The sequence below is a fragment of the Lachnospira rogosae (ex Hitch et al. 2025) genome, assembly GCF_040096455.1.
Taxonomy (GTDB): Bacteria; Bacillota; Clostridia; order Lachnospirales; family Lachnospiraceae; genus Lachnospira; species Lachnospira rogosae.
On sequence record NZ_JBBMER010000004.1, the window covers coordinates 115,343 to 346,028 of the forward strand.

A 230,686-nucleotide genomic window follows, 5' to 3' on the forward strand; every position below is an offset into this window, starting at 1 on the left:
TATACATCAGTAAGTTGATAAAATAAATTTAACACTTACATTATATTAAAAAAGTCCCTTTGTTTATGTTTTATATTCATAAACAAGGGGACTTTTTGTTGTGTAATGTATAAGCAATATGTTATGCTATCAAGGTTATTAAGTGGATTACAGCAGATTGAGCTGATTCATATATTTCAGGAGAGCTTGGTTTATGTTTTTTAATAGAAGAAAGAATGATGATTTGTCAGAAAAGCTGGTTAAACTGGTTGTTCCGATAGCTATACAGCAGTTTATGTTGGCACTTGTGAGTGCCACAGATGCGGTTATGCTGGGCTTTGTAGACCAGACCTCGTTGTCTGCAGCTTCACTTGCCGGACAGATACAGTTTGTGCTTAATTTGTTTATAGCAGGGATAACAGCAGGCTCAGGAATAATGATTTCACAGTACTGGGGAAAGAAGGACATAAAAGCTATTGAAAAGGTCATGCCGGTGGCTTTATATGCTAATCTGTTGTCAGGTGGCATATTCACTATTCTTGCGTTTCTCATACCTGAGGGACTTATAAGGATATTCACTAACGAACCGGAGCTTATTGCAAGCGGTACACTATATATCAGGGCGGTAGCCTTATCCTATGTGCTGTGTGCAGTATCACAGGTATATCTGATTCTTCTTAAGAATACAGGAAGGGCAGCTCAAAGCTCTGTTATCAGCTCATCAGCAGTTGCAGTTAATATAGTCTGCAATGCTGTCCTTATATTTGGACTACTTGGTATGCCACGTCTTGGCATACGTGGAGCGGCTTATGCAACTGTAATATCAAGAGTGATAGAGCTTGTATGGGCATATATTGCAGTTAACAAAGACAGGATTGCCACTCTGGAGTGGAAAGGAATTATTCATACAGATAAAGCACTTACAAGAGATTTCTGGTATTACACAATGCCTGTGCTATGTGCCTCCTTAGTGTGGGGCATTGCATTTGTATTATACTCAGTTATACTTGGACATATGGGAAGTGATGCTGTTGCAGCGAATTCCATAGCCAGTATAGTAAAGAGTATGGTACAGTGCGTTATAAGGGGCGTTAGTGCCGGGGCAGGAATTATTATAGGTAATCTACTAGGAGCAGGTAAGCTTTATAAAGCCAGGGAATATGGTGGAAGAATTACAAGACTGTCAATAGCGATTGGGATAATAACAGGTCTGCTTCTTATAGTTATAGCTCCGGTTGTATCGCGTGCAGCCCCTATGTCAGATACAGCGAAGGGGTATCTTGGCTTTATGCTGATAGTCCTCGGCATTAATCTGATGGGGCAGTCGGTGAATACAACTGTTCTGGATGGAATATTCTGCGCTGGTGGTGATGCAAAGTTTGATATGAAGGGAAATATTGGTGCAATGTGGTTCTTTGCAGTTCCACTTGGCTTTGTTGCAGCATTTGTATTCAATGCACCAGTCTGGCTTGTATATATCATAATAAGCCTTGATGAGCTTGTAAAGCTCCCGGCAGTATATATACATTATAAGAAGTATATTTGGGTAAGAAATATTACAAGATAAAATACCAGGGATAGTTGTTTCTATTTAAAAAAGTCAGGGGGTATGTTATAATACTTCCATATTGGATTTTAATTGTCACGCAGGAGGAATGGTGATGGCTGATATTGATGAGCTTAAAAAGAAACTTGAAGATGGATGGATAAAGGGTGAACCTTATGTATTTGTAAGTTATGCAAGTAAGGATAAAGAGAAAGTTTATGAATTTGTATATGAACTTAGAAAACGTGGAATTAATGTATATATAGATATAGAGCTTCAGGAGAATATTTCTAAGAACTGGTTACAGAATATTAAGGAGCGTTTATATGATGTTGATTGTGTTGCTATGATTTCATTTCTTAGTCTTAACTATTTCCGTAGTTATGCCTGCCTTATAGAACAGCTTGTAACACGTTCAGAGGATTTAAAGATGGAAAAAGGTAAGTATCTTGAGAATTTTTATATTGCATTGGATGATAATATGTCTACAATACAAAAAATGGAAGATGCAGTGTATAATAATACAGTTGCAAAAGAAAGTCAGAGTATGGCAATAAAGATGGTTCCAGAGGAAGTAAATGTCCTTAAAGATGTCATGGAAGATAATATTGCAGTAAAGAGCAAGTTAAAGAAAGATGTCAGGTCAACTATAGATAGTCTGAATACAGCACATAGAGTTGCGATAAGTATGCTTAGTTATATTTTTAAAGAGTCAAGCTATAGTATTCAGAAATATGGAACAGCTGGTGATTGTGCACAGTTAATGTATAACAATTTTACTAATGATAAGAATGACAAAATTAATATTGATGTATTGGAGGAACTTAAAGAAAAGTACATCAATGCTTCATCATCTGCCACAACTACATCATCTACAGCAAGTCAGAGCAGTGCTTCTGCACCAGCCGTTAAGAATAATACTACAGAAGCTGACATTGAGAATAATAGAACTTCTGATAATATTCAGAGTACAGAGAATAACAATGTGGCAAATAATAACACAAATATCAATGAAATAGACAGCAATGATATTATTGATGATGAAAATAGCACATCAACAGACAGCGTTACTACAGATGATTTTGCCACATCTACAGACAACAACAATATAACTGATAACACCAGAACAAGACAGGCTACAAGTACAGGTGATATCAGATTTACGCTTTATGGCAAGGAGTATGAGCTTAATCAGTCAGATATGATGCTTACATTTTTTGCACATATTCTTAATAAACATCAGGATACTGTGGACGAACTTCCTTCGTATAATGGGATGAACTGCGTATCTGATGTTGATTATAGTCTTTCTGAGAATCGTAAGGCAGATATGCCTACATATTTCAGAAGCTGTGAATTCTTTGAATTCGCTAATGGAAGCCATATATGCGTTGGAACATCATATTCAGTAGTAGACAAGTTAAAGAAAATGGCACTTCTGCTTAATATATGTGGTGAAAGCCCAGAGATATTCAGCTCAGAACAGGTTGAACTTCCAGCGGTAAAGGTCAGAGGTGGTTCTTCTGCTGGCGGCAAGGGAAGTGGAGCACTTGTGAAATTCAGCGTATATGGTAATGAATACGCGCAGAACCAGACAGATATGCTTGGAACAATATGCAGTTCTGTTATAGCTAAGCACCCAGACAAGTTAGAGGAAGCAGCAGATGCTTTATTATGTATTGATGTTAAAGATTATACAGATGTTGCTAAAGAAGACAGACCAGTATATTTCTCATCAATGAACAGATATGAAGTAAATGGCACAGCTTATAGTGTTGGTGGAAGCTTCGGAATGAAAGAAAAGCTTAAAATGATTGCTAAATTACTTATAATGTGCGACGAAAGCAAGGATATAATTGATATAGAAGACTATGAGATACCAGATGTAAAGGTTAAGGCGGCTGCAGGCACTAAGAAGAAAATTAATTACTTTGATTAATTGGAAGTATTACAAGATAGGAGTAGTTTTATGTTTGATGTAGCAGTAGAACAGATAGTAAAGGTAAAACCGCCTAAGACAGCAGTTGTTTATAAGGCATTGCTTATAATAGGCTGTATTGTGGCGGCTACAACCATACCACAGACAAGAACATTTGGAATAATTGTGCTTGCATTATTTGCGGTGATGACATTTTTGGTATTCCAGTATTATAATGCAGAGCTTGAGTATTCGATAGTGGATGATACGCTTACGATTGATAGGATTATGGCAAAATCAGCAAGAAAAAGATGTGGTGTGTATACACTTTCAAGAGCAAAGCTTGTGGCAAGAGCTGATTCGCAGGATGCACTCCGTATGAACCATATGGACGTTAAGACTTATGATTATTCAGTTGGTGCAAGCAACCACGATTCGGTTGTCATATATGCTTATAATGAACATAACGAACTGGTCAGGGTATTTGTATATCCTGATGAACGTATTCTTCACAGCATACAAAATGTTGTTGAAAAAGATGTGTTTAAAGTTATTGACTTTTAAAAAATGCTCTGATACAATTCTAATATTATAAACAAAAGGAATATGATAGAACGTTTATCAGATTTCTCCACACAGAAATGTCCGAATTAAGTATTCGGATTTTTTTGTACCAAGAATTGCGTTATTACGCGCATATAACTTAATTATTTTATTCACAGGAAAGCGAGGACAAAGGAAAATGGGTACAATTATTGGTGAGGGCATTACATTTGACGATGTGTTATTAGTTCCACAGTATTCAGAAGTAACACCTAATATGATCGATTTAACAACTAATCTTACAAAGAATATTAAGCTTAATATTCCTTTGATGAGTGCAGGTATGGACACAGTTACTGAACATAGAATGGCAATCGCTATGGCAAGACAGGGTGGTATAGGTATTATCCACAAGAATATGTCAGTTGAGCAGCAGGCAGAGGAAGTTGATAAGGTAAAAAGATCAGAGAATGGAGTAATTACAGATCCATTTTTCTTACATCCAGATAATACATTACAGGAAGCTAACGAACTTATGGGTAAGTTCAGAATTTCTGGTGTTCCTATCACAGATGATGATAGAAAGCTTGTTGGTATTATTACTAACAGAGATCTTAAATTTGAAGAAGATTTCTCAAGACCAATTAAGGAATGTATGACAAGCGAGAATCTTGTAACAGCTCCAGTTGGAATTACTCTTGAAGAAGCTAAGAAGATCCTTGGCAAGGCAAGAAAAGAAAAGCTTCCAATCGTTGATGATGAATTCAAGTTAAGAGGGCTTATTACAATAAAGGATATTGAGAAGTCTATTAAGTATCCTGCGTCTGCACATGATTCACAGGGAAGACTTCTTGCAGGTGCTGCAGTTGGTATTACAGCCAATGTTATGGATAGAGTTCAGGCTCTTGTTGATGCAAGTGTTGACTGTATTGTAATTGATTCAGCACATGGTCACTCTAAGAATATTATTACAACATTAAAGAATATCAAGTCAGCATTCCCTGATTTACAGGTAATCGCTGGTAACATTGCTACAGGTGCAGCTGCTAAGGCACTTTGCGAAGCTGGTGTAGATGCAGTTAAGGTTGGTATAGGACCTGGTTCTATCTGTACAACAAGAGTTGTTGCTGGTATTGGTGTACCTCAGGTAACAGCAGTTATGGATGCTTATGCAGAAGCTAAGAAGTTCGGTATTCCAGTTATCGCTGATGGTGGTATCAAGTTCTCAGGTGATATAGTTAAGGCTATTGCTGCCGGTGGTAGTGTATGTATGCTCGGAAGTCTTCTTGCAGGCTGTGATGAAGCTCCTGGTTCATTTGAGTTATTCCAGGGCAGAAAGTATAAGGTTTATAGAGGTATGGGTTCTATTGCAGCTATGGAGAATGGAAGCAAGGACAGATACTTCCAGACAGGTGCTAAGAAGCTTGTTCCAGAAGGTGTTGAAGGACGTGTTGCATATAAGGGACTTGTTGAAGATACAATATTCCAGCTTATGGGAGGTCTTCGTTCAGGTATGGGTTATTGTGGAGCACCTACAATTCCATTGCTTCAGGAGACAGGTAAGTTTATTAAGATGTCATCTGCTGCATTAAGAGAGAGTCATCCACACGATATTCATATCACTAAGGAAGCCCCTAACTACTCAGTAGAGAACGCTTAATATAAAGCTGTTATTATAAACAGATTAGAATAATAGATATTTAATCAACCCCGGCATTAATTAATTTTAATGCTGGGGTTGTTTGTGCGTCAATTTTAGTGTATTATCTTTGGGATATTAAATGTGAAATATGCACAAGTTGTATATGATAAATGTGGCAAATTGAATAAACTGTCTAAACAATTAAACTGATAAGCATTTATAAGTGAAAATAAAATCCGATAATAAGTGTTTATAAGTGAAAATTGATGTTGCTAATATATGTTTTCTTGATGTATAATAATCTTACAGTAAAATTGTATGAATAATGTATTTATAGAAGGTTATGCACAAGGAGAAGAGGTATGCAGGATAAGATGATTAACAAGTATATTGCTAAGAATCATTCTGGATCTGTATTTACTGACAATGAATTGCAGGTTATCAAGGATGGTAATATAGATGATATGGTTACAACATTTCTTGATATGAATACAGAATATTATAATAAGCAGATGCAGAGTGTTTTAAAGGTATTTACACAGTTTATGAGCACTGAGATTGAACTTGAGAGAATAATATATCAGAAGGAATTTGATGGCAAATTTGTTGGCTGTCAGATTATGGACGGAGATATAGATGTATTCTTAGGGATAGCAGGTGAAGATGCTGACCTTCTTTGCGTTGCATCTACATTTTCCCAGGAAGATATGAATAAGTTTGATGCTGATGCTTATGATGCAATATGCGAGCTTATTAATATTATTAATGGTGCATATGCGACTAAGCTCAGTTATGAAGAGATAGAGGTGTCTTTACACCCACCAGTATTTTATCAGGATACACAGATTAAAGCGGATAATGGAATGTATGTAGTTACATTTAATATGAAAGGACATAGATTTAATCTGCTTATGGTTGCAGATGATAAAGTTAAGCTTAATGTATAAAAATATATGTACATAGTTAAGGCGTATTACAGAAGCTGAAGTTGTTAATAATCATCAGTCAATTATTTGTTAGTTGATGAATTGTTATAGATATATTGCATTTGCAGTTGATTACAGATACTAAATGCTTCTGCACAAGCCGGGTGGTTAATTATAGACATATGGAACGGAGGAATATTATGGCGAAGATTTTGATAGTAGATGATTCTAAGACTTCAAGAAAGTTCTTAAGAAATATGCTTGAACAGGCTGGACACGAGATTGTTGCAGAGGCTGTTAACGGAGCAGAAGGCGTTGAAAAGTTCAGAATATACAGACCGGATATAACAACTATGGACATTACAATGCCGGTTCTTGGCGGAATAGATGCAGTTAAGGATATTATAGAGATAGACCCTGATGCCAAGATTATTATGGTAACAGCGGCAGGACAGAAGGCTAATATGATAGAGGCTCTTAAGAAAGGAGCGGCTGATTTTATACAGAAGCCTTTTGATATGGACGTGATTGTTAATACAATTGAAAAGGTTATGGAAGAATAGATGTACAATTATAGATTACAACTTCAATATGATGGTGGGAGATATGACGGCTGGGTCAGAATGGGCAAGGACTCCAATTCTAACACTATAGAATGTAAGATTAAAGAGATAATTCAGAAGATGACAGGTGAAGATATTGATATATATGTTGGATGCAGAACAGAAAAAGGTGTTCATGCACTTAATCAGACAGCTAATTTCAAGCTTAATGATAAGTACCAGCCTGTAGAGGTTAAGAATTACCTTAACAGATATCTTCCAAGGGATATAGCTGTTAATCGCGTGGAATTAGTAGATGAAAGATTTCATAGCCAGCTTAATGCGAGGGAGAAGACATATGTATACAAGATAGATATGGCTAATGTAGCGAATGTATTTACAAGAAAGTATGCTTATCATACATTTGATATTCCGGATATTAAGGCTATGAAGCAGGCAGCTTTTTATATGATTGGAAAGCATGATTTTAAAGCATTTACTACTGCGAAGAAGAGCAAGTCTACAGTAAGGGATATCAAAGATGTAGAGATAACTACAGATGGAGACAGTTGTGAGATAAGAATAACAGCAGATGATTTCCTTCATAATATGGCAAGATATATGATTGGTATGCTTCTTGATGTAGGAAGCGGACTTAAGAAGGTGGAAGATGTAGAGAATATTATGGCTGGCAAGGATGTTGTTATGTCACTTCCAGCTGAGAGCTATGGACTTTTCCTTGAAAGTGTTTTATACTAAATAGATGATTTTATTAAAGAATCTCGGATTTCGGGATTCTTTTCTTGTTACTTTATAATAATATATTTTATGAAGCAGAATTTAACAGGAATGGAGAATATAATGAAGACCATAATTGAACTTATGACAGATGAATTTAAGAAAGCATTTGCAGAATGTGGATATTCAGAAGAATACGCAAGAATTACTATATCTAACAGACCTGACTTATGCGAATTCCAGTGCAATGGCGCGATGGCAGCAGCTAAGACTTATAAAAAAGCTCCATTTGTTATTGCAGATGAGATAGTTGCAAAGCTTACATCTAATGGTATGTTTGACACAATTGAAAGTGTTAAGCCAGGATTTATCAATATAAAGGTAAGTGCTGGATATCTTTCAGATTATCTTAATAAGATGTCAGAAGATGATAAGTACGGATATGAGAACAGCGAGGAAGCTAAGACTGTAATAGTGGATTATGGTGGAGCTAATGCAGCTAAGCCATTACATGTAGGACATTTAAGATCTGCTGTAATTGGTGAGAGTGTTAAGAGAATTAACAGATACGCAGGCAACAATACAATAGGTGATGTACACCTTGGAGACTGGGGACTTCAGATGGGTCTTATCATAGAGGAGTTAAGGGACAGAAAGCCTGAACTTCCATATTTTGATGAGGCGTATACAGGAGAGTATCCAAGTGAACCCCCATTTACGATATCAGAGCTTGAACAGATATATCCGGCGGCAAGTGCTAAGTCTAAGGAAGATGAAGAATTCGCTAAGAGAGCACACGAATCCACACTTAAGCTTCAGAGCGGGGACAGAGCATGCACAGCAATATGGAAGCATATTATGAATGTTTCCAAGAAGGATTTAAAGAAGAATTATGATAATCTTAATGTATCATTTGACTTATGGAAGGGTGAAAGTGATGCACAGCCATATATTAAAGATATGGTTGATAAGATGGTTGAAGATGGAATTGCCTATGAAAGCCAGGGAGCTACAGTAGTAGATATTGCAGAGCCAACAGATACTAAGGAACTTCCTCCTTGCATAGTAAGAAAGTCAGACGGTGCGGCACTTTATGCTACATCAGATCTTGCAACTATTGTTGAGAGAGAGAAGTTATATAAGCCGGATACATACATTTATCTCGCTGATAAAAGACAGGAGCTTCATTTTACTCAGGTATTCAGAACAGCTAAGAAGGCTGGAATTGTAAGACCAGATGCAGATATGAGATTTGTTGGTTTTGGTACTATGAATGGAAAGGATGGCAAGCCATTTAAGACACGTTCAGGTGGTGTTATGCGTCTTGAACATCTTATATCTGATATTAATGAAGTTATTCTTAATAAGATTAAAGAGAACCGTTCAATGACGGATGAAGAAGCTGATAATATATCTAAGATTGTGGGTCTTGCTGCACTTAAGTATGGTGATTTATCTAATCAGGCATCTAAAGATTATGTATTTGATGTAGATAGATTTGCTTCATTTGAAGGTAATACAGGTCCTTATATTTTGTATACAATAGTAAGAATAAAGTCTATTCTTGCAAAGTATAAGGAAACAGGCGTAAGTGTTGGTGATCTTACAATACTGCCTTCAAAAGAACAGTCAGAGAAGGCTTTATCACTTGCACTTATTAAGTTCTCAGATGTTATAGATGGAGCATACAAGGATAATGCACCTCACAAGATATGCCAGTATATATATGAGGTTTCTAACTCATTTAACGGATTTTATCATAACACAAAGATTCTTGCAGAAGAGGATAAGAAACAGCAGGAAAGCTATATTGCATTAATCACACTTACTAAAGAGATACTTGAAACTTGTATTGATTTATTAGGTATACAGTGTCCTGACAGAATGTAGAGATTGGAGATATTATATGAAGTTATTATCATTTGCAATTCCATGTTATAATTCAGCAGCATATATGGAAAAATGTATCAAATCATGCCTTGCAGGTGGTGACGATGTAGAGATAATAATTGTTGATGATGGTTCAACAAAAGATGATACATTAAAGATTGCCAAGGAATATGAAGCAAAATATCCTAACATAGTCAAGGCTGTACATCAGGAGAATGGTGGACATGGGCAGGCTGTTAATACAGGTCTTGCCAATGCCACAGGGATGTTCTTTAAGGTTGTAGACAGCGATGACTGGGTTGATGTTAAAAGCTATAAGAAGATATTAACTAAGCTTAAGAACTTTGTTGAGGAAGATGACCTCCCAGATATGCTTATTGCGAATTATGTATATGAAAAGGTTGGTGCTAAGAGAAAGAAAGTCATTCACTATGAGAATGCACTTCCAGTTGACAGAATGTTTGGATGGGATGAGATGGGACATTTCAAGGTAGACCAGTATATTCTTATGCACTCAGTAATATACAGAACACAGCTTATAAAGGAATTCGGTCTGAAGCTTCCTGAGCATACATTTTATGTAGATAATATATTTGTATTTGAGCCATTGCCGGTTGTTCAGAAAATGTACTATATGAATGTTAATTTCTACAGATATTTTATTGGAAGGGAAGACCAGTCAGTTAATGAAACAGTTATGATTTCAAGAATTGACCAGCAGTTAAGAGTTACAAGACGTCTTATAGATTCATATCTTGGCAATAAGCCTGTCAATGAAAGATGCAGAAAGTATATGGTGACATATCTTAGAATTATGATGGAAGTATCATCAATATTTCTGATTATATCAGGCACAGATGAGAACCTTGTTAAGAAAAAGGAACTTTGGAAATATGTTAAGGATTCAGATTCCAAGCTCTATAAAGAGTTAAGATACAGCATACTTGGCAATACAGTTAATCTTCCGGGCAAAGTCGGCAGAGGAATATCTAAGACTGGTTATAAAGTAATGAATAAACTTATTGGATTTAATTAAAATGGCGTGTGCAGAAATGAGGGAATACTATGATATTAGATTTGTTTAAACTTGACGGAAAAGTAGCAGTTGTCACAGGTGCTAACACAGGTCTAGGACAGGGAATGGCAGTAGCTTTAGCTCAGGCAGGAGCTAAGGTTCTTGGCGTTGCAAGACGTTCCTGCGAAGATACTAAGAATAAGATAGAAGCAGATGGCGGCGTGTTCGCAGAGGTTATAGCTGACCTTTCAGATATGGCTTCAATAGATGTAGTTATGAAAGCAGCAATTGATACATATGGCAGAGTGGATATTCTTGTTAATAATGCGGGAATTATTAAAAGACAGGATGCAATTGAATTCACAGAGGAGAATTGGGATTCGGTAATTCAGGTTAATCAGAAAATGGTATTCTTCTTAAGTCAGGCATTTGCTAAGCAGCTTATGAAGCAGGGAGAAGGCGGAAAGATAATTAATGTATGCTCAATGCTTTCATATCAGGGTGGAATAAGAGTTCCGTCATACACAGCAAGCAAGAGTGCAATTATAGGCTTAACAAGAGCGTTAGCCAATGAATGGGCAAAGTATAACATTAATGTAAATGGAATTGCGCCAGGATATATGGCAACTAATAACACAGCACAGTTAAGAGATGATGCCGACAGAAGCGAAGCTATTCTTGACAGAATTCCAGCAGGCAGATGGGGCACACCACAAGATATGGAAGGTGCAGTAATATACCTTGCATCTAAAGCCTCAGACTACGTCAACGGCTTTACCCTGGCAGTAGACGGCGGCTGGTTGGCAAGATAAAACAAGAGGTTAGACTTATAGGAAAAAGTGTTGATAGAAAGCACAACTTATAAAAACAGGCAGACTTTAACGAAGTTTAGATGTTAAAGCCTGCCTGTTTTCTCATAATTAAACATATTTAATCTGTGTCTACATTTATAAATTTTGTGTAAGCACATCTTCTTTTATATTATAACATAAACAATACGATAACTATTCAGTGTTCGCACAATTTTCCTGATTACATTTTATATTCTGCAATTCAGCCATACCCCAGTTGTGTAGCTTTACTATATTGCAAGCTGGGTGCTTTTGCAGCCGTCGGCATTTAGCGGCTGTATTTTAGCCGCTTACGTGTCCGCTACGGCTACAAGCAGCGAGAGCGTGCCCAGCGGTAATATAGTAAAACTACACAACGTCCGTATGAGCCTAGTACACTATCCTGCACTTATTTCTATCTACATGCTCCATAATAAATCCGCCCACATTCTTCTTGATATTCTCAGGCATATCATTACTATTAAGCATTACAACCATTTGCTTCCCATTAAACAACATATAATATCCATATTTGAAATATACAGTTGTGAATTGTTCCCATTCGTAAGTATATATTAAATTATGGTCTGGGATATCAGCAAGTATCGCGTTATCCATTAATGTTATTGTGCAGGGAGCATCTTCTGATGAATCTCTGTGCTTCAAGTGGTAATTAACGCTTGATTTGAACTGGAATGCAAATATGTATATAGGATAGAACCAGCATATTGCATATATAATTAATAAAAATGTGTTGTATCTGCCAGAGGCAAGCATAATTATTGAGATAACGGCAGGAACCCACGAAAGTATAAGTTCGACAGGGTTTCTTAAAAATCTGTTCCAGAATACAATCTTTTTGTAATCATTGCCTGAAGCTTTCAGGGTAGTATTATATTTGTAAATATTATCCATAAATTCTCCTGTTCTTACATAGTAATGTGCTGCAATATTTTAATTAAGTGTTCTGCATACACCAGTTGGAAAACACTTGCAGAATGAGTTTATAAAATCTGCATAAAAACATAATATTCATAATATCACGCATAGTTTAATAAAACAATTAAAAATTGAATTTCATTTCGTATGTAATTTAAAAAATATATAAAAACAGTTCCCAAACTGGTATAAATATTATATAATTAGTCTATGTAAAACATTCTGGAGGCAGGAGTTTTGGGAGAGACTAATAAGAAGTTTGAAGTGTTGTCAGAATTGATAGAAAGCCTTGAGTCAAGAGATACATTTCAGCATACAGTAGAACTAATATTACATAAGACTATAGCATACATTAATGCTGATTGTATTGCATTGCTTCAGAAGGGTTCAGATGATGAATGGACAGTAATTGCATCTGAGGGTGAATGTATAGAGGAAGCTAAGAAATGCGATGTTATGGCACTGAATGGTGAGAACAGCATAAGCGTTCCTATTAGGATTAATGACATAGATGCTATGCATTTTGTCATATATGATAAGAACAATATAAAGCTATGGTCCGATAATGAGGACAATATGCATTTTATATATGATGTTACAGGTATTATTCAGAGTATTGCCCAGATGAGAGTAACTAATAATTCACTGCTCTCATCATATGAAGTCTTAAAGGATATTCTTAATAACATAGGTTCAGGTATTATTGTATGTGATACTGCTACAGGCAATATTCTGTTTGAGAATAAGGTGGCGGCTGAGTCGAAGGAGATTAAAGATACAATAAAAGAATGTATGCAGGATATTCTTGTACCGGCAGAAGAAGATGTAGAGAAGACCCTTGAAGAATATATTAATAATGCTGAGGGCAATAATATTGATGGATATTATGATTTTTCTGATTATACAAGAGAATACATAAGACCTGTGGAGAAGTATAATGCTGAGTCAGGTCTGTGGTTTGAAGTAAGATTTACCAAGCTTATATGGATAGATGCAAGTGAGGTGATTGTATGTACAGCTTCTGATATAACACAGAAGAAAAAGAATCAGCAGAAGATTGAATTTCAGGCACATAACGATTTCCTTACCGGTCTTTATAATCGTATGAAGTGTGAGTCAGACTTAAAGACTATAATTAACGAAGCTATAAGAGATGGTGTTAAGGGGGCGGTTTTGTTTATCGACCTTGATGATTTCAAGCACATTAATGATGGCCTTGGACACCAGTATGGAGATATTCTTTTACAGCAGATTGCGGCAGGACTTCAGAGTATAGTAGGTCTTAGAGGCAGATGTTACAGAATGGGTGGTGACGAATTTGTTGCCATAGTAATGCCTGATATGTTCCTTGAATTAGAGAGAATTGCCAATAAGGTTAAAGAGATATTTAACAAACCGTGGTATCTTATGGAGACAGAATATTTCTGTACTATGAGTATGGGTATTGCGGTATTTCCAGATGACAGCAAAGATGTACACGAGATTATCAGAATGGCTGATATAGCAATGTATGAGTCTAAGAAGAATGGTAAGAATGGATATTCTTTTTATGATGTGTGCAACAAACAGAATTCTGTAAGACGCCTTGATATTGAAAATAATATGCGGCAGGCTGTTGCGACAGGAATTGATGAATTCGTTGTATTCTACCAGCCTGTAGTTGATATTAACACAGAGGAATGTGCATCGTGCGAAGCACTGGTAAGATGGGACAGTAAGTCGCTTGGATTTATGGGTCCGGGTGATTTTATTCCGCTTGCTGAATATCTTGGACTTATAACTTCAATTGGTGATTATGTTCTTGAGGAAGCCTGCAGACAGTGCAGATACTGGAATGAACATGGTATGCCGGATTTCCATATCAATGTTAATCTGTCGGTTGTCCAGCTTCTTCAGAAAGATATAGTAGATACAGTAGCTAAAGTGCTTAAGAAGACAGGAGTTAATCCTAGGAATATCGTGCTGGAGATTACAGAGAGCTTTGCTATTAATGATATAGACAGGGTTCTTAATATAATTAATGGCATAAGGGAATTAGGACCAAAGATAGCTCTTGATGATTTCGGTACAGGATATTCATCACTTAACTACATTAAACAGCTTCCTTTTGATATTATTAAAGTTGACAAGACATTTATTGATGATATAACGGAAGATGAGTATGCACAGGCATTCATTAAGCTTATAGTTGAATTGTCTGCTACTATAGGAACTAAGATAGTTGTAGAAGGTGTTGAGGATAAGAGCCAGTTGGATATATTAAGAGAGCTGGGTGTTGACTTCATACAGGGATACTATTATGGTAAACCTGAACCTGATTACGAGTTTGAAAGATTAAATTTTAAGGGGAGGATTAATATATGAGAATGTTGATTAAGAACGGAAGAGTTATTGACCCTGCAAGTAACACTGATGACATTAGGGATATTCTTGTTGAAGATGGGGTTATAGCAGAAGTGGCAAAGGATATTGACAAGGCAGCAGATACAGTTATTGATGCTAAGGGCTGTATGGTTATGCCAGGACTTGTGGATTTACATGTACATTTCAGAGAACCAGGCTTTGAACATAAGGAAACAATAAGAACTGGTGCAAGAGCTGCGGCAAGAGGTGGATTTACAACAGTGTGTCCAATGCCTAATACTAAGCCTGCAATTGACAGCGTTGAGATGGTTGAATACATAAAGAATAAGTCAGAAGAAGTAACAGATATTAATATTCTTCCTATAGCAGCTATGACAGCAGGTCAGGACGGAGAGTATATAACTGATTATGAGAGGCTTTATGAGGAAGGAGCTGTAGCAGTAAGCGAGGATGGGAAGTCTGTTATGAATGCTAGAGTAGCAAGACAGGCTATGAGGCTTGCGGCAGAAGTAGGAATACCGGTATTTGCACATTGTGAAGATAAGGATCTTGCAGCAAGGGGAGTTATGAATGCCGGCAATAAAGCAAGAGAACTTGGATTTTACGGAATTATGAATTCTGTAGAAGATATTATGGTGGCAAGAGATTTACTCCTTGCTAAGAATACGGGTGCCAAGCTTCATATATGCCATGTTTCAACAGAGGACAGCGTAAGAATGATAGCGGCAGCCAAGAAAGAAGGTCTTGATGTTACAGCAGAGGTAACGCCACACCATTTAACACTTACAGAAGATGATATTAATGAAGATGATGCTAACTACAAGGTTAATCCGCCATTAAGAACTAATAAGGATAAAGATATGCTTATTAAGGGCCTTAAGGACGGAACAATAGACATAATTGCAACAGACCACGCACCACATCATCTTACAGAGAAAGACAGAGGTTTTGTAGAAGCACCATTTGGAATATCAGGTCTTGAAACAGCTGTTGCTATTATAATGACAGATCTTGTTAAGAAAAATGTTATTACACCTCTTGAGATGGCAGATAAGATGAGTTATACACCTGCTAAGATTATCGGTATAGACAAGGGAACACTTCTTGTTGGCAAGACTGCTGATATTACTATAATTGATCCGGATGCAGAGTATGTTATAGACAGTAAGACATTTGCTTCAAGAGGCAAGAACACTCCATTTAACGGCAAGAAGGTAAGTGGTGAGATTAAGTATACAATAGCTGGTGGTAAGATTGTATATTCTAATATCAACGGAACAGAAGTTATTATTGATAAAGATGTTCCAAAGTTGTAATATAAGATAGATTAATTGATATGTAAGGAGAATATAGATGATTAACAAATTAGTTGACAAAATCGTTAAGACAAATGCACCTGTAGTTGTAGGCTTAGATCCTATGATGAAGTATATTCCAGAGCATGTTCAAAAGGAAGCTTTTGAGCAGTATGGAGAAACTCTTGAAGGTGCGGCAGAAGCTATCTGGCAGTATAATAAGGCAATCATTGATAATATATATGATATTGTACCAGCAGTTAAGCCACAGATTGCTATGTATGAGCAGTTCGGTATTGAAGGACTTAAGGTGTTTAAGAAGACTGTTGATTATTGTCACGAGAAGGATATGGTTGTAATCGGTGATGTTAAGAGAGGCGATATAGGTTCAACATCTGAGGCTTATGCAGTAGCACATCTTGGAAAGGTTAAAGTTGGTTCTAAGCTTTTAACACCATTTGATGAAGATTTTGCAACAGTTAATCCATATCTTGGTTCTGACGGAATTAATCCATTTATTAAGGTATGCAATGAGGAAGACAAAGGTATATTTATCCTTGTAAAGACTTCTAATCCTTCAAGTGGAGAATTTCAGGATCAGCTTATAGACGGCAAGCCATTATATGAGCATGTAGGTGCTAAGGTTAATGAATGGGGAAGACAGTGTATGGGCGATACTTATAGTAATGTAGGTGCGGTAGTTGGTGCTACATATCCAGAGATGGGTAAGGTATTAAGAAAGGTTATGCCAAAGGCTTATATCCTTGTTCCTGGTTATGGGGCACAGGGTGGCAAGGCTGAAGACCTTACAGCTTTCTTTAACCCAGACGGACTTGGCGCGATAGTTAATAGTTCAAGAGGAATTATAGCTGCATATGCTAAAGATGAGTATGCTAAGTTTGGAGCTAAGAATTTCGGTGAAGCTTCAAGACAGGCAGCTCTTGATATGATTGCAGATATTAATGGAGCACTTGGAAAGTAAATAATTATTATAATAAGCGGCAGTACCACTCAGCAACAGACTGGTAATGCCGCTTTTATAAAGAATGGAGATAATATTGAGAACTTTAATTAAGAATGGACATATAATAGATCCGGCAAGACATATGTCATATAAGGCAGATATTCTTGTGGAAAATGGAATAATAAGCGGTATAATACAGGTAAAAGCATTTGATGTGCCTGTATCCGACATAGCTGTAGATGAAGTAATTGATGCAGAAGGTCGTGTGGTAGCACCTGGTCTTATAGATACACACGTTCATTTCAGGGATCCAGGTTTTACTTATAAAGAAGATATTAATACAGGAGCTGCGGCAGCTGCGGCAGGAGGTTTTACAACAGTTCTTTGTATGGCTAATACTAATCCTATAGTAGATAATAAAGAAACGTTGCAGTATGTAATAGAAAAGGGAAGAACTACGCCGATAAATGTATATTCAGCTGCGGCAGTATCTAAAGGCTTTAAGGGAGAAGAACTTACTGACTTTACGGAACTTAAGAATGGCGGGGCACTTGTATTTACAGATGATGGTATTCCACTTAAGAGTGAAATGCTTGTAAAGGAAGCTATGCAGAAAGCCAAAGAGCTTGATATGCCGTTAAGTTTTCACGAGGAAAATCCTGCATATATAGAACAACAGGGAATTAATAAAGGCGTTGTATCAGACAAGCTTAATATAGGTGGAGCACCAGCCTGCTCAGAGTATATGATGGTAGCACGGGATTGTATGCTTGCACTTGAAACCAAGGCAACAATATGTATACAGCACATAAGCTCAGCGGTATCAGTAGAGCTTGTAAGGACAGCTAAGAAGCTGGGAGCAGATGTACATGCAGAGTCTACTCCACAGCATTTTTCGCTTACAGAAGACATTGTGCTTGAGAAAGGCACACTTGCAAGAGTTAATCCACCAATAAGAACAGAAGCTGACAGGCTTGCTGTAATTGAAGGCCTTAAGGACGGAACAATAGACATAATTGCAACAGATCACGCACCACATAGCAAGGATGAGAAAGCTAAGGAGTTCAAGGCAGCACCGAGCGGAATGATAGGGCTTGAAACATCACTTGCACTTGGAATTACTAATCTTGTAAAGAAAGGCTATTTAACACTTGAGGAACTGCTCACTAAGATGACAGTTAATCCAGCAAAGCTTTACAAAATGGACAAAGGCTGTATTGAGGCTGGAAAGACAGCTGATTTGGTTATATTTAATCCAGATGAGGAGTGGGAGGTTACAGAGAATTTTGTATCGAAAGCTAATAATTCACCATTTATCGGACAGAAGCTTTATGGTAAAATAAAATATACTATATGCAATGGAAATGTTGTATACAAGGATTTGAAATAATTAATTAAGAATGGAGAATACATATGTCATACAGAGAAAATGCATTAATAATTAAGACTTCGTGTTTAGCCGAAGGCATATATGAAATGTGGTTAAAGACAGATAAGATGGCAGGAGAGGCTGTACCGGGACAGTTCATATCGGTATATTCTAACGATGGAGCAAGACTTCTTCCAAGACCAATAAGCATATGCAGAATAGATAAAGATAATTTAAGGATTGTATACAGGGTTGCTGGAAAGGGGACAGAGGAGTTCTCTAAGATGAAGGAGGGGGAATATGTTAATATTCAAGGACCTCTTGGCAATGGATATGATATTAAGTCTATTATGGAATATGTAAAGAATGTCACAGGAAATGATTGTGCGGACACAGAGTTAAAGGCAATTCTTTTTGGTGGTGGAATTGGTGTTCCTCCAATGCTTGAGCTTGCTAAGCAGCTTGAATGTAAGAAGCAGGCTGTACTTGGTTACAGAAACTCACAGATGTTTTTAAAAGATGAATTTGAGCAGTTTGCTGATGTATATGTTGCAACAGAGGACGGAAGTGCTGGAACTAAAGGTAATGTATTAGATGCAGTAAGAGAGAATAACTTAACAGCAGATGTAATATTTGCCTGTGGCCCTACACCAATGTTAAGAGCAATTAAAGAGTATGCAGTAAGCAATAATATCGCCTGTTTTGCATCCTTAGAGGAAAAAATGGCTTGCGGAATAGGAGCATGCCTTGCCTGCGTATGTCAGTCAACAGATATTGATGACCATTCAAAGGTTAAGAATAAGAGAGTATGTAAAGAAGGTCCTGTATTCAATGTTAAGGAGGTAGAGTTATAATGGCTAATAGAGTGAATCCAATTAATCCTGCAGACGTTAATATGAAAGTTAATATTGCGGGAGTTGAATTTAATAATCCGGTTACTGTTGCCTCAGGAACATTTGGTTCAGGTATGGAATATTGTGAGTATGTAGACCTTAATAAATTAGGTGCGGTTACAACTAAGGGTGTGGCAAATGTACCTTGGCCGGGCAATCCAACACCTAGAATAGCAGAGACTTACGGTGGAATGATTAATGCAATCGGACTTCAAAATCCGGGGCTTGATACATTTGTAAAGAGAGATATTCCATTTCTTAAGCAGTATGATACTAAGATAATAGTAAATGTGTGTGGAAAGACAGAAGAAGATTACGTTGATGCTGTGGAAAAGTTAGGAGAACAGCCAGTTGATATGCTTGAGATTAACATATCCTGCCCTAACGTAAAAGAGGGAGGTATTGCTTTCGGACAGGTTCCAGCTTCAGCAGAGCGTATTACAAAGGCAGTAAAAAAGGTTGCCAAGCAGCCTGTAATTATGAAGTTAAGCCCTAATGTGACAGATATTACAGAGATGGCTAAAGCTGTTGAGGCAGGTGGTGCTGATGCGGTATCCCTTATTAATACATTAACAGGAATGAAGATTGATATTAATAGAAGAACATTTGCTGTTGCCAATAAGACAGGCGGTCTTTCAGGTCCAGCTATAAAGCCTGTTGCAGTAAGAATGGTATATCAGGTTGCCAATGCTGTAGCACTTCCTATTATTGGAATGGGCGGAATTGCCAATGCAGATGATGCGCTTGAGTTTATTATGGCAGGTGCGACAATGGTATCAGTTGGTACAGCTAATTTTAATGACCCTCTTACAACAATTAAGGTTGTGGACGGAATAAGAGATTATTGTGCTAAAAATGGAGTAGCAGATATTAACGAGCTTATTGGCTGCGTTAAGTAAAATTATAATTTAACAAAGACTTTACATAGATTTCTTGTAGCAGTGGTATTGCATTTTACATACCACTGCTATTCTTTTATCTGTCGATAAGACATAGACCTTTAAAAGAAAAGTGAGGAAAAAATTTATGAGAAAGATGAATTTTAAGAAAAGCGCAGCTGTAATTCTTAGTACAGTATGTATGGTAACAGCACTTGTTGGCTGTGGAAGCAACAGTGCAGATGCAGACTCTAACCTTAGCGGAAGCATAACAGCAGCAGGTTCATCAGCATTAAAGCCACTTGTTGATGATGCGGCAGACCTTTTTAATGAAAAATATCCAGATGTTAACATAACAATCGATGCAGGTGGTTCTGGTGAAGGACTTAAGCAGGTATCAGAGGGAACAGTTAACATTGGTAACTCTGATGTAGAGGCAGCAGAAAAGCTTGATGCAGCTAAGGCAGCAGAACTTGTAGACCATAAGGTATGTGTAGTAACAATGGCACCTATCGTAAACAAGGACGTAACAGCAGGTGGTGTTAAGAACCTTACAAAGGCACAGCTTACAGATATTTTTACAGGAAAGATTACTAACTGGAAAGAAGTTGGTGGTGCTGATGAAGCAATCGTACTTATCACTCGTCCAGAATCTTCTGGTACAAGAGCAACATTTAAGAAATACGCATTAGATGGTGCAAGCGAAGCTTCTAACAAGTCAATGGAAACAGATGACTCAGGCGTACTTTTACAGAATGTTAAGACAACAAAGGGTGCTATCGGATATGTAGCTTTATCTTACCTTGTAAGCAACCCAGGCGTTGATACAGTATCAATTGATGGTGTTGAACCAACACTTGAGAATACATATGCTGGCAAATACCCAGTATGGACATACGAGCATATGTACACAAAGGGCAACGCAGATGAAGTATCCCAGAAGTTCCTCGACTACATCACATCAGATGAATACGGCAAGAAAATGGAATCATTAGGCTACGGCGTATCATCAAAGATGACAGTAAAAGAACACTAAAAAATAGTTGTTAAAACCCCCTTAATTAAAAAGTAAGATAAAATCTTACAAATCATCAGCAACCAAAATTAACATTAAAAGATTGAAAGAAAATCAATCAAAAAATTATAAGACTACAATTAAATCAAGATAAAAAATAAATGTTAGAAAAATTGATAGTCATAAAAAATATAGGATTTAGGCGAGCAGTATCCTGCCCGCCTAAACGCATAGAAATTAATAACATATAAAATGAAAATGTAAAAAAGAAATAACAAAGAGCAAATAACGAAGAATAAATAACAAAGAGTAAAGAAGATACATAAAGCTGATAAACAATTCAACGCAGATTAATCGCAACCCAGTTGTGTGGAGTGTTATATTGCAAGCTGGGTACTGTTGAAACCGTCGGCACTTAGTGGCTGTCCTTTAGCCGCTTAGTACCGCTACGGTTTCAAGTAGCGGGAGCGTGCCCAGCGGTAATATAACACTCCGCATAACGTCCGTAGCTATTAATCCCAACCGTTGAACATATAACAGCCACATTTTATATGTTAAGAATGGAGAAAGTATGAATATTAAAAGAGGTATGTTTACCAAAGAGTACCTGTGGCGTACAATCGTCACCCTGTGTGGTCTTTTCGTTATAGTGCTTACTCTTGGAATAGGTGGATTTCTTGTATACAAGGGTTCAGGAACATTCTTAAAATTCAATCATTCAATCGGTGAGTTCCTGTTTTCACCTGACTGGGCACCTATAGACAATATGGAAGGCGGCGGTTCAGTAGGTACACTTATATTTATAGTAGGTTCATTAAGCACCTGTGGTCTTGCACTGTTTATTGCGACACCATTTGCACTTGGTTCAGCTATATTTATGACAGAGATTTCACCTAAATTTGGTGAAAAATTTTACCGCCCTGTAATCCAGATATTTGCAGGAATTCCTTCAGTAGTATATGGCTGGGTCGGACTTACCGTGCTTGTGCCATTTATAAGAGATATGTTTCACAGACAGGTAGGACATTCAATATTAGCGGCAGGTATTGTGCTTGCAATAATGATATTCCCTACAATAACAAGTGTGTCAGCAGATGCAATCAGATCAGTTCCTAAGGACTACAGAATGGGAGCTTATGGAATGGGCTCAACACGCTGGCAGACAATATATAAGATAGTGCTTCCAGCTTCAGCTTCTGGAATATTCTCAGGTATAATACTTGGTCTTGCAAGAGCATTTGGAGAGGCATTAGCAGTTGCAATGGTAATAGGACAGACAACAGCACTTCCAGACAGCATATTCTCAACAACCAAATCACTTACAACAGAGATAACAGCCCAGATGGGAAATGCGATGGAAGGCGGAGAAACTAAGACAGCGTTGTGGACACTTGCATTGCTTTTGTTCCTTATATCACTTTTGTTCATATTTTTAATACATTTTCTGTCTGCTAAGCAGTCAGAAGAATCTGGAAATAAAAAGAAGGGTGCAAAGACTAATTAAAATCACCTGTTAAAGTTAATAAAGGGTGAAAATGAATATTTGTGCGCAGAAGCGTGCACAGAAATGGAGATTATATGAATAGGATAAAACGTGCCAAGGCACAGGATAGAGTAATGACAGTTATATTTTACTGTATAGCCGTATTCTTCTTTGTACTTCTTGCTGCATTTGCCGGATATGTAATTATTAAGGGCTTTGCGGGTGCAAAACTTTCAATGTTCGGCTTTACAAGGCGTGGTGCTATAGGCAACCAGCTTTTTAATACGATATATCTTGTATTCTTGTCATTGCTTATAACAGTACCAATTGGAACATTTGCTGGAATATATCTTGCAAAATATGCCAAGGGAGGACTTATTACAAAGTTCATAAGAATATGTATAGAGACACTTTCGTCACTTCCATCTATTGTTGTTGGTTTATTTGGCTACCTCATCTTTCTTGTAATTATAGGACTGGATAAAAGCCTTATGGCTGGAGCATTGTCCGTATCAATCATAACACTGCCACTTATAACAACAACAACAGAGGATGCCATAAAAGGACTCCCTAAGGGATATTTTGAAGCGGGTATGGGACTTGGTTCAACACGCTGGCAGGCAATATTCCACATATTACTGCCAGCCTGCCTTCCAAGAATTATGACAGGTGTAATACTTGCAGCAGGACGAGGCTTTGGTGAAGCGGCAGTTCTTTTGTATACAACAGGTTCAGGAACTAACATAAGATGGGGCAACTGGAATCTTGCATCATCAACCTGTCCACTTAACCCATTTCGTTCAGCAGAGACATTATCATTGCAGATATGGGATTTACAGGTTAATGGACAAAATCAGGACCTGGCTAACCTTGCATCAGCAGTACTTCTTATACTTGTGCTTGCATTCAGCATAGGAGCTAATGTGTTAAGTAATAAGATAAATAAGAAGAACTCTGGTGAGAAAGCGTAGAAATGAGGATAAGTATGAGTAATATAGATATGAATAAGAATTCTGAAAATGGAAGCAGTAATTATACAGGTGATGATAAATTTGTAATCAAAAATCTTAATCTTCATTATGGAGATTTTCACGCATTAAAAAATATTAATATGAATATTCCTAAAAATCAGATTACAGCATTTATCGGACCATCTGGATGTGGTAAATCTACATTTTTAAAGACACTTAACAGAATGAATGACTTAATTGAGGGTGTTAAGATTGATGGTGAAGTATACCTTGACGGAGCCAATATATTTACAGAGATGGACGACATAACATTAAGACACAGGGTTGGAATGGTATTCCAGCAGCCTAATCCATTTCCTAAAAGCATATATGACAATATAGCTTACGGACCAAGGTTATTTGGAGTGCACAAGAAAGCAGAACTTGATATTATAGTAGAAAAAGCTTTAAAACAGGCTGCTATATGGGACGAGGTGAAGGACAGACTTAAAAAGTCAGCTCTTGGACTTTCAGGTGGACAGCAGCAGAGATTATGTATTGCAAGAACTCTTGCAGTTGAACCAGAGGTTATTCTTATGGATGAGCCGACATCAGCCCTTGACCCAATATCAACTTCAAGAATTGAAGACCTTGCGATTGAGTTAAAGAATGGTTATACAATAATAATGGTAACACACAATATGCAGCAGGCGACAAGAATATCAGATAATACAGCCTTCTTCCTGTTAGGAGAGATGATTGAATACGATAAGACAGAACAGTTATTCTCTATGCCTAAGAACAAGAAGACTGAGGATTATATCACAGGACGTTTTGGCTGATAATTACATATTTTAGTACCTTGTTATTAAAATATTTAAGAAGTATAATAAAGTTAATTAGTTGTAATGTGATTAATTAATATAGATATATAAATGCGAGGTATTTATTATATGGAATACGTTAAATTCGATATGCACTGTCATACAGCCGAAGGTTCAGTAGATGCCAAGGTTGGGATAGATGATTATATCAAGGTACTTAAGAGCAAAGGTTTTAAAGGAATGGTTGTAACAGACCATGACTCATATGGTGGATATGATGCGTATCTTTCATATGGTAAGAAATATGATGATTTCGTGGTATTAAGAGGCATAGAATATGATAGTCTGGAGTTCGGACATTTTATAGTTATTCTTCCACAGGATACACCTAAAGAGGTGTATGAGCTTATGAGATATAAGGGCCTTACTTTAGATAAGCTTATATATATTGTCCATTGTTGTGATGGAATATTAGGACCTGCACATCCTTATGGAGAACCATTTATGAGCTTTGCATCTACTATGTACTGGAATCAGTCAAAGCAGATTGCACATATGGTTCATTTTGATTTCGTAGAAGGTTATAATGCCTGCGAGAGTGATAAAAGCAATAAGTATGCAAGAAAGTTCGCCAAGGGGTGCAGGGTAGCACTTACAGGCGGAAGTGATGCCCATAACAGTAATTGTGTTGGTATGGGATATACACTTATTCCAGATACAATAAAGACAGAGGACGACCTTATAAAATATTATAAAGATGGCAATCATCCTAAGGTTGGTGGAACAAGATATATATATACAACCAAGGACAAGATAGGAAAGCTTAACAAAGTGCTTGTATATTCTTTTTATATGTATAACAAGATTGGAGCGATGTTTAAGTATCCTAAGAGAGCGAAAGCGTTCAGAAGTGCGTTAAGGGCATTAAACAGACGTTTTATAATATATAGAAAAAGATAATCTGTAATGACCAGAGAATTCATCATATTAACTTAATAGAACCTGTCAGCAATATTGAAATAATTGAGTGTTAGACCGTGTGCCAATAGAAGCACAGGAAAAGAGGTTAATATGAGAAATAGATTTGACAGACAGTTAGTACAACTTAATAATGAATTAATCGAAATGGGTGGCATGATTGAGAAGGCTATATCTGATACAGTAAAGGCACTTGTTAATCAGGATATTGAACTTGCTTCAAATGTAATAGAATATGACGAGGAGATTGATCATCAGGAACGTGAGATTGAACAGTTATGTCTTAAGTTATTATTACAGCAGCAGCCGGTTGCAAAGGATTTACGACTTATATCAGCAGCATTAAAGATGATTACAGATATGGAAAGAATAGGGGATCATGCAACTGATATTTCAGAGATTACAATAGAACTTTCTAAAGAATCATATATTAAGAAGCTTGACCATATACAGCAGATGGCTAAAGAAACTATGGTAATGCTAGTCCAGAGTGTTGAAGCATTTGTTAACAAGGATATGGATAAGGCAAGGACGGTTATCGTACACGATGATGTTGTTGATGATTTATTCAACAAGGTAAAGGCTGAGCTTATAGCTATGATTCACGAAGATGTTAATGCAGGTGAGCAGGCATCAGATCTGCTGATGGCTGCTAAATATTTTGAGAGAATAGGGGATCATGCGACTAACATATCAGAATGGGTTATATTCTCTATAACAGGTCAGCACCCAGATGATAAATAATAATCAATAATTGTTATTTAACATTAATTTTACATTTTACATTGAATTTACATAAGGTTCATATAAGCTTCATATAACTGTTTTACACTCCAAAATGTAAACAAAAAGTAAAGTCTATAAGAAATTTTGGAGGAAAAATGGATATATTTGGTGTATTAGCATTACTTGGAGGATTGGCGATATTCCTCTATGGAATGGATTTATTAGGTGAAGGCTTAACGGGAGCATCAGGAGGAAAGTTAGAGAATATACTTGAAAAGCTTACTTCTAACCCGATAAAGGCTGTTCTTTTAGGAGCTGGTGTTACAGCAGTTATACAGTCATCATCAGCGACGACCGTTATGGTTGTAGGTTTTGTTAATTCAGGTATTATGAAGTTAAGACAGGCAATTGGCATTATAATGGGTGCTAACATAGGTACTACCATAACTTCATGGATATTAAGCCTTACTGGTATTGAGAGTGATAATTTATTTATAAGAATGTTGAAGCCAACATCATTTTCACCAATCCTTGCAGTTATTGGTGTTGTGATGCTTGTATTCCTAAAGAAAGACAAATTTAAAAATCCAGCTAAGATATTTATTGGATTTGCACTTCTTATGTATGGTATGGAAGCTATGAGTTCATCTGTAGAGCCGCTTGCCGAAGTCCCACAGTTTCAGGCTTTATTAACAACATTTAAAAACCCAATACTTGGTATGATTGCAGGACTTGTATTTACAGCAATAATACAGAGTTCATCAGCTTCAGTTGGTATATTACAGGCATTATGTTCTACAGGAATATTAAGCTATTCAACTGTTCTTCCTATAATAATGGGACAGAATATCGGTACTTGTGCAACAGCTATGTTATCAAGTATTGGTGCAAGCAAGAATGGTAAAAGAGCAGCTATAGTTCATCTGTACTTTAATGTTATAGGTACAGTTGTATTTATGACGGTGTTCTATACAGTTAATATGTTTGTACATTTTTCATTTCTGAATGATACAGCTAATGAGATGGGAATTGCGGTAATACATACAACCTTTAATATTATTACAACTGCACTTCTTCTTCCGTTAAGAAATGTGCTTGAGAAGCTCGCATATATGACTATAAGGGTTGATGATGAGGAAAAGGCACTTATGGAAAGACAGAGTGTTAATGAATTTGCACTTTTAGATGACAGATTTCTTGAGTCACCAAGCCTTGCAGTTGAACATTGTAAGACAGTTATAGGCAATATGGCTGATATATCAAGGGAGTCATTATTTACAGCACTTGGACTTATCGGTAATTATGATGAGAATAAGGCATTGTATGTTGGTGAGCTTGAGAGCAGGGTTGATAAATATGAAGATGAGCTTGGTACATATATTATGAAGATAAGTACCAAGATACTTAATAAAGATGACTCAGAGACACTTAATATGATGCTTCACAGCATAGGCGATTTTGAAAGAATATCAGACCACGCCTGTAATCTGTGCGACTCTGCAAGAGAATTGCATAATAAGCAGATGGAATTCTCACCTAAAGCTAAGACGGAGTTAGATATATTATGTTCGGCAGTAAGAGAGGTTGTAGATATATCCTTTGATTCCTTTAAGACTAATAATATTAAAGAAGCAGATAAAGTTGAACCATTAGAAGAACTTATTGATACATTAACAGTTGAGCTTAAAGCTAGACATATAAGAAGATTAAGAGAAGGAAAATGTACTATTGAACTGGGATTTGCACATTCAGATATTCTTAATAATCTTGAGAGAGTGTCAGACCATTGTTCTAATATAGCAGTAGATGTTATCCAGTCAGATAAGGAAAATTTTGATACACACGAATATCTTGATGCAATGAAGAACAGGGATAACCAGCAGTTTGCAAGAGAATATAAAGAATACAAGGAAAAATACAGACTTCCAGAAACTAGAAAATTTGTGTAAAGCGTAGATATCAGCGGATACATTTTGTATAATCTTTTAAAGATAAAATGTATTAATATGCTGAAATCTGTCGCAGAAATCGAGGATATTATGGCATATGTATATGTTGTTGAAGATGATAAAAATATAAGCGAGATTGAAAGCTTTGCTTTAAAGAATGCAGGACATACAGTTGTTGAGTGTGCAAGCGGCAAAGAATTCCATAAGCTTATGAGAGACAGAATACCAGATATGATACTTCTTGATGTTATGCTTCCAGATGAAGATGGATTAGAGATATTAAGAAAGATAAGACAGACTCCAGAGACAAGAAGAGTTCCTGTTATAATGGTTACAGCTAAGACAACAGAGCTTGATAAAGTTAAAGGACTTGACCTTGGAGCTGATGATTATATAACCAAACCATTTGGAATTATGGAATTAATATCAAGAGTTAAAGCACTTCTTAGAAGGACAGGAAGTTCTGATGAAGAGAAGCTTATAGGAATTGGAAGTCTTTTTATTGATGATGAAAAACGAGTTGCATATGTCGATGATAAACCTGTTGAGCTTACTTATAAAGAGTATGAATTATTAAAATATCTTGCACTTAACCGTGGAATTGTCTTGACAAGGGATAATATAATGGACAGAATATGGAGTACAGATTACGAGGGCGAGTCAAGAACTCTTGATGTTCATATCAAGACATTAAGACATAAGCTTGGTACGGCTGGTAATTATATAAAGACTGTCCGTAATGTAGGATATTTTATGGATGATGAGGCCAAATAATGAAAAAAAGAATTAATCTTTTGTATATGATAATGGCACTTGTTACTATTGTGGCATCTGTATCTATAGCGTGTACTGTGTTCTACAATGTACTAAAGCATGAAGTGCTTGAAGATATGCACAATTACATAGATGTGTTTATTGGTGCAGATGCCTGGGGAATGGTAACAGACCCTGACAATATAGTTGAACAGAAGGTAATTGATAATTACGATGGAAATCTTAGAATAACATTTATTAATTCACAGGGTTATGCGGTAGTCGATACACTTGTTGATATTGATAAAATGGAAAATCATAACGAACGTCCTGAGGTTGTTGCGGCTAGACGGAATGGTTATGGATGTGACATAAGAAGGTCCGTAACACTTAATAAGAATTCTTATTATTATGCAGTTGCACTTGATAATGGATATGTGCTAAGAGTTTCAAGGGAAGTAAGCAGTATGACGAGTATTATGACAAGTATGCTCCCTGTTATAATTGTGTTATGTGTAATTCTCTTTATAATCTGTATGATAAGTTCACATTTTCTGACAAAAAGCATTGTTGAGCCGATTGAGTATCTTGCCAATAATATGGATGCTTCGGAGTCGGTTAAAGTATATAAGGAGCTTGTTCCATTTGTCACAACTATTAAAAGGCAGCACGAGGATATTATGCGCAATGCCAATATGAGGCAGGAATTCACGGCAAATGTTTCGCACGAATTAAAGACACCGCTGACATCAATATCAGGCTATTCTGAGCTTATTGAAAGTGGTATGGCGGCAGGTGATGATGCCAAGAGATTTGCAGGTGAAATACATAAAAGCTCACAAAGACTTCTCTCGCTTATCAATGATATTATAAGAATATCAGAGCTTGATGCCATATCGACAGAAGAAATATTTGAGACAGTTAATCTGTATGAAACAGCCAGGTCAACGGTGCAGATGCTTGAGATAAGTGCACAGAAGCACAGCATTATTATTGATGTTACAGGAAGTGATGTTAATATTACGGCTGATAAGCAGATGCTTGAGGAGCTTATATATAACCTGTGTGATAATGCGATACGTTACAATAATCCGGGTGGAAAGGTTAAGGTATCTGTGTATACAAGACAGAATAATGGTGTGACTGAAAATGTTCTTGAAGTAGCGGATAACGGTATAGGAATACCTAAGGAACATCAGGACAGGATATTTGAAAGATTTTACAGAGTTGATAAGAGCAGGTCAAAATCTACTGGTGGTACAGGACTTGGGCTTGCGATTGTAAAGCATATAGTAGCCAAACACCATAATGCACATATAGAGCTTGAAAGTGAATTAGGAAAGGGAACTACTATAAGAGTTGTATTTGCTGATAATATGACAGTATAGGCAGTATACTGATTTGATATTAGTAGGTATCAAAGTCGGGGCTTTTGACCCCGGCATCATTATATAATTAAATATACAAATATTGTAGTTAAAGTATGTAAATATTGCAGTTAAATATGTAAATAAAGGTTGACGTTCGCTTATTAATTGATTATCTTATACGAGGTAAGTTAGTTAAGAAATGGAGCGTCAATTTTTATGAGTAAATTATTAGCAGATAAAAAGAAATTATTTGATATTGATAAGGATAATCTGATGTTTCACAATAAAGCACTGTTTGCACTTCTTATACCAATAGTTGTCGAACAGCTGCTTAACTCATTTATGGGTATGGTGGATACTATGATGGTAAGTAACCTTGGAAGCCAGGCAATATCGGGTGTATCGCTTGTTGACTCGGTTAATAACCTTATCGTACAGTTATTTTCTGCTATGGCTACAGGTGCGGCAATTATATGTTCACATTATATAGGAATGAAAGACCGTGAGGGTGCTAATAAGGCGGCAAGACAGGTTGTGCTTACAGTTGCCACAATAGCAGTTGTCATAACAATAGCAGGACTTATATTAAGAAGACCTCTTTTAAGTTTTATATTTGGTAAGGTAGAACCTGAGGTTATGAGCAATGCAGTAACATACTTTCTGTATACAGCGTTAAGTTATCCATTTCTTGCGTTGTTTAGTGCAGGCTCAGCGATATTCAGATCGTGTGGTAATTCAAGATATCCTATGATGGTATCAGTAATCTCTAACGTAATAAATGTATGTGGAAATGCACTTCTTATGTTCGTATTTAATATGGGAGTTGCAGGTGCAGCTATATCAACACTTGTATCAAGAGTGTTCTGTATGGTTGTTATATTTATTGCATTATCCAAGCCAAAGATAGATATAGTAGTATCAGAATATCATAAGATAAGACCTGATTATAAGCTTATAGGCTCGATACTTGCGATAGGTGTTCCGTCAGGAATTGAGAACAGTATGTTCCAGTTCGGTAAGCTTGCAATCCAGTCAACAGTATCAACTATGGGAACAGCGGCTATTGCGGCACAGGCTATGACTAATATATTAGAAAATGTTAATGGTGTCTTTGGAATAGGTGTTGGTATATGCCTTATGACTGTTGTAGGACAGTGTCTTGGAGCAGGAAGAAAAGAAGAAGCCAAGTATTACATAGTCAAATTGTGCGGAATAGCAGAGATAGGAATTATTGTATCTTGTATTATCGTGTATGCACTTGTACGTCCTATAACGGTTCTTGGTGGAATGGAGACAGACAGTGCAAGAATGTGTATAGAGATGGTTGGTGCGATAACAATATATAAGCCAATTGCGTGGGTATTCTCATTCGTTCCAGCATACGGAATGAGAGCGGCAGGAGATGTAAAGTTCTCAATGATAACATCAATGACAACTATGTGGTGTTGCAGGGTTGCATTGTGTATTGGTCTTGTTAAGGTATTCAATATGGGACCAATGGCAGTGTGGTATGGTATGTTCGCAGACTGGACAGTAAGAGGAATAGTCTTTGTAAGCAGATACTTTAGCGGTAAGTGGATTAAGAAGGTTATATAGTATATAGCATATGGAATGGGCATTTAATACAATGATAAAATTGTTAAAAGATTAAATGGTAAATTAATAAAGATAAACGGTTGGAAAATGGAAATTTTATTATATTAACGGTTAAAATTATATATAATACCGGTTGACAAATGGAAATTCACCTCCTATACTTTAATTAAAGTAACTTATAGACATTAGACCTATTATACGGAGGTGCTGTATATGACTATTCAGGAGATGAAGGATAAGAAGAAAGAGAAAGGGTATACTTATGCGCAGATGGCAGAGTTATCGGGAGTACCATTAGGAACAATACAGAAGATATTTTCTGGTGAAACAGAAAGTCCACGCTATGATACGCTTCTGGCACTTGAACAGATTTTTACAGAGCAATCTGTAGTGTGCGAGGCTGCTGCTTCTTATAAGACTGACAGGAATGGAAGTTATACGCTTGATGATTATTATGCCTTACCAGAGGACCAGAGAGTTGAGTTAATTGATGGATATTTCTATACAATGCTGTCGCCTACATTTGGACATCAGTCAATTGCAGGAGAAATACACCGTCAGATTGCTAATTATATTATGGAGCATAACGGAAGCTGCCGTCCATTTATTGCACCGGTAGATGTACAGCTTGACTGCGATAATAAGACAATGGTTGAGCCAGATGTTGGCATAATATGTGACACTTCCAAGATTAAGAGATTTGGAATATATGGAGCACCGGATTTTGTTCTTGAAGTAATATCTCCATCTACTAAGAAAAGGGACTATGCCCTTAAGCTGTCAAAGTATATGGAAGCTGGTGTCCGTGAATATTGGATAGTGGATTTCGTGCAGGCGAAGATACTTGTATATTATTTTGAAGGTGATAATTATCCTGTTATATATGGATTTGACAAGCCGGTTCCAGTGAATATCTATGGTGGTGACCTTGCTATAGACTTTTCTAATATTGCTAAGTGGCTTGAGGAAGGGATGGAATAAGAATACATTATTCATAATTATTAAATAAATATAAACGACTTGACCGGTAGTTACTACCGAGTGCTATGCTTATAACATAGTTAATTAACAAAGAACATATTTAGTATTGTAATAATATGGAGGATGACGTAAGATGATGTACAATTCGCAGTTAGAAACTTTTATATGTGTAGTTGAGTCGGGAAGCTTTAGCAAGGCGGCGGAAAAGCTTTTTATATCTTCACCAGCGGTTATAAAGCAGATTAATTCTTTAGAGGCAAGCCTTGGTCTGCAATTATTTAATCGTACTCATAGAGGACTGGTTATGACAGAGGCAGGAAAGTCAATATATAATGATGCCAGGTATGTGATTGATTATTGCAGGGAATCAGTGAAGAGGGCTAAGGATGCTATGCAGATATCAGATGATGTTATAAGGGTTGGAATATCACCAGTTACACCTCCGCAGATATTTGTTGAATTATGGCCAGAGATACAAAGATTATATCCAGATATGAAGTTTCAGTTAGTTCCATTTGAGAATACAACGGAGAATGCAAGAGAGATACTGGGTAATCTTGGAAAGAATATAGATGTTGTGGCAGGAATATTTGATGAGGCTTTGTTAAAGCTGCGTGGGTGTGATGGAATAAAGATATCAATGGAACCTTTTTGTGTGGGTGTTTCGTTTCATCACAGACTAGCCAGAAAGAATATAATTAATCTTGAGGATATGGAAGGAGAGAACCTTATGCTTATGTATAAGGGGTGGAGTACTTATAACGATAAGCTCCGTTCTGATTTGATAAAGAATTATCCGGGGATTAATATAACAGATATAGAGCTTTATAATGTTGATGCATTTAACAGATGTGAGAATAATAATGGGTTATTGCTTACAATAAAAAGCTGGGAAAGCGTACATCCATTAATAAAGATAATACCAGTGGACTGGGATTATAAGATACTATATGGGTTATTATATTCTAAAGAGCCATCTGACAAAGTAAAAAGGCTTATTAAAGCTGTAGAAAAGTTAAGCAATAACCAATAGGTTAATACTGAATAACTAATCGGGACTTCTTAAATGAAGTCCCTTTTTTTATAATACAATCAAGAAGTATTAAAAGTGAGGTGAAGTATGAGTACAGGATTAAGAATTACACAGGTAGTGTTACTGCTTATAGGTGTTATGACACTGTATGGATGTGGAAGTGCTGATAATACAGATAATAATAATAATAATATGGCAGAGCAGAATTTAAGCAGTACAAATAACATCAGTAATCAGGAAGACAATATAAGAAAGAATGAATATAGTGGAGATAATATGCAGTCAGATAAAGATAGTAATAATAAATATACAAAGAATACAAGAGTAATAGATGTTATTAATGATGAAGCATTTGGTAATTATGGAAGATTAATATTTCCTGTTGATATAAGAATAAGCAATGATTTGACATTGGAAAATATAAGTTCAATACTTCCCTGGTATAGTGAGATTAATACAGACAAAACTGTAGAGATTGTTAATTATTTAAGAAATGAAGCTGAGAGCGGCAGACAGATATTTTATGATATATATAGTGATAGTGAGAAAGCCGATGATCCAGAGAAACAAAATACAGGAATATTTTTCTTTAAAGGTAATGATAATGCCAAAAGTGCTGTAGTCAATGCTGGTGGTGGTTTTGTATATGTTGCAGGAATACACGATAGTTTTCCGCACGCATTGGAATTATCTAAAAAGGGTTATAATGCATTTGCATTAATATACAGACCAGGAGCACAGACAGCGTGTGAAGATCTTGCAAGAGCAATAGCATTTCTGTACGAGCACTCAGCTGAACTTAACATAGATATGACAGATTATTCACTCTGGGGTGGTTCAGCAGGAGCAAGAATGGCGGCGTGGCTTGGTTCATATGGAACATCAACTTTTGGTGAAAAGACATATCCAAATCCAGCATCAGTTATTATGCAGTATACAGGACTTTCACAGGTGCAGGGAAATGAACCTCCTACATATGCGTGTGTTGGTACAAGTGATGGAATAGCTTCGTATAGAAGTATGGAAAGATACATTAATCAGATAAAACGTAACGGAACTAATGCAGAGATTGAAGTGTTTAATGGTTTGTCACACGGTTTTGGTTTAGGACAGGGAACGGTGGCAGAAGGCTGGATTAATAATGCAGTAAGTTTCTGGGAAAGTAATATGAAAGGAATAATAAAATGAACAGAAAACTAATGGCAAAAATATTAATAGACATATGTCTTACAGTAAGCCTGTTATTGCTTATGCCGTATAGTCTTATAGGAGAGACAGCTCATGAGTGGATTGGAATGGCAATGCTTGTGCTGTTTATAGTTCACCATATATTAAACAGAAAATGGATAGGTGCATTGGCAAAAGGCAGATATACTATTTTCAGAATATATCAGACATTACTTGTGATAGCTATGCTGATACTAATGCTGGGGTCAATGATAAGCGGAATACTTCTGTCTAATCATATATTTAAAGCTGTAACAATTGCTGGTACTACGATAGCAGCAAGACAGGTGCATATGTTCTGCGCATATTGGGGATTTGTCGTAATGTCACTTCATCTTGGACTGCATTGGAATATGGTTGTTGGTATGGTGTCTGGATTGTTCAAGGACAGATATGTATATAGAAGATGGCTTTCAAGAATAATAGTACTGATAGCTGGCATTTATGGAATATATGCTTTTAATAAGCGACAGATAGGTGCATATCTTTTGATGAAAGTACATTTTGTATTTTATGATTATACAGAAAATGTAATGTTTTTTATATTAGATTATGTTGCTGTTATGGCATTAATAGCAATGATTAGCTATTACTTCAGCAAACTGATAAAAAAGACAAATTACAGAAAATAATATAAAAAGCTGGTAAAAAAATAATATTAAATAGTGTGGTAGAAAAGGAGAATTAAAATGAAAATTTTATTTATTAACGGAAGTCCTAACAAGGAAGGTAATACAAAGAAGCTTGCAGATGCATTATTATCAGGAAAAGAGTATGAAACAATAAATCTTACAGATTTAAAGATATACAGCTATGGCCAGAATTATGAAGACGATGAACTTGGTGTTGTAATTGATAAGATGAAGAAAGCAGATACAATTGTCATTGGTTCACCACTTTACTGGCATAATATATGTGGTTCAGTAAGAAATGTGCTTGATAGATTTTATGGTCTTGTAAGTGAAAGTGAATTACAGGGAAGAGATATGTATTTTCTATTTCAGGGAGCAGCACCGGAAAAATGGATGCTGGAAGCTGGTGAGTATACTATGAAGCAATTTGCAGGACTTTATGGAATGAATTATAAAGGAATGGCAACTGATAGGACAGAAGCTATAAAGTTTGGAAAAAATATCTAACAGTGCTTGTACATAACGGCATTGAGGCAAGAGTGCCAGTGAGACTTAATGTGTAATACAGGAGAAAATGTATGAATAGAAAAATGCTATATATGATTGTTTCAATTACACTTATGATAAGTCTGTCAGCCTGTGGCAGTGTTAATAATAAATCAGTGTCAGTTTGGCAGACAACTGGAATAAATAATTCGGTGAATTCAGGCACTAATGAGGATAATACAACTAATACTGGTTCTGATGTAATATCAGATGAAGATAATTCTATTAATAAAGCTGATAATTATAATGTAGAAAATGGAACAAAAGAATATAGAGGTTTTGTTCTTGATAATGTATTACATTCAGCAACAGAAGGTGATATTCATTATAATGTATACATACCAGATGATTATGATGGAAGTGAAAGTTATGCGCTGTTTATGACACTTCCGGGTTATCAAGGTCTGTATTTCCAAGGTGTTGGAGAAAATGTAAGGACAGAAGAATTTGGATTTGCTGCAAGAGATTATATTCCTAAGATGATTATAGTTGCACCGCAGCTTAATGACTGTGGTGACACTTCGGCAAGACAGACAATAGCGCTTACAGAATATTTTCTTGATGCTTATAATATTGATAAGTCGAGAGTATATGCTGAAGGGTACTCTGGAGGCGGAGAGACTATGTCACGGGTTATGGGTATGCAGCCGGAGCTATATACAGCCTATCTTCAATGCAGTTCACAGTGGGACGGAGCGTATGATAAGGTTGTTAATAGCAGGACACCAGTATATTTTGTTATAGGTGAGAAAGATGAATATTATGGTTCAGAACCATCACGTAAGGCTTACAATGAACTTCACAGCTTATATAGGCAGCAGGGTTTAAGTGATAGTGATATAGATAAACTGTTAGTGCTGGATATTAAACCGACATCGTATTTTACAAGTAAAGGAATTACTAATCAGCACGGATATGGCGGTTCATTATTTGTAAGGGACGAGAGTATTATGAACTGGTTATTTGCAAAGGTTAGATAAATAATGGTTAAGTTTAAAAGGTTTTAAATACAATTTTGAAAATAGTTTTAAAAATAGCCTTAAAAATAGTTATAACCTAATGGTTATAACTGCAAAACTAATAGAGACTTCTTATATAAGAGATATGTATTATAATAAAGATGTAAAGAGAGCAGATGACTGCATAATAAAAAGGTACTGATTATGTCAGTACGATGTCAGTATGTATATGTTTTATGGTTATGTAGTCATCTGCACAATAGTCATTACAGGGAGTTGTAAATATATATAACAATTCTAAAATATAGTTTGTTAAATAGGAGGATAAGGTAATGGAATATGTAACATTAAGCAATGGAGTAAAAATGCCAATATTAGGTTATGGCGTATATCAGGTAACTAAGGATGAATGTGAAAGATGTGTTCTTGATGCTCTTAAAGTTGGATACAGAGCAATTGATACAGCACAGAGTTATTTCAACGAGGAAGAGGTTGGTAATGCAATTGAAAAATCAGGAGTACCAAGAGAAGAAATTTTCCTCACAACAAAGGTATGGATTGAGCATTATGGATATGAAGAAGCTAAGAAGTCAGTTCTTGAGTCTATGAAAAAGTTAAAGACAAATTATCTTGATTTAGTACTTCTTCACCAGCCATTTTCAGATGCCTATGGTGCATACCGTGCCCTTGAAGATTTATATGATGAAGGCAAGATAAGAGCAATAGGTATATCTAACTTCTATGTTGACAGAATGGTTGATTTTGCATCATTTAACAGAATTAAGCCAATGATTAATCAGGTAGAAACACATATTTTTAACCAGCAGAAGGAATTGAAAGAATGGGCTGATAAATATGGAATTCAGTTAGAGGCTTGGGCACCATTTGGAGAAGGAAGAGGAGGTACTTTCGATAATCCAGTCATTGATGAGATTGCTAAGAAATATGGAAAAACTCCAGCACAGGTTATGCTTCGCTGGCATATTCAAAGAGGTATTGTGGTTATTCCAAAATCAACTCATATTGAAAGAATGGAAGAGAATTTCAATGTATTTGACTTCACACTTTCTGATGAAGATATGAATACTATTGCAGGACTTGATAAGGCAGAAAGTTCATTCTTCTCACATCAGGATCCTAAGATGGTTGAGTGGTTTGTAAATATTGTCGAAGAAAGAAAAAATAATAACGACAGTTCAAAGGAAAAGAAGAACTGGTAAATTATACAATAATCAGAGCAGTATTAATAATGTTATTAAAGAATAAATAAAGAAGGGAAAGGTATATATGAAATTAAGAAAAATAATATGTATTATGGCAGCTTGTGTGTTATCACTTGGTATGCTTGCAGGTTGTGGAAGTACATCATCCAATAGTACCAGCAATACAACAAGCAAAACAGATAGTACAGTTAAGGCAACACAAAGTTCTACTACTTCAGGGAGCAGTATATCGGCAGATACTAAAGTAGCTTATACCACAACAGAGGCATCAGGCAGCAAAACTCTTGTAGTATTTTATTCAGCAACAGGAAGTACAAGAAATGTAGCGCAGGAAATAGCTAAGGAAATAGGTGCGGATACATTTGAAATAACACCAGTTCAGGCATACACTAATGACGACCTTAACTGGCAGAATAATAACAGCAGAGTTTCTAAGGAACATAATAATGAGAGCCTCAGGGATGTAGCACTTACTAAGATTACACCAGATAACTGGGCTTCTTATGATACAGTATTAATAGGTTACCCAATCTGGTGGTATATTGCTGCATGGCCTGTTAATAACTTTGTAAAGGGCAATGACTTTACAGGCAAGACAGTTATTCCATTCTGTACATCTGCATCATCAGGAATAGGTGATAGTGGTAATTTGTTACAGAAAATGGCTGGTACAGGTAACTGGAAAGCTGGACAGAGATTTAGTTCCGGAGCATCAGAATCAGAGATTTCTAAATGGGTTAAGTCACTTAATCTTAGCAAATAAATAATCTGGAAAAGAGGATTAAGATGAAAGTGTTATTGGTTAATGGCAGCCCACATAAAGAGGGCTGTACATATACGGCATTATGTGAAGTGTCAAAGGCATTAAATGAAAATGGAGTTGATACAGACATTTTCTGGATAGAAAATAAACCTCTTTCAGGATGTATAGCCTGCAAAAAATGTAAAGACAATAACAGATGTGTATTTAATGACTCAGTAAATGAATTCCTTGATATTGCTGGTGATTATGATGGTTTCATATTTGGTTCTCCTGTACATTGGGGAGGAGCTTGTGGCACAATTACATCATTTATGGATAGAGTGTTCTATGCAGACCTCAATGGTAAAGGCGGACGTTTCAGACTAAAGCCGGCAGCAGCAGTGATATCAGCAAGAAGAGCTGGTACAACAGCTACCTGGGATCAGATGAATAAATATTTTGGACTTATGCAGATGCCTATTGTGACTTCGCGATACTGGAATATGGTACACGGAGCAACTCCTGATGAAGTAAAGCAGGATAAAGAAGGTATGCAGGTTATGCAGGTACTTGGCAACAATATGGCGTTCTTTATAAATTGTAAGAATGTGGCTATGAAGATGGGAATTAATATGCCAGAAGAACCTGAATTTGTGTTTACGAATTTTATAAGATAATATGTAATGGTTAAAAAGCGGAATTTAGAGCGGAGCTCTTTGTTCCGCTTTTTTAAGCAGTTATACAGCTAAATTTGTTATAGAAAAAGAACGAATGTATGTAGAAAATGCAAGCCGAGCAATGGGAGGAGGATTTATTACAGTTGATAATCTTGAACCTAATCCTAAAAATCCAATTATAGCAGCATTTTTTAGAAATATTGGTTACGCCGACCAGCTTGGCTCAGGAGTTCGCAATCTGTTTAAATATAGCAAATATTATTCCAGACAAGAACCAAGGTTTGTAGAAGGAGATATTTTTAAAATAATTGTTCCATTGGACGATGATTATTCATATGACTATGTAATAAAGAATGAAGAAATAAATAGCAAAAAAGTGCCGATAAAAAAGTATTGGAAAAAGATGTAATTATTAAAAAACAGCAGAAAAAAATACTTGAGTATATAAAAGAAAACGGTAAAATAACTTCACGTCAGGCGGAAGAATTACTTGAGGTAAAGCAAAGACGTGCAAGGATAGTTCTTGTAGAAATGGTAAATAATGGATTGTTAGAAAAACAGGGAGCTTATAAGACACCAGTATATGTGATAAATAATAAATAATTTATTTGTATTTTGTGTATATAACGTAATAGTTAAATATATGTAATCGGGTTAGAAGATAAAAATATAAACTGTAAGTGCCAATCCTCTTAGCACTTACAGCTTATTGTTATGTATACATTTAATTAATGAACATTAAATGCTTTAATTCCAGGATATACGGCTGAGTCACCGAGTTCTTCTTCAATTCTAAGTAACTGGTTATACTTAGCAACACGTTCTGAACGAGAAGGTGCACCAGTCTTTATCTGGCAGGTATTAAGAGCTACTGCAAGGTCAGCGATTGTTGTATCGGCTGTTTCACCTGAACGGTGTGAGCTGATAGCTGTGTAGCCAGCCTTATGAGCCATCTTAATAGCCTCAAGTGTTTCAGATACAGAACCAATCTGGTTAAGCTTTATAAGAATGGCATTACCAGCACCAAGGCTTATACCCTTAGAAAGTCTTTCAGTATTAGTTACGAAAAGGTCATCACCAACGAGCTGAACCTTGTCGCCAAGTCTTGTTGTAAGTTTCTGCCAGCCTTCCCAGTCCTCTTCATCAAGACCATCTTCGATAGAAATGATAGGATATTTTTCGCAGAGAGCTGCCCAATGCTCGATAAGCTGTTCAGCAGTATATTCTGTACCAGCCTTAGGAAGCTTGTAGTAACCTTTTCCTTTTTCAGATTTCCATTCAGAAGAAGCTGCATCCATAGCAATCCTGAAATCTTTGCCTGGTTCATATCCAGCCTTCTTAACGGCTTCAAGAATAGTTTCGATAGCTTCTTCATCAGACTTTAATGCAGGAGCAAAACCCCCTTCATCACCAACAGAAGTTGCAAGTCCGCGTTCCTTTAATATAGAAGCAAGTGCGTGGAATACTTCTGAGCACCATCTTAAACATTCTTTAAATGAAGGTGCGCCAACAGGCATAATCATAAATTCCTGAACATCAAGTCCAGATGATAAAGCGTGACAGCCACCATTAATAATGTTCATCATAGGAACTGGAAGTCTGTTGCCTGAAATTCCACCTAAGAATTTATAAAGAGGAATATCAAGAGCAATGCCTGCAGCTCTACAGCAGGCGATTGATACAGCAAGTATTGCATTAGCACCAAGCTTAGATTTATCCTTAGTTCCGTCAGCCTTTATCATAGCAGCATCAACAGCATATATATCAGACGCATCAAGACCTACAAGTGTATCATTGATAATTGTATTAATATTATCAACAGCCTTTGTAACTCCTTTGCCTAAATATCTTGACTTATCACCATCCCTTAACTCAAGAGCCTCAAATTCACCAGTTGAAGCACCAGATGGAGCAGTACCACGACCAACAGTTCCATCAATAAGATAAACTTCTGCTTCTACAGTTGGGTTACCTCTTGAATCAAGAATTTCTCGTCCTATTACTTTTTCGATTTCTAAATATGACATAATTCCTCCATTCTGATCCAGCCTATATTCAATATAAGACTGAATTACATTAGTTAAGTGGACTTCTTTCAGGCATCAGCAGTACCTGAAAATGTGCTGACAACCATATCTTAATGTAACAGATTAAGATTGCTGTAAACACATAATGAAAGGAGTCCACATGATTTATACACAAGAGTTAGAATAAACTAACGTAGATTAGAAGTCAATAACTCAAAGCGATAATATTTATCATATGGGTGTTTAGATACAGAATTTATTCTGAATAGCACTGATTAAATACCAAATAACACATCTCAATTGAAAGTGTATAGTCATTGTGATACATTTTATTTATGAATAAAGAAATGAGGATTAGTATGAAAACAGTAGAGATAGCAGTATGTGATGATGAACAAGTGCATATAGACAGAATTGTTAAATATATAGATGTATATTCGGAAGAATCTGAAATAAATATTAATATAACATCATATAATTCAGGAATGGCATTGTTGAAGGATATAGAAAATGATGATTTAAAGTATGATATTATATTTCTTGATGTTGAAATGCCAGAAATTAATGGAGTAGATATGGCAAGGCAGATACGTAAAATTACACAAGATGTAATAATATGTTTTGTGACGAGTTTTGATAAATACGCAATACAAGCTTATGGTGTTGAAGCATTAGCATATGTTGTAAAACCAGTTGCATATGCTGAATTGAAAAGAGTGCTGTCAAGAGCTGTTGTATTGGTGCAATATACATTTGATTATAAGGAAGCAGAGGAACGATACATAGAGGTTCCTGTTTCGAGAAATACCCGAATAGTAGACGTAAGGACTATACAGTATATTGAAAAACGAAGAAATAAATGCGTTTTACATTGTACAGATGCAGAGATAACGTGTTATGAAACATTAAAGAAGATTTGTAGTAAGTTAGATCAAAATATATTTATATATGTGCATCAAGGGTATATAGTCAATTTTGATGCAATAAAAGAAGTTAAAGAAAATGTGGTATGTCTTGGGGATGGCGTTGAAGTGCCACTAAGCAGAAGTCATTATAAAGAAGTGAAGAATAGGCATATGAGTAAAATAAGAAAGCTGCTTGAAGAAAGAAAAATGTAGAGATAACACTATTGTTAATTACAGATAATAATTAAATACTATTATCTGTAATTAGGAATAAGTATATCAACAATGAAGGTAGTATCATTGTAGTTAATATCAATTGTGCCACCGTATTTATTAACATTATTCGTAACACTAATAAGACCTAATCCGTGCAAAGGATTAGCCTTAGAGACAGAAGAAGGTTTGCTTGAGATAAAGCGACCTTCTCTTTTTTTGATTTTTTCGTGGTGATTATTTTCACAATGTATTGCCAGATATGTATCTGCCTGTTTAATAGCAAGATTAATATATCCGTTATCGAGTTTTGAAGCGGCAGTTATAGCATTATCTAATATATTTCCAAGCACTGTTATGAGAGTAAAGTCATTTATATAGATGTTGTTAAAATCTAACTGTGTATCAAATGCTATTTTATTATCATCACATATGAGCTTTTTAGAGTTAAGAAGTGCTGATATGGTAGATGAAGTGGAAGATATAGTCTGAGTCTGGTTAAGTTCATCAGTTATCTTATGTATGTAATCGTGAATTTGTTTATTTTTACCATCAGCAGACAAACTGTCAATAATAAGAAGGTGATTTTTCATATCGTGTCTTAATGTGTGGAGCTGTTGTAATTTATCGTCAATCTGAGAATTATATTCAGATTCCATAGCAGCTTTTTCAATTTGAATTTTATTCATAGCATTTTCTTCAAGAGTAATTGCGATTCTACTATAAGTAGTAAGACAAAATATGATTATTAGTGCGATTAATATAAAAAACATAGGAATAAGCATCTGTGAATTAAGTATTGTTGGTTCAGTGAGAATAGGTGCTATTGATAAAGTGATGATAGTTGCAATTGATATAAAATCATATAGAAATATGTAGGGTTTTGCTGTGTTTAATAATTTGTTTTTTTTAGTATTAAAATATATATAGGCTATGATATAAGAAATGATAATACTTGAAAGTGTATTGTAATCAATATAAAGTTTGTTATTATATAATTGTTGAATATCCCTTAATACAACTATACGGATACAAATTATTATAATAGAAGATAAATAGCTGTATGTATAGTATTGTATAAGTACAAGTAAACGGTTATATATTTTTTTATCACAACATATAAGGATTTGTGCACAAGTTAAGAGTTCTATAATATATGAGTAAGAATTGACTGCAAATATATCGTATAATATTCTTGATAAAAGAAAAAAAGGTTGAAGAATTCGCCGTCTGTTATCATTTTTCGTATTAAATTGAATGAATAAATTTATAAGTAAGTAACCAAAAAAATCGCCTACTATATGAAAAAATATTGAATAAAATGACTCCTTAAAGACAGGAGATACAACAGACATAAGACTTTGGTTGATATTGCTTATGTCAGCTTTAACAATAATGACAGGATTAACAGTAAAAAGTAAAAGAAACGATTGTGAATAAATCGAAATAGAACTTTATACATAGAACTTTATTATTCTCTGAAGCTAAGATGAATGTAATCCATGCATTTGTAATTATGCAAATGCATGGATTTTTTAGTTTGAAATGATTATAAATATTATAACACAAAACAAACAAATGGTCTGTAATATTTTACAGATTTAAAATAATTTTCACCAAGCAACGCAGAGCGTGTTGATAATGCAAATACACATTGAAACCAATAAAGTTTTATGTTAGAATAGACCCAATATAACAATAACAGTGCGAAGCCGCATATACAGGAGGTTTTAGATACAATGGAAGCATACAAGCAGGAATTTATAGATTTTATGGTTGAGAGTGATGTGTTAAAGTTTGGAGATTTCACATTAAAGAGTGGAAGAAAGTCACCATTTTTTATGAATGCAGGTGCATATGTAACAGGTACACAGCTTATGCGTCTTGGCGAGTATTATGCTAAGGCAATTCACGAGACATATGGTGATGATTTTGATGTTCTTTTTGGACCAGCATATAAGGGAATTCCAATCAGCGTAGTTACAGCCGTTGCTTATGCTAAGCTTTATGGTAAGGAAGTGCGTTATTGTTCAGACCGTAAGGAAGAAAAGGACCATGGTGCAGATAAGGGAAGTTTCCTTGGAAGCAAGCTAAAAGATGGCGACAGAGTTATTATGATAGAAGATGTTACAACATCAGGTAAATCAATGGAAGAGACAGTTCCTAAGGTAAGAGGAGCGGCTGATGTTACAATTATCGGTCTTATGGTATCACTTAACCGTATGGAAGTAGGTCTTGGCGGCAAGGTGAGCGCGTTAGATGAGATTAAGGAAAGATATGGCTTTGAGACAAGTGCAATTGTTTCAATGGCAGACGTTGTAGAACATCTTTATAATAAAGAATGTGAAGGCAGAGTTGTCATTGACGATAAGTTAAAGGCAGCCATAGATACTTATTATGAACAGTATGGGGTGCGTAATTAATTAGTCAGTTTGGTTTATCAAGCCAGCAGGAATGGAGGATTGTTGTGGAAGAAAAATTATATAAAAAAATGAAGTCAGTTGGCGTATCAAATCTTGTGTTTGGAATTGTAACAATCGCTTTTGGTATTGGCGCTGGTGTTATGATGATAGTTAATGGAGCAAGACTTCTTGCACATAAATCAGATATATTATTTTAAATGTATATACTGCCTGATATATTATTGCAATGCTTTAACGGAGTGTTGCAATGGTATGTCAGGCATATTATATTGTGTGGAGAGAGATTATGAATAAGCAGAAGTTTCATAATGTTATGAAATGGATAATTTTTGTTATATATATGTGTCTGCTTATATACGTTGTATTCTTTGCTGAGTCAATGGGAAGGACATCGCAGACAAGACATATATACAATCTGGAACCTTTTAAAGAAATAAAAAGGTTCTGGAAATATATATTAGATAATGATTCACTTGGAAGAATAGCAAGACTTAATATTATAGGAAATGTTGTTGCGTTTATTCCTTTTGGAATATTTCTTCCAGTGCTATCTCACAGAAGAATTAAATTAATAGCAACAACTTTATATTCATTTAGTCTTTCTTTGGCAATAGAGCTTACACAGCTTATAACTATGGTTGGAAGCTGCGATGTAGATGATTTGATATTAAATTGTCTGGGAGGACTGACAGGATACATCATATATGCAGTCTGGTACAAAATTATTAGAAGAGAGGATTAAGCGTGAAATTATTTAATAAATACAAGTTTTCGGATAAAAGGCAGTCGCTTGGTGGAATAATATCTACCATAATGGGTCTGCTTGCATTGGCTTCCTTAATATATGGCGTGTATTTATCCTACAAAGCTGAAGGATATGCAGGTTTAAAGGTAGGAAGTCTTGGACTGTTAAGTCTGTTATTTTCAATAATAGGTTCAGTAATCGGGCTTCTTAGCTTTAAGGAAGATGATAAATTCTATACTTTATCAAAGGTGGGCTCACTGTTATGTGGAATACTCGCAGTATTTATGGCAGCGGTATTCCTTATGGGTATAGTGTAATTGCTAATATATTTTTGTGTAACAATAAAGAATAATATAATAGTTGTGCAGTATTAGAGATTAGTACATTTGTTGTGTGACAATGTAAAATAATAGGATTGTTATATATATAGTAATGGATATTAATATATATATATTTATTATAGAAATGGAGATTAATATGTTTGATGATAATATAGAAGAAAGATATTCGCTTGCAATAGAAAGAATATCAGAGATTAATAAAGATGATGAGCTGTCAGATTATGGTGCTGGCAGTTATGCTGATTATTTTAAAAATGTATCGGCGTTTATACTGCTTATGGATAAGCTCAAGAATGATATAGCTGGCAAAGCATTTGATAACGCTTCATTAGAGGAGCTTGGCGAATATAACAGGGCTTTATATAAAGATGTGACAGGAGAAGCCTATAATACAAGTTATGCTAATCCAAGAGTTAGTGTTAGGTGCTTTGGAGAGCAGTGCGGAAGATTATTCTCAATGGTATATATGGAAATCAGGGGTCTGATTGTATATATGTATGAGCGAAGATTAGCAGATGCAACAGCACTTATTGAGCTGTTTATTGAGCTTTACTGCATAGTTAAGGACTGTGCGGCTGATAATACAGAGGCTGATTATAAGCATCTTAAGGAAGCAGTCTACTGGTATGTAAGTGATTACAGTGATGACCATATTGAATACAGGATAAGGGAACTTATAGACCCATCACTGGATTTTGCTGTAAGAATTATTATGGACAGCGATTTGAATGATTTAAGATATCTGTACAGATATGGGGAATATATTACTGATAATGAAATTAAAATGGCACAGCATTTGAACTCATTATCTGAACAGCAGATAAAAGATATGGCGGCAACATTTACAGAAGGATACCGAAAGGGATTTATTCTTGGCAATAAGCCGTTAGAGAAGAAGCAGACTGTCAATATCAGATACTGCGTAGGCTTTGAAAGACTTGTAAGAGAAGAGATAAAGCAGTTTGAGGCAATGGGGCTTAAGCCTACTATATACAGGGCGGCAGTTAATTCAATTAACAAGCGTATGCATATTAAGATAGGCTATTATGGCGCAAGTCCTAATAAACAGATGGAATTTGACCATAGATTTGATAATGCACTATATCTTGACGGAGATTTTGTTGAGAGAAAGCTTGGTGCATTAAAAAATGCGTATGAAAAGCATAAAGAACTTGCCGATGTACACGGCGGTCCTGCTGTTATGGAAGTATTTGGTGAGAAGCCATTTGAGCCAGATGATGCTAAAGAATGTTATCATCTTGATGATAAACAGCAGAAGCTTATAGTCAAATATAATAATGAATCAGGAGCTATAGTTAATTCATATATTAAAGGCGAGGAGAGAAGCTTTACTATAATAGCTTATCCATCACCAGAGGCAGGCGACAAGTTCACTGAGATTTTTGATGAGATTGTCAAGATAAATACTCTTGATTATGACAAGTACAAGGTTGTCCAGCAGAGAATTATAGATGTGCTTGATACAGCAGAGTATGTCAGGGTCAAAGGCTGTAACGGCAATGAAACGGATATGAAAGTATCTATAATGAAGGTTAATGATGGCAGTAAGCAGACAGTATTTGAGAACTGCCTTGCAGATGTTAATATACCGCTTGGTGAAGTATTTACATCGCCAGTCCTTAAGGGAACAGAGGGCGTGCTTAATGTAAGCAAGGTATATCTTAACGACATTAATTTCAAGAACCTTAAGGTGCATTTTAAAGATGGTTTTGTCACGGATTATATGTGTGATAATTATGAGGATGAGAAGCGTTGCAAGGATTTATTTAAAGAAAATGTCCTGTTTAACCACAATACACTTCCAATCGGTGAATTTGCAATAGGAACTAATACTACAGCATATGTGTCAGCGAACAGATATGATATTGTGTATCTACTTCCAATTCTTATTGTTGAGAAAATGGGACCACATTTTGCACTTGGTGATACGTGCTATTCAAGGTCAGAGGATGTTGCAGTGTTCAATCCTGATGGCAAGGAGATAATCTCAAGGGATAATGAGGTGTCTTTATTAAGAAAGAGTGAGCCTGACAAGGCATATTACAATTGTCATACAGATATTACAATTCCATATGATGAAATTGGAAGAATATCAGTTGTAGACTATTCAGGAAAAGAAACAAGCATAATAGAAAATGGAAGATTTGTGCTTTCAGGAACTGATATGCTTAACGAACCGTTTGAAGATTAAAACAGACATTTGTTCAATAACACGGTTTATGTTAAATTCCTTGACGATATATCTAAAACAAAGTAGAATATTATAGGTATTGTATTATATTATCTGTTTAATTATCCAGATGGATGATTTATCAGATAATATGAAATGATAAGTGATTTAATATTATTTTAAGATGATAGTTGTATTTCTATCAGAATGGAGGAAGTTAAACATGGCTTTAGTAGGAATAGTTATGGGTAGTGATTCTGATATGCCTGTTATGGCAAAGGCAGCAGACATATTAGACAAGTTAGGTATCTCATATGAGATGACAATTATCTCTGCTCACAGAGAACCAGATGTATTCTTTGAATATGCGAAGACAGCAGAACAGAAAGGATTCAAGGTTATCATTGCAGGAGCAGGAATGGCAGCACATCTGCCAGGAATGTGTGCGGCAATATTCCCTATGCCAGTTATTGGTATTCCAATGCACACAACTTCTTTAGGTGGTAGAGATTCGTTATATTCAATAGTACAGATGCCAACAGGAATTCCTGTTGCAACAGTTGCTATTAATGGTGGTGCTAATGCAGGTATTCTTGCAGCTAAGATTCTTGCGACATCAGATGAACAGCTTCTTGAAAGGCTTAAGAATTATACTAAGGAATTAAAGGAAAGTGTTCAGGCTAAAGATGCAAGACTTCAGGAAGTAGGATACAAGAATTACTCAAAGTAATTAAAATATCAGATTGTCGTTAAATTATAAAATGGTGCTTATAAAGCATACATAGTTATTCGCAGATAAGCTGCGTAAGAATGGAGGATTACAATGGATTACAAGAATGCTGGTGTTGATATCGAAGCAGGTTACAAGTCAGTTGAATTAATGAAAGATGCGGTCAAGTCTACATTCAGACCAGAAGTGTTAGGTGGTATCGGTGGATTTTCAGGTGCATTTTCACTTGAGAAGATTAAGCAGATGGAAGACCCGGTTCTTCTTTCAGGAACAGATGGCTGTGGAACAAAGGTTAAGCTTGCCTTTATTATGGATAAGCACGATACAATCGGTATTGATGCAGTTGCAATGTGTGTTAATGATGTTGTATGTGCAGGTGGAGAACCTCTTTTCTTCCTTGACTATATTGCATGTGGAAAGAACTATCCAGAAAAGATTGCAACAATCGTAGGTGGTGTAGCAGAGGGCTGCCGTCAGTCAGAATGTGCACTTATCGGAGGTGAAACAGCAGAACACCCAGGACTTATGCCAGTAGATGAATATGATGTTGCTGGATTTGCTGTAGGTGTTGTTGATAGAAAAGACCTTATAACAGGTGAGAATATTAAGCCGGGCGATACACTTATCGGTATTGCTTCAAGTGGTGTTCATTCTAATGGATTTTCACTTGTAAGAAGTGTATTCACAATAACAGAAGAGTCACTTAATACATATTATGATTCACTTGGCAAGACACTTGGAGAGGCTTTACTTGCTCCAACTAAGATATATGTTAAGACTATGAAGTCTATTAAGAACGCAGGAGTTCGTGTTAAGGGATGCAGCCATATCACAGGTGGCGGTTTCTATGAGAACATTCCAAGAATGTTACCAGATGGTGTAAGAGCTGTTGTAAAGAAAGACAGCTATGAAGTTCCCCCAATCTTTAAGATGTTACAGACAGATGGCGAGATTGAAGAAGATATGATGTATAACACATTTAATATGGGTATTGGTCTTGTACTTGCAGTAGCCCCTGAGGACGTAGATACAACTATGGAAGCTATTAAAGCTGCTGGTGAGACACCTTATGTTATCGGTAATATTGAAGCAGGTGAGAAGGGAGTAACTTTATGCTAAGAATAGCTGTTATGGTATCTGGAGGTGGAACTAATCTTCAGGCTATAATTGATGGTGTAAAGGACAAGACAATTACTAATACACAGATTGCTGCTGTTATAAGTAATAATGCTAATGCTTATGCTCTTACAAGAGCTAAAGAGAACGGAATACCAGCTTATTGTGTATCACCTAAGGATTATGCTACAAGAGATGAATTTAATAAAGCACTTCTTGAAAAGGTTAATTCGCTTAATGTAGACCTTATTGTGCTTGCGGGCTTCCTTGTTAAAATTCCAGAAGAAATGGTACACGAATACAGCCATAGAATTATTAATATCCACCCATCACTCATCCCATCTTTTTGCGGTGTAGGCTTTTACGGACTTCACGTTCACGAAGCTGCACTTGCCAAAGGTGTTAAGGTTACAGGTGCAACAGTGCATTATGTAGATGAAGGAATGGATACAGGAGAGATTATATTCCAGAAAGCTGTTGAAGTTAAAGATGGTGACACGCCAGAAATTCTTCAAAAGAGAGTTATGGAACAGGCAGAATGGAAGTTACTGCCTGCCGCTATTAACAAGATAGCTAATGAACATGATAACTAGAAAGACTAGATTATATTGGAGGAAGAACAGATGAAGGTTTTAGTTGTAGGCAGCGGTGGACGTGAGCACGCCATATGCTGGAAGATAAGCCAGAGCCCTAAGGTTGATAAGATATATTGTGCACCTGGTAATGCAGGTATTGCTGAGGTTGCGGAATGTGTTGATATTAAAGCTATGGAATTTGATAAGCTTGTTGCATTTGCTAAGGAAAATGCAATCGACCTTACTGTAATTGGTATGGATGATCCACTTGTTGGCGGTATTGTTGATGCATTTGAGGCAGAAGGTTTAAGGGTATTCGGACCTAGAAAGAACGCAGCTATACTTGAAGGTTCAAAGGCATTTTCTAAGGACCTTATGAAGAAATACAATATACCAACAGCAGCATATGAGACATTCACATCTGCTGATGAAGCTAAGAAGTATCTTGAAACAGCTAAGTATCCTATCGTTCTTAAGGCTGACGGTCTTGCACTTGGAAAGGGCGTTCTTATATGTGAAGACAAGCAGATGGCACTTGATGGTGTAGATGAGCTTATGCTTGACAAGAAGTTCGGTTCAGCAGGTAATACAATTGTAGTAGAAGAATTTATGACAGGACGTGAAGTTTCAGTTCTTTCATTTGTTGATGGTAATACTATAAAGATAATGTCTTCTGCACAGGATCATAAGAGAGCCAAGGACGGAGATCAGGGGCTTAATACAGGTGGTATGGGTAACTTCTCACCATCACCATTTTATACTAAGGAAGTTGATGATTTCTGCAAGGCACACATATATCAGGCAACAGTTGATGCGATGAAGGCAGAGGGAAGACCATTTAAGGGTGTTATATTCTTTGGACTTATGCTTACACCAGAAGGTCCTAAGGTACTTGAATATAATGCAAGATTTGGTGATCCTGAAGCACAGGTTGTTCTTCCAAGAATGGAGAATGATATAATTGATGTATTTGAAGCGTGCATAGACGGAACATTAGATAAGATAGATCTTAAGTTTACTGATAATGCGTGTGTATGCGTAGTTCTTGCATCAGACGGTTACCCACTTGAGTACAAGAAGGGCTTTGAGATAACAGGTATGGAGAATTTCAAGGGTAAAGATTCATACTTTTTATTCCACGCTGGTACTAAGTTCAACGAAGAAGGCAAGGTTGTTACTAATGGTGGACGAGTTCTTGGCGTAACAGCATTAGGTGAGGATTTAAAGAAAGCCCGTGCTAATGCTTATGAAGCGACAGAATGGGTTAATTTTGATAATAAATATATGCGTCACGATATAGGTAAAGCTATAGACGAAGCATAATTGTTAATTGAATGTGTTTAAGTAACTCCCGCCACATATAATGGTGGGAGTTATTGTGTAATAATTGTAATAATGGAGGACAATGGAATGAAGATTACATCTGTAAAAGGTACTAATGATTATCTTCCTAATGAAGTAGAGATAAGAGATTATCTCCAGAATGAAATATTAAAAGTATATGTAGAGAATGGTTTTGAACATATAACAACTCCGGTTATTGAAGATATTGAAAATCTTGATAAGAGTGATGGTGGAGAAAACCTTAATCTTATATTTAAGATTATGAAGAGAGGCGACAAGCTTGACAAGGCACTTGCAAGCGGAGTTACTTCACAGAATGAAAATGTTCTTGCGGATATGGGCTTAAGATATGACCTTACACTTCCTTTAAGCAGATATTTTGCTAATAATAAGGATAAGCTTACACTTCCAATGAAGTGTATACAGATGGACAGAGTGTACAGGGCAGAACGTCCACAGAAGGGCAGATTAAGAGAATTCGTACAGTGTGATATAGATATTATAGGTTCTGATTCAAGAGATTCAGAGGTTGAGCTTATACTTATAACAACTAAGGCACTTAAAGCTATAGGAATGAAGAACTTTAAGGTTAAAGTTAATGACAGACGACTTTTAAGAGCATTTCTTATGGACTGCGGATTTGAAGAAAGCCAGCTTGACAGTGTATGTATAACATTTGATAAGATGGATAAGATTGGTCTTGAAGGCGTTAAGAATGAACTTGAGGAGAAGGAATTCGCAGAAGCAGCTATAGCCAAGTTTACAGGATTTCTTGCAAATGTAAGCAATCCACAGGAGATTTCTTTAGAGTCAGTTAAAGATATTCTTGTAGATAAAGCACCAGCAGAAAGCCTTGAATATATTATGAAGTCAGTTAATGAGCTTTGTAATGGCGAGTTCGATGTTGTATTCGACCTTTCATTAGTAAGAGGACAGGGATACTACACAGGAACTGTATTTGAGGTTGAAAGCATTGACTTTAAGGGTGCTATTGCAGGTGGGGGAAGATATGATAACCTTATTGGCAAGTTCTTAGGACAGCAGGTAAGTGCAGTAGGATTTTCTATCGGATTTGAGAGAATATTCTCTATACTTATGGAACACGGAATTGACCTTCCTAATAAGGGCAATAAGATAGCAGTAATGTATGATGAGGGCGAGCTTACAGCAGCTTATAAGCTTGCAGAAAAGTACAGGGCAGAAGGCAAGATATGTTCGCTTTATGTTAAGCCAAAGAAGATGGGCAAGTTCTTAGGAAAGCTTGAAGAAAGAGGTTATGCAGGCTTTATTAATGTAAGTAATGATGACGGGATAAGTTATTTTGAGAACTAATAATTAAAATAGAACTTCGGGTAATCTATGAACAAACTGGATATAGATTACCCGAAGTTTTTACATACGTCTGTATAGAAAGAGTGTTACAGACAGCTGTGTCTGATGTAAAAAGTTTATCTGAAAGACTTAAATGCCTTACGCAGTTAGTTCCTTGCCTTGGCAAGTGCACTGTCTATAGCTGATAACAGCATAGTTGCTGTATATTTACTGCTTGCATTGTAGGTGATATTATCTGTTGAGCCGTTGTTGATAACGGCGGTCTTTATCTCATCAAATGAAGAATTAAGCATAGGATACATAGTCTGCACGGACTCTGAAAGATTAACCATTTCGATATTGTTGATATTGTCGGAGTCAACTGTAACCTGAATATCTATAGGAGTACCATTAAGAAGTATTGAGGAAGTGTATACACCTGGTGAATATGTAGGACAAGATGTATTCTTTTTTACTGTGTCAGTGCTGGTGCTTATATTAACACCTGTACTTTTGGCAGCATCTGAACTGCTTCCGCCAAATATAAATATTGCCGCTAATATAATAAGAGCAGCAATTACGCATACCATAATTATCAGTTTCTTAAGTGGAATTACCACAATCCTGGTTGAACCGCTCATATATCCCCCTCATATAACACACATTTATTTTGATAAAATATATGAGCATTCATATATAAATAGAACTTATATATGGTATACTTAAATGAGTTTCATTGAATAAAAATGTGCACGGAAATGAGGATTATTATGTCATTACAACTTATACTTGGAGGATCGGGTGCTGGCAAGTCAACATATTTATATAGTTCAATAATAGAGGAGTCGATTAACAATCCAGACACAGATTATATAATTATCGTGCCAGAGCAGTACACTATGGCAACACAGAAGCGTGTAGTTGAGCTTCACCCACGAAAGGGAATTCTTAATATAGATGTCATAAGCTTTGAAAGGCTTGCTTATAGAGTATTTGAGGAGGTCGGGGCTTCTGACTATCCGGTTCTTGATGATACAGGAAAGAATCTTATAGTAAGAAGAATATTAGAACAGCACAAGAAAGAACTTCGATTCTTTAGTGGTAATATATCCAATACCGGATTTGTGGCTGAGATGAAATCAGTCATATCAGAGATGTTACAGTATGATATAACTGTTGATAAGATAGATGAAATTAATAAAACTGTTGATAATAACAGTCTGCTTGGAATGAAATTAAGTGACATTAATGTTGTTTATAGTGGATTTAGGAATTTTATAAAAGATAATTACATTACATCAGAGGAGATACTTGATCTTCTGTGCAGGAAAGTGCAGGAGTCAGAAAAGCTTAAAGACAGTGTGATAGCACTTGATGGTTTTACTGGCTTTACGCCTGTACAGTACAGGCTTATTGGTCTGCTTCTTGATATATGCACGGATATTAAGGTGGCACTGACTATAGATACAAGTGAGAAGGTTAATGTCAATGAGGGCATTGAGAACCTTTTCTATATGACTAAGGATACAGTGGCACATTTGTATAAGATATGTGATGAACAGCATATTAATATAGAAAATGCTGTGATGATTGATGATGATAATATATCACGTTTTAAGTCGTCAAAGGAGCTTGCATTTCTTGAAAAGAATATATTCAGGGCTGGAAGCAGGCATTATAATGGTGAAGTAAATGATATAGCTTTGTATGCAGGGACAACGCCGAAGGACGAATTGCAGTATATAACAGGAAAGATACTTGAGCTTACACGTCTGTCAGGCTACAGATACAGTGATATAGCGGTTGTTACAGGTGATATTGGTGTGTATGGAAAGCTTGCCGCTAATATATTTTCCCAGAATGAAATACCATTTTTCTTAGACCAGAAACGTCATATAACAGATAACTGCTTAGTGGAAATGATTACCGCAGTACTTGATATTATCGAGAAGAATTATGCCTATGACAGTATGTTCAGATATCTAAGAACAGGATTTACCCAACTTACAAGAGATGAGATAGATATTCTTGATAATTATTGTCTTGCGGTTGGCATAAAGGGCAGGAAGCAGTGGAACAATGAATGGATAAGAAAGTTCAGGACAGGAAGGGAAGATACAGACCTTGGACTTCTTAACAGATTAAGACGCGAAGTCATTACTCCAATAGATGTTCTTCACAAAGATATTAAGGAGGCAGATGGAAATGTAGATGCCATTACCAGGGCTTTATATGAATTCATAGCCGGACTTGATTGTGAAAGGAAGCTGTCATCTATAGATGTGGATAGTGAAGAATATGGACAGATATATAAGAAGATAATAGAACTATTAGATAAGATAGTTGAATTATTAGGCAGTGAGAAGGTTACATTAAAAGAATACAACAGCATTATAGCATCTGGATTGGAGGAGATTAAGATAGGACTTATACCTCCGGCTAACGACTGCGTTGTAATAGGTGATATTGAGAGAACAAGACTTGATAATATAAAGGTAATGTTCTTTGCTGGCGTTAATGATGGGTATGTTCCAAAAAAAAGCGACAACAGAAGCGTTCTTTCAGAAACAGACAGGGACAGGCTTAAGGGTATGGACGTATCATTATCAATGTCAGTCAGGGAAAAAGCGTTTATTCAGAGATTTTATTTATACCTTATTATGACAAAGACATCAGAAAAGCTTTATATAACTTATGCACGCAATGGCATGGATATGAAAGCTGTTCTTCCTTCTTACATAATAAGAATGATTAAGAAAATGTTTCCGCTTGTTAAAGAGTACGCAAGAGAGGATACATTTGCAGAACACGCATATATACGAATTCCAAAAGCAGACATTGTATGGAGCGAGGGCAATCTTAATAAAGTGCTTGCAGAGGGAATTGCACTTGAATTATATGGAAGGGAGCTTACAGGAAGCGTAACATCATTTGAACAGTTCGCTTCGTGCCAGTTCGCATATTTCTGCCAGTATGGACTTGGGCTTAAAGAGAGGGAAGAATATCAGTTTGCGGTTAATGACTTTGGTACAATTCTTCACGCTGTAATTGAAGATGTGTCAAAAAATATAAAGCAGAACAATAAATCCTTCGTGCTTTTAAGTGATGAGGAAAGAAGCCAGATGGTATCAGAGAGTATCAATGCAATAGCTGAGAATTATGGCAATACGATACTTAAGGACTCAAGCCGTAATGAGTATCTTATACAGAGAATGAAGAATTACGCTGACAGGACACTGTGGGCAATTGGAAAGCAGCTTGCTGACGGAATATTCAGGCCAGATGCATTTGAGAAGGGATTTCTTACACAGATAGAAGAACTTCCGCACGATGTACTATTTTATATGAAGGGCAAGATAGACCGGATAGATGTGTGCGATGATGACGAAAATTTATATATCAAAGTAGTGGATTACAAGACAGGACAGTCAGATTTTAACCTTTTAAAGACATATTATGGCTTGAAAATCCAGCTCCTTACATATATGAGGGAAGCAATGATATATGAAAAGAAGAAATATGGTGACAAGAATATAATTCCAGCAGGGCTTTTATATTATAATATTCAGGACCCGATAGTTGAGGCGAAGAAAGATGATGACGAGGTCGAGGCACTTATAAGAAAAGAATTAAGAATGAAGGGCGTTGTTAATTCTAATAAGAATATTATAAGTATGATGGATTCAACAGAGGGTTCATCTGTTAATATTCCTATCAGTTACAATAAATCTGGTGAACTTGATATGCGATACAGCAGGGTTATGACAACTGATGAGTTCGATAAGCTTGGTGAATATGTTGATAAAGAAAATGTCAATAACGCAGGAAAGATACTTAATGGAAGCATTAATATCAATCCGTATATTAAGGGTAATGAGAACAGTTGTACTTATTGTCAGTATAACAGTGTGTGTGGATTTAGCACAGATATGCCGGGTACAAGTTATCGAAGACTTTCCAATTTAAGCAAAGAAGATATATGGAAATTAATAGATGAGAATAACAGCGGTGAAGCGTACAGCAGTAGTAAAGAGCATAACAGTACAGAAAAGTATAACGATAGTGAAGAATATAACAAAGAAACTGACAGTAATTCAGAGGTGTAATGATGGCAAAGAAATGGACTGATGAACAGCTTAAGGCAATAGATACTAAGAACAGGAATATACTTGTGTCAGCCGCCGCAGGTTCAGGAAAGACAGCGGTTCTTGTTGAACGAATTATCAATATGATTACAGGTGAGAACAGCACAGATATAGACAGACTTGTTGTTGTTACATTTACCAAGGCCGCCGCGGCAGAGATGAAAGCAAGAATAAGAAACAGGCTTGATGATATGCTTGACAATAATGAGGCAGATACCAATCTTTTAAAGCAGATTGCACTTATTAACAATGCACATATAACAACAATAGATAGTTTCTGTCTGTGGATAATAAAAAATCATTTTTCAGAGATTGAATTAGACCCCGGTTTCAGGGCGGCAGATAATGGAGAGATTACACTTCTTGAGAATGATGTAATGCAGGAGCTTCTTGAGGACTATTATACAGAGGCAGATGAGGATTTTATTAATCTTGTAGAGGCTTATGGAACAGGACGTAATGACCAGAATATAGAAGAACTTATTAAGAAAATATATAATCTTGCACGAAGCAATCCATGGCCTTCTGAATGGTATAAGGAAACGCTTGATATGTATGAAGCACCAGATAATTCTAACAACAGGGCGATAGCTGACCTGTATGAAAGCATTATCAATTCGCTGAGTGATTACTGCCGCAAATATGAATATATGATTGAACTTTGCCAGCACGTAGACGGTCCGGTGTCATATCTTGATGCAATCAATTCAGATTATATGAATATCAAAAGAATACTTGAAGCACCAGACTTTGATGACCTTTCGGTAAGAATAAGAAAGACGGTATTTGACAGATTAAGCAATAAGAAAATGCCTGATGCGAGGGAAGATTTAAAAGAATATGTCAAGAATGAAAGAAATAATTTCAAGAAATATATTAATTCTCTTATCAGTGGTGTGTTCACAGCAGATATTGATACATTAATGGAAGATGTGAAAGCTAATGCACCAATGATTGCTATGATGGTAAAGCTTGCTAATGATTTTGCACAAAGAATGGCAGAACAGAAAAAAGACCGTGGAATAATAGATTTTAATGATATGGAACATCTTGCACTTGATATTCTTGTAAAGAATAATGCTGGTATTATTGAGTATACCAGGACAGCAGATGAACTTGCAGAGAGCTTTGATGAGATATTAATAGACGAGTATCAGGATTCCAACCAGTTACAGGAAGAAATACTTACTGCTGTATCAAGGCAGAGAATGTCCGATTATTTCAATAATGTATATATGGTTGGAGATGTTAAGCAGAGTATATATAAGTTCAGACTTGCGTGTCCTGAGTTATTTATGAGCAAGTATGATAATTATTCATCGCAGAATGATAACTGCAAAGATACAGCACAGTATAATGACTGCGAAGATACATCATTTGGCGGTGGTGAGCAGAATATAAGTTCTTGTAAGATAGAATTACAGAAGAATTTCCGAAGCAGAAGTAATGTTCTTGATAGTACCAATGATGTATTCTTCCGTGTTATGAATAAGAATTTCTGCGGCATACAGTATGATGATAGGCAGCAGCTTAACTGTGGGTTAGATTATCCAGCGTGTGAGGATAAAAGAAACTTCGGGCAGGACAGTGAGAAAAGCACAGATATTGTGCTTGTTGATATGTCGGGTGATGAGGACGGCGATGGAATAAGGGCAGAGGCAAGATATGCCGCATTAAGAATAAGAGAACTTATGTCAGAAGATAATGCTTATTACGTGTATGATGCTGACCTTGAAGATTACAGGAGAATAAAATATGGTGATATTGTTATTCTCACAAGAACGCTTACAGGCTGGGCAGATGTGCTTGTTAATGAACTGCTTGACTGCGGAGTGCCGGCTATGGCAGATACTGCACAGCAGTATTTTAAATTAAGGGAGATAAAGGTTCTTATAAGCCTGCTTACCTGCATAGACAATCCATTGCAGGATATACCTATGGCTTCTGTGCTTCTGTCATACTTTGGAGGTTTTACGGAAGATGAATTATGCAAGATAAGAATATCAGGAAAGAAATATTCACAGAAGTTTCTTATCAGGCAGATGAAGAGCATAGCAGAGAATGAGGACGAGGATTGCGATTATAAGAAATGCAGTGCATTTATTGATAAGCTTAATGCCTTAAGAGATAAATCCAGAATAATGACTATCTATGATTTGCTGTGGGAGATTGTATACAACACAGGTTATTATGATTACGCAGGAACTATGCCGGCAGGAGCTAAAAGACAATCTAATATAGATGTGCTTCTTGACAGGGCATCTTCATTTGAGGGAACAAGCTACAGCGGACTTTTTAATTTCTTAAGATATATAGAAAGATTGCAGAAATACGACATAGATATAACCGACTCACAGGGTATGGGAGATAACGGCGACTCTGTAAGGGTAATGAGCATACATAAGAGCAAAGGTCTTGAGTTTCCGGTTGTAATTGTAGCCGGACTTAACAAGCAGATTAATAAAATGGATGCAAGAAGCAGGATTGTTATTGATAAAGAGCTGGGCATAGGTGCTGATTATGTTAATCTTGACCGCAAGACCAAGACATCTACTATTATAAAAGGGGCGATTGCAAGAAAGATTGTAAGAGATGGAATATCCGAGGAAGAAAGAGTTCTGTATGTTGCAATGACACGAGCAAGGGAAAAGCTTATTATGATGGGAAATGTCACTGACACAGACAAGGCAATGACAGGCTGGAATTCAATTGCTGATGAGATTAGAATGTCTGGAATATATTCTTATGCTGACTGCGAGAAGATAGACAAGTTCGCAGATATGGTAATTCCAGTTGTACTTACTGGAAAGGAATACAATAAAGGAGAATTCAACATAAAGCTTATTGGTGTGGAAGAAATTAATTCTTTATTGAACAAATCGGACATTGACCAGACCGGAATCCAAGCGGCAGATGAAAGTCAGGTAGGCGAAAAAACAGCCTATGGAACTTCGCCTTTAAAGGAGCTTCCGCCATATATTAAAGACCCTGATGCAGACAGAAAAGTAAAAGTAACTGTCAGTGAGTTAAAGAAAATGCAGAATGAAGCAGATTACGAGCAAAATGCTTTTGCGGCAGACAGTATCAAAAAGGCTGTGGGCATTATGGAGGCAGAAAGAATTAAAGAAGCGGCTGGCGGTGTTAAAGAAGCAGACGGCGGGACAGAACCTGAAGCTGCAGACGAATATATTCCAACAGTTCCTAAGTTTATAAGCAGTGAAGAAAAAGAGCTTGTAAGTAATGAACGTGGAACGGCATACCACAGGGTTATGGAATGTCTGAATTATTCAAAAGCTGGAAGCACTGAGGATATAAAGAATGAAATTGACAGAATGGTAAGAGAAGAAAAGCTGTCATTAAAACAAGCTGAATGCATAAAGCTTAAGGATATAGATACATTTGCAGGTTCATCAATAGGTGAAAGAATTAAGCGTGCATATGCTTACGGCGGAGTGAAAAGGGAACAGCCATTTGTATTTGAATATGACAGACAGCTTGTACAGGGGGTCATTGACCTGTATTTTATTGAGGACGGACAGCTTGTTATAGTTGATTATAAGACTGACCGGGTGTTAAGAGGCAGGGCAGGAGAGGACGAGCTTAGAAGAAGATATTCTATCCAGCTTGATTACTATGCTATGGCACTGTCACAGATAACAGGCTTAAAGGTTAAAGAAAAAGTAATATATTCCTTTGCACTGGGAAGAAGCTTAACTGTAGAGTAATTATCTGGAATAGGTAATAGAATAAACTGAGTAGTTTATAAAATAGTCCGGCACTAAGTAGTTGAATTAAATTGATGGATACTATATACTAGATTAGTTAAAGTGTAAAATGATTTAAGAAATGGAGAAATTATGTCAGATATTACAAGTGAAATTAAGAAAAGAAGGACATTTGCAATCATATCCCACCCGGATGCTGGTAAGACAACACTTACTGAGAAGTTCTTGTTATATGGTGGTGCTATTAATCTTGCTGGTTCTGTAAAGGGTAAGAAGACAGCGAAACACGCAGTATCAGACTGGATGGAGATTGAGAAGGAAAGAGGTATCTCTGTAACATCTTCAGTACTTCAGTTTAATTATGATGGATATTGCATTAATATTCTTGATACACCTGGACACGAAGATTTCTCAGAGGATACTTATAGAACTCTTATGGCTGCTGACTCAGCCGTAATGGTTATAGATGCTTCAAAGGGTGTTGAGAAACAGACTATTAAGCTTTTTAAAGTATGTGTTATGAGACATATTCCGATCTTTACATTTATTAATAAAATGGATAGAGAAGCCAACGACCCATTTGAGCTTCTTGATGAGATAGAAAATGTACTTGGAATTGCTACTTGTCCTATCAACTGGCCTATAGGCTGTGGTAAGGCATTTAAGGGTGTATATGACAGAAAGCAGAAAGAGGTATCACTCTTTAAGGCGGCAATGAATGGACAGAAGGAAGTAGATACTAAGAATATATCAATAGATGATGATGAGCTTAAGGCAGAGATTGGTGATGATTACTGGGCTAAGCTTGAAGAAGATGTAGAACTCTTAGATGGTGCAAGTGCAGAATTTGATCTTGCCAAGGTTCAGGCAGGAGATTTAACACCTGTATTCTTTGGTTCAGCACTTACTAACTTTGGTGTAGAGACATTTTTACAGCATTTCCTTGATATGACTACATCACCACTTCCACGTAATTCGTCAGTAGGTCTTATAGACCCATTTAAGGAAGATTTCTCTGCTTTTGTATTTAAGATACAGGCTAATATGAATAAGGCACATAGAGATAGAATTGCATTTATGCGTATATGTTCAGGAAAGTTCACTGCCGGTATGGAAGCTAACCACGTTCAGGGTGGCAAGAAGATAAGGCTTTCACAGCCACAGCAGATGATGGCACAGGAAAGACACATTGTAGAAGAAGCTTATGCAGGAGATATAATAGGTGTATTCGATCCGGGTATATTCTCAATAGGTGATACTATATGTACTTCTAATAAGAAGTTCCAGTTTGATGGAATTCCTACATTCGCACCGGAACATTTTGCAAGAGTAAGGCAGATTGATACAATGAAGCGTAAGCAGTTCATTAAGGGAATAAGCCAGATTGCACAGGAAGGTGCTATTCAGATATTTCAGGAATATAACACTGGAATGGAAGAAATTATTGTCGGCGTTGTCGGTGTACTTCAGTTTGAAGTTCTTGAATACAGACTTAAGAATGAGTACAATGTAGATATAAAGTTAGAGCCGCTTCCATATGAACATATCAGATGGATTGAAAATCCAGAAGAAGTTGATGTGAACAGAATTGTCGGTACTTCTGATATGAAGAAGATTAAAGACCTTAAGGGCAATCCGTTATTGGTATTTGCTAACAGCTGGTCAGTTAATATGGTGCTTGAACGTAATGAGGGACTTAAGTTATCTGAGTTTGGAAAGAACAACTAAATTGCAGATTTAATAAGGAACAAGGTGATTAGATGAACGTAAGCTACAGAGAGATTATAAAAAAAGCAGTAGCCATAGTACTTATGGCAGTCATTCTTGTATGTATGGTGACAGGATTTTCGTATACATTTACCGCTAAAGCAGATGATACAATTATTGCTACAGGTTATGTTAATTATGATGTAACAAGCCTTAGAATAAGGACAGCACCTGTTAATGGAAGTGTAATTACTAAAGTAGATGGTGGATTTAAGTTCGATATATACGAAGAAGTGAATACGAGTGCGACATATAAGTGGTACAGCATAGGTTTTTATCTCAATGGTGAATACACAAGAGGATATATAACATCAGAGTATACTACCAGGGAAGCAAAGTCAGATTATACACCAGATAATAATTTTGAAGATTATCTTGAGGCACAGAATTTCCCGGCTTCCTACAGGGAAAGCTTAAGGCAGCTTCACAGTGCATATCCATTATGGGTATTTGTAGCAGACCATAATGGAAGGGACTGGGATACTATGGTTAATGCCCAGAATGTATTAGGACGAAGCCTTATATACAGTTCGGCAGATGCTTCGTGGAAGTCTACGGCTGATGGCTGTTATGACTGGAATACAGGTGAGTATACAGAGCTTGACAGTGGTGGCTGGGTTCAGGCATCTGAGGGACTTGTGAAATATGCACTTGACCCAAGAAACTTTCTTGATGATACATACATATTTATGTTTGAAAGTCTTTCTTATGACTCATCAGTACATAATATAGACGGTGTGCGCAATATTATAAGCGGAACATTTATGGAGAATTCAAGCCACAATCTTGACGGCTATGACTATGCTTCACTGCTTATGTATGCAGGTGAAGTATCCAAGGTAAGCCCATATCACCTTGCAACAAGAATTATTCAGGAACAGGGTGCAGACGGACGAGGCAACCAGATATCTGGAAATGTAAGCGGATACGAGGGCTATTATAATTATTACAGCCAGAACGCTTATGCAAGCGGCGGTCTGTCAGCAGTCCAGAATGGTTTGAAATATGCCAGACAGACCGACAGCTCTAATATGAGGCCTTGGAATTCGCGTTACAGGGCTGTTGTAGGTGGTGCTGTCAATCTTGGAAAATGGTACATTAACAAGGGTCAGGATACTATATATTATGAGAAGTTTGATGTTAAGAACTTCTCACACCAGTATATGACTAATGTGCTTGCACCAAGGTCAGAAGCGACAAGGGCTAAGAAGGCATATAGTTCATACACGCTTAATAATACAACATTTAAGTTTAACATTCCGGTATATGATAATATGCCATCGTCAAGATGTATAATACCAGATGGCAACCAGAGTGCGAATAACAGGCTTAGTTCATTATCAGTAGATGGTTATACATTAACTCCTACATTTTCATCTGATAATACTGATTACAGTCTCATTGTAGAAAATGATATTACAAGTGTTAATGTATCGGCAGGACTTATAGATGGCAATGCAACAGTAAGCGGACGTGGAAGCCACAGCTTAAGCGTTGGCAATAATGTAATCAATATTACTGTAACGGCTGAAAATGGTGACATAAAGACATATGTAATAAATATAACAAGAAAGTCTGCACAATCTGGTGGTAATACAGATGGTTTTAAGACAGATTATAATGTCGATTCATCAAAGAAGATAATGACTAAGATAGGTGTCGGAAGTCAGGCATCAAGTGTTCTTGATAATGTATCATACAGCAATGGCTGTTATGGAAAAATATTAAAGAATGACGGAAGCGAGAGAGGCGACACAGTAGTTACTGGTGATAAGTTAGTTGTATACAAGGCAGACGGAAGTGTATATGATGAATATTCTATAGTTATATATGGAGATGTTAATGGTGACGGAGTTATAGATTTATATGATTTCGTGGCTATTAAGAGAGCAGTTCTTGGAATTGGACAGCCACAGGGCAGTTATAAAGAGGCTGCGGATATTAACAGGGACGGAGTTATAGATTTGTATGATTTCGTTGCTATTAAAAGACACATATTAAATATAGGATATATCCAGCAGTAGTGACTGCAAGAAGAGAGGACATATATGAATAAGGTTAAAAAGATAATTTCAGCACTGCTTATTATATGTATGTGTGCTGTAATGGCTTTTGTGAATAAGACAGATATATTAGCGGCAGGAACAGCAAGAGTATCAATTGGTTCAGCAAGTGGTACGATAGGCGATACAGTATCCATAGATGTGTCAATCAGTGCATCGAGCGGAATAGGCGGAGCTACAATATATGTATCCTATGACCCATCAATATTAGCATTAAGCGGAAGCTCAAGTAATTCGGGAACTGCGATGGTCAGCTTTATGGACGAAAGTACAGCAAGCAGCCAGTCAAAGACAATAACATTTAGGATTATCGGAGCTGGTACTTCAAGCCTTAATGTTATAGGTGATTCCAAGGTTATTGATATAGATATGCAGGCGTGCAGTATATCCAAATCGTCAGGTTCAGTTACAGCTTCTGCACCAGCTTCATATTCATCAGATAATACATTAAGTTCATTACAGATAAGTCCTGGTGTGTTATCTCCAGCATTTTCACCAGATGTAACTACTTATACAACATCTGTTGGTGCTGACTGTGCAAGCCTTACAGTAAGTGCAGTTCCTAATGATTCAAAGGCAACTGTAAGCGTATCTGGCAAGAGAATGGATCCAGGATTTAACACAACAACAATTACTGTAACAGCAGAAAATGGCAGTAAAAGAACTTATACAATAAAGACAACCAAGGAAACTAATTCAGCTTCTAATGAAAATAATCAGGCAACAGGTTCGGACTCATCTAATGGATCAACAGACAATAATAATATTCCTGATGTGCAGGATCCTAACAGTGAAGCAATACAAGAGCCGAATATTACAGTAGATAATGCTGAATATAAGATTGTATCTGCTAATGATGAACACCCACTTCCAGATGGCTATACTCCAACAGAGTATGATTATAATGGAACAAAGGTATCAGCAGGTGTTGGAATTGATACAGGAGTAACAATTGTCTATCTTGAAAGTACAGATGGCAAAGGTGAGAGCGGTTATTATGTATACGATTCGGTGAGAAAGACATTTTCACAATTCGTAGAAGTAAGCCAGCCACAATTTACATACTGCATACTTGCCATAGATGAAGCATCTATGGAACTTCCAGAAGGCTATGATGTTGGAAGAACAGTAATCAATGGCAAAGAAGTCGATGCCCTTCTTGATAGAACAGGCAACTACGCATTATTCTACGGCGTAAGCTCTACAGGAGAAACAGGCTGGTTCAGATACAATGTCAATGATGGCACAATACAAGGTTACGCCGGTTACAATATGGCAGATGAACAGGTAATTAACACCAACATAAAGACAGCTGACAGTGATAAGGCATTTAATACAGTAAGCGATTATATATTCGTTATATTAGCAGTCCTTGCTGTTGTAATAATAGCATTAATAGTTGTAGTTATAGCCTTAAGCATTAAGCTTTCAAAGAGCAAAAAAGCCTTCGTAGGAGCAATGGACGGCTACGAAGACGAAGATATAGACGAGGAAGACTTAGACGATATGGAACTTGAAGATGATGAAGAAGATATCTTATATGATGACTTAGAAGAAGATATAGATGAAGAAGTATCTGATGATGCCGTCCCATATCAGTCATCAACCACAAAAGATCTCCCCGAAGAATACAATGAGTCTGAAGAACTGGAACTAGAAGAAATAGACGATAAATAATAAATATCTATCGTCCACCATAAACAGACAGCAAATAGTTAAATCATAATCAGATAATAAATAGGTGACAATAACCACAACAGTCTGACAATAGAGCCTCAATCCCCAGTCCCCGCTTTACTGGCTTGTCCAGTAACAGGGGACATCCCCTTTTCGTAAATCTATTGTCCGGCTGTTTTTTTACGCAAAAATCCCCCATCTCTATTTCATTCCTAATCCACTGAAATATATTTTAAAGCTATTCAAATATAATATATTGACAAATATATTTTACTATGCTATAAAATCTACTTAATAAATAAAACAAAATATACCAATGGTTGAAAGACAGCCAGCGATGCTAAAGCTGATAGAAGCATAAGAAGACGCTGGGGAGCCGCCGGTCCTTAGCTGGCAGTTCCAACTGGCAGCTTAGTACCGCTGCGAGCGACACGCAGTGCAAACGTGTCTTTGTTGCTTCTATTCGCTTTAACAACGCGTCCGGGGTCCGTCTATCTTCCACCCCCATCAATTTAAAGAAGGAGATGTACAAGAATGATATCTAAATTACACCAACTAAATTTACACGACAAAATAAAATACATTTACGCTACTGTAATTAAATTTATGATTTTATCAGGAATCGTAAGCATAATTGGTTTATCTCTTCTGGATATAAGATTTAATTCTTATGTAAAAGGGGCTCAGAAAGCAAATAATGCTGCTAAAGAAAGTATTATAGATATTAGTTCTGCTGCCCGCAATATAAGAGAGATGGCATTAAATGACGACAGTTCAACTTATGAGAATTATAAGAATAATGTTAAGACAGTTCTTACAGACTCCCAGACACAGCTTGATATTATAAAGAATACCAATATAATAGATGATGATTTGTATAACCAGTATGTTAAAGCACTTAATGAATGGGGCAATATCGGTTACGATATAATTAACCAGATTGAAAAGGGCGACCTTGCAAGTGCCAAGAATAAAATCCACACAGTATGTACACCTGCACTTAACAATCTTATGAGTATTGCGGATAAAATGGAGGATGAAACCAACAAAGAGGCGGATCAGGCAATATTGTTAAGTAATGTTGTGGCAGTCATAGGCGGTGTGGCTATTGTGTTATTTATTGTAATAGCGAGCCTTATATCAAAGAAAATAGGTGCTAAGATTACAGAGATGATAATAGAACCATTAAGGGATATAGACAATGTAGCTAAAGACCTTGCTAATGGTAACCTGCACAGTGAGCTTACATACCATTCAGATGATGAATTAGGAACATTAGCCCACAGTCTGCGTAAGTCAATAAGAACATTAAGTTCATATGTTGATGATATTAAAAGGTCAATGCAGGAATTCTCACATGGTAACTTTGATGTTAAGCCAGAAGTTGAGTGGAAGGGTGATTTTGAGGAAATATTACATGTATTTATGAGCTTTGAAGCAAGTATGGCAGATCTTGTAAAGCATCTTCAAAGAGTAGCTGACCAGGTGGCAGAAGGTTCAGAACAGATAGCATCAAGTTCAACAGAGCTTGCAGAAGGAGCGACTAATCAGGCGGCTTCAGTTGAGGAGCTTACAGCTTCCCTTGCAAGTGTGTCAGAAAGAGTTGCACAGAATTCACAGAATGCAAGAGAAATAAGTGGCAAAGTAAATGAACTAGGAACACAGCTTGATGAAAGTAACGGCAAAATGGGTGAGATGGTCACATCAATGGGTGAAATAGAAAAAGCTTCCAAAGAAATCAGCAAGATAATAGAAACTATCAACCAGATAGCTTCACAGACTAATCTTCTGGCACTCAATGCTTCTATAGAGGCAGCAAGAGCTGGCGATGCAGGAAAAGGTTTTGCGGTAGTTGCAGATCAGGTATCAGCACTTGCGGCACAGAGTGCAGAAGCTGCCAAGGAGTCAGCTTCATTAATAGATACATCTGTTGCGGCAGTTGAGAAAGGTATGGTTATTGCCAATGACACAGCTTCCCAGCTTGGTGTGGTTGTGGATAATTCAAGGCATATAGTTGATGAAGTTAATAACATTGCAGATGTTCTTAATACTCAGACAGAGACAATTAAGCAGGTTGATGACGGCATTGAAGATATCAATGATGTAGTACAGACTAATTCTGCCACATCACAGGAGTGTGCCGCTGCAAGTCAGGATATGAGTACACAGGCAGACACATTAAGGGGACTTATTGCAACACTTAAAATAGCACATTTTAAAAAAAATAATAATAAATAATAAATAAAAGGCAGTAAAAGCATAAGTAACAGAGTAAAATATATTCTCTATACATAGTAGATATGTAATGAGAATATATATTAAAAGCTTTTACTGCTTTTTGTTGTAAGAATATATGTTCTGATTTATAATGAATTAAAAAAAGTATAACATTACTAGACAGGTTATGGACAGAACATTGAACAATATATTATATGAAACATCGGAATATGAAGATTACGAGGCATTTGTTAATGCTAAAGATAAGATAATTGGCAAGGCACATAATAACAAAGGGATAGGGACATTGTCAGAAAAGACACTTCACGCTGTCCTTAAGCTGTATTATGAGCCTGATGAGGACAAGCACGAGGTCGCTATGAGCGGTTATTATGCTGATATATATAATGACAAAGGAATAATAGAGATACAGACACGCCAGCTTAATAAACTGAGGGATAAGCTTTCGGTATTTCTACAAGATTACCACGTTACTGTGGTGTATCCGCTTCCATTTAACAAGTGGTTAAGCTGGGTTAATCCTGATAATGGAGAGGTTCAGGGCAGGAGAAAGTCGCCAAGACATTTTACGGAATATGATGCATTTTACGAGTTATATAAGATAAAAAGCTATCTGAAAAATCCTAATCTTTCAATCAATCTTGTGCTTATGGATATGGAAGAATATAAGCTTCTTAACGGCTGGAGTTATGATAAGAAAAGAGGTTCAACAAGATATGACAGAGTACCGGTTGGGATAAGAAGAATAGTAAAGTTTGACAGGATAGAGGATTATATGCAGTTAGTTCCAGCGGATTTGAAGGAAGATTTTACGGTGAAAGACTTTGCCATGGCGGCTGGGGTCAGTGTTGAAGCGTCAAGATATACGCTTAATATTCTTAATTATCTTGAGATAGTAAAGCGTACTGGCAGAGTAAAGAATGGGTATGTCTATAACGTCACAGAAGAATTTTAATATAATGAGCGCAAAAGAAAAGGAAGCGGCTGCGAAGCAGACATTTACTTTTCTTGCGCCATTAACGAACGAACAGTCGTGCGAAGCAGGACGAAAGAGTGCGATAAGCACGGGTTCGTGAGTATAGGGTAGATAAAAAGAAAATTATGATATAATGAGCGCAAAAGAAAAGGAAGCGGCTGCGAAGCAGACATTTACTTTTCTTGCGCCATTAACGAACGAACAGCCATGCGAAGCAGGGCGGGATAGCGCGTAGCGCGGGTTCGTGAGTGTACGGGTTAAGAAAGAGTAAATTATGATATAATGAGCGCAAAAAATATGCAGAAATATGATATATAAGGAGGCACAGATATGTATGTAATTAAAGATAATACATTTAATATATCAGTAAGAAATCTGGTTGAATTTATGTGCCTTGGTGGGGATATTGATAACAGGGATACAGGTGTTGCTGATGTTAAGGTTATGCAGGAGGGTGCGAGGCTTCACAGGAAAATCCAGCACTCTATGGGTTCTAATTACAGGGCAGAGGTGCTTCTTAGGAATAAAGAAGAGCTGACATCAGAGGGTGGAATTGAATACGAGCTTAGAATAGAGGGCAGGGCAGACGGAATAATAGCTGACATTGAGGAAGATGAGGATGGCAATAAGCTGCCGATAGGTGAGGTTACAATTGATGAGATTAAGACTATGCAGTCAGATGTAGGAAAGCTTAAAGAGCCGGTGTATGTGCATAAGGCACAGGCTATGGTGTACGCTTATATATATTTAACAAGGTATAATCTGGAGAGCATTAATGTACAGCTTACTTACTGTAATACAGAAACTGAGAAAATAGTAAGATTTAAAGAGAAATATGACAGTGAGTCAATTATAAAATGGTACAGAGAACTTGTAGCTGGCTTTAAAAAGTGGATGGATTATGTATTTGATGAAAGGGCAGAAAGGAATGCTTCAATTCAGAAACTGCATTTTCCATTTGAGTACCGTGAGGGGCAGAAGAAGCTGGTTGCGAGTGTATACCACACGGTAAAAGAACAGAAGGTGTTATATATACAGGCACCGACAGGAGTAGGAAAGACTATATCAACAGTATATCCAGCCGTGCAGTCGTGCAGTAATGGCTTAACTGACAAGATATTCTATCTTACCTCCAAGACAATAACGAGAACGGTAGCCGAGGAAACATATGCGATACTAAGAGATGCAGGACTGCATTTTCGCACAGTGACACTGACGGCGAAGGATAAAATATGTCATCTTGATGAGCACAACTGTAATCCAGAGGTGTGCGAGTATGCAAGGGGGCATTTTGACAGGGTAAATGAAGCTGTTTACGATATAATCACTAATGAAGCGGTAATTAACAGGGATACGATATTGCAGTATTCAGTGAAGCATAAGGTGTGTCCGTATGAAATGTCGCTTGATGTTTCATACTGGTGTGATGGAATAATATGCGATTACAATTATGCTTTTGATCCAGATGCTTCATTAAAAAGATATTTTGGTGATGGCGGCAAAGGCAATTATGTATTTCTTGTAGATGAGGCACATAATCTTGTTGACAGGGCAAGGGAGATGTATAGTGCAACGCTTGTCAAGGAAGATTTTCTTGCCTGCAAAAGAGTAGTTAAGGATATGGACAAAAGGCTGGCTTCATACCTTGAAAAATGCAACAAATATCTTCTTGAATTAAAGAGAGCCTGTGATAAAGAATATATAATAATAGATGATTACTGTGGCACATTTTTAGCTAATCTGCAATCGTGTTATTCGTATATGCAGAAGTTCTTGGATAAGAATAAAGGAAAGCCGGTGTGCGATGAGATAATAGAATTCTTCTTTAAGATAAGACATTTTATTAATATGTATGACTGCATAGATGAGAAGTATGTTATATATGCTGAGCATATCGATGACGGTGACTTTGCACTTCATCTGTACTGTGTTGACCCGTCAGGACAGTTATCGCAGAGATTAAGTCAGGGAATATCGACAATAATGTTCTCGGCGACACTTCTTCCAGTGAATTATTTTAAGGAAATGCTTTCAGGAAATGCAGATGACTATGCTGTGTATGCGCATTCGCCGTTTGATACTGATAATAAGAGAGTGCTTATTGGACGTGATGTTACAAGCAGGTATACGAGGCGTAATTATAATGAGTACACCAAGATTGCAGGTTATATTCACACACTTACGCAGTCGAAGCAAGGCAAATATATGATATTCTTTCCTTCTTACAGCTATATGAGAGAGGTGTATGATATATATATACAAAAATATGCCTGCAATGTTATAGATCTGCACGATGTTGAGGATGGAAGCTACATTTATCATCTCTCTGAGGGAGAAAATGTATTGATACAGGATAATAATATGACGGAAGCCGATAAAGAGAATTTCTTGTCAGTATTTATGGATAATACAAGTGGAAATGTCACGGGCTTTTGTGTGCTTGGCGGTATATTTTCTGAGGGAATTGACCTAAGGGATAAGTCACTTATAGGGGCGTGTATTGTAGGAACAGGCATACCTATGATATGCAGACAGCGTAATATATTAAGAAATTATTTTGACAGTATGGGCAAGAATGGCTATCAGTATGCGTATGTATTTCCGGGAATGAACAAGGTGCTGCAGGCGGCTGGAAGAGTTATAAGAACTGCAGATGACAAGGGTATAATACTTCTGTTAGATGACCGTTTTATGACACAGGAATACCAGATGCAGTATCCAAGGGAATGGGATAAAGTGTATCCTGTAGATATTAATAATACAGGAAAATGTATTGAGGATTTCTGGAGATTATAAGGCATATGGGGAATTATGAGGGAATTTGTCAATTGTGGTGAGATTTGGCAAGTAATATGTTGAGAAATTGTCAGACATATGCTATTATTCTAGTATAAATACGGACTGTGACAATTAATTATATGATTATTTATATTGGAGAGAACTATGGGAGAGAATGAAATCAGGAATTTAGCGGATTCCCATGCGGGAATAGATGAATGGAAGAAAGCTGGATTTAACGAACTTCAGGTGCTTGAGATTACTAAAGGTAATGATAATGGCGTTGATATTTCTATATATGCCAGTCCCGAATATAATTCAAGGCAGATGAAGGTTATAAGAATGGCACTTGAGGAAGGAATTGATGTAAGTGCTATGGCAGATCCGGAGTATAATTATATGCAGATGGAGCAGATTAAAGAAGGTATAAAAGAGGGTATTGATTTATCGCTTATATGCAATCCGAAGTACGATTATTCTGTTATGAGAGAGATTCGTCTTGCATTAAAGTACAGATTTGATCTTACAAGATATGCAAAGCTTGGATATTCTGGTGAGGTGTTAAGACAGATAAGACTGGCTAAGAGAGATGATGTTGATTTAACATTTTTTGTTGATGAGAATTTCGATGCACACCAGCTTAACGAGATTAGAATAGGATTGTTAAAATGTGTAGATGTATCCAAGTATATGCTTCACGAATATACAGCAGACCAGATGAGACAGTTAAGGTTGGGACTTGAGGCTGGAATAGATATTACCAAGTATAATATGATAGGTTTCTCCTCAGGACAGATGGAACAGATAAGATTAGGAGAAGAAGAAGGAATAGACGTAAGTCCATATGCAGATCCATTTATCAATGCTGTCCAGATGAAAGAGATGAGAGAACAGATTGAGAATGATGGCAAGGTTCAGGAAGAACCACAGCTTAATGAACTTCAAAGTCAGGAGATATTGCTTGGACTTCAGAGTGGTGTAGATGTAAGCGTATACGCCGATGCAAGATATACTTGCAGACAGATGGAGCAGATAAGAATAATGCTTGAGAGGGGTCTTGATCCTTCGGAATTATTAGTATATAAAGACCAGTAATTAAGGACATACATATAAGGGGAATTCGATTATAAAGATGACATAAGACAATGTGCTATGGTTGATTGGAGGAGTCAGAATTGAATGATGTACTTAGAGAACAGATACAGTTAAATACCAAAGAAGTAGTTGTCAATGTTGATAATGATCATATGAAAGCAAGTATAGTCCTTAATGGCATAGGCAGTGATGAAGCTTATACATATGAGGAGATTGCAGACAAGCTTTCACAGGCAGGTGTGCGTACAGGAATTAATGAAGCGAGAATACGCGAAGTTATTCTTAATAAGCTGTACGATATTGAAATCGTGGTAGCAGAAGGCAAAAGTGCAGTTAACGGTACTGATGGTTATTACAACTTCTTCTTTGATTCAGAGTATGAAAGAGATAATAAGCCTACATTAAGAGAAGATGGTTCTGTTGATTATTTTAATGTAAAGCTTTTTGAGAAGGTTAATAAAGATGATAAGCTTGCAGAGTATATAGAACCTACCAAGGGTGAATTTGGATATGACGTATTTGGAAAGCTTTTAGTTCCAAAGCCAGGAAGACCAGGACCTAAGTTAAGAGGCAAGGGCTTTACAGTGTCAGAGGACGGCAAGTCTTATTATGCCCAGTTAAGCGGCAAAGTAGAATATCGTAACTACGACCTTAATGTAAGTAATGTATATAATGTCAGCGGTGATGTTGATGTTGGAACAGGAAGCATAGATTTTAATGGTGACGTAGAGATTAACGGAAGTGTCAGAGGCAGTGTCAAGATACACGCTATGGGTAATATATACATAGGCGGATATGTTGAAGATGCAGATATATGGTCAGGGCAGGATATTATTATCCAGGATGGTGTTAATGCAGGTGAGAACGGAAGAATTGAAGCTATAGGCAATATATCAGCAAGGTTTTTCGAGAATGCACATATTATAAGCCATAGTGATATAAAGTGTGATTATATGCTTAATACAACAGCTTTGGCATATGGTGGAATATATCTTGAGGGCAAGAGGGGTTCTGTAATAGGCGGAGATGTCACAGGCGTAAGAGGTATATGTATTAAAGCTTGTGGAAGTGAGTCTTATTCTAAGACTGTATTAAGAGTTGGTGTAACTAAGGAGATAAGCAGTGAATATGCCAAGGTGCTTATGGTGCTTAAGGATATAGATACGCAGATAGACAGATTTAATCAGGCTTTACAGAAGCTTGATATATTAAAGAAGGCAGGTTCTGATAAGTTTGATGAAACACTTAACAGAAAGCTGTTGCAGTCAAAGATTGTTAAGACAGCAGAGAAAGCCAAATATGAAGAAAAAAGCCGTAATCTTTATACACTTGTAAGGGAGTCAGACAGGGCAGTTGTAAGGATTGATAAGAATATATATCCAGGAAGCCGTGTATTTATGGGCGATAAGACATATGTTCCTAGTACCGTATTTACGCATATTGCTTTAAAGAAGACTTCACAGGGTGTATTGATAAGAAATTATGATTCTATGTAGTGAGAATATATTTACAGAGGTTAGTTTATGATAGAAGAGGTTGTTTCAATAGAGCTTCCCGTGCATGAGAGAATGGTTATTAAGAAGAACAGGCTCACACCGAAAGATTATGCTGGCGAGCCTGTTCCAAGAATATCTATTGTTACAGGAATACATGGTGATGAGCTTGATGGGCAGTATGTGTGCTACGAAGTCATAAGACGTGTTAATAATAATCTGGAAAGATTAAAAGGAATTATAGATATATATCCAGATGTAAATCCCCTTGGAATAGATACAGGTTCAAGGGGAATTCCTATGTTTGAGCTTGATATGAACAGAGTATTTCCAGGTGATAATAATGGAGCTGTGGCAGAGAGTGTTGCGGCAGGAATTGTCAACGATATAATTGGAAGTGATTTCTGTCTTGATATTCATTCAAGCAATATATTTGTAAGAGAGATGCCGCAGGTAAGACTAAATGAAGAAAATGCGGAAAGACTGCTTCCATTTGCAAAGATGTTAAATGCGGATTTTGTATGGATATTTTCATCAATAACAGTGCTTGATGCGACACTGGCATACAGCCTTAATCATCTTGGTGTACCTACGCTTGTAGCAGAGATGGGCGTTGGTAACAGAATTAACAGGGAATACAGCCAGCAGCTTATTGATGGAATATTTAACCTTATGAGTAATCTTGGAATATGGGAAATACCAGAGGCTGATAATAAAATAGCTGTCAGAGAGCCTATTATCTCAACAGAGGGGGAAGTTAATTTCCTGACAGCGAAGGAAAGCGGAATATTTGTTCCATCTATTAATTCATGTGGCAATATCCATATGGGAGATGCCATAGGCGACATAATAGAGCCAATAGAGGGAAGGATAATCCAGCATATTGAATCTCCGGTAGATGGTATTGTATTCACATTGAGGGAAAATCCAGTTGTATACAAGGGGGCACTTCTTGCGAGAGTACACGGAGGAAGAGTGTAATGAAAAAAGAAGTTTTATATAGTCTTAAGGGAATATACAGAGAGAATTTTGAGATAGAAGGCTACAGATTTGGACACGGCGAGAAATCAGCCTGTATAGTCGGTGCTATGAGGGGTAATGAGATACAGCAGTTATATATATGCTCACAGCTTATAAAGGTGTTAAAAGACCTTGAAATGAGAGGTGCAATATCGCATAACCACGAGATTTTAGTAATTCCGTCAGCTAACAGATTTTCTATGAATGTTGAGAAGAGGTTCTGGCCTGTAGATAATACAGATATTAACAGAATGTTCCCTGGTGATGAAGCGGGAGATACTACCAAGCAGATAGCTGCTGCAATATTTGAAAGCAGTAAGGGCTACAGCTATGGAATACAGTTTGCAAGCTTTTATATGCCTGGAGATTTCATACCTCATGTACGTATGATGGAAACGGGTTATCAGAGTGCGAGCCTTGCCAATCTTTTTGGACTGCAGTATGTTGTTATAAGAAAGCCAAAGCCTATGGATACGGCAACGCTTAATTATAGCTGGCAGATGAATGGAACAAATGCTTTTTCGATATATACGAACAGCACAGATATGGTTGATGAAAAGTCTGCAAGACAGGCAGTATCGTCAGTGTTAAGATTTCTTACGAGAATGGGAATATTAAAATATAACAATCACAGCGGTTACATAGCAAGTGTCATTAACGAGTATGATTTATCAGCCGTTAAGACATATGATGCAGGTTTTTACAAAAGGCTTAAAGAACCGGGGGATCCGGTTGTCCATAATGAGGTAATAGGTCAGGTTATTGATCCGTGTGAGGGATATGTCAAGAGTGAGATATTATCACCGACAGACGGCATAGTATTCTTTGCACATACAGCCCCTCTTGTTATGGGTAATGAAGTTGTATACAAGATTATAAGACGTATGCATGAATAGTGTATACAATATAGAAATATACACAACATTGTTCTTGTGTCTTGTTTCTTTAGTAATGATATGATAAAATATTTTACATTCTTGTTGAAATAGTAGTGACAGGAGTACAGCTGATTAAGAAAGGAAATAATTAAAATGAGTGGCGTTAAAAGAGTTTTTGTTGAGAAAAAGAAACCTTTTGCTGTTAATGCAAAGGAGTTACACGATGAAATCACAGGTTATCTCGGTATTAAGACAATTACAGATGTAAGGGTGCTTATCAGATATGATATTGAGAATCTTTCTGATGAGACATATAAGAAAGCACTTACAACAGTATTTGCAGAACCACCTGTTGATGATGTGTATGAGAATGAATTTAAGGCTTCAGATGATGATTTTGTATTTTCTGTAGAATATCTTCCGGGACAGTTCGACCAGAGAGCTGATTCGGCAGAGCAGTGTGTTAAGTTCCTTAATGAGAATGAAACTCCTGTAATTAAGACTGCAACTACTTATATTATATCAGGCAAGCTTACAGATGATGATAAGGCTAAGATTAAAAACCATTGTATCAATCCGGTAGATTCAAGAGTAGCTGATGAGAAGCTTCCAGATACACTTGTTACTAAGTTTGATACACCAGCAGATGTTGTTGTATTTGATGGCTTCAAGGATATGAGCGGGGACAAGCTTAAGGAATTATATGATTCACTTGGTCTTGCTATGACATTTAAGGATTTCAAGTTCATTCAGGATTACTTCAAGAATGAAGAGAACAGAGATCCATCTATGACAGAAATCAGAGTTCTTGATACATACTGGTCTGACCACTGCCGCCACACAACATTTGCTACAGAATTAAAGAATGTAGAATTTAAGGACGGATATTACAGAGCTCCTATGGAAGAAACTTACAATAAGTATCTTGCTGACAGAGCTGTTATATATAAAGACAGAAAAGATAAGTTCGTATGTCTTATGGACTTAGCACTTATGGGTATGAAAAAGTTAAAGGCAGAAGGCAAGCTTGAAGATCAGGAAGAGTCTGATGAGATTAATGCCTGCTCTATAGTTGTTCCTGTTGAGATTGACGGAAAGACAGAGGAGTGGCTTGTAAACTTCAAGAACGAAACTCATAACCACCCAACAGAGATAGAGCCATTTGGTGGTGCTGCTACCTGCCTTGGTGGAGCTATAAGAGATCCACTTTCAGGACGTACATATGTATATCAGGCTATGCGTATCACAGGTGCGGCAGACCCTACAGTTCCGGTAGCAGATACACTTCACGGCAAGCTTCCACAGAGAAAGATTGTTACAGAAGCAGCTCACGGCTATAGCTCATATGGTAACCAGATTGGTCTTGCTACAGGTTATGTTAAAGAAATATACCACCCAGATTATGTTGCTAAGCGTATGGAGATTGGTGCGGTTATAGCGGCAGCTCCAAGAAGCGCAGTTAAGAGAGAGAATTCTGATCCAGGAGATATTATTATCCTACTTGGTGGACGTACAGGACGTGATGGCTGTGGTGGTGCTACAGGTTCATCTAAGGTTCACACAGAGGAGTCTATAGAGACTTGTGGAGCAGAGGTTCAGAAAGGTAATGCACCTACAGAGCGTAAGATGCAGAGACTTTTCAGACGTCCGGAAGTAACTAAGCTTATTAAGAAATGTAATGACTTTGGTGCAGGCGGTGTATCAGTTGCAATCGGTGAACTTGCAGCAGGTCTTACAGTAGATTTAGATAAAGTCCCTAAGAAGTATGAAGGTCTTGACGGAACAGAACTTGCTATATCAGAGTCACAGGAAAGAATGGCAGTTGTTGTTGACCCAGCAGATGTTAAAGCATTTTTAGAGTATGCCACAGAGGAGAACCTTGAAGCGGTTGAAGTTGCTGTTGTAACAGAAGAACCAAGACTTGTACTTAACTGGAGAGGCAAGGATATCGTTAATATTTCAAGAGCTTTCCTTGATACTAACGGTGCACATCAGGAGACATCAGTACTTGTAGATATCCCAGATGACAAGGCTAATTACCTTGAAGCTAAGCCAGTAGATGATGTTAAGGGCAGATGGCTTAAGACACTTGCAGACCTTAACGAGTGTTCACAGAAGGGACTTGTTGAAAGATTTGATGGTTCAATCGGTGCTGGTTCAGTACTTATGCCATTTGGTGGAAAGTACCAGCTTACAGAGACACAGGCTATGGTTGCCAAGCTTCCAGTGCTTAAGGGCAAGTGCGATACAGTAACTATGATGGCTTATGGATTTGATCCATATCTTTCTAAGTGGAGTCCATATCACGGAGCTATGTATGCAGTAACAGACTCGGTTGCTAAGATTGTTGCGGCTGGTGGCGATTACAGCAAGATTAGATTTACATATCAGGAATATTTCAGAAGAATGACAGAAGATCCTTCAAGATGGAGCCAGCCATTTGCAGCACTTCTTGGTGCATATGAGGCACAGATTGGCTTAGGACTTCCATCAATCGGTGGTAAGGATTCTATGTCAGGAACATTTGAACATATAGATGTACCACCTACATTATGCTCATTTGCTATTGATGTAGCTAAAGAGCAGGATATTATCACACCTGAATTAAAGAAAGCTGGCAATATACTTGTAAGATTTGACATTGAAAGAGATAAATATGACCTTCCTGTATTCTCACAGATTAAGGAATTATATTCATCTATCCACGAAGCTATTAAGAGCAAGGCAATTGTGTCTGCATATGTTCTTGATGCTAACGGCTTAGTTCCAGCAATAAGCAAGATGGCATTTGGTAATATGCTTGGTGTTGCTGTTGAGCCATCTGTATCAAAGGAAGAATTATTCGCACCAGCATATGGCTGTATAGTAGCAGAAGTAGACAGCTCTAAGCTTTTAGAGATTAAGGCAGCTTATACTAAGGTTGGTACAGTAACAGAAGAAGCTAAGTTTACATATGAAGATGTTTCAATCAATATTGAGGAAGCATTAAGTGTATGGAAAGATACATTAGAGGGTGTATTCCCAACAAAGGTTTCTAAGGAAACTGATAGGGTTGAGTCACCTGTATATTCAAAGGGCAATGTATATGTATGCAAGAATAAGGTTGCGAAGCCAACAGTATTTATACCAGTATTCCCAGGTACTAACTGTGAATATGACAGTGCCAGGGCGTTTGAGAGAGCTGGTGCAGATACTATTGTCAAAGTATTCAAGAACCTTGATGCTGCAAGCATAAGAGAATCTGTTGATGAATTTGAAAAAGCAATTAACCAGTCACAGATTATTATGTTCCCAGGTGGATTTTCAGCAGGTGATGAACCAGATGGTTCTGCTAAGTTCTTTGCAACAGCCTTCCGTAATGCTAAGATGAAGGAAGCAGTTGAGAAGCTCCTTAATGAAAGAGATGGCCTTGCACTTGGTATATGTAATGGTTTCCAGGCTCTTATCAAGCTTGGTTTAGTGCCTAATGGCAAGATTACAGGACAGGATTCTAATTCACCTACACTTACATTTAACACAATTAACCGTCACATCTCTAAGATGGTATATACAAAGGTTGTTACTAATAAGAGTCCTTGGCTTGCAGAAGCAAAGCTTGGCGGAGTATACTGCAATCCAGCTTCACATGGTGAAGGAAGATTTGTTGCACCTAAGGAATGGCTTGATAAGCTCTTTGAAAATGGTCAGGTAGCAACACAGTACTGTGACCCGGAAGGCAATGTATCTATGGACGAAGAATGGAATGTCAATGGCTCATATATGGCTATTGAGGGTATCACAAGCCCGGACGGAAGATGCTTAGGTAAGATGGCACATTCTGAAAGACGTGGTGATTCTGTAGCTATTAACATCTATGGCGAACAGGATATTAAGATATTCGAGTCAGGTGTTAAGTACTTTAAGTAAATAGAATAACTATCTGTGCGTAAGAACAGAATATTGTAAATTATAAAATCCTGATGTATATTATACGGGTAAGCCTTGACTGACAAAGGTTTGTATAGTGTACATCAGGAGTTTTTTATGTAGAATCAGGATAATAAAAAGTAATAAAAAGCTGTTGACAAAATAACTAAGTTAGGCTATTATAATGATAGTTAGTAACAGCTAACGCATATGCCTTTATATTTATTTAACGGGTCCTCGACCCGTTTATTTAAAAGTTATAGGTTAGTAATAACTAACACAAGTTAGAATAAAACTAACAGTGAAATGTATACTATATATCTATTTAGCAGGATGAGGAGGACTAATATGAGTGTAGTTATAATTGGCGGTAATGAATGTATGGTATGTCAATATGAGAAGATATGTAAACAGCATGGCTGTAAAGCCAAGGTATTTGTTAAGGAGAAGAGTGGCTTTGGCAAGAAGATTGGCAACCCTGACCTTATGATACTTTTTACTAACACAGTATCACATAAAATGGTACATAGTGCTGTTACAGAAGCAAAGAGCAAGGACATTCGGATTGTGCGTTCACATTCAAGCAGTGCTTCATCACTTAATGCAGTTCTTCAGGAATATGTAGCAGACGGAAAGGCTTGTTAATTGTAACTGACACAGACAGCAGGCAGAGTAATGCGTAATATAAGGAATGGAGATTATATGCTTAGAAAGCTGGAGAATGAGATTGTAAAAGAATGTGCACCTACATTGGCTGGAATTAAGATGGCTAATCTTTTTAATTATAGATTTGTATCAGAAGATGAATTCGATTCTGAGATTAAGACTGCCAATATGAACCTTAATGAGAAGGGCGTATATATAGAAGTCTTAAGAAAGACAGATATGAGTTCATTGATATATGTATACAGACCAAGTATGTTATTTAAGGCAGTCAATAATGATGATGTATGGAATATACTATCCAGCTATGGATACATAGAACGAAGTATACAGGCATGTATTAATACACTTAAGGAACGTCTTATGACACAGCCCTGTTTTCCACACGAGATAGGTTTATTTCTTGGATATCCTGTAGAAGATGTAAAGGAGTTCATTTTTAATAAAGGACAGAACTGCAAATGTTGTGGTGTGTGGAAGGTATATTACAATGAACAGGAAAGTGTCAGAACATTTGCAAGATTCAAGAAATGTTCTGAGGTATATCAGAAGGTCTTTATAGGAGGACGAACATTAAATCAGTTGACCGTGAATATATGATTCACTCAACATATATGTGCACAAGCATTAAATTAAAGCAATAATGGAGGAATGATAATGAGTAAAGTTGCAGTTGTATATTGGAGCGGAACAGGTAATACAGAGGCTATGGCCAATGCTGTTGCTGAGGGAGCAAAGGAAAAAGGAGCAGAAGTAACATTATTCACTGCTTCAGAATTCTCATCAGCAAAGGTTGCAGAATTCGACGGAATAGCTTTCGGATGCCCTGCTATGGGAGCAGAAAATCTTGAAGAGTCAGAATTTGAGCCGATGTTTACAGACTGTGAAGCGGCACTTTCAGGAAAGAAGATAGCACTCTTTGGTTCTTACGGCTGGGGAAGCGGAGAATGGATGGATGACTGGGCAGAAAGAAGCAGGAATGCTGGTGCTGACCTTAGCTGTGACCCGGTAATCTGTAATGAAGCTCCTGATGATGAAGCTGTAAGCAATTGCAAGGATCTTGGTGCTTCTCTTGCATAATCAGAGTGTATGTACAATTAAGAATATGCATAGTTAATGTATGTGTATAATCAGATATGTGCATAATATAAAGTAATATAATGAATATATTAATAAGTGACATATTTATTCTGGACACTTCCCAATATAATATTAATTAGTGAGTAATGACCGCATACATATTAATTTTACTGTATATGTATGCGGTTATTATGTGAAAATTAATAATATGAAAATTTTCTTAAAATGGTAATTGACATCTAATAAGTGTTAGTATATACTAACACAGTAGCAAATGAAAAACATTATCAACATAGATACAGATAGGAGTGATAAGTTATGCCATTATCAATGATAGGTGAGGGAGAGACAGCAACAATCACAAGGATTGGTGGGAAAGAAGAGACGAGAAGATTTCTTGAGAATCTAGGCTTTGTAGTTGGAGCTATAGTGACGGTCATTTCTAAGACTGGCGGTAATGTTATAGTTAATATTAAAGAATCACGAGTAGCTATAGGAAGCGATATGGCTTCAAAGATTATGGTATAAAGACTTGAGTTTCAAGCCTCTATATAGATATTCACAATATTTTAATGAGAAGGAGAGATTAAGATGACTTTAAAGGAAGTTGCTGTTGGTCAGACTGTTAAAGTTGCTAAGCTTAATGGTGAAGGTCCGGTTAAGAGAAGAATTATGGACATGGGAATCACTAAAGGCGTAGAAGTCTATGTCAGAAAAGTTGCACCATTGGGAGATCCAATAGAAGTAACAGTACGAGGATATGAGTTATCACTTCGTAAGGCAGATGCAGCTATGATAGAGGTAAATTAATATTTATTTTTTTGCCAAAAGGTTAGCATTAACTAATTATAGCAAGCATAATCTAAATGAAGAAAGTTACAACTAATTATTAACTCATTAAGAAAAGAGGTAAAAGAATGTCAATTAAGATTGCATTAGCAGGTAACCCTAACTGCGGTAAAACAACATTGTTTAATGCTCTTACAGGTTCTAACCAGTTCGTAGGTAACTGGCCAGGTGTTACTGTAGAGAAGAAGGAAGGTAGATTAAAGGGACATAAAGATGTTGCCATTATGGATTTACCAGGTATTTACTCACTTTCTCCATATACATTAGAGGAAGTTGTAGCAAGAAATTATCTTATTAATGAAAGACCAGATGCTATCATCAATATTGTTGATGGTACTAACATTGAAAGAAACTTATATCTTTCAACACAGATTATGGAACTTGGTATTCCGGTAATTATGGCTGTTAATATGATCGACCTTTTAGCTAAGAATGGTATTGAACTTAACATTGCAAAGCTTTCAGAGAAGCTTGGCTGTGAAGTAGTTGAAATATCAGCTCTTAAGGGAACTGGTATTAAGGAAGCGGCAGAAAAGGCTGTAAAGCTTGCTGAGTCTAAGAAGGTTAATAAGCTTGCACATAAATTCAGTGATGAAGTTGAATCTGTTATCGAAGCAGTTGAAGATAAGATTGGTCTTGATGTAGTAGAAGAACAGAAGAGATTTTTCGCTATCAAGTTATTAGAGAAAGATGACAAAATCGGACAGCTTATGTCTAGTGTACCTGATGTTACAGCAGAGATTGATAAACTTGAGAAAGATTTTGATGATGATACAGAAAGTATTATCACCAATGAAAGATATACATACATTTCATCAATTATTGGAGAGTGTGTAAAGAAGGCTCATTCTAAGGATAAGCTTACAACATCTGATAAGATTGATAAAATCGTAACTAACAGAATATTAGCACTTCCTATATTCGCAGTAGTTATGTTCTTAGTATATTACATTGCTATGGTAACAGTTGGTACAGCAGCTACAGACTGGGCTAACGATGGTTTATTTGGTGATGGTTTCCACCTTTTCGGTATCGGTACTTCAGCTTATGAAGAAGTAGCTGACGAATATGGCGATTCAGATGAAATCATTGCAGCATATGTAGAAAGCCTTGGTTCTAAGGGCGAAGCAATAGCAGATGCTATTGATACAGAAGCAGAAGACTATGACTCAGAAGATGCTGTTAAGGCTCTTACAACTCTTAAGTCTATGGTTAAGTCATCAGATTCAGTTGATTATACTGTAGAAGATGATGAAACACTTGCAACAGAAGATTTCACAGCAGATGCTGATGATATTAAAGAAGCTATTAACCTCGCTATCGAATATGATGGTACAGCTCCAGATCCGGCAGATTATGGCATATGGGTTCCTGGTATCCCAGTTCTTATTGGTGACGGACTCGATGCAATCGGTTGTGCAGATTGGTTAAATGGTCTTATTCTTGATGGTATTGTAGCCGGTGTTGGTGCTGTACTTGGTTTCGTTCCTCAGATGTTAGTATTATTCTTATTACTTGCTATCTTAGAGGCTTGCGGATATATGGCACGTATCGCATTCATTATGGATAGAATCTTTAGAAGATTCGGTCTTTCAGGTAAGTCATTCATACCTATCCTTATCGGTACAGGTTGTGGTGTTCCTGGTATTATGGCTTCTCGTACAATCGAGAACGAAAGAGACCGTCGTATGACAATTATGACAACAACATTTATACCTTGTGGTGCTAAGACACCATTCATCGCTATGATTGCAGGTGCTATCTTTGGTGGTTCACCTTGGGTTGCAACATCAGCGTACTTCATCGGTATGGCAGCAATTATCGTATCAGGTATTATTTTAAAGAAGACAAAGTTATTCAGCGGAGATCCAGCACCATTCGTTATGGAACTTCCTGCATATCATATTCCAACAGTTGGCAACGTACTTAGAAGTATGTGGGAGCGTGGCTGGTCATTCATCAAGAAGGCTGGTACAATTATCCTTCTTTCTACAATCGTTGTATGGTTCACAACATATTTTGGATTTGCTGATGACGGATTCAGAATGTTAGCAGAAGATGAAATTGATATGAGTATTTTAGCTAAGATTGGTAATGCAATCGGCTGGATATTCACTCCACTTGGATGGGGTAACTGGCAGGCAGCCGTTGCTTCAATCACAGGACTTGTAGCTAAGGAAAATATCGTTGGTACTATGGGTATCCTTTACGGTGGTGGAGATGTATCTCCATATGCAGCACTTGCACTTGCATTTACTAAGTTAGCAGGTTTCTCATTCCTTACATTCAACCTTCTCTGTGCTCCTTGTTTCGCAGCAATCGGTGCTATTAAGAGAGAGATGAACAGTGCTAAATGGACTTGGATAGCAATTGGTTACCAGTGTGGATTTGCATATGTAGTATCACTTTGCATCTACAATATCGGAAGCCTTATCGCTGATGGAGTATTTAGTATCTGGACAGTTGTAGCATTTGTATTAGTAGCTGGTTTCCTTTATCTTTTATTCAGACCAACAAAGGAAGCGGAAGAATACAAGAAAGCAGCAGCTAACTAAGATTACTTCCTAATCATAATTATATAAGTGTTCAATCCGTCACTAAGTGGCGGATTGGATATATATTTTATTCATCAGATATAGCGGCAGATGTCAGAGTTGGTGTAAGAATGGAGGATTAATATGGGTACAGTAATCGTATTGGTGGTATTGGTGGTAATTGTAGCCGCTATTGTGTATACAATGGTTAAAGGCAAGAAGAATGGCAAACATTCATGCGGTGGAGATTGTGGTCATTGTGGAGGCTGCCACTAGGATAGGAGGCATTAATGCAGAAATACTATTCATGTGATAAAAATGCTTCTGAAGTAGTTGGCTATGAAAGAAGCGAAATGCAGAAGGACATAATTCTGCAAAGATTAAGAAACAGGGGATGCAGAATAACGAAACAGAGAATGATGCTTTTAGACATTATTCTTAATGAAGAATGTTCGTGCTGCAAAGAAATATATTATAAGGCATCAAAGCTTGATCCTAATATTGGAACAGCTACAGTATACCGTATGATTAATACACTTGAGGAGATTGGTGCTATTAACAGAAGAAATATGTACCGTGTATCGTGTGGAAGCGAATGTAATATGAACAACACATACACAGTTGAGTTTGACGATAATTCAGTAATCAATCTGTCAGCCAGCAAATGGAACCAGATAGTGCAGAAGGGTTTAACAGCTTGTGGTTACATAGACAGTAAGACAGTTAAGAGTATAACAGGAGGGCCATAATAATAATGTCCCTCCTGTTTTTGATAAAGTTTCTCAATTAATAAAAAATATGTGGTAAAACTAAAAAGTATGGTATAAGATAATACCTAAACAAAAATCAAAGTCAATTACGTCAGGCAGATGTTAATTGGGAATGGAGGATAAGATGAAAAACGTATTTAAGAAAATCGATGGAGTTAAGACAGGAATATTTGCAGCAGGTGTACTTTTTGGTACAGCAGGAATTAAGATATTATCAAGCCAGGATGCTAAGAAGGTATACACGAACTGTACAGCAGCAGTTCTTCGTGCTAAGAAGTGTGTAATGAAGACAGCAACAACAATTCAGGAGAATGCTGGTGATATCTATGCGGAGGCTAAGGCTATCAACGATGAGAGAGAAGCAGCAGAAGAAGTTGTAGATGATACAGTAGAATTAAACGAAGTATCAGAAGAAACAGAAAGCACAGAGCAGTAATAATATGCTGGAATAAGTGCTAAGAGGCAGAATATGAAATTTTATATTAAACACAGTATGACAGGACGTTTAAGAGTTCATATGGATATGAAGCATATGAGTTTTAAACAGGCAGATATATTAGAGTATTATATTAAAAATATAGAAACAGTGACTTCTGTCAAAGTATATGAAAAGACTTGTGATGCTGTTATAGAATTTAAAGGCGATAAAGCACAGATTATTAATGAACTTAAGCATTTTACATATTCGCAGGTGGTAGTTCCTGAAGATGTGCTTAACAGTTCAGGAAGAGAGATGAATTCTTATTATCAGGACAAGCTGGTTAATAAGGTATTCTTAAGAGCAGCAAGTAAGCTGTTCCTCCCTATATCTGTAAGAAATGTTGTAACAACTGTAAAGTCGGTTAAATATATTGGCAGCGGTGTTAAGACATTGCTTAAAGGAAAGATGGAAGTACCTGTGCTTGATGCGACAGCAATCGGTGTTTCTATATTAAGAAATGATTTCAATACCGCAGGTTCTGTTATGTTCCTTCTTGGAATCGGTGAGATTATGGAAGAATGGACACATAAGAAGTCGGTAGGAGATCTTGCAAGGACTATGTCACTTAATGTAAGCAGGGTATGGCTTAAGACAGCCGATACAGAAGTATTAGTCCCTGTTAATGAGATAAAGAACGGTGATGAAATTATAGTTCATGTAAGTAATGTTATTCCATTTGACGGAGTTGTAGTTACTGGTGAAGCTATGGTTAATCAGGCTTCACTTACTGGTGAAGCAGTGCCGGTAAGCAAGAATACAGGAAGTGCTGTATTTGCAGGAACAGTTATTGAGGAGGGCGGACTCACAATAAAGGTTAAGCAGAGTGGCGGTAATAGTAAGTATGACAAGATTGTTAAGATGATTGAGGAGTCAGAAAAGCTCAAGTCTGGTCTTGAAAGCAAGGCTGAACATCTTGCTGATTCATTAGTTCCATATACATTAGGTGGAACAGCACTCACATATCTTCTTACAAGAAATGCAACAAAGGCATTATCAATACTTATGGTTGACTTCTCCTGTGCACTTAAGCTTGCTATGCCAATAACAGTATTGTCAGCAATAAGACAGGCTGGACAGAATGATATTACAGTAAAGGGTGGTAAGTTCTTAGAGGCAGTAGCCGCTGCAGATACTATCGTATTTGATAAGACAGGAACACTTACTAAGGCTGCACCAACAGTAAAATATGTATATTCATTTAATGGTGATAGTGAAGATGAGCTTTTAAGAATGGCTGCCTGTATGGAAGAACATTTTCCACATTCTATGGCCAAGGCAGTTGTTGATGCAGCAGCTAAGAAGAACTTACGCCACGAAGAAATGCATACAAAGGTTGAGTATATAGTTGCACATGGTATATCAACTACTATAAATAATAAGAAGACTATAATAGGAAGCTATCATTTTGTATTTGAAGATGAAGGCTGTACTGTGCCTGAAGGCAGACAGGAAATGTTTGATAATCTTCCAGAAGAATATTCACACCTTTATCTTGCAATTGAGGATAAGCTTGCGGCGGTTATCTGTATAGAAGACCCTGTAAGACCAGAGGCTAAGGAAGTAATTAGTTCACTTAAAGAGCTTGGAATATCTAAGGTTGTAATGATGACAGGAGATAGTGAGCGTACAGCTAAGGCAATCGCAGGCAAGGTTGGCGTAGATGAATATTATTCAGAAGTACTCCCAGAAGATAAGGCTTCATTTGTTGAGAAGGAAAAAGCTGCCGGACGTAAGGTTATAATGATTGGTGATGGTATTAACGATTCACCGGCATTGTCAGCGGCAGATGTTGGTATTGCAATAAGTGATGGTGCTCAGATAGCAAGAGAGATTGCAGATATTACAGTTAGTGCTGACGATTTAGGGCAGATTGTATATCTTAAGGATTTAAGCAACAATCTTATTAAGAAGATTAACCGTAATTACAGAACTATAGTATCTTTCAACTCAGGACTTATAGCACTTGGTGTATTAGGTGTAATACAGCCAACAACATCAGCACTTTTACATAATACATCAACACTTTTCATCAGTATGAATAGTATGAAGAATATAACCTTAGCTGAGGAGCATAAGTAATAATCTTAAGCATAGAAATTTATAATGCCGCAAAGTATTACTTGTAAGAAGCAATAATCACAGAATATAAATTACTAAAAATTATAAAAAGGAACACACTAATTGATATATTTTATCATTTGGTGTGTTCCTTTTTTGCGTTATTGATATTATAATACTAATAAAGGTTAGGTTAGACTAACCTAATTATATTAAATATGAAGGAGAGAAAATTATATGTTTCTTACTGTAAAAGATTTAAAAAAATCATATGGCAGTACTTCTAATAAAGTAGAAGTTCTTAAGGGAATTAATTTTGAAGTTGAAAAAGGGGAAATATGCGTACTGCTTGGACCATCTGGTTCGGGAAAATCAACACTTCTTAATATAATAGGTGGAATAGATGATGCTGATTTGGGATATGTAAGCATTGATAGTGAAAAGACTAAAGATATGAAAGAAAAAGAGCTTACAAGATACAGAAGAAAGCACCTTGGTTATGTATTCCAGATGTATAATCTTATACCTAACCTTAATGTTAAGGAGAATATCGAGGTTGGTGCTTATCTTAGCGATTCACCGCTTGATATTAACGAACTGCTTAATACATTAGGGCTGTATGAGCACAGGCATAAGCTTCCTAACCAGTTATCTGGCGGACAACAGCAAAGAACTGCAATAGGCAGGGCTATTGTTAAAAATCCCGACATATTATTATGTGATGAGCCCACAGGAGCACTTGATTATCACACATCTAAGGAAATCTTAAAGCTTATTGAGGATGTCAACAAGAAATACGGCAACACAGTCATAATGGTTACACATAATGATGCTATCCAGAATATGGCTGACAGGGTTATCAAGTTAAGAGATGGACAGATAAGAGATAATATAGTTAATAACAGTAAGGTATCTGCCGCTGACCTTGAATGGTAGATTAAATATTATATAATGGGAGTTAGATATGAAAAATCCTTTAATTAAACGATTGCCAAGAGAATTTACTGGTGAAATTGCAAAATATATAGTCATATTTATATTTATGACAGCTGTTATAGGGCTTATAAGTGGTTTTCTTATAGCTGATGGAAGCGTGCTTGATACATATAATAAGAGTTTTGATAAATATAATGTAGAAGATGGTAATTTTGAATTGTATTCCAAGGCCGATGATAAGCTGATTGACAGGTTGGAAGAAGAAAATGTTACTATATATGAGAACTTCTATAAAGAAGAAACTTTAAAAGTACACAATAATGAGAAGTTAAGAGAAGACGACCAGAGCACAATACGTTTCTATATTAATAGAGATGATATTGATAAGGTTGATGTTATGGAAGGCAGACTCGCAGAGGATATTAACGAGATTGCATTGGATAGAATGTATTCTGTCAATAATAATATTAAAATCGGCGACATAATTAATGTTGGCACAAGGGCACTTAAAGTAACAGGTTATGTTGCATTATCTGATTACAGCTGTCTTTTCTCGAACAACTCAGATACAATGTTTGACTCTTTAAAATTCGGTGTTGGTGTAGTGTCAGAGAGCTGTTTTGATATGTATGATGATACACATATTCATTATGTATATTCGTGGAAATATGATAATAAGCCTGCAGACGATATAGAAGAAAAAGAGATGGCAGATGATTTTATGAAAGTAATATCTAATAATGCTATACTTACTAATTATATTCCAGGATATCTTAATCAGGCGATACATTTTACCGGTGATGATATGGGAAGCGACAGGGCTATGATGATAGTTCTTTTATATGTTGTTATAGCTATTATGGCATTTGTATTTGCAGTTACAACTAATAATACAATATTCAAAGAAGCTAATGTTATCGGTACTTTAAGAGCTTCGGGATATACAAGGGGAGAGCTGTTGTTACATTATATTCTTCTACCGATTATTGTTACATTAGCAGGTGCACTTGTCGGTAACATATTAGGATATACATGGTTTAAGGATATATTTGTAGATACATATTATCAGAGTTATTCGCTTACAACTTATACAACACTTTGGAATGGTGAAGCATTTGTATTAACAACAGTTGTTCCATTTATAATAATGGTAGTGATAAATGTATTGCTCATAGGTTACAGGCTTCGTCTTTCACCACTTAAGTTCTTAAGAAAGGACTTGGCTGTAAGACAGAAGAAGAAAGCTGTGCATCTGCCAGGATTCAAGTTCTTTAACAGATTTCGTTTAAGAATAATTATACAGAATATGCCAAATTACATTACATTATTTGTGGGTATATTATTTGCCAATATACTCCTTCTGTTCGGTATTATGATGACCCCGCTTCTTGACCATTACCAGAATGAGATACAGGACAAACTTATAGCTAAACATCAGTATGTATTGAAAGTTCCGGTCGAGGTGGATAATGAGGCCGCAGAGAAATACTGTGTCAGGACACTTTCAACACTTGAGGGACGTTTAAAGAGTGAAGATGTATTGATATACGGAATTGCTGATGACAGCGAATATGTTGACATTAACAGTAGTGAACTTAAAGATGGTGAAGTGTATGTGTCACACGGCTATGCTGAAAAGTTCAAGATTAATAAGGGTGATAAGATAACGCTCAAAGAGAAATATGAGGACAAGGAATATACATTTACAGTTAAGGATATGTATGATTATCCATCAGCATTTGCAGTATTTATGGATGAAGGATATTTTAAAAATCTATTCGACAAAGAGGATGATTACTATTCAGGCTACTTATCATCAGAGAAGCTTGATATTGATGAGAAATATATTGCAACAGAGATTACACTTGATGATTTAACTAAGGTTTCAAGACAGCTTGACCGTTCTATGGGAGAAGTATTTGGAATTATTAAAGTCTTTGCAGTTGTATTATTTGCAGTATTAATGTTCTTGTTAACTAAGCTTATTGTTGAGAAGAATTCAACATCAATCTCTATGGTTAAGATATTAGGTTATTCCAACAGTGAGATAAGCAGGCTGTATGTCACCTCAACAACAATAGTGGTTGTCATATCAGTTGTTATCAATATTGCATTATCAGTTGTAATTATGAATAGCCTGTTCAGGGTATTTATGGAGAAAATGTCCGGCTGGATTTCCTGCTACTATGCACCATATCTGTTCGTAGTTATGTTCGTGCTGAATATCGGTGTGTATGCTCTGATTTCAGTATTTATGATGTATAAGATAAAGAAGATACCTATGGATGAGGCATTAAAGAATGTAGAGTAATAAAAAAGCTGTCCTATTTAATGAATTGGATAAAGTGAGCAGATATAATTAGCTCATATTAATCCAATCATTAAACAGGACAGTTTTTTATTTATAATTAAGATGTTTTCTTTTGATTTTCTTTAAAATACTGAATTTCTTAAAATTTTTTATATTTAATTCTTGAAATTTTTCTCAAATCCTGAATTTCAGAAAAATTACAGCTATAACCGCAGTCTTGTAGTTAAGCCGCATATTCTGAGTCACCAAAGAAGTCATTGTACCATACAAGGAACATATATACTGTCCAGATTTTTCTTGAATTATCTGCCTTGCCTTCTTTATGTTCATCAAGATACTTAACAAGCTCATCTGTGTTGAAGTACTTGTTAGCAGCTTCGCTTGTGAAAGCTTTTTTAATCATATTGTAATATTTCTCGTCCTTTAACCATATTCTGATTGGCACTGGGAAACCAAGCTTCTTCTTCTCAGCAACCATATCAGGAAGATATTGGTTAGCAGCTTTACGCATAGCGTATTTAGTATTAGATTTATTAACTTTGTACTTAGTTGGGAGAGTTCTTGCTACATTGAATACTTCCTTATCAAGGAAAGGAACTCTTACTTCAAGGCTGTGTGCCATACTCATCTTATCAGCCTTAAGAAGAATATCACCGATAAGCCAGAAGTTAATATCTATATACTGCATTTTAGTTACATCATCTTTATCTTTAACTTTGTCATAAAATGGCTTAGTAAGTTCTTTATGGTTATACTTTCCAGTAGGGTTCTTTAATATCCTGGCACGTTCTTTTTCGTTGAACATAAATGCGTTACCGATAAAGCGTTCTTCAATATCCTTGCTTCCTCTTATAAGGAAATTCTTGCCCTTGAACTTAAATGGAACAGCCTGTGCAGCATTGGCAAGACACTTGCGGAGTCCCTTTGGAAGCTTTCTATAGCCTGCTGTATCAAGAGGTTCTTTGTAAATGTTATATCCGCCAAAGAACTCATCAGCACCCTCGCCTGACATTGAAACCTTAACATACTTAGAAGCAGTCTGGCTTACAAAGTAAAGGGCAATAGCAGCAGGGTCAGCTAAAGGCTCGTCCATATGATACTGGATTTTAGGGATAGCTGCCCAGTATTCTTCACTTGATACAAGCTTAGAATAATTGTCTATCTGGATTTTCTCAGATAAGGCTTTAGCGTAATCTATCTCGTTATATTTTTCGTAGTCAAATCCAACTGTAAATGTCTTGTCACCATTAAATGTAGCGGCAACATAGCTTGAGTCAACACCGCTTGAAAGGAATGAACCAACCTCAACATCACTAATCTTGTGGTGTTCAACTGAGTCGTGCATAGCATCGTCAATCTCTTTGACGAATTCATCTAAAGACTTGCTCTCATCAGCTTCAAATGTAGGCTCCCAGTATCTTTTTATGTTGATTTCTCCATTATGGAAAGTAAAGCAGTGACCTGGCATAAGCTTGTATACACCCTTAAAGAATGTTTCAGGAAGCACTGAATACTGGAATGTGAGGTAATTTTCAAGAGCAACATCATTAACTTCCTTCTTATATGCAGGGTGTGCCAATATGCTCTTAATCTCAGAACCATATATAATGTTGCCGTCAACTACAGTGTAGTAGAAAGGCTTAATTCCAAAGAAATCCCTTGCACCAAAGAGAGTTTCCTTCTCACTGTCCCATATAACAAATGCAAACATACCACGAAGCTTATTTAACATATCTTCACCGTATTCTTCATAAGCGTGAATAAGAACTTCTGTATCAGAGTTGTTCGCAAATATATGCCCCTTTTCAATAAGGTCTTTTCTTAAATCCTGATAATTATATATCTCACCATTAAATGTGATAACAATCTTTTTATTTTCGTTGAACATAGGCTGGCTTCCGTTATCAAGGTCGATGATTGAAAGTCTTCTAAAGCCCATATAAGCCTTGTCGTCTATATACTGACCGGCACTGTCAGGTCCTCTGTGGATGATTTTATTCATCATATCAGTAAGTACATCCTTACCATTTTCAAGGTATCCTGTAAATCCAGCAAATCCGCACATATTACAAAACCGTCCTTTCTTAAATGTGATTTATTACTATAATCCTTTAAAATACAGGCACAATAAAACCTGCATATTAATAATGTTTACACGAATATTACAACATATACGGCAGTATTTAGAATAACAGCCACCGTAAATGGCAAACCCTATGTAAATCAATTATGTAATTATAGCAAACTGGGATATTTAATACAAGATAATTGTTATGGCAAAACAGGCATTTACAAAGTAATAAAAATATTTTATAATTGTAATCAAATTTTAATAATAGCTTGGATATAGTTCCAATATTAAATGCACAATATGGAGGATTAGTAATGGAAAAGATTAAGATGACAACACCACTCGTTGAGATGGATGGAGATGAGATGACAAGAGTATTGTGGAAGCTTATTAAGGAAGAACTGCTTTTACCTTATGTAGACCTTAATACAGAGTATTATGATCTTGGACTCGTCCATCGTAATGAAACTAATGATCAAGTTACTGTTGACTCAGCAGAAGCAACTAAGAAATATGGTGTTGCTGTCAAGTGTGCTACAATCACTCCTAATGCAGCAAGAGTTAAGGAATATGACCTTAAGGAAATGTATAAAAGCCCTAATGGAACAATCAGAGCAATATTAGATGGTACTGTATTCAGAGCACCTATTATTGTTAAGGGTGTTGAGCCATATGTTAAGACTTGGAAGAAGCCTATCACAATAGCAAGACACGCTTATGGTGATGTATACAAGGCATCAGAGATGAAGATTCCAGCAGCTGGCAAGGCAGAGCTTGTATACACAGATGAGCAGGGTAACGAATCAAGAGAGCTTATTCATAACTTTAAGGGGGCAGGAATTATTCAGGGTATGCATAACCTTAACGATTCTATTGAGAATTTTGCAAGAAGCTGCTTTAATTTTGCACTTGAAACTAAGCAGGATCTCTGGTTTGCAACTAAGGATACAATCTCTAAGAAGTACGATCATACATTTAAGGATATATTCCAGGATATATATGATAAGGATTATGCTGATAAGTTCAAGGAAGCAGGAATTGAGTATTTTTATACATTAATAGATGATGCAGTTGCAAGAGTTATCCGTTCAGAAGGTGGATATATCTGGGCATGCAAGAACTATGATGGTGACGTTATGTCAGATATGGTTGCAACAGCATTTGGTTCATTATCAATGATGACATCAGTTCTGGTATCTCCACAGGGATATTATGAATATGAGGCTGCTCATGGAACAGTTCAAAGACATTATTACAAGCACCTTAAGGGAGAAGAAACATCTACTAACCCTATTGCTACTATATTTGCATGGACAGGAGCTTTAAGAAAGAGAGGAGAACTCGACTCACTTCCAGAGCTTTCAAAGTTCGCAGATACACTTGAAAAGGCTTGCATCAAGACAGTAGAAGATGGTAAGATGACTAAGGATTTAGCACTTATTACTACATTAGGTAATCCTGTAACACTTAATACACAAGGTTTTATTAAGGCAGTTAAGGAGACACTTGAAAGTCTTTTATAATTGTGCCAATAAAGGGTATTATTATATAGGATATTATATATAGAAGTGTTGGATTTCACTTGTGATATCTATAGATATTCGTATGAATTGAGGATTTTGAATGAAGTTTAAGTTTGAGGTTAAAGATCTTTTTAAACTCCCCAATATTTTATGTTATATAAGAATTGCACTGGTTCCGCTGTTTGTATATCTTTATTTTACGGCAGAAGAACCAGTGGATTATTATGTTGCGACACTTGTTGTAATGCTTTCGGGGATAACAGATTTTCTTGATGGGCAGATAGCAAGACGTTGTAATATGATAACTGATTTGGGTAAGATTATTGATCCGGCAGCAGATAAGCTTATGCAGCTTGCAATGTTAGTTACTCTGGCTATTAATATTCCATATATGTGCATACTTGCTGTATATCTTATTGTCAAAGAGGTAGTTATGGCACTTATGGGTCTTGTAGTTATGAAAAGGGCGAATAGGAGATTAGATGGTGCTAAATGGTATGGCAAGGTATGTACAGCAGTATTGTATGTGTGTATGCTTGCTTTAGTTGCATTTCCGCATATGCAGGTTAATCTTCAATATGTTATAATGATAGTGTGTGCAGCAGTATTGACATTTGCATTTATTATGTATATAAGAATATATATAATAATGTTAAAAGATAACCATTATGGTAATGATGAAAGAAAGTTGTATTAATATGTATAATATATTTGATATTACATTTAGGGAAATGAATGTTAACCAGTTAGCGGTATGGTTTTTTATATATAGTTTTTTTGGCTGGGCTATGGAATGTATAGTCATAAGAAAACAGCTTGGATATTGGGAGAACAGGGGTTTTGCCAAGCTTCCGTTCTGCGTTATATATGGCTTTGGCGTGTTTATAGCATTTCATATATTTGCACCAATTGAGGGTAATTACCCTGCTTTATACGTTGCTGGTGCTATATGTGCGACAATATTTGAGTATATGACAGCAAGACTTATGCAGAAGCTTTTTGGTGAAGTATGGTGGAATTACGACCATCTAAGATTTAATTATAAAGGAATAATATGCCTTCAAAGCACTCTTGGCTGGGGGTTATTAGCAGTTCTTATATTTAGTGTATTCAATAAAATGGTAGAACGTGTTGTATTCAGTATGGATATGAGGGTAACTACAGTGTTATCAATTGTGCTTGTTATATCATATGTTGTGGATTTCTCTTACCATTTTACTAAGAGAATTGCTAATAAGAAAATGGAAAGTGTAGTTGCACAGGCTTCAAGTGCTGGCAGCCTTCAGAGGTTTTTTCATAGATAATCAGCGGGGTGGACAATGTTAGAAAGTCTTAAGAATAATGTCAGGCTGCTTCGCAGGAGCAAACGACACGTAATTCTGTTTGAACTGACATATAAGTTACTGGCAGTAGCAGTTATATATCCTATATTAACTGCCGCCATTAATCTTTGTATGAAGGTTGCAGGAATCAGATATTTAACAAATGAATATATTGTAAAGGCACTGACAAACCCTGTTGTTATTATAGCTTTGTTTACAGGCATTATACTGTTTGTCGGTTACTGCATTTACGAGATGGCATATTTGGCTGTGTGCTTTGAAACTAAGAGAAAAGGTAATAACGCATCTATAATTGATAATATATATAATGCGTACCTGCGTCTTAAAAATTTAATCCGAATTCAAAGCATACCGCTTTTTTTATTTTTCTTTATTTCGATTATATTTATAAATGTTACAATTGTCGCTAATCTTATATATTCAGATACATTGAGCAATCTTATCGGAAGTACGATGAGAAGAAACAGGTATATGATATATATGCTTGTGGCAATAGTTATGGTTCTTATATATTATTATGTTATAAGAGGCATTTTCTCATTTAATATATATATGATGGAGGGGAAGAATTTCAGACAGTCATATAAGAAAAGCTCACAGATTGTAAGAAATAACAGATTAAGGGTAATTATGTCTGTTATTGTATATAATCTTGCAATATTTGCAGCTATAGCAGTGTTCTATACAGTTATTTCGCTTATACTTATAGGCGGTGTTAAGCTGTTGGATATGGCTTATCTTGGAAGTGCGGTATATTTATCAGTTCTTAGGGAATTGAGGGCCGGTGTGAAGATTTTTCTTGTGTTTATATCAATACCTTGTTCATTCTCAATGATTTCATATATGTATTATAAATATTCCGATCTGGATGATATTGAATTTGAATTCGTGGATATTGACGAAGGTTCAGCAAGGGTCAACAGGATAATATATGCAGTTGTGCTGGCATTATCCATAGTGCTTGATGTTATATATATAATTGGGTCATTTAATAATAATCCGTTTGAGAGAGTGGCTATATTCCACAATACGGATATAACTGCCCACAGAGGTGCTTCAGTAGATGCACCTGAGAATACTCTTGCGGCATTCAGTAAGGCGATTGAAGATATGGCTGATGTTATAGAGTTAGATGTCCAGATGACCCAAGACGGCTATATTGTTGTTATGCATGATACATCAGCATACAGGACTACAGGTGTTCTAAAGAATATTACGGAGTTTACTTTAAGAGAAGTTAAAAGACTTGATGCCGGGTATTGGTATTCAGAGGAGTACAAGGGCGAGAAAGTTCCAACACTTGAAGAAGTATTGCAGCTTGCCAAAGGAAAGATTAAACTTAATATAGAGATTAAAACGGCGGATAACAGTGATGAGGTAGCAAAGAAGGTTGTAAAGCTTATACAGAAATATTCAATGCAGGATTCGTGCGTTATCACCTCATTTGATTATAGTGCATTGCAGGCTGTTAGGTCTTATGATGAGGACATAGAAGTCGGGTATATATTATCGGTGGCTTATGGAAAGTTCTATGAGATAGATGACGTGGATTTCTTTAGCGTCAATGCTTCGTTCCTTACTAAGAGAGTTGTTGATGCTATTCATAATTCAGGAAAGCAGGTATATGCGTGGACTGTTAATAATGACGCTTCTATAAAGAATCTTACTAATAAAGGTGTTGATAATATAATAACTGACAAACCTGTAACGGCAAGAGAGGTTATATATTCAAGAGATACAAGTGAGACATTGATTAATATGATAAAGTATGTATTTAACCAGTGATTAGCTTGGTAACATATATGCGTAAATGTACGCGGAAACGGGGGTCTATATGTTAAGAGGTATAGGTACATCTAAGGGAATTGGTATAGGAAAAGCACTTATTATCCATAAGTGTAAGAATGCTGTCAGCCGTGCTAAGATTAATGATACAGAAGCTGAGGTTGATAAGTTCAATGAGGCTGTGGAAAAGTTCATACAGGAAACTAATGAGCTTGTGGATAAGTTGTCACAGAAGCTTAATGGTGATGATAAGAATGCTCTTGTATTAAAAAATCAGGAATATCTTATAAGAGATCCTGAGTTTACCAGTGGTGTAATAAGTGCTATAACTAATGACAAGCTTAATGCAGAAGCAGCGGTTGAAGATACATGTGAGATGTTAAAGAACATATTCTTAAGCTTTAACAATGATACGATGACACAGAGAGTAGCCGATATTGAAGATATGAAACAGCGTCTTATAGCAATAATGCAGGGACAGAAGCATATTGATCTTACTAAGCTTTCTGATAATACTGTTATTATTGCCGATGAAATCCATCCATCTATGACAGCTAATATGGATACAGAGCATATTGCCGGTATTATATCAGAGAAGGGTGGAGATACATCACACGCTTCAATTCTTGCAAGAGCATTAGAAATCCCTGCTGTATTAAGTGTTAAGGATATATGCAGTAAAATAGCAGAGGGTGAGGAGGTTATAGTTGATGGAGCTTACGGCGAAGTATTCGTCAATCCTACACCTATAACTCTTAAGATATATAATAAAAAGAAAAAAGCATATGATGAAAGAGTTAAGGAACTTAAGAAATATATAGATAAACAGACTGTTACCAGGGATGGCAGAAAAGTAATGCTTGCTGCTAATATAGGCAATGCTGATGAGGCTGCTAAAGCTGTAAAGGCTGGAGCTGAGGGTATCGGACTTTTCAGGACGGAATTCTTATTTATGAACAAGCAGGCACTCCCAACAGAGGAGGAGCAGTATAACGAATATAAGAAAGCGGCAGTTGTGCTTGATGGCAGACAGCTTACGATAAGAACGCTTGATATTGGCGGAGATAAAGATATTCCTTATATGGGACTCACAAAGGAGTTAAATCCATTTCTTGGATACAGGGCCATAAGGTTCTGCCTTGACAGGGTAGACATATTTACAACCCAGTTAAGGGCTGTATTAAGGGCAAGTGCATATGGCAATATAAGAATTATGATTCCTATGATAACTTCTGTTACAGAGGTGCAGGCAGTTAAGAAGATTATAAATGGTATATGCAGGGATCTGGACAAGAAAGACATTAAGTATGATAAGGACATAAAGATAGGTGTTATGATAGAGACACCAGCCGCGGCAATAATGGCAGATGTACTGGCACATGAGGTTGATTTCTTCTCAATCGGTACGAATGATTTGACACAGTATACACTTGCTGTTGACAGAGGCAATGAGAATGTTGCTTATCTTTACTCTGCACTCAATCCAGCCGTTATACGAAGTATTAAACACATAATTGAGTGTGCACATAATGCAGGTATAGAAGCAGGAATGTGCGGAGAAGCGGCGGCAGATGAAAGAATGATACCACTTCTTCTTAATTTTGGACTTGATGAGTTCTCTGTTACAGTGAGCAGGGTGCTTGAAACTAGAAAAGAGATAGCTTCGTGGAGCAGTAAGGAAGTAAAAGAGATAACAGAAAATGTTATGAATTATTCGGAAGAAAAGGAAGTATCTAACTATCTTAGCGACTGCATAGCAAAATAATAGATTATTATATAATAAATGCTTTGTGATGATTGATATGTTAAGACATCTGCTTCTGGCATAATAGAATTAATTGGAGGAAAATATGGCATTATATGATACAGATGACGAGCAGGAAAAGGTTGTACTTGTCGGCGTAGAGTTAAATCCTCTTGACGACTGCGAGAAGTCGTTAGAGGAGTTAGCAGAGCTTGCTAAGACTGCCGGAGCGGTCACAGTAGGAAAGATGATACAGCCGCGTGACAGCTTCCACCCTGCAACATATATTGGTAAGGGTAAGCTTGAAGAATTAAGGCTTATGATAGATGAGCTTGGTGCAACAGGAATAATATGTGATGATGAGCTGTCTCCAGCACAGTTAAGAAATCTTGAAGATGTTCTTAATACTAAGATTATGGACAGAACAATGGTTATTCTTGATATATTTGCCGCAAGAGCTTCATCAAGTGAAGGTAAGATACAGGTTGAGATGGCACAGTTAAAATACAGGTCAACAAGACTTGCAGGACTTGGAACAGCACTCTCAAGACTTGGTGGTGGAATAGGAACAAGAGGACCGGGCGAGAAGAAGATAGAAACAGACAGGCGAATAATAAGGGACAGGATTGCTCATTTGTCAGGTGAGTTAAAGGAGATTAAGAGCCACAGAGATGTGCAAAGACAGAACAGACAGGACAGTTCTACACCAGTAGCGGCTATAGTAGGTTATACTAATGCGGGTAAGTCAACACTTCTTAACAGGCTGACCGATGCAGGTGTATTATCTGAGGACAAGCTGTTTGCAACACTTGATCCTACAACGAGGGCACTTACACTTCCTAACAAGGAAAAAGTGCTTATGACAGATACTGTTGGATTTATCAGAAAGCTTCCACATAATCTTATAGAGGCATTTAAGAGTACACTTGAGGAAGCGAAATATGCAGATATGATAATTCACGTTGTGGACTGCTCTAATGATGATTACGAAAGACATATGGCAACAGTATATGAGACATTGAAGCAGTTAGATGTAGGTGATAAGCCGATAATTACACTTTTTAATAAATGTGATAAATACGGCGAACTTCCTATACTCAAGGACAGCAAAGCTGATTATGTTGAGAATATTTCAGCCAGGACGGGTGTGGGAATAGATGAATTTCTGGAAGATGTGCAGGATATTATATTAAAGAGCAGAATTAGAATAGAAAGAGTATTTCCTTACAGCGATGCAGGCAAAATCCAACTTATAAGAGAATACGGACAGCTTGAAAGTGAGGAATACACACAGGAGGGCATAAGTGTCAAAGGATATGTGCCAGCCTGGGTAGGAGGCAAACTATGAATTTAATTGCACTTGTTGATAAAAAATGGGGAATAGCTAATAAAGGAAGAGAACTTGTTGATATTCCAGAGGATAAGAAGCTGTTCCGTGAAGAAACTTATGGAAAAGTTGTTATTATGGGAAGAAAGACATTAGAAGCACTTCCTAACCAGTCAGCACTTGTTGGAAGAAAGAATATTGTTCTTACAAGAAATAAAGATTATGAAGCTAAAGACGTATGTTTATGCCATAGTGTTGAAGATGTGCTTGAGAAGGTAAAAAATGTGGATAGTAAGGATGTATATGTCATCGGTGGTGGACAGATATACAAAGAATTCCTTCCATATTGTGATACAGCACATATTACAAAGGTTGATTACTCTTACGAAGCAGATACTTATATAAGTGATTTTGATAAGCTTAAAGACTGGAGAATTACAGGACAGAGTGATGAACATACATATTTTGATATATGTTATGAGTTTGTAAGGTATGAAAGAAAGGGTAAGGCTGATGAAATGCCAGAATAAAAAGAAAAATGTAAAGCGTGCTGTGGCTGGTATAATATTTCTTTCCGTAATAGCAATAATATTATCGGCATATGGCGTTACACAAATGTATGCTTCTCCAGAGAAAAAAGCTTTAAAAACGATGTTGAAATCTGGAGAACTTTTACAAAGCACAGTTGAAAAATATATAAACAACATAGATGTAAGTGCCAATAACTATACTGGAAAAATTAATATATCGGAGTTGATATATGATAATGCTGATTATATGCAGGGTAAGAATAGTGCAGAATATACCATTACAGCTAATATCGATAATAATGGAATAAATGTAGTTATACCTGAATTGACTAATGATACATTTTTAATATCTAAAGCTGATATATCAAGATATATTAATATAGATGCAGATCAGCTTAAGCCTGTTTTAAAAGCTGCATTAGCTGACTTTGTGAAGGGCTATGAAGTTATGGCAATGGATTGCGTGAATACAGTCAGCGAAACAGGAAAACACACTTATAATATTAATATAGATGAAACAGCTTTAGTTAATGGCTTTAATACATTTGTGGATGAATTATATAAAGATTCACAGGTTCTTCCATATATTTCGTTGTTAAATGTATATGGCATAAAAAAGGACAGTATTAAATCTGAATTTGCCACGGAAGTAAAGGACTGCAATGTAGTGCTTGATATAGAGGCTGACAGGGATAATAACCTTGTAAAGGTGAGTGCTGTAGTATATTACAATCAAAACGCTGTCTGTAATATGGTTATTGATTTTGATGGACTGGATAATATGACGCTATATATTATGGCTGAATATTCACAGGCTGAATATGTGAATTCGGTAATACAGATAGATATGCAAAGTGATAATGTAATAGGAGTGTCAGCCGATGCAGATATACATTTTATGAATCACAGTTTAAAGTTTAAGGCATCAGGAAATATTAATATCCAATAAGTCTTTGCAAAATAATTATTTTACATTTCTGTAACCAATCCTGAAAAAAGCGTACTCTATAAGTGAAAGCTTTCAAAAAGAAATAATTAAGGACGATTTAATAAAGTGTGCAGCGAAGAAAAAATAATTGATTTAATAGCAAACAGAGATGAATCTGGAATGCGTGAATTAATGGAGCGGTATCAAAGACCATTAATGAAGCTTGCAATGAATATGCTTGACAGTGAGGAAGATGCGAGAGAATGTGTTAATGATACGTTTTATGAAGTATGGAAATCAGTTCCAGATAACAGACCGCAATATTTGTTTGCATATTCAGCTACTATATGCAGACATATAATCTGCAAGAGAATAGACTATGACAATGCATTAAAAAGAAGCTCTAATGTTATAGAACTTACAGCCGAGATGGAACAGTGTATCGGCAAGCCTGATAAAGCACTTGAGGGTGATGAACATATGGTAGGAGAATTGATTAATACATTTCTTAAAACATTGGATACTGATAAGAGAAATATATTTATCAAAAGATACTGGTATTCACAACCTGTTAAAGTTATATCAAAAGAACTTGGAAAGAGCGAAAGTTCAGTTAAGGTTGCACTGCACAGATTAAGGAAAGATTTAAAGAAGTTTTTGGAAAGTGAGGGCGTTTTGGTATGAATGGTGAGAAATTATTTAAGTCAATGAACAATATTAATCAGGAGTGGATTGAGCAGGCAAAGCCAGCTAATAAGCCTGTCATAATGAGAACCAGATCAAAAATATATAGAAATATAGCAGCAGCGGCAGCCGCAGTGATTGCAATCTCGGGATTAACTTACACTGGTGTATACGCGTACCAGAAGTATCTTGTCCCAAAGAGTAATGTCAATTTTGAATCTCATATAAGCGGGGATAGTTCGGTTAATGTCTATAATACAGGTAATGTTACATCTACAGAAGAATCTAATGTTGACGTGGAATGGGGAAAATATGTTGCTAATGGTGGAAGATTTTATATTGAACTGACTATAAAGTCAAAAGACGGAAGTCCGATTATACCTAATGATGATACCTTAAGTCCAATAATTGGTACATTTGATTTTGCAGATACTGTAATAAAAATAAGTGATGAAACAGACCAGTTCAAATCAACAGGTACATTATACCATCTTAATTATAATGGTATGTCAGATGATGGTTCAGAAATATATGCAGAATTAATATATGTTAATGCTGATTCAAGAGATATTGTTAATCATAACATTTCGATTGATGTTAAGGATCTTAAGTGTACGTACAGAAATGGTGAAGATAATAAAACAAGAGAAACCAGAACCTTAGCAACAGGGGAGTGGTCTTTTGAAACAGTTCTTAAGAGTAGCAGCACAGGTGTGCTTAGTACAACTCCTAATATATCGGTTACATCATCTTGTAATGCAGACCAGACTATCAATATAGATACACTTAAATGTGATGGATTCGTACTTGATATATATGGAACAGGAAATGCAGACTTTAAGTGGTTTGGCATGAGTGGTAAATATGCACCTGTAGTACATCTTAAAGATGGCACAGTTGTTAGTATTGACAACAAAACTTCTGATTTAAGTGCCAAAGCAGGTATTATGCATATATCATTTGCATTAAAACAGGTTATCAGTGTTGATAATATTGCATCTATTGAGTGGCATGGTGTAACAATATATTCAGCAGAATAATAAACTATAATTAATAACTACAGCTCCTAAAATGTAAAATAACCTAAAATAAACCCTTCAAAAGTAAGACACTGTTTCTGACTTTTGGAGGGTTTTAAATGTTTGTTAATTAAATAGCAATCTGTTATGAATATACAATGTATGTGCTGTAGCGGAATCTTCTTAAACGCTGTTCCATTTTAATAGCATTTAAGAGAATACGGTAAGCACCGACCTGGACTTTATAATAGCCGTCCTCATATATTATAAATGCAGGAAATCCGTCCATTAAAAGTGAATTTAACATTCTGTCGGCATTATCCTTGTTGCGGTATGCGCCAACCTGTACACGGTAAAGTGCTTCATTTTCTGTGTCATAATCATTATTGTCACAAGGACATTGTGGCATAATATTTGAACTACTGACAGGGACAGAAAACACCTCGTTATCAGGTGGGATGGAATTAACCATAGCTGTGCTGTCAATTGAGGCAGAAGCAGCTCTGCCAGAGTTATTCATTTGGCCGTTGCTGCTATTATTGTTGTTACTATTGTTGCTGCTATTATTATTGTTGTCAGTGCGATTGCTTTTATTGGAAGTGGTATTTCCGGGCCTGCCTGATGGTATGCTTTCTAATATTCCGTCTGCGATTGCTTGTGCAATGCTGTCGAATTCTTCATCAAATAGATAATTGTCTTTATCGTTGTTAATAAATCCAGCTTCAACAAGAACGGCTGGCATTTTGGTACGTTTAAGGACAACAAGGTTTTTGCGTTCGTCTACACCAAGATTTTTAAAGCCTGCATCTTCAAGCTGGTTATTAATATTTCTTGCCACCTCAGCCTTTAAACCAGTATCGCTGTATACAAGGGTTTCAACGCCCGAATACTGGTTAGGATTTTCTGAGGAATTGCGGTGTATTGATACGAAAAGGTCGGCACCGGAATTATTCGCATCGGTTGCTTTCTTAAATGGAGTTTCGTATTCGTCAGTAGTTCTTGTGTAATATACATCTATGCCATTTTTTTTAAGTATGTCACCGACAGCTAAAGTAAGGTCGAGAGTGTCATCTTTTTCCTGTCTGCCCTTATATACAGCACCGGGGTCGCTTCCACCGTGTCCGGCATCAAGGGCGATTCTATAATCAGCCATAAATCCTCCTAAAGGAAATATCAGTTTATTTTATTCATAAAATTTCATAAAGATACATATAATAATCAAAAATATAATGAATAATAATAAGAGGAATTAGATTATGGTGTATGTACATACAATGGAAACTCCTGCCGATGCAATAGATAAAGGGAAAATGCGCATTAACGTATATGATAAACAGCAGGGCACACCATTGGCAGATGCAAGGATTTCACTTGCATATACAGGAAATCCTGAAAGAATTATCAATGAGATAACTACTGACTCAGAAGGAGCAGTTAATCTTGATGATCTTCTCACACCGCCGGTGGAGTATAGTATGGAACCAGGTGAGAACCAGCCATTTTCGGAATACACTATTGATGTTAATGCAGATGGTTACGAGGAGATTAATATATCTGGTATTGATGTATTCTCAGGGGAAACAAGTATTCAGAATGTGTATTTGAATGAAGATAACAGGGAGATTCCAGAGAATAATATTGTAATTCCAGTTAATACGCTGTATGGCAGCTATCCTGCCAAGATACCAGAGACCGAGATTAAGCCGGTACGCCAGTCGGGGGAGATTGTGTTAAGCCGCGTTGTAATACCAGAAACAATAGTTGTGCACGATGGCGTTCCTACAGACTCCACAGCACTTGATTATTATGTGAGGTACAAGGATTATATTAAAAATGTAGCGAGCAGTGAAATATATTCGACATGGCCAAGACAGACGTTGGAAGCTAATATTTTAGCGATTATGTCCTTTACCTTAAACAGAGTGTATACAGAGTGGTACAGAAACCAGAATTACAACTTTACGATAACCTCATCAACTGCATTTGACCACAAATGGGTCAACGGACGTAATATATTTGAAAGCATTTCACAGGTTGTGGATGAAATATTTGATAATTATCTGTCAAGACCGAATGTAAAACAGCCGATACTAACACAGTATTGTGATGGAAAGAAATCGAGCTGTCCTGACTGGATGACACAATGGGGAAGTAAATATCTGGGTGATCAGGGATATTCCTCAATAGATATATTAAGATATTATTATGGAGATAATATGTACATTAATACGGCTGAACAGATACAGGGTATTCCGTCATCGTGGCCCGGTGCAGACCTTGATATAGGCTCATCAGGGCAGAAGGTAAGGCAGCTGCAGGAACAGCTTAATCTTATAGGCGATTACTACACAGCAATACCGGCACTGACGGTTGACGGGATATATGGAGAGCGTACAGCGGAGGCAGTAAGGCAGTTTCAGAGAATTAATAATATGCCGCAGACTGGTGTCGTGGATTTCCCAACCTGGTACAGAATATCGGACAGATATGTAAGGCTGTCAGGAATTGCAGAGCTTAATTGAAAATTTCTACAATTATTTTCATAATTATATAAAATATTAGTTGACAGCTATAATTATTAGTGATACACTCTAATAGTTGTTAAACAAAGCAGAGTATCCACTCTCACCTTAGCGCAATCGGGCGACTTGGGTTTATATTTTTAAGAATGTGCATGATAAACAGCAATTAAGATGCATTATGATTAAAAAGTGGATAGTCTGACTATCCACTTTTTTTGATTTTGGAGGTGCACTACTATTAGCGAATTAATGATTAACGAGCAGATCCGTGATAAGGAAGTTCGTGTTATTGGAGAAGAAGGACAGCAGCTTGGAGTTATGTCTCCTAAGGATGCTATGAAACTGGCAAGAGAGGCAGAGGTTGATTTAGTAAAGATTGCCCCATCTGCAAAGCCACCTGTATGTAAGCTTGTGGATTATGGCAAGTATAAGTATGAACTTGTCAGAAAAGAGAAGGAAGCTAAGAAGAAGCAGAGAACAATAGAAGTCAAAGAAGTTCGTTTGTCACCTAACATAGATGTTAATGATTTGAATACTAAGTGTAATTCAGCAAGAAAGTTCATCGAGAAAGGCGATAAAGTAAAGGTATCTTTAAGATTTAGAGGCCGTGAGATGGCACATATCGATTCCAGCAAGCATATATTAGAAGATTTTGCTGAGAAGTTAAGTGATATTGCAGTAGTAGACAAAGCTCCAAAGTTAGAAGGCAGGAGCATGACTATGTTTTTAACTGAAAAACGTTAAAATATTATTTATTCCATATGAGAATTAAATTAGGAGGATTATTATGCCAAAGGTAAAGACAAAAAGAGCAGCTGCAAAGCGTTTTAAAGTAACTGGAACAGGTAAATTAAAGAGAATGAAAGCTTACAAGAGCCATATTCTTACAAAGAAGACTACTAAGAGAAAGAGAAATCTTAGACATGCAGCTATGACAGATGCAACTAATGTAAAGACAATGAAGAAGATTATGCCATATTTATAAGATATGGATGTCTGTGATTGATTATTAGGAGGAAATTAAGAAATGGCAAGAATTAAAGGCGGTATGAACGCAAAGAAGAAGCATAACAGAGTATTAAAGCTCGCTAAGGGTTATAGAGGAGCTAGATCTAAGCAGTACAGAGTTGCTAAGCAGTCTGTAATGAGAGCTCTTACAGAGAGTTACAAGGGTAGAAAGCAGAAGAAGAGACAGTTCAGACAGTTATGGATTGCAAGAATCAATGCTGCAGCAAGAATGAACGGTCTTTCATACAGCAAGTTTATGTATGGTTTAAAGTTAGCTAACATCGACCTTAACAGAAAGGTATTAGCTGAGATGGCTGTAAACGATGCAGAAGGATTTGCTAAGTTAGCAGAAGTAGCTAAGGCTAAGCTTGCTTAATTAAGATTTATATTGGTATTAATACCAGTAATATAAAAGGCAGAAAGCGAATTGATGTGTGCCAGTAATTCGGGAGCATATCAGATTGGGCTTTTTGCCTTTTTTTGTGATAATATTGTGAAACATTTGCATAATGCTGGTTTTAAATGTGATATTGTGGTATAGTTTATAAGTCGGTATTACGGCAATATTTAATGTGGAGACAGGTTATGAGAAAAGTATTAAAGAATAAAGTTGTAAAATATGCTGTTACAGCAGCTATGGTTATGTCAGTTATGATGACAACAGCCTGTAACAGTAAGATAAAGGTAGATTATGGATACAATCCAACTGATTATGTAGAGCTTGGAGATTATAAGGGAATTCAGGCTGAGGTTGATGTAACATCCATAACTAATCAGGTTATAGATGATAAGATTGCAGAACAGCTTGAAAGCGAGACAACATATACAGATGTTGATAGGGAAGCACAGAAAGGCGATAAGGTTACATTTAGTTATTCTGGTACATCAGGCGGACTTTCTGTAGATGATTTTACTGGTTCTGATTATAGTATGACACTTGGTAAGGATGCTTTCCCTGTTGCAGGAACTGGCTTAGATGAAGAATTATGTGGAATGGTTGCAGGACAGACTAAGGTAATAACAATCACACTTCCAGAGAATTCAAAGTATTCTGATTATGCTGGCAAGAGAGTTGTGTTCGAGCTTACAATGAGTTATGTACAGCAGGCTAATGTTCCTATGCTTACAGATGCTTTTGTTAAGAGTGCGTTCAACTGCGAAACAGTTGATTCATATAAGGCACATGTTAAGAATGATGTCAGTGGAACAATAGAAACTAAGATAACAGAAGCTAAGAATGAAGCAATACTTACACAGCTCCTTGACAAATGCAAGGTTACAGGTTATCCAGAGGAATTCCTTGCACAGCAGTCATCAAAGCTTGAGGAATCAATAAGCTTTTACAGCACACTCCAGGGAAAGACTAATGATGAATATTGCCAGAAACTTTATGGCATGACATTTGATGAATTCGTTAAGGCATCAGCAGGACAGCAGCTTGTATATCAGGCAATTGCAGAAAAGGAAGGACTTGCAATCACAGATTATGAATACAAGGATGACCTTGAGCAGTTCGCTAAGGACAGCGGTTATTCAAAGGTAGATACATTTACAGATAAATATGACAAAGAAACTATTGTTAAGTCTATGCTTGTTAAGAAGGCACAGAATTTAGTAATGGATAATGCAGTCATAACAGAGAAGTAGGATATATAAGAATACATTTGTTGAACATACATTATAAATCAGAAATCATATCTGGATAAATATATTTAATGATATACTAATTCAGACAATGGTTTCTGATTTTTTGCTTTTAAAATTATCGAACATTTGTTATACTAAATTATGATATTGTGTATGCACAGTATGTGAAGGTTAAGTTTAGATGTACTGTTGATTTTAGTTAAGTGCATATGTAAGTTAAAGTGGAGATAGTGTGAGTATAATCACACATTGGATTGGAGCGTATATGAATTTAGATGGTTTAAATGACTGCCAGAAAAGAGCGGTTAAAAGGACAGAGGGTCCGCTTCTTATTATAGCGGGAGCAGGTTCTGGAAAGACAAGAGTTCTTACTAACAGGATAGCCTATCTTATAGATGATTGTGGTGTAGCACCATATAATATACTTGCTATTACATTTACTAATAAAGCGGCAAGAGAGATGAGAGAGAGAGTTGATGCCACAGTAGGACAGCAGGCTGGCGAAGTGTGGGTAAGCACATTCCACTCGACCTGTGTGCGGATTCTCAGACGTTATATAGATAGAATTGGTTATTCCAATACATTTACAATATATGATACAGATGACGTCAAGAGTGTTATAAAGGATATATGTAAGAAGTTCAATATAGATACGAAGATGCTCAAGGAAAAGACCATTATGAATGCGATATCGCACGCTAAAGATGAGCTTATGAGCCCGGACCAGATGGAGCTTGAGGCTGGCGGCGACTACAACGGCAAGAGAATTGCCAATGTATATAGGGAGTATCAGAAGACATTAAAGCTTAATAATGCACTTGATTTTGATGATTTAATATACAAGACTGTAGAATTATTGGAAAATGATGCTGAAGTACTTAATTATTATCAGGAACGATTTAAGTATATTATGGTTGATGAGTATCAGGATACTAATACATCGCAGTTTAAGCTTATATCAATGCTTGCTGCCAAATATGGCAATCTCTGCGTGGTTGGGGATGATGATCAGTCAATATACAAGTTCAGGGGTGCCAATATTACCAATATATTGAATTTTGAGAATACATTTGCAGGAACTAAAGTAATAAAGCTTGAGCAGAATTACCGTTCAACACAGACAATTCTTAATGCAGCCAATGCGGTAATAAGCAATAATATAGGAAGAAAAGCAAAGAGTCTGTGGACAGAGAATGGCGAGGGTGAAAAGGTTAATTATACACTTTATGAAAATGGATATGATGAGGCACAGGGTGTTGTTGACAGCATAAGTTCTATGGTAAGGGACGGCTGGAATTACAACGATATTGCCATATTATACAGGACTAATGCACAGTCTAGAGCGTTGGAAGAAAAGCTTATGTTAAAGAATATACCATACCGTATATATGGCGGAATAAGCTTTTATCAGCGTAAGGAAATAAAAGATATACTTGCATATTTAAAGACTATAGATAATGGTATGGACGGACAGGCAGTAAAGCGTATTATCAATGTTCCAAAGCGTGGAATTGGTGCGACAACCATTGAACGAGTTCAGGAATATGCAAACCAGAATGACATAACATTCTGGCAGGCTCTGTGCGATGCTGAGCATATCGATACGATAAAACGAGGTGTTGGAAAGTTAGAGCCATTTGTTACACTTATAGGTTCACTTAAGGCAAAGCAGGAATTTATGAGCATAAAAGAACTTGCAGAAACCGTTATAAGCGACACGAGATATATAGAATGTCTTGCAGAGAGCGAAACAGCAGAAGAAATAGAAGCAAGACAGGAAAATATAGATGAATTGATTAACAAAATAGTAAGCTATGAGGAGAATTGCCGACAGAATGAAGAAACTCCTACATTAAGTGGTTTCCTTGAAGAAGTTGCACTCATAGCAGATATTGATAATCTTAATGAGTCAGATAAGCAGGTAATGCTTATGACATTACATAGTGCCAAAGGTCTTGAATTCCCTATTGTGTATATGACAGGAATGGAAGATGGCCTTTTTCCAAGTTATATGACAATAGTGTCAGATGACCCTGCAGAGATAGAGGAAGAAAGACGACTTTGCTATGTAGGAATAACAAGAGCAGAGAAGATACTTAACTTAAGCAGTGCGAAGATGCGTATGGTACGCGGTGAAACACAGATGAATAAAGTATCACGCTTTATTAAAGAAATTCCCGAAGAATATATGCACATAGAAAATAATAGTTCAGGATATAATAAAGGTAAGATTGCATATGGAGGAAAAGATGACTCAGAGGAAACACCTTCGTATAATATCAGAGCCAATGCCAAAGCCGCTCTTAACAGATACGGCTCAGGCAATGTGAATTATAAAGAACCAAAACGTGTATCAATCGGCGGCTCAACCTCGGCAGGATACAGGTCTTCTGTGAGAAAGACGAATACTAAGGTTGGTTTTGGTAAAGAATTCCCTATGGATATATTTGATTTAAAGAAGTCATCGAAGGCTGCTGGAGCTGGAGACAGTGGAACTGGCAGTAAATTGACAGCAGGTGGAAAATCTGTATCAGGCGGAAGTTATGCAGGTGCTTCATATGGCACAGCGGGTTTGACTGCCTCTGTTGGCAGTGCTGGAGGAACATCTGGACTTGGGTATGGTGTTGGCGATACTGTGGTCCATGCCAAGTTTGGAAAAGGAAAAGTAATTGCAATTGATAATGGCACAAGAGATTATATGGTAACTGTAACATTTGATGAGTATGGTTTAAAGAAAATGCTTGCAGGCTTTGCAAGGCTTAAAAAAGCCTAAATATGGTGACAAATAAAATATGTTGTGATACAATATATTTACTTTAAAAGTGTTTTGAAAGGAGCGGTTGTTATGAATAAGGATAAGATTGAAGAGCTTATTGCGGCAAGCAAGCTCAATGAACTTCTTCACAAGAAAGATGTAGAAGAGAGCAAGAAGAAAAGTAATGTAATTATCATAGTATTAGCAGTTATTGGAGCGGTTGCAGCATTAGCAGCTATCGTATATGCAATCTATAGATACTTCACACCAGATTATCTTGATGATTTTGATGATGATTTTGATGATGACGACTTTGATGAAGACTTTGAAGATGATGATGAATTCGAGAACTAATTATTCTGCCAATTAAAGAATGATTAAGACAAAGACCACTGGCTGGCTTACAGCCAGTGGTTTTTTAGATGTTCGGTGATGTGGGAGGAAGGCTGGTTAGCTGGTGGTTGGTTCGTATAAAAAATTGATAAAGAATAAGGACAGGGTTAGTTTCCTGATTGATTATATAGAAGGATTGGAGATAAAAGATGAAAAAAGGTGGCATATATACAGGTTATGTAGAAAGCGTGGATTTTCCTAATAAGGGAAATGTAATAGTTAAGACAGAGGAAGACGGTCAGACTATAGAGGAAAAGGCTGTTGTAAAGAATTCAATACCGGGACAGACAGTTAAATTTATGGTAAATAAGAAGAAGCATGGCAAATGTGAAGGAAGGCTTCTTGAAGTTGTCTGTCAGGCAGATACAGAAACTAACGAAAGATGTGAGCATTTTGGCAAATGCGGTGGCTGCGTATACCAGACTGTGAAGTACGAAGAACAGTTAAAGATGAAAGAAAATGCAGTGAAGAAGCTTCTTGCTCCTGTTATTAATACAGAATATGAGTGGGAGGGAATAATTGGAAGTCCTGTATCAAGTGAATACCGTAACAAAATGGAATTCTCATTTGGCGATGAGGTAAAAGATGGTCCGATAGCCCTCGGTTTACATAAGAGAAACAGTATGTATGATATAGTAACAGTAACAGGCTGTAAGATTGTGGATAATGATTACAGAAAAATACTCAAGTGTGTATATGATTATGCACTAGAGAAAAATCTCACTTATTACCATAAAATGAAGCACGAAGGGTATCTTAGACATTTGCTTGTAAGAAAAGCTGTAAAGACAGGACAAATCCTTGTGGATATTGTGACAACTACAATTAATGATATCCCTATGGACGAACTTGCAGACAGATTAAAAGCACTGTCACTTGACGGAGAGATAACCGGCTTCCTGCACACCTACAATGACAGTGTTGCCGATGCAGTAATCAATGAAAAGACAGATATAGTATTCGGAAGGGATTATATTGAAGAAGAACTTCTTGGACTTAAATTCAAGATTACAACATTTTCATTCTTCCAGACTAACTCACTTGGTGCAGAAGTCCTGTATTCTAAGGCAAGAGATTATGTCGGAACAACTAAGGACAAGGTTATCTTTGATCTCTATAGTGGAACAGGTACTATAGCACAGATTTTAGCACCTGTTGCAAAAAAAGTTATAGGTGTTGAAATAATACCAGAGGCAGTTAATGCAGCTAAAATAAATGCAGGCATAAATGGTCTTGATAACTGTGAATTCATAGCAGACGATGTACTTAATGCACTTGATAATATTAAGGATAAACCAGATTTTATAGTTCTTGACCCACCAAGAGATGGAATCAATCCTAAGGCACTTAAGAAGATAATTGATTTTGGTGTTGATTCTATGGTGTATATTTCCTGTAAGCCTACAAGTCTTGCAAGGGATCTGGTTATGTTGCAGGAGAGTGGGTATGAGGTAAAAAAAGGGTGTTGTATAGATATGTTTCCAAATACTGGACATGTAGAGACGGTAGTTCTTTTGTCCCAACAAAAGCCAGATGACAGGATTGAGGTTGAGATAGAACTGGATGAGTTAGATTTAACTAGTGCGGACAGTAAGGCGACTTATAAAGAAATACAGGAATATGTGCTGGAGAAGTACGGATTAAAGGTTTCTAATCTGTATATTTCACAAGAAAAAAGAAAATGTGGTATAGAGGTTGGGGTGAATTATAATCTGCCTAAATCGGAGGATAGCAGACAGCCGCAATGTCCGGTGGAGAAGGAAATGGCGATAAAGGATGCACTGAAGCATTTTGGGATGATTTAGAGAGGTGAGCACATGGTATTAAACTATACGGTGTATCAGTATGATAGCAGCAAGAACGCAGTTGTTATGACAGATATGGATGGCAAGGAGCTTGTGATTGACTGTGATAAGACAGAAACGCAGGTTGTGTTTGATGACCCGGAGGATGCAGGAATCCTTGCCAGACTTGCAAGAGAGGAGCCTACAAGTTATGTAAGCTTTGCTATGCGTCCGGGTGGATTGCAGGATTATGTGGATGTTTGGAATGAGTTGAATTGATATAGATATTTCCTAATCGAATTGTTTATTGGGATGAAATTTGAAGCCAATCATAATAAGTACAAGTGAAGGAGCGGACAATATGACTAAGTTTTATGAAGCAGTATTGGATGTACTTAAACAGGATAATAGATTTTTTTCTGAAGAAGGAATTCTCTTGAGAAATGCTGTATACGAGGCAACTATGCAGATGGATGCTCAGCTTATTCGTCTGTTATTGTCTAATGAGGTAACAAAGGAACATTTTTTTAAGGATGTAGATGGTATATCTGTTTTTGATAAAGTGGAGTTTGGATGGGTTGTGAATAACAAAGAGTTTTTGCCGGATAGTTATACACGATTTAAGAATAAAATTGGACTTGCTGATGATAATGGAGATATAATTTCTTCCAAAGGTACTGTTGAATTAGTTTTCCCGTACAAGGATTGTGTACTTGAAGGTGGGCAAACAAAGGATGAGCAAAAACGTAGCGAAATTTTCTATAATGAAACTTTGGCACCTGATGAAGTCGATAGATTATTCTATCCGAAAGTGCTGATAAATGCAAAAAAATATTCATTAACTGGTGTTGAAACGGTTAACACTTTTTCTCCTAATGATAATATGATTATTAAAGGCAATAATTTGATGGCGCTTTCTTCTCTATTGAAAAAGTATGCAGGTCAAGTTAAATGCATTTATATAGATCCGCCATATTTCTTTAGGGAAAATAAAGCAACAGATACATTCAAATATAATTCAAATTTTCATTTGTCAAGTTGGTTAGTATTTATGAAAGATAGACTTTCAATAGCTAAAAAAATTATGAAACCAGGTGGAACTATTTGGATTAGTATTAACGAGGATGGTATGCATTATCTTAAAGTGATGGCAGATGATATTTTTGGTGCGGATCATTTTGTTGGGACTGTTCCTCGTAGAACAAGGAGCGGGAAGTCTGATGTACCATTTAATTTTTCTCAGGATTTTGATTGGATTCTTGTATATACTAATGTATCAGATAATGAAAAGATTGTTGGCAGAAAAGTAGAAAGAAAATATTATGAAACACCTGATTATCCAGGAAATCCATGGAGACTTGCAGATTTAACTTCACAACAACCTGCAAGTAAGCGCCCCAATTCCTATTTTACGATGATTGATCCTAAAACAGGAAAAGAATATCCGGCAAGCGAGAAAAGAACCTGGGCAGTTACAAAAGATACTTTTGAATATTACTATAATCTAGGAGCAATTGTATTTCCAGATGATTATGAATTTTTAAATATATCTAAACCATATGCAAGGAAATTCAAATCTGATGATAATAGTGGAAAATTGAGTGCTGTAATTTCAGACGTTTTAATTCAAGATTTTCTTAAGGAACTTCTTTGTGATTGTAAAAATATGGATGGCAACTCACAGATAGATGACCTATTCGGACGAGATGAATTTGATTATGCTAAGCCTGAGAATCTTATTAAAAATATTTTGGAGGTTTCTACAGAAGAAGGAGATTTAGTAATGGATTTCTTTTTGGGTTCTGGTACGACCTGTGCTGTTGCTCATAAAATGAACCGTCGCTATATTGGTGTAGATCAGATGGATTATATAGAACGCTTAGCGGTTGAACGAATTAAAAAGGTTATTGATGGAGAGAATGGAGGAATATCTGCAGATGTAGATTGGCAAGGTGGAGGTTCTTTTATATATTGTGAGCTCGCAAAAGCTAATCAAAATTTCGTGGATGAAATTCAAACTGCTACAACTATTGATGAAATTAAAGATATATATGATCGTATCATAGCAACAGGATTTATTAGCAGTAAGGTAAATCCGAAAGACATTGATGCAAATGTAGATGATTTTTATTCTTTATCTATTGATGACCAGAAGCGTTTCCTTATGGAATTACTTGATAAAAATTTGTTGTATGTAAATTACTGTGATATAGACGATGAAGAATACGGTATCAGCGAAGATGATAAGGCATTTACAAGAAGCTTCTATGGGGAGGTGTGATCTATGGCATTTCTGTATACAAAAATGGATGATTTACGTGAATATGGATATATTTCTGAGATGCCATCATACATTCCGAACAACTTAAATCCAGCTTTTGAATTGCGTCCATATCAGATTGCAGCATTCGAGAATTTTATTACACATTTTGAAAGCCCTAAATGTCCACGTCCAACGCAGGTGCTATTTCATATGGCAACAGGAAGTGGAAAGACTTTGATTATGGCTGGACTTATGCTTTACCTATATAAAAAAGGCTACAGAAATTTTCTGTTCTTTGTAAACTTGTCAACTATAGTAAAGAAGACAGAAGACAATTTCCTAAATGCTGCATCAAGTAAATATTTATTTGCAGATGAGATTGTGTTAGAGGGAGAACGTATACCGATAAAGAAAGTTAATAATTTTCAATCAACAGATCCAGATGCTATTAATATTTGTTTTTCTACAACTCAAGGTTTGCATACGGATATGTGGTTTACTAAAGAAAATGGCATCTCTTTTGATGATTTTGATGATGTCAAAACTGTGCTTATTTCTGATGAAGCTCATCATTTAAATGTAACAACAAAGAGACCTAGTCAAGAAGAAAAAGAAAACTATCATTCTTGGGAACAGACAGTTAAGAGTATTTTTGGCAGAAATAACGAGAATGTTCTGTTAGAGTTTACTGCTACTTGTGATCTTGCTAATCCTCAGATTCGTGCAGAGTACGAAAATAAAATTATATTTGATTACCCATTACATAAATTCCGTGCGGATCTTTATTCAAAAGAGATTAAAACGCTTCGTTCGGATATGGATATTATGGACAGGGCTATTCAGGCTTTGGTGTTGAGCCAGTATAGATTAAAAGTTTTTCAGGACAATCATTTATCCATCAAACCAGTTGTGTTATTTAAGTCTGCCAAAATTGCAGACAGCAAAGCGTTTATGGCAGCTTTTATAGAGGCTGTGAAAAAGCTTAATGGTTCTACAATAGAGAGAATTTCTGCATTAATTGATAATCCAACAATGCACCAAGCATATGATTATTTTTCAGCTTCGGGAATTACTTTTGATATGCTTGCACAGGAACTTCGCGAGGATTTTTCAGAAGAACATTGTGTATCCGTTAATGATGATAAAGAAGCGGATATGAAACAAATTTTGCTCAATTCTTTGGAAGATGCTTCAAATCCATATAGAGCAATTTTTGAAGTAAAGAAACTGGATGAAGGTTGGGATGTATTAAATCTTTTTGATATAGTGCGTTTGTATGAAACAAGACAGTCAGGTGGTAAATCAATATCTTCTGCAACTGTGTCAGAAGCGCAACTTATAGGGCGTGGTGCTAGATATTGTCCGTTTAAAATAAATGATGAACAGACAAAGTTTCAACGCAAATATGATAATGATGTGGAAAATGAGCTTCGTATTTGTGAGGAGTTGTATTACCATTGTCAAAATGATAGTAGATATATAGGTGAACTACATAATGCACTACGTGAAATAGGTATTGAACCAGATAAAACAATTACAAAGCATTATATTTTGAAGGATGATTTTAAACAGGATGATCTTTATAAAACAGGTTTAATATTTTTGAATGATCGAGTAGTTAAGAGTCGTTCTGAAGTTAAAGAATTACTTCCGTCGATAAGGGATAAAATCTATTCTGTGACGTTAGCAACAGGGCAATCTGGTGAGGATATTATTCTTGATAATGAACAGAGTGTTGCGGTTGATGGTAAGACAAAAACAAAGTTATATACCACTACAATTGGAAAAATTGCAAATATAAATTATGCTATTGTAAATAAGGCGCTTGCGAAAATTCCGGTGTATAAATTTAATACTTTAAAAAGTAGATTTCCAAATTTAAAGTCGACAAGAGAATTTATAACAAGTGGTAGCTATCTAGGAAATATAAAAATTGATATTCGTAGCAAATATGATGTGCCATTGGTGACTATTCTATCAACGGTTGTTACAAGTGTACTCACAAAGATAGCGGCATCTATTTCTACAATTGAGGAAGAATACGAGGGTACTAAGGATTTCCGTGCAGTTAATATACATGATGTTTTCCGGGATAAAGCTGTAAATTATACTAATATTGTGGATGGTGGAATTGGAGTGTCTCAAAATGATGATACCGTGCCGGATACAATGCGTATCGACTTAAAAGGAGAAGATTGGTTTGCATTTACAGATAATTATGGAACATCTGAAGAAAAAGCATTTGTATCTTATTTTCGTGATCATGTAGATGAATTGAAATCTATTTATAGTAAAGTTTATTTAGTGCGTAATGAAAGACAGATGCACATCTATTCATTTGATGGTGGTGAAAGATTTGAGCCTGATTATGTGTTGTTTTTACAGAAGGATAATGCAGACGGATTTGAACAAATGCAAGTGTTCATTGAGCCAAAGGGCACACATCTGTTGGAATCAGATGGTTGGAAGGAAGATTTTCTTCTGCAATTGAAAGAAAATGCAATTCCAATAAAAACATTTGTTGATGATAATAATTATCATATATGGGGCTTTCACTTCTTTAATAGAGATGTGAGAGGAGCTGAATTTAGTGCTGATTTTGAGATGCTACAAAAACCGGAAGATCATTTAAAAGTATTAAATGCTTATGCTAAAGGAATAGTCAATTCAAATTAGTAAAGTTATTTCATATGTGAGTCAAAAAGTGCAGCACCTTTCCGAAAAGGTGAGTCAAAAAGTTGCGTACCTTTTCAAAAGGTGCTCCAAAAAGTGACGCACCTATATAAATATCAGGGGGGGGGTTAGGGGATTTCTTCCCTAACTAGATGCATTTTGAGATGGATATCCAAAATGCGTATCTAGCAAAAGCCACCTAGAGATTTTTTTACAACATCAAAAAATATGCTGTTTTAAGTAAGATATTTGGGAAAAGGTGAGTGTGTCAAGATTTCTGACATTGACTGAGGTAGTGTATCGATAAACGAATGAAAATTTGATAATTAACAGCGGAAGTTTTTTCTCTTTTGAAACCTTGTTATTTTATCCGTGAAGATGTATATTAGGGATAGGAATAACATACCACCCAGTGCGGATGTATTTGATACAGATGGTGGTATTGCGGTATGTGAAGGGAAGGAGGAAAGCTTTGAATAAGGAATTTGAACGCTACTGCACATTCCTGGCTGAGATGATGGAGAAGTACGGAGTACAGGTTATGCGAGACATAGCTACAGCAATCCAGTTTGATCCGGAGACTTGGGAATTTGATGCAGAAGGAAAACGACTACGGTGCGAAGCTTATGCAAGACGATTTATGAAGCAGTATTTAAGGGCAGCATAAGAAACATCGGCATCCTGCGAGAGTGGAATGTGATACATAGAAAGAGCGTTCAAGTTAATAACGAAATTTAAGATTTAAAATAATAATATGATATCAAATAATGTATAATCACTTAATTTGTACAAGGTGCAGGTTAGGTGATTTTTTAATATCAAGGCACAAATACACAACAAAATGAGAAAAAACCTCATTTGCGTGTTGAATTTTAAGAAAAACTGTATATAATAGAAAATAGAAAAGAAGGCGAGGTAGCAATCATGTTAATACAATTTAATTTTAAAAATTTTAAATCTTTCAGAGAAGAGGCTACTTTGGATTTGTCTGCGGCGAAGATGACTGAGTTTTCAGACAGAGTGGTGACTGTTGGCAGTGAGAAGATTTTGCCGGTTGCTGCCATCTATGGTGCAAATGCAAGCGGAAAGTCTAACATATACAATGCTTTTGAATATATGTCTGATTATGTTGCAGATTCTTTTAAGTACGGAGATGAGGAAGAAAAGTTTGAAGAGTTCAGACCGACTCCGTTCTTGTTTGATTCCACATCTGCTGATGCAGAATCCAGCTTTGAGATTTATTTCACATTACCAGGAGATAAGTCGGAGAGAACATATAACTATGGTTTCTGTATCAATAAGGAAGGTGTAACGGAAGAGTGGCTTAATTCCAAGGCGAAGACTGCCAGAAAGTACAGTACAGTATTTTATCGTGGAACTACGGACGAGGAGCTTGATTTATCAGGATTTCCTAAGAGTAGCAGGGATAATATTCAGGTAGCACTGGAAAAGCAGGTACTTATTGTCTCTTTGGGAGCGAAGTTGAAGGTTAATAAGTGTAAGGCGATTAGGGATTGGTTCATTGCAAATGAGTTTGCTGATTTTGGTGATCCTTTTACTAATTTCTTTATGTCACGCAGATTGCCTAAGGGATTTGTGGAAGATAAGAATGTTCAGCAGAAGGTGGTGGAATATTTTGCATCTTTTGATGAGCATATCAAAGATTTCAGAATTGAAAAGGTTCCACAGGAGGGAGAATCTAAGGAAGAAAGATACAAGATTAACGCACTCCATAAGAAGATTGATTCTGATGAAATGGCTGAAATTCCTTTGGGAATGGAGTCTGCTGGAACTTTAAAGATGTTTGCATTATATCCGGAATTGCAGGAAGTATTAGAGAAGGGAAGTGTATTCTTCATTGATGAATTAAATGCTCGTCTGCATCCGTTGCTCGTAAGGAATTTCCTACTAACATTTTTGAATCCGGAAATCAATACAAATCATGCTCAGCTTGTATTTACAACTCATGATACATGGCAGTTGTCTAATCAGTTGTTGCGTCGTGATGAAATCTGGTTTGTAGAAAAGGATGATCGAGGAGTTTCTACACTTTATTCATTGGCTGATTTTGTGGATGAAGATGGCTCCCGTATCCGCAAGGATGAAAGCTATGAGAAGAATTACCTGATTGGAAAGTATGGGGCGATTCCTACCTTAAAGAGCATTGATATATTTAAGGAGGAATAAGTATGGCGAAAAAGGACAGAACGGGTAATAGAAAAACACGAGAGCAGAGAAAACAATTTAAGGCGCCAGAATTAGGCTACTACTTGATTGTTACGGATACAGAAGCTACAGAGCGTTGTTTTTTCACTGGACTTCATCAGACATTGCCGGAAGATGTGAGAAACAAGCTTGTAATAAAGGTGGTAGAGACAAAGACTCGTGCCATGATTGATAAATGTCTGGAACTCACTGCTTACGATGCGCAATATCGTATTCCTTGGATTGTGTTTGATAGAGACCAAGTGCAAGGATTTGATGAGATTATAAAAGAGGCAGAGGATAAAGGAATACAAGTGGGCTGGTCAAATCCGTGTTTTGAGATATGGATGTATGCTTACTTTGGTTCCATGCCGGCAATCCAAGACTCATGGACTTGTTGTTCGGAATTTGGACGAGTATATAAAACCAAGACCGGACAGAAGTATTCCAAGGCTGATGAGCAGATGTATGGAAAACTCTGCAAAGCTGGTGATGAGAAAAAAGCAATTCAGATAGCACAGCAAAAATTGGAGCAGTGTAAACGAGAAGGTAAAACAAAGCCATCAGAGATGTGTCCGTGTACCACGGTGCATGAATTGGTGGAAGAGATTAAGGGAAAAGTAAGATAGTATTTTAATAAACAAATTGAGTAATGGTTCGGAGGTGCACATATGTTACAAGAAGATGGGATTCCTAAAATATTTATTTCATATGCTTGGGGAAGTAGTGATTTAGTACTTGAATTAGCACAAAGATTAGTGTCACATGGAGTAGATGTTGTTTTGGATAAATGGGATTTAAAAGAAGGACAGGATAAATATGCGTTTATGGAAAGATGTGTAAATGATTCTGAAATTACTAAGGTTCTTATTATCTGTGATAAAGCATATGCTCAAAAAGCTAATGAGCGTACTGGTGGGGTAGGAGATGAAACTGTTATTATTTCTAGTGAGATATATGGAAATACGAAGCAGGAAAAGTTTATTCCAATTATTGCTGAAAGAGATGAGGAAGGACAACCTTATGCCCCTACATATATCAAAACAAGAATATACATTGATTTATCGAACCAAGAAACATATGAGGTTGAATATGAAAAACTTCTTAGAAATATTTATGAGAAGCCACAGTTTGTTAAACCTAAATTAGGTAAAAGACCTGAGTGGATAGATGATGCAAAGACAGATTTTTTTCTGATAAAGGATTTGATACGTCAAATTCGTGGAAGTAATACTGATGCTAAGCGCAGAAGTTGTATATCTAGGTTTCAAACAGAGTATATTGCTACCTTGAAGTTATATTATGAAAAAGGGGCGAATTCAGAACGACAATATGAATTGTTTCTGAATACAAAGATTATAAGGGATATATTTTTAGATTTCGTAGAAGTTATTTCTGAAACAGAGTGCAACTATGCAGAAGTATTAGCAGACTATTTTGAAACGATGTATAACCAATTAACTTGTATTAAAACATTTGAACCTAAAGCGGGTTCTGCTTCGGATGATGACTTGGATGTGTTTAGAAATCTTATGTGGGAGTTATTTATTTGTGTGATAGTTTTTATGCGTCATACAAAAGATTACTCAGCTATAAATACAATGTTAACACACACATATTTTTTGGAGACTAGCATATTTGGAGGGGCTATTAAGCAGAACAATTATACTGCATTTAGACATCATAGTCGTGTAGTTGAAGAACGATATAAACCAAGCACAGATATGAAAAATAAATTTACACTTATGGGAGATACAATATGTAACCAAAGAGAAAAATTGCCAATTTTTACAAGTGAAGCTATAGCTGAAGCGGATTTGTTTTTGTATCAAGTATGTAATGCATATGAACTTGCTGAAGATGAAAATAGTTGGCGTGAATCATACTGGTTTCCTACATGTTATGTATATGCTAAAAACGCTCCGATAGAATGGATGAAAATGAAATCTAGACAGTATTGTCAGAAAATGATGGTATTGTTTGGGGTGAGTAGTCTTGAAGAATTAAAGAGTGTTGTTGGAAAATGCGTATATGACAGAGAGATGAAATATTCCGGAAGCTGGAATGCTGCTCCAGCAATATTAAGCTATGTAAAAGTAGAAGAAATAGGTACATTGAATTAAGTTGTCATAGATAAAGAATAGAAACATACAAAAGCGAAAGGTGGAGATTATGATAGAAAAAATAGGATATGATTTAGTGCTTGCTGTTGTCTCTGCAATTTTAGGAGCACTATTTGGAGTTCTGATTCCTAAATTGTTAAAAGATGAAAAGAAAACAACTGACATTCAAGTTGATAAACAACTTGTTTTTTCGCAAATCCATATTGAACAAAAACAATACATAATTAATAATTCGGGAAATCAATGTGTAAATTCTAAGGGTACATACAAAAGTGAAAGTTCATATGGAACTGAGATAGTTGTGGTCTTTCTATTGGTAGCTTTATTTTTGATTTATTGGTTTTTGAAATACGAAAAAATAATTTGTGCAGTTGTTTTAGTATTGTTTGTTTTTTTAGAAGTGGCTTTTCTGGTGGCTGAATACATAATAACAAGAAGATATAGGATTGATAAATCCATTAAATATATATTGCTGTTTAATATTTTGGCGACAATATGTATCCCCATTTTGGTAAGTTTCATAAAAATGCCAATTATGGGTCCGGATTTTGATAAAGAAGCAATGCTTAATAAAATGCAAGAGGAAGGAATATTTACCGCTTTGTTTGATGTAGAAGTATTTGGTTTTTTGTTATATCAAGCAATGGGAGTAATCATTTTAATAGTTTTTATGATATTTACTTTAGTAGGAATGATACATGTTTTATCTATGATTAATTTAGTGTTAAAAAATCGTTTTGGTAAGATGTGGGAGTGGTTTTACATAAAAACAATGGGATTATGCAAGAGTGTAAAGTTTTATATATCATTTGGATTGCTTTTGCTAGTATTAAGTTTTTTGTGTATCTCAGGTGTATTGTCTGCATTAATTATTAGATTATAGGTTATAAAATTGGCAGACATCTGCACTGTCGATTTTTTCTTGAAATAAAGTTGGAACAAATATATAATTGTGTTGGGATAGAAAGATAGGAGGTGTAGAGTGTTGGATGAATATATAGAAGGTGCGAAAGATATTGTGCAATGGATGGCAGACAATGCGGCTTTGTTATCAGTTGCTGCTACTTTACTGCTCTTTTTTCTTAGCAAGAAAAAAGAAAATGGATTGAAAATATATGAAACAAAAAAATCAGAGTATATGAAATTGATTGGTCTATTCGAAAAACTTTTTAGTGGTGTAAAAGACAAGAAAGATATTGCAAAGTCTATGAGCCAAAAAGAATTTTACAATGTTGGTTCTTCATTGGCTATTTTTGGTTCGAAAAAATTATATAAAACTTATTGTTTATACAGGGAGCTTGCTGTTAATGAAAATTGGCAGAAGGTTAAGTATTATGATAAGGATATGTTGATATTTTTATGGGGAGAAATGTATCAAATCATGAGAAAAGAGATTGGTCTGAATACAGCTACACAATATGTTGACGTTCCCGATATAATGTTTTTTATCTTAAATGATATTACAAAACCAGAGTATAGAAAGAAGTATTATCAATTTAAATATAGAAAAATGGTATTTAAAATTTTGATTTTTGCAGCAAAGATAGATGAAGATTTGCCTACAGTGTGGCTGTGGAATTGTATTATAAAGCCGCCAATATTTGTTATTTATTCAATCATACATATGTGTATCAAAAAGGTAATTGTGAATCCTGTGAGATTTGTTATCAGAAAAATAAGGAAAAAGCCAATTGAATTGGAAGAAGGTAATGAACTATGAAAAACAACAAAAATGCTACGTCTACACCCGTGTATCCACCTCCATGCAGGTAGATGGTTACAGTTTAGATGCACAAAAAGATAAATTACATAAATATGCCGACTATCAAGACATGATAATTGCCGGAGAATATTCCGACGAGGGCAAGTCCGGAAAAAGTGTGGAAGGCAGACCTTAGTTTCAACAGATGCTTGCTGACATTGAAATCGGTAAAGATAATGTCGATTTCGTCCTTGTGTTCAAATTATCCCGCTTCGGTCGTAACGCAGCTGATGTATTATCTTCCTTGCAAAGAATGCAGGATTTTGGTGTCAATATCATAAAAATATTTTGATGTTTATTGAAAATTTGAGAATGAAACTTGGATTAAACGATGAATACGATATCCAGTGTGGATACGAGGCAGGATGTCTGGGCTACTCGCTCTATAATCAACTGACAGCCGCGGGAGTCAAATGTGTGATACTTGCACCAACTACTATGCTTACACCGCAAGGTGTGAGAATTAAGACAGATATGCGTGATGCATATATGATTGCCCAGTGTTTGTCATACGGTGGTTATCATGCTGTTTATATTCCGACTGAGGCTGATGATTCGGTAAAAGAATATCTTCGCATGAGAAATGATCATAAACTTGCCTTAAAGAAAATCAAGCAGCAGATCAACGCATTCTGCATCAGACATGGATTTTGCTATGATGGGACAAAATGGACTCTGGCACATCTGAATTGGCTGAAGAAACTAGAAATCACAAATGAACTATATCGAGAAACACTTGACGAATACATGGCATCATACGAAGAACAGGAAGCCAAGATTGAGAGATATGATAAGCGGATCGAGGAAATCGCGGAGCAGACAAAGTATTACGACAAAGTCAAAAAACTGAAATGTTTTCTTGGAATCAAGACGCATACAGCATTGTCATTGATTGTTGAAAACGGAGATTTTGAAAGATTTGCAAAAGGGAACCAGTATGCATCGTATCTTGGACTTGCTCCTGGAGAAAACTCAAGCTCAGACAGCATACACCGCCTTGGAATAACCAAAGCAGGAAACAGTCATTTGGGATAGCTTCTGATAGAGGCATCTGGCGGAATCTGCAAGGGTGCTGTGGGGCACAAATCAAAAGAATTAAGAGCAAGGCAGAATGGTAATACAGCAGAGGTAATTGCGTATGCTGATAAGGCGAATACGAGATTGCGGAGCAGATACTATAAATTCATACGACATGGAAAGAAAAGAAATGTGGCAGTGGCTGCAATAGCAAGAGAACTGGCATGTTTTGTATGGGGCATGATGACAGATAATATCGAAATGAAAGCAGCGTAGAGATGTATCATAGTCATCTGCCAGTCAAGGGTGCAGGCACCGCTGTGGCGGCTAAGCCCTTGACAATCAGCTGTCTATGATAAAAGGGCAGTCAAGCAGAAAAAGAAGCAATGTGCAGCTTTTTCTGCCACAATGTAACAATCTGACAGTATTAGAAAAGAGCTGTGGTCACTGTAAGGTCTGGGTTATCTGCGTCCACTCTATGTGTGCACATGAAACACTGTGATCCACGCTTTTAGATCGTAGAACCCAACGGCGGACCATTAGCCTGTAGGTAACCAATCCACGTATAACAGAGTGGCCAACTGCCGGGGACTGTTAAACTAGGGCTCTTTTCCAATGCTGTCAGGAAAACAAATGTGACTGGAGTTAAGAAATATTTTCTTGAAATTAACTCTTGACAAAAGTCACTTCATAACAGAGTGATACAATCACAAAGTTTAATGGTATCTTGTGATAAATATAAACAACAAAAAGCCGTCAGGTTTTCAACATTGCTGCAGAAGTAAAACACTGGCACGGTGCAGCATATGGAAAATGAAAGAAAATACAGCAAATTAGAACTGTGTTTTTCTCCATTCGTAAATAGAAGTAGAAATAGTGCAATTTTTGCATGATATTATACAAGAAATATGTGGAAATATATCATATTATTGATAATATATGTTATATTAGTATTTAGGGAGGAAAACATGGAAGGTGAAAGAAAAACATTGGCACAACTGTCCGTGCCAATATGCTTAGAAACTTTATTTTATATGCTTTCAGGTATGGTCGATACACTTATGTTATCATCTGTAAGTGACCAGGCTGTGGGGGCTGTCGGAACAGCAAATACATATATCGGTGTTTTTATCATTATGTTCGGGGTAATATCATCTGGTATGGTAGCGGTTATGTCACAAAATATCGGGGCGGGAAGACCTGGAATTGCATATCAGGCCAGACAGCTTGGACTTATATTTAATGCATTGACAGGTATCATGATGTCTGGTATTCTTGCCATTTTTTCTGGTAGAATACTCAAAATAGTAAGTATTGCCCCGGCTTTGCTTGAACCTGCTGAAACATACCTTAAAATTGTTGGAGGTGCAAGTTTTTTAAATGCACTGATTCCTATTTTTTCCAGTTATTTAAGAGTGTTTGGATATACAGAACATTCCTTAATAGGGACGGTTGTTGGTAATGTCATTAATATTATACTCAATTCAGTATTTCTGTTTGTGTTTCACTGGGGAGTAATGGGAGTTGCTGTTGCAACAGTTATTTCAAAGGTTGTGAATCTTATTATTGTAGCAGCGATGGGAGCTGTACTTATAAAAGCAAAGCAAAGTCCTGAGCGTGCACAGCCACGAAAAATACTTGCACAGATTGTTAAAATAGGTTTTCCGTCTGCATTCGAAACAGCACTTTATAATGTAGCAATGACATTTGTGGTACGTTTTATGAACCAGATGGATGCGGACGGAATGAATGTTACAGCACGTTCGTATGCGATGCAGATTGCAAATTTCTCGTATTGTGTAGGCGCTGCGCTTGCGCAGGCTAACGCTATTATGACTGGCTGGAGAATTGGAGCAAAAGAGTTTGAAGAATGTGACAGGGGTACACGAAAAGCGGTGCTATATGGTCTCATAACAGCGACGTGCTTTTCTGTGGCGTTTGCATTATCCGGACATTTTATCGTGCATATATTTACGGATGATACACAGATGATTAATCTTGTAGTAAAGTTACTGATAGTAGATATATTCCTTGAATTTGGAAGGGTGACAAATCTTGTGTATGGTCAGGCATTAAAAACGAGTGGAGATGCAATTTTTCCGGTTATAATGGGTGCGATATTTATGTATCTGTTTGCGGTTGTCGGAACGTATTTTCTTGGAATACATATGGGACTTCAGGCAGTAGGCGCATATATTGCAATGGCAGGTGATGAGTGTGCAAGAGCTGTTGGGATGGTGCTTAGATGGAAAAGCGGAAAATGGAAAAGTAAGAGTCTTGTAGAATTGTAGGAGCGGCTATGTATTTTGAATTAAAGGAAAATAAACCACATGGTACAAAGGACGACCCATTTAGTACTTATCACATAAAGAATAAAGGTCGGTCATTTCAGATACCCGTACATTGGCATGATGAACTTGAAATTATATATGTAAAAAGTGGCTTTCTGACGGTAAGTATATCGGGGGAGAGTTATATTGGAAAAGCCGGGGACGCATTTGTGGTATCGCCGGGAAGTCTGCATCTCATGGGCTCACAAACCGGCACTGTGGATTATTTTACTTTTCTATTTCCGTTAAAATATATATCTTTTTTCACAGATGACATGTTAGACGATAAATTGCTTGAACCGTTAAACAGCGGTTATCTGATGATATGTCCAAGAGTAAAAGATACGGCAAAAGAACTGTGTGAGCAGCTGATTGATATATATATGGCAAAAACGGATGAAAGTGAGTCAAAAATAGCTGCACAGATAAAGACAAAGGTAATTCTTTTACAATTTATTCTTGAAATGTGGGAAAAGGGACTTGTAATAGAAAATGATACAAATGGCAGAAATATTGTGGAAAAAGAGATGGTTTCATATATACAGCAGAACTTTACAGGGAAGATATCCCTAAAGGAATTTGGAGAACAGTTTCATCTTTCAGAAAAATATATATCACGGTATTTCAAGGAACATTTTCATATTACACTGTCGCAATATATTACATATTTACGGTTGGAGCATGCAAAACAGCTGTTACAGGATACCGATATGCCGGTTACGGAGGTAGCCTTGCAGAGTGGGTATCAGAATGTAAGCTATTTTATCAGAAGTTTCAAAAAAGCCTATACAGTTTCACCACTGAAATATAGAAAGTCTGATGAAAACAGCTAAAGCAAAACCGATGGTCCAGTATGAGAAAACCGTACTTTTGTACACAAACGCAGAGAAGAGCAATAGAACTTTTCCCTGCGTTTATTATTATTTCTTGAGTTTCCGTAAAATGTAATTTAAAAATAAATGACTTCTCTTAAAGTGCCAATTTGTAATCCTTTTCAGCAAAAGAATGCACATATAAAGAGAGAAAAAGTAAGACTTACGGGAGGCGAATTTTAATTTTTGAAGTGAAAATGCCATCCGCTCGTCCTGTAGACATTAGTGCATTATCAGAAGCACAGATGAATGCAGAACTAGAGAAAGGATATGCGGATATGCAGGCTGGTCGTACTAGATCAGCAAAATCTGTTTTTGCTGATATCCGCAAGGATTACAGTTTATGATTTATGATATCGAGATTTAAGATCAGGCCGAGATAGACCTTCGTGGAATCTTCGGATACATTGCTTTTGAACTGCAGGCACCAGAAAAAGAAAGAAATTGACCGATATGTATCTCGATGATAAATTTACTAAAGAAGCATACCGGATGTGAGAGACAGATATATGAATCTTTATAAAGCAATTTAGTCGATTAAAAATTGAGGTAACAAGATGAAAGATAACAAGCGTGAAATTAGCATTGTTCGTTCTTCAGCAGCTATCCAGTTCAGAAAGTGGGCAAATCATATAATTGAGGAATATACAGTTAAGGGATTTGATATGGATGATGAGCGGTTAAAAGATTTTGGAACCCTGGCTTGACTTAGCGGCTGTAACTACATATAATGGCTTCGCAACGTAATTTAAAACTTACATTTTGATTACATAGAATAAATTCCGGAGAAGGAAAGAATAAGTGAAATTATAAAGGCTATGGAGGAATATGATAATGTCAAAAGATGAATATTTGATCACAGATACGCCTCTTAAAGCGTTGACAGTTTTTGCAATGCCAATGATTTTGGGCAGTTTTTTTCAGCAAATATACAATATGGCTGACTCTATAATCGTCGGACAATTTGTTGGCTCCTCTGCACTTGCAGCTGTCGGGGCCTGTGCAGCGCTGACCAATGTTTTCATTTGTGTGGCATTGGGGGCAGGTGTCGGTGCCGGTGTGCTCGTGAGTCGCTATTTCGGTGCCAGAGAATATGGAAAAATGAAGACCATCGTGTCAACGTCCTTGTTTAGCTTTTTAATTCTAAGCATAGTCCTTGGTGTTTTTGGCTTTTGCTTTTCCCACTCGATGATGAGGATATTACAAACCCCTGGCGATATACTGAATGATGCAGTGTTATATCTGCGGGTCTATTTTGTGGGCTTTCCATTTCTGTTTATGTATAACATTCTTTCCAACATGTTCACTTCCATTGGTGAATCAAAAATCCCACTGGGACTCTTGGTATTCTCGTCAATCTTAAATATTTTTATGGATATTTGGATGGTGGCCGGACTTGGTCTCGGTGTGTTTGGTGCAGCCCTTGCGACTCTTATAGCACAGGGTATTTCTGCAGTGTTTTCACTTTTTCTGTTCCTCAGCCGGATGCGTCGATATAAAAGTCGCTTTTATTGGTTTGACAGGCAGGATTTATATTCCATGCTTCAAATTGCTGTACCTTCGGTTCTTCAGCAGTCTACAGTGTCTATCGGTATGATGATCGTACAGGCTGTTGTAAATCCTTTCGGTACACAGGCACTTGCGGGGTATGCGGCGACGATGAGGGTAGAGAATGTTTTTTCATTGATTTTTGTATCCATTGGCAATGCGGTTTCCCCATATGTTTCCCAGAATTTTGGTGCAAAGAAAATTGAACGGATCAAAAAAGGATATCACGCTGCACTGGTGTTAGATGTATGTTTTGCAGTTCTTGCTTTTATAGTTATTGAAACATTGCATACTCAGATTTCCTCGCTATTCCTTGGTAAAGATGGAACTGCTTTGGCTTATCAGGTATCCGGGGGTTATATGAGATGGCTCGGTTACTTCTTCATCTTTATGGGAATCAAAATGGCAACCGATGGGGTTCTTCGGGGTCTTGGAATCATGCGTCCGTTCCTTATTGCAAATATGGTGAATCTGGCAATCCGCTTGTCGGTTGCTTTGATTTGTGCACCGCGTTTTGGCATTGTATTTGTCTGGCTTGCTGTACCGGCAGGTTGGTTTGCCAATTTTTTAATATCCTATGTGGCTCTTCGGAGATCATGGCCGACTGATAAAGAGGCGCAATCCCGATAGCCTAAATTAATTTAAAAGGATGAATTTATAGTATGAACGACAAATGTGTTGTATTTAACTGTACGCAGGAGTGTCCGCTACAATGGGGCTACTGTAATGGAAAAGAATCGGGTGCATTACGAGTATTACCATTTGAAAATGACAGAAAATGTGCCGGAGGATTACACCGAAATCTTATTTGTATGCTTAAGGGAGGATGGATGTCTGGAACTTCCGGCAACCACAGTGTCTGCAAGATAAGTGAGAGAGCAATTGTGGAGGTGCTGAAGCATTTTAAGATGCTTCAAGAGAAATAAAAAAATTTTGTTCAATAGGAATTTGTAGGAGAACTACCATTGTGATTAGAAAATTACGAAAAGCAGATGTAAATAGAGTTGCAAAGATATGGTTGGACACTAATATAAAGGCACATTATTTTATATCTGTGCAATATTGGAAAAATAATTTTGAATTAGTGAAAGAACTATTATTACAGACAACTGTCTATGTCTATGAAGATAATCAAGGAATATGGGGCTTTATAGGTCTAAACGATGAATATGTTGAGGGTATTTTTGTTTCTGACGAAATGCAATCGCATGGTATAGGTAAAGCTTTGTTGAATTATGCAAAAGATAAACGGAGTAAATTGCTTTTGAATGTATATCAAAAAAATACAAGAGCAATATCTTTTTATCAAAGAGAAGGATTTGATGTTCAGAATAGTGGTTTAGATGAAGCTACTGGAGAAAAGGAATATGTAATGGCATGGCAGCGGAAATAGAAGTTTAAGTATATAAAATGGATAATGGGAAATGCGGTTTATTGACCGCTGGGGGAAATATTCAATTGTATGCTTATGAAGAAGGATAAATATAAATATACAATAGCAGCTTCGGTAGAAGCTGCTATTGTATGTAATGACAGTAATATGCTGAATATTATTTAGTTCCAGTAGACCCGAATCCTCCATCACCTCGCACTGTATCACTTAATTCCTCAGCCTCAACGAATTCAGCAGTAATATAAGGTGTGAGTACAAGCTGTGCAATTCTGTCGCCAGGTTCAACGGTTACAGGGGATTGTGAATGGTTGTGTAATGCAACCATAAGCTCGCCGCGGTAATCAGAGTCAATAACGCCGACCTTATTGGCTGGGGCAAGACCTTTTTTGCACGCCATACCGCTTCGTGCGTATACAAGACCAACAAGGCCTTCTGGGATTTCCATAGCAATCCCTGTCTTGATGAATTCTGTAGTACCAGCGTTGATTATCACTGGTTCAGTCATTCCGGAATAGAGGTCTGCACCGGCAGAGAATTCTGTGCCATAAGTTGGAACTATTGCATTTGGTGTAAGCTTTTTAAATTTAACTGTCTGTTTCATTGATAATTATTCTCCTTAATATTATTGATATTCAGGTGACTGACTAATACCTAAAATTTTTATATAGATTTTCCACTGATTATTGATATTCTTCAGCAGTAATTACAGTGCCTTCTTTTAAGGACTGCTGTACAAGTATTGTGCGCTGGTTTGATGAACCCTTGAATTTAAGCATCATATCTTTTAATTCTTCAACAAATCTGCCATCTACGCATACGTCAATATATGAAAGCATTTCTCGGGTTTCAGGATATTTGTCATACATTTTATCCATAATATCCTCATCAAAAAGGTAACCGGTAAAGCACCATATATCCTTGGCCGGATAGTTTTCCTTTACAGCCTTTAGAAGCGGAATAAGTCCCCTTTGATTGGCTGGTTCAAATGGTTCGCCGCCAAGCAGTGTAAGACCAGCAATATAATCTGGCTTCATTGAATTAATTATATCAGATATGGTTGCATCAGTAAAAGGTGTACCATAGTTAAAATCCCACGCAATTTCATTAAAGCAGCCTTTGCAGTGGTGTGTACATCCGCTTACAAAAATGCTTGTACGTACTCCAGGACCATTGGCGATGTCGTTATATTTAATTTCAGCGTAGTTCAAAATATTCCTCCTGATTATGTGCCTTATATGTAAATTAATATGTATAATATCATAAATTGGACAAATATAACAGTGGTTAGAAGTGGCAATTAATATTATAATAACAATAGTTAAAGATTTAACGCATAACGTAATAGAAATAGTATAGCAGACACTACATATGTAAAATGCATAACAGAAAAGAGGCTTTATATGGTTGATATATTTTTTGACAAGTTATACAGATATCCAAGAATTAATGAATGTGTTAGCATAGCAGTTCCATTTGCTAAAGGGGAACTATATAATACGGATAATATAAGCATAGTTCAGAATAAGAGAAAATGTATTATCCAGCCAAAGGTTACGGCAGAGTATGATGACGGCAGTATAAAGTATCTTTTTGTCGATTTTATGGCAGATTTACCAGCTAATAAGTTGGCAAAGGCGGTATTGACAACTACTAAACAGGAGTTAGCTAATCTTATAGCAGACGGACAATCAGAGTGTGCTAAGCAAGATGGCACCGTCAGCGTAACACCGGTTAATAATGGCTTTTTAATAAAATGCGGTAGTCTGGAATATGAGGTTGCCAACAATAGCAGTTCAATATTCAGGCAGCTTAATGATTACAGGAAAGTATATACAGATAAGAATTTTGAAGGTCCATATCTTAAGGATAAAGATGGCAATGCTTATAAGCTTAAGATTGGAGAGTGGAAGGTTGTTGAGGCCGGACCAGTTACTGCAAGCGTAGAAGCTGAGTGCAGTAATATTGCAGCAGGGAATATTGAGAACAAAAATATTAAGGCAGTTATTAAAGTCACTGGTTATGCTGGAAAGCCATGGGTTAATATTACATACAGAATTATCAATACATCAGATGATGAGTTAAAGATAAAGTCGCTTGTATTTTATATTAAGAAATCAGAAGATAGCGTAATTACAGAGCAGTTAAAGCCTCTTAAAATTACAGCAGGTAACGATTCAACAGGCTGTGGTGATATCCGTACAGATAATTCGCATAATGATGGTCCTGTATTTATGACAAGGGGTACAACAGAGCTTGATATGCTTGAAAAGAAGGCTGATGTCAATAATATAAGAACCGTTGTTGCAACTTCTAATTATAAGACAAGCTTTATAATTGGTAAGAATGGCGAGGAGGTCAATGAGGTAATTGATGATAAATATCTTGTGAAAGAGGCTAATGAGCATTTTGCAGAGGTATTTTATGGAACATTTATGGCTGATTATACTGATGGTGAAGATGGCTTTAGTGTTACGGTTCATCAGGCACAGCAGAATTATCCTAAGGCAGTGAAGTCGTGCAGGGAAGGTGTGGCTGTTATGCTTGTTCCAGAGAATGTCGGGGAGATTACTATGCAGTCAGGAATGGCAAAAGAACAGCAGTTTATGATACATTTTCATAGTCCTGCTATGAAGCTGTGGGAGATAGACAACAGAAGTCTTATATACCAGATGCCAGACAGACCATATATAGAACCGGAAGTGTTTAAGAGGGCAGGGGTTATGATTGATGTGTTCCCTGTAAAGTATAATGATGATTTTGAGATATCACTTATGGCAAAAGCAGACGGACATTCAAGGTGCTATGGTATGCTTAACTGGGGCGACACGGTAGATCAGGGCTACACTGTTCAGGGACGTGGCGGTGGAAAGCCTGTTTGGAGCAATAATGAATACGATTATCCACATGCGTGTGCACTTATGTATGCAAGAACCGGTGTCAGAAGATTTATGGATTATCTGATTGTGTCAGCAAAGCATTGGATGGATATAGATGTGTGCCATTACAGCAGTAATCCTCTTAGAATTGGCGGACAGTGGGAGCACACGGCAGGACATTGTAAGAATGGTGTTATGGTATGCTCTCACGAGTGGGTCGAGGGTCTGCTTGATTATTACCATTTTACAGGTGATAAGAGAGGTTATGATACAGCCATTGGAATAGGAGAAAATGTATTAAAACTTCTTGAAACGCCTATGTATCAGGTGCCGGGTGAAGCCAATGCAAGGGAAACCGGATGGGCACTAAGAACACTTACAGCCCTTTATGTAGAGACTAATGATAATAAATGGCTAGTAAAATGTGACTGGATAATTGATAATTTTAAGAAGTGGGAAGAAGAATATGGCGACTGGTTATCACCTTACACAGATAATACAGCCATAAGAGTAGGCTTTATGATATCAATAGCGGTAGGAAGCGTTATGAGATATTACAGAATATTCCCAAGAGAAGATATCAGGCAGATGATATTAAGGGCAGTTGATGACCTGACAGAGAACTGTTATATGGATAATGGTTTGTTCTATTATAAGGAGCTTCCAAGTCTTGCAAGAAATGGCAATAATACCCTGCTTCTTGAAGCACTTGCAATAGCCTATGAGCTTACAGGTAATAAACAGTATCTTGAATATGGACTTAATACGTTCAGGAGTGCTGTGAATGAAGTGCCTAAGGGAGCAGTAGGAGTCAAGACTATTATAGATGATGCGGTAATATGTCAGGGCAATTCAGGAAAAGGATTTGCACAGAGTTTCATACCACTTGCAACTTATTATAATGCAATTAGTGAAAATAATATGACATTCTGACAATAATGTGTTAAAATAAATATTATGATGTATGTGTAAGAGGCATAAGATGGCATTTCAGTAATGAAAGATGTCATTTTACTGGGTCGCACAGCACACCGGAAACAGACAGCCATATCAGAAAGAATATACTGATATGGCTGTTTGGGTTAAATAATCATAACACAGAGTAACAGCCTAAGGAGGTTAATTATGAGAATCGGTATAAGAGCACACGATGTGGCATATGCACCACTTAATGAACTTATTCCTAATATACATAATCAGGGATTTCATTGTATGCACATAGCATTAAGCAAGTCTATTAAGGAGTTCAAGCCTGGAGTAGAGACTATGACACCAGGTCTTGCAATGTATATTAAAGAATTATGTGCAGAGAATAAGGTTGATATAGCAGTACTTGGCTGTTACCTTAACCTTTGCAATCCTAATGAGGAGAAGCACAAGGAGATAGTTGAGAAATATAAGGCACATATAAGATTTGCAAGTATACTTGGCTGTGGCGTAGTTGGTACAGAGACAGGTGCTGTCAATGAGGAGTACAAGTATGAGCCAGCTAACCATTCAGAGGAAGCTTTACAGTGCTTTATAGATAATTTAAGACCAATAGTTAAATATGCAGAGCAGTTCGGCGTTATAGTTGCGATTGAACCGGTATGGAAGCATATTGTTAATACAGTTGAGAGAGCAAGAAAGGTTCTTGATGCGATAGACTCACCTAATCTTCAGATTATATTTGATCCAGTCAACCTTTTATATGTGGGTAATATAGATAAGCAGGATGAGATAATTAATCAGGCATTTGATTTATTATTAAAGGATATAGCAGTTGTCCACTGCAAAGATTATGTAGTTGAAGGTGATGAGCTTAAGTCAATAGCGGCGGGAACAGGCGGACTTAATTATCCGCTTCTTCTTAAGAAGATTAAGGAACATAAGCCATATGTTCATTGTACACTTGAGAATACTGTACCAGAAAATGCAGTAGCAACAAGAGAATTTATGGAAAAACTATATTCAGAAGTGTAGGGAGAGATTATATGCCAGAGAATAATATAGAATTAGCAGGCAATACCAATATCAAGACAAGTCAGGTGGACAAGTCGGTTGATACTCCAGCAGATTTTACAAGTCCTGAAGTGCTTTATAATAAGCTTATAGAAACAATCAGGCAGTATCATCCTTCATCAGATTTATCTGATATAGAGAGAGCATATAAAGTGGCTAAGGAGGCACACGAAGGACAGTTTAGAAAGTCTGGAGAGCCATATATTATTCACCCACTGTGTGTTGCCATTATATTAGCAGAGCTTGAACTTGATAAGGAATCTATTATTGCAGGTCTTTTGCACGATGTTGTGGAAGATACAGTTATGACAAGTGAAGATGTTGCTAGGGAATTTGGCGATGAAGTAGCACTTTTGGTAGATGGTGTAACAAAGCTCACACAGCTTAATTACCAGCACGATAAGATTGAGGTTCAGGCTGAGAACTTAAGAAAAATGTTCCTTGCAATGGCAAAGGATATACGAGTTATTATGATAAAGCTTGCCGACAGGCTTCATAATATGCGTACAATGCAGTACCAGTCACCAGCCAAGCAGGTAGAAAAGTCAAGAGAAACTATGGATATATATGCACCTATTGCCCATAGGTTAGGTATATCCAAGATTAAGGTAGAGCTTGATGATTTATCAATGAAGTATCTTATGCCGGATACTTATAATGACCTTGTAAAGCAGGTTGATATTAACAGACCGGGCAGGGAGGCATTTATAAAGAGCATTATCAAAGAAGTAGGCATGCACATTAGCAATGCTGGAATTGAAGCTGAGATAGACGGAAGAGTTAAGCATTTCTTCTCAATATATAGAAAGATGGTTAACCAGAATAAGACACTTGACCAGATATATGATATATTTGCCGTTCGTATAAAGGTTGATACAGTCAAGGATTGTTATGCGGCACTTGGTGTTATTCACGAAATGTATAAGCCAATACCGGGACGTTTTAAAGATTATATAGCAATGCCTAAGTCTAATATGTACCAGTCGCTTCATACAACACTTATTGCTTCTAACGGACAGCCATTCGAGGTACAGATAAGAACTTATGAAATGCACAGAATTGCTGAATATGGTATTGCTGCCCACTGGAAGTATAAAGAAGGCAAGACAGGAGAATCTGATAAGAGTGAGGAAGCTAAGCTTAGCTGGCTAAGACAGATTCTTGAATGGCAGAGAGATATGTCTGATAACAAGGAGTTCTTATCATCAATTAAGAATGACCTTAACCTTTTTTCTGATTCAGTGTACTGTTTCACTCCTACAGGTGATGTTAAGACACTTCCAGCAGGTTCTAATCCAATAGATTTTGCATACAGCATACATAGTGCTGTAGGTAACAAGATGGTTGGTGCAAGGGTCAATGGCAAGCTTGTTAATATTGATTATGAGATTAAGAATGGTGACAGAATTGAGATTATAACATCACAGAATTCCAAAGGACCAAGCCGTGACTGGCTTTCAATGGTTAAGTCAACACAGGCCCGTAACAAGATTAACCAGTGGTTTAAGCAGGAGCTTAAAGAAGACAATATTATAAAGGGCAAGGAACTTATATCTAATTACTGTAAGAGTAAGGGAATTGTTCTTTCTGAGATTAATAAGCCTGAGTTTGTTGAGAAAGCACTAAGAAAATATGGTTACAAAGACTGGAATGCTGTTCTTGCGGCAGTAGGACATGGTGCATTAAAAGAAGGTCAGATTGTCAATAAGCTTAATGAGGAATATCAGAAGACCAAGAAGGCTGAGATAACTGACAAGCAGGTACTTGACAGCATTGTGGCAAGTGAGAGCAAGGAGAAAGAGAAGGAGAAGAAGGGCAAAGGCGGTATTGTTGTAAAAGGAATACATGATGTTGCTGTCCGTTTCTCTAAGTGCTGTAATCCAGTGCCGGGTGATGAGATTGTTGGGTTTGTTACAAGAGGAAGAGGAATATCAATTCACAGAACAGATTGTGTTAATATTCTTAATTTCCCAGCTAATGAAAGAGCAAGGCTTATTGAAGCTGAGTGGGAGCAGACAGAGAATAAAGATGAGAAGTACAGTGCAGAGATTAATATATATGCAGGCAATAGAAAAGGACTTATTGTTGATATTTCACGTCTGTTTACGGAAGCCAATATAGATGTAAGATTTATGAACAGCCGTGTTAATAAGAAACAGCTTGCAACAATCAATCTTGGATTTGTTGTATCTGGTAAGGAAGAGCTTAACAGATTAATTGACAATTTAAGAAAGATTGACGGAGTGACAGATATAGAGAGAGCTACAGGCTGATATTTATAACCGCTGTCGTGCGAAGTTAAGATATTTTATATATTGCTTCGTACGACAGCATTTTTGACACAGGGATTGGAGATTATAATGTATAAAATAGATGTAAGAGTATTAGGAATGGTAGCAACGAATTGTTACCTGCTTTGTAATACAGACACTAAGGAGTGCGTGCTTATAGACCCTGCGGATAATGCTGGAAAGATAAGCGAGATGATAGAGCAGTCTGGCTGTATGTTAAAGGGAATACTTTTAACACACGGACATTTTGACCATATTATGGCAGCAGATGAAGTGAGGGATAAGTATAATGTTAAGGTGTATGCTTCAGCAGAGGAGAAGAATACATTAAGTACACCTCATATTAATCTTGGTGAGGCTTATGGAATGAACCTGTCTGTGAAGGCTGATGTATGGCACAATGACGGTGATATACTTAAGCTTGCAGGATTTGATATTAAGGCAATTCACACACCGGGACATACAGAGGGCGGAACGTGCTATTATATTGGGTCAATCGGCGTGTTATTCTCAGGTGATACACTTTTCTGTGAGTCAGTTGGAAGAACAGATTTCCCAGGCGGAAGTATGAGCGACATTGTGCATTCAATTAAGGACAAGTTAATGGTACTTCCAGATGATACCAAGGTGTATACAGGACACGGCGAGGGAACAAGCATAGGATATGAGAGGGTTCATAACCCATATATAGGTGCGTAGGAAAGATGAACAGTATGATATATATTAAAATTGATAACGATACATTTTATGATGATGCAATAGTTCTTGTGCGTTCATTTTACCCAAGAATGGAGGTAAAGGCATATAAGCAGGATACAGTTGCCACAGAAGCTGATAAAGTGATTGATATAACAGTACCTGATATGACAGGACTTAACAAGAGCGAAATGCACGATAAATTCAAGTCATATTTATATGACAGGCTCAGCCAGATGACAGGAAAGACACTGCCCTGGGGTTATCTTACAGGAGTGCGCCCAAGCAAGATTGCATATGTTATGCTTGAAGATGGCGAAGATGAGCAGACTATAAAGAAGCATTTTATGGATAAGCATAAGGCAAGTGAGAAGAAAGCCAGCCTTGCAATAAATGTAGCAAAGAAAGAAATGGACATTCTTAATAAGATAGATTATAAGAATGGTTACAGTTTATATATTGGAATACCATTTTGTCCAAGTATATGCTTGTACTGCTCATTTTCATCATATGCACTTGATGCGTATAAGAATTATGTGGATGATTACCTTGATGCACTTATTAAGGAGATGACCTTTGTAGCCAGGACGATGAAAGGCAGAAGACTTGATACAGTGTATTTTGGCGGTGGAACACCAACAACACTTGGTGCGGCACAGCTTGACAGGCTCATAACGGCTTTAAAGGAGCTTTTTGATATTGACGGCTGTCATGAATTTACAGTTGAAGCAGGACGTCCAGACAGCATAACAAGGGATAAGTTAAAGGTGTTAAAGGCACATAATGTTGGAAGAATATCTATTAATCCGCAGACGATGAACCAGCAGACACTTGACCTTATAGGAAGAAAGCACACTGTAGAGCAGATTAAAAATGTGTATTCTATGGCAAGGGAAGAAGGTTTTAATAATATTAATATGGATATTATTCTTGGACTTGTCGGTGAAGATGTTGATGAGGTGGCTCATACATTATCAGAGATTGAGGCGATGAAGCCTGAGAGCCTTACAGTACATTCTCTTGCAATAAAGAGAGCGGCGGCACTTAATATATGGAGAGATAAATATAAGCAGTTATCTACCAATAATACAGATGAGATAATAAGAATGACAGAGGACACAGCCAAAAGACTGTCAATGGAGCCTTATTATATGTATCGTCAGAAGAATATGGCAGGTAATTTTGAGAATGTCGGTTACTCAGTTGAGGGACTTGAATGTATATATAACATTCTTATTATGGAGGAAAAGCAGACAATAATTGCCTGTGGTGCAGGAGCTTCCAGCAAGGTAGTATTTCATAATGAAGCAGATGATAATCATTCAGTCAGAATTGAGAGAATAGAAAATGTAAAAGACGTTCGTAATTATATTCAAAGAATTGATGAAATGATTGATCGAAAGAAGAAATTCTTTGAGGAAAATAATTTCTAGAAATAATAGTTATTGAAATAACAATTTGAAAGGAATTATTATTTGGTAATAATTTCCTTAGGATAGATAGAATTAAATTATATTTAAAAGAATATAGTGTCCTGAAATCAGGATATACACTTATTATAGAAAATATAGAAATGAGGATAATATGAAGATAGCAGTTGCTTACGAGAATGGAAATGTTTTTGAGCATTTCGGACATTCAAGACAATTTAAGATTTATGAAACAGATGGACAGAACATTGTTAAAGAAGAAGTTATAGAGAGTGAAGGCTCTGGACATTCAGCTATGGCAGGACTTCTTGCAGGTCTTGATATTAATGCTGTTATATGTGGTGGTATCGGTGGTGGTGCTGCCAATGCATTAGGCGAAGCAGGCATAGAAGTATATTCAGGTGTATCAGGCTATGCAGATGAAGCACTAGAGGCATACCTTAATGGAGAATTAATATCAGAGGGTGTTAATTGCAGTCATCATTCACACGAAGAAGAACAGAACTGTGGAGCTGCTGATACAGAAAATGAAAGCTGTGGCTGTGGCTGTGGTTGTGGAAGTGACACAGATGAAGGAGGCTGCAGCTGTGGAAGTAATGAAACATCAGGTTGTGGCGGTTGTTCAGGTTGTGGTGGAGGAGCACCTTTATTTGATGGAGCTAATGTGGGCAAGGTGTGCAGAGTACACTATAAAGGAACATTTAACGATGGAACACAGTTCGATTCATCTTATGACAGAGGAGAACCTCTTGAATTCACCTGTGGTGCAGGTATGATGATACTTGGCTTTGATAAGGCTGTAGCTGATATGAATGTAGGAGATATAATAGATGTACATTTAATGCCAGAAGAAGCTTATGGAGAGAAAGACCCAGATGCAATTATCACAGTTCCAATCAGCGAGCTTGCAGGTTCAGAAGAACTTAAGGTTGATGATATGGTATATCTTCAGAATGTATATGGACAGCCATTTCCAGCTAAGGTAACAGCCTTAACAGAGAATGACATAACATTTGATGCTAACCACGAGATGGCAGGAAAAGAACTTAACTTTAAGATTGAGCTTGTAGAAGTTAAATAAGACTTGAGTAGATTATTAACTTAATAAAATAGATACTAATAGATATTATGGTAGATTTTAATCATCGAACTAGATAGATTATTAAGAATAAATCTCCCTGTAACTTATATCCGGAAGCAAAGGCTTAGGAAAGATATAAGTTACAGGGAGATTTTATCAGCTTCAAATATTATTATATATAAATGGTTTATTGTTCTAATCTTTACTTGTGAAATGTTTAGAGCTTATTTATTAAAATATATTGACCTATTCTTAATATTAAATATTGAGAATTATTTTAATATGGAATTATTCTTCCTCATCAATTATTCGTCTTGCAACATATACACCACTTGCAGAAGCGTGTGATAATGAATGTGTAACGCCGCTTCCGTCACCGATTATGTAAAGACCTTTGTACTTGGTTTCAAGGTTGTTATCAATCTCAACTTCCATATTGTAGAATTTGACCTCAACACCATATAAAAGAGTGTCGTCATTGGCAGTACCCGGAGCAATCTTATCAAGAGCGTAAATCATCTCTATTATTCCATCAAGTATACGCTTAGGTAGAACAAGGCTTAAATCGCCGGGAGTAGCAGAAAGAGTAGGTCTTACAAGTCCTTCTTCAATTCTTTTATCTGTGCTTCGTCTGCCTCGTATAAGGTCACCGAATCTTTGGACAATTACACCGCCTCCAAGCATATTAGAAAGACGTGCAATACTTTCACCATATCCGTTGCTGTCCTTGAAAGGTTCAGAAAAGTGCTTTGCAACAAGCAGGGCAAAGTTAGTATTTTCAGTCTGTTTATCACTGCCTTCATAGCTGTGTCCATTAACAGTTACAATGCCGTTCGTATTCTCATTAACAACGATACCGTTAGGATTCATACAGAAGGTGCGGACTAAATCCTCAAACTTTTCAGTCCTGTATACAATCTTACTTTCGTATAATTCATCTGTAAGATGTGCAAATATAACAGCAGGAAGCTCAACTCTTACGCCGATATCAACACGGTTTGATTTGGTTGGAATATCTAAGTCCTGACAGACTTTTTCAATCCATTTGCTTCCGCTTCTTCCAACTGACACAATACATTTGTTGCAGTCCATATAGGTATTTTTGTAATATATCCGGTAATTATTATCAATTATTTCAATATTAGTAACAGGAGTATTAAAGTAGAAATCAATATGCTCCTTCATTTCATTGTACATATTTTCAAGGACAATATAGTTAATATCAGTTCCAAGATGTCTTACAGAAGCATCAAGAAGCTTTAATTTGTTCTGCATACATAAAGTCTTGAATTTGGTACCGGCAGTTGAGTACATATGCGTATCCTCACCGCCGTGGGAAGTATTGATGGTATCAACATATTTCATAAGGCCGATAGCTTCTTCCTTGCCGATATATTCGTAAAGAGTACCACCAAAGTCATTAGTAATGTTGTATTTGCCATCAGAAAATGCTCCGGCACCGCCAAAGCCATTCATAATGGCACAGGTTGGGCATTTGATACAGGATTTGATATTTTTCCCGTCAATTGGACATTTTCGTTTCTCCAAAGTATTGCCTTCTTCAAATACGGCAACCTTTAGATCAGGAGCTTTCTTCATAAGCTCATAAGCAGAGAATATTCCGCCCGGACCAGCACCTATAATTATTACATCATATTTCATAAAATATTCACCCCACAATCGTTAATCGTCCTAAGTATTATATTATAAAAGCAGGATTATTAACAAGCAAAACAATTAAGATATGAATATTAATCTTGAAAATGTTGTAAATACAATGTATTAATGCGGAATGAAGATGTTACAATCCAGACATACTAATAATCCACATACAGATAAGTGTAATTGTGGTCTTACAAGATATACAGGTAAGAGTGACTGTAAGCTTACAAGATAATAAAGCAGATTATAATATGATGCACATATAAGCATAACAGCCAGCTTATATATAAAGCTGATAAATTACCAGCAGATAGATTGAAAAATATAATAAAAATAATGGAGGAATTATATGAACAGGGCAGAACAGATTAAAGGCTATCTTAAAAGACTTGGTGATGGTGAAAGTCTTGAGAATGTTAAGAAAGATTTTGTTAAGGAATTCAATGATGTCAATCCAATAGAGATTATGGAAGCGGAGCAGGCGTTGATAGCAGAGGGAACACCTATATCAGAGGTTTCAAAGCTGTGTGATGTTCACTCAGCATTATTTCACGGTGCGACTAAGGAAGAAAGAATAGCCAAAGCGGAAAATGAAATATCAGAGATGAAAAAGTACTATGATGACACAATGAAAGGTATGACTAAGAGTGCCATTGCAGATATGCGTAAAGACAGAGAAAGCATTTTTAATAAACTGGCTATGATAAGCGGCCACCCATTAAATACTTTTGTGAAAGAAAATAAGGCAATCCAGCAGGTTATTGATGATATTAAAGAAAATATTACAAGCGGACATATTGATATAAAGGCACTGAAAGAGAAGATATATAAGCTCAGGGAGTTATCTATTCATTATGCCAAGAAAGGGGATTTGTTATATCCGGTGCTTAATGTACGATATAAAATCAGCGGACCTTCGGCGGTTATGTGGACAGTTGATGATGAGATAAGAGATGAGCTGTCAGACATAGCAAAGCAGTTAAATTACATGGACGGTAATAACAGTAGCAAAGCAGACAATAATAACAGTGCGGATAACAATAATGGTAAAAGTCTGGACGGTAAATTAATTGAAAGAATAGAAAATGTTATAAAGAGGGCAGAGGAGATGATATATAAGGAAGATAATATATTGTATCCTAACTGTGCCGCTAATTTTACGGAAGCTGAGTGGATTGGAATATATCACGATTCCAAAGATTATGCCGTGTGCCTTGATACAGTATCAGACAGATGGGAGAAAGCAGAAGAAGTAGAAAATGTGTATAAACCTGAAGTGTCAGAACAATCTGATAAGAAAGAAGATGTTCAGAATGAGTTATATATGGCAGGCGGACATATGACACTTTCGCAGCTTGAGGCACTGCTTAATGCAATACCAATGGAGATAACATTTGTTGATGAAGATAATATCAACAGATATTTTAATGAAGGGTCAAAGGTATTTAAAAGACCTGTTATGGCAATTGACAGGGAGGTATTCTCGTGCCACCCACCAAAGATTGAGGCAAAGGTCAGAAGAATTATAGAAGAATTCAGGATAGGAACACTTGATGAAGTACCTGTCTGGATGGATAAACAAGGAAGGACTATGCTTGTTAAATATATTGCGGTAAGGGACAAGCAGGGAAATTATGTTGGAACTCTTGAGGTGGTTCAGGATATGGAATTTGCTAAAGAACATTTTGCAAAGCTTAAATAAACGTGTATACAAGGTTTCTCTTTAAATATAGCCGATAAGGACATTGACATTTCTTTCACATAAAAATATAATATAATATTGTCTGAATGGAATTGATTCAGCATTAAGTATATTGATATGGTAGAATTATGAAGAATAACAATAATGAACTCATTGATTATATGATTAATGATTTTAAAAGTGGAATTAAGCACGGAGTGCTTGTTGCCAATCTGACATATGAGCTTGCACAGATGTGTGGTTTGTCTAAAGATGAGGCATACGAATTAAAGATTGCTGCGATGGTTCACGATGTTGGAAAGTTAAAGCTTTCAGAATATCTGTATGGAAGAACCGATGAGGCACTTCCGGAAGATGAGAAGCAGTATATGAGTATGCACTCAAAGATAAGCCATGATCTATTGAAAAAATACGATTATTCAGATAATATAATGGATGTCGTTCTTTCACATCATGAATGTTTTGATGGAAGCGGATATCCTAATGGGCTTGTTGGTGAGCAGATACCATTAGGAGCAAGAATATTAAAGGTTGCAGATGAATTTGCGGCACTTATATCAGACAGACCATATAGGAAAGCATTTGATATAGACACTGCTGTTACAATTATGATAGATGAGATTAAGAATATGGATATCAGAGTATTCCTTTTATTCCAGAGGCTTATTCACGAAGATTCGACTATAGAATTGATTAATAATAGCAGATTAGATATTGATGATTTGGATATAAGTGATATACTAAAAATCAGTCAGGATTAGGAGTAACCTAATTATGCCTTAGGGCAAATAAAACAGGCTGTTAATACAGCTAAGAAGAATGAGGTAATTAACTATGGCAGAGTCAATGGTTGGCTTAAAGAGAACACACAGATGCACAGAAGTTTCAAGTGCAGATATTGGCAGTACAGTTACAGTTATGGGCTGGGTTGCTAAAAGACGTAATCTTGGTTCACTTATATTTGTGGATTTAAGAGACAGAAGCGGTCTTTTACAGATTCTTTTTGATGAGAATATTATCGGCAAAGAAGGATTTGACAAGGCATATACATTAAGAAATGAATTCGTAATAGCTGTAGTAGGTAAGGTTATTAAGAGAAGTGGAGCAGTTAATGACAATCTTAAGACCGGTGATATTGAGATTGCGGCTGAATCATTAAGAATACTTTCTGAGTCAGAGACACCTCCATTTCCAATTGAGGATAATATTAATACTAAAGAAGATATAAGACTTAAATATAGATGCCTTGATCTTAGACGTCCTGATATTCAGTCTAATATCATTATGAGAAGCAAGGTTGCCACTCTTACAAGAGCATTTCTTGCTAATGAAGGTTTCCTTGAAATAGAGACACCTATGCTTACTAAGTCAACTCCGGAAGGAGCAAGAGATTATCTTGTGCCAAGCAGGGTTCATCCAGGAAAATTCTATGCACTTCCACAGTCACCACAGCTCTTTAAGCAGATGCTTATGTGCTCTGGATATGACAGATATATGCAGATTGCAAGATGTTTCAGAGATGAAGATTTAAGAGCTGACAGACAGCCGGAATTCACTCAGATAGATATGGAATTGTCATTTGTTGACGTTGATGATGTAATTGATGTTAATGAAAGACTTTTAGCATATCTTTTCAAAGAGGTATTAGATATTGATGTACAGCTTCCAATCCAGCGTATGACATGGCAGGAAGCTATGGATAGATTTGGTTCTGATAAGCCAGATTTAAGATTTGGTATGGAACTTAAGAATGTTACAGACATAGTAAAGAACTGTGGTTTCGGCGTATTTACAGGGGCTATCGAGAATGGTGGAACTGTAAGAGGTATTAATGCCAATGGACAGGGAAGTATGCCTCGTAAGAAGATTGATGCACTTGTCGACTTTGCAAAGGGATATGGTGCAAAGGGTCTTGCTTATATAGCTATTCACGAAGATGGTTCACTTAAGTCTTCATTCTCTAAGTTTATGACTGAGGATGAGATGAACGCACTTGTTGAGGCTATGGAAGGTAAGCCGGGTGACCTTCTTTTATTTGCTGCTGACCGCAATAAGATTGTATGGAATGTACTTGGAGCATTAAGAGTTGAACTTGCTGGACAGATGGGACTTCTTGATAAGAATGATTATAAGTTCCTCTGGGTAACAGAATTCCCACAGTTTGAGTGGTCAGATGAAGAAGAGAGATTCGTAGCTATGCATCATCCATTTACTATGCCTATGGATGAGGATCTTGATAAGCTTGAGTCAGACCCAGGTTCAGTACGTGCCAAGGCTTATGATATTGTACTTAACGGTACAGAGATAGGTGGTGGTTCAGTAAGAATCCATCAGGCTGATGTACAGTCAAGAATGTTTAAGGCACTTGGTCTTACAGATGAAGTTGCTAACGAGAAGTTTGGCTTCTTACTTGATGCATTCAAGTATGGAGTACCACCACACGCAGGACTTGCATATGGTCTTGACAGACTTGTTATGCTTATGGCTAAGAGAGATTCAATAAGGGACGTTATAGCTTTCCCTAAGGTTAAGGATGCTACATGTCTTCTTACTAATGCACCGGATGTTGTTGATGCAAAACAGCTTGAAGATTTATCTATCAGAATTACAGAGTCAGAACAGGAATAATATTTTAAGAGCATTTGAAAGTATTTAATGGATATTTTCAAATGCTTTTTTTAACTATATTTTTAGACAATACTTTGTTAAATCTGGATAAAAATAATGGCTTTATCAGCTTTTTTTTAGCAAAAACATTGCATTTGAATAATCATGGGTATATACTTATTTTTATAAATCTTGGCAAAACTATAACAAAAGACGGGAGAGAAATTATGACAGAGAATCAGTATATAAGGGCAAACAGGACTGTTTTATTTACAGTTCTCATAGTATTTGGTTATATTGCGCTGACCCTGATGGCAGCATTAGGAGTGGGTGACGGACATAACAAAGGAAAGATTTTAATACAGTTTGTTGTGGCACTTGCGGTAATTATTGTATCAGTAGCTGCTTATATTTTAAGGAAGAAGACCAAAGTGTGTGAATTAACGATTGCGGTATCAATGGCATTTGGATATGTTGTTATTATACTGCTTAATTCAACTGATGGTGTATGGACATATGTACTTCCTTTGATTATGGCTTCGATGGTATATCTTAATGAAAAACTAATATTGTGGGCTGATGGCGTTGCGATAGCTGGTAATGTCATAAGACTTATTATGGATTATAATATGTATAATGGAGTGGCTATGGCAAGCAGGGTTCTTGCTATATTAGTATTGGTTATTGTTACATGTATATCTCTTAGTGTAACAAAGCTGCTTAAGCAGTTTTTTGCAGAGAATATGAATAAGATAGAGGCAGCAGCAGTTATACAGAAAGAGAATAACGAGAAGATGGTTGCTGTAGCTGATAATATAACCAGACATTTCGGACAGGCTATGGATATGCTTGATGAGTTAGAAAAGAGCATAGATATAAACCACAATTCAATGAAAGATATAGCAGAAAGCACAGAAAGCACAGCAGAAGCCATACAAAGACAGGCCACTATGTGTGCAGAGATTCAAGAAAACACTGATATTGCTGAAAAAGAGATAAGCGAGATGGTTGAGGCTTCACACAGAACAGATGAGACTGTTAATGATAGTAAGGCTATAGTAGTTGAACTTAAGGAACAGGCACAGAATGTACATGATGCAAGCAATATAATCGTAGATGTGATTAACAGTCTTACAGAAAAGGTTGATGATGTACAGGGATTTATTGGTTCTATCGTAGAGATTTCAAGCCAGACTAACCTTCTTGCATTAAATGCTTCAATAGAAGCAGCAAGAGCAGGAGAAGCCGGAAAGGGCTTCGCAGTAGTAGCCGAAGAGATAAGACAGCTCTCAGAACAGACTAAGAATGCATCTTCAAGCATAACAGATATAATCAATAATCTTTATGAAGATACGAAGAAAGCTAATGAGAGCATAAAAGCGTCAGTTGAGTCAGTTAATAAGCAGAATGAACTTATTGATAATACAAGAGTGACTTTTGAGGACGTAGGAAAAACAGTTGACAATCTTATGAACAATATAGATTCTGCAGAGCAGAGCATTAACAAGATACTGGATTCAACTTCTGTTATTTCTGATAATATTTCACATTTATCAGCAACAGGAGAAGAGGTAGCAGCTGCTTCAACTGAAGGCCTAAAAGTATCTGACACAACAGTTGAAAGTATGAAGAACTGTAAGAATATATTACATAACATATATCTTCTTGCAGAGGATTTAAAGAGTTCAGTAGATAACTAAATGGATTGTAAGAGATTAAGCAGATTACAATGTATTGCAAGACTAGCAGTTGATTATTATAAGTTGTAATTAATAATATAATCAGGATGGTTTTGCAGGGTTATTAATATTTATAAGACAACAGTATGTTTATTATAAGGAGTGCAAATGACATTTTATGTCTGCATTATTTATAAAAGACAGCTGTTGTTTTTTTATGTAATAGGGAATTTCGATAGAATTTCCTATACATAAAAGGTGCTATGTGCCGATGATGCACACTTGCACGAAGATGTAGGTTGTCGCAAGCGACAGTGCTTAGTGTGAGAAGGTGCTTCATATATTTTATTTATATAGGAATATTTTATGCTTGACTTGAAGTTAACTCTAAATGCTATTATCAAAATGTAGAGTTAATAATCAGGTTTAATTAATAATTATATGAGGTGATTAATTATGAGAAGAAATAATATTAGAAAAACAGAGGCACTTATAATGGCATTTGCATTATCAGCAAGCCTGTTGTTAACAGGTTGTGGCAATAGTACAGGTAGTAAGAATACAGCTTCTAATAATGCAAGCATTGTAAGCAGTAGTAACAGCGTAGACAATAATAATGGCAGTAGTGGTAACAAAAACACTAATGGTGACAGTGTTAATGAAAATAATAGTACAACAGACGAAGCTGGAGTTAATCACGATTATCCGGTAATGTTGTTCTCTTATGATAAAAATGATACTAATTATGAAGAACCAGAAGCGTTTAATTCAGAACATCTTGGCGGCAATTATGGTGAGATTGAGAAGATAGAATATTATTCTCCAACTACTAATGCTGCAAGAAATGCCAATGTGTATCTTCCATATGGATATGATAAGAGTAAAAGCTATCCTGTAGTATATCTTCTTCACGGAATGAGTGGAACATATGAAGATTACAGGGTTCTTGGTGCAAGACCAACAGCACAGAATATTGTGTATGAATACAACCGCAACGATATGATATTAGTAAGCTTTACTGTATTTACGGATGTTGACGGAAAGCAGGAATCTGATTATGGATTTTCGGATTTAACTGCAAGATATGATGCCTGTGAAAATGATGTGATTAATGCTCTTATTCCATATATTAATTCGCATTATTCAACTAAGATAGGCAGGGAATACACAGGAATTGCGGGATATTCATTAGGTGGACGGGAAGCTCTTTATTTATGCTTTGCACACCCTGATATATTTGGGTATGTAGGTGCATTTGAGCCTGTTGGAGGAGTCGTTAATACAGGAAGCGGTGAAACATTATATGGCAACAGGGGATATCTTCTTCCTGAGCTTGTTAAGGAAAGTGGGGAAGCACCACTTCTTACACTTATAGTAACAGGTGATGAAGATCCATATTGCAGGGTATCATCAGAGAATTATTCAAGATATATGACAGAACATTCAATTGACCATATATTCTATTACAGACACGGCGGACACGAGGCAGGTGTATGGAATAATGGCTTATATAACTTTCTAAGGCGGATATTCTAATGAAGATTGTATTAAATAACTTAATTATTGTACAAATGTATAATTATACATTGACTTATTGCTAAATAATCTATAAAATTAATAGCTATACAGGTTGTATAACTACAACTATAGAAAATGGAGGTTGTAATATGTATTCATTTGATGAAGTATTGAACTATGATCCAGAATTAGCTAAAGCTATGGATGATGAATTAGCAAGACAGAGAAGCCATATTGAATTAATAGCTTCTGAGAACCTTGTAAGTAAAGCTGTTATGGCAGCTATGGGAAGCCCTCTTACTAACAAGTATGCAGAAGGATATCCTGGAAAGAGATATTATGGTGGCTGCGAATATGTAGATGTTGTTGAAACACTTGCAATTGAGAGAGCTAAGAAGTTATTTGGTTGTGAATATGCCAATGTTCAGCCACATTCAGGCGCACAGGCTAACTTAGCAGCATTCTTTGCTATGGTAGAACCAGGTGACACTGTTATGGGTATGAGCCTTGACTGTGGTGGACACCTTTCACATGGTTCACCAGTTAATATCTCTGGTAAATATTTTAATATAGTTCCTTATGGTGTTACAGCCGAAGGTTTTATAGATTATGATGAAGTATTAAGAATAGCTAAGGAATGTAAGCCTAAGATGATTATTGCTGGTGCATCTGCATATGCAAGAGTCATCGACTTCAAGAAGTTCAGAGAGATAGCTGACGAAGTTGGTGCTTATCTTATGGTAGATATGGCTCATATCGCTGGTCTTGTAGCGGGTGGAGAACATCCAAGCCCAATTCCTTATGCTGATGTAGTTACAACTACAACACATAAGACATTAAGAGGACCAAGAGGTGGTATGATTCTTTCATCAGCAGAAGCTGCTGAGAAGTTCAAGTTTAACAAGTCTGTATTTCCAGGAATTCAGGGTGGTCCACTTATGCACGTTATTGCTGGTAAGGCAGTATGCTTAAAGGAAGCTCTTGATCCAAGCTTTAAGACTTATGCTAAGAATATTGTTGACAATGCACAGGCTCTTTGCTCAGGTCTTATGAACAGAGGATTTGATATCGTATCTGGTGGTACAGATAATCACCTTATGCTTGTTAATCTTTTAAGCAAGAATAAGACTGGTAAGGAAGTAGAAAAGCTTCTTGATGCAGCTAACATTACTTGTAACAAGAATACTATTCCTAACGATCCAGCTTCACCTTTCGTAACAAGTGGTATCAGACTTGGTACAGCAGCAGTTACAACAAGAGGCTTCAACACAGCAGATATGGATGTAGTAGCAGAAGCTATTGCTTTACTTGTAGATGACGTTGATGCTAATCAGGCTAAGGCTATGGCTATGGTTAAGGAACTTACAGACAAGTATCCTCTTTATGAATAATGCTGGAATATATAAGAAATGAACTTCTGGGGATGACTGATAAAGGAGAATATGCAGCATTTACATCCTCACTTATTCCTGGCTGCGATAATATAATAGGAATAAGACAACCGGTATTAAAGCAATATGCAAAACAGCTGATAAAGGAGAATAAGGATTTCCGGCAGCTGCTTAGTGAACCGGATATTTATCAGGAAGAAACACTGCTTAGAAGCTACATAATAGGAATGGGAACAGCGAAGGAGAAAGACTTTAAGAAGGCTTTAAAAGACTTCAACACATTCGTTCCTCTTGTGAACAACTGGGCTGTAAACGACAGCTTCTGTGTAGAATTCAGGGTTATGGATATGTTTCGGGACGAGTTTCTGCCATACATAAAGGAATGTATAGAATCGTTTGATGAATACAGGGCAAGAGTAGGGCTTATAATGCTGTTAGACCACTATTTAAAGGTTGATATGCATGGCATGAAAAGACCGAGAATGAAAAAGGTTACTATTAAAGATATAGAAAGCACAGATGAAATAAATTGTGCTAATGGTTTATATCTTGATGATATATTTTCACTTGTAAACAGGGATTTTTCGGCCTATGGATATTATACACAGATGGCAGCAGGCTGGCTTCTTGCGGAATGTTTTGTTACATTTCCAAAAAGAACGTGGGAATATCTTACAGATACCGACTGCTTAAAGTTAGATAAGTTGTCATATCAGAAGGCGGTACGAAAGATATGTGAATCGCTCACGCCGGATAAAGAAGTTAAACTAAAAGTTAAAAAGGATCTGAAGCAGATGTAATAATCTGTTTCAGGTCTTTTTTTATTGCTTTAGTATATTTTAATAATTTGAATATCAAAATAACCTTGACAAACACATAAGTTTTGTAGTATAAAAATAATGTTTGAAAATCAAAGTAAGATAATCAAATTGTTAGTAAGTCAAATAAATAAGGACAAAAAGTATGATAAGAACAAGAATCATAGGAACAGGAAGCTATGTTCCACCAGATATATTGACTAACGATAATCTGTCAGAAATGGTAGATACGAGTGATGAGTGGATAAGGACAAGAACTGGTATATGTAACAGACATATAGCAAAAGATATGGATAATGCTGATATGGCATATAACGCTGCAAGAAATGCAGTAGAGGATGCACGTATTGAAGCTTCTAAGATTGGTCTGATTATAGTTGCAACGTCAACTCCTGATTATGCTTTTCCTAATCAGGCATCACTTGTACAGGCAAAGCTTAAAGCAGTAAATGCTATGTGTTTTGATGTAAGTGCAGCATGTTCAGGTTTTATTACAGCCCTGGATATTGCAGCTTCAATGTTAAAGGCAGGTTCGTATAAATATGCACTTGTTATTGGTTCAGAAAAAATGTCAGAAATAGTTAACTGGAAAGACAGAAGTGTGTGTGTGCTTTTTGGAGATGGTGCTGGTGCAGTGGTTCTTAAAGCAGTTGATAACAACACAGAAGATGTTACAGGTGCCTTAGTTGGTCATGAAAGAGGAATTATTGACAGCAATATCTACAATGATGGAACAGGTGCATCTGTTTTAACAGGTGGCAGAAGATTTTCTGATTCATGCAGCACAGATATATTTATACATATGGATGGACAGGAAGTGTTTAAATTCGCCGTAAAGAGTGTTCCTACAGCTATAGAAACACTTTTACATAATAATAATATGGATATTAATGAAGTTGATAAGTTCATATTGCATCAGGCTAATGTACGTATTATAGAGAGTGTAGCTAAAAGACTTAAGGCTGATAAAGATAAGTTTCCAGTCAATCTGAATGAATATGGAAATACATCATCAGCAAGCATTCCTATTCTGCTTGATGAGTTAAACAGGAATGGAAGCTTAAAACAGGGAGAGAAGCTTGTACTTGCCGGTTTTGGTGCAGGATTAAGCTGGGGAAGTATTCTGCTTGTATGGTAGCACGGTTAAAGATGCTAAGCTTATTATATAGATATTTGCAGACTGCTTACTAAAAGATATCAGGCAGCCGGATAAGCGGCATTTTAACATATATAAGATGTTTATGGCAAAAGCTTTGCCATAGATATCAAAGTTGTGGGCTTTTGACCCCGACAACATATAATAAAAAATAATAAGAATTAAGGAGATTTAACATTATGTTTGAAAAAGTAAGAGAATTAGTTGCAGCACAGTTAGGTATAGATGAGGCAGTTATTAAGCCTGAGTCTAATTTCAAGGAAGATCTTAAGGCAGATTCACTTGATCTTTTTGAACTTGTTATGTCACTTGAGGATGAGTGTTCAGTAACTATTCCATCTGAGGAGCTTGAAAAGATTCTTACAGTACAGGATGTTGTTGATTATATCGAGGCTAACCAGAAATAGTTATAAATGTCAGGAAGGAAGATAAGTTATGAAAACTCGTGTAACAGAGCTTCTTAATATAGAATATCCTGTTATACAGGGCGGTATGGCATGGGTTGCAGATGCTAATCTGGCAGCCCACGTCAGCAAAGCCGGTGGAATGGGATTTATTGGAGCAGCTAATGCGCCGGCAGAATGGGTTAAAGAACAGATACATATTGCAAGAAAGATAACAGATAAGCCAGTTGGTGTTAATATTATGCTTTTAAGTGATTATGCAGATGAGATAGCACAGCTTGTTATTGATGAGCATATAGAAGCAGTAACAACAGGTGCAGGCAATCCAAGCAAATATATGAAGGCCTGGAAGGAAGCTGGAATAAGGGTTATTCCTGTTGTGGCATCAGTTGCACTTGCAAGAATGATGGAACGTGCCGGAGCAGATGCAGTTGTAGCAGAGGGCATGGAATCAGGTGGACATATCGGCGAGGAAACGACCATGACACTTGTACCACAGGTTGTTGATGCAGTTAATATTCCTGTTATAGCAGCTGGCGGAATAGGTGATGGCAGAGGTGTATGTGCGGCATTTATGCTTGGTGCAGAGGCTGTACAGATGGGAACAAGATTCGTTGTGGCTAAGGAGTCAAATGTCCATCAGAATTATAAGGACAGAGTTATAGCTGCCAAGGATATAGATTCAGTAGTAACTGGCAGAAGTACAGGTCATCCAGTAAGGTCACTTAGAAACAGCATGACAAGAGAGTATCTTGATATGGAAAAAGAAGGCGTTGAGTTTGAAAAGCTTGAAAGACTTACTCTTGGAACACTAAGAAAGGCTGTTGTGGATGGTGATGTCAAGCAGGGAACTGTAATGGCAGGTCAGATAGCAGGTCTTGTCAATAAGGAACAGACATGTGAAGAGATTATTAAGGAGCTTATGAAGGAAGTCTCTGAGGTATATAATTCACATAATAAGCTGGCATAAAACAGTGTATGGAAATGAGGATTTAAAAGGTATGGGAAAAACAGTTGTAATGTTTCCAGGACAGGGAAGCCAGCGTACTGGAATGGGAAGAGAAAGCTATAATAGCTGCACTTCATCAGTAAAGTGCTTTAAGAAGGCTGGTGAACTGACAGGTATCAATATGGAGCATTTAATATTTGAAGAAAATGATCTTCTTGATAAAACCGAGTATACACAGATTGCGTTATATGTAACAGAAATCGCCCAGCTTGCTGATATGGTTGAGCAGGGCCTTACGTATGATGCAGCTATTGGACTTTCATTAGGTGAATATAGTGCACTTACTGCAAGTGGTGCGCTATCTTATGAAGATGGTGTAAGACTTGTAAGAAACCGTGGAATATATATGGAACAGGAGGTTCCGGCTGGTATAGGCGCCATGGCTGCAGTTATCGGGCTTACATCAGATGAGGTTGACAGTGTACTTGCTAAATATAACAAGGATAAAAGTGGGAACACAGAGTCTGATAATGATATGTATCCTGATACAGTTTCCGCAGCTAATTACAACTGCCCTGGCCAGATAGTAATATCAGGTAAAAAGGAATGTGTACAGGAGGCTATGGAAGTGCTTAAGGAAGCAGGAGCAAGAAGAACACTCCTTCTTAATGTAAGTGGACCGTTTCATTCAAAGCTTCTTAAGGGCGCAGGTGATAAGCTTATGAAGGATCTTGAAAAAGTTACTTTTGATAAAGTGAAGTATCCTTATGTGGCAAACTGTACAGCTGAGTATGTGGATGAGAATACATCCAGTGGATATATAAAAGAACTTCTTTCAAAGCAGGTATATAGTTCAGTACGTTTTGAACAGTCAGTCAGAAAAATGATAGCCGATGGTTATGATACATTTGTTGAGGTGGGACCAGGAAAGACTTTATCTGGCTTTGTTAAAAAGATAGCTAAGAGCATGGAAAAGGAAGTAGTTATAAAATAACAGGCAATAAATGCAGACAAGATATTGGTAAGGCTTTAGCAATATTGTATCGATGAAAGGCAGTGTGTTATGTGTATGGATAATTGTATAAAAAGATATGAAAACAAGATAGTGCTTGTAACCGGAGCTAGCAGAGGAATAGGAGCTGCTATAGCTGCCCGTTTTGCCAAAGAGGGGGCTGTGGTTATTGTTAATTACAGTGGTAATGATGAGGCAGCAGATAGAACAGTTGAAAATATTCTGGCTGCCAACGGAAAGGCAGAAAAATACAAGTGTCAGGTTGATTCGTATGAAGAAACTGAAAAAATGATTACATATATAATGGATAAATATAAGAGAATAGACATTCTTATAAATAATGCAGGTATAACAAAAGATGGTCTTATCATGAGAATGAAAGAGGAAGATTTTGACAGAGTTATAGATGTTAATCTTAAGGGAACATTTAACTGCATAAGACACGTAAGCAGATACATGTTAAAGCAAAGAAGCGGAAGAATAATCAATATGTCATCAGTTGTAGGCATAGCTGGTAATGCAGGACAGGTTAATTACAGTGCTTCTAAAGCAGGTGTGATAGGTATTACCAAATCTGCGGCAAAGGAGCTTGCATCGCGAGGAATAACTGTTAATGCAGTTGCACCTGGATATATTGATACAGATATGACAAAGGTTTTATCTGATGAACAGAAGAAGTCAGTACTTGATATGATTCCTCTTTCAAGAATGGGAAGCGTGGATGATATAAGCAATGCTGTAGCATTTCTGGCATCAGATGAAGCAGCATACATAACAGGACAGGTGATATCAGTAGATGGAGGTATGAATATCTGATGAGAAGAGTAGTTGTTACAGGTATGGGTGCAATAACACCTATAGGTTTAAGTGTGGATGAATTCTGGAATTCTGTTAAAGAGAATACAGTTGGAATAGATAATATAACAAGATTTGATACAACAGATTATAAGGTTAAGCTTGCAGCAGAGGTAAAGGATTTTGATGCTAAGAATTATATGGATTTCAAGGCAGCCAAAAGGATGGAAAAGTTCAGCCAGTATGCTGTTGCGGCCGCGCATGAGGCTATGAAGGATTCGGGGCTTGATATGGCTAAAGAGGATGCTTTCCGTGTTGGTGTATCAGTAGGCTCTGGTGTTGGAAGCCTTGAAGCTATGGAAAGCAATCACAAGAAGCTTCTTGAAAAGGGTCCATCTAGGATTAATCCGCTTCTTGTACCTCTTATGATAACTAACATGGCAGCTGGCAATGTATCAATACAGCTAGGTTTAAAGGGTAAGAATATAAATGTTGTTACAGCATGTGCTACTGGAACTAACTCTATAGGTGAAGGCTATAGAAGCATACAGCATGGAGAAGCAGATGTTATGTTTGCAGGTGGAACTGAAAGTTCTATATCTCCTATTGGAATCGGTGGTTTTGCTGCGCTTACAGCACTTTCAACATCTACAGACCCTAAGAGAGCCTCTATCCCATTTGACAAAGAAAGAAATGGCTTTGTCATGGGTGAAGGAGCAGGTGTGGTTGTACTTGAAGAACTGGAGCATGCTTTAAAGAGAGGAGCGCATATATATGCAGAGATCACAGGCTATGGCTGTTCTTCTGATGCATACCATATAACATCACCTATGGAGGATGGAAGTGGAGCTGCATATGCTATGACAAGTGCCATGAAGGAAGCAGAAGTAAAACCAGATGATATCGATTATATAAATGCACATGGAACAAGTACCCATCATAATGATCTTTTTGAGACAAGGGCGATCAAGCTGGCACTTAAGGATGCAGCTTACAATGTGCCTGTAAGTTCAACAAAATCCATGGTTGGACATCTGCTTGGTGCAGCGGGCGCAGTTGAGTTCATAGCCTGTGTCAAGTCAATCCAGGATGGTTATATACATCCAAATGTAGGACTATCAGAAACAGAGGAAGAAATGGATCTTAATTATGTCAAGGATGAAGGAATCGAAAAGGACGTTGATGTAGTCATGACGAATTCTCTTGGTTTTGGTGGACATAATGCAACTCTTATAGTAAGAAAGTATTCATAATATGATGAACGCTTAAAGTACATAAGTAGATTGCTGGTGAGATATATGGAATACCAGAATATGAATAAAAGGTCATGAAGAAATGGAGATAATATATGGAATTAGAAAATGTAATAAAGCTCATTAATGCTGTATCAGAATCTTCACTTACAAGCTTTAGCATGGAAGATGGCGACACTAAGCTTTCGCTTGGCGCTGACAGAAGTGACAGGGCAGCTGTTAAAGAAACTGCCGGTGCTGATGATATAGTTAATAGCGATAACGGCAATGAATCAGGATTGAATAAATCGGACATTAAAACTTCTGATGATAATGTGCTTACTGTTAATTCACCACTTGTAGGTGTATTTTACAGTTCAGCATCTCCGGAAGCTGATGCATATGTAGCAATAGGTGACAGGGTTAAAAAAGGTCAGGTAATCGGTATAGTAGAAGCAATGAAGCTTATGAATGAGATTGAAAGTGATTATGATGGTGTGGTTACTGATATTCTTGTAGATAATGAACAGATGGTTGAATATGGACAGCCTATGTTTGTTATAAAACCAGTCTGACAATACGTCGGTATCAAAGGCATGGGTTTTTGATACCGACATTATATATATGAAATTCGATTATTTAATATAAGGAGTTAAGTATGCTTACAACAAAGGAAATAATGGATATTATACCACACAGACATCCTTTTCTGCTTGTGGATACGATAGATGAACTTGAGCCTGGAATAAAGGCAACAGGATATAAGTGTATTACATATGATGAGCCTTATTTTGCAGGACATTTTCCAGCTGAGCCTGTTATGCCGGGGGTCCTTCAGATAGAGGCATGCGCACAGGTAGGCGCTGTTGCGATACTTTCGCTGGAAGAAAACAAAGGTAAAACAGCATATTTTGGTGCAGTTAATAATGCAAGATTTAAAAGAAAAGTAGTTCCTGGTGATAAACTTAAGATGGAATGTGAGATTATAAAGAAAAAAGGACCAGTTGGCGTGGGAAAGGCTGTTGCGACGGTAGATGGCGAGGTTGCACTTACAGCAGAGCTTACATTTATGGTAGGTTAATCCGTCTGATGTTATAAATATAATATGTGGATTATGGAATGATTATAAGGAGATGAAGCTGTGTTTAATAAGATATTGATAGCGAACAGAGGCGAAATAGCTGTTAGAATAATAAGAGCCTGTAGGGAAATGGGTATACAGACAGTTGCAGTATATTCTGAGGCGGATAAGGAAGCACTTCATACGCAGCTGGCTGATGAGAGTGTATGTATAGGAAAGGCAGCAGCTAAGGATAGTTACCTTAATATGGAAAGAATATTGAGTGCAACAGTAGCTACACATGCAGATGCAATACATCCAGGCTTTGGATTTCTTTCTGAAAACAGTAAGTTTGCATCATTATGTGAAAAATGTAACATCACATTTATAGGTCCAGATTCAGATATCATAGAGAAAACAGGTAATAAACAGGAAGCAAGAAATACAATGATATCAGCAGGTATTCCAGTTATTCCAGGAACCAAAGAACCAGTTATGGATGCAGAAAGAGGAAAAGAGCTTGCAGACAATATAGGTTATCCTGTTATGGTTAAAGCTGCACTTGGCGGCGGTGGCAAGGGGATGCGTGTTGTATATACAAAAGAAGATTTTAAAAGGGAATTCGATAACGCACAGAGAGAAGCTGTGAATGGCTTTGCTGATGGCACAATGTATATAGAAAAATATATAGAAAAGCCAAGACATATAGAGTTCCAGATATTAGCTGATAAATATGGAAATACAATTCATCTTGGTGAAAGAGATTGTTCAATACAAAGAAATCACCAGAAGTTAGTTGAGGAATCACCCTCTCCTGCGTTGAATGATGAATTAAGAAAGAGAATGGGAGATACTGCAGTGGCAGTGGCTAAGGCAGTTAACTATGAAAATGCAGGAACAGTTGAGTTTCTTCTTGACAAAAACGACAATTATTACTTTATGGAGGTAAATACCCGTATTCAGGTCGAGCATGGTATAACGGAACTTGTGACAGGTGTTGATCTTATAAAGGAACAGATAAAGATAGCAGCCGGCGAAAGTCTTGGTATTAAGCAGGAGGATGTAAGGATACATGGTGCTGCCATAGAAATAAGAATCAATGCTGAAAACCCTGAAAAGAACTTTGCACCTAATCCGGGAACAATAAAGAATATACATATACCAGGTGGTAATGGTGTAAGAATAGATACTGCAGTTTATAGTGGATATACGATACCTCCTTTTTATGATTCCATGATAATGAAGGTTATGACATATGCAAACGACAGGAAAACAGTGATTGAGAAGATGAGAAGTGTCCTTGGCGAGATTATTATTGAAGGTGTCACAACAAATACAGATTTTATGTATGATATATGCCAGAATGAGAAGTTTATTAAAGGTGATGTCAGTACAGATTTCATACCAGAGGAGTATCCACAGGTATGTAAAAAATAGTTGTTCGTTATGCACAGTAAGAGTGCGTGGAAATGAGGATTTATATGCAGATAAAAGGCTTGTTTAAAAAGAATATCCATAAAAATAAAATCAACAATCTGGATAGCAGTAATATAAATGTTCCAGATGGATTATATACGAAATGTCCGGTTTGTTCAAAAATAATTTTAACAGAGGACATGTATCTGAATAATTGTGTATGTCCGGAATGTGGATATTATATGAAGCTGGATGCCAGAACAAGGATATCCATGGTAGTGGATAAGAATACATTTTCAGAATGGGATACTAACATTGAAGAGAGCAATCCATGTGAATACCCAGGTTATGAGGAGAAAATCCAGAATCTTAAAAGAAAAACAAATCTTGATGAGGCAGTAATAACCGGTGTTGGAAAGATAGATGGCAGCAAAGCTGTTATAGGTGTCTGTGATACAAGATTTCTTATGGGCAGCATGGGCGAAGTTGTAGGTGAAAAGCTTACACGGGCAGTTGAGAAGGCTACAGAGCAGAAGCTGCCGGTTATTATATTTACATGCTCAGGCGGAGCCAGGATGCAGGAGGGAATAGTATCTCTTATGCAGATGGCAAAGATAAGTGCCGCATTAAAAAAACATGATGAGGCAGGACTTTTATATATCACTGTTCTTACTGACCCTACAACTGGAGGTGTAACTGCAAGCTTTGCTATGCTTGGAGATATTATACTTGCAGAGCCAGGTGCCCTTATAGGTTTTGCAGGACCAAGAGTTATCAGACAGACTATAGGACAGGAACTGCCAGAAGGGTTTCAGAGAGCTGAATTTCTGTTAGAGCACGGCTTTGTGGATGCGATAGTTAAAAGGGATGAGCTAAAGAAGACACTTGCGCATCTGCTTGACATACATAAGTACAGTGGAGCTTATACAGAAGTTAAAGAAAATGTGGATACATACCGGAGCAATTCAGATATTATGAAGAAGTATCTTGAGTATCTTGATAATATATATTTCAAAAAGATAGATAGAGAAGAAGAAAAAAAGGCTGAGGCTGATAATAATCTGTATAATGAGTATGATGTATGGGAAAAGGTTGAAATAGCAAGAAGCAGTGAAAGACCTAATGCCGCAGATTACATAGAAAAAATAACTAAAGATTTTTTTGAACTTCATGGTGACAGAAACTTTTGTGATGATAAAGCAATAATAGGTGGAATCGCAACATTTGGCGGCATTCCTGTAACAGTCATAGGACATATGAAGGGTAAGACTACTAAAGAGAATATATCAAGAAACTTTGGAATGCCTAATCCCGAAGGGTATAGAAAGGCACTAAGGCTTATGAAGCAGGCTGAAAAATTTAACAGACCGGTTATATGTTTTATAGACACTCCAGGAGCATATTGCGGTCTTGGTGCAGAAGAGCGAGGCCAGGGAGAAGCTATAGCAAAGAATCTGTATGAAATGAGCAGTCTTACAGTTCCGGTATTGTCAATAGTAACTGGCGAAGGTGGAAGCGGTGGTGCACTTGCACTAGGTGTTGCCAATGAGGTATGGATGATGGAGAATTCCATATATTCAATACTTTCACCAGAAGGCTTTGCATCGATACTGTGGAAGGATTCTAAGAAAGCAAAAGAGGCTGCGGAAATAATGAAGCTGACGGCAGCAGATTTATATGAGCTTGGCATAATAGAGAAGGTCATTCCGGAATATCAGGTTATAAATGAAAATAATATAAAAAGAGTGACATTATATATGAAACGCATGATATGTGATTTTATGTACAGATATATTGATATGGACAAGGAAGAACTTGCAAGACAGCGGTATAACAGATTCAGGAAAATGTAAGAAAGCACTAAATCTATTACATTTTTTTATGGTTGTATTAATATAATTGTGTTAATATGATTATGTTAATGTGATTGTTTTAATGTGATTGCGTAGGAAGATTACGGAATTGTTATATCTAAACAGAAAGAAGGAATATATATGTCATATGGATACAGACAATACAGGGATACTGCTCATAGATGGACACAGATAGGTGTTGGTTTAATATCTGTAATAGCAGGTCTTATACTTATTGTATGTGTAACGGCACCTATGTATGTCTCAAGCATGTTAAAGGATGCAGGACTGTCAGCTGCTATATCGCACCGTTTTATGGATACTGTTTTTGATTCACTTGGGGATAATATGGAGGCGTTATCCAGAATTCAGACAAGTATAGAGGATTCTAAGATAGTAGACAGAATAGCACAGAAATATACAACGGCTATGGTTGACGGGATGCTTAAAGAAAAATCCTTTGATGATATAGAGATTAATATAGATGCAGAGCTGGATGAGCTTATGGATATGACATATAACAAAATAGCATCTAATATCAATATGGGAAATATACAGGAAACAATAGTCAGGGCAGCTCTTAGCTATAGTAAAAATGCTGCAAATGAGGCTATAAATAATTATGCCAGTGGTATATATGGTGATATATCTTATCGTCTGCAGCCGCTTATAAAGGTATATGGAATAATAACGTCTGTTGTGTTTAAGATATTGATGCTTTTAATATATATCACATTATTGATTGTTATCATTGCATTTAATCCTGTCAGGGTTGTAAGGTACACACTCCCATGTATATTTGTCATAACAGGTGGTATATATATTTTTATTGCAAATATAATTGGAAACAGATGTATGGCGGCTGTAAGTAACAGATATCTAGGAAGAACTGTGTTTATAGATACTCAGATTGCTTATAGGGTTATGGGTGTTATGTGTATACTGGCAGCAGCTTCTTATGTTATTACTTTGATATATGGAATGGTTGTGAAAAACAGGAGAAAAAGAATATAGAAATATCTGAGATTAATGTTTGATAAGAGTTTATTAGAGTTTATAAGAGCTTATAAAAACTCATAAAACATTATAAAAGATGAAAAATGGAGCTGCTACATATATATGTGGCAGCTCCTGATTTTGTTTTATAATACTTGTTATATAATATTTTTTAAAGTATTATTTGTTATTCTTCTTTTCGTTCTCAAGCTTCTTCATAGCTCTTACCTTAAGTGAAAGACCAAAGAGGTTGATGAAACCATCAGCATCATGGTGGTCATAAAGGTCTCCAGTTGTGAATGAAGCGATAGATTCGTTATATAATGAATATGGAGATGTTGTACCAGCTTTGATAATGTTGCCCTTGTAAAGCTTGAACTTAACTTCACCAGTTACGTATTCCTGTGTCTTTTCGACAAATGCCTGAAGTGCTTCACGAAGAGGTGTTTCCCACTTTCCTTCGTATACAACCTGAGCGAACTTGTTAGCAACATTAATCTTCTCTGCTGTTGTATCCCTGTCAAGAACTAATTCTTCAAGCTGCTGATGAGCTTCGTAAAGAATAGTTCCACCAGGTGTTTCATATACACCACGTGACTTCATACCAACAACACGGTTCTCAACGATATCAATTATACCAATGCCGTGCTTGCCGCCAAGTCTGTTAAGTTCTCTGATGATATCAGAAACCTTCATCTTCTTGCCGTTAACAGATGTAGGAACACCCTTTTCAAATGTCATTGTTACATATTCGCCTTCATCTGGAGCTTCTTCTGGTGTGCATCCAAGAACAAGAAGGTGCTTATAGTTAGGCTCATTAGCTGGATCTTCAAGCTCAAGACCTTCGTGGCTTATATGCCAGATGTTACGGTCACGGCTGTAGCTTGAGTCAGGGCTGAATGGAAGGTGAATACCGTGCTGTCTGCAATATTCGATTTCATCTTCACGAGACTGTAATGTCCATCTTGAATCTCTCCAAGGAGCGATAATCTGGATATCTGGAGCTAAAGCCTTGATTGTAAGCTCAAATCTGATCTGGTCATTACCCTTACCTGTAGCACCATGGCAGATAGCAACAGCACCTTCTTTACGGGCAATTTCAACAAGTCTTTTGGCAATGATAGGTCTTGCCATTGATGTACCAAGTAAATATTTATTTTCATAAACTGCGTGAGCCTGTACACATGGAACGATGTAGTTATCGCAGAATTCATCTGTGATGTCTTCGATATATAACTTGGCAGCTCCACAAGATAAAGCTCTTTCTTCAAGTCCGTCTAATTCCTCTTCCTGACCGCAATCTGCACATACACAGATAACATCATAGTCGAAAGTTTCCTTTAACCAAGGAATGATTGCTGTAGTATCAAGACCACCTGAATAAGCAAGAACAACTTTCTCTTTCATTATTAATGTACCTCCATATAATTAAGTAATAGGTTTAATTATGTAATAAATATTATGTAGTAAATAATGCTATTACAAAGTGTAAAACTCTGCTGATTATAATAAACTACTTATTATGAAAATGCAATAGGTAAAAATGTATATTATGCAATTTTATGCAATAATATTGCATAAATATAAAAAATAATGAATAAACACTTTACATAGAAAAAAAAGTTGTTATAATGGAACTTGTCATTTTTATTGATGAATAATATATGTACACGAATGAATAAATAAACATTCAGATGGAGGACGTATGGTTAAGGTTGGAATTATCGGAGCTACCGGATATGCAGGTAACGAATTAGTAAGACTTCTTCTTGGACATAAGGATGTAGAGATTGTATGGCTTGGTTCACGAAGCTATATAGATCAGAAATATTCAGATGTATACAGAAATATGTTTAAACTTGTAGATGCCAGATGTATGGATGATAATATGGAACAGCTTGCAGATGAGGTTGATGTAATATTTACGGCAACACCACAGGGCTTATGTGCATCACTTGTTAACGATGAGATTTTATCAAAGGTAAAGATAATAGACCTTAGTGCAGACTTTAGATTAAAGAATGTAGATATATATGAGAAATGGTATAAGCTTGAACATAAGTCACCACAATATATTGATGAAGCAGTCTATGGTTTATGTGAGATTAACAGGGATAAAGTGAATAATAATACAAGAATTATTGCTAACCCAGGATGTTACACTACAACATCAATTCTTACATTATATCCACTTGTAAAAGAAGGAATTATTAATCCAGATACAATAATCATTGATGCTAAGAGCGGAACAAGCGGTGCAGGCAGGGGTGCAAAGGTTGCTAATCTTTTCTGTGAAGTTAATGAGAGTATGAAAGCATATGGTGTTGGTACACACAGACACACACCAGAGATAGAAGAACAGCTTGGATATGCTTGTGGAAGAGATGATTTAAAGCTTATATTTACACCACATTTAGTTCCAATGAACAGAGGAATACTTGTGACAGCATATGCTAATCTTGCAAAGGATGTAACTTATGAAGATGTTAAGGCGGCATATGATAAATATTATGATAAGGAATATTTTGTAAGAGTTCTTCCTAAGGATGTATGCCCAGAGACAAGATGGGTTGAGGGAAGTAACTTTGTAGATATAGGATTTAAGATAGAGCCAAGAACTAACAGAATTATTGCTATGGGTGCATTAGATAACCTTGTTAAGGGTGCGGCTGGTCAGGCAGTACAGAATATGAATCTTTTATTCGGTTTTGAGGAGAATGAAGGACTTAAGATTGCACCTATGTTCCCATAGAATTATATAATACAGGCGGCACTATAAATATTTTATTCATATAAGATTAATAAGACGTGATTATTAATCTGGACAGGAGGAAGTTATGCAGATTATAGAAGGTGGAGTTACAGCGGCTAAAGGATTTAAGGCAGCTGGTATGGCGGCAGGAATTAAGTATAAGAATGGTAAGAAAGATATGGCAATGGTTGTTTCAGACAAGCCTTGCGTGACAGCAGGGACATTTACTCTTAACAGAGTATTTGCCGCTCCTGTTAAATGGGATAAGAATATTGTATATAATGAAGCTTATGCACAGGCAATTGTAGTCAACAGTGGTGTTGCTAATGCCTGTACTGGTGTTGAGGGTGATGAAGCCTGTGCACTTGAAGCTAAGACAGCCGGAGAGGCACTTGGAATTTCAGCCGATGCAGTGCTTCTTGGTTCAACAGGTGTTATTGGAATGCAGCTTCCTATGGATAGAATGTGTGCAGGAATTAAGGCACTTCCGGAACTTCTTGATTATACTAAAGAGGCTGGAACACTTGCCGCAGAGGCAATTATGACAACTGATACTGTAAGCAAGCAGGTTGCTTGCACAGTAAATATTGCTGGCAAAGAAGTAACGGTAGGCGGTATGTGCAAGGGTGCCGGTATGATTCATCCTCATATGGCTACAATGCTCTGTTTTATTACAACTGATGCAGTTATAGAGAAGAAAGCACTTCAGAAGATGACAAGTGATATTGTTGAAGATTCATTTAATATGATATCTGTTGACGGAGATACATCAACTAATGATACAGTGCTTGTTCTTGCTAATGGAGAAGCAGGCAATGATACTATTAAGGAAGGCAGCAGTGATTATGATACATTTTATGAGGCATTATCTTATGTACTTACAGAGCTTTCTAAGAAAATAGCAGGAGATGGTGAAGGCTGTACATGTCTTTTTGAAGTTCAGGTTAAGGGAGCTTCAACTAAGGAACAGGCAAGAATTCTTGCCAAATCAATAGTGACTTCTAATCTTACAAAGGCGGCAATATTTGGACACGATGCTAACTGGGGAAGAATTCTTTGTGCTATGGGTTATTCAGGCGTTGATTTCGAGCCGGAGAAGGTTGATATATTCTTTGAAAGCAACGCAGGAAAGCTTCAGATAGTTAAAGATGGTACTGCAACAGATTACAGCGAAGAAAAGGCAACTGAAATTCTTTCACAAAATCCTGTAACCGCAATAGCAGATATTAAGCAGGGTAACAGTGAAGCTACAGCGTGGGGCTGTGACCTTACATTTGATTACATAAAGATTAATGCGGATTACAGATCATAATAGTTAAGAATAAAATGGCATTGTAATATTGTCAGGAATGAGGATAATAAATGAGTACAATTAATATGGAAGAAGAGTTAAAGAAGGCACAGGTGCTTGTTGAAGCACTCCCATATATACAGAAGTTCAACAGAAAGATTATAGTTGTAAAATATGGTGGAAGTGCAATGGTTGATGAAGAACTTAAAAGAAAAGTTATTCAGGACGTAGTATTATTAAAGGTTGTTGGATTTAAGCCAATTATTGTACACGGCGGCGGCAAGGAAATCAGCAAATGGGTTGAAAAGTCTGGAATGACACCGGAATTTAAGAATGGTTTAAGAGTTACAGACGAGCCAACTATGGAAATTGCTGAGATGGTTCTTAACAAGGTTAATAAAAGCCTTGTATCGCTTATAGAGGAACTTGGCGTAAAGGCGTGTGGTATAAGTGGTAAAGATGGCGGTATGCTAAAGGTGGAAAAGAAGTATTCAAAGGGTGAAGATATCGGATATGTAGGTGAAGTCAAGGAAGTTGATACAACACTTATACATTCTCTTCTTAAGGACGATTTTCTTCCAGTAATATGCCCTATAGGATATGATGACAATTTCCACGCTTACAATATTAATGCTGATGATGCAGCTTGTGCCATTGCAAGGGCAGTTAATGCAGAGAAGCTTGCATTCTTAACAGATATTGAAGGTGTATACAAGGATTATAATGATAAATCAAGCCTTATCTCAGAACTTTCAACAACTGAGGCAAGGCAATTATTAGCAGGTGGTACAATAGGTGGTGGTATGTTACCTAAGCTTAATAACTGTATTGATGCGATTGAACACGGTGTTTCAAGAGTGCATATACTTGACGGACGTATTCCACACTGCCTCCTTCTTGAAATATTTACTAACAAGGGTGTTGGTACAGCTATATTATCAGAAGGTGCTGAGAAATTCTTCGATACTAATATATAATAACAGGAGTAGTTATGCAGACAGAACAGATTATTAAAACAGCAGAAGAAAAGTTAATACATACATATAACAGATACCAGATTGTACTTGATAAAGGTGATGGTGTAAGATTATATGATACAGACGGAAAAGAATATCTTGATTTTGGTGCAGGTATTGCGGTATTTGCATTAGGTTATAATAACAAGGAATATAATGATGCGTTAAAGGCACAGATTGACAAGCTTATACATACATCTAATTATTTCTATAATGAGCCAGCGGTAAATGCTGCTAAAGCACTTACAAAGGCTTCTGGAATGGACAGGGTATTCTTTACTAACAGTGGTACAGAATCAATAGAGGGTGCTATAAAGCTTGCAAAGAAATACGCTTATTTAAAGACAGGAAGAACTGATTCAGAGATTATAGCAATGCATCATTCCTTCCATGGCAGAAGTATGGGAGCATTAGCTGTAACAGGCAATAAGCATTATCAGGAAGCGTTCGGACCTATGATTCCGGGAATTAAATTTGCTAATTATAATGACCTTGAAAGTGTTAAACAGTTGGTAAATGATAAAACTTGTGCTATTATATTTGAAACAGTACAGGGTGAGGGAGGAATATATCCTGCAACTAACGAATTCATCAAGGGTGTAAGACAGCTTTGCGATGAAAAGGGTATTCTTCTTATACTTGATGAAATACAGTGTGGAATGGGAAGAACAGGTACAATGTTTGCATTCCAGCAGTATGGAGTTGAGCCTGATATTCTTACTGTTGCCAAGGCACTTGGCTGTGGTGTTCCAGTAGGTGCATTTCTTGCCAAGGAAGAAGTTGCTAAGGCACTTGTACCAGGAGATCACGGTACAACTTATGGCGGTAATCCACTTGCGTGTGCAGCAGCAACAAAAGTATTTGAATTATTTGAGAAACAGCATATATTGGATAATGTCAAGGAAGTATCAGCATATCTTGAAGAAAAGCTTGATGAACTTGTAGCAGAATATGATTTTATAATTGAGAGGAGAGGACTTGGACTTATGCAGGGACTTGAACTTTCAATCAATCCTAAAGATGTTATTGCTAATGCATTAGACAATGGACTTATACTGTTCTCAGCCGGAACTAATGTTATCAGAATGGTGCCACCTCTTGTTATAACTAAGGCGGACGTAGATGAAATGATAACAAAGTTAAAGAAATCATTTTAATAAAGGTTGGATGAATAATGAAAGTAATTAAGAAGCTTGTGTCAGTTCTTATGGCAGGTGTTCTTACTTTATCTGTGATGGCATGTTCAGGTACAGATAAGAATAAGACAGCAAGGGAACTTGATATAGAGACTCCTGTAACAGTTAATGTCTGGTATGATAATAAGGACTATGACAGCTATCTTGAAAATGTAGCGAAAGAATTTAAAGAGGCTAACAATCTGGTTACTGTCAATCCGGTATATGTTGAGTCATCAGATTTTGTTGATACAATTTACAATGAAACTGTAAGAAATGATAATGTGCCAGATGTGTATCTTATGTCATCAGAGAATTGCAATAAGGCATATCTTTTAGGTCTTATGCTTGAAAATGATTCTTACAAGGATGTATACAATGATAAAGTATATGGACAGGCTGCCCTTATAGCAAGCTCATATAATGAAAAGTTATATGGCTATCCGGTTACATTTAATATGCCGGTTATGGTGTATAACAGTAAGCTTGCAGGTGCAGTTGATACATTTGATGAGATAAAAGAATATAATGATAACTACGAAGTTACAGAAGATAATAAAAGTGTTCAGAGGATATTTAACTTTGATGCATCATCAATGTTTCTTAATTATACATTTACAGGAAGATACGTTAATATAGGCGGCAATAATGCTGAGGATTCAGGAGCATTTGCAATAGATGAGGTGCATTTTAAAAAGGCTTTAACTGAATATGTGAAGTTAAAGGACACTTATGCGATTGATAGATATAATTCATCATTGCAGTCGTGTGTATCACAGTTTGCAGAGGGAAAGCTTATATATACAATAGTTGATGCCGACAGCCTTTCAACAATTGATGCTTCAGGTGTTGAATATGGAATAATTCCAGTTCCAAAGCTTGCAGATGATTTAGAGTCAAAGGCAATGTCAGTTACTACGATGGCGATAGTAAATCCATACACATCAAATATTGCGGTATCCAAGGCAGTAGCAAGGGCAATATCATATGACTATGCAGAGGATTTGGAAAGTCTTAGCGGACATATGAGTGCAAGGGCAGACATAAGCTATAAATCAAAGACCCAGCAGAGCAATTACAATACACTGCACACAATATATGCTAACAGCATCGTAAAAGCCAAATATGTAGGAGTAGGCAACATATATACAAAATATGAGATTATGCTTCACCAGTTATGGGACGGAGTGGATTTTAACAGTGCATATAATGAGTTTTACAAAGAAATCTCCAATTATATGACACTATCAAGGCTTAATAATTAAATATGGAATAATACATTAGTGTGGATAAAAATGTAATTTACTCCAATATCAGTGAATAAAATCCTGCTATCAGTAAATACTTTATTAACAATAGAGATTGTTAAAGGAGGTTGTCTGATGGCAGGATTTATTGTTGCAATAATCTCAGGTGCGTTAATGAGCCTGCAAGGTGTACTTAATACGAATGTTACAAAAGCGAGCAGTATATGGGTGGCGGCAGGCTTCGTGCAGTTTACAGCACTTGCAACCTGCATTATAATGTGGCTGTTTAACGGAAGACCTGATATTAGTGGAATATTTCAGGTAGAGAATAAAATATCATTATTAGGCGGTGTGATAGGAGCATTCATAACCTTCACCGTAGTAAAAAGTGTATCCGACCTAGGTGTAGCCAAAGCCGAAGTCACAATAGTAGTAGCACAGGTAATAGTAGCCTATATAATAGAACTTATGGGCTTATTTGGAAGCAAAAAAGCCGACTTCTCGTGGCTCAAACTCTTAGCCCTGATAATAGCAATGGGCGGAGTATTTATGTTCTACAATACAGGGAAGAATTAAAGTTGTAAAACTGACAGCGAGGGGATATAATGTGCGTAAGCTACAAGCCGTGCCAGACAGAAAACTTAAAAGCTGCTGTGCTTGCACAAAGCTGCTTTTAAAATTTCTGTCTGATAGGGCGACAGCCCGACAGTCCAAGAAAGCCAGAGCTTTCTTGGACCTGCACGGCGAAACCAGTGGGAAATCAACTAAAGGCGATGTGCAAAGCACGAGCCAGCAAAAACAAATCATAAGCAGGCTAAGGAAAGCGAAGTGCAAAGCACGAGCCAAAAGTAAAGGCAATCCGTGGCAGTACATAATAAGCCAAGGCAAAGTAGAAGCGAAGTGCGAAGCACAAGCGCAATCTATGCCACCACCGCATTTCCCACCCCACCCCAAATAAAAGAGAGGACCTCAACCAATGACCAATTTATTCAAAATAACAGGCACAGTAACCCTGAAAAAAGGCGCCGGCCGTCAATTAAAATCCGGCGGTATGTGGGTATACGACAACGAAATAGACACATTTTCCGAAACCGTAGAAGACGGAGGCCTTATCGAACTCCATGATTTCGATGATTACTTTATGGGAATAGGCTTCGTAAACCGCCGTTCCAAAATAACAGTAAGAATGTTATCAAGACACGAGGGAGAGATTAACGAAGAATTTATCAAACAGCGTGTAAAAGATGCTGTTTCCTACAGAATGGATACTGTCGATACATCTTCCTGCCGGCTTATATTCGGAGAGGCAGATTTTCTTCCGGGTATAGTAATAGACAAGTTCTCAGATGTTCTTGTAGTAGAGTCACTTGCACTTGGAATTGACAGATTTAAACAGCTTATTGTCGATGACCTGAAAGAAATACTTAAAGAATATGGCATGCCAATAAGAGGCGTATATGAAAGAAGCGATGCCAAAGTAAGACAGCTTGAAGGAATGGAAAGAGTTAAAGGCTTTATCGGTGAAGAATTCGATACCAAAGTTATGATAACTGAAAATGGTGTTAAATATTATGTAGATGTTAAGGACGGTCAGAAGACAGGCTTTTTCCTTGACCAGAAATATAACAGGAGAGCTATCGGCGGCTTATGCAAGGGTGCGAAGGTTCTTGACTGCTTTACACATACAGGTTCATTTGCACTTAATGCAGGAATATCGGGAGCTTCAAGCGTATTAGGAGTAGATGCATCTGAACTTGCTGTTAATCAGGCGACAGAAAATGCCAAGCTTAACGGACTTGAGGATATTGTCCGATTCAAATGTGCAGATGTGTTTGACCTGCTTCCACAGCTTGAAAAGAGTGGCGAGAAGTTTGATGTTGTGATTCTTGATCCACCAGCATTTACCAAGTCAAGAAATTCCATTAAAAATGCAGTTAAGGGATACAGAGAGATTAATCTTAGGGGGATGAAGCTTGTCAAAGACGGCGGATACCTTGCAACCTGCTCTTGTTCACATTTTATGGATCCGGAATTGTTCACTAAGACAATTGGCGAAGCGGCAAGAAATGTACATAAAAGACTAAGACAGATAGAATACAGGACCCAGTCACCTGACCATCCAATTCTGTGGTCAGCCGATGAGTCCTTATACCTTAAATTCTATATTTTTCAGGTTGTTGACGAAAAGTAAGGCTTCTTTCGTAAAGGGCATCTTTTATTTCGTAAGGAACAAAAAGATGTCCAAGACCTGTTCCTAACTGTATGTTAGGCTTGTTAGCACCGTGGTAATCAGAGCCTCCGGATAAGAGAAGATTATGTTCTTTGGCGATTTTGCGGATTTCCCTTTCATCGGCAGGTTTATAGGTTGAATAAATTGCTTCAATTCCATCAATTGAGGCACAGCATACGTGGTTAATAAGCTCATTCATCTGGGCTTTGCCAAGGTGGTAAAGAATTGGGTGTGCAAGCACAGCAACACCGCCAGCCTGATGAATAATGCTTACAGCCTCAGAAGGGTCAACCTTATGCCTGTTCACAAAGCAGGGCTTTCCGGGACTTAAGTATCTGTCAAAGGCTTCGTTGCGGTCGCCGGTGTAATGATTCTTAACAAGATAATCAGCAAAATGTGCTCTTGTTATAACAGCATCAGGGTATAATTTTAACATTTGTTCATATGTAATATTAATACCGATTGAACAGAAGCGTTCACATATTGCAATATTACGGTTGATGCGTGACTCGCGCTGTGTTTTAAGATAATCATTGATGGCATTGTTAGTGTAATCAATAAAAAGTCCTACGATATGGACTTCGGTATTATTAAAATTAGTGCTTAATTCAACACCGGGTATTAATTCCACCTCTGAATTACCAGCGGCTTTAAGGGCATCTGGTATTCCGTCAAGAGTATCGTGGTCGGTAAGGGCGATGGCACTAAGATTTTTAGAAGAAGCAATTGCTATAAGCTCTGAGGGAGTATTAGTTCCGTCAGAATATGTTGAGTGTACGTGCAAATCTACCTGTTTCATATTATAACCTCATTTCTGCGCACGATTTCTAAGCAGATAATAGAATTGTATTAAGTACGCAAGTAGATTATAACACTTTAAAAAAGTACGCAAAATCCTTAATCTTAATAAAATAATAAATTAACGAAAAAGTTTAATTTTATATAAAAGCAACAGGAGGAGTGATTATGCAAAGAGAATTAGTTATTGGTGGTTTTTACAGACATTTTAAGAATAAGCTGTATCAGGTAAGAGGCGTTGCGATACACTCAGAGACTAAGGAGAAAATGGTTGTGTATCAGGGGCTATACGGCTCATATGAGTTATATGTAAGACCATATGATATGTTTTTGAGCGAAGTTGACCATAATAAATATCCTGATGTAGAGCAGAAATACAGATTTGAACTTATAGATATTAATACAGGAAAAGCACTTGAGAAATCCGATGATACATCTGCTTATAATAAATCGATAGACAATGTTAATATGGTTTCAGCGGATAATACATATACAGTAGATAAGTCTGCCTGCGACATAGCAGGAAATAGATATACAGAGAATAAATCTATTGATTATAAGACAGAAAATGTCTCATCTGATAATGGGAATATTGCTGACACCTACAATTCAGATGAGAATACTGTACAGGACAGCAAGCTGATAAGATTTCTTGATGCATATGATTATAAAGAGAAGCTTGATATATTAACTTCTATGAGAAGTGAATTAAATGACGGGCTTATTGATATTATGGCGGAGTCCATTGAAGTTGCTGTGCCAGAGGGCGACATTACTGATAGATATAATTCACTTAGAAAATGTCTTCTTGCACATACCAAATATGAAGGATTAAGACTGCGTCAGTAGTGATAATTGTCAGAAAATTAACATAATATATGCGATAAAATGGATAATATTACAGAATTTTGTGAGTTCACATAAAATGTGTATAAGTATGTTGATATTGTGGAAAAGTATGTGACTAATTACGATATTGATTGCATATGTTGTTAATAAATGTTATATTCTATAAGGTATGCACAGGAGAACTATACAATAAGAGATTGTGTGTGGAAAAGAGGATTAATAATGAATATAGTTGTATTAGCAGGTGGTACAAGCACTGAAAGAGATATATCAATTCTTACAAGTACCAAAGTGTGTGAGTCTTTAAGAAGAAATGGATACAATGCTAACATTGTGGATGTTTTTTTCGGTATAGATAGTGAAAATGTTGATAACTTTTTTAATAATGACAATGATTTGGAAAAACTTTGCAAATATTTAAAGAACCAGACTCCTGATGTTGAGAAGGAACTTGAAGCAAGAAAAGCTTTGGGAAAAGGTTTCTTTGGAGATAATGTTCTTGAACTCTGCCAGAAAGCAGACATAGTATTTATGGGGCTTCACGGAAGCAATGGTGAGGACGGAAAGATACAGGCAGCATTTGAACTTATGGGAATTAAGTACACAGGAACTGATTATATAAGCAGTGCCATATCAATGAGCAAGGAGCTTACTAAAAAGGTTCTTGTTCCAGAGGGTATTCCAATGCCTAAGGGCATAGCACTCCACAAGGGACATAAGGTAGAATATGTTCCATTTCCTTGTGTGGTTAAGCCTTGTTGTGGTGGTTCAAGTGTAGGAGTATCTATTGTTAATAGCGAAGAAGAATTCAAGAGAGCCTTAACAGATGCATTTTCATATGAAGATAATATACTTGTAGAAGAATTCATTAAGGGAAGAGAATTCTCTGTAGGTGTACTTAATGGAAAGGCACTTCCAGTTATAGAGATAGAACCGCTTGACGGATTTTATGATTATAAGAATAAATATAAGGCAGGAGCAACTAAGGAGACTTGTCCAGCTAATCTTCCTAAGGAAATATCAGAGAAAATGCAAAGATGGGCAGAGAAAGCCTGTGAGACAGCTGGAGTTACTACATATGCAAGAGTAGATGAACTTCTTAATGAAGACGGAGATATATACTGCCTTGAAATTAATACACTTCCGGGAATGACAGGAACAAGCTTACTTCCACAGGAAGCTGCGGCTGTAGGAATGTCATATGATGAACTTACTAAGAAGATTATAGAAATATCTTTAGAAAAGTATAATTAATATTGAATGGAGATTATTATTTATGCGTGGAATGACATTAAGAGCTATAGCAGAAGCCTGCAATGGCGTATATTATGGCAGTGAAGATAACCTTGATAAAGAAGTGACAGACATAACAACTGACAGCCGTAAAGTGCAGAATGGCGGATTGTTTGTTGCCATATGTGGCGAGAGAACTGACGGACACCAATACATAGATAACTGCTTTAATGATGGAGCGTTGTGTGTTATATCAGAAAAAGAACTTGAAGGACAGACTAATTCTTATATAAAGGTTAAATCAAGTCTTCAGGCGTTAAAGGATATGGCACTTTTATACCGTAATAATCTTGATATCAAGGTTGTAGGTATAACAGGAAGTGTAGGTAAAACAAGCACTAAAGAAACAATCAGTTATGTGCTTAACAAGAAGTATAAAGTGTTAAAGACAGAAGGTAATTTCAATAATGAAATAGGACTTCCTCTTACAGTATTCCGCTTAAGAGATGATGATGAAGTTGCTGTTCTTGAAATGGGAATAAGTGATTTCGGAGAAATGGACAGATTATCAAAAATTGCCCAGCCAGATATAAGCGTAATAACTAATATAGGTCTGTGTCATCTTGAAAATCTTAAGACAAGAGATGGAATATTAAAGGCCAAGACAGAGATTTTCAATAATATGAAGCCTGACGGAATAGCGATACTTAACGGCGATGATGATAAGCTTATCACTGTAGATGAGGTTAATGGAAAGAAGCCTGAAAGATTTGGAATTAACTATAAAGACGGTGTGTATGCCAAGGATATAGAAAATCTTGGGCTTAGTGGAACTAAATTTGTAATATCAGGTCTTAATTGTGTAGATGGCTGTAAGGATTTTGAGGTTACTGTGCCGGTTCCTGGACATCATATGATATACAATGCACTTGCAGCAGCCTGTGTTGGTGCGGCATTAGAGCTTACTTCTGCACAGATAGCAGACGGAATAACTGATTTAAAGACTATTTCAGGCAGAAATAACATTATCAAAACAAGTAAATATACATTAATAGATGACTGTTATAATGCTAATCCTGTATCTATGAAGGCTTCTGTTGATGTGCTTGATATGGCTATTGGCAGAAAAGTATGTATACTTGGCAATATGTATGAGCTTGGAGAAAATGAGAAAAATCTCCACTATGATGTTGGACAGTATATAGGTACTAAGAATATAGATGTTCTTATTACTATTGGTGATCTGGCAAGACATATCGCTATAGGAACAGACGATTATATGGAAACACATTTTGGTTCATATGATTGTGAGATACACAGCTTTGATGATATGGAAGAATTCAATATGGCATATTCGTCAATCCTTAAGGATAATGATAATATATTGATAAAGGCATCGCACGCAATGAAATTTGCTGATATTGTGGAGCTTTTAAGCAAGGATAATTAGATTAAGATTAAGCGTTTTGCAAATGCTTAAATATATACAGAAAGAAGAAAGGAGGCGTCTATGAAAAAGACTAAGAGTTTAATAATAAGTGCTATGATTATGGTATTCGCTTTGGCATTTACAGCTTGCGGAAGTAAGTCATCAAGTGTAGAGGGAAGCTGGAGTGGTAATGATAACGGATATGATGTTGTATTTAATTTCGAGGCAGATGGTCAGGGAACTATGCAGTTAAGCGGAATTCAACTTAATATTACATATTCCGTTGATGGAGACAAAATAACTATCAACAAGTCAGTTCTTGGTGGAACACAGACAGACGAGTATACATTTAAGATTTCTAACAAGTCAAAGACACTTACATTATCTAATGATTCAGGTGAAATTGAACTTAAAAAAGGTGAATAACCAGATGCTAATAATCTAAAGAATGATTTATTATCCCTTCGGGCAGATATTGCCTGAAGGGATTTTTAGTGTAATATGAAAATCTGATAAAGATCCCTGTTACAAAAAAGTATTATGTAATGATAACGTGTAATCGCTCTAATATGTAGTTTACGATATGTAGTTTACGATATGTAGTTTTCTGCAAGTGAATGTGCTATATATAAATAAAATGAAAGTTATATAAAATAAAAATATTTTTAAAATAATACTTTACAAATATATAATATAGTGATATAGTATCAATATGAAAAACGCGTTTTTAATATAATCTTAACTTACATCAGGAAGTACATAAGATTTCTAGATAACACATATAAGTGTTATTCATTACCTGTCATATACAGGAGTTTCCCGTTAATTTAAAGTTTAATTGATTATAGAATATCAGGATTTAGGATTATTATAATCTGATATATTATAATCAATAGATATATTTATAGGAGGATATATATTTGCACGATATAATAGAACATTATGGAAAAGTTGTTGTTGCACTTGCTGGTGTGCTTGCAGCCTTACTTTTAACAGCGGCGGTTGTGACAATAGTAAGTGGAAAGACAACAGGAGCGATAGAAGATATTGAGTATGAGTCACAGATATATGAAGCTATGAAATAATTAAGAAGGTGTGCAGTAAATGGGGTGGAATATGGATAAAGAAGATTTAAAAGACATTATTGAAAAGAATAAAGATGAATTATTCAGTGAGATAGCACAGGAAATAAATAATGATAATGTGACGGATATAGAATGGGATGGTTATAATCTTTGGATAACTGAGCTTGGCATTGGAAGTTATATTTCAGGCAAGGAATTAAGTGACAGATATGTGGAAAATGTATCAATAAAGCTTGCCAATATAATGGGTGTTTCATTTAACAGAAGCAGACCTATTCTTGAGGCCAATACAGAGAAGCTTAGAATTTCTATATGGCACGAATCAAGGTGTCACAAGAAAAGTATGTCTATAAGAAAGATACCAGAATATCTGAGATTTTCGCATAAGGATTTAGTTGAGTCAGATTATGCCCCTGAAAGCATTATTAATCTTTTGGAGAATAGTGTTACTGCACACCTTAGCATAGTTGTGGGAGGACAGCCACACGCAGGAAAGACAGAGCTTGTAAAGTATCTGTCAACGAAAATTCCGCATAATGAGAAGGCAGGAGTATATGAGGATAATCAGGAGATACATTATAGAAAGATTAATCCTAATAAAAAATGTGTTGAATTTTTTGTGGATGACAAGGTTACATACCAGGATATCATAAAGGCTGGGTTAAGACATAATATAGATTGGATTTTGCTGTCAGAGTCAAGAGGACCAGAAGTTGCACATCTGCTTAACAGTTTGTCTACAGGTTCATATTGTATGACAACTATGCATCTGGATGAGGTAAGGGATATGCCTGACAGAATGTACAATATGCTTGGCAACAGCAGTGTCAATGAAAGATTTATCAATAGTGTATACAAATATATAGACCTTGTTGTGCTTGTGGAATGTGACAAGCACGAGAAAAGGAGGATTAAGCAGATAGGTTTTCTTTCAAGGTGCAATTCTGTTAATCACTGCTGTGTAATATACGAAGACGGCACATTTACAGACGAAACTGTCCCGGAAGATATTCTTGATAAATTTAAAAGGAGAGGCATAAAGAACATATATGAAAAGGTTAATTAGATATTTTTCGGTACGTTCAGTAATTAAAGATATATCAGCATATGGATATGATTTCTCAATGAAGAAATATATTTTAGCAATAACAACAGGATTTCTTGTGATATTCGGAATAAGTATGATATATGGCCTTAAGCCTGTATGTGTAATAATTACTGGTCTTGTGTCCATAAGCGTTATTCCGGGTATTATAAGAAAAAGGTACTACAATAATAACAGGCTTAAAAAGTTTATGGACGTTGATATATATCTCCATCAGATGGCGTATTCATTTATGAGAAATCCTAAGATATACACAGCTTTAGAAGATACAGGCAAGATAGCAGGCGGCACTCTTGGCAGGGTGATAGAGCAGGCTATGGACGAGCTTGAATATGGTATGGGAGAAGATGTATATGCTAATGCACTTTATATCATAGAGAAAGAGTATAATTGCAGCCGTATAAGGACACTTCATAAGTTTATTATTGGAATTGAAAAGAGAGGTGGAAGGTATAAGAATGCACTTAGAGTGCTTCTTGATGACTCTGACAGGTGGATTAAAGGAATATACAGGCAGGAGCTTGAAATCAAGAATGTAAAAAGGGATACAACCATAGGAGTTATTATAAGCATAGTGCTTTCAGGTCTTACAATATTTATGAGTGCCATGCTTAACCGATATAAAAGCGGACAGGGAAACATAGTTGATGACTGGCTGTATCAGTGGACAGCAGTGATATTCCTTGTGTTATGTATATTATTCTATGCTTTCACGAATAAACATTACGGATATGAAATTCTTAATGATAAAGATATTGATACTAACAGCAGGAAATATTATAAGCTTGTGTTTAAAACCAATGTATGGAATATAATTGAGAAGATAATTCCAGTTATAACAGTGCTTGGAATATTGGCAGGCCTGGCGTTTATTAATGGTTTTTATTTTATATTTGTATATCTTGTTATGGCAATGGCTGTAATGGTTATTTATCCGTTGATTAATAAAAAGTCTGCAATGAAAAAGCTTACTAACAATTTAAGACAGGCATTTTCTGACTGGTTAAGAAATGTTGCACTTAATCTTGAGAATATGCCATTGATTGCGGCAATTGAAGATACTTACGATGAAAGTCCGTATATAATTAAGAATTCACTTGATACTTTTATAAGGGACATAGAGGCAGACCCATCAGATATTAAGCCATATTATGAATTTCTGTCGGAGTATGGACAGACAGATATAATGTCGACAGTAAGAACATTATATTCAGTATCGGAATTGCCAGACAATCAGGTAGATGAAACTATTAATTCTTTAATACAGAGAAATAACGAGCTTATAAACAAGCAGTCAGAGATTGCTTATAAGGACAGGATAAGTTTGTTTAAATTTATGGAATACATACCTGTATTTCTTATGGCATTGAAAATGTCTGTTGATATGATGCTTGTTATAACACTGTATTTGTAATGTGTAATATTAATATTGTTAAAGATTGTGTCTGTCTATACATTAATAAGGTGGAAGAGAATATCATTAGTGACGAGTAGGTAAAGATTTGCTGCTGGTAATATTAAAGGTGGAGAAAGGCTTGGCATGGACTTTATATTAGAAAAATTAGGTGAGACGTGCATTGCTATAGTATTTATATTATCAATGATAAATATGTACGCAATGCTTGCTGATAAAATGCTTGGTGGTTGATATAGATATTTAATATAAATCAATAGTTTAATTGAAATACAATCTAAGAAATGAAAGGGGATAGTATAATGGAATATTTATTGGAAGAATATGGTGATGTAATTATATGTATTACAGGACTTGCAATAGCATTTACATTCTTAGGGATATGTATGAACAAATGCACTGTATTAGAGGGTACACAGCTTGCAAAGCTGTTCTACAGGTAGGTGCATAATGAAGATAATAGTAGAAGCTTCGGCATATCTTGTAATACTTTCTTTTATATGTCTGATATCGCTGGATTTTATTGCTGTTAATAAAAGTGTAAGCAAAGGCAGTGAGGTACAGCAGTATATAAAAGATGTAATCCAGATAAATGGCATAAGTTATGAACACAGGGATATTGATTATGATACTAATAAAAAGGTATGCGAGATAGCTGCACAATATGGGGCAGATGTAAGTTATGAATATTTCGATGCAGCCGCAGATTATGATTATTACCGCCTGAATATTAAATATCCTGTAAAGTCGAGATTGTTCGGACTTAATAAGCTGTGTGATTATAAGGCACTTGTAAGGGTTGAGATGGCGGTGTAGTACGTCCCAGCACAATAAGGATAAATCTGGATTTGCTCTACGAAATAAAGATGATGGGGATTGAATAAATACAAATATGGATTTGCCACGTTAAATTGAGATGTCGGCACAATGTAATATAGATAAGGAGTGATATGAGATTAATAATAAGTAGTTCTGGAATGATGGTTATTATTATTCTGCTTGTGATTATACATAATTCGATTATCAGTGATAATTACTGTAATATGGAGATGAACAGCAGTATTAATGGGGCATTTGATTATGCTTTGGATAAAGTGTCAGATGGTTACATAACTGGTGAATATGATGATATTCCAGATGATGTATTTACAACACAGCTTATGAGAAGTTTCTGTAAGTCATTTAATGAGGCTGTCAGTTCAGATGCAGAGTATACAGTTACGCTGTTATATGCGGACAGGACGGCAATGCTGTATGACATAGCAATTGAAGCAGAATACAGTTATGGATATAAGGGAAGAAAGAATAAATGTATATGCCAGAGGGCTGTAAAGTTAAATTGACAATATATATATATTCATTTATAATTCCACAATATGATTTCAATTGATTAATATATTAGGTCAATTGTGGAAAGGAGAGACCACATTAAAAGTGGCTGTTATATAATGGAAATTCAGATATTACATTGGTTTGAAACATTACATAACCCAATAACTAATCCAATATTTTATGTGATTACTACATTGGGGAATGCAGGCTGGTTCTGGATAGTATTAGCTGTGCTTATGCTTACAGTTCTTCCTAAGAAATATAAAAAAGCAGGGCTTACAATGGCAATAGCACTTATATTGTCGCTTATATTCTGTAATGGAATAATGAAGCATCTATGGGCAAGACCAAGAGCATTCTGGGTAGTTGGACAGAATTTTGTTGTTGGCAATGAATTCGAGAATTTATATGGAATATTTAATTCTATTCACGATTATTCGTTCCCATCAGGACATTCGTCAGCTTCGTTTGCTGCGGCAGTGTCAATATTTATGTGGAGAAAGAAGGAAGGAAGTGCGGCACTGGTACTTGCGGCACTTATAGCATTTTCTAGACTGTACTTTACAGTACATTATCCAACAGATGTGCTTGTCGGTACAATCACAGGTGCATTATATGGTGTAGCGGCTTATTTTATTGTTAAGGCACTTATGAATAAAGTCCCAAAGCTTAATGCTATATTTAATAAGCAGTAATAATGAAATAGTAATGATAATATAAATTGTAATTATGTTAAAAATAAAGGCTGTCCGATTATGATATGGCTAATCTTTACAGAACATTTTGTGTCAGGTAAAGAGGCATATCAATATTGGACAGCCTTTTGTGATAGTGCTTGTATTTTTTATGTATTTTTGTGAAAGCTATATTGACATTTAATTAAGATGTGCTAATATAAAATCACTTTTGTAAAATATATTTATAAAAGATATTTACAGAAGTGATTTTAAAATAGATAACAATTATTAAGTGGCAATATTATTGTCATAGAAATGAGGTTAAGGATGAACGAAGAAATGTGTGTTGAAAAGATGCCAATTACAGATGAATATCTTGAAAAGATGGACGCATATTGGAGAGCTGCCAATTACTTAGCAGCTGCCCAGCTTTATCTTTTAGATAATCCTCTCTTAAGAGAGCCTTTAAAGAAGGAACATATTAAGAAGAAAATCGTAGGTCACTGGGGTACAGTTCCGGGTCAGAATTTCGTTTACTGTCATATGAACAGAGCTATTAAGAAGTATGATCTTGATATGGTGCTTATATCCGGTCCTGGTCACGGCGGCAATTTCTTTGTAGCTAACTCATACCTTGAGGGAACATACAGCGAAGTATATCCGAATGTAAGTCAGGATATGAACGGATTAAAGAAGCTTTGCAAACAGTTCTCGTTCCCAGGAGGAATATCAAGCCACGTTGCACCTGAGACACCAGGTTCAATTAATGAGGGTGGTGAGCTTGGTTATTCGATAGCACATGCATTTGGTTCGGTATTTGACAATCCGGATCTTATAACAACTTGTATTGTTGGTGATGGTGAAGCTGAGACAGGACCACTTGCTACAGCATGGCATTCTAATAAGTTCCTCAATCCTGTGACAGACGGAGCAGTGCTTCCAATATTACACCTTAATGGATATAAGATAAGCAACCCTACAATATTCTCACGTATATCACACGATGAGATAGAAAGTTTCTTCCACGGATGTGGCTGGAAACCATATTTTGTTGAGGGCAATGATCCAATGACAATGCATAGAAAGATGGCAGAGACATTAGATACTGTTATTGAGGAGATTAAGGAAATACAGAGAGAAGCAAGAGAAGAAGGTAAGACAGAAAGACCATTCTGGCCTATGATTGTACTTAGAACACCAAAGGGCTGGACAGGACCAAAGGTTGTTGATGGCAAGGAAATTGAGGGAACTTTCAGGGCACATCAGGTTCCAATTATGATGGATAGACCAGAACATTTACAGCAGCTTAATGATTGGCTTGAAAGCTATAAGCCAGAAGAATTGTTTGATGAAAATGGCAGATTAATTCCAGAGTTAAGAGCACTTGCACCAAAAGGAGATCACAGAATAAGTGCCAATCCTCACGCTAATGGTGGTAAGCTTTTAAGAGATTTAAGACTTCCAGATTTCAGGGATTACGGCGTTGACGTACCTTTCCCAGGAGCACAAGATGGTCAGGATATGATTGAACTTGGAGGTTTTGTAAGAGATATATTCAAGTTAAATGAAGAAACTAAGAACTTCCGTATCTTTGGACCAGATGAAACAATGTCTAACAGATTAGGCAAAGTATTTGAGGAGACTAACAGGGATTGGAATAATGTTCTTAAGGATAATGATGAATTCCTTGCCAAGGACGGACGTGTAATGGATTCAATGCTTTCGGAGCATATGTGTGAAGGCTGGTTAGAAGGATATCTTCTTACAGGACGTCATGGTTTCTTTGCAAGCTATGAAGCATTTATCAGAATAGTAGACTCTATGGCGGCACAGCACGCTAAATGGTTAAAGGTATGTTCACAGCTTCCTTGGAGACAGTCAATTGCTTCACTTAACCTTATTCTTTCATCAAATGTATGGCAGCAGGATCATAACGGATTTACACATCAGGATCCAGGCTTCCTTGACCATATAGCTAATAAGAAGGCGGATGTGGTAAGAATGTATCTTCCACCAGATACTAACTGCTTGCTTTCTTGCTTTGACCATTGCATAAGAAGCCGTGATTATGTCAATGTGCTTGTTACATCTAAGCACCCAAGACCACAGTGGCTTACTATGGAACAGGCTGTTAAGCACTGTACACAGGGTGTTGGCATATGGGAATGGGCAAGTAATGACCAGGGAGAAGAACCAGATGTAGTAATTGCTGGCTGTGGTGAGACACCTACACTTGAAGCACTTGCGGCTGTTACAATATTAAGAGATAATATGCCTGATTTAAAGATTAGATTTATAAATGTAGTCGATTTATTCAAGTTACAGTCTAATACACAGCACCCTCACGGTCTGTCAGATACAGATTATGACGCTTTATTTACAAAGGATAAGCCAATTATATTTGCATTCCACGGCTATCCAACACTTATACACGAGCTTACATATTACAGACATAACAGAAATCTTCAGGTATTCGGTTATCAGGAGGAGGGTACGATTACAACTCCATTTGATATGAGAGTACAGAACGAGATTGACCGTTATCATCTTGTACAGGCTGTTATTAATGCACTTCCACAGCTTGGCAACAAAGGTTCATATCTTCTCCAGAAGATGAGAGATACTTTAGTTGCACATAAGCAATATATAAGCGAGTATGGTATGGATCTTCCAGAGGTACAGGAATGGAAGTGGCATACACCAGATAATAAATAATGGTTATAAAACTAGTTAGTGAATAATTGAGTGATTTATATAAAATATTTTATAAAAGCTGCTTAATGTATTGCAAAATGTACAAAAAAATAATATTATATAAGTAACTTTTTGAAATGTATTTATTAAAAGTAAGGGGATACGTCATATAGCAGGATGTGTCCCCATACTTGTAGTAACGGGTGTTACAGAAATGGAGGATTTTACAATGAATAACAAACCATCTATTAAAATCGGAATTGTGGCAGTGAGCAGGGACTGTTTCCCAGAGAGCCTGTCAGTGAACAGAAGAAAAGCTTTAGTTGAGGCTTACAAGAACAAATATAATGCAGATGAAATATATGAATGTCCAATATGTATAGTCGAAAGCGAGATACATATGCAGCAGGCATTAGAAGATGTCAAGAAAGCTGGCTGTAATGCTTTATGTGTATATCTTGGTAATTTTGGACCAGAAATTGCAGAAACTATGCTTGCTAAATATTTTGACGGACCTAAGATGTTCGTTGCGGCAGCAGAAGAAACATCAGCTAATGGAGGCCTTGTAGGTAACAGAGGAGATGCTTATTGTGGTATGCTTAATGCAAGCTACAACCTGAAATTAAGAGGAGTTAAGGCATATATTCCGGAATATCCAGTAGGAACAGCAAGTGAATGTGCAGATATGATTCACGAATTCATACCGGTTGCAAAGGCTGTATATGCGTTAAATAATCTTAAGATTATAAGCTTTGGACCAAGACCTAATAATTTCCTCGCCTGCAATGCACCAATTAACCAGTTATACAATCTTGGCGTTGAGATAGAAGAGAATTCAGAGCTTGACCTTTTTGAAAGCTATAATAATCACGCAGGAGATGAGAGAATTCCAGCGGTTATAAAGAGTATGGAGAAGGAATTAGGAGAAGGTAATAAGAAACCTGAGATACTTTCGAAGCTTGCACAGTATGAGCTTACACTTCTTGACTGGGTAGAAGCACATAAGGGTTCAAGAAAATATGTTGCAATCGCAGGAAAATGCTGGCCAGCATTTCAGACACAATTTGGCTTTGTTCCTTGCTATGTTAATTCACGTCTTACAGCTATGGGAATACCTGTATCCTGTGAGGTTGATATATACGGAGCTTTAAGTGAATTCATAGGAACAGTTGTAAGCGATGATGTTGTTACACTTCTTGATATTAATAATACGGTTCCATCAGATATATACGAAGAAGATATTAAGGGCAGATTCAATTATACAATTAAGGATACATTTATGGGCTTCCATTGTGGCAATACAGCAGCGTGCAAGCTTTCATTCTGTGAGATGAAGAACCAGATGATTATGGCACGTTCACTTCCAGAAGAAGTTACTAACGGAACACTTGAGGGAGATATTGTACCTGGTGATATTACATTTTTCAGGTTACAGAGTACTTCAGACAGCCAGTTAAGGGCGTATGTTGCACAGGGTGAAGTTCTTCCTGTAAGAACACGTTCATTTGGTGCTATAGGAATATTTGCAATTAATGAAATGGGAAGATTTTACAGACACGTGCTTGTTGAGAAGAATTATCCTCATCATGGGGCAGTAGCATTTGGACATTATGGAAAGGCTTTGTTTGATGTGTTTAAGTATCTTGGCGTTGAGGACATATCATATAACCAGCCGGCAGGCGTGCTTTATAAGTCAGAAAATCCTTTTGCATAGTTAAGATTATAACGTAAATAGATAATAGTTTATAGAAATGGGGTGTGGTATGTATTATATAGGTGTTGACCTTGGGACATCTTCGGTTAAGCTGATATTGATGGAACCAACAGGTGATATTGTAAATACAGTATCTAAGACTTATCCTATAAGCTTTCCAAAGCCAGGCTGGTCAGAGCAAAATCCGACAGACTGGTATGATAAGACCTGTGAGGGAATCAAAGAGCTTATAAAGGATATAGATAAGGACAAGGTTGCAGGAATAAGCTTCGGAGGTCAGATGCACGGTCTTGTTATTCTTGATGAGAATGATAATGTAATAAGACCGGCAATTCTTTGGAATGATGGAAGAACAACTAAGGAATGTGATTATCTTAATAATGAGATTGGAAAGGATAAGCTTACAGAATATACAGCGAATATAGCATTTGCTGGCTTTACGGCTCCTAAGCTTCTCTGGGTTAAGAATAATGAGCCTGACAATTTCAAAAAGATTGCTAAGATAATGCTTCCTAAAGATTATATAGCCTACAGGCTTACAGGAGTACATTGCACAGATGTATCGGATGCGTCAGGTATGCTTTTATTAGATGTTAAAAAGCGTGACTGGTCAGAAGAGATGATTAACATATGCAAAATTTCAAGAAAACAGCTTCCGGCTTTGTATGAAAGCTACGAAAAGGTTGGCTGTATTACTAAAGAAGCTGCTATGGAGCTTGGACTTCCAGACAATGTATGTGTAGCTGCTGGAGCAGGTGATAATGCTGCTGCGGCAGTAGGTACTGGAACTGTTGGGGACGGAATGTGCAATATTTCTCTTGGAACAAGCGGAACAATATTTATATCAAGCAGTAACTTTAGCGTTGATAATAATAATGCACTTCATTCCTTTGACCACGCGGACGGCTATTATCATCTTATGGGCTGTATGTTAAGTGCAGCTTCCTGCAATGGCTGGTGGATGGATAATATTTTAAAGGATACAGATTACAAAGAAGCACAGTCACATATAACTAAAGATATGCTTGGCAATAATCATATATATTTTCTTCCATATCTTATGGGAGAGCGTTCACCACATAATGACCCGCTTGCAAGAGCAACATTTACAGGAATGACTATGGACAGCACAAGGACAGATATGACACAGGCGGTGCTTGAGGGTGTTGCATTTGCGATAAGGGACTCTTTTGAGATTGCCAGGTCGCTTGGAATTAACATCACAGAAACCAAGATGTGCGGTGGTGGTGCTAAGAGTGAGCTTTGGTGTACAATTATGGCTAATGTGCTGGGAATTAAAGTACATCTGTTAAAGTCAGAAGAGGGTCCGTCTATGGGAGCTGCTATGCTTGCTATGGTGGCGGCTGGTGAATATGAAAATGTTAAGCAGGCGGCAGACAGCATTGTTGGAATATGTAGGACAATCGAGCCGGAAAAAGACATTGCAGACAGGTATAATTCACGTTATAATACATTTAAAGACATATATCCTGCATTAAAAGGGGTATTTGAGAAAATGTAATTGATGTATCTGGCATAATAATAACAGATAGTGTATATGCAGAATGGAGGTTTTATGAAATTTTTTATTGATACGGCAAATGTTGATGATATCAGAAAAGCTAATGATATGGGTGTAATCTGCGGAGTTACAACTAATCCATCATTAATTGCCAAAGAAGGCAGAGATTTTAATGAAGTAATTAAAGAGATTACAAGTATTGTTGATGGACCTATAAGTGGTGAAGTTAAGGCAACTACAGTAGATGCGGAAGGAATGATTAAAGAGGGCCGTGAGATTGCTGCGATTCATCCTAATATGGTAGTTAAGATTCCTATGACAGTAGAAGGCCTTAAAGCAGTTAAGGTGCTTTCAGCAGAAGGAATAAAGTGTAATGTAACACTTATCTTTTCAGCTAATCAGGCACTTTTAGCAGCAAGAGCAGGTGCAGCATATGTATCCCCATTCCTTGGAAGACTTGATGATATATCACAGCCGGGTATCCAGCTTATTGAAGATATTGTTGGTATATTTTCTAATTATGATATCCAGACAGAGATTATATGTGCAAGTGTAAGAAATCCTATACATATAACAGACTGTGCACTTGCAGGAGCTGACATAGCAACTGTTCCTTATAAGGTTATTGAGCAGATGGTTCATCACCCATTAACAGATGCAGGTATTGAGAAGTTCCAGAAAGATTATAAGGCAGTATTTGGAGAATAAATGATTTCATCACAGAAAATAACAACGTCAGAGGTTAGAAAGTATAATAAGAACAGAATATTTAAGCTTATATATAACAGCAGTGCAATATCAAGGCAGGAGATTGCGGATACACTTGGATTGTCACTTCCGACAATCAACCAGAATATCAAGCTTTTAAAAGATTCAGGGCTTATAGTTATGGAGGGTAGTTTTGACTCAACAGGAGGAAGAAAAGCCCAGATGATTATGGTAAATGCTGATGCAAGATTTGCAATAAGCGTTAACGTCCGTGCTAATGAATTAAAGGTGGCACTTATAGATCTTAATGGAGAGATAAGAAGCCAGAAAAGTGTTGATATTGAATTCAGTCCGGAAAGTGATTATGGAGTTAAGGTATCAGAGCTTGTCGATGATATAATAGAGGAGAATAATATTAATACTGATAATATACTTGGCATAGGAATAACTATGCCGGGTATATTCAATAGTGATAATACAATGATAATTTCATCTCCACCACTTAACACAAGAGACTATAAGACTGATAACATTACGAGTCGTCTTAAGTATGATTATACTGTACAGAACGATGCAAGAGCCAGTGCATTTGCTGATTACTGGTATTCCCATAAGAATGAAAATGCTCATATGGACGAGTCCTATCACGACAAATTCTATCTTATGATTAATGATGGAGTTGGTGGTGCGTGTGTAAGCAATGATAAGATTGTGCAGGGAGAGCATAACAGATATGGTGAATTTGGACATATGACTTTATATCCTGACGGAAGAAAATGTATGTGCGGAAAGAAGGGCTGTGTTGAAAGTTATCTTTCAGCAAGAAATCTTTCATCAGACCTTGGCATACAGATAGATGAATTCTTTAAGAAAGCATCTGAGGGTGATGCACAATGCGTCAAAGTTCTTGATGAATATCTTGATAATCTTACAACAGGAATTAATAATCTGTATGTTATATTTGACAGGGATATAGTAATTGGTGGATTTGTTTCAAGATATCTGTTAGAATATGAAGAGAATATAAGACAAAGACTTATTGATAAATATTCTTTTGATACAGATGGAAGATATTTTTCGATTTCAAGCTGTACATCAGAGAGAACGGATACAGGAGCGGCAATAATGTTTTTGTCTGAATTCATTAATAGTATTTAACAAGAGGGACAGAGGCGAGATGGATAAGAGCAGACTGTATAGGGGTATTAACAATTTAAGAAATACAATTACATTAGAACACTGCGTCATAAGATTTATTATGGCGTGGTGTTTTGTTAGTTTAGTTGAGAGTTTTATAATGAATAGCAGAAGGTATATGATAAACAGCCTGTCATACGTTAAAAATGTTGATATGGTTTCAGTTATTATATGCTCGCTGGTATTAACAATAGTATTATATGCCATATTTGAAAAGCTTCAGGATAATAACAGGCTTAAAGCCTGTATTCTTGAGGGAACTTTATTAACAGGAGTTGTATTGGTATATGCCTGCGTGTGTGTATATGAATATAATGATGTGTATTTTGTGGCTGGAATGACACTTGTTGTACTGGCGGCAGCTGTATATTCATATAGTTATGTGCACAAGATTTACAAGGGATATATTAGTGACAGCACCACTTATAATGCGGATATAAAAGATATAAGTAAAAGAATGTATATCACAGGTGTTGCGATAGTTGCAGGTGTTATTACAGCATTTATAAGTATATGCATGGTGTTCCGTTATCTGTCATTTGGCTCACCTAATTTTGATATGGGACTTTTTTCGCAGATGTTTCACTATATGAAGACGACGGGCAGAATGTTAAATACAAGTGAGAGAGATCATCTTATGTCACATATGTGTGTGCATATATCACCAATGTTTTATACGATACTGCCATTTTATATGCTTGTATCATCACCGGTGACGCTTGAGGTTATGCAGGCAGTAGTCATTGCAATAGCAGTAATTCCACTTTGCAGGCTTGCTGAGTACAAAGGAATGTCAAGACGGGCTGCGTTAATAATATGTATAATATACTGTTTTTATCCGGTTATAAGCGGCGGATGCTTTTATGATATACACGAGAATATGTTTCTTCCAGTGCTTATATTTACATTTCTGCTATATATGGAAAAAGATAATATGACAGGAATATTAATATCTGCAATACTTATATGCCTTGTAAAGGAAGATGCACCGGTATTTCTTATGTTCATGGCCCTTTATATGATAATAGGAAAGAGAATGTATAAAAAAGGATTTATTATACTGATATTATCCATAGTGTATTTTGTCATTGCCTGCAAGATAATTGAGATAATAGGAACGGGCATAATCTCTGACAGATTTAATAATATGATTGCGGAAGGTAATGGTAATATAACAGGAATAATAAAGACGGTTATTAATAATCCAGCGTATATAATTACGCAGATTATGGATAAAAGTAAGATTGCTTATATATTAAAGACACTTGGTGTTCTTTTGTTCATACCATTATGTACAAGAAAGTGGAGCAGATTTATTCTTCTTGGACCTTATATAATGTTTAATCTTATGTCCGATTATGAATATTTCCATAGCATATATTTTCACTATTCATTTGGTTCAGGTGCACTTCTTATATATCTTTTAATTATTAATATATGCGATATGGATGTGAGGAAGAAAATGTTAATGCTTCGTATGACAGCTATGGCAGTTGTTATATTTTTTATGGCATTCAATGTATCAAGGCTTGATAATGCGTTTAATTATGTGGACGAGAATAATAAAAGGGTGATTGATACTATGAATGAAGGGCTTAGTACAATTCCTGACGATGCAAGTGTTACAGCGACAACATTTTTATGTGCCAGTTTATCAAAGCATAAGATATTGTATGAATTATATTATACCGACAAACAGACAGAGTATATAGCTTTGGACTTAAGATACAGCGATACTTATTACAATGTCAGCAGTTACCTGAATTCATCACAGTATGAAACTGTATATTATGCAGAAAATGTAATCGCAGTATTCAAAAATAGAGCAACAGGCAATTGATTAAATTGTCAGATTTGTTATAATACATCTATATAATTATGTGAATTGGAGGACAAGTAAGATGATAGCAGAATCAATGAAAGCACTTGTTAAAGGAAGCTCAGTTATCAGAGCGATGTTCGAGGAAGGTAACAGGCTTGCTAAGATATATGGAGCAGAAAATGTATATGACTTTTCATTAGGTAATCCTAATGTGCCGGCTCCGGATGAAGTTAATGAGGCAATCAAGAATATAGTTGATGAGGAAGAGTCAGTTGTCCTTCACGGATATATGAGCAATTCAGGCTTTGAAGATGTAAGAGAAGCGATTGCACAGTCACTTAATAAGAGATTTGATACACATTTTAATTACACTAATATTGTTATGACAGTTGGTGCGGCAGGTGGTCTTAATACAATACTTAAGACAATTATCAATCCTGGTGATGAGGTGCTTACATTTGCACCATTCTTTGGAGAATATAGGAATTATGTAAGTAATTTTGGTGGAAAGCTTGTTGCAGTATCTCCAGATACAGCTACTTTCCAGCCAAAGTTTGATGAATTTGAGAAGCTTATTAACAAGAATACCAAGGCTGTAATTGTCAACAATCCTAACAACCCAACAGGAGTTGTGTATTCAGAAGATACAATAAAGAAGTTAGCTAAGATTATGGAAGACAAGCAGAAAGAATTAGGCATAGAGATATTCCTTATAGCTGATGAGCCATACAGAGAACTTGCTTATGATGGAGTAGAAGTTCCATATCTTACTAAATATTACAATAATACTATAGTTGGATATTCATACAGCAAGTCATTATCACTTCCAGGTGAGCGTATCGGATATCTTGTGATTCCAGATGAAGCAGCAGATTCAGATGATATGAAGTCAGCCGCTTCTGTAGCAACAAGAATATTAGGATTTGTTAATGCACCATCATTACAGCAGAAGGTCATTGCCAGATGTCTTGATGCCAAGGTTAATATCGAAGCTTATGATAAGAACAGAAAAGCACTTTACGAAGGGCTTACAAAGCTTGGTTTTGAATGTATTAAGCCAGAAGGAGCGTTTTATCTCTTTGTCAAATCACCAACAGAAGATGAGAATATTTTCTGTGATACAGCTAAGAAGCACAATATACTTATTGTTCCTGGTTCATCATTTGGCTGTGCTGGTTTTGTAAGGATGGCTTACTGCGTATCATACGATACAATAATTAATTCACTCCCACATTTTGCAGAAGTTGCTAAAGAGATGGGTTTATAAAATCAATATGCGAAAAATGTACGCGGAAATGAGGATTATTAATGAAAGCTTGGGAGAGTAATATAAGAAAGGTTGAACCTTATGTTCCGGGCGAACAGCCTAAGGTTCAGGATGTTATTAAACTTAATACTAATGAGAATCCATATGGACCATCAGAAAATGTCAGAAAAGCAATGGAAGCAATAGATATAGACCGTTGCAGATTATATCCGGATCCTGATGTGACTAAGCTTGTTAAGAGCATTGCAGATTATTATGGAATGGATAATAATCAGGTATTTGTCGGTGTGGGCTCAGATGATGTGTTATCAATGTGTTTCCTTACATTTTTTAATGGAAAGAAGCCGGTATTATTCCCGGATATTACATATTCTTTTTATAGTGTATGGGCTGATCTGTACCGTATACCATATGAGAAGCAGAAGCTTGATGATAATATGAAGATTGTTCCAGAAGACTATTATAAAGAAAATGGCGGTGTAATCTTCCCTAATCCTAATGCTCCAACAGGTCTTTTAATGGATCTTGACAGTGTAAGGGATATTATTGAACATAATAAAGATGTTGTAGTTATAGTTGATGAAGCATATATTGATTTTGGAGGAGTATCAGCTAAGGATTTAGTGAATGAATATGATAATGTACTTGTTGTACAGACATTTTCTAAGTCACGTTCTATGGCGGGTATGAGAATTGGATATGCGTTTGGTTCAAAAGAACTTATAAAGGCACTTAATGATGTGAAATTCTCATTTAATTCATACACAATGAATATGACATCAATTGATATGGGTGTTGCTTCAATCAATGATAAGAAGTATTTTGAGGAATGTGTTGAAAGAATAACAGCTACAAGAGAAAGAACTAAGGAAGAACTTACAAAGCTTGGATTTACGTTCCCAGACTCTAAGGCTAACTTTATATTTGCTACACATAAGAGTGTTCCAGCTAAAGAAATATTTGAAAAGCTTAAGGATTTGAATATATTTGTAAGATATTTTGCACAGCCAGGAATTGATAATTATTTAAGAATTACAATAGGTACAGATGAGCAGATGGATAAGCTTATAAGTGCTTTATCTGAGATTGTTGGTTAGAGGAGACTTTATGGCAGTACCATTTGAGAATAGAAACTTCCATAAGGAAATGCTAAAGCTTGCAGGACAGCTTCAAAAAGAAGGAAAAGTACCAAGATTATTATTACATAGCTGTTGTGCACCTTGCAGTAGTAACTGTATTGAAGTTCTATCGAAGTATTTTATGGTTACAGTATTTTATTATAATCCGAATATATCAAGTGATGAGGAATATAAGAAAAGAGTTGCAGAGCAGATAAGATTTATAAAAGAATTTGATACCCCTAACAAAGTTGAATTCATCGAGGGTGATTACGAACCGGATGTATTCTTTAAGGAAGTTAAGGGTCTTGAGAAAGAGCCAGAAGGCGGTAAGCGTTGTTTTAAATGTTATGAATTAAGATTAAGAAAGACAGCAGAACTTGCCAAGGCAGAGGCGTATGATTATTTTACAACAACTCTTACAATCAGCCCATTAAAGAACAGTGTAAAGCTTAATGAGACAGGCTTAAAGCTTCAGGAAGAATATGGTGTTAATTACCTGCTTTCGGATTTTAAGAAGCAGGAAGGTTATAAGAGGTCTATTGAGCTGTCAAAGGAATATGGATTATACAGACAGAATTACTGCGGCTGTGTATATTCAAGACAGCAGATATTAATGAGCAAATAAATATATGCACAGTCAGGTGGTGCCACAGTGGCAACACCTATAATTAGTGACGAAGGGTTATATATTTTGACACCGGTGTCATATTATAGTATGTTATCATTAACCAGACAGAGTATAATAAGGAGGAATAATTATGGCTAAGAAGAAATCAGGCATTGTTAAGGCAGCAGTAGGTATTGGTGCGGTAGTAGTTGCTGGTAAAGTTGCATACGAGAAGTATAAGACAACTAAGAGCCGTTATACAAAGGAAGAACAGGATAGTGCAGATCTTGAGGTCCGCAAATATAATGCAATATGTGAGAAGAAGGTTGTTGAAGTAGAAGACGAGGAATTTGTTGGCTGTGAGATAAAGTCAGTAGCTTCTAATACAACTCTTGACCTTGGTCTTGCTGTATTTGAAAAAGATGTATACATTAATTTTGAAAGTGTATGCAGTAATGTCACAATCATTCTTCCAGAGGGTGTTAATGTGGCGTGTGACATAGAAAAGAGAATAGCAGGTGTTCATAATCTTGTAGAAAATGTTGATGAAGAAGGAATTCATACAGTATATGTAATTGGAAAAGCAACATTAAGCAAGGTTGATATTATTCCTGTTAATTTTTATGTGGACGACGATGATGTAGAAGATATATTAGCAGAAGATGATTTTGATGAAGAAGAAGCATTTCCAGAGTCAGGAGATGTAGACGTAAAAGTTATTAACAAGAGCGAGAAAGAGGCTGTGTCAGAAGAAACAGTTAAGTCAGAAGACGGCTTTAAGCCTGCAGATAACGCTGATACTACTGAGGACAACACAGAAACTATTAATCTTGAAGAAGTTAAGTAGTCAGGATAAAGCGTATGAAGTTCAGGGATAAAATGATTGAATATTTTGATAATATTCCAGAAGGTACGGTTGTAGTTGCTAATGCAATGTATGAACAGGGATTTACCAGGATGAGCCACGATGCTTTTTTCAGGTCTATAGAAAGACTGTGCGAGGATGGTTACATTTTAAGAGCTGGAAAAGGAATGTATATTAAGACATCTGATGGTGATAAGAACATAGAAGAATTACTGCTTAATTATTTCTTTGGAGATAATAACGACAGTGGAATGTTTATAGGCTACAGGCTGTATAACAAGTATATGATATCATCTTACAAGGGCGATAAGATAGAGCTGTATTCAACTGTGATAAGAACAAGAACCTGTGAGCTTGGCAATATAATAGTTAAAAGACCAGAGGTTGATCTGGATTTTGAGAATTCCAAAGTGCTTGAGGCTTTGGAGATTTTGCAGAATTATCATAATATCGAGAATTTAGATAAGCTGAAGTTTGCAAGGTATGCCAAGCAGTTTGCAGGCAGCTATAATGATGAGGCGGCTGTAAATGTGCTTTTACATATGAAATATAAGAAAAGCACGATAGCTTTTATGAAGAAGATACTTGATATGTATAAGACACAGAATAGTTTACAGCAGTTTTTAAGCTACGCTTCAGATTATAAAATTCCGGCTGTCCAGAGGATAGCAAGATAAATGTATGAATAAAAATACAAAAAAACGCTTTACAACAGTAAAGCGTATGTATATAATAACGCTTGAACAATAATAAAAAAGCAGAGTAGGAATATGTGCGTTAAGTGCCATTTGGACAGGGAGTTGCCATTTGGACGAAAAGTTTTCTTGCGATACATAATCCGCATCCCGCTGCTACATACTACGGCGAATAACCTCCTATGTAGAGCGAAGATTACTGCAAAGGAGGTTTTTTTATGTCAATTTTATTAAGAAATTTTGCATTTTCTGCAAAAGAATTCAAGAGCATTAAGTCAATAGTTGCCGCGGCATTATTGATAGCTCTGCACACAGTATTAGCTGTGTTTGTATCAATTCAGGTAACACCAACACTTAGAATTTCAGTATCCTTTCTTGCCAACTGTGCAATAGGATATATGTTTGGTCCAGTTATGGGCTTTGTGTGTGGTGGACTTGGAGATTTGATTCAGTTTGTTATTAAGCCTACAGGTGCATATTTTCCTGGCTGGACAATAAGTGCGGCATTAGCTGGATTTATATATGGTCTGTTCTTTTATGGCTGTAATATGAAGGTAGCTGAAAAGTATGATGAACAGGGTCAGAAGAAAGGTATATTAAGGATTATAGACTTTAAGTTCCTTTTAAGATGTGCAGCGGCACTTACAATTGATACATTACTTGTAAATGTATTACTTGGAACTTACTGGTGCAGTATAATGTATGGAAAGGGCTTCGCATTTTACTTATCAATACGTTTTGCTAAGAATATGATACAGCTTCCAATTAACATTATACTGACATATTATGTATTAGGATTTATTAAATACATTAATAATAAAATTTATGAATAAAAATATGTTGATAAAAGAATATTAATGGACAGTACATCAGCACGGAAAGGAAGAAAGTTATGTCAAAGATAATGATAGCATCAGATATTCACGGTTCTGCATATTATTGCAGATTAATGTTAGACAGATTCAAGGAGGAGAACGCAGAAAGATTAGTTCTTCTTGGAGATATACTCTATCACGGACCAAGAAATGATCTTCCTAAAGAATATGCTCCCAAAGAAGTTATCGCAATGCTTAATCCCCTGCGCAATAAGATAATATGTGTAAGAGGTAATTGTGATACAGAGGTAGATCAGATGGTGCTTGATTTTAATGTGTTATGTGAACAGGCATATGTTAATTTTAATGGCCGTTCAATAGTATTAGCACACGGACACAAGCTTGATGAAAAGAATATTCCGGCGTTAAATGATGGCGATATCCTTTTATGCGGACATACACACGTTCCAAAGTGTGAAAAGAGAGATGGATATATATATATGAACCCAGGTTCAGTATCTATCCCTAAGGAGAACTCAGCTCACAGCTATATGATACTTGATGATAAGTTCTACTGGAAAGACCTTGATGGTAATGTATATATGGAACAGAAATATTAAACTATAACAGCCTTTTAATAATTCTTTATATATTTTTAATTGCTTTTGCAAAAGTATATGATAGAGTATTATTTGATGATAATTATTGAGAAATGTGAAAGGCTGGATTGTTTATGAATGGTTTCAAGGATAAATTTGCAAGATTTATGTATGGAAGATATGGCATGGATCAATTGTCAAGAAATTTATCTTTAATATGTCTTGTGTTACTGGTTATAACAATGTTTAGCAGAAGCAATGTATTATATGCCATAGCACTTGCAGGAATAATATATACATATTTTAGGGTATTTTCGCGTAATATATCTAAAAGAAGCAAAGAGAATGAGAAATACCTGTCTTTCCATTATAAAGTAGTGGGAAAGATTAACAGAATTAAATATATAATTAAAGACAATAAGACACATAAGATATTTAAGTGTCCAAGTTGTTCACAGAAGATAAGGGTGCCTAGAGGAAAAGGCAGGATAAGTATTAAATGTCCAAAGTGCAGAATAGAATTTATTAAGAAGACCTGATTTAAAGTGTAAAGACTTGAATCAGGTCTTTACTTATATTATGGTGAATATAATTAATGGAATATAGTGAAAGAATTGCCAGCGGCATTATTGTAGAAGAAAAATGGCAATTATTTATCTATTGTAATGCCGGACGATTTGAATATGAACCAGAAGCTTGAAAATATATTGAATGTATCTTTAGATGCCACAGAAGACGAATTAAGAAAAGCTGACAGCCTTAGTACAGGTTATAACTGGCGTGATAATACATGGGAGATAATAGTTAAATATTCAGGAAGTCTTGAGAGTATACGAAACAGATATAACGTATATATCAAAGAGCTTCTTAATTATTATGCAATTATAGTGGCTGATAAAGCTACAATAGAACTTATATCGCAGGAAGATGTCATAGATTATGTGGAAAAGCCTAAGAGTCTTTATTATCAGATAGAACGCACTAAGACAGCCGCATGTGTAGGAAGCGTGAGGGCGGATGGGAACATTTTATCAGGAAAAGGTGTTATTGTCGGAGTGATTGATACAGGGATAGATATATTTGATAATGCTTTCAGGAATTCTGATGGGACTACAAGAATACTTAACATATATGACCAGACGACAGGTGAGAAATACGATAAACAGTCGATTGATGAGTATATAAGGCTTAATGAGGATTTATCAGGCGGTACATTTTCTTATGATAATGCTCCAGGGGTTGATAACATAATGCATGGAACGGATGTTTCGTATATAGCGGCAGGCAGTTTGGGCGTTGCTTACGAGGCTGATATTATAGCAGTTAAAATGGGATATTCTATTAATAACCAGTTTCCAAGGACAACAAGCCTTATGGATGCAATTGATTATATTATAAGAAAAGCAATTGAATACAGAAAGCCTGTGGCAGTTAATATAAGTTATGGCTGTAATTATGGTGCACATAATGGTAATACGTTATTAGAGAGCTTTATTGATGATATATCCAAAAGCTACAGGTGTGTTATATGTGTAGGGAGTGGCAATGAAGCAGATAAAGCGATACATTTTGGGGGGATTATTAATACCGGACAGGTACAGACAGCGTATCTTAGTGTTGGTGAATATCAGAGTGCCATAGATATCCAGATATGGAAGAATTACTGGGATACAATTGATGTAATGTTAATCAATCCGCGTGGCGAACAGATTGGAATAATAACTGAGGGGAGAATTAACAGGTATGAAACATACAATACTGAGATTATAACATTGCTTGGTGAACCATCTCCATATAATATATATCAGGAAATATATATTAATCTTATTCCAAAGACTGATTATATATTATCAGGTATATGGCAGATAGTGTTGATGGCAGGAAGTATAAGGGCAGGTGAATATAATATATGGCTTCCGTCAAGTCAGGCACTTGGTTATGCAACAGCATTTAATAATCCTACAGCTGATGGGACGATTACAATACCTGCAACGGCAAGAAACTGTATAGCAGTTGGGGCGTATAATGCATACACGAATTCTTATGCAGCATTTTCGGGACGGGGATTTGATAATAGCATAAGAAATGTTAATGCAGGGGTTAAGCCGGATATCACAGCACCAGGTGTCGATATAAGTATTGCAAGGCAGAGGGGGAATGATATTACATATAGAAATGTTACAGGCACATCTTATGCAGTTCCGGTTGTTACAGGTGCGGCGGCACTTCTTATGCAGTGGGGAATAGTTATGGGCAATGACAGGTTTATGTATGGCGAGAAATTAAAGGCAGCTCTTATTGATGGTTCTAAGCCAGTAGGACTTGTTGGGATTACACGAAACGATAATCAGCCAGACCCGCGTACAGGCTGGGGAGAGGTGTGTCTTAAGAATACGCTTAATAAAATTTTATAAATCATCTTGAAATTCATACAAACATTGTGGTATAGTATGTTTATATGAATGAGAAATATAATAAGTCCATTGTACTTAAGACTGTTATATTTAAGAATGGAGGATTTAGATGAAGATATCAACAAAAGGCAGATATGCATTAAGGGTTATGATAGATTTAGCAGAACACGATAATGGCGAATATATAACACTTATGGATATAGCTGAAAGACAAGGAATTTCAGAGAAATATTTAGAATCAATTGTTTCTTTATTAAGCAAGAATGATTTTCTTATATCATTAAGAGGAAAGGGTGGTGGATATAAGCTTTCAAGGCGTCCAGAGGAATACACAGTATTAAGCGTATTACAGTGTACAGAAGGTTCTTTAGCACCTGTTGCCTGTCTTGAGAGCAAGCCTAATAAGTGTCCTAAGCTTGAAGAGTGCAAGACAATTACTATGTGGGAGAATTTTGAGAAGACAATCAATGATTACTTTAACAAGATAACAATAGCAGACCTTATTAATTCTGGTAATGGAATTGATAACTATGTTATTTAATATATATGCCAGAATGTCACTTGAGTGCCAGTCTGGCATATTTTATGTAATAGCAGGCTTTATCTGTTATAGATAATAAATGTCTTGACGTATTTATTATCTTTCGGACAGGGCTTATCTATGGGGAAAAAAAGCCACCAGCACCGCCGCAGGCACAGCATATGCCAATACATTTTGCAGCAGAAGCAATATCAAAGCCAGAACCCTGATTAATGGCAACAGAGATAACACATAAAATGCAGAAGTATATAATACCATAGAGTATTCCCCATATAAGACGGTTGCATTTTCTTATGTGTCCTAATATAAGTCCACCGGCAAATGTGCTGATACCATAGGCGGCAGTAATACATATGCTTATTATGTTATTGCTAAGTGACATTTTATACATACATATAGATATAATTATCAGTAAAGCAATTGTTATAATGTAACCCGCTATTAAGGTCTTTAGTATTCCAATTAATTTGTTCATACAGCATTTCCAATCTATATATATTCTTTACAAGCTTATGTCCATATATTTGATAATATTCATTCAACTTGACATCTGTATTATTAATACTGTAATATATTAAAATATAACACACAAATTAAAGTGTTGTATATAAATATTATTTTATAAAAAGAATGGAGGAATAATTCCTTGGATACGGACAGTTATATTCAACTTATAACTATTATTATTTTATTATTTCTTTCGGCATTTTTCTCGTCAGCTGAGACATCATTTATGACTGTAAGCAAGATGAAAATTCGTTCGCTTATGGATGAGGGCAACAAACGTGCAGCTTTAGTTGCTAAGATTATAGATGATTCTGGAAAGCTGCTAAGTGCCGTACTTATAGGTAATAACATTGTTAATATTTCCTGCTCAGCACTTGTTACTACATTTACAATAAAGGTATGGGGAAGCTATGCTACAGGAATAGCAACTGGTGTTCTTACACTTTTCGTTCTTTTATTCGGAGAAATAACCCCAAAGAATCTTGCTACATATTATTCTGTTAAGCTTACATTATTATATGCACCAATTATATATGGTCTTATGGTTATATTGACACCAGTGATATTTATAGTTGATCATCTTGCTGGCGGAGTATTAAGAATATTTGGTATTAAATCTAATGATAAGAATTCAACTATTACTGAGGAAGAGCTTCGTACAATAGTAAAGGTAAGCCATGAAGAAGGAATTATCGAGAAAGATGAAAGACAGATTATTGATAATCTGTTTGACTTTGGAGATACAAGCGTTAAAGACGTTATGATTCCAAGAATTGATATGACAGTTGCAGATGTTAATTCATCTTATGAAGATATAATTACATTATTTAAAAGTACAATGTATACAAGAATACCGATATACGAGAATGATTCAGATAATGTAATCGGCATACTTAATATTAAAGATTTGATAGTCGGTGATAAAAAAGACGAAACCTTTAATATAAGAGATATAATGAGAAAACCATTTTTTACATACGAACATAAGAATACATCTGAGCTGTTTAAAGAAATGCAGCTTAACAGATACAGTATTGCAATTGTTCTTGATGAATACGGACAGATAGCTGGTATGATAACAACTGAGGATTTGCTTGAGGAAATTGTTGGTGAAATCAGAGATGAGTATGATACAGATGAGAAAGACGATATGACTAAGATAAGGGATAATACATATCGAATTAATGCATCGTGCAAGCTTGATGACATTAATAGTGAGCTTGGAACTAAGTTGTACTCACAGGATAATGACTCGCTTGGTGGATTTATATCAGAAAAGCTTGACAGAATACCTAAAGCCGGGGATAAGCTGACAATTGATAATGTATGGCTGTTTGTTGAACGTTCTTCGGTAAATAGGGCAGAGTCAGTTATATTAAAGATACAGCCGGATAATAAAGACACTAATGACAGATAATATAATGAACACCAAAGTGTTAATCTTAAAAGCTCTTTGTGGAACTTTATATGCACTGAAAGGCTGTACAAGAATTGCTGGATATTATAACAAAGTCAGAAAATATCATATCAGAGGCTTAGTACACTGATATGAATATAATTAATATACTTATAGAAGAATGTGATTAAGTAAATGCTTAGTCACATTTTTTGTTGTATATTTTTATTTCATATTTTTATTTCATATTTTGTTGTGTATTCAAGCATTATATAAAAAACGATGCAACATTTTATTTCAAGATGTTGCATCCATTATTAATATCTTATTCTTATTTACATATTCTATATCGTCTATTTTTCATATTACTTTACCCCTTTTTATAAAAAAATTGACTTTTTTAGAAACTTTTCAAAGATTAACCTTTAAAAATACAGAATCTTTATCGTCCTGCTTAATTCCTAAGTATCTTTTAGTTATCTCATAAGATGAATGGTTATAGATATCCATAAGAATTGCAGGAGGTGTTCCACATTTCCAAGCATAATACCCGAAGGTTTTACGCATTGAATGGCAGCTTATTCCGTTTTCAAGATTAAGAATATCAGCCGCGTGTTTGATAATACGGAATGCCTGCGAACGGCTTAATGCAGTATTATTGTATCTCCCTGGGAATATATACCCCTCCCCTGTTACGTCATCAAGGCTCTCCATATACCTAGATAACCCTTTTCTTGTGCTTTTGTTAATTGCTATCCGTGTCTCCTTACCAGTCTTTTTCTCGGTTGTTACGAGATGCTTCCTAAAATGTTTTTCCTTGATGTCATAGACATCTTTCCATCGTAATTCGAGCAAATCACTAATTCTTAATGCTGAATTTACCCCTAAACATATAAGGGCATAGTTTCTTAAGTTGGGCTCATTATCCAGATAAAATCTGCGAAATGCTTCCAGCTCATCAATATTTCTTATCGGTTGTGCTGTGCTCATATTTATACCTCCATTCACCATATAGCATACAACATTTGATGCAACATTTTGAAATAATTTGTTGCATAGACAAGGAGGTTAATGTGCTTAAGCTCACAATCAAACCCGGCGAGTACATCAACATCGGTGATGATGTAAGGGTTATCTATTCAGGAGGCTCAGAAGGGAACATTCATCTTTTAATAGATGCCCCAAGGGAACTCAACATTGTAAGAAGCAAGGTTCTTGCAAGAAATACTGCCAATTCGGACAAGAAAGAGTCCCGCTATATATCTCCATATTATGCGGAACGCGGACTTTCTCCGGAAACACTTTCTAAAATCCGCAGGCTTATAAGGGAAGATAAGAAGATGAATAAGCAGGTTGTAGATAGGAAAGAGGACATCAGTCAGGATAATATACAGAGTTAGCATGGTAACGCTGTTTATTATATATGCGTATTAACTGTTAAGGCTGATGCCAGCAGTTCTAATACATTCCCGGTAAGGGAGATGGGAACGGATTCCCAAACAAATATTATATTTTACACGGAGGTACACACTATGGTAGTACAACACAATATGTCAGCTATGAATGCTAACAGAATGTTAAGCGGAGTTTCATCTGCACAGTCAAAATCAACAGAGAAGTTATCATCAGGTTACAGAATCAATCGTGCCGCAGATGATGCTGCTGGACTTTCAATTTCAGAGAAGATGAGAGGTCAGATTAGAGGTCTTAATCAGGCTTCAACAAATGCTCAGGATGGTATTTCACTTATCCAGACAGCTGAAGGTGCTTTAAATGAATCACACTCAATCCTTCAGAGAATGAGAGAGCTTGCAGTACAGGCTTCAAATGGTACAGAAACAGATGACGATAGAGAAGCAGTACAGAACGAAATCGAACAGCTTCAGAGTGAATTAACAAGAATCTCTGATACAACAGAATTCAATACTATGAAGTTACTTGATGGTTCTCAGTCAGGAAGCAAAGTGGAGGCTTCTGTAAGCAAGAGCTCTGCTAATCTTCTTACAACTGAAAAAGCAACAACAGGTGAATCAACGGCTGCTGCGATTACACCGGCCGGTGACGGAAAAGAGTCTTCTTATTCAGTAACCGTTATGGATAAAAATGGTAATGCATCTACAACAACTGTTAAGTTTACAGGTGGAGCAGATGAAAATGCAGATGGAGCCTCTATAGTAAAAGCATTAAAGGAAACTGATTTAGCTGATACATTTGATATATCATATGATACAACAAATAAGCAGATTAAATTTACATCTAAAGAGGAAGGTGTATCATCTAATGTTGTATTAACACAGCAGGGTACTGCCGCAGCAAAAGCAGCGACAGTAATTGCAGGTACAGATGCTTACTCTAAGTTGAGTAAAGATTATAAGGCATATGATGGAACAGGTAATATTGAAGATGCAATCTTTACTGTTAATGGACAGAAATTCGCATATGTAACAGATGCAACTAAATTAGGTGATGATTATAAGGATGTTAATTATATTGAAACAGCTGCTGCTACAATAAAACCTGCAGAAGCAGATTCTATGGCTAAGTTAATCAACTCAAAGACTGGTATTAGTGCTGAAGCAGATGCGAATGGAAATATTAGCTTAAAGGCTGGTACATCTAATACAGGTAACGGTATTACACTTCAGATTGGTGCTAACGAAGGTCAGACAATGAGCTTTACACTTGATGATATGAGTGCTGATGCACTTGGTGTTGGTGGAAAGGCAGTAGACTTAAGCTCTCAGGAGAGTGCTAAGACAGCTACAACAACTATTGATGCAGCTATCAAGAAGGTATCTGCTGCAAGAGGTAAGATGGGTGCTGTTCAGAACAGACTTGAGCATACAATCAATAACCTTGATACAGCTTCTGAGAACCTTCAGACAGCTGAGTCACGTATCCGTGATACAGATATGGCAGAAGAAATGGTTAACTACAGCAAGAACAACATTCTTGCACAGGCTGGACAGTCTATGCTTGCACAGGCTAATCAGTCTAACCAGGGTGTTCTTACACTTCTTCAGTAATCAATTAGCGTATTACTACTAGGTTAATCAAGCAAAATAAAAAAGCCTGAATAATCAAAATTAGATTATTAAAAATTACATAAAAACAACCCCGCAATATGTTCCATGCACATATGTTGGGGTTGTTTTTGTATTAATAATTCTTTACAGCGTTGACAGCTTCATCTTTGGATAGTTGGTAATCTTCAATGAGTTTATTAACAGTGTCATCATCTGATAGGTTCATATCTTTGCATAATTTGATAAAAGCGTTGATACCTTTGGTAAGTTCGAGTTGCTTGCCCTCATTAAATCCAATTTGTCTACCTTGAGCCAATCCGAGCTGTTTACCCTCAGCGATACCCAATTGCCGTCCTTCTTCCTTAACGATTTCAAGATGACCTTCTTCGTCATATTCATAAATGCTCACAGTAATCACTTCCTCCCTGTGATTTCTAAAAAATTCAGACAATACATTTTCAGCTATACATTCATCAACTGCCTCAGTAACAGCAGTGCGGATATCAATCTTCTCAACATCGGTCTTAACACGCACTTTATTAACAAATATCATATAGTCCTTAAGCGTTTCGCATTTAGAAAGAAATTCAGAACTATATGTATGTATATTAGAATTGCTAACAGAATTATCATTAATATTAGAATTAAAAGTACGGGATTTATTACCCGCATTATTATCAGTGTTAATATTAATAACCCTTACCATAAGCTCCAACTCCGGACAATCTATGTTCTTCTCATACATATCCGATAATCGAAGAATACTTTCTGCTTCAAGCGGCTGCTTTCCATTATAAAATGTAACGAAATGCGGTACTGGAATTTTAAGCGTTGTACTCCTGTGCAAATCACTATTGTTATACATCTGTCTGTATACATCAGATAAATAGTGCAGAAATCGCAACGGCATATTAGGATTACGGCTTGACTGCTGTTCAAACATATACAAATCCTGCCCGAACACAAATGAAGCATCGTTTTTATACTTCATATATACGCCACCTTTAAGGGTGGTAACAGTTAAATCGTTTACATTAGTGTAATTTGTGTCATTTAATCCATTATAAAGGTCAAGCAGATTATTCTTATCCCTATATAAAAGACAGAATACATTGTCTTTATATTGCCTTATTTCAGTTGATTGTCTGATTGCACCAGCATTTATACTGTTATTTTGTGGGTGTAAAGCTTGCTTAGTATTGTTAGTATAATTATTTAATTTTCTCATAAGTTCTCCAATCTTGGTAAATAATGTTAGATATCATATTTAGTTCAATAAAACACAATTACTTTAAATTGAAGAATTCATATCTTTATATTATCATTAGTAAATATGTATGACAAGCATATTAAAAATGTTGCATTATAAGTGGTTGTTTTATTGATTGTTAAATATGATAGCTGGATATTTGATATAGATATTTATAAATAGTCTATGTAGCATTAATATTTAATATATAAAATGTTATAAGATTATCTGTAAATAAAGATTATTTACATACAACACCCAATATTTATAACTGAATTATATTGAGTGTTGTACCTAGGTTAAAGTGTTATATACACAAGTAGTTAATGGTTCTTTAAGGCTTTGACAGCTTCATCTTTGGATAGCTGGTAATCTTCAATCAGTTTATTAACGATGTCATCATCTGATAGGTTCATATCTTTACATAGTTTTATAAAAGCATTGATACCTTTATTTAAGCCTTCTGCAAGTCCAAGTTGTCTACCCTCAGCGATACCCAATTGCCTGCCTTCTTCCTTAACGATTTCAAGATGACCTTCCTCATCGTATTCATAAATGCTTACAGCAATCACTTCCTCCCTGTGATTTCTAAAAAATTCCGACAATACATTCTCAGCAATACACTCATCAACCGCTTCGGTAACAGCAGTACGGATATCAAGCCTTTCAACATCTGTCTTAACACGCACTTTATTAACGAATGACATATAGTCCTTAAGAGTTTCGCATTTAGAAAGAAATTCAGAGCTGTATGTAAATGAATTAGTGTTATCTGAACTGACTTTATTATTAGAATTATGAAACTCATCTGATTGATTAGTACCATTAATAATATGGTTCTTTTCAGTGTCCAATAATTTTTTATTAATAATAGCTCCCGTGTTAATATTAATAACCCTTACCATAAGCTCTAACTCTGGACAGTCAATTTCCTTCTCATACATATCAGATAATCGAAGAATACTCTCTGCTTCAAGCGGCTGTTTACCGTTATAAAATGTAACAAAATGTGGTACTGGAATTTTAAGCGTTGTACTCCTGTGCAAATCACTATTGTTGTACATCTGCCTGTACACGTCAGATAAATAATGTAGAAATCGCAACGGCATATTAGGGTTACGGCTTGACTGCTGTTCAAACATATACAAATCCTGCCCGAACACAAATGAAGCATCGTTTTTATACTTCATATACACGCCACCTTTAAGGGTGGTAACAGTTAAATCGTCTACATTAGTGTAATTCGTGTCATTATGTCTATATTCTATCATCGGGAAAAAGTTATGACAAGAAGAACAATATTGTTATTTGTGCTGGCTATGCACTAGATAATTAAGACTAATGATATATCATTATAATAAAATATTACGCGTAATATATATTATATATAACATACATACAATACAAATGCAATACTAAAAAGATGAAAAATAAAAAAAGGAAATTATCTGTTTTTGTTGAATATTTAAAAAGTAGGCAGTTTTTTGGCGTTTGTATGCGTGATTATGTATTGCGCAGAAATGAGGGTGAAGTATGAATATCAGAGAACAGCAGGAGAGCAGAGAACACGAGTATATGAGTCCATATGCCAGTTTCAGTGATGAATCAAGGGGCAGGGATAAGCCAGAGCCACAGTGCGATATGCGCACGATTTATCAAAGGGACAGGGATAGAATATTACATAGTAAGTCATTTAGAAGACTGAAGCATAAGACACAGGTATTTCTTGCACCAGAGGGAGATCATTACAGGACAAGACTTACCCATACGCTGGAGGTTGCCCAGATAGCAAGAAGCATTTCAAGAGCGTTAAGACTTAACGAAGATTTGACAGAAGCTATTGCACTGGGACATGATCTGGGGCATACGCCATTTGGACACGCAGGTGAGAGAACGCTTAATGAGATATGTCCGTTAGGGTTCAGTCATTACAGGCAGAGCATAAGAGTTGTTGAATTCTTGGAAAAAGATGGAGCAGGACTTAATCTTACGTGGGAAGTAAGAGATGGCATTGTTAATCATAGAACAGCAGGCCGCCCATCAACGCTGGAAGGCAAGGTAGTAAGGCTTTCCGATAAGATTGCATACATCAACCACGATATAGATGATGCCATAAGGGCAAGGATATTTTCCGAGGACTATATACCTAAGGAATATACAGACGTGTTGGGAACAACTACCAAGAGCAGGCTTAATACGCTTATAAGCGATATAATAAAGTGCAGTATTGACAAGGATGATATTATAATGTCTGATACGGTACATAAGGCGATGACAGATTTAAGGCAGTTTATGTTTGACAAATTGTATACCAATCCAGCCGCAAAGAGCGAGGAAGTTAAGGTGTGCAAGCTCATAACAGAACTTTATAATTATTATATTGATAATATTGAGGAGCTTCCTGACAATTACAAACGCTTCATATATGAAAGAGGCGAGAAGCCAGAGCGGGTTGTATGCGATTATATAGCAGGAATGAGCGACCAGTATTCTATAAGCAGGTTTGAGAATATATTTGTTCCTAAAGCCTGGAAAGGCTAGAAAGAAGAGTTAATAATGTATTCAAGTGAAGTAATAGAAGAGGTAATATCAAGAAATGATATAGTTGATGTTATTTCAGGATATATAAAACTTAAGAAAAATGGAAGTTCATATGTTGGGCTTTGTCCATTCCATAATGAGAAGTCGCCATCATTTTCTGTGTCTGGCACGAAGCAGATGTATCACTGTTTTGGCTGTGGAGTTGGAGGAAATGTAATAACATTTGTAATGGAATATGAGAATTATACATTTCCAGAAGCAGTAAAAATGCTTGGAGAACGTGCAGGAATGGAACTTCCTGAGACAGATTATTCCGCAGAGGACAGAAAAGACAGGGATATAAAGACAAGGCTTTTGGAGATTAATAAAATAGCGGCGACTTATTATTATCATCAGTTAAAGTCAGAAGCTGGAAAGTCAGGGCTTGATTACCTTGTAAAGAGAGGTCTGTCGGATAAGACTATCAACAGCTTTGGACTGGGATATGCACCGCAGTCAACGGGTGAGCTGTATCGTATGTTAAAGGATAAAGGTTATGATGATGGGATTCTAAAAGAATCGGGTCTTTTTACATACGAAAAAGGTGTGAGGGATAAGTTCTGGAACAGGGTAATATTCCCTATAATGGATATTAATAATAAGGTTATAGGCTTTGGCGGAAGAGTAATGGGAGATGCGAAACCTAAGTATCTTAATTCGCCAGAGACCAAGCTGTTTGATAAAAGCAGGAATTTGTATGGGCTAAATGCGGCAAGAACAGCAAGAAAGAATAACCTTATAATATGTGAGGGCTATATGGATGTAATATCCCTTCATCAGGCTGGATTTACGCAGGCAGTGGCATCGCTTGGAACGGCACTGACACCGGGACACGCACGACTTATGAAAAGGTATACTGACAATGTTCTTATAACCTATGATAGTGATGAGGCAGGTGTGAAAGCTGCGTTAAGGGCAATTCCGATACTTAAAGAGGCAGGTTTGTCCACAAGAGTTATTAATATGCGGCCATATAAAGACCCTGATGAATTCATCAAGGCATTAGGTACAGAAAGCTTTCAGGACAGAATAGATAAGGCACAGAACAGCTTTATGTATGAAATTGGAATAATAGAGAAGAATTATAACAGAAGTGATCCTGAGGGCGAAACGTCATTTGAGAAAGAAGTAGCTTCCAGGCTTGTTGTATTTAAGGAAAAGCTTGAGAGGGAGAATTATCTTAAGGCGGTGTGCAGGCAGTATATGATTCCGGAAGACGGAATGAGGGATATGGTCATAAGGCTTGGAAGCAATGAAGGCATTATGGCAAAGCACGACACATATACGGCTAAGGAGAATACTCCTATAAGGAAGAAACGCGAAAATGGTGTAAGACAGGCAGAGAAGATTTTGCTGACGTGGATGATTGAAGATGGTGACATTTATGAGAAGGTCAGTAAGTTTATAAGTCCTGATGATTTTGTAGATCCGGTATTTAAAGATGTAGCAGCTAAGATATATGAACAATACGAGACTGGGCAGATTAATCCTGCGGCGATTATCAGTTCATATATGGATACAAGTATGCACAATGAAATAGCGGCTATGTTTAGTGCAGAATTAAGTGACTCCCTTAACAAGCTTGAGAGGGAGAAGACGCTTAATGATACAGTTATAAAGGTCAAGAAGAATAGTCTTGATACTAAGCTTGATAATGCTACAGATGCAAGAGCTATGCAGGACATTATCAATCAGCAGATGAAGCTTAATAATATTCATATTAATTTGTAATATATGCGAAAGGTGGACCATTGTAATGGCAGATAAGAAAGAAAACTTAATCGAAGAAGAAGTAAAAGAAACTAAAAAAGCAACAAGAAAGAAGAAATCAGACGAAGATAGTGCTAAGAGCACAGCCAAGAAGCCAAGAAAAGGCAAGGAAGGTGCAGAAGCTGAACTTACAGAAGAAGAAAAAGCACAGGCTATTCAGGAAAAATTTATGGAAAAATGCAGAGGAATACTTGCAATAGCCAAGAAGAAAAAGAATGTCCTTGATTATAAGGAAATTATGAACTATTTTCAGGATACTGATTTTGAAGCAGATAAAATGGAAAAGGTATTTGAATTCCTTGAAGCTTGTAATGTAGATGTTAAGATGAATGATGATGAAGTTGAGGAGGACGATATCCTTCTTGATGATGAAGATGATATAGATATTGAAAAGATTGATTTATCTGTACCAGATGGTATTGGCCTTGAAGATCCTGTAAGAATGTACTTAAAAGAGATTGGTAAAGTTCCACTTTTAAGTGCAGAGGAAGAGATTGAGTACGCTAAGAGAATGGAACAGGGTGATGAGGAAGCTAAGAAAAGACTAGCAGAGGCTAACTTACGTCTTGTTGTAAGTATTGCAAAACGTTATGTTGGAAGAGGAATGCAGTTCCTTGACCTTATTCAGGAAGGTAACCTCGGTCTTATTAAGGCTGTTGAAAAGTTCGATTACCGTAAGGGATATAAGTTCTCAACATATGCTACATGGTGGATAAGACAGGCTATCACAAGAGCTATTGCTGACCAGGCAAGAACAATCCGTATTCCAGTTCATATGGTAGAAACTATCAACAAGCTTGTAAGAGTACAAAGACAGCTTTTACAGGAATTAGGAAGAGAGCCATCTCCAGAAGAAATAGCAGAGACTATGGATATCCCGGTTGAGAGAGTGAGGGAAATCCAGAAGATTTCACAAGAGCCGGTTTCGCTTGAAACACCTATCGGTGAAGAGGAAGACAGCCACCTTGGTGACTTTATTCAGGATGATAATGTTCCAGTACCAGCAGAAGCCGCAGCTTCAACACTTCTTAAGGAACAGCTTGTAGAAGTTCTTGGAACACTTACAGACAGAGAACAGAAGGTATTAAGACTTCGTTTTGGTATGGACGATGGAAGGGCAAGAACTCTTGAAGAAGTTGGTAAAGAATTCAATGTTACAAGAGAACGTATCAGACAGATTGAAGCCAAGGCATTAAGAAAGTTAAGACATCCAAGCAGAAGCCGCAAGCTTAAGGATTATCTTGACTAATTAACCAATAAGATAACAAGGAAAATGTATGAACAATATTATTAATATATCTGAGAGATTAAAATGTGCTGCAAGCCTTGTTAATAAAGGTGCAAGAGTAGCAGATATCGGCACAGATCATGCATATCTTCCAATATATCTTGTCCAGAATGGAATAAGTAATAAAGTATATGCATGTGATGTAAGAAAAGAACCATTAAGACGTGCACAGCTGCACATTGATGAATATGGACTTTCAGATAAGATAACTACACAGCTTTGTGACGGGCTTAAAGGTATTAATAAAGGTGACGTTGATACAGTAACTATATGCGGTATGGGCGGAAAGCTTATGAAGAGTATATTACAGGCAGGTATAGACAAGCTTGGGTATAATACCCAGCTTGTCTTATCTGCACAGTCAGAATTAAGGGATTTCCGTGCATATCTTTTAGAAGCTGGCATAGATATTAAGTCAGAACATATTCTATTAGAAGACGGAAAATATTACTTTATATTTGACTGTGTATACAACACGCCATATGAACAGCATTTTAATAAAAATGTTGTTAATGCAGATGACATTTATAAAAATGATAATCAGAATAATAATGAAAAGAATAATAATGAAAAAAAGATTACAGCTTACACTGAGGAAGAATTAAGATATGGAAAATACCTTCTTGATAATAAGTCAGAAGTGCTTTATGAGTATCTTAATAAAGAACTTATGAGTTGTAATAATATTAGAGATAATCTTCTTAATAAAGAACAGTCAGTGTCTGTGAAGAATAGAATCAAGGCTATTGATGAAGATATTGCTGTTATTAATAAGGCGTTAGGAAGATGGAAGGAGCAATAAATGCTTTTATCACAGATGGCAGCAGAAGCCGCAAAAGATTACAAATATGATATTATTCTTGCTAATGTCAACGGCAAGCTTACAGAGATATCAGATATGGATATAACGGATGAAAAGGTGGAATTTATTACTGTAGGAGAAACTATGGGTAATGAGGCGTATAAAAGAAGCGTACTTCTTTTAATGCTCAATGCAATACATAAGCTTGATACAGATAATAAAATCAAGAGAGTTACAGTTGAATTCTCTCTTAGCAAAGGTCTTTATTGCGATATAAAGGGTGATTTTGAGATTACAGAAGAATTTCTTAATAAAGTAAAAGAAGTTATGAGAGCTGATGTTAAGAAAAACCTGCCTATTAAGAAGCAGGGAATGAAGACATCAGAGGCTATTAAGCTGTTCAAGAAGTTCGGAATGGAAGATAAGACACAGTTATTCAAATATAGAATTAGTTCTTATGTTAATGTATACAGCATAGAGGGTTATTACGATTACTTCTATGGTTATATGGCAGCTAATACAGGAATATTAAAGACATTTGACATATTCCAGTATGATAAGGGCTTTGTTCTTCAGTTGCCAACTAAAGAAAATCCGGAAACAGTGCCGGAATTTGCACCACAGGCTAAGCTTTTTAATGTACTTATGGAAAGAAGCGAGTGGGCAGATATGCTTGGTGTTGATACAGTTGCATCATTGAATAAGCATATAATAAGCGGGGATATTAATTCACTTATTCTTGTTCAGGAAGCGTTACAGGAGCAGAAGATTGTTGAGATTGTTAATCAGATAAAAGAAAGGGAAGGCGTTAAATTCATTATGATAGCCGGACCATCTTCATCTGGAAAGACAACATTTTCACACAGATTATCTATACAGTTAAGAGCAAGTGGATTTAAGCCACACGCAATTGGGGTTGATAATTATTTCGTGGAGAGAGAGCAGACACCTGTTGATGAAAATGGAGAGTACAATTTTGAGGATTTACATGCAATAGACATAAAGCTTTTTAATGACCATATGAATGCATTGCTAAGAGGTGAAAAGGTTGAGATACCTCAGTTTAATTTCCTTACAGGAAGGAAAGAATACAATGGTGATTATATACAGCTTGGGGAAGAAGATATTCTTGTTATTGAGGGTATACACTGCCTTAATGATGAATTATCCTACGCACTTCCAGTTGAAAGCAAGTTTAAAATCTATATAAGTGCACTTACACAGCTTAATGTTGACGAGCATAACAGAGTTGCTACAACAGATGGACGTCTTATAAGACGTATGGCAAGGGATTACAGAACAAGAGGAGCTTCTGCCAAGAGAACACTTTCAATGTGGGAGTCGGTTAGAAAAGGTGAAGAAAAGAATATCTTTCCATTTCAGGAAGAAGCAGATGCTATGTTTAATTCGGCTATGGCATATGAGCTATGTATATTAAAGCCAATAGTAGAGCCTTTACTTTTCTCAATAACAGAAGATGACCCGGAATATCAGGAAGCTAAGAGGTTGCTTAAGTTCTTAGCGTACTTCCTTCCTTGTCAGGCAGACAATGTTCCGATTAATTCTATAATGAGAGAATTTATTGGGGGAGGATGTTTTAGGGTTTAGAAAAATAATAGCAAATGTATATACAAATGCTTGCATAGTATGGCGGAAAATATTATAATTATTATACAGAAGGGAGTGAATATTATGGCACAGATTAGTTTACGTGTAGATGATGAGATAAAGCATAAAGCAGAGAAAACATTAGACGAAATAGGACTAAGTATGTCAACAGCAATTAATATATTCTTAAAAACAGTTGTCAGGGAAAACCGTATTCCTTTTGAACTTACAGCTGACCCATTCTATAGTAAGTATAATATAGAAGAATTGGAAAGACGTGTGGCAAATATACGTTCAGGTAAAAGTACTTTAAAGGAGCACGAATTAATAGAGGAGGATGAGTGAGAAAATTATGGGGAGATGAGGCTTGGCAAGAATATCTTAATTGGCAGACACAGGATAAGAAGATGCTAAAAAAGATAAATAGATTATTGATGGATATTGACAGAAATGGATATCAATGTATAGGAAAGCCAGAGCCTCTTAGTGGCAATTTACAAGGATATTGGAGTGTTAGAATTGATGAGAAGAATAGGATTGTTTTCAGAATAGAAAATAATAATATTGAAATCATACAATGTGGAACGCACTATAGGGATAAGTAGAAAATATGGAGTAAAAGAATACTCGGTCACAACCGACTCGGTTGTGACCGAGTATTCTTTTGAAATTAACTTGTAACGAAAACAATAGAAATTGTTATATAGCTATATATAACATATACTATTTCCTAAACGAATTCTTATACTCCCTGGACATTTCAAAAAGTTCATTAACATACCCTGGAGTTTTGTTATCAATATTCTTCTTAATTTCACTTAATATGTCAATATAATCGCCGAGTAGTACGCTTATGTCTTCTGAGTTAGAAGCACATATCTGGTCCCACATTTCAGGAGATGAAGCGGCTACCCTTGTCATATCGCGAAAGCTTCCAGCCGCTAACATCTGCATATGCTTGTCGTTGTCGTCCTGTTCAGATACAAGCTTTACAAGTGCTGTAGATATGAGGTGTGGAAGGTGGCTTATTGCGGCTACGCTTTTATCGTGAATTGTGTAGTCCATAACAATAGGATTGGCTTTCATATCATACACAAGTGCTTTGAAGCGTTCAAGCTGTTCATTGGTAGTCTTTGATGTTGGAGTGATTACATAGCGTGCATTTTTCATAATTGCTGATGAAGAATTAGCATAGCCTGTAAGTTCAGAGCCAGCCATAGGGTGGCCGCCTATAAATACATTTTCCATATCAAGCTCTTTAACAGTGTTATGTATTGAAGTCTTAACACTTCCGACATCAGTTATAATACAGCCGCTTTTAACGATATCTTTTAACTGCTTAAGGTAGTCATTCATCGTTATTACCGGTGTGCACAGAATTATAAAATCACAATTAGCAAATCTATCATCAACGCAGTCAAGTACGTCATCAACAACTCCGTCTTCCTTTGCTTTATACACAGGCTCAAGTCTTCTGCTTGTTGCAATTATATTATAATTATTGCCCGATTCCCTGAGTGCGTGCGCTATAGAGCCAGCGATAAGTCCGAAGCCTATAAAACCAACTTTACAATCCATAATATACTTAACCTCGTTTCTTATAATTTAATAATAAATATGATGTTTGTGTGTAATTAAAATCATTAAAATACAATGATTGTTATAGATTTTAGCACTTTAAAGTAACAGTGTAAAGGATGAAACTAAATATATTTAAAGTAATTAAACAACTTTTGAAAAATTTGTCAAAAATGTTCATAAAATAATACGTATAAATTAAGTTATTTCTGATAGCGTTGAATATAATGGTGGACAGTATATATATAATGCTGATATTGTAAATATACTTGTGCTTGGCATAGACAGCAATCTTCTTGTAACGCGGAGGCAGTATCAAGGCTGATGTATAATATACCTATAGACCGCGTGTGTGTATTTAACTGTGAAGCTATAGGTGTGATTAATGATGCTGTGGGAGGTGTTGAGGTTACCATAGAGAACGATTTTACAGATGAGAGTGGAGAAGTTCTCGAACCGGAGTTCTACAAGGGTAACACATTAAAGCTTAATGGAGAGCAGGCAGTTACATTTATAAGAGAAAGAGATTGTACAATATTTAAGAGCGCAATGGACAGGGTGGAAAGGCAGGAGCAATATATAAGCAGTCTTGTAAGCACAGCCAAATCAAAGCTTAAGCGTAACCCGATGATAGCGTTATCTATTCTTAATAAGCTTAAAGAAAATGACTGCATATATACTGATATATCAGCTTCAGAGCTTATGTATATTGCACAGCTTGCAGGAAGAACCCATTTTTCTATGGAAGATGTGACAACAATTCCAGGTGAGGTTAAGATGGGAGAAGAATTTGAGGAATACCATACGGATAGTATGGCACTTAAAAAAATAGTACTGGAAAATTTCTATACTAAGGTAAAATAACCAAAGTAAAAAGATTAAAGTAAAAAGATTAAAGCAAAAAGATTAAAGTAAAAAGATTAAAGCAAAATGATTAATGTAAAATAGCAATGAGAAAAATGACAGAAATACAAAGATATAATGTCAATGTCAAAGGATTGCCGTAAAAAAGTGGCCGGTTATTGACAAATACTTTCATTGTGATAATATTTGAAAGTGAGTAAATATGTGATTGAAAGCACCGGATTGGTATAACCGGTGCAGGAATGAGGTTTTAAGATGGCTAATACAACAACTTATAATCCCAAGTCTATCGAGCCAAAGTGGCAGAAGTATTGGGAAGAACACGGAACATTTAAAACAGATGTATGGGACTTTTCAAAGCCAAAGTACTATGCACTTGATATGTTTCCTTATCCATCAGGAGTAGGTCTTCACGCAGGTCATCCAGAGGGATATACAGCTACAGATATCACTTCACGTATGAAGAGAATGCAGGGATATAATGTACTTCATCCAATGGGATATGATTCATTTGGACTTCCAGCAGAACAGTATGCTGTAAAGACAGGCAACAATCCTAATGGATTTACAGAAAAGAATATAGAAACATTTACTAAGCAGTTAAAGGAATTGGGTTTTGATTATGACTGGAGCAAGACTTTAGCAACAAGTGATCCTAAGTTCTACAAATGGACACAGTGGATATTCAAGCAGTTATACCTTGACGGCTATGCTAAATATATAGATATGCCAGTTAACTGGTGTGAGGAACTTGGTACAGTTCTTTCTAATGATGAAGTTATTGACGGTAAGTCAGAGCGTGGCGGATACCCTGTTGTAAGAAAGAATATGAAGCAGTGGGTTATCGATCAGGTAGCATTTGCAGATAAGTTACTTGAAGGACTTGAACATATTGACTGGCCAGAGTCTACTAAGGAAATGCAGAGACACTGGATAGGCAAGTCAGAAGGTGTTGAGGTTGACTTTAAGATTGACGGTGGTGGAGATTTCTCTATCTTTACTACTTGTATTGAAACTATATATGGTATTACATTTATGGTACTTGCACCAGATGGAGATATCGTTAAAGAGCTTATGCCAAGAATTCAGAATAAGGAAGAGGTAGAAGCTTATATTGCAGAGACAATTAAGAAGAATGATATGGATAGAACAGAGCTTAACAAGACTAAGTCAGGCTGTGTTCTTGAAGGAATATATGCAATTAACCCGGTAAATGGCAAGAAAGTTCCTATATACATAGGTGATTTCGTTCTTGCTAACTATGGTACTGGTGCTGTTATGGCAGTTCCAAGCCACGACCAGAGAGATTTTGAGTACTCAGAGGCACACAATATTCCTAGAATACAGGTTATTGATGGCGCTGATGTATCAGAAAAGGCATTTGAAAAGTATGATTACCTTGGCAAGGGCTGCAAGCTTATCAACTCAGAGGAATTCACAGGCCTTACAGTAGAAGAAGCTAAGGAAGCTATTACTCAGAAACTTGAAAAAATGGGCGTAGCAAGAAGAAAGGCTAACTACCATTTCAGAGAGTGGATATTTGCAAGACAGAGATACTGGGGTGAACCAGTGCCTATCGTATATCTTGAAGACGGACAGATTCACGTTCTTGATGATGATGAGCTTCCACTTATCTTACCAGAACTTGAAGATTACAAGGGCAAAAATGGACAGGCTCCACTTGAAAATGCAGCAGAATGGAAGCAGTATGAACATAATGGACTTAAGGGTAAGAGAGAAACTTCAACAATGCCTGGTTCAGCAGGTTCAAGCTGGTATTATATGAGATATATCGACCCAGATAATGATAAGGAACTCTGTGATCCGGAACTTCTTAAGCACTGGCTTCCAGTTGACCTTTATATAGGTGGACCAGAGCACGCAGTTGGACATCTTATGTACTCAAGAATATGGAACAGATACCTTTACGACAAGGGTATATCACCAGTTGCAGAGCCATTCCAGAAGTTAGTTCATCAGGGTATGATTCTTGGTTCTAACGGTATCAAGATGGGTAAGAGATTTCCAGAGTTCGTTATCAACCCAAGTGATATCGTAAGAGAATATGGTGCTGATACTTTAAGACTTTACGAAATGTTCATGGGACCTCTTGAAGCTTCTAAGCCTTGGAGCCAGCAGGGTGTTGAAGGTGCAAGAAGATTTATCGGTAAGGTATGGAATTTCTTCACAACTGAAGGCAATGTTGTCGATGAGGAAGTTAAGGAGCTTGAAAAGGTATATAACCAGACAGTTAAGAAGGTTACAGATGACTTTGAAAAGCTTGGCTTTAACACAGCTATCAGCCAGATGATGATATTTATGAATGCTGCAACTAAGCTTGGCAAGTGTTCAAGAGAATACGCAGAAGGCTTTATAAAGATGTTCTCTTGTATCTGCCCACACGCAGGTGAGGAAATGTGGAGCCGCTTTGGCCATAACGATACAATAGCTTATGAAAGCTGGCCAACATACGATGAGGAAGCCTGCAAGGAAGACACTGTAGAGATTGGTGTTCAGGTAAATGGTAAGGTTAAGGGAACTATTTCTATTGCAGTTGATGAAGCTAAGGAGTCAGTTCTTGAAAAGGCTAAGAAAGCAGTAGAAGGCAAGATTACAGGTAATATAATTAAGGAAATCTATGTACCTGGCAAGATTGTAAATATTGTTGCAAAATAAATTATATTAAATATAGTTGATTTATTACTGAATTATATTTGAAGCATATGGGAAATTTTGATATGTACTCTTTTTACTGGACAGACCAGTAAGGAGGATACTTATCATTTTCCATATGCTTTTTTAATGTTGAAATAGGGCTACCGCAATCCCACTGGCTTTAGACGGTGGGTTAAGGTAGCCGGAAGCGGAGGGTTGTGCTATACTTGCGTTATGGGAACGTGGAAATCAAAAAACAGACACAAATATTTGTTATAGTATCATATTATTTTCGTATAATGGATAATGGGGATTGTATCAATATTGGAAGAAAATACAAAGATGCTTTTAATATAAAAATGATAGAATATAACAAACGTGGAGGTAATGGATGATGCAATTAGAGGATGTTGTTGTATCTGGAGTTACTGAATTTGTGAGAATATATATTATTTTGGAATATTTTAAAATATTTTTAAATGTACATTCTTTAAGACGAAATATTATAAGTTGTGTTATTACATATATTATTACATTATTAAGTTATCTGGTGTTTCATAATGTTTTGGTTAATTTAATAGTTACAGTTGCAGGAATAATATTTTTATCTGGTAGTTTTAGAGGAAAGTTCCAGAAAAAATTATTATTAAGTATAATGCTTTATGCAATTATGTTTGTAATAGATTTGTTAGCTTCTTTTTTATTATATGAAGCACCGGATTCTAATAATTATGATATTGTCAGTTCATTTATTTCTGTATTGTTTTTTTATATAGTTGTAATAGGAATTAAAAATGCTTTTAAGGGAAAAGGCAGGATTGATTTGTCAGGACAATGGTATTTATTGTTATATTCGGCATTATTAAGTATTGCAGTATTGTATGTTGTATATAAGGATATGGTGGTTTCAAGAATTGCGGTGCTTACAATCAGTATTATTATATTGAGCTTTAATTTGATGTTATATATTTTTTATATGTCTATGCTTGACCGTTTTCTATATGAAAGAGAAAATCTTGAATTAAAACAGCAGATGAATATATACGAACGTCAGATTTGCTTATGAAGGATAAAATTCAGCAGGCAAAAGATTATTTGCATCAGATAAGTGATGATATTATAAATGCACAAAATATATATAATACAGGTAATGAAGCCTTCGATGGAATTCTAAATTTTTATGCTGAAAAATATATGAATAAGTCCCTTGAACTGGCTGTGTCAGTTGCAATACCAGAAAATCTTGAAATAAACATATATGATGTAAATATTATACTTGGTAATCTGCTTGATAATGCATTGGAAAATGCATTGGATAATTCAAAAGTAAGTATGGATATTAAATATACTGCGGGAATGATACATATTTCTATGTCCAATTTATATGATGGCAGTATAAACAAGATTGATGGACATATCATAAGTAAAAAGGATGATAAGGATAATCATGGCTATGGTCTGGATAGTATAAAAAGAATCGTTGATAAATATGATGGCTCAATGATTAAATCATATGAAAATGGGCAATTTGAAGTTGATATTATTATATATTTAGAATAATAAAAATATTATTGACGGTATTATTTTGAGATTGTATATATCTGGATAAATCTTGCAGACTTTAGTAATTAAGCGGATAAGTGATATTAAACATTGAATACAGAGCATACCAGACGATAAGCCGAGGGTAGCGGCACTGCCCCTGTGCCGCCACCCTCGGCTTATTGTCGTTCGTATGCCATTTCGATAGGAAAGTAATATCAAATCTACATTTCAAAGTATCCCACTTCACCCTTCCGGCGGATTACCACCAGGCACAATCTGCTTATATATAAGCTCGCAATCCTGTCTTGTAAACTGTATTCCTGCCTGCTTAGCCTTCTGGCTTAATGCAAATATAAGCGGAACGATTTCTTCTTTATTCTTACCTTTGGAAAGAGTTTTGAATTCATTTAAAAGCAGTTGTTTGCGAAAATCATTTTCTGACATATAAATCTCCATTTCTGATTGAGAATAATAATTACAAATATAAATATGTAAGACAAAAGTCATTTATAACAGTTAATTATTATTGGAACTTCCATAATTATTGCTATCATTAAAGTCCAGCTTATCAAGCTGTTTAATATATTCATTGTACATATCCTTCTGCGAAGAATTAAGTATATTATTAATGTTTATATTGTTAAATCCACCAGAGCCAGTGTTATTATTAAAATTACTAAATTCAGAATTATCATTAGAATTATTATTGTTAAATTCATTAGAACTGGCATTGTTAAAACCGCTTGAATTAACATTATTAAAGCTGTTATCCCCTGAGGCATTATTAAACATATCCATCATGCCTAACATATCAGACATTTTGGAAAAGTTCCGGTAAGTGTTTATTAACTGTTCAATGTTGTCTGGGCAGTAAGCCATAATGGTTTTCATAATAGCTTCATTATTTAATATATCATTCAAGGAAGTGTTAGCATTTATTCCTGAGCTATTACTACATGTTTTAAATGTGTTACAGCTATAGGGAGAGTTGTAGAAGCTTAATGTGTGTTTTAATTCATTTGCCCTTATAAGCATAGAGAGCTTTTTTTGCATACCGTATTCCATAAAAGGAATGAGGGCTTTAAATAATTGAAGGTAGTCGGGTAGGGTAAGAATATCAAATTCAGTAACAGGTAATTGTTTCGCCATTCAATCCTCGATTCCTGCGACAAACGCAATATATAATGTGTGTCTAATAGACTTGTTTTAGTATATTCATTAAAATACCAGGATATGAGGCTGTATCCGTAGAATTTAAAATGACGGAATACAGCCTCATTAAATAGACATAAAAGATAATATCAGCAACTGATGTTGATAATTGCTTTTATTCTGCAACTGTATATAAAATGTTATATTTTATAGCAGTTATTAGCAGATATAATCATTGCTGGGAGTCAGCCGCTATTAGCAGCCACAGCCGTTGTTGCAGCCACAGCCATTGTTACAGCCGCCGAAACCTAATGCATTACCGCCATCGCAGCCACATAAGCATAAAAGGCAGATGAGCCAGATGCAGTTATTGTTGCCGCAGCCACAGCCATTGTTGCAGCCGCAGCCATTTCCGTCAAATAGAAGTAAAAGAATTATGAGCCAGATGATGTTGTTGCCACATCCGCAATCTCCACATCCATTACATCCGCCACAGTTAGTTGCTGCTAAATCACTCATAAATAATCCTCCGATAAAACATTTACAATACAATAATATGTGGCAGGGCTTGTTTGTGTTACTTATTTTTTTGTGAATATTGCAATATTTTTAAAATTATTATATCATTAAGTTTGTGCTGTTATTTAACACATAAGTGACTACGAAGTAGTCTGTTATATAAGAAAATAGTATGTGCCAGTGTACATACTAATCGTGCAGATATTGTCCTTGGTTTGGACATAAGAATGGAGATTATTATGAAAATATCAGTAATTATCCCATCACTTAACCCTGATGATAAGCTTGTAAGTGTTGTTGATTCACTTGTTAAGAAGGGATTCGAAGATATTATAATTGTTAATGATGGAAGTGATTCGGCACATTTATGGCCATTTGAGAAGGTTGGCAGTTACAGCCAGTGTACAATACTTACCCATGAGGTTAATAAGGGTAAGGGCAGAGGCTTAAAGACGGCATTTGAATACTGCCTTAAGAACAGACAGGGATATGATGGCGTTGTAACAGTAGATGGAGATAACCAGCATAGGGCAGATGATATATATAACTGTTGTGAGGCTATGGTAAAGAATGACAAGGTTGTTCTTGGAGTAAGACGTTTTGATGGAGAAGATGTTCCGTTTAAGAGCCGGTTTGGTAACAATATGACAAGTATGGTATTCAAAGTTATGTGTGGACTTAATATTTCAGATACACAGACTGGTTTGAGGGCTATTCCATACCGTTATCTTGATACATTTTGTAATATTGAGGGCGAGAGATTCGAGTATGAAACAACTATGCTGCTTGAATTTAAGAAGTCGGATATTCAATTTATGGAAGTGCCAATTGAGACAGTGTATATAGAAGATAATGCATCAACACATTTTAATCCGGTTAAGGACTCAATAAAGATATATAAGGTTATATTCAAGTATTCATTTTCACCAACAGTTGTTAAATATATATTAAGCTCATTGGCATCGTGGGTTATAGATAATTTAATATTTAATTTACTTGAATTTTTTCTTTTTGCGTTTACAATATCAATAAGACTGTTATTTAGTACGGTAGCCGCAAGAATTATATCGTCAATATTTAATTTCACGATGAACAGACGTCTTGTGTTTAAATCAGACAAAGATGTCAAGTCATCTATGGTCAGATATTACATATTATGGGCGTGTCAGCTTATGGCATCATATCTTCTTGTATACATCTTTACAAGATTATTAGTGCTTGGCAGTGTGGCTGTCGCATTTACAAAGATAATTGTTGATTTATGCTTATTTGTAATAAGCTACAACATACAGAAAAAATGGGTGTTTAAATAATTAGACACGAATTACATCAATAGAAATGAGGATAATAATGAAGAATAACGTACTTAAGTGGCTAGGAAGAGTTGGAGCTACGCTTTTAACTACTATCGTAATTCTTGTAGTTGGTCTTTATCTTGTTATGGCTATGCTTGCGTGGGGACCTTCTACATTTGCTAAGAAGCAGTTTATATTATCGCTTCAGGAGACAGGAGAGCTTGGTTTTATGGCTAACTGGTTCTGTTCACAGGAAGAGATTGATATGATTAAAGAGGAGAATTCAGTTAAGGATACTACTGATATAACTGATTCAAGCCTTGTTGTAATCGGACAGGATTCATCTAGTGATGAAGAAGACCTTTATGTTGTTGATGTAAAGGCTGGAACATATAGCGGTAAGCTTATGATTGTCAAAGATCCTTCAAGATTATTTGTAGGAACAGTACCAGAATTCAAGCTTGAAAAGGGCTGGACAGTTGCTGAGATAGCACAGAGATATGATGCACTAGCAGGTATCAATGGTGGAGAATTCGTTGACTCAACACCACAGACAGCTATGCCAATCGGACTTGTTATGGTAAATGGTAATATATTAAAGGGTGATTCATCTACAATGTACCACGTTACTGGAATAACATTTGATAATAAGCTGGTAATGGGGAATATGACATCAGCTAAGGCTGTAGAACTTGGAATAAGAGATTGTGTCAATGTAAGCAGTGATATAGGTCCATTTCTTATAATTAATGGTGAACCACAGGATGTTGATGGTGTTGGTGGAGGACTTAATCCACGAACAGCGATAGGACAGAGAGCTGACGGAGCTATCCTTCTTCTTGTTGTAGACGGAAGACAGGCTACAAGCCTTGGTGCATCGTTCTCAGATTTACAGGATATTATGCTTCAGTACGGTGCTGTAAATGCATCAGCTATGGATGGTGGTACATCAACACAGATGTATTATAATGGTGAGGTTATTAATAAGCCATATTCACCAACAGGACCAAGAACACTTCCAACAGCATTTTTGATTAAATAATTACACGGAGATGAGAAGAATGTCAGAGAATAATAATAATGGAAAGAAGAATTTTTTTAAGAGATTATCAGGATTTAAGAAGTTTCTTGTGATATATGCCTCTGCACTGGTAGTGATTATTGCTGTTGCGTTAGTGCTTTTATACGGGTTATTAAAGGATTACGAGGCTGGCAGGCCAGCCAATACTATGGATAAGCTTGTATCACATATTGAAGCAGGGAATGTAGGCAAATGGATTAAGGATGCAGGTATCCTTGGAGAGTTCGAGACAGAAGATATTGTATCAGATTATTTTAAGGATACATTTGCTGATAAGGAAGTAAGCTATAAGAAGAAGGCAGGAGAATATACAGAGAACAATCCGGTATATATTCTTTATGCTGATGATAAGAAGATAGCCAATGTTACTCTTACAGAGAAGAA

The 230,686-nt window shown here is 36.4% G+C and carries 202 protein-coding genes, 1 pseudogene and 1 riboswitch (1 of these 204 only partly in view); of the genes and pseudogenes, 184 read left to right on the forward strand and 19 right to left on the reverse strand.

The features are described from left to right. Nucleotides 1-193 precede the first annotated feature (193 nt). From WMO14_RS06715 to kduD, 10 genes are all read left to right on the forward strand, one after another. Nucleotides 194-1,546 (forward strand): MATE family efflux transporter, encoded by a 1,353-nt coding sequence (locus WMO14_RS06715; RefSeq protein ID WP_349153536.1) that lies wholly within the window; start codon nucleotides 194-196, stop codon nucleotides 1,544-1,546. Nucleotides 1,547-1,640: 94 nt separating this feature from the next. Further along, a complete protein-coding gene (locus tag WMO14_RS06720) occupies nucleotides 1,641-3,464 on the forward strand; it encodes a toll/interleukin-1 receptor domain-containing protein (protein ID WP_349153537.1) in 1,824 nt (607 codons plus the stop codon). Between the two features lie 30 nt (nucleotides 3,465-3,494). Then, the gene (locus WMO14_RS06725; protein ID WP_055176345.1) at nucleotides 3,495-4,007 is read left to right on the forward strand and encodes a DUF6106 family protein; all 513 of its coding nucleotides are present in this window, start codon (nucleotides 3,495-3,497) and stop codon (nucleotides 4,005-4,007) included. A 178-nt stretch (nucleotides 4,008-4,185) separates the two neighbouring features. Beyond that, a complete protein-coding gene (gene guaB / locus WMO14_RS06730; protein WP_022501564.1) occupies nucleotides 4,186-5,646 on the forward strand; it encodes an IMP dehydrogenase in 1,461 nt (486 codons plus the stop codon). A gap of 344 nt (nucleotides 5,647-5,990) precedes the next feature. Then, the gene (locus tag WMO14_RS06735; protein WP_022501563.1) at nucleotides 5,991-6,575 is read left to right on the forward strand and encodes a chemotaxis protein CheX; all 585 of its coding nucleotides are present in this window, start codon (nucleotides 5,991-5,993) and stop codon (nucleotides 6,573-6,575) included. A gap of 179 nt (nucleotides 6,576-6,754) precedes the next feature. Beyond that, nucleotides 6,755-7,117, forward strand: a complete 363-nt coding sequence (locus WMO14_RS06740; protein WP_022501562.1) for a response regulator — start codon at nucleotides 6,755-6,757, stop codon at nucleotides 7,115-7,117. Next, the gene (gene truA / locus WMO14_RS06745; protein WP_055176342.1) at nucleotides 7,118-7,855 is read left to right on the forward strand and encodes a tRNA pseudouridine(38-40) synthase TruA; all 738 of its coding nucleotides are present in this window, start codon (nucleotides 7,118-7,120) and stop codon (nucleotides 7,853-7,855) included. It begins immediately after the preceding gene. A 102-nt stretch (nucleotides 7,856-7,957) separates the two neighbouring features. Continuing rightward, nucleotides 7,958-9,724, forward strand: a complete 1,767-nt coding sequence (argS, locus tag WMO14_RS06750; protein ID WP_022501560.1) for an arginine--tRNA ligase — start codon at nucleotides 7,958-7,960, stop codon at nucleotides 9,722-9,724. 16 nt (nucleotides 9,725-9,740) lie between these two features. Further along, the gene (locus tag WMO14_RS06755; protein ID WP_055306755.1) at nucleotides 9,741-10,760 is read left to right on the forward strand and encodes a glycosyltransferase; all 1,020 of its coding nucleotides are present in this window, start codon (nucleotides 9,741-9,743) and stop codon (nucleotides 10,758-10,760) included. 29 nt (nucleotides 10,761-10,789) lie between these two features. Then, nucleotides 10,790-11,551, forward strand: a complete 762-nt coding sequence (gene kduD / locus WMO14_RS06760; protein ID WP_090140282.1) for a 2-dehydro-3-deoxy-D-gluconate 5-dehydrogenase KduD — start codon at nucleotides 10,790-10,792, stop codon at nucleotides 11,549-11,551. Between the two features lie 408 nt (nucleotides 11,552-11,959). On the opposite strand, the gene WMO14_RS06765 is transcribed toward kduD, so the two are convergent. Further along, nucleotides 11,960-12,484, reverse strand: a complete 525-nt coding sequence (locus tag WMO14_RS06765; protein ID WP_055176336.1) for a hypothetical protein — start codon at nucleotides 12,482-12,484, stop codon at nucleotides 11,960-11,962. A 261-nt stretch (nucleotides 12,485-12,745) separates the two neighbouring features. Here WMO14_RS06765 and WMO14_RS06770 point away from each other — a divergent pair, with 261 nt between their 5' ends. The 27 genes from WMO14_RS06770 to WMO14_RS06900 all read left to right on the forward strand — a co-directional run bounded on the left by WMO14_RS06770 (nucleotide 12,746) and on the right by WMO14_RS06900 (nucleotide 40,538). Further along, nucleotides 12,746-14,872 carry a putative bifunctional diguanylate cyclase/phosphodiesterase gene (locus tag WMO14_RS06770; RefSeq protein WP_349153538.1) on the forward strand — a complete coding sequence of 709 codons (2,127 nt, stop codon included), beginning with the start codon at nucleotides 12,746-12,748 and terminating at the stop codon, nucleotides 14,870-14,872. After that, nucleotides 14,869-16,188: a dihydroorotase gene (locus WMO14_RS06775; protein ID WP_022501555.1), complete on the forward strand. Its 1,320-nt coding sequence runs from the start codon at nucleotides 14,869-14,871 to the stop codon at nucleotides 16,186-16,188. The genes WMO14_RS06770 and WMO14_RS06775 overlap by 4 nt, the downstream gene beginning before the upstream one ends. Before the next feature lie 37 nt (nucleotides 16,189-16,225). After that, the gene (gene pyrF, locus WMO14_RS06780) at nucleotides 16,226-17,149 is read left to right on the forward strand and encodes an orotidine-5'-phosphate decarboxylase (protein WP_349153539.1); all 924 of its coding nucleotides are present in this window, start codon (nucleotides 16,226-16,228) and stop codon (nucleotides 17,147-17,149) included. A gap of 76 nt (nucleotides 17,150-17,225) precedes the next feature. Then, nucleotides 17,226-18,521, forward strand: coding sequence for a dihydroorotase (locus WMO14_RS06785; RefSeq protein ID WP_349153540.1), 1,296 nt, complete (start codon nucleotides 17,226-17,228; stop codon nucleotides 18,519-18,521). A gap of 23 nt (nucleotides 18,522-18,544) precedes the next feature. Beyond that, nucleotides 18,545-19,354: a dihydroorotate dehydrogenase electron transfer subunit gene (locus WMO14_RS06790; RefSeq protein WP_349153541.1), complete on the forward strand. Its 810-nt coding sequence runs from the start codon at nucleotides 18,545-18,547 to the stop codon at nucleotides 19,352-19,354. Further along, the gene (locus WMO14_RS06795) at nucleotides 19,354-20,292 is read left to right on the forward strand and encodes a dihydroorotate dehydrogenase (RefSeq protein WP_349153542.1); all 939 of its coding nucleotides are present in this window, start codon (nucleotides 19,354-19,356) and stop codon (nucleotides 20,290-20,292) included. The genes WMO14_RS06790 and WMO14_RS06795 overlap by 1 nt, the downstream gene beginning before the upstream one ends. A 127-nt stretch (nucleotides 20,293-20,419) precedes the next feature. After that, nucleotides 20,420-21,307 carry a phosphate ABC transporter substrate-binding protein gene (locus WMO14_RS06800; protein WP_349153543.1) on the forward strand — a complete coding sequence of 296 codons (888 nt, stop codon included), beginning with the start codon at nucleotides 20,420-20,422 and terminating at the stop codon, nucleotides 21,305-21,307. Between the two features lie 550 nt (nucleotides 21,308-21,857). Continuing rightward, nucleotides 21,858-22,790 carry a phosphate ABC transporter permease subunit PstC gene (gene pstC / locus WMO14_RS06805; protein ID WP_022501549.1) on the forward strand — a complete coding sequence of 311 codons (933 nt, stop codon included), beginning with the start codon at nucleotides 21,858-21,860 and terminating at the stop codon, nucleotides 22,788-22,790. Nucleotides 22,791-22,864: 74 nt separating this feature from the next. Continuing rightward, complete coding sequence (gene pstA, locus WMO14_RS06810; RefSeq protein WP_022501548.1) at nucleotides 22,865-23,740, forward strand: phosphate ABC transporter permease PstA; 876 nt, start codon at nucleotides 22,865-22,867, stop codon at nucleotides 23,738-23,740. A gap of 29 nt (nucleotides 23,741-23,769) precedes the next feature. Beyond that, nucleotides 23,770-24,561: a phosphate ABC transporter ATP-binding protein PstB gene (pstB, locus tag WMO14_RS06815; RefSeq protein ID WP_055176664.1), complete on the forward strand. Its 792-nt coding sequence runs from the start codon at nucleotides 23,770-23,772 to the stop codon at nucleotides 24,559-24,561. Nucleotides 24,562-24,672: 111 nt separating this feature from the next. Next, nucleotides 24,673-25,503, forward strand: a complete 831-nt coding sequence (locus WMO14_RS06820; RefSeq protein ID WP_070101489.1) for a PHP domain-containing protein — start codon at nucleotides 24,673-24,675, stop codon at nucleotides 25,501-25,503. Nucleotides 25,504-25,614: 111 nt separating this feature from the next. Further along, nucleotides 25,615-26,265: a phosphate signaling complex protein PhoU gene (phoU, locus tag WMO14_RS06825; protein WP_055176319.1), complete on the forward strand. Its 651-nt coding sequence runs from the start codon at nucleotides 25,615-25,617 to the stop codon at nucleotides 26,263-26,265. A gap of 137 nt (nucleotides 26,266-26,402) precedes the next feature. Beyond that, nucleotides 26,403-28,196: a Na/Pi cotransporter family protein gene (locus WMO14_RS06830; protein WP_055176317.1), complete on the forward strand. Its 1,794-nt coding sequence runs from the start codon at nucleotides 26,403-26,405 to the stop codon at nucleotides 28,194-28,196. 90 nt (nucleotides 28,197-28,286) lie between these two features. Next, nucleotides 28,287-28,970: a response regulator transcription factor gene (locus tag WMO14_RS06835; RefSeq protein WP_022501543.1), complete on the forward strand. Its 684-nt coding sequence runs from the start codon at nucleotides 28,287-28,289 to the stop codon at nucleotides 28,968-28,970. Further along, entirely contained in the window at nucleotides 28,970-30,337 is a 1,368-nt protein-coding gene (locus WMO14_RS06840; protein ID WP_022501542.1) for a sensor histidine kinase, read from the forward strand. Before WMO14_RS06835 ends, WMO14_RS06840 begins: the two co-directional genes overlap by 1 nt. A gap of 198 nt (nucleotides 30,338-30,535) precedes the next feature. Continuing rightward, on the forward strand, nucleotides 30,536-31,915 hold the full coding sequence (locus WMO14_RS06845; RefSeq protein ID WP_022501541.1) for an MATE family efflux transporter: 1,380 nt from the start codon (nucleotides 30,536-30,538) through the stop codon (nucleotides 31,913-31,915). Nucleotides 31,916-32,128: 213 nt separating this feature from the next. Next, nucleotides 32,129-32,896 (forward strand): Uma2 family endonuclease, encoded by a 768-nt coding sequence (locus WMO14_RS06850; protein ID WP_349153544.1) that lies wholly within the window; start codon nucleotides 32,129-32,131, stop codon nucleotides 32,894-32,896. Between the two features lie 133 nt (nucleotides 32,897-33,029). Continuing rightward, complete coding sequence (locus WMO14_RS06855) at nucleotides 33,030-33,929, forward strand: LysR family transcriptional regulator (protein ID WP_055176311.1); 900 nt, start codon at nucleotides 33,030-33,032, stop codon at nucleotides 33,927-33,929. A gap of 87 nt (nucleotides 33,930-34,016) precedes the next feature. Further along, nucleotides 34,017-35,117: an alpha/beta hydrolase gene (locus WMO14_RS06860; RefSeq protein WP_349153545.1), complete on the forward strand. Its 1,101-nt coding sequence runs from the start codon at nucleotides 34,017-34,019 to the stop codon at nucleotides 35,115-35,117. An 11-nt stretch (nucleotides 35,118-35,128) separates the two neighbouring features. Further along, a complete protein-coding gene (locus tag WMO14_RS06865) occupies nucleotides 35,129-35,788 on the forward strand; it encodes a DUF4405 domain-containing protein (RefSeq protein ID WP_242854149.1) in 660 nt (219 codons plus the stop codon). 57 nt (nucleotides 35,789-35,845) lie between these two features. After that, a complete protein-coding gene (locus WMO14_RS06870) occupies nucleotides 35,846-36,295 on the forward strand; it encodes a flavodoxin family protein (RefSeq protein WP_055176307.1) in 450 nt (149 codons plus the stop codon). Between the two features lie 71 nt (nucleotides 36,296-36,366). Further along, complete coding sequence (locus WMO14_RS06875; protein ID WP_349153546.1) at nucleotides 36,367-37,314, forward strand: prolyl oligopeptidase family serine peptidase; 948 nt, start codon at nucleotides 36,367-36,369, stop codon at nucleotides 37,312-37,314. 311 nt (nucleotides 37,315-37,625) lie between these two features. Next, nucleotides 37,626-38,513 (forward strand): aldo/keto reductase, encoded by an 888-nt coding sequence (locus WMO14_RS06880; RefSeq protein WP_349153547.1) that lies wholly within the window; start codon nucleotides 37,626-37,628, stop codon nucleotides 38,511-38,513. Between the two features lie 67 nt (nucleotides 38,514-38,580). Next, nucleotides 38,581-39,279 (forward strand): flavodoxin, encoded by a 699-nt coding sequence (locus tag WMO14_RS06885; protein WP_349153548.1) that lies wholly within the window; start codon nucleotides 38,581-38,583, stop codon nucleotides 39,277-39,279. A 23-nt stretch (nucleotides 39,280-39,302) separates the two neighbouring features. Beyond that, nucleotides 39,303-39,935 (forward strand): flavodoxin family protein, encoded by a 633-nt coding sequence (locus WMO14_RS06890; protein WP_055306748.1) that lies wholly within the window; start codon nucleotides 39,303-39,305, stop codon nucleotides 39,933-39,935. Between the two features lie 94 nt (nucleotides 39,936-40,029). Then, nucleotides 40,030-40,344: an ATP-binding protein gene (locus tag WMO14_RS06895; protein ID WP_055176291.1), complete on the forward strand. Its 315-nt coding sequence runs from the start codon at nucleotides 40,030-40,032 to the stop codon at nucleotides 40,342-40,344. Then, on the forward strand, nucleotides 40,329-40,538 hold the full coding sequence (locus tag WMO14_RS06900) for a helix-turn-helix domain-containing protein (protein WP_055176287.1): 210 nt from the start codon (nucleotides 40,329-40,331) through the stop codon (nucleotides 40,536-40,538). The genes WMO14_RS06895 and WMO14_RS06900 overlap by 16 nt, the downstream gene beginning before the upstream one ends. A gap of 125 nt (nucleotides 40,539-40,663) precedes the next feature. Here WMO14_RS06900 and eno read toward each other — a convergent pair whose 3' ends face one another. Then, on the reverse strand, nucleotides 40,664-41,962 hold the full coding sequence (eno, locus tag WMO14_RS06905; protein WP_349153549.1) for a phosphopyruvate hydratase: 1,299 nt from the start codon (nucleotides 41,960-41,962) through the stop codon (nucleotides 40,664-40,666). A gap of 359 nt (nucleotides 41,963-42,321) precedes the next feature. Between eno and WMO14_RS06910 the strand changes: the two genes are divergently transcribed. After that, on the forward strand, nucleotides 42,322-43,080 hold the full coding sequence (locus WMO14_RS06910; RefSeq protein ID WP_349153550.1) for a LytR/AlgR family response regulator transcription factor: 759 nt from the start codon (nucleotides 42,322-42,324) through the stop codon (nucleotides 43,078-43,080). A gap of 41 nt (nucleotides 43,081-43,121) precedes the next feature. Here WMO14_RS06910 and WMO14_RS06915 read toward each other — a convergent pair whose 3' ends face one another. After that, nucleotides 43,122-43,769, reverse strand: a complete 648-nt coding sequence (locus tag WMO14_RS06915; RefSeq protein ID WP_055176284.1) for a GHKL domain-containing protein — start codon at nucleotides 43,767-43,769, stop codon at nucleotides 43,122-43,124. A gap of 1,050 nt (nucleotides 43,770-44,819) precedes the next feature. On the opposite strand from WMO14_RS06915, the gene pyrE reads away from it, so the two are divergent. The 10 genes from pyrE to hisS all read left to right on the forward strand — a co-directional run bounded on the left by pyrE (nucleotide 44,820) and on the right by hisS (nucleotide 53,877). Then, nucleotides 44,820-45,503: an orotate phosphoribosyltransferase gene (gene pyrE / locus WMO14_RS06920; protein ID WP_022502335.1), complete on the forward strand. Its 684-nt coding sequence runs from the start codon at nucleotides 44,820-44,822 to the stop codon at nucleotides 45,501-45,503. Nucleotides 45,504-45,547: 44 nt separating this feature from the next. Continuing rightward, nucleotides 45,548-45,700 carry a hypothetical protein gene (locus tag WMO14_RS06925; RefSeq protein ID WP_022502334.1) on the forward strand — a complete coding sequence of 51 codons (153 nt, stop codon included), beginning with the start codon at nucleotides 45,548-45,550 and terminating at the stop codon, nucleotides 45,698-45,700. Between the two features lie 89 nt (nucleotides 45,701-45,789). Then, nucleotides 45,790-46,245 carry a VanZ family protein gene (locus WMO14_RS06930; protein ID WP_070101494.1) on the forward strand — a complete coding sequence of 152 codons (456 nt, stop codon included), beginning with the start codon at nucleotides 45,790-45,792 and terminating at the stop codon, nucleotides 46,243-46,245. Nucleotides 46,246-46,247: 2 nt separating this feature from the next. Beyond that, a complete protein-coding gene (locus tag WMO14_RS06935; RefSeq protein WP_022502332.1) occupies nucleotides 46,248-46,565 on the forward strand; it encodes a DUF6142 family protein in 318 nt (105 codons plus the stop codon). A gap of 160 nt (nucleotides 46,566-46,725) precedes the next feature. Beyond that, entirely contained in the window at nucleotides 46,726-48,801 is a 2,076-nt protein-coding gene (locus WMO14_RS06940) for an aminopeptidase (RefSeq protein WP_022502331.1), read from the forward strand. Nucleotides 48,802-49,003: 202 nt separating this feature from the next. Next, on the forward strand, nucleotides 49,004-49,510 hold the full coding sequence (gene purE / locus WMO14_RS06945) for a 5-(carboxyamino)imidazole ribonucleotide mutase (RefSeq protein WP_055306746.1): 507 nt from the start codon (nucleotides 49,004-49,006) through the stop codon (nucleotides 49,508-49,510). Nucleotides 49,511-49,603: 93 nt separating this feature from the next. Next, complete coding sequence (gene purM / locus WMO14_RS06950; RefSeq protein WP_022502329.1) at nucleotides 49,604-50,629, forward strand: phosphoribosylformylglycinamidine cyclo-ligase; 1,026 nt, start codon at nucleotides 49,604-49,606, stop codon at nucleotides 50,627-50,629. Then, nucleotides 50,623-51,219 (forward strand): phosphoribosylglycinamide formyltransferase, encoded by a 597-nt coding sequence (gene purN, locus WMO14_RS06955; protein WP_349153551.1) that lies wholly within the window; start codon nucleotides 50,623-50,625, stop codon nucleotides 51,217-51,219. The genes purM and purN overlap by 7 nt, the downstream gene beginning before the upstream one ends. 30 nt (nucleotides 51,220-51,249) lie before the next feature. Then, the gene (gene purD, locus WMO14_RS06960) at nucleotides 51,250-52,524 is read left to right on the forward strand and encodes a phosphoribosylamine--glycine ligase (protein ID WP_055176277.1); all 1,275 of its coding nucleotides are present in this window, start codon (nucleotides 51,250-51,252) and stop codon (nucleotides 52,522-52,524) included. Between the two features lie 87 nt (nucleotides 52,525-52,611). Further along, nucleotides 52,612-53,877 carry a histidine--tRNA ligase gene (gene hisS / locus WMO14_RS06965; RefSeq protein ID WP_055306745.1) on the forward strand — a complete coding sequence of 422 codons (1,266 nt, stop codon included), beginning with the start codon at nucleotides 52,612-52,614 and terminating at the stop codon, nucleotides 53,875-53,877. A gap of 146 nt (nucleotides 53,878-54,023) precedes the next feature. Here the strand turns inward: hisS and WMO14_RS06970 are convergent, their stop codons facing one another. Continuing rightward, nucleotides 54,024-54,497 carry a hypothetical protein gene (locus tag WMO14_RS06970; RefSeq protein ID WP_055176269.1) on the reverse strand — a complete coding sequence of 158 codons (474 nt, stop codon included), beginning with the start codon at nucleotides 54,495-54,497 and terminating at the stop codon, nucleotides 54,024-54,026. 129 nt (nucleotides 54,498-54,626) lie between these two features. On the opposite strand from WMO14_RS06970, the gene WMO14_RS06975 reads away from it, so the two are divergent. From WMO14_RS06975 to WMO14_RS07095, 25 genes are all read left to right on the forward strand, one after another. Next, nucleotides 54,627-57,962, forward strand: coding sequence for a PD-(D/E)XK nuclease family protein (locus WMO14_RS06975; RefSeq protein ID WP_349153552.1), 3,336 nt, complete (start codon nucleotides 54,627-54,629; stop codon nucleotides 57,960-57,962). 2 nt (nucleotides 57,963-57,964) lie between these two features. Beyond that, nucleotides 57,965-61,726 carry a UvrD-helicase domain-containing protein gene (locus WMO14_RS06980; RefSeq protein ID WP_349153553.1) on the forward strand — a complete coding sequence of 1,254 codons (3,762 nt, stop codon included), beginning with the start codon at nucleotides 57,965-57,967 and terminating at the stop codon, nucleotides 61,724-61,726. Nucleotides 61,727-61,858: 132 nt separating this feature from the next. Beyond that, the gene (locus WMO14_RS06985; protein WP_022502322.1) at nucleotides 61,859-63,454 is read left to right on the forward strand and encodes a peptide chain release factor 3; all 1,596 of its coding nucleotides are present in this window, start codon (nucleotides 61,859-61,861) and stop codon (nucleotides 63,452-63,454) included. A 32-nt stretch (nucleotides 63,455-63,486) separates the two neighbouring features. After that, on the forward strand, nucleotides 63,487-65,517 hold the full coding sequence (locus WMO14_RS06990) for a dockerin type I domain-containing protein (protein WP_022502321.1): 2,031 nt from the start codon (nucleotides 63,487-63,489) through the stop codon (nucleotides 65,515-65,517). Between the two features lie 24 nt (nucleotides 65,518-65,541). Further along, nucleotides 65,542-67,233 (forward strand): cadherin-like beta sandwich domain-containing protein, encoded by a 1,692-nt coding sequence (locus WMO14_RS06995; protein ID WP_349153554.1) that lies wholly within the window; start codon nucleotides 65,542-65,544, stop codon nucleotides 67,231-67,233. Nucleotides 67,234-67,767: 534 nt separating this feature from the next. After that, nucleotides 67,768-69,471, forward strand: a complete 1,704-nt coding sequence (locus WMO14_RS07000) for a methyl-accepting chemotaxis protein (RefSeq protein ID WP_349153555.1) — start codon at nucleotides 67,768-67,770, stop codon at nucleotides 69,469-69,471. 178 nt (nucleotides 69,472-69,649) lie between these two features. Continuing rightward, nucleotides 69,650-70,426: a DUF8091 domain-containing protein gene (locus WMO14_RS07005; RefSeq protein WP_318255836.1), complete on the forward strand. Its 777-nt coding sequence runs from the start codon at nucleotides 69,650-69,652 to the stop codon at nucleotides 70,424-70,426. Nucleotides 70,427-70,777: 351 nt separating this feature from the next. Further along, nucleotides 70,778-73,243, forward strand: a complete 2,466-nt coding sequence (locus WMO14_RS07010; protein ID WP_349153556.1) for an ATP-dependent DNA helicase — start codon at nucleotides 70,778-70,780, stop codon at nucleotides 73,241-73,243. A gap of 147 nt (nucleotides 73,244-73,390) precedes the next feature. Beyond that, nucleotides 73,391-74,320, forward strand: a complete 930-nt coding sequence (locus WMO14_RS07015; protein ID WP_349153557.1) for a hypothetical protein — start codon at nucleotides 73,391-73,393, stop codon at nucleotides 74,318-74,320. An 80-nt stretch (nucleotides 74,321-74,400) separates the two neighbouring features. Further along, complete coding sequence (locus tag WMO14_RS07020; protein ID WP_349153558.1) at nucleotides 74,401-75,816, forward strand: flagellar assembly protein A; 1,416 nt, start codon at nucleotides 74,401-74,403, stop codon at nucleotides 75,814-75,816. A gap of 27 nt (nucleotides 75,817-75,843) precedes the next feature. Next, entirely contained in the window at nucleotides 75,844-76,794 is a 951-nt protein-coding gene (locus tag WMO14_RS07025) for a M14 family metallopeptidase (protein WP_055306738.1), read from the forward strand. Next, nucleotides 76,794-77,729 (forward strand): M14 family metallopeptidase, encoded by a 936-nt coding sequence (locus WMO14_RS07030; RefSeq protein WP_055176237.1) that lies wholly within the window; start codon nucleotides 76,794-76,796, stop codon nucleotides 77,727-77,729. Before WMO14_RS07025 ends, WMO14_RS07030 begins: the two co-directional genes overlap by 1 nt. 135 nt (nucleotides 77,730-77,864) lie before the next feature. Further along, the gene (locus WMO14_RS07035) at nucleotides 77,865-81,617 is read left to right on the forward strand and encodes a phosphoribosylformylglycinamidine synthase (RefSeq protein WP_116443893.1); all 3,753 of its coding nucleotides are present in this window, start codon (nucleotides 77,865-77,867) and stop codon (nucleotides 81,615-81,617) included. A 348-nt stretch (nucleotides 81,618-81,965) separates the two neighbouring features. Next, nucleotides 81,966-82,262 (forward strand): DUF2325 domain-containing protein, encoded by a 297-nt coding sequence (locus tag WMO14_RS07040; protein WP_022502311.1) that lies wholly within the window; start codon nucleotides 81,966-81,968, stop codon nucleotides 82,260-82,262. Between the two features lie 30 nt (nucleotides 82,263-82,292). Further along, a complete protein-coding gene (locus WMO14_RS07045) occupies nucleotides 82,293-82,880 on the forward strand; it encodes a DUF3793 family protein (RefSeq protein WP_242858643.1) in 588 nt (195 codons plus the stop codon). A gap of 57 nt (nucleotides 82,881-82,937) precedes the next feature. Continuing rightward, entirely contained in the window at nucleotides 82,938-83,360 is a 423-nt protein-coding gene (locus tag WMO14_RS07050) for a flavodoxin (protein WP_055176228.1), read from the forward strand. A 318-nt stretch (nucleotides 83,361-83,678) separates the two neighbouring features. Further along, on the forward strand, nucleotides 83,679-83,888 hold the full coding sequence (locus tag WMO14_RS07055; RefSeq protein ID WP_022502308.1) for a FeoA family protein: 210 nt from the start codon (nucleotides 83,679-83,681) through the stop codon (nucleotides 83,886-83,888). Between the two features lie 63 nt (nucleotides 83,889-83,951). Further along, nucleotides 83,952-84,170, forward strand: a complete 219-nt coding sequence (locus WMO14_RS07060; protein WP_022502307.1) for a FeoA family protein — start codon at nucleotides 83,952-83,954, stop codon at nucleotides 84,168-84,170. Nucleotides 84,171-84,277: 107 nt separating this feature from the next. Further along, nucleotides 84,278-86,764 (forward strand): ferrous iron transporter B, encoded by a 2,487-nt coding sequence (gene feoB / locus WMO14_RS07065; RefSeq protein ID WP_116443892.1) that lies wholly within the window; start codon nucleotides 84,278-84,280, stop codon nucleotides 86,762-86,764. 123 nt (nucleotides 86,765-86,887) lie between these two features. Further along, complete coding sequence (locus WMO14_RS07070) at nucleotides 86,888-87,019, forward strand: FeoB-associated Cys-rich membrane protein (RefSeq protein WP_022502305.1); 132 nt, start codon at nucleotides 86,888-86,890, stop codon at nucleotides 87,017-87,019. A 14-nt stretch (nucleotides 87,020-87,033) separates the two neighbouring features. Beyond that, the gene (locus WMO14_RS07075; RefSeq protein ID WP_022502304.1) at nucleotides 87,034-87,492 is read left to right on the forward strand and encodes a Fur family transcriptional regulator; all 459 of its coding nucleotides are present in this window, start codon (nucleotides 87,034-87,036) and stop codon (nucleotides 87,490-87,492) included. Between the two features lie 145 nt (nucleotides 87,493-87,637). Continuing rightward, complete coding sequence (locus tag WMO14_RS07080; protein WP_055176219.1) at nucleotides 87,638-87,949, forward strand: DUF6110 family protein; 312 nt, start codon at nucleotides 87,638-87,640, stop codon at nucleotides 87,947-87,949. A gap of 33 nt (nucleotides 87,950-87,982) precedes the next feature. Beyond that, on the forward strand, nucleotides 87,983-90,073 hold the full coding sequence (locus WMO14_RS07085; RefSeq protein WP_349153559.1) for a heavy metal translocating P-type ATPase: 2,091 nt from the start codon (nucleotides 87,983-87,985) through the stop codon (nucleotides 90,071-90,073). 216 nt (nucleotides 90,074-90,289) lie between these two features. Beyond that, nucleotides 90,290-90,988 carry an ABC transporter ATP-binding protein gene (locus tag WMO14_RS07090; RefSeq protein WP_055176214.1) on the forward strand — a complete coding sequence of 233 codons (699 nt, stop codon included), beginning with the start codon at nucleotides 90,290-90,292 and terminating at the stop codon, nucleotides 90,986-90,988. 28 nt (nucleotides 90,989-91,016) lie between these two features. Further along, nucleotides 91,017-93,299: an FtsX-like permease family protein gene (locus WMO14_RS07095; protein ID WP_349153560.1), complete on the forward strand. Its 2,283-nt coding sequence runs from the start codon at nucleotides 91,017-91,019 to the stop codon at nucleotides 93,297-93,299. A 223-nt stretch (nucleotides 93,300-93,522) separates the two neighbouring features. Here the strand turns inward: WMO14_RS07095 and asnB are convergent, their stop codons facing one another. Beyond that, nucleotides 93,523-95,364 carry an asparagine synthase (glutamine-hydrolyzing) gene (gene asnB / locus WMO14_RS07100; RefSeq protein WP_022502299.1) on the reverse strand — a complete coding sequence of 614 codons (1,842 nt, stop codon included), beginning with the start codon at nucleotides 95,362-95,364 and terminating at the stop codon, nucleotides 93,523-93,525. A 320-nt stretch (nucleotides 95,365-95,684) separates the two neighbouring features. Between asnB and WMO14_RS07105 the strand changes: the two genes are divergently transcribed. The 10 genes from WMO14_RS07105 (at nucleotide 95,685) to WMO14_RS07150 (ending at nucleotide 106,274) form a co-directional block, all read left to right on the forward strand. After that, entirely contained in the window at nucleotides 95,685-96,893 is a 1,209-nt protein-coding gene (locus WMO14_RS07105; RefSeq protein ID WP_022502298.1) for an NADP-dependent isocitrate dehydrogenase, read from the forward strand. 100 nt (nucleotides 96,894-96,993) lie between these two features. After that, the gene (locus WMO14_RS07110) at nucleotides 96,994-97,590 is read left to right on the forward strand and encodes a CDP-alcohol phosphatidyltransferase family protein (protein WP_090140063.1); all 597 of its coding nucleotides are present in this window, start codon (nucleotides 96,994-96,996) and stop codon (nucleotides 97,588-97,590) included. Further along, nucleotides 97,562-98,197, forward strand: coding sequence for a putative ABC transporter permease (locus tag WMO14_RS07115; RefSeq protein ID WP_349153561.1), 636 nt, complete (start codon nucleotides 97,562-97,564; stop codon nucleotides 98,195-98,197). Before WMO14_RS07110 ends, WMO14_RS07115 begins: the two co-directional genes overlap by 29 nt. 15 nt (nucleotides 98,198-98,212) lie before the next feature. Then, a complete protein-coding gene (locus WMO14_RS07120; protein WP_349153562.1) occupies nucleotides 98,213-100,021 on the forward strand; it encodes a glycerophosphodiester phosphodiesterase family protein in 1,809 nt (602 codons plus the stop codon). Nucleotides 100,022-100,070: 49 nt separating this feature from the next. Continuing rightward, the gene (ptsP, locus tag WMO14_RS07125) at nucleotides 100,071-101,786 is read left to right on the forward strand and encodes a phosphoenolpyruvate--protein phosphotransferase (protein ID WP_349153563.1); all 1,716 of its coding nucleotides are present in this window, start codon (nucleotides 100,071-100,073) and stop codon (nucleotides 101,784-101,786) included. A gap of 85 nt (nucleotides 101,787-101,871) precedes the next feature. Further along, nucleotides 101,872-103,113 carry a GTPase HflX gene (hflX, locus tag WMO14_RS07130; RefSeq protein ID WP_349153564.1) on the forward strand — a complete coding sequence of 414 codons (1,242 nt, stop codon included), beginning with the start codon at nucleotides 101,872-101,874 and terminating at the stop codon, nucleotides 103,111-103,113. Next, nucleotides 103,110-103,622, forward strand: a complete 513-nt coding sequence (locus tag WMO14_RS07135) for a dihydrofolate reductase (protein ID WP_022502292.1) — start codon at nucleotides 103,110-103,112, stop codon at nucleotides 103,620-103,622. Before hflX ends, WMO14_RS07135 begins: the two co-directional genes overlap by 4 nt. Then, nucleotides 103,585-104,571, forward strand: a complete 987-nt coding sequence (locus tag WMO14_RS07140) for a hypothetical protein (RefSeq protein WP_349153565.1) — start codon at nucleotides 103,585-103,587, stop codon at nucleotides 104,569-104,571. Before WMO14_RS07135 ends, WMO14_RS07140 begins: the two co-directional genes overlap by 38 nt. Nucleotides 104,572-104,676: 105 nt before the next feature. Then, nucleotides 104,677-105,234: an RNA polymerase sigma factor gene (locus WMO14_RS07145; protein WP_090140070.1), complete on the forward strand. Its 558-nt coding sequence runs from the start codon at nucleotides 104,677-104,679 to the stop codon at nucleotides 105,232-105,234. Continuing rightward, nucleotides 105,231-106,274 carry a hypothetical protein gene (locus WMO14_RS07150; protein ID WP_055176189.1) on the forward strand — a complete coding sequence of 348 codons (1,044 nt, stop codon included), beginning with the start codon at nucleotides 105,231-105,233 and terminating at the stop codon, nucleotides 106,272-106,274. Before WMO14_RS07145 ends, WMO14_RS07150 begins: the two co-directional genes overlap by 4 nt. 124 nt (nucleotides 106,275-106,398) lie before the next feature. Here WMO14_RS07150 and WMO14_RS12935 read toward each other — a convergent pair whose 3' ends face one another. Further along, nucleotides 106,399-107,406: an N-acetylmuramoyl-L-alanine amidase gene (locus WMO14_RS12935; protein WP_116443884.1), complete on the reverse strand. Its 1,008-nt coding sequence runs from the start codon at nucleotides 107,404-107,406 to the stop codon at nucleotides 106,399-106,401. Between the two features lie 103 nt (nucleotides 107,407-107,509). Here WMO14_RS12935 and WMO14_RS07165 point away from each other — a divergent pair, with 103 nt between their 5' ends. From WMO14_RS07165 to WMO14_RS07290, 26 genes and pseudogenes are all read left to right on the forward strand, one after another. Then, nucleotides 107,510-108,775: a peptidoglycan-binding protein gene (locus WMO14_RS07165; RefSeq protein ID WP_242858642.1), complete on the forward strand. Its 1,266-nt coding sequence runs from the start codon at nucleotides 107,510-107,512 to the stop codon at nucleotides 108,773-108,775. Nucleotides 108,776-109,024: 249 nt separating this feature from the next. Then, complete coding sequence (gene infC, locus WMO14_RS07170; RefSeq protein ID WP_055176183.1) at nucleotides 109,025-109,519, forward strand: translation initiation factor IF-3; 495 nt, start codon at nucleotides 109,025-109,027, stop codon at nucleotides 109,517-109,519. Between the two features lie 43 nt (nucleotides 109,520-109,562). Beyond that, nucleotides 109,563-109,760, forward strand: coding sequence for a 50S ribosomal protein L35 (rpmI, locus tag WMO14_RS07175; protein ID WP_021867234.1), 198 nt, complete (start codon nucleotides 109,563-109,565; stop codon nucleotides 109,758-109,760). A 42-nt stretch (nucleotides 109,761-109,802) separates the two neighbouring features. Next, nucleotides 109,803-110,159: a 50S ribosomal protein L20 gene (gene rplT / locus WMO14_RS07180; protein WP_022502285.1), complete on the forward strand. Its 357-nt coding sequence runs from the start codon at nucleotides 109,803-109,805 to the stop codon at nucleotides 110,157-110,159. 209 nt (nucleotides 110,160-110,368) lie between these two features. Then, on the forward strand, nucleotides 110,369-111,430 hold the full coding sequence (locus WMO14_RS07185; protein WP_055306728.1) for an FKBP-type peptidyl-prolyl cis-trans isomerase: 1,062 nt from the start codon (nucleotides 110,369-110,371) through the stop codon (nucleotides 111,428-111,430). A 265-nt stretch (nucleotides 111,431-111,695) separates the two neighbouring features. Next, nucleotides 111,696-114,203 (forward strand): ATP-dependent helicase, encoded by a 2,508-nt coding sequence (locus WMO14_RS07190; protein ID WP_349153566.1) that lies wholly within the window; start codon nucleotides 111,696-111,698, stop codon nucleotides 114,201-114,203. Nucleotides 114,204-114,275: 72 nt separating this feature from the next. Beyond that, the gene (locus WMO14_RS07195) at nucleotides 114,276-114,539 is read left to right on the forward strand and encodes a hypothetical protein (protein ID WP_022502282.1); all 264 of its coding nucleotides are present in this window, start codon (nucleotides 114,276-114,278) and stop codon (nucleotides 114,537-114,539) included. A gap of 188 nt (nucleotides 114,540-114,727) precedes the next feature. Continuing rightward, nucleotides 114,728-116,383, forward strand: coding sequence for a 23S rRNA (uracil(1939)-C(5))-methyltransferase RlmD (gene rlmD / locus WMO14_RS07200; protein ID WP_349153567.1), 1,656 nt, complete (start codon nucleotides 114,728-114,730; stop codon nucleotides 116,381-116,383). A gap of 12 nt (nucleotides 116,384-116,395) precedes the next feature. After that, nucleotides 116,396-116,641, forward strand: coding sequence for a hypothetical protein (locus WMO14_RS07205; RefSeq protein WP_349153568.1), 246 nt, complete (start codon nucleotides 116,396-116,398; stop codon nucleotides 116,639-116,641). Nucleotides 116,642-116,723: 82 nt separating this feature from the next. Next, entirely contained in the window at nucleotides 116,724-118,643 is a 1,920-nt protein-coding gene (locus WMO14_RS07210; protein ID WP_349153569.1) for a DNA methyltransferase, read from the forward strand. A gap of 3 nt (nucleotides 118,644-118,646) precedes the next feature. After that, nucleotides 118,647-121,301, forward strand: coding sequence for a DEAD/DEAH box helicase family protein (locus WMO14_RS07215; RefSeq protein WP_349153570.1), 2,655 nt, complete (start codon nucleotides 118,647-118,649; stop codon nucleotides 121,299-121,301). A 469-nt stretch (nucleotides 121,302-121,770) separates the two neighbouring features. Then, the gene (locus tag WMO14_RS07220) at nucleotides 121,771-121,965 is read left to right on the forward strand and encodes a hypothetical protein (protein WP_349153571.1); all 195 of its coding nucleotides are present in this window, start codon (nucleotides 121,771-121,773) and stop codon (nucleotides 121,963-121,965) included. Nucleotides 121,966-122,222: 257 nt separating this feature from the next. Continuing rightward, nucleotides 122,223-123,485, forward strand: coding sequence for an AAA family ATPase (locus WMO14_RS07225; RefSeq protein ID WP_349153572.1), 1,263 nt, complete (start codon nucleotides 122,223-122,225; stop codon nucleotides 123,483-123,485). Between the two features lie 2 nt (nucleotides 123,486-123,487). Next, a complete protein-coding gene (locus tag WMO14_RS07230; protein WP_349153573.1) occupies nucleotides 123,488-124,132 on the forward strand; it encodes an RloB family protein in 645 nt (214 codons plus the stop codon). A gap of 42 nt (nucleotides 124,133-124,174) precedes the next feature. Next, the gene (locus WMO14_RS07235; RefSeq protein ID WP_349153574.1) at nucleotides 124,175-125,626 is read left to right on the forward strand and encodes a toll/interleukin-1 receptor domain-containing protein; all 1,452 of its coding nucleotides are present in this window, start codon (nucleotides 124,175-124,177) and stop codon (nucleotides 125,624-125,626) included. 49 nt (nucleotides 125,627-125,675) lie between these two features. Next, nucleotides 125,676-126,509, forward strand: coding sequence for a hypothetical protein (locus WMO14_RS07240; protein WP_349153575.1), 834 nt, complete (start codon nucleotides 125,676-125,678; stop codon nucleotides 126,507-126,509). Nucleotides 126,510-126,608: 99 nt separating this feature from the next. Further along, complete coding sequence (locus WMO14_RS07245) at nucleotides 126,609-127,346, forward strand: hypothetical protein (RefSeq protein WP_349153576.1); 738 nt, start codon at nucleotides 126,609-126,611, stop codon at nucleotides 127,344-127,346. Further along, nucleotides 127,336-127,668: pseudogene (locus WMO14_RS07250) on the forward strand (recombinase family protein); the annotation flags it as partial. The gene WMO14_RS07245 and the pseudogene WMO14_RS07250, both read left to right, overlap by 11 nt. A 32-nt stretch (nucleotides 127,669-127,700) precedes the next feature. Beyond that, nucleotides 127,701-128,423: a transposase gene (locus WMO14_RS07255; RefSeq protein WP_349153577.1), complete on the forward strand. Its 723-nt coding sequence runs from the start codon at nucleotides 127,701-127,703 to the stop codon at nucleotides 128,421-128,423. 39 nt (nucleotides 128,424-128,462) lie between these two features. Further along, nucleotides 128,463-128,681 (forward strand): hypothetical protein, encoded by a 219-nt coding sequence (locus WMO14_RS07260; protein ID WP_349153578.1) that lies wholly within the window; start codon nucleotides 128,463-128,465, stop codon nucleotides 128,679-128,681. A 692-nt stretch (nucleotides 128,682-129,373) separates the two neighbouring features. Continuing rightward, on the forward strand, nucleotides 129,374-130,696 hold the full coding sequence (locus tag WMO14_RS07265) for an MATE family efflux transporter (protein ID WP_349153579.1): 1,323 nt from the start codon (nucleotides 129,374-129,376) through the stop codon (nucleotides 130,694-130,696). A gap of 8 nt (nucleotides 130,697-130,704) precedes the next feature. Then, nucleotides 130,705-131,568 (forward strand): AraC family transcriptional regulator, encoded by an 864-nt coding sequence (locus WMO14_RS07270; protein WP_349153580.1) that lies wholly within the window; start codon nucleotides 130,705-130,707, stop codon nucleotides 131,566-131,568. A gap of 596 nt (nucleotides 131,569-132,164) precedes the next feature. Continuing rightward, nucleotides 132,165-132,314, forward strand: a complete 150-nt coding sequence (gene rhuM / locus WMO14_RS07275; RefSeq protein WP_082437131.1) for a RhuM family protein — start codon at nucleotides 132,165-132,167, stop codon at nucleotides 132,312-132,314. A gap of 127 nt (nucleotides 132,315-132,441) precedes the next feature. Further along, nucleotides 132,442-133,785: an MATE family efflux transporter gene (locus tag WMO14_RS07280; RefSeq protein WP_055306716.1), complete on the forward strand. Its 1,344-nt coding sequence runs from the start codon at nucleotides 132,442-132,444 to the stop codon at nucleotides 133,783-133,785. Nucleotides 133,786-133,817: 32 nt separating this feature from the next. Next, the gene (locus WMO14_RS07285) at nucleotides 133,818-134,081 is read left to right on the forward strand and encodes a hypothetical protein (RefSeq protein WP_172678521.1); all 264 of its coding nucleotides are present in this window, start codon (nucleotides 133,818-133,820) and stop codon (nucleotides 134,079-134,081) included. Between the two features lie 41 nt (nucleotides 134,082-134,122). Further along, the gene (locus WMO14_RS07290) at nucleotides 134,123-134,548 is read left to right on the forward strand and encodes an N-acetyltransferase (RefSeq protein WP_055306715.1); all 426 of its coding nucleotides are present in this window, start codon (nucleotides 134,123-134,125) and stop codon (nucleotides 134,546-134,548) included. Nucleotides 134,549-134,705: 157 nt separating this feature from the next. Here WMO14_RS07290 and dut read toward each other — a convergent pair whose 3' ends face one another. Then, nucleotides 134,706-135,149 (reverse strand): dUTP diphosphatase, encoded by a 444-nt coding sequence (dut, locus tag WMO14_RS07295; RefSeq protein ID WP_022502263.1) that lies wholly within the window; start codon nucleotides 135,147-135,149, stop codon nucleotides 134,706-134,708. 79 nt (nucleotides 135,150-135,228) lie between these two features. Then, entirely contained in the window at nucleotides 135,229-135,756 is a 528-nt protein-coding gene (nrdG, locus tag WMO14_RS07300; protein ID WP_116443869.1) for an anaerobic ribonucleoside-triphosphate reductase activating protein, read from the reverse strand. A gap of 192 nt (nucleotides 135,757-135,948) precedes the next feature. On the opposite strand from nrdG, the gene WMO14_RS07305 reads away from it, so the two are divergent. The 6 genes from WMO14_RS07305 to WMO14_RS07330 all read left to right on the forward strand — a co-directional run bounded on the left by WMO14_RS07305 (nucleotide 135,949) and on the right by WMO14_RS07330 (nucleotide 144,923). Then, on the forward strand, nucleotides 135,949-138,357 hold the full coding sequence (locus tag WMO14_RS07305; protein ID WP_349153581.1) for a glycoside hydrolase family protein: 2,409 nt from the start codon (nucleotides 135,949-135,951) through the stop codon (nucleotides 138,355-138,357). 192 nt (nucleotides 138,358-138,549) lie between these two features. Then, the gene (locus WMO14_RS07310) at nucleotides 138,550-139,386 is read left to right on the forward strand and encodes a sugar phosphate isomerase/epimerase family protein (RefSeq protein ID WP_055176085.1); all 837 of its coding nucleotides are present in this window, start codon (nucleotides 138,550-138,552) and stop codon (nucleotides 139,384-139,386) included. Nucleotides 139,387-139,397: 11 nt separating this feature from the next. Beyond that, a complete protein-coding gene (locus tag WMO14_RS07315) occupies nucleotides 139,398-141,698 on the forward strand; it encodes a RelA/SpoT family protein (protein WP_349153582.1) in 2,301 nt (766 codons plus the stop codon). Between the two features lie 87 nt (nucleotides 141,699-141,785). After that, entirely contained in the window at nucleotides 141,786-142,415 is a 630-nt protein-coding gene (locus WMO14_RS07320) for an MBL fold metallo-hydrolase (protein WP_349153583.1), read from the forward strand. Between the two features lie 14 nt (nucleotides 142,416-142,429). Next, complete coding sequence (gene hemZ, locus WMO14_RS07325; protein WP_349153584.1) at nucleotides 142,430-143,845, forward strand: coproporphyrinogen dehydrogenase HemZ; 1,416 nt, start codon at nucleotides 142,430-142,432, stop codon at nucleotides 143,843-143,845. A gap of 151 nt (nucleotides 143,846-143,996) precedes the next feature. After that, nucleotides 143,997-144,923 (forward strand): NifB/NifX family molybdenum-iron cluster-binding protein, encoded by a 927-nt coding sequence (locus WMO14_RS07330; RefSeq protein ID WP_349153585.1) that lies wholly within the window; start codon nucleotides 143,997-143,999, stop codon nucleotides 144,921-144,923. Between the two features lie 288 nt (nucleotides 144,924-145,211). Here WMO14_RS07330 and WMO14_RS07335 read toward each other — a convergent pair whose 3' ends face one another. Further along, complete coding sequence (locus WMO14_RS07335; RefSeq protein ID WP_349153586.1) at nucleotides 145,212-146,585, reverse strand: NAD(P)/FAD-dependent oxidoreductase; 1,374 nt, start codon at nucleotides 146,583-146,585, stop codon at nucleotides 145,212-145,214. A gap of 349 nt (nucleotides 146,586-146,934) precedes the next feature. Here WMO14_RS07335 and WMO14_RS07340 point away from each other — a divergent pair, with 349 nt between their 5' ends. The 18 genes from WMO14_RS07340 to WMO14_RS07425 all read left to right on the forward strand — a co-directional run bounded on the left by WMO14_RS07340 (nucleotide 146,935) and on the right by WMO14_RS07425 (nucleotide 167,191). After that, on the forward strand, nucleotides 146,935-148,287 hold the full coding sequence (locus WMO14_RS07340) for a DUF438 domain-containing protein (RefSeq protein WP_349153587.1): 1,353 nt from the start codon (nucleotides 146,935-146,937) through the stop codon (nucleotides 148,285-148,287). A gap of 128 nt (nucleotides 148,288-148,415) precedes the next feature. Further along, the gene (locus WMO14_RS07345) at nucleotides 148,416-149,048 is read left to right on the forward strand and encodes an HD-GYP domain-containing protein (protein WP_055176072.1); all 633 of its coding nucleotides are present in this window, start codon (nucleotides 148,416-148,418) and stop codon (nucleotides 149,046-149,048) included. 73 nt (nucleotides 149,049-149,121) lie between these two features. After that, on the forward strand, nucleotides 149,122-150,915 hold the full coding sequence (aspS, locus tag WMO14_RS07350) for an aspartate--tRNA ligase (RefSeq protein ID WP_022502252.1): 1,794 nt from the start codon (nucleotides 149,122-149,124) through the stop codon (nucleotides 150,913-150,915). A 206-nt stretch (nucleotides 150,916-151,121) separates the two neighbouring features. Beyond that, nucleotides 151,122-152,594, forward strand: a complete 1,473-nt coding sequence (locus WMO14_RS07355; protein ID WP_349153588.1) for a methyl-accepting chemotaxis protein — start codon at nucleotides 151,122-151,124, stop codon at nucleotides 152,592-152,594. Between the two features lie 435 nt (nucleotides 152,595-153,029). After that, nucleotides 153,030-154,109: an alpha/beta hydrolase gene (locus WMO14_RS07360; protein WP_349153589.1), complete on the forward strand. Its 1,080-nt coding sequence runs from the start codon at nucleotides 153,030-153,032 to the stop codon at nucleotides 154,107-154,109. 131 nt (nucleotides 154,110-154,240) lie between these two features. After that, nucleotides 154,241-155,482 carry a serine hydroxymethyltransferase gene (gene glyA / locus WMO14_RS07365; RefSeq protein WP_349153590.1) on the forward strand — a complete coding sequence of 414 codons (1,242 nt, stop codon included), beginning with the start codon at nucleotides 154,241-154,243 and terminating at the stop codon, nucleotides 155,480-155,482. Nucleotides 155,483-155,514: 32 nt separating this feature from the next. Beyond that, nucleotides 155,515-156,282, forward strand: a complete 768-nt coding sequence (locus tag WMO14_RS07370) for a DNA alkylation repair protein (protein ID WP_172677790.1) — start codon at nucleotides 155,515-155,517, stop codon at nucleotides 156,280-156,282. 163 nt (nucleotides 156,283-156,445) lie between these two features. Further along, the gene (locus WMO14_RS07375) at nucleotides 156,446-157,438 is read left to right on the forward strand and encodes a beta-ketoacyl-ACP synthase III (protein ID WP_022204245.1); all 993 of its coding nucleotides are present in this window, start codon (nucleotides 156,446-156,448) and stop codon (nucleotides 157,436-157,438) included. 197 nt (nucleotides 157,439-157,635) lie between these two features. Next, entirely contained in the window at nucleotides 157,636-157,863 is a 228-nt protein-coding gene (acpP, locus tag WMO14_RS07380; RefSeq protein WP_022204246.1) for an acyl carrier protein, read from the forward strand. A 28-nt stretch (nucleotides 157,864-157,891) separates the two neighbouring features. Further along, a complete protein-coding gene (gene fabK / locus WMO14_RS07385; RefSeq protein WP_022502249.1) occupies nucleotides 157,892-158,830 on the forward strand; it encodes an enoyl-[acyl-carrier-protein] reductase FabK in 939 nt (312 codons plus the stop codon). A gap of 31 nt (nucleotides 158,831-158,861) precedes the next feature. Further along, the gene (fabD, locus tag WMO14_RS07390) at nucleotides 158,862-159,803 is read left to right on the forward strand and encodes an ACP S-malonyltransferase (protein WP_022204248.1); all 942 of its coding nucleotides are present in this window, start codon (nucleotides 158,862-158,864) and stop codon (nucleotides 159,801-159,803) included. 75 nt (nucleotides 159,804-159,878) lie between these two features. Then, nucleotides 159,879-160,637 carry a 3-oxoacyl-[acyl-carrier-protein] reductase gene (gene fabG, locus WMO14_RS07395; protein WP_055176620.1) on the forward strand — a complete coding sequence of 253 codons (759 nt, stop codon included), beginning with the start codon at nucleotides 159,879-159,881 and terminating at the stop codon, nucleotides 160,635-160,637. After that, nucleotides 160,634-161,869, forward strand: a complete 1,236-nt coding sequence (gene fabF, locus WMO14_RS07400) for a beta-ketoacyl-ACP synthase II (RefSeq protein WP_090140106.1) — start codon at nucleotides 160,634-160,636, stop codon at nucleotides 161,867-161,869. The genes fabG and fabF overlap by 4 nt, the downstream gene beginning before the upstream one ends. A gap of 95 nt (nucleotides 161,870-161,964) precedes the next feature. Next, entirely contained in the window at nucleotides 161,965-162,423 is a 459-nt protein-coding gene (accB, locus tag WMO14_RS07405) for an acetyl-CoA carboxylase biotin carboxyl carrier protein (RefSeq protein ID WP_022204251.1), read from the forward strand. An 83-nt stretch (nucleotides 162,424-162,506) separates the two neighbouring features. Next, on the forward strand, nucleotides 162,507-162,929 hold the full coding sequence (gene fabZ, locus WMO14_RS07410) for a 3-hydroxyacyl-ACP dehydratase FabZ (RefSeq protein ID WP_022204252.1): 423 nt from the start codon (nucleotides 162,507-162,509) through the stop codon (nucleotides 162,927-162,929). A gap of 60 nt (nucleotides 162,930-162,989) precedes the next feature. After that, on the forward strand, nucleotides 162,990-164,345 hold the full coding sequence (locus WMO14_RS07415; RefSeq protein ID WP_349153591.1) for an acetyl-CoA carboxylase biotin carboxylase subunit: 1,356 nt from the start codon (nucleotides 162,990-162,992) through the stop codon (nucleotides 164,343-164,345). Nucleotides 164,346-164,389: 44 nt separating this feature from the next. Then, complete coding sequence (locus tag WMO14_RS07420) at nucleotides 164,390-166,177, forward strand: acetyl-CoA carboxylase carboxyltransferase subunit alpha (protein WP_349153592.1); 1,788 nt, start codon at nucleotides 164,390-164,392, stop codon at nucleotides 166,175-166,177. Nucleotides 166,178-166,318: 141 nt separating this feature from the next. After that, entirely contained in the window at nucleotides 166,319-167,191 is an 873-nt protein-coding gene (locus WMO14_RS07425) for a hypothetical protein (RefSeq protein WP_022502245.1), read from the forward strand. A gap of 162 nt (nucleotides 167,192-167,353) precedes the next feature. Here WMO14_RS07425 and WMO14_RS07430 read toward each other — a convergent pair whose 3' ends face one another. Further along, nucleotides 167,354-168,580: an argininosuccinate synthase gene (locus tag WMO14_RS07430; RefSeq protein ID WP_022502244.1), complete on the reverse strand. Its 1,227-nt coding sequence runs from the start codon at nucleotides 168,578-168,580 to the stop codon at nucleotides 167,354-167,356. Between the two features lie 298 nt (nucleotides 168,581-168,878). Between WMO14_RS07430 and argC the strand changes: the two genes are divergently transcribed. The 7 genes from argC (at nucleotide 168,879) to WMO14_RS07465 (ending at nucleotide 176,845) form a co-directional block, all read left to right on the forward strand. Further along, on the forward strand, nucleotides 168,879-169,925 hold the full coding sequence (argC, locus tag WMO14_RS07435) for an N-acetyl-gamma-glutamyl-phosphate reductase (RefSeq protein WP_022502243.1): 1,047 nt from the start codon (nucleotides 168,879-168,881) through the stop codon (nucleotides 169,923-169,925). Between the two features lie 85 nt (nucleotides 169,926-170,010). After that, the gene (gene argJ / locus WMO14_RS07440) at nucleotides 170,011-171,237 is read left to right on the forward strand and encodes a bifunctional glutamate N-acetyltransferase/amino-acid acetyltransferase ArgJ (RefSeq protein WP_055306702.1); all 1,227 of its coding nucleotides are present in this window, start codon (nucleotides 170,011-170,013) and stop codon (nucleotides 171,235-171,237) included. A 50-nt stretch (nucleotides 171,238-171,287) separates the two neighbouring features. Beyond that, a complete protein-coding gene (gene argB / locus WMO14_RS07445; RefSeq protein ID WP_116443862.1) occupies nucleotides 171,288-172,193 on the forward strand; it encodes an acetylglutamate kinase in 906 nt (301 codons plus the stop codon). A 14-nt stretch (nucleotides 172,194-172,207) separates the two neighbouring features. Next, nucleotides 172,208-173,389 (forward strand): aspartate aminotransferase family protein, encoded by a 1,182-nt coding sequence (locus tag WMO14_RS07450; RefSeq protein WP_022502240.1) that lies wholly within the window; start codon nucleotides 172,208-172,210, stop codon nucleotides 173,387-173,389. A 17-nt stretch (nucleotides 173,390-173,406) separates the two neighbouring features. Beyond that, nucleotides 173,407-174,672 (forward strand): sugar ABC transporter substrate-binding protein, encoded by a 1,266-nt coding sequence (locus tag WMO14_RS07455; RefSeq protein WP_055306701.1) that lies wholly within the window; start codon nucleotides 173,407-173,409, stop codon nucleotides 174,670-174,672. A gap of 117 nt (nucleotides 174,673-174,789) precedes the next feature. Beyond that, complete coding sequence (locus WMO14_RS07460; RefSeq protein ID WP_022502238.1) at nucleotides 174,790-175,230, forward strand: DMT family transporter; 441 nt, start codon at nucleotides 174,790-174,792, stop codon at nucleotides 175,228-175,230. Between the two features lie 400 nt (nucleotides 175,231-175,630). Beyond that, on the forward strand, nucleotides 175,631-176,845 hold the full coding sequence (locus tag WMO14_RS07465) for a class I SAM-dependent rRNA methyltransferase (RefSeq protein ID WP_055176058.1): 1,215 nt from the start codon (nucleotides 175,631-175,633) through the stop codon (nucleotides 176,843-176,845). Here the strand turns inward: WMO14_RS07465 and WMO14_RS07470 are convergent. Further along, complete coding sequence (locus WMO14_RS07470) at nucleotides 176,808-177,683, reverse strand: PHP domain-containing protein (protein WP_090140115.1); 876 nt, start codon at nucleotides 177,681-177,683, stop codon at nucleotides 176,808-176,810. The two genes, WMO14_RS07465 and WMO14_RS07470, sit on opposite strands and share 38 nt — an antisense overlap. Before the next feature lie 167 nt (nucleotides 177,684-177,850). On the opposite strand from WMO14_RS07470, the gene WMO14_RS07475 reads away from it, so the two are divergent. The 27 genes from WMO14_RS07475 to WMO14_RS07605 all read left to right on the forward strand — a co-directional run bounded on the left by WMO14_RS07475 (nucleotide 177,851) and on the right by WMO14_RS07605 (nucleotide 205,387). Then, nucleotides 177,851-178,531 (forward strand): DUF1653 domain-containing protein, encoded by a 681-nt coding sequence (locus tag WMO14_RS07475; RefSeq protein ID WP_055176052.1) that lies wholly within the window; start codon nucleotides 177,851-177,853, stop codon nucleotides 178,529-178,531. 222 nt (nucleotides 178,532-178,753) lie between these two features. Continuing rightward, on the forward strand, nucleotides 178,754-179,785 hold the full coding sequence (locus tag WMO14_RS07480) for a D-alanine--D-alanine ligase family protein (protein WP_055306698.1): 1,032 nt from the start codon (nucleotides 178,754-178,756) through the stop codon (nucleotides 179,783-179,785). Between the two features lie 22 nt (nucleotides 179,786-179,807). Continuing rightward, a complete protein-coding gene (locus WMO14_RS07485; protein WP_349153593.1) occupies nucleotides 179,808-181,214 on the forward strand; it encodes a UDP-N-acetylmuramoyl-tripeptide--D-alanyl-D-alanine ligase in 1,407 nt (468 codons plus the stop codon). A 60-nt stretch (nucleotides 181,215-181,274) separates the two neighbouring features. After that, nucleotides 181,275-181,619, forward strand: a complete 345-nt coding sequence (locus tag WMO14_RS07490) for a DUF5640 domain-containing protein (protein WP_022502232.1) — start codon at nucleotides 181,275-181,277, stop codon at nucleotides 181,617-181,619. 494 nt (nucleotides 181,620-182,113) lie between these two features. Continuing rightward, nucleotides 182,114-182,278 carry a hypothetical protein gene (locus tag WMO14_RS07495; RefSeq protein WP_022501159.1) on the forward strand — a complete coding sequence of 55 codons (165 nt, stop codon included), beginning with the start codon at nucleotides 182,114-182,116 and terminating at the stop codon, nucleotides 182,276-182,278. A 31-nt stretch (nucleotides 182,279-182,309) separates the two neighbouring features. Beyond that, on the forward strand, nucleotides 182,310-183,344 hold the full coding sequence (locus tag WMO14_RS07500) for an ATPase, T2SS/T4P/T4SS family (protein ID WP_172677789.1): 1,035 nt from the start codon (nucleotides 182,310-182,312) through the stop codon (nucleotides 183,342-183,344). Then, nucleotides 183,328-184,797 carry a hypothetical protein gene (locus WMO14_RS07505; protein ID WP_349153594.1) on the forward strand — a complete coding sequence of 490 codons (1,470 nt, stop codon included), beginning with the start codon at nucleotides 183,328-183,330 and terminating at the stop codon, nucleotides 184,795-184,797. The genes WMO14_RS07500 and WMO14_RS07505 overlap by 17 nt, the downstream gene beginning before the upstream one ends. 302 nt (nucleotides 184,798-185,099) lie before the next feature. Next, the gene (locus tag WMO14_RS07510; protein ID WP_022501155.1) at nucleotides 185,100-185,240 is read left to right on the forward strand and encodes a hypothetical protein; all 141 of its coding nucleotides are present in this window, start codon (nucleotides 185,100-185,102) and stop codon (nucleotides 185,238-185,240) included. A 7-nt stretch (nucleotides 185,241-185,247) separates the two neighbouring features. Then, nucleotides 185,248-185,613, forward strand: coding sequence for a hypothetical protein (locus WMO14_RS07515; protein WP_055176040.1), 366 nt, complete (start codon nucleotides 185,248-185,250; stop codon nucleotides 185,611-185,613). A gap of 134 nt (nucleotides 185,614-185,747) precedes the next feature. Next, nucleotides 185,748-186,140 carry a hypothetical protein gene (locus tag WMO14_RS07520; RefSeq protein WP_349153595.1) on the forward strand — a complete coding sequence of 131 codons (393 nt, stop codon included), beginning with the start codon at nucleotides 185,748-185,750 and terminating at the stop codon, nucleotides 186,138-186,140. A 105-nt stretch (nucleotides 186,141-186,245) separates the two neighbouring features. Then, on the forward strand, nucleotides 186,246-186,824 hold the full coding sequence (locus tag WMO14_RS07525) for a phosphatase PAP2 family protein (RefSeq protein WP_055176033.1): 579 nt from the start codon (nucleotides 186,246-186,248) through the stop codon (nucleotides 186,822-186,824). Nucleotides 186,825-187,133: 309 nt separating this feature from the next. Then, nucleotides 187,134-189,521, forward strand: coding sequence for a phosphoketolase family protein (locus WMO14_RS07530; RefSeq protein WP_349153596.1), 2,388 nt, complete (start codon nucleotides 187,134-187,136; stop codon nucleotides 189,519-189,521). 208 nt (nucleotides 189,522-189,729) lie between these two features. Continuing rightward, the gene (locus WMO14_RS07535; protein WP_349153597.1) at nucleotides 189,730-191,214 is read left to right on the forward strand and encodes an L-fucose/L-arabinose isomerase family protein; all 1,485 of its coding nucleotides are present in this window, start codon (nucleotides 189,730-189,732) and stop codon (nucleotides 191,212-191,214) included. 49 nt (nucleotides 191,215-191,263) lie between these two features. Further along, nucleotides 191,264-192,736, forward strand: coding sequence for a xylulokinase (xylB, locus tag WMO14_RS07540; RefSeq protein WP_022501149.1), 1,473 nt, complete (start codon nucleotides 191,264-191,266; stop codon nucleotides 192,734-192,736). Between the two features lie 54 nt (nucleotides 192,737-192,790). Continuing rightward, entirely contained in the window at nucleotides 192,791-193,444 is a 654-nt protein-coding gene (gene fsa / locus WMO14_RS07545) for a fructose-6-phosphate aldolase (protein ID WP_022206287.1), read from the forward strand. After that, the gene (locus tag WMO14_RS07550) at nucleotides 193,445-194,602 is read left to right on the forward strand and encodes an ROK family transcriptional regulator (RefSeq protein WP_055176022.1); all 1,158 of its coding nucleotides are present in this window, start codon (nucleotides 193,445-193,447) and stop codon (nucleotides 194,600-194,602) included. 19 nt (nucleotides 194,603-194,621) lie between these two features. After that, nucleotides 194,622-196,481: a DUF2079 domain-containing protein gene (locus tag WMO14_RS07555; RefSeq protein ID WP_055176019.1), complete on the forward strand. Its 1,860-nt coding sequence runs from the start codon at nucleotides 194,622-194,624 to the stop codon at nucleotides 196,479-196,481. A gap of 61 nt (nucleotides 196,482-196,542) precedes the next feature. Then, complete coding sequence (locus WMO14_RS07560; protein ID WP_022501146.1) at nucleotides 196,543-197,730, forward strand: pyridoxal phosphate-dependent aminotransferase; 1,188 nt, start codon at nucleotides 196,543-196,545, stop codon at nucleotides 197,728-197,730. A 41-nt stretch (nucleotides 197,731-197,771) separates the two neighbouring features. After that, the gene (gene hisC, locus WMO14_RS07565; protein WP_055176016.1) at nucleotides 197,772-198,827 is read left to right on the forward strand and encodes a histidinol-phosphate transaminase; all 1,056 of its coding nucleotides are present in this window, start codon (nucleotides 197,772-197,774) and stop codon (nucleotides 198,825-198,827) included. 10 nt (nucleotides 198,828-198,837) lie between these two features. After that, complete coding sequence (locus tag WMO14_RS07570; protein WP_022501144.1) at nucleotides 198,838-199,476, forward strand: epoxyqueuosine reductase QueH; 639 nt, start codon at nucleotides 198,838-198,840, stop codon at nucleotides 199,474-199,476. 133 nt (nucleotides 199,477-199,609) lie between these two features. Then, a complete protein-coding gene (locus WMO14_RS07575; protein ID WP_055176015.1) occupies nucleotides 199,610-200,305 on the forward strand; it encodes a hypothetical protein in 696 nt (231 codons plus the stop codon). A 14-nt stretch (nucleotides 200,306-200,319) separates the two neighbouring features. After that, nucleotides 200,320-201,000: a hypothetical protein gene (locus WMO14_RS07580; RefSeq protein ID WP_055176011.1), complete on the forward strand. Its 681-nt coding sequence runs from the start codon at nucleotides 200,320-200,322 to the stop codon at nucleotides 200,998-201,000. 79 nt (nucleotides 201,001-201,079) lie between these two features. Continuing rightward, nucleotides 201,080-201,176: riboswitch (THF riboswitch) on the forward strand. A gap of 60 nt (nucleotides 201,177-201,236) precedes the next feature. After that, a complete protein-coding gene (locus WMO14_RS07585) occupies nucleotides 201,237-201,851 on the forward strand; it encodes a folate family ECF transporter S component (protein WP_022501141.1) in 615 nt (204 codons plus the stop codon). Nucleotides 201,852-201,910: 59 nt separating this feature from the next. Beyond that, on the forward strand, nucleotides 201,911-202,453 hold the full coding sequence (gene yfcE, locus WMO14_RS07590; protein ID WP_022501140.1) for a phosphodiesterase: 543 nt from the start codon (nucleotides 201,911-201,913) through the stop codon (nucleotides 202,451-202,453). A gap of 113 nt (nucleotides 202,454-202,566) precedes the next feature. Then, the gene (locus tag WMO14_RS07595; RefSeq protein ID WP_055176008.1) at nucleotides 202,567-202,971 is read left to right on the forward strand and encodes a hypothetical protein; all 405 of its coding nucleotides are present in this window, start codon (nucleotides 202,567-202,569) and stop codon (nucleotides 202,969-202,971) included. A gap of 144 nt (nucleotides 202,972-203,115) precedes the next feature. Beyond that, nucleotides 203,116-204,846: a S8 family peptidase gene (locus tag WMO14_RS07600; RefSeq protein ID WP_055176005.1), complete on the forward strand. Its 1,731-nt coding sequence runs from the start codon at nucleotides 203,116-203,118 to the stop codon at nucleotides 204,844-204,846. Between the two features lie 109 nt (nucleotides 204,847-204,955). After that, nucleotides 204,956-205,387 (forward strand): RrF2 family transcriptional regulator, encoded by a 432-nt coding sequence (locus tag WMO14_RS07605; RefSeq protein WP_022501137.1) that lies wholly within the window; start codon nucleotides 204,956-204,958, stop codon nucleotides 205,385-205,387. Between the two features lie 118 nt (nucleotides 205,388-205,505). On the opposite strand, the gene WMO14_RS07610 is transcribed toward WMO14_RS07605, so the two are convergent. After that, entirely contained in the window at nucleotides 205,506-205,862 is a 357-nt protein-coding gene (locus tag WMO14_RS07610; RefSeq protein WP_022501136.1) for a TIGR04086 family membrane protein, read from the reverse strand. 171 nt (nucleotides 205,863-206,033) lie between these two features. On the opposite strand from WMO14_RS07610, the gene WMO14_RS07615 reads away from it, so the two are divergent. Further along, on the forward strand, nucleotides 206,034-207,311 hold the full coding sequence (locus WMO14_RS07615) for an HlyC/CorC family transporter (RefSeq protein WP_055176002.1): 1,278 nt from the start codon (nucleotides 206,034-206,036) through the stop codon (nucleotides 207,309-207,311). Between the two features lie 390 nt (nucleotides 207,312-207,701). Here the strand turns inward: WMO14_RS07615 and WMO14_RS07620 are convergent, their stop codons facing one another. Next, the gene (locus WMO14_RS07620) at nucleotides 207,702-208,280 is read right to left on the reverse strand and encodes a tyrosine-type recombinase/integrase (protein WP_349153598.1); all 579 of its coding nucleotides are present in this window, start codon (nucleotides 208,278-208,280) and stop codon (nucleotides 207,702-207,704) included. Between the two features lie 83 nt (nucleotides 208,281-208,363). On the opposite strand from WMO14_RS07620, the gene WMO14_RS07625 reads away from it, so the two are divergent. Beyond that, the gene (locus WMO14_RS07625; protein ID WP_055306685.1) at nucleotides 208,364-208,690 is read left to right on the forward strand and encodes a carbon storage regulator; all 327 of its coding nucleotides are present in this window, start codon (nucleotides 208,364-208,366) and stop codon (nucleotides 208,688-208,690) included. 132 nt (nucleotides 208,691-208,822) lie between these two features. Continuing rightward, entirely contained in the window at nucleotides 208,823-210,316 is a 1,494-nt protein-coding gene (locus tag WMO14_RS07630) for a flagellin N-terminal helical domain-containing protein (protein WP_349153599.1), read from the forward strand. A gap of 133 nt (nucleotides 210,317-210,449) precedes the next feature. Here the strand turns inward: WMO14_RS07630 and WMO14_RS07635 are convergent, their stop codons facing one another. Together WMO14_RS07635 and WMO14_RS07640 are read right to left on the reverse strand one after the other, a co-directional pair. Further along, a complete protein-coding gene (locus WMO14_RS07635; protein ID WP_349153600.1) occupies nucleotides 210,450-211,307 on the reverse strand; it encodes an RpnC/YadD family protein in 858 nt (285 codons plus the stop codon). Nucleotides 211,308-211,888: 581 nt separating this feature from the next. Continuing rightward, nucleotides 211,889-212,755 carry an RpnC/YadD family protein gene (locus WMO14_RS07640; protein ID WP_349153601.1) on the reverse strand — a complete coding sequence of 289 codons (867 nt, stop codon included), beginning with the start codon at nucleotides 212,753-212,755 and terminating at the stop codon, nucleotides 211,889-211,891. A gap of 343 nt (nucleotides 212,756-213,098) precedes the next feature. On the opposite strand from WMO14_RS07640, the gene WMO14_RS07645 reads away from it, so the two are divergent. The 7 genes from WMO14_RS07645 (at nucleotide 213,099) to WMO14_RS07675 (ending at nucleotide 220,218) form a co-directional block, all read left to right on the forward strand. After that, nucleotides 213,099-214,106, forward strand: coding sequence for a deoxyguanosinetriphosphate triphosphohydrolase (locus WMO14_RS07645; RefSeq protein ID WP_090141416.1), 1,008 nt, complete (start codon nucleotides 213,099-213,101; stop codon nucleotides 214,104-214,106). A 12-nt stretch (nucleotides 214,107-214,118) separates the two neighbouring features. After that, nucleotides 214,119-215,876, forward strand: a complete 1,758-nt coding sequence (gene dnaG, locus WMO14_RS07650; protein ID WP_055176617.1) for a DNA primase — start codon at nucleotides 214,119-214,121, stop codon at nucleotides 215,874-215,876. A 208-nt stretch (nucleotides 215,877-216,084) separates the two neighbouring features. Further along, entirely contained in the window at nucleotides 216,085-217,164 is a 1,080-nt protein-coding gene (rpoD, locus tag WMO14_RS07655; RefSeq protein ID WP_318255997.1) for an RNA polymerase sigma factor RpoD, read from the forward strand. Between the two features lie 28 nt (nucleotides 217,165-217,192). Continuing rightward, on the forward strand, nucleotides 217,193-218,005 hold the full coding sequence (locus WMO14_RS07660; protein ID WP_022503111.1) for a tRNA (adenine(22)-N(1))-methyltransferase: 813 nt from the start codon (nucleotides 217,193-217,195) through the stop codon (nucleotides 218,003-218,005). Continuing rightward, nucleotides 218,006-219,613 (forward strand): nucleoside kinase, encoded by a 1,608-nt coding sequence (locus WMO14_RS07665; protein ID WP_022503110.1) that lies wholly within the window; start codon nucleotides 218,006-218,008, stop codon nucleotides 219,611-219,613. Between the two features lie 84 nt (nucleotides 219,614-219,697). Continuing rightward, nucleotides 219,698-219,958, forward strand: a complete 261-nt coding sequence (locus WMO14_RS07670) for a type II toxin-antitoxin system RelB/DinJ family antitoxin (protein ID WP_022503109.1) — start codon at nucleotides 219,698-219,700, stop codon at nucleotides 219,956-219,958. Further along, nucleotides 219,955-220,218 carry a Txe/YoeB family addiction module toxin gene (locus WMO14_RS07675; RefSeq protein WP_090141411.1) on the forward strand — a complete coding sequence of 88 codons (264 nt, stop codon included), beginning with the start codon at nucleotides 219,955-219,957 and terminating at the stop codon, nucleotides 220,216-220,218. The genes WMO14_RS07670 and WMO14_RS07675 overlap by 4 nt, the downstream gene beginning before the upstream one ends. Nucleotides 220,219-220,336: 118 nt before the next feature. Here WMO14_RS07675 and WMO14_RS07680 read toward each other — a convergent pair whose 3' ends face one another. After that, the gene (locus WMO14_RS07680; protein ID WP_090141409.1) at nucleotides 220,337-221,191 is read right to left on the reverse strand and encodes a prephenate dehydrogenase; all 855 of its coding nucleotides are present in this window, start codon (nucleotides 221,189-221,191) and stop codon (nucleotides 220,337-220,339) included. Between the two features lie 321 nt (nucleotides 221,192-221,512). On the opposite strand from WMO14_RS07680, the gene WMO14_RS07685 reads away from it, so the two are divergent. From WMO14_RS07685 to WMO14_RS07700, 4 genes are all read left to right on the forward strand, one after another. Further along, nucleotides 221,513-222,055 carry an LCP family protein gene (locus tag WMO14_RS07685; RefSeq protein WP_500796442.1) on the forward strand — a complete coding sequence of 181 codons (543 nt, stop codon included), beginning with the start codon at nucleotides 221,513-221,515 and terminating at the stop codon, nucleotides 222,053-222,055. Nucleotides 222,056-222,310: 255 nt separating this feature from the next. Further along, nucleotides 222,311-224,731, forward strand: a complete 2,421-nt coding sequence (gene leuS / locus WMO14_RS07690; protein ID WP_055175979.1) for a leucine--tRNA ligase — start codon at nucleotides 222,311-222,313, stop codon at nucleotides 224,729-224,731. Between the two features lie 370 nt (nucleotides 224,732-225,101). Then, nucleotides 225,102-225,776, forward strand: coding sequence for a hypothetical protein (locus WMO14_RS07695; RefSeq protein ID WP_055307015.1), 675 nt, complete (start codon nucleotides 225,102-225,104; stop codon nucleotides 225,774-225,776). After that, nucleotides 225,773-226,270 carry an ATP-binding protein gene (locus WMO14_RS07700; RefSeq protein WP_055307014.1) on the forward strand — a complete coding sequence of 166 codons (498 nt, stop codon included), beginning with the start codon at nucleotides 225,773-225,775 and terminating at the stop codon, nucleotides 226,268-226,270. Before WMO14_RS07695 ends, WMO14_RS07700 begins: the two co-directional genes overlap by 4 nt. Nucleotides 226,271-226,498: 228 nt before the next feature. On the opposite strand, the gene WMO14_RS07705 is transcribed toward WMO14_RS07700, so the two are convergent. The 3 genes from WMO14_RS07705 to WMO14_RS07715 form a co-directional block, all read right to left on the reverse strand. After that, the gene (locus tag WMO14_RS07705) at nucleotides 226,499-226,699 is read right to left on the reverse strand and encodes a hypothetical protein (protein ID WP_022503102.1); all 201 of its coding nucleotides are present in this window, start codon (nucleotides 226,697-226,699) and stop codon (nucleotides 226,499-226,501) included. A 72-nt stretch (nucleotides 226,700-226,771) separates the two neighbouring features. After that, the gene (locus WMO14_RS07710; RefSeq protein ID WP_022503101.1) at nucleotides 226,772-227,404 is read right to left on the reverse strand and encodes a hypothetical protein; all 633 of its coding nucleotides are present in this window, start codon (nucleotides 227,402-227,404) and stop codon (nucleotides 226,772-226,774) included. Between the two features lie 258 nt (nucleotides 227,405-227,662). Then, the gene (locus WMO14_RS07715; protein ID WP_022503100.1) at nucleotides 227,663-227,926 is read right to left on the reverse strand and encodes a hypothetical protein; all 264 of its coding nucleotides are present in this window, start codon (nucleotides 227,924-227,926) and stop codon (nucleotides 227,663-227,665) included. 239 nt (nucleotides 227,927-228,165) lie between these two features. Here WMO14_RS07715 and WMO14_RS07720 point away from each other — a divergent pair, with 239 nt between their 5' ends. The 3 genes in view from WMO14_RS07720 to WMO14_RS07730 are tightly spaced (at most 37 nt apart) and all read left to right on the forward strand, a layout consistent with a single transcriptional unit that may run on beyond the window. Continuing rightward, nucleotides 228,166-229,239 carry a bifunctional glycosyltransferase family 2/GtrA family protein gene (locus WMO14_RS07720; RefSeq protein WP_022503099.1) on the forward strand — a complete coding sequence of 358 codons (1,074 nt, stop codon included), beginning with the start codon at nucleotides 228,166-228,168 and terminating at the stop codon, nucleotides 229,237-229,239. A 37-nt stretch (nucleotides 229,240-229,276) separates the two neighbouring features. Next, a complete protein-coding gene (locus WMO14_RS07725) occupies nucleotides 229,277-230,263 on the forward strand; it encodes a phosphodiester glycosidase family protein (protein WP_055175969.1) in 987 nt (328 codons plus the stop codon). 19 nt (nucleotides 230,264-230,282) lie between these two features. Further along, nucleotides 230,283-230,686, forward strand: the 5' end (the start) of a protein-coding gene (locus WMO14_RS07730) for a hypothetical protein (RefSeq protein ID WP_349153602.1). 697 nt of this gene lie beyond the right edge of the window; 404 of the gene's 1,101 nt are visible here — the first part of the coding sequence; its start codon is at nucleotides 230,283-230,285; the stop codon falls past the right edge of the window.

What these genes read in the sequence shown, in the direction of transcription:
- WMO14_RS06715 (WP_349153536.1), top strand. Translation starts at nt 194, where the DNA reads ATGTTTTTTAATAGAAGAAAGAATGATGATTTGTCAGAAAAGCTGGTT.
- WMO14_RS06720 (WP_349153537.1), top strand. Translation starts at nt 1,641, where the DNA reads ATGGCTGATATTGATGAGCTTAAAAAGAAACTTGAAGATGGATGGATA.
- WMO14_RS06725 (WP_055176345.1), top strand. Translation starts at nt 3,495, where the DNA reads ATGTTTGATGTAGCAGTAGAACAGATAGTAAAGGTAAAACCGCCTAAG.
- guaB (WP_022501564.1), top strand. Translation starts at nt 4,186, where the DNA reads ATGGGTACAATTATTGGTGAGGGCATTACATTTGACGATGTGTTATTA.
- WMO14_RS06735 (WP_022501563.1), top strand. Translation starts at nt 5,991, where the DNA reads ATGCAGGATAAGATGATTAACAAGTATATTGCTAAGAATCATTCTGGA.
- WMO14_RS06740 (WP_022501562.1), top strand. Translation starts at nt 6,755, where the DNA reads ATGGCGAAGATTTTGATAGTAGATGATTCTAAGACTTCAAGAAAGTTC.
- truA (WP_055176342.1), top strand. Translation starts at nt 7,118, where the DNA reads ATGTACAATTATAGATTACAACTTCAATATGATGGTGGGAGATATGAC.
- argS (WP_022501560.1), top strand. Translation starts at nt 7,958, where the DNA reads ATGAAGACCATAATTGAACTTATGACAGATGAATTTAAGAAAGCATTT.
- WMO14_RS06755 (WP_055306755.1), top strand. Translation starts at nt 9,741, where the DNA reads ATGAAGTTATTATCATTTGCAATTCCATGTTATAATTCAGCAGCATAT.
- kduD (WP_090140282.1), top strand. Translation starts at nt 10,790, where the DNA reads ATGATATTAGATTTGTTTAAACTTGACGGAAAAGTAGCAGTTGTCACA.
- WMO14_RS06765 (WP_055176336.1), bottom strand. Translation starts at nt 12,484, where the DNA reads ATGGATAATATTTACAAATATAATACTACCCTGAAAGCTTCAGGCAAT.
- WMO14_RS06775 (WP_022501555.1), top strand. Translation starts at nt 14,869, where the DNA reads ATGAGAATGTTGATTAAGAACGGAAGAGTTATTGACCCTGCAAGTAAC.
- pyrF (WP_349153539.1), top strand. Translation starts at nt 16,226, where the DNA reads ATGATTAACAAATTAGTTGACAAAATCGTTAAGACAAATGCACCTGTA.
- WMO14_RS06790 (WP_349153541.1), top strand. Translation starts at nt 18,545, where the DNA reads ATGTCATACAGAGAAAATGCATTAATAATTAAGACTTCGTGTTTAGCC.
- WMO14_RS06795 (WP_349153542.1), top strand. Translation starts at nt 19,354, where the DNA reads ATGGCTAATAGAGTGAATCCAATTAATCCTGCAGACGTTAATATGAAA.
- WMO14_RS06800 (WP_349153543.1), top strand. Translation starts at nt 20,420, where the DNA reads ATGAGAAAGATGAATTTTAAGAAAAGCGCAGCTGTAATTCTTAGTACA.
- pstC (WP_022501549.1), top strand. Translation starts at nt 21,858, where the DNA reads ATGAATATTAAAAGAGGTATGTTTACCAAAGAGTACCTGTGGCGTACA.
- pstA (WP_022501548.1), top strand. Translation starts at nt 22,865, where the DNA reads ATGAATAGGATAAAACGTGCCAAGGCACAGGATAGAGTAATGACAGTT.
- pstB (WP_055176664.1), top strand. Translation starts at nt 23,770, where the DNA reads ATGAATAAGAATTCTGAAAATGGAAGCAGTAATTATACAGGTGATGAT.
- WMO14_RS06820 (WP_070101489.1), top strand. Translation starts at nt 24,673, where the DNA reads ATGGAATACGTTAAATTCGATATGCACTGTCATACAGCCGAAGGTTCA.
- phoU (WP_055176319.1), top strand. Translation starts at nt 25,615, where the DNA reads ATGAGAAATAGATTTGACAGACAGTTAGTACAACTTAATAATGAATTA.
- WMO14_RS06830 (WP_055176317.1), top strand. Translation starts at nt 26,403, where the DNA reads ATGGATATATTTGGTGTATTAGCATTACTTGGAGGATTGGCGATATTC.
- WMO14_RS06835 (WP_022501543.1), top strand. Translation starts at nt 28,287, where the DNA reads ATGGCATATGTATATGTTGTTGAAGATGATAAAAATATAAGCGAGATT.
- WMO14_RS06840 (WP_022501542.1), top strand. Translation starts at nt 28,970, where the DNA reads ATGAAAAAAAGAATTAATCTTTTGTATATGATAATGGCACTTGTTACT.
- WMO14_RS06845 (WP_022501541.1), top strand. Translation starts at nt 30,536, where the DNA reads ATGAGTAAATTATTAGCAGATAAAAAGAAATTATTTGATATTGATAAG.
- WMO14_RS06850 (WP_349153544.1), top strand. Translation starts at nt 32,129, where the DNA reads ATGACTATTCAGGAGATGAAGGATAAGAAGAAAGAGAAAGGGTATACT.
- WMO14_RS06855 (WP_055176311.1), top strand. Translation starts at nt 33,030, where the DNA reads ATGATGTACAATTCGCAGTTAGAAACTTTTATATGTGTAGTTGAGTCG.
- WMO14_RS06860 (WP_349153545.1), top strand. Translation starts at nt 34,017, where the DNA reads ATGAGTACAGGATTAAGAATTACACAGGTAGTGTTACTGCTTATAGGT.
- WMO14_RS06865 (WP_242854149.1), top strand. Translation starts at nt 35,129, where the DNA reads ATGGCAAAAATATTAATAGACATATGTCTTACAGTAAGCCTGTTATTG.
- WMO14_RS06870 (WP_055176307.1), top strand. Translation starts at nt 35,846, where the DNA reads ATGAAAATTTTATTTATTAACGGAAGTCCTAACAAGGAAGGTAATACA.
- WMO14_RS06875 (WP_349153546.1), top strand. Translation starts at nt 36,367, where the DNA reads ATGAATAGAAAAATGCTATATATGATTGTTTCAATTACACTTATGATA.
- WMO14_RS06880 (WP_349153547.1), top strand. Translation starts at nt 37,626, where the DNA reads ATGGAATATGTAACATTAAGCAATGGAGTAAAAATGCCAATATTAGGT.
- WMO14_RS06885 (WP_349153548.1), top strand. Translation starts at nt 38,581, where the DNA reads ATGAAATTAAGAAAAATAATATGTATTATGGCAGCTTGTGTGTTATCA.
- WMO14_RS06890 (WP_055306748.1), top strand. Translation starts at nt 39,303, where the DNA reads ATGAAAGTGTTATTGGTTAATGGCAGCCCACATAAAGAGGGCTGTACA.
- WMO14_RS06895 (WP_055176291.1), top strand. Translation starts at nt 40,030, where the DNA reads ATGTATGTAGAAAATGCAAGCCGAGCAATGGGAGGAGGATTTATTACA.
- eno (WP_349153549.1), bottom strand. Translation starts at nt 41,962, where the DNA reads ATGTCATATTTAGAAATCGAAAAAGTAATAGGACGAGAAATTCTTGAT.
- WMO14_RS06910 (WP_349153550.1), top strand. Translation starts at nt 42,322, where the DNA reads ATGAAAACAGTAGAGATAGCAGTATGTGATGATGAACAAGTGCATATA.
- WMO14_RS06915 (WP_055176284.1), bottom strand. Translation starts at nt 43,769, where the DNA reads ATGAATAAAATTCAAATTGAAAAAGCTGCTATGGAATCTGAATATAAT.
- pyrE (WP_022502335.1), top strand. Translation starts at nt 44,820, where the DNA reads ATGGAAGCATACAAGCAGGAATTTATAGATTTTATGGTTGAGAGTGAT.
- WMO14_RS06930 (WP_070101494.1), top strand. Translation starts at nt 45,790, where the DNA reads ATGAATAAGCAGAAGTTTCATAATGTTATGAAATGGATAATTTTTGTT.
- WMO14_RS06940 (WP_022502331.1), top strand. Translation starts at nt 46,726, where the DNA reads ATGTTTGATGATAATATAGAAGAAAGATATTCGCTTGCAATAGAAAGA.
- purE (WP_055306746.1), top strand. Translation starts at nt 49,004, where the DNA reads ATGGCTTTAGTAGGAATAGTTATGGGTAGTGATTCTGATATGCCTGTT.
- purM (WP_022502329.1), top strand. Translation starts at nt 49,604, where the DNA reads ATGGATTACAAGAATGCTGGTGTTGATATCGAAGCAGGTTACAAGTCA.
- purN (WP_349153551.1), top strand. Translation starts at nt 50,623, where the DNA reads ATGCTAAGAATAGCTGTTATGGTATCTGGAGGTGGAACTAATCTTCAG.
- purD (WP_055176277.1), top strand. Translation starts at nt 51,250, where the DNA reads ATGAAGGTTTTAGTTGTAGGCAGCGGTGGACGTGAGCACGCCATATGC.
- hisS (WP_055306745.1), top strand. Translation starts at nt 52,612, where the DNA reads ATGAAGATTACATCTGTAAAAGGTACTAATGATTATCTTCCTAATGAA.
- WMO14_RS06970 (WP_055176269.1), bottom strand. Translation starts at nt 54,497, where the DNA reads ATGAGCGGTTCAACCAGGATTGTGGTAATTCCACTTAAGAAACTGATA.
- WMO14_RS06975 (WP_349153552.1), top strand. Translation starts at nt 54,627, where the DNA reads ATGTCATTACAACTTATACTTGGAGGATCGGGTGCTGGCAAGTCAACA.
- WMO14_RS06980 (WP_349153553.1), top strand. Translation starts at nt 57,965, where the DNA reads ATGGCAAAGAAATGGACTGATGAACAGCTTAAGGCAATAGATACTAAG.
- WMO14_RS06985 (WP_022502322.1), top strand. Translation starts at nt 61,859, where the DNA reads ATGTCAGATATTACAAGTGAAATTAAGAAAAGAAGGACATTTGCAATC.
- WMO14_RS06990 (WP_022502321.1), top strand. Translation starts at nt 63,487, where the DNA reads ATGAACGTAAGCTACAGAGAGATTATAAAAAAAGCAGTAGCCATAGTA.
- WMO14_RS06995 (WP_349153554.1), top strand. Translation starts at nt 65,542, where the DNA reads ATGAATAAGGTTAAAAAGATAATTTCAGCACTGCTTATTATATGTATG.
- WMO14_RS07000 (WP_349153555.1), top strand. Translation starts at nt 67,768, where the DNA reads ATGATATCTAAATTACACCAACTAAATTTACACGACAAAATAAAATAC.
- WMO14_RS07010 (WP_349153556.1), top strand. Translation starts at nt 70,778, where the DNA reads ATGTATGTAATTAAAGATAATACATTTAATATATCAGTAAGAAATCTG.
- WMO14_RS07015 (WP_349153557.1), top strand. Translation starts at nt 73,391, where the DNA reads ATGGGAGAGAATGAAATCAGGAATTTAGCGGATTCCCATGCGGGAATA.
- WMO14_RS07025 (WP_055306738.1), top strand. Translation starts at nt 75,844, where the DNA reads ATGATAGAAGAGGTTGTTTCAATAGAGCTTCCCGTGCATGAGAGAATG.
- WMO14_RS07030 (WP_055176237.1), top strand. Translation starts at nt 76,794, where the DNA reads ATGAAAAAAGAAGTTTTATATAGTCTTAAGGGAATATACAGAGAGAAT.
- WMO14_RS07035 (WP_116443893.1), top strand. Translation starts at nt 77,865, where the DNA reads ATGAGTGGCGTTAAAAGAGTTTTTGTTGAGAAAAAGAAACCTTTTGCT.
- WMO14_RS07040 (WP_022502311.1), top strand. Translation starts at nt 81,966, where the DNA reads ATGAGTGTAGTTATAATTGGCGGTAATGAATGTATGGTATGTCAATAT.
- WMO14_RS07045 (WP_242858643.1), top strand. Translation starts at nt 82,293, where the DNA reads ATGCGTAATATAAGGAATGGAGATTATATGCTTAGAAAGCTGGAGAAT.
- WMO14_RS07050 (WP_055176228.1), top strand. Translation starts at nt 82,938, where the DNA reads ATGAGTAAAGTTGCAGTTGTATATTGGAGCGGAACAGGTAATACAGAG.
- WMO14_RS07055 (WP_022502308.1), top strand. Translation starts at nt 83,679, where the DNA reads ATGCCATTATCAATGATAGGTGAGGGAGAGACAGCAACAATCACAAGG.
- WMO14_RS07060 (WP_022502307.1), top strand. Translation starts at nt 83,952, where the DNA reads ATGACTTTAAAGGAAGTTGCTGTTGGTCAGACTGTTAAAGTTGCTAAG.
- feoB (WP_116443892.1), top strand. Translation starts at nt 84,278, where the DNA reads ATGTCAATTAAGATTGCATTAGCAGGTAACCCTAACTGCGGTAAAACA.
- WMO14_RS07070 (WP_022502305.1), top strand. Translation starts at nt 86,888, where the DNA reads ATGGGTACAGTAATCGTATTGGTGGTATTGGTGGTAATTGTAGCCGCT.
- WMO14_RS07075 (WP_022502304.1), top strand. Translation starts at nt 87,034, where the DNA reads ATGCAGAAATACTATTCATGTGATAAAAATGCTTCTGAAGTAGTTGGC.
- WMO14_RS07080 (WP_055176219.1), top strand. Translation starts at nt 87,638, where the DNA reads ATGAAAAACGTATTTAAGAAAATCGATGGAGTTAAGACAGGAATATTT.
- WMO14_RS07085 (WP_349153559.1), top strand. Translation starts at nt 87,983, where the DNA reads ATGAAATTTTATATTAAACACAGTATGACAGGACGTTTAAGAGTTCAT.
- WMO14_RS07090 (WP_055176214.1), top strand. Translation starts at nt 90,290, where the DNA reads ATGTTTCTTACTGTAAAAGATTTAAAAAAATCATATGGCAGTACTTCT.
- WMO14_RS07095 (WP_349153560.1), top strand. Translation starts at nt 91,017, where the DNA reads ATGAAAAATCCTTTAATTAAACGATTGCCAAGAGAATTTACTGGTGAA.
- asnB (WP_022502299.1), bottom strand. Translation starts at nt 95,364, where the DNA reads ATGTGCGGATTTGCTGGATTTACAGGATACCTTGAAAATGGTAAGGAT.
- WMO14_RS07105 (WP_022502298.1), top strand. Translation starts at nt 95,685, where the DNA reads ATGGAAAAGATTAAGATGACAACACCACTCGTTGAGATGGATGGAGAT.
- WMO14_RS07110 (WP_090140063.1), top strand. Translation starts at nt 96,994, where the DNA reads ATGAAGTTTAAGTTTGAGGTTAAAGATCTTTTTAAACTCCCCAATATT.
- WMO14_RS07115 (WP_349153561.1), top strand. Translation starts at nt 97,562, where the DNA reads ATGGTAATGATGAAAGAAAGTTGTATTAATATGTATAATATATTTGAT.
- WMO14_RS07120 (WP_349153562.1), top strand. Translation starts at nt 98,213, where the DNA reads ATGTTAGAAAGTCTTAAGAATAATGTCAGGCTGCTTCGCAGGAGCAAA.
- ptsP (WP_349153563.1), top strand. Translation starts at nt 100,071, where the DNA reads ATGTTAAGAGGTATAGGTACATCTAAGGGAATTGGTATAGGAAAAGCA.
- hflX (WP_349153564.1), top strand. Translation starts at nt 101,872, where the DNA reads ATGGCATTATATGATACAGATGACGAGCAGGAAAAGGTTGTACTTGTC.
- WMO14_RS07135 (WP_022502292.1), top strand. Translation starts at nt 103,110, where the DNA reads ATGAATTTAATTGCACTTGTTGATAAAAAATGGGGAATAGCTAATAAA.
- WMO14_RS07140 (WP_349153565.1), top strand. Translation starts at nt 103,585, where the DNA reads ATGAAAGAAAGGGTAAGGCTGATGAAATGCCAGAATAAAAAGAAAAAT.
- WMO14_RS07150 (WP_055176189.1), top strand. Translation starts at nt 105,231, where the DNA reads ATGAATGGTGAGAAATTATTTAAGTCAATGAACAATATTAATCAGGAG.
- WMO14_RS12935 (WP_116443884.1), bottom strand. Translation starts at nt 107,406, where the DNA reads ATGGCTGATTATAGAATCGCCCTTGATGCCGGACACGGTGGAAGCGAC.
- WMO14_RS07165 (WP_242858642.1), top strand. Translation starts at nt 107,510, where the DNA reads ATGGTGTATGTACATACAATGGAAACTCCTGCCGATGCAATAGATAAA.
- infC (WP_055176183.1), top strand. Translation starts at nt 109,025, where the DNA reads ATGATTAACGAGCAGATCCGTGATAAGGAAGTTCGTGTTATTGGAGAA.
- rpmI (WP_021867234.1), top strand. Translation starts at nt 109,563, where the DNA reads ATGCCAAAGGTAAAGACAAAAAGAGCAGCTGCAAAGCGTTTTAAAGTA.
- rplT (WP_022502285.1), top strand. Translation starts at nt 109,803, where the DNA reads ATGGCAAGAATTAAAGGCGGTATGAACGCAAAGAAGAAGCATAACAGA.
- WMO14_RS07185 (WP_055306728.1), top strand. Translation starts at nt 110,369, where the DNA reads ATGAGAAAAGTATTAAAGAATAAAGTTGTAAAATATGCTGTTACAGCA.
- WMO14_RS07190 (WP_349153566.1), top strand. Translation starts at nt 111,696, where the DNA reads ATGAATTTAGATGGTTTAAATGACTGCCAGAAAAGAGCGGTTAAAAGG.
- WMO14_RS07195 (WP_022502282.1), top strand. Translation starts at nt 114,276, where the DNA reads ATGAATAAGGATAAGATTGAAGAGCTTATTGCGGCAAGCAAGCTCAAT.
- rlmD (WP_349153567.1), top strand. Translation starts at nt 114,728, where the DNA reads ATGAAAAAAGGTGGCATATATACAGGTTATGTAGAAAGCGTGGATTTT.
- WMO14_RS07205 (WP_349153568.1), top strand. Translation starts at nt 116,396, where the DNA reads ATGGTATTAAACTATACGGTGTATCAGTATGATAGCAGCAAGAACGCA.
- WMO14_RS07210 (WP_349153569.1), top strand. Translation starts at nt 116,724, where the DNA reads ATGACTAAGTTTTATGAAGCAGTATTGGATGTACTTAAACAGGATAAT.
- WMO14_RS07215 (WP_349153570.1), top strand. Translation starts at nt 118,647, where the DNA reads ATGGCATTTCTGTATACAAAAATGGATGATTTACGTGAATATGGATAT.
- WMO14_RS07225 (WP_349153572.1), top strand. Translation starts at nt 122,223, where the DNA reads ATGTTAATACAATTTAATTTTAAAAATTTTAAATCTTTCAGAGAAGAG.
- WMO14_RS07230 (WP_349153573.1), top strand. Translation starts at nt 123,488, where the DNA reads ATGGCGAAAAAGGACAGAACGGGTAATAGAAAAACACGAGAGCAGAGA.
- WMO14_RS07235 (WP_349153574.1), top strand. Translation starts at nt 124,175, where the DNA reads ATGTTACAAGAAGATGGGATTCCTAAAATATTTATTTCATATGCTTGG.
- WMO14_RS07240 (WP_349153575.1), top strand. Translation starts at nt 125,676, where the DNA reads ATGATAGAAAAAATAGGATATGATTTAGTGCTTGCTGTTGTCTCTGCA.
- WMO14_RS07255 (WP_349153577.1), top strand. Translation starts at nt 127,701, where the DNA reads ATGAAACTTGGATTAAACGATGAATACGATATCCAGTGTGGATACGAG.
- WMO14_RS07265 (WP_349153579.1), top strand. Translation starts at nt 129,374, where the DNA reads ATGGAAGGTGAAAGAAAAACATTGGCACAACTGTCCGTGCCAATATGC.
- WMO14_RS07270 (WP_349153580.1), top strand. Translation starts at nt 130,705, where the DNA reads ATGTATTTTGAATTAAAGGAAAATAAACCACATGGTACAAAGGACGAC.
- rhuM (WP_082437131.1), top strand. Translation starts at nt 132,165, where the DNA reads ATGAAAGATAACAAGCGTGAAATTAGCATTGTTCGTTCTTCAGCAGCT.
- WMO14_RS07280 (WP_055306716.1), top strand. Translation starts at nt 132,442, where the DNA reads ATGTCAAAAGATGAATATTTGATCACAGATACGCCTCTTAAAGCGTTG.
- WMO14_RS07285 (WP_172678521.1), top strand. Translation starts at nt 133,818, where the DNA reads ATGAACGACAAATGTGTTGTATTTAACTGTACGCAGGAGTGTCCGCTA.
- dut (WP_022502263.1), bottom strand. Translation starts at nt 135,149, where the DNA reads ATGAAACAGACAGTTAAATTTAAAAAGCTTACACCAAATGCAATAGTT.
- WMO14_RS07305 (WP_349153581.1), top strand. Translation starts at nt 135,949, where the DNA reads ATGGTTGATATATTTTTTGACAAGTTATACAGATATCCAAGAATTAAT.
- WMO14_RS07310 (WP_055176085.1), top strand. Translation starts at nt 138,550, where the DNA reads ATGAGAATCGGTATAAGAGCACACGATGTGGCATATGCACCACTTAAT.
- WMO14_RS07315 (WP_349153582.1), top strand. Translation starts at nt 139,398, where the DNA reads ATGCCAGAGAATAATATAGAATTAGCAGGCAATACCAATATCAAGACA.
- WMO14_RS07320 (WP_349153583.1), top strand. Translation starts at nt 141,786, where the DNA reads ATGTATAAAATAGATGTAAGAGTATTAGGAATGGTAGCAACGAATTGT.
- hemZ (WP_349153584.1), top strand. Translation starts at nt 142,430, where the DNA reads ATGATATATATTAAAATTGATAACGATACATTTTATGATGATGCAATA.
- WMO14_RS07330 (WP_349153585.1), top strand. Translation starts at nt 143,997, where the DNA reads ATGAAGATAGCAGTTGCTTACGAGAATGGAAATGTTTTTGAGCATTTC.
- WMO14_RS07335 (WP_349153586.1), bottom strand. Translation starts at nt 146,585, where the DNA reads ATGAAATATGATGTAATAATTATAGGTGCTGGTCCGGGCGGAATATTC.
- WMO14_RS07340 (WP_349153587.1), top strand. Translation starts at nt 146,935, where the DNA reads ATGAACAGGGCAGAACAGATTAAAGGCTATCTTAAAAGACTTGGTGAT.
- WMO14_RS07345 (WP_055176072.1), top strand. Translation starts at nt 148,416, where the DNA reads ATGAAGAATAACAATAATGAACTCATTGATTATATGATTAATGATTTT.
- aspS (WP_022502252.1), top strand. Translation starts at nt 149,122, where the DNA reads ATGGCAGAGTCAATGGTTGGCTTAAAGAGAACACACAGATGCACAGAA.
- WMO14_RS07355 (WP_349153588.1), top strand. Translation starts at nt 151,122, where the DNA reads ATGACAGAGAATCAGTATATAAGGGCAAACAGGACTGTTTTATTTACA.
- WMO14_RS07360 (WP_349153589.1), top strand. Translation starts at nt 153,030, where the DNA reads ATGAGAAGAAATAATATTAGAAAAACAGAGGCACTTATAATGGCATTT.
- glyA (WP_349153590.1), top strand. Translation starts at nt 154,241, where the DNA reads ATGTATTCATTTGATGAAGTATTGAACTATGATCCAGAATTAGCTAAA.
- WMO14_RS07370 (WP_172677790.1), top strand. Translation starts at nt 155,515, where the DNA reads ATGACTGATAAAGGAGAATATGCAGCATTTACATCCTCACTTATTCCT.
- WMO14_RS07375 (WP_022204245.1), top strand. Translation starts at nt 156,446, where the DNA reads ATGATAAGAACAAGAATCATAGGAACAGGAAGCTATGTTCCACCAGAT.
- acpP (WP_022204246.1), top strand. Translation starts at nt 157,636, where the DNA reads ATGTTTGAAAAAGTAAGAGAATTAGTTGCAGCACAGTTAGGTATAGAT.
- fabK (WP_022502249.1), top strand. Translation starts at nt 157,892, where the DNA reads ATGAAAACTCGTGTAACAGAGCTTCTTAATATAGAATATCCTGTTATA.
- fabD (WP_022204248.1), top strand. Translation starts at nt 158,862, where the DNA reads ATGGGAAAAACAGTTGTAATGTTTCCAGGACAGGGAAGCCAGCGTACT.
- fabG (WP_055176620.1), top strand. Translation starts at nt 159,879, where the DNA reads ATGGATAATTGTATAAAAAGATATGAAAACAAGATAGTGCTTGTAACC.
- accB (WP_022204251.1), top strand. Translation starts at nt 161,965, where the DNA reads ATGGAATTAGAAAATGTAATAAAGCTCATTAATGCTGTATCAGAATCT.
- fabZ (WP_022204252.1), top strand. Translation starts at nt 162,507, where the DNA reads ATGCTTACAACAAAGGAAATAATGGATATTATACCACACAGACATCCT.
- WMO14_RS07420 (WP_349153592.1), top strand. Translation starts at nt 164,390, where the DNA reads ATGCAGATAAAAGGCTTGTTTAAAAAGAATATCCATAAAAATAAAATC.
- WMO14_RS07425 (WP_022502245.1), top strand. Translation starts at nt 166,319, where the DNA reads ATGTCATATGGATACAGACAATACAGGGATACTGCTCATAGATGGACA.
- WMO14_RS07430 (WP_022502244.1), bottom strand. Translation starts at nt 168,580, where the DNA reads ATGAAAGAGAAAGTTGTTCTTGCTTATTCAGGTGGTCTTGATACTACA.
- argC (WP_022502243.1), top strand. Translation starts at nt 168,879, where the DNA reads ATGGTTAAGGTTGGAATTATCGGAGCTACCGGATATGCAGGTAACGAA.
- argJ (WP_055306702.1), top strand. Translation starts at nt 170,011, where the DNA reads ATGCAGATTATAGAAGGTGGAGTTACAGCGGCTAAAGGATTTAAGGCA.
- argB (WP_116443862.1), top strand. Translation starts at nt 171,288, where the DNA reads ATGAGTACAATTAATATGGAAGAAGAGTTAAAGAAGGCACAGGTGCTT.
- WMO14_RS07450 (WP_022502240.1), top strand. Translation starts at nt 172,208, where the DNA reads ATGCAGACAGAACAGATTATTAAAACAGCAGAAGAAAAGTTAATACAT.
- WMO14_RS07455 (WP_055306701.1), top strand. Translation starts at nt 173,407, where the DNA reads ATGAAAGTAATTAAGAAGCTTGTGTCAGTTCTTATGGCAGGTGTTCTT.
- WMO14_RS07460 (WP_022502238.1), top strand. Translation starts at nt 174,790, where the DNA reads ATGGCAGGATTTATTGTTGCAATAATCTCAGGTGCGTTAATGAGCCTG.
- WMO14_RS07465 (WP_055176058.1), top strand. Translation starts at nt 175,631, where the DNA reads ATGACCAATTTATTCAAAATAACAGGCACAGTAACCCTGAAAAAAGGC.
- WMO14_RS07470 (WP_090140115.1), bottom strand. Translation starts at nt 177,683, where the DNA reads ATGAAACAGGTAGATTTGCACGTACACTCAACATATTCTGACGGAACT.
- WMO14_RS07475 (WP_055176052.1), top strand. Translation starts at nt 177,851, where the DNA reads ATGCAAAGAGAATTAGTTATTGGTGGTTTTTACAGACATTTTAAGAAT.
- WMO14_RS07480 (WP_055306698.1), top strand. Translation starts at nt 178,754, where the DNA reads ATGAATATAGTTGTATTAGCAGGTGGTACAAGCACTGAAAGAGATATA.
- WMO14_RS07485 (WP_349153593.1), top strand. Translation starts at nt 179,808, where the DNA reads ATGCGTGGAATGACATTAAGAGCTATAGCAGAAGCCTGCAATGGCGTA.
- WMO14_RS07490 (WP_022502232.1), top strand. Translation starts at nt 181,275, where the DNA reads ATGAAAAAGACTAAGAGTTTAATAATAAGTGCTATGATTATGGTATTC.
- WMO14_RS07500 (WP_172677789.1), top strand. Translation starts at nt 182,310, where the DNA reads ATGGATAAAGAAGATTTAAAAGACATTATTGAAAAGAATAAAGATGAA.
- WMO14_RS07505 (WP_349153594.1), top strand. Translation starts at nt 183,328, where the DNA reads ATGAAAAGGTTAATTAGATATTTTTCGGTACGTTCAGTAATTAAAGAT.
- WMO14_RS07510 (WP_022501155.1), top strand. Translation starts at nt 185,100, where the DNA reads ATGGAATATTTATTGGAAGAATATGGTGATGTAATTATATGTATTACA.
- WMO14_RS07515 (WP_055176040.1), top strand. Translation starts at nt 185,248, where the DNA reads ATGAAGATAATAGTAGAAGCTTCGGCATATCTTGTAATACTTTCTTTT.
- WMO14_RS07520 (WP_349153595.1), top strand. Translation starts at nt 185,748, where the DNA reads ATGAGATTAATAATAAGTAGTTCTGGAATGATGGTTATTATTATTCTG.
- WMO14_RS07525 (WP_055176033.1), top strand. Translation starts at nt 186,246, where the DNA reads ATGGAAATTCAGATATTACATTGGTTTGAAACATTACATAACCCAATA.
- WMO14_RS07530 (WP_349153596.1), top strand. Translation starts at nt 187,134, where the DNA reads ATGAACGAAGAAATGTGTGTTGAAAAGATGCCAATTACAGATGAATAT.
- WMO14_RS07535 (WP_349153597.1), top strand. Translation starts at nt 189,730, where the DNA reads ATGAATAACAAACCATCTATTAAAATCGGAATTGTGGCAGTGAGCAGG.
- xylB (WP_022501149.1), top strand. Translation starts at nt 191,264, where the DNA reads ATGTATTATATAGGTGTTGACCTTGGGACATCTTCGGTTAAGCTGATA.
- fsa (WP_022206287.1), top strand. Translation starts at nt 192,791, where the DNA reads ATGAAATTTTTTATTGATACGGCAAATGTTGATGATATCAGAAAAGCT.
- WMO14_RS07550 (WP_055176022.1), top strand. Translation starts at nt 193,445, where the DNA reads ATGATTTCATCACAGAAAATAACAACGTCAGAGGTTAGAAAGTATAAT.
- WMO14_RS07555 (WP_055176019.1), top strand. Translation starts at nt 194,622, where the DNA reads ATGGATAAGAGCAGACTGTATAGGGGTATTAACAATTTAAGAAATACA.
- WMO14_RS07560 (WP_022501146.1), top strand. Translation starts at nt 196,543, where the DNA reads ATGATAGCAGAATCAATGAAAGCACTTGTTAAAGGAAGCTCAGTTATC.
- hisC (WP_055176016.1), top strand. Translation starts at nt 197,772, where the DNA reads ATGAAAGCTTGGGAGAGTAATATAAGAAAGGTTGAACCTTATGTTCCG.
- WMO14_RS07570 (WP_022501144.1), top strand. Translation starts at nt 198,838, where the DNA reads ATGGCAGTACCATTTGAGAATAGAAACTTCCATAAGGAAATGCTAAAG.
- WMO14_RS07575 (WP_055176015.1), top strand. Translation starts at nt 199,610, where the DNA reads ATGGCTAAGAAGAAATCAGGCATTGTTAAGGCAGCAGTAGGTATTGGT.
- WMO14_RS07580 (WP_055176011.1), top strand. Translation starts at nt 200,320, where the DNA reads ATGAAGTTCAGGGATAAAATGATTGAATATTTTGATAATATTCCAGAA.
- WMO14_RS07585 (WP_022501141.1), top strand. Translation starts at nt 201,237, where the DNA reads ATGTCAATTTTATTAAGAAATTTTGCATTTTCTGCAAAAGAATTCAAG.
- yfcE (WP_022501140.1), top strand. Translation starts at nt 201,911, where the DNA reads ATGTCAAAGATAATGATAGCATCAGATATTCACGGTTCTGCATATTAT.
- WMO14_RS07595 (WP_055176008.1), top strand. Translation starts at nt 202,567, where the DNA reads ATGAATGGTTTCAAGGATAAATTTGCAAGATTTATGTATGGAAGATAT.
- WMO14_RS07600 (WP_055176005.1), top strand. Translation starts at nt 203,116, where the DNA reads ATGAACCAGAAGCTTGAAAATATATTGAATGTATCTTTAGATGCCACA.
- WMO14_RS07605 (WP_022501137.1), top strand. Translation starts at nt 204,956, where the DNA reads ATGAAGATATCAACAAAAGGCAGATATGCATTAAGGGTTATGATAGAT.
- WMO14_RS07610 (WP_022501136.1), bottom strand. Translation starts at nt 205,862, where the DNA reads ATGAACAAATTAATTGGAATACTAAAGACCTTAATAGCGGGTTACATT.
- WMO14_RS07620 (WP_349153598.1), bottom strand. Translation starts at nt 208,280, where the DNA reads ATGAGCACAGCACAACCGATAAGAAATATTGATGAGCTGGAAGCATTT.
- WMO14_RS07630 (WP_349153599.1), top strand. Translation starts at nt 208,823, where the DNA reads ATGGTAGTACAACACAATATGTCAGCTATGAATGCTAACAGAATGTTA.
- WMO14_RS07635 (WP_349153600.1), bottom strand. Translation starts at nt 211,307, where the DNA reads ATGAAGTATAAAAACGATGCTTCATTTGTGTTCGGGCAGGATTTGTAT.
- WMO14_RS07640 (WP_349153601.1), bottom strand. Translation starts at nt 212,755, where the DNA reads ATGAAGTATAAAAACGATGCTTCATTTGTGTTCGGGCAGGATTTGTAT.
- WMO14_RS07645 (WP_090141416.1), top strand. Translation starts at nt 213,099, where the DNA reads ATGAATATCAGAGAACAGCAGGAGAGCAGAGAACACGAGTATATGAGT.
- rpoD (WP_318255997.1), top strand. Translation starts at nt 216,085, where the DNA reads ATGGAAAAATGCAGAGGAATACTTGCAATAGCCAAGAAGAAAAAGAAT.
- WMO14_RS07660 (WP_022503111.1), top strand. Translation starts at nt 217,193, where the DNA reads ATGAACAATATTATTAATATATCTGAGAGATTAAAATGTGCTGCAAGC.
- WMO14_RS07665 (WP_022503110.1), top strand. Translation starts at nt 218,006, where the DNA reads ATGCTTTTATCACAGATGGCAGCAGAAGCCGCAAAAGATTACAAATAT.
- WMO14_RS07670 (WP_022503109.1), top strand. Translation starts at nt 219,698, where the DNA reads ATGGCACAGATTAGTTTACGTGTAGATGATGAGATAAAGCATAAAGCA.
- WMO14_RS07680 (WP_090141409.1), bottom strand. Translation starts at nt 221,191, where the DNA reads ATGGATTGTAAAGTTGGTTTTATAGGCTTCGGACTTATCGCTGGCTCT.
- leuS (WP_055175979.1), top strand. Translation starts at nt 222,311, where the DNA reads ATGGCTAATACAACAACTTATAATCCCAAGTCTATCGAGCCAAAGTGG.
- WMO14_RS07695 (WP_055307015.1), top strand. Translation starts at nt 225,102, where the DNA reads ATGATGCAATTAGAGGATGTTGTTGTATCTGGAGTTACTGAATTTGTG.
- WMO14_RS07700 (WP_055307014.1), top strand. Translation starts at nt 225,773, where the DNA reads ATGAAGGATAAAATTCAGCAGGCAAAAGATTATTTGCATCAGATAAGT.
- WMO14_RS07705 (WP_022503102.1), bottom strand. Translation starts at nt 226,699, where the DNA reads ATGTCAGAAAATGATTTTCGCAAACAACTGCTTTTAAATGAATTCAAA.
- WMO14_RS07710 (WP_022503101.1), bottom strand. Translation starts at nt 227,404, where the DNA reads ATGGCGAAACAATTACCTGTTACTGAATTTGATATTCTTACCCTACCC.
- WMO14_RS07715 (WP_022503100.1), bottom strand. Translation starts at nt 227,926, where the DNA reads ATGAGTGATTTAGCAGCAACTAACTGTGGCGGATGTAATGGATGTGGA.
- WMO14_RS07720 (WP_022503099.1), top strand. Translation starts at nt 228,166, where the DNA reads ATGAAAATATCAGTAATTATCCCATCACTTAACCCTGATGATAAGCTT.
- WMO14_RS07725 (WP_055175969.1), top strand. Translation starts at nt 229,277, where the DNA reads ATGAAGAATAACGTACTTAAGTGGCTAGGAAGAGTTGGAGCTACGCTT.